At 64.4% G+C, this 230686-nt stretch carries 207 protein-coding genes, 1 tRNA gene and 3 pseudogenes (2 of these 211 running past the window's edge); 122 read left to right on the plus strand and 89 right to left on the minus strand.

Translation table 11 applies throughout. The features are described from left to right. The 4 genes from IVB24_RS18165 to IVB24_RS18180 form a co-directional block, all read right to left on the minus strand. Positions 1-509, minus strand: partial view of an efflux RND transporter permease subunit gene (locus IVB24_RS18165; RefSeq protein ID WP_247773998.1) — the 5' portion only. It extends 2635 nt beyond the left edge of the window; the window shows 509 of its 3144 coding nt (coding positions 1-509); its start codon is at positions 507-509; its stop codon lies beyond the left edge, outside the window. Next, positions 506-1678, minus strand: coding sequence for an efflux RND transporter periplasmic adaptor subunit (locus IVB24_RS18170; protein ID WP_166469754.1), 1173 nt, complete (start codon positions 1676-1678; stop codon positions 506-508). Before IVB24_RS18170 ends, IVB24_RS18165 begins: the two co-directional genes overlap by 4 nt. After that, positions 1675-2226: a hypothetical protein gene (locus IVB24_RS18175; RefSeq protein ID WP_247773999.1), complete on the minus strand. Its 552-nt coding sequence runs from the start codon at positions 2224-2226 to the stop codon at positions 1675-1677. Before IVB24_RS18175 ends, IVB24_RS18170 begins: the two co-directional genes overlap by 4 nt. 117 nt (positions 2227-2343) lie before the next feature. Beyond that, entirely contained in the window at positions 2344-2796 is a 453-nt protein-coding gene (locus IVB24_RS18180; RefSeq protein ID WP_247774000.1) for a hypothetical protein, read from the minus strand. A gap of 178 nt (positions 2797-2974) precedes the next feature. Between IVB24_RS18180 and IVB24_RS18185 the strand changes: the two genes are divergently transcribed. After that, positions 2975-3760, plus strand: coding sequence for an alpha/beta hydrolase (locus tag IVB24_RS18185; RefSeq protein ID WP_247774001.1), 786 nt, complete (start codon positions 2975-2977; stop codon positions 3758-3760). Positions 3761-4469: 709 nt separating this feature from the next. Here IVB24_RS18185 and IVB24_RS18190 read toward each other — a convergent pair. The 3 genes from IVB24_RS18190 to IVB24_RS18200 form a co-directional block, all read right to left on the minus strand. After that, positions 4470-4847 carry a response regulator gene (locus IVB24_RS18190; protein WP_094974828.1) on the minus strand — a complete coding sequence of 126 codons (378 nt, stop codon included), beginning with the start codon at positions 4845-4847 and terminating at the stop codon, positions 4470-4472. Positions 4848-4950: 103 nt separating this feature from the next. After that, on the minus strand, positions 4951-5622 hold the full coding sequence (locus IVB24_RS18195) for a response regulator transcription factor (RefSeq protein WP_094974827.1): 672 nt from the start codon (positions 5620-5622) through the stop codon (positions 4951-4953). After that, complete coding sequence (locus IVB24_RS18200) at positions 5619-7505, minus strand: PAS domain-containing sensor histidine kinase (protein ID WP_247774002.1); 1887 nt, start codon at positions 7503-7505, stop codon at positions 5619-5621. The genes IVB24_RS18195 and IVB24_RS18200 overlap by 4 nt, the downstream gene beginning before the upstream one ends. 484 nt (positions 7506-7989) lie before the next feature. Between IVB24_RS18200 and IVB24_RS18205 the strand changes: the two genes are divergently transcribed. Both IVB24_RS18205 and IVB24_RS18210 read left to right on the plus strand, forming a co-directional pair. Next, the gene (locus IVB24_RS18205) at positions 7990-8841 is read left to right on the plus strand and encodes an AraC family transcriptional regulator (RefSeq protein ID WP_247774003.1); all 852 of its coding nucleotides are present in this window, start codon (positions 7990-7992) and stop codon (positions 8839-8841) included. Then, the gene (locus IVB24_RS18210; protein WP_140478530.1) at positions 8838-9038 is read left to right on the plus strand and encodes a hypothetical protein; all 201 of its coding nucleotides are present in this window, start codon (positions 8838-8840) and stop codon (positions 9036-9038) included. Before IVB24_RS18205 ends, IVB24_RS18210 begins: the two co-directional genes overlap by 4 nt. Before the next feature lie 46 nt (positions 9039-9084). Here the strand turns inward: IVB24_RS18210 and IVB24_RS18215 are convergent, their stop codons facing one another. The 5 genes from IVB24_RS18215 to IVB24_RS18235 form a co-directional block, all read right to left on the minus strand. Continuing rightward, entirely contained in the window at positions 9085-9639 is a 555-nt protein-coding gene (locus IVB24_RS18215; RefSeq protein ID WP_247774004.1) for a TIGR02281 family clan AA aspartic protease, read from the minus strand. Positions 9640-9667: 28 nt separating this feature from the next. Beyond that, positions 9668-9871, minus strand: coding sequence for a DUF1289 domain-containing protein (locus tag IVB24_RS18220; protein ID WP_094974823.1), 204 nt, complete (start codon positions 9869-9871; stop codon positions 9668-9670). A gap of 44 nt (positions 9872-9915) precedes the next feature. Continuing rightward, complete coding sequence (locus IVB24_RS18225; protein ID WP_247774005.1) at positions 9916-11511, minus strand: HAMP domain-containing sensor histidine kinase; 1596 nt, start codon at positions 11509-11511, stop codon at positions 9916-9918. A gap of 162 nt (positions 11512-11673) precedes the next feature. Beyond that, positions 11674-13065 (minus strand): sodium:proton antiporter, encoded by a 1392-nt coding sequence (locus tag IVB24_RS18230; RefSeq protein ID WP_247774122.1) that lies wholly within the window; start codon positions 13063-13065, stop codon positions 11674-11676. 238 nt (positions 13066-13303) lie between these two features. Then, on the minus strand, positions 13304-14176 hold the full coding sequence (locus tag IVB24_RS18235; RefSeq protein ID WP_140478536.1) for an NAD(P)-dependent oxidoreductase: 873 nt from the start codon (positions 14174-14176) through the stop codon (positions 13304-13306). Positions 14177-14373: 197 nt separating this feature from the next. Between IVB24_RS18235 and IVB24_RS18240 the strand changes: the two genes are divergently transcribed. The 4 genes from IVB24_RS18240 to IVB24_RS18255 all read left to right on the plus strand — a co-directional run bounded on the left by IVB24_RS18240 (position 14374) and on the right by IVB24_RS18255 (position 18574). Then, a complete protein-coding gene (locus IVB24_RS18240; protein ID WP_247774006.1) occupies positions 14374-14811 on the plus strand; it encodes a VOC family protein in 438 nt (145 codons plus the stop codon). A gap of 54 nt (positions 14812-14865) precedes the next feature. Then, entirely contained in the window at positions 14866-16008 is a 1143-nt protein-coding gene (locus tag IVB24_RS18245; protein ID WP_247774007.1) for an Mrp/NBP35 family ATP-binding protein, read from the plus strand. 216 nt (positions 16009-16224) lie between these two features. After that, complete coding sequence (locus IVB24_RS18250; RefSeq protein ID WP_094974817.1) at positions 16225-17316, plus strand: TRAP transporter substrate-binding protein; 1092 nt, start codon at positions 16225-16227, stop codon at positions 17314-17316. A 169-nt stretch (positions 17317-17485) separates the two neighbouring features. Continuing rightward, complete coding sequence (locus tag IVB24_RS18255; RefSeq protein WP_166469745.1) at positions 17486-18574, plus strand: TRAP transporter substrate-binding protein; 1089 nt, start codon at positions 17486-17488, stop codon at positions 18572-18574. A gap of 239 nt (positions 18575-18813) precedes the next feature. On the opposite strand, the gene IVB24_RS18260 is transcribed toward IVB24_RS18255, so the two are convergent. After that, entirely contained in the window at positions 18814-19974 is a 1161-nt protein-coding gene (locus IVB24_RS18260; RefSeq protein WP_247774008.1) for an acyl-CoA dehydrogenase family protein, read from the minus strand. A 422-nt stretch (positions 19975-20396) separates the two neighbouring features. On the opposite strand from IVB24_RS18260, the gene IVB24_RS18265 reads away from it, so the two are divergent. Then, complete coding sequence (locus tag IVB24_RS18265; protein ID WP_094974814.1) at positions 20397-21071, plus strand: response regulator transcription factor; 675 nt, start codon at positions 20397-20399, stop codon at positions 21069-21071. A gap of 1 nt (position 21072) precedes the next feature. Next, a complete protein-coding gene (locus IVB24_RS18270; protein ID WP_247774009.1) occupies positions 21073-22479 on the plus strand; it encodes an ATP-binding protein in 1407 nt (468 codons plus the stop codon). A 24-nt stretch (positions 22480-22503) separates the two neighbouring features. Here IVB24_RS18270 and IVB24_RS18275 read toward each other — a convergent pair whose 3' ends face one another. From IVB24_RS18275 to IVB24_RS18295, 5 genes are all read right to left on the minus strand, one after another. Further along, positions 22504-24159, minus strand: a complete 1656-nt coding sequence (locus tag IVB24_RS18275) for a TRAP transporter large permease subunit (protein WP_247774010.1) — start codon at positions 24157-24159, stop codon at positions 22504-22506. 26 nt (positions 24160-24185) lie between these two features. After that, entirely contained in the window at positions 24186-24767 is a 582-nt protein-coding gene (locus tag IVB24_RS18280) for a TRAP transporter small permease subunit (RefSeq protein ID WP_247774011.1), read from the minus strand. A 169-nt stretch (positions 24768-24936) separates the two neighbouring features. Beyond that, positions 24937-25956, minus strand: coding sequence for a GTP 3',8-cyclase MoaA (moaA, locus tag IVB24_RS18285; protein WP_247774012.1), 1020 nt, complete (start codon positions 25954-25956; stop codon positions 24937-24939). A 107-nt stretch (positions 25957-26063) separates the two neighbouring features. Continuing rightward, the gene (locus tag IVB24_RS18290; RefSeq protein ID WP_247774013.1) at positions 26064-26558 is read right to left on the minus strand and encodes a hypothetical protein; all 495 of its coding nucleotides are present in this window, start codon (positions 26556-26558) and stop codon (positions 26064-26066) included. A gap of 155 nt (positions 26559-26713) precedes the next feature. Further along, the gene (locus IVB24_RS18295; RefSeq protein ID WP_094974809.1) at positions 26714-27388 is read right to left on the minus strand and encodes an HAD family hydrolase; all 675 of its coding nucleotides are present in this window, start codon (positions 27386-27388) and stop codon (positions 26714-26716) included. Positions 27389-27556: 168 nt separating this feature from the next. Between IVB24_RS18295 and rpiA the strand changes: the two genes are divergently transcribed. The 3 genes from rpiA to gor are packed head-to-tail and all read left to right on the plus strand — an operon-like array spanning position 27557 to position 30262. Then, positions 27557-28288, plus strand: coding sequence for a ribose-5-phosphate isomerase RpiA (rpiA, locus tag IVB24_RS18300; RefSeq protein WP_181956842.1), 732 nt, complete (start codon positions 27557-27559; stop codon positions 28286-28288). Continuing rightward, positions 28285-28827: a DUF2059 domain-containing protein gene (locus IVB24_RS18305; protein WP_247774014.1), complete on the plus strand. Its 543-nt coding sequence runs from the start codon at positions 28285-28287 to the stop codon at positions 28825-28827. The genes rpiA and IVB24_RS18305 overlap by 4 nt, the downstream gene beginning before the upstream one ends. Before the next feature lie 46 nt (positions 28828-28873). Further along, the gene (gene gor, locus IVB24_RS18310) at positions 28874-30262 is read left to right on the plus strand and encodes a glutathione-disulfide reductase (RefSeq protein WP_247774015.1); all 1389 of its coding nucleotides are present in this window, start codon (positions 28874-28876) and stop codon (positions 30260-30262) included. Between the two features lie 216 nt (positions 30263-30478). Here the strand turns inward: gor and IVB24_RS18315 are convergent, their stop codons facing one another. Together IVB24_RS18315 and IVB24_RS18325 are read right to left on the minus strand one after the other, a co-directional pair. After that, the gene (locus IVB24_RS18315; RefSeq protein WP_247774016.1) at positions 30479-31486 is read right to left on the minus strand and encodes an alpha/beta hydrolase; all 1008 of its coding nucleotides are present in this window, start codon (positions 31484-31486) and stop codon (positions 30479-30481) included. A 388-nt stretch (positions 31487-31874) separates the two neighbouring features. Beyond that, positions 31875-33014 (minus strand): glucuronate isomerase, encoded by a 1140-nt coding sequence (locus IVB24_RS18325; protein ID WP_247774017.1) that lies wholly within the window; start codon positions 33012-33014, stop codon positions 31875-31877. Positions 33015-33390: 376 nt separating this feature from the next. On the opposite strand from IVB24_RS18325, the gene IVB24_RS18330 reads away from it, so the two are divergent. Continuing rightward, on the plus strand, positions 33391-33699 hold the full coding sequence (locus IVB24_RS18330) for a hypothetical protein (protein ID WP_094974805.1): 309 nt from the start codon (positions 33391-33393) through the stop codon (positions 33697-33699). A gap of 13 nt (positions 33700-33712) precedes the next feature. Here the strand turns inward: IVB24_RS18330 and IVB24_RS18335 are convergent, their stop codons facing one another. From IVB24_RS18335 to IVB24_RS18360, 6 genes are all read right to left on the minus strand, one after another. Beyond that, a complete protein-coding gene (locus tag IVB24_RS18335) occupies positions 33713-33898 on the minus strand; it encodes a hypothetical protein (RefSeq protein ID WP_094974804.1) in 186 nt (61 codons plus the stop codon). 64 nt (positions 33899-33962) lie between these two features. Beyond that, positions 33963-35192, minus strand: coding sequence for a carboxylate-amine ligase (locus IVB24_RS18340; RefSeq protein WP_247774018.1), 1230 nt, complete (start codon positions 35190-35192; stop codon positions 33963-33965). Between the two features lie 17 nt (positions 35193-35209). Next, a complete protein-coding gene (locus IVB24_RS18345; protein WP_140483313.1) occupies positions 35210-36037 on the minus strand; it encodes a class II glutamine amidotransferase in 828 nt (275 codons plus the stop codon). A 243-nt stretch (positions 36038-36280) separates the two neighbouring features. Further along, a complete protein-coding gene (locus tag IVB24_RS18350; protein ID WP_247774019.1) occupies positions 36281-37789 on the minus strand; it encodes an adenylate cyclase in 1509 nt (502 codons plus the stop codon). A 235-nt stretch (positions 37790-38024) separates the two neighbouring features. After that, a complete protein-coding gene (locus IVB24_RS18355) occupies positions 38025-38621 on the minus strand; it encodes a redoxin domain-containing protein (protein ID WP_140478556.1) in 597 nt (198 codons plus the stop codon). A gap of 32 nt (positions 38622-38653) precedes the next feature. Further along, positions 38654-40399, minus strand: coding sequence for an MOSC and FAD-binding oxidoreductase domain-containing protein (locus tag IVB24_RS18360; RefSeq protein ID WP_247774020.1), 1746 nt, complete (start codon positions 40397-40399; stop codon positions 38654-38656). Positions 40400-40580: 181 nt separating this feature from the next. Here IVB24_RS18360 and IVB24_RS18365 point away from each other — a divergent pair, with 181 nt between their 5' ends. The 5 genes from IVB24_RS18365 to IVB24_RS18385 all read left to right on the plus strand — a co-directional run bounded on the left by IVB24_RS18365 (position 40581) and on the right by IVB24_RS18385 (position 43440). Beyond that, positions 40581-40961, plus strand: coding sequence for a nuclear transport factor 2 family protein (locus IVB24_RS18365; RefSeq protein WP_140478560.1), 381 nt, complete (start codon positions 40581-40583; stop codon positions 40959-40961). A 400-nt stretch (positions 40962-41361) separates the two neighbouring features. Beyond that, entirely contained in the window at positions 41362-41829 is a 468-nt protein-coding gene (locus IVB24_RS18370; protein ID WP_247774021.1) for a tellurite resistance TerB family protein, read from the plus strand. Positions 41830-41831: 2 nt separating this feature from the next. Then, positions 41832-42185, plus strand: a complete 354-nt coding sequence (locus tag IVB24_RS18375; protein WP_094974797.1) for a hypothetical protein — start codon at positions 41832-41834, stop codon at positions 42183-42185. Between the two features lie 6 nt (positions 42186-42191). Beyond that, complete coding sequence (locus tag IVB24_RS18380) at positions 42192-42830, plus strand: TerC family protein (RefSeq protein WP_247774022.1); 639 nt, start codon at positions 42192-42194, stop codon at positions 42828-42830. A 31-nt stretch (positions 42831-42861) separates the two neighbouring features. After that, positions 42862-43440 carry a TIGR00645 family protein gene (locus IVB24_RS18385; RefSeq protein ID WP_140478564.1) on the plus strand — a complete coding sequence of 193 codons (579 nt, stop codon included), beginning with the start codon at positions 42862-42864 and terminating at the stop codon, positions 43438-43440. A 92-nt stretch (positions 43441-43532) separates the two neighbouring features. Here the strand turns inward: IVB24_RS18385 and IVB24_RS18390 are convergent, their stop codons facing one another. From IVB24_RS18390 to IVB24_RS18410, 5 genes are read right to left on the minus strand one after another with little or no spacing between them, the layout of a single operon-like run. Further along, positions 43533-44810 carry an MFS transporter gene (locus tag IVB24_RS18390; protein WP_247774023.1) on the minus strand — a complete coding sequence of 426 codons (1278 nt, stop codon included), beginning with the start codon at positions 44808-44810 and terminating at the stop codon, positions 43533-43535. Positions 44811-44857: 47 nt separating this feature from the next. After that, positions 44858-45301 (minus strand): cupin domain-containing protein, encoded by a 444-nt coding sequence (locus IVB24_RS18395; protein ID WP_035701455.1) that lies wholly within the window; start codon positions 45299-45301, stop codon positions 44858-44860. A gap of 23 nt (positions 45302-45324) precedes the next feature. Next, a complete protein-coding gene (locus IVB24_RS18400) occupies positions 45325-46125 on the minus strand; it encodes an alpha/beta hydrolase (protein WP_247774024.1) in 801 nt (266 codons plus the stop codon). Positions 46126-46179: 54 nt separating this feature from the next. Next, positions 46180-46728 carry an NAD(P)H-dependent oxidoreductase gene (locus tag IVB24_RS18405; RefSeq protein WP_244637465.1) on the minus strand — a complete coding sequence of 183 codons (549 nt, stop codon included), beginning with the start codon at positions 46726-46728 and terminating at the stop codon, positions 46180-46182. A 17-nt stretch (positions 46729-46745) separates the two neighbouring features. Then, positions 46746-47978, minus strand: a complete 1233-nt coding sequence (locus IVB24_RS18410; RefSeq protein WP_094975098.1) for an acyl-CoA dehydrogenase family protein — start codon at positions 47976-47978, stop codon at positions 46746-46748. Positions 47979-48358: 380 nt separating this feature from the next. Here IVB24_RS18410 and IVB24_RS18415 point away from each other — a divergent pair, with 380 nt between their 5' ends. Both IVB24_RS18415 and IVB24_RS18420 read left to right on the plus strand, forming a co-directional pair. Beyond that, entirely contained in the window at positions 48359-49129 is a 771-nt protein-coding gene (locus IVB24_RS18415; protein ID WP_247774025.1) for a LuxR C-terminal-related transcriptional regulator, read from the plus strand. Between the two features lie 152 nt (positions 49130-49281). Next, entirely contained in the window at positions 49282-49545 is a 264-nt protein-coding gene (locus IVB24_RS18420) for a hypothetical protein (RefSeq protein WP_094974791.1), read from the plus strand. Between the two features lie 33 nt (positions 49546-49578). Here the strand turns inward: IVB24_RS18420 and IVB24_RS18425 are convergent, their stop codons facing one another. Beyond that, on the minus strand, positions 49579-50160 hold the full coding sequence (locus IVB24_RS18425) for a DUF1349 domain-containing protein (protein ID WP_166469726.1): 582 nt from the start codon (positions 50158-50160) through the stop codon (positions 49579-49581). Between the two features lie 229 nt (positions 50161-50389). On the opposite strand from IVB24_RS18425, the gene IVB24_RS18430 reads away from it, so the two are divergent. Then, entirely contained in the window at positions 50390-51994 is a 1605-nt protein-coding gene (locus IVB24_RS18430; protein ID WP_247769155.1) for an IS1182 family transposase, read from the plus strand. 731 nt (positions 51995-52725) lie between these two features. On the opposite strand, the gene IVB24_RS18435 is transcribed toward IVB24_RS18430, so the two are convergent. Then, positions 52726-53622, minus strand: a complete 897-nt coding sequence (locus IVB24_RS18435) for an alpha/beta fold hydrolase (RefSeq protein ID WP_247774026.1) — start codon at positions 53620-53622, stop codon at positions 52726-52728. A gap of 179 nt (positions 53623-53801) precedes the next feature. Here IVB24_RS18435 and IVB24_RS18440 point away from each other — a divergent pair, with 179 nt between their 5' ends. Genes IVB24_RS18440 through IVB24_RS18450 form a run of 3 tightly spaced genes read left to right on the plus strand, consistent with a single transcriptional unit; the run spans position 53802 to position 57322 of the window. Continuing rightward, positions 53802-55190: a 3-deoxy-7-phosphoheptulonate synthase class II gene (locus tag IVB24_RS18440; protein ID WP_247774027.1), complete on the plus strand. Its 1389-nt coding sequence runs from the start codon at positions 53802-53804 to the stop codon at positions 55188-55190. 4 nt (positions 55191-55194) lie between these two features. Further along, positions 55195-55548, plus strand: coding sequence for a diacylglycerol kinase (locus tag IVB24_RS18445; protein ID WP_094974787.1), 354 nt, complete (start codon positions 55195-55197; stop codon positions 55546-55548). A 16-nt stretch (positions 55549-55564) separates the two neighbouring features. Next, the gene (locus IVB24_RS18450; RefSeq protein ID WP_247774028.1) at positions 55565-57322 is read left to right on the plus strand and encodes an NAD+ synthase; all 1758 of its coding nucleotides are present in this window, start codon (positions 55565-55567) and stop codon (positions 57320-57322) included. Between the two features lie 106 nt (positions 57323-57428). On the opposite strand, the gene IVB24_RS18455 is transcribed toward IVB24_RS18450, so the two are convergent. Together IVB24_RS18455 and IVB24_RS18460 are read right to left on the minus strand one after the other, a co-directional pair. Further along, positions 57429-58616 carry a DUF2865 domain-containing protein gene (locus IVB24_RS18455; RefSeq protein WP_247774029.1) on the minus strand — a complete coding sequence of 396 codons (1188 nt, stop codon included), beginning with the start codon at positions 58614-58616 and terminating at the stop codon, positions 57429-57431. A gap of 141 nt (positions 58617-58757) precedes the next feature. Further along, positions 58758-59051, minus strand: a complete 294-nt coding sequence (locus tag IVB24_RS18460) for a hypothetical protein (RefSeq protein WP_094974784.1) — start codon at positions 59049-59051, stop codon at positions 58758-58760. A 279-nt stretch (positions 59052-59330) separates the two neighbouring features. Here IVB24_RS18460 and cysS point away from each other — a divergent pair, with 279 nt between their 5' ends. The 4 genes from cysS (at position 59331) to IVB24_RS18480 (ending at position 63411) form a co-directional block, all read left to right on the plus strand. Beyond that, complete coding sequence (cysS, locus tag IVB24_RS18465) at positions 59331-60713, plus strand: cysteine--tRNA ligase (RefSeq protein WP_247774030.1); 1383 nt, start codon at positions 59331-59333, stop codon at positions 60711-60713. A 115-nt stretch (positions 60714-60828) separates the two neighbouring features. Beyond that, positions 60829-61320, plus strand: a complete 492-nt coding sequence (locus IVB24_RS18470; protein ID WP_247774031.1) for a GNAT family N-acetyltransferase — start codon at positions 60829-60831, stop codon at positions 61318-61320. Further along, positions 61317-62915: a citramalate synthase gene (cimA, locus tag IVB24_RS18475; protein WP_247774032.1), complete on the plus strand. Its 1599-nt coding sequence runs from the start codon at positions 61317-61319 to the stop codon at positions 62913-62915. Before IVB24_RS18470 ends, cimA begins: the two co-directional genes overlap by 4 nt. Positions 62916-63033: 118 nt before the next feature. After that, on the plus strand, positions 63034-63411 hold the full coding sequence (locus IVB24_RS18480) for a VOC family protein (RefSeq protein WP_094974780.1): 378 nt from the start codon (positions 63034-63036) through the stop codon (positions 63409-63411). Positions 63412-63415: 4 nt separating this feature from the next. Here the strand turns inward: IVB24_RS18480 and IVB24_RS18485 are convergent, their stop codons facing one another. Then, entirely contained in the window at positions 63416-64021 is a 606-nt protein-coding gene (locus IVB24_RS18485) for a TIGR00730 family Rossman fold protein (RefSeq protein ID WP_162406405.1), read from the minus strand. A gap of 201 nt (positions 64022-64222) precedes the next feature. On the opposite strand from IVB24_RS18485, the gene IVB24_RS18490 reads away from it, so the two are divergent. From IVB24_RS18490 to IVB24_RS18505, 4 genes are all read left to right on the plus strand, one after another. After that, entirely contained in the window at positions 64223-66178 is a 1956-nt protein-coding gene (locus tag IVB24_RS18490) for an ABC transporter ATP-binding protein/permease (protein WP_247774033.1), read from the plus strand. Between the two features lie 78 nt (positions 66179-66256). Then, entirely contained in the window at positions 66257-66955 is a 699-nt protein-coding gene (locus IVB24_RS18495) for a phosphatidylserine decarboxylase (RefSeq protein ID WP_094974777.1), read from the plus strand. A gap of 80 nt (positions 66956-67035) precedes the next feature. Beyond that, positions 67036-67917 (plus strand): CDP-diacylglycerol--serine O-phosphatidyltransferase, encoded by an 882-nt coding sequence (pssA, locus tag IVB24_RS18500; RefSeq protein ID WP_247774034.1) that lies wholly within the window; start codon positions 67036-67038, stop codon positions 67915-67917. Between the two features lie 120 nt (positions 67918-68037). Continuing rightward, positions 68038-68757 carry an RraA family protein gene (locus IVB24_RS18505; RefSeq protein ID WP_162308497.1) on the plus strand — a complete coding sequence of 240 codons (720 nt, stop codon included), beginning with the start codon at positions 68038-68040 and terminating at the stop codon, positions 68755-68757. A 2-nt stretch (positions 68758-68759) separates the two neighbouring features. On the opposite strand, the gene IVB24_RS18510 is transcribed toward IVB24_RS18505, so the two are convergent. Continuing rightward, positions 68760-69053, minus strand: coding sequence for a hypothetical protein (locus IVB24_RS18510; protein WP_094975097.1), 294 nt, complete (start codon positions 69051-69053; stop codon positions 68760-68762). Positions 69054-69351: 298 nt separating this feature from the next. Between IVB24_RS18510 and IVB24_RS18515 the strand changes: the two genes are divergently transcribed. From IVB24_RS18515 to IVB24_RS18545, 7 genes are all read left to right on the plus strand, one after another. Further along, positions 69352-70125, plus strand: coding sequence for a MotA/TolQ/ExbB proton channel family protein (locus tag IVB24_RS18515; RefSeq protein WP_094974774.1), 774 nt, complete (start codon positions 69352-69354; stop codon positions 70123-70125). Between the two features lie 22 nt (positions 70126-70147). Beyond that, entirely contained in the window at positions 70148-70975 is an 828-nt protein-coding gene (locus IVB24_RS18520) for a flagellar motor protein MotB (RefSeq protein WP_094896445.1), read from the plus strand. A gap of 173 nt (positions 70976-71148) precedes the next feature. Next, the gene (locus IVB24_RS18525; protein WP_162308498.1) at positions 71149-73047 is read left to right on the plus strand and encodes a potassium transporter Kup; all 1899 of its coding nucleotides are present in this window, start codon (positions 71149-71151) and stop codon (positions 73045-73047) included. A gap of 140 nt (positions 73048-73187) precedes the next feature. Further along, on the plus strand, positions 73188-75116 hold the full coding sequence (locus tag IVB24_RS18530; RefSeq protein ID WP_094974773.1) for a potassium transporter Kup: 1929 nt from the start codon (positions 73188-73190) through the stop codon (positions 75114-75116). 157 nt (positions 75117-75273) lie between these two features. Next, on the plus strand, positions 75274-75600 hold the full coding sequence (locus IVB24_RS18535) for a rhodanese-like domain-containing protein (RefSeq protein WP_026202463.1): 327 nt from the start codon (positions 75274-75276) through the stop codon (positions 75598-75600). Between the two features lie 7 nt (positions 75601-75607). Next, on the plus strand, positions 75608-76789 hold the full coding sequence (locus tag IVB24_RS18540; protein WP_247774035.1) for an aminotransferase: 1182 nt from the start codon (positions 75608-75610) through the stop codon (positions 76787-76789). Positions 76790-76795: 6 nt separating this feature from the next. Then, a complete protein-coding gene (locus IVB24_RS18545; RefSeq protein ID WP_247774036.1) occupies positions 76796-77905 on the plus strand; it encodes a polyamine ABC transporter substrate-binding protein in 1110 nt (369 codons plus the stop codon). A 177-nt stretch (positions 77906-78082) separates the two neighbouring features. Here the strand turns inward: IVB24_RS18545 and IVB24_RS18550 are convergent, their stop codons facing one another. After that, the gene (locus IVB24_RS18550) at positions 78083-82612 is read right to left on the minus strand and encodes an autotransporter domain-containing protein (RefSeq protein WP_247774037.1); all 4530 of its coding nucleotides are present in this window, start codon (positions 82610-82612) and stop codon (positions 78083-78085) included. Between the two features lie 172 nt (positions 82613-82784). Between IVB24_RS18550 and IVB24_RS18555 the strand changes: the two genes are divergently transcribed. Continuing rightward, positions 82785-84518, plus strand: coding sequence for a winged helix-turn-helix domain-containing protein (locus IVB24_RS18555; protein ID WP_247774038.1), 1734 nt, complete (start codon positions 82785-82787; stop codon positions 84516-84518). Between the two features lie 16 nt (positions 84519-84534). Here the strand turns inward: IVB24_RS18555 and IVB24_RS18560 are convergent, their stop codons facing one another. The 6 genes from IVB24_RS18560 to IVB24_RS18585 all read right to left on the minus strand — a co-directional run bounded on the left by IVB24_RS18560 (position 84535) and on the right by IVB24_RS18585 (position 89308). Then, positions 84535-85467 (minus strand): lipid A biosynthesis lauroyl acyltransferase, encoded by a 933-nt coding sequence (locus IVB24_RS18560; protein WP_247774039.1) that lies wholly within the window; start codon positions 85465-85467, stop codon positions 84535-84537. Positions 85468-85475: 8 nt separating this feature from the next. After that, positions 85476-86753 carry a beta-ketoacyl-ACP synthase gene (locus IVB24_RS18565; RefSeq protein ID WP_094974766.1) on the minus strand — a complete coding sequence of 426 codons (1278 nt, stop codon included), beginning with the start codon at positions 86751-86753 and terminating at the stop codon, positions 85476-85478. A gap of 19 nt (positions 86754-86772) precedes the next feature. Beyond that, a complete protein-coding gene (locus tag IVB24_RS18570; protein WP_094974765.1) occupies positions 86773-87978 on the minus strand; it encodes a beta-ketoacyl-ACP synthase in 1206 nt (401 codons plus the stop codon). After that, on the minus strand, positions 87975-88445 hold the full coding sequence (locus tag IVB24_RS18575; RefSeq protein WP_247774040.1) for a 3-hydroxyacyl-ACP dehydratase FabZ family protein: 471 nt from the start codon (positions 88443-88445) through the stop codon (positions 87975-87977). Before IVB24_RS18575 ends, IVB24_RS18570 begins: the two co-directional genes overlap by 4 nt. A gap of 10 nt (positions 88446-88455) precedes the next feature. Continuing rightward, positions 88456-88743, minus strand: coding sequence for an acyl carrier protein (locus IVB24_RS18580; RefSeq protein WP_094974763.1), 288 nt, complete (start codon positions 88741-88743; stop codon positions 88456-88458). 223 nt (positions 88744-88966) lie between these two features. Then, complete coding sequence (locus tag IVB24_RS18585) at positions 88967-89308, minus strand: hypothetical protein (RefSeq protein ID WP_094974762.1); 342 nt, start codon at positions 89306-89308, stop codon at positions 88967-88969. Positions 89309-89621: 313 nt separating this feature from the next. Between IVB24_RS18585 and IVB24_RS18590 the strand changes: the two genes are divergently transcribed. Beyond that, the gene (locus tag IVB24_RS18590) at positions 89622-90251 is read left to right on the plus strand and encodes a ParB-like protein (RefSeq protein WP_247774041.1); all 630 of its coding nucleotides are present in this window, start codon (positions 89622-89624) and stop codon (positions 90249-90251) included. A gap of 29 nt (positions 90252-90280) precedes the next feature. On the opposite strand, the gene IVB24_RS18595 is transcribed toward IVB24_RS18590, so the two are convergent. Next, positions 90281-90436, minus strand: a complete 156-nt coding sequence (locus tag IVB24_RS18595; RefSeq protein ID WP_166469712.1) for a hypothetical protein — start codon at positions 90434-90436, stop codon at positions 90281-90283. 646 nt (positions 90437-91082) lie between these two features. Here IVB24_RS18595 and IVB24_RS18600 point away from each other — a divergent pair. Continuing rightward, the gene (locus IVB24_RS18600; RefSeq protein WP_162848641.1) at positions 91083-91250 is read left to right on the plus strand and encodes a hypothetical protein; all 168 of its coding nucleotides are present in this window, start codon (positions 91083-91085) and stop codon (positions 91248-91250) included. Further along, on the plus strand, positions 91247-93823 hold the full coding sequence (locus IVB24_RS18605) for a cation-translocating P-type ATPase (protein ID WP_247774042.1): 2577 nt from the start codon (positions 91247-91249) through the stop codon (positions 93821-93823). The genes IVB24_RS18600 and IVB24_RS18605 overlap by 4 nt, the downstream gene beginning before the upstream one ends. Here IVB24_RS18605 and IVB24_RS18610 read toward each other — a convergent pair. The 3 genes from IVB24_RS18610 to IVB24_RS18620 all read right to left on the minus strand — a co-directional run bounded on the left by IVB24_RS18610 (position 93820) and on the right by IVB24_RS18620 (position 96887). Continuing rightward, complete coding sequence (locus IVB24_RS18610) at positions 93820-94323, minus strand: MgtC/SapB family protein (RefSeq protein ID WP_247768026.1); 504 nt, start codon at positions 94321-94323, stop codon at positions 93820-93822. The genes IVB24_RS18605 and IVB24_RS18610 overlap by 4 nt on opposite strands. A gap of 10 nt (positions 94324-94333) precedes the next feature. Then, entirely contained in the window at positions 94334-94912 is a 579-nt protein-coding gene (locus tag IVB24_RS18615) for a peroxidase-related enzyme (RefSeq protein WP_247768027.1), read from the minus strand. A 217-nt stretch (positions 94913-95129) separates the two neighbouring features. Then, on the minus strand, positions 95130-96887 hold the full coding sequence (locus IVB24_RS18620; protein WP_166469708.1) for an ATP-binding protein: 1758 nt from the start codon (positions 96885-96887) through the stop codon (positions 95130-95132). Between the two features lie 421 nt (positions 96888-97308). Between IVB24_RS18620 and IVB24_RS18625 the strand changes: the two genes are divergently transcribed. Further along, the gene (locus IVB24_RS18625; protein WP_247768028.1) at positions 97309-98277 is read left to right on the plus strand and encodes a catechol 2,3-dioxygenase; all 969 of its coding nucleotides are present in this window, start codon (positions 97309-97311) and stop codon (positions 98275-98277) included. Between the two features lie 212 nt (positions 98278-98489). Here IVB24_RS18625 and IVB24_RS18630 read toward each other — a convergent pair whose 3' ends face one another. Further along, positions 98490-102011, minus strand: coding sequence for a molybdopterin cofactor-binding domain-containing protein (locus tag IVB24_RS18630; protein WP_247768029.1), 3522 nt, complete (start codon positions 102009-102011; stop codon positions 98490-98492). Continuing rightward, positions 102011-102493, minus strand: coding sequence for a (2Fe-2S)-binding protein (locus IVB24_RS18635; protein ID WP_247768030.1), 483 nt, complete (start codon positions 102491-102493; stop codon positions 102011-102013). The genes IVB24_RS18630 and IVB24_RS18635 overlap by 1 nt, the downstream gene beginning before the upstream one ends. 267 nt (positions 102494-102760) lie before the next feature. Here IVB24_RS18635 and IVB24_RS18640 point away from each other — a divergent pair, with 267 nt between their 5' ends. The 9 genes from IVB24_RS18640 to IVB24_RS18680 all read left to right on the plus strand — a co-directional run bounded on the left by IVB24_RS18640 (position 102761) and on the right by IVB24_RS18680 (position 111690). Then, entirely contained in the window at positions 102761-104218 is a 1458-nt protein-coding gene (locus tag IVB24_RS18640) for a 6-hydroxynicotinate reductase (protein ID WP_247768031.1), read from the plus strand. After that, entirely contained in the window at positions 104215-105111 is an 897-nt protein-coding gene (locus tag IVB24_RS18645) for a UPF0280 family protein (protein WP_140478619.1), read from the plus strand. Before IVB24_RS18640 ends, IVB24_RS18645 begins: the two co-directional genes overlap by 4 nt. A 15-nt stretch (positions 105112-105126) precedes the next feature. Continuing rightward, positions 105127-105711, plus strand: a complete 585-nt coding sequence (locus IVB24_RS18650) for an amino acid synthesis family protein (protein ID WP_247768032.1) — start codon at positions 105127-105129, stop codon at positions 105709-105711. An 80-nt stretch (positions 105712-105791) separates the two neighbouring features. Further along, complete coding sequence (locus IVB24_RS18655; protein WP_247768033.1) at positions 105792-106994, plus strand: ABC transporter substrate-binding protein; 1203 nt, start codon at positions 105792-105794, stop codon at positions 106992-106994. A gap of 239 nt (positions 106995-107233) precedes the next feature. Further along, entirely contained in the window at positions 107234-109123 is a 1890-nt protein-coding gene (locus IVB24_RS18660; RefSeq protein WP_166474808.1) for an ABC transporter permease, read from the plus strand. Continuing rightward, positions 109120-109911: an ABC transporter ATP-binding protein gene (locus IVB24_RS18665; RefSeq protein ID WP_247768034.1), complete on the plus strand. Its 792-nt coding sequence runs from the start codon at positions 109120-109122 to the stop codon at positions 109909-109911. The genes IVB24_RS18660 and IVB24_RS18665 overlap by 4 nt, the downstream gene beginning before the upstream one ends. Then, positions 109908-110612 (plus strand): ABC transporter ATP-binding protein, encoded by a 705-nt coding sequence (locus IVB24_RS18670; protein WP_094896470.1) that lies wholly within the window; start codon positions 109908-109910, stop codon positions 110610-110612. Before IVB24_RS18665 ends, IVB24_RS18670 begins: the two co-directional genes overlap by 4 nt. Positions 110613-110637: 25 nt before the next feature. Then, positions 110638-111093, plus strand: coding sequence for a MarR family winged helix-turn-helix transcriptional regulator (locus IVB24_RS18675; RefSeq protein WP_094974712.1), 456 nt, complete (start codon positions 110638-110640; stop codon positions 111091-111093). 207 nt (positions 111094-111300) lie between these two features. After that, entirely contained in the window at positions 111301-111690 is a 390-nt protein-coding gene (locus tag IVB24_RS18680) for a hypothetical protein (RefSeq protein ID WP_346771334.1), read from the plus strand. A gap of 4 nt (positions 111691-111694) precedes the next feature. Here IVB24_RS18680 and IVB24_RS18685 read toward each other — a convergent pair whose 3' ends face one another. After that, entirely contained in the window at positions 111695-112384 is a 690-nt protein-coding gene (locus tag IVB24_RS18685) for a hypothetical protein (RefSeq protein ID WP_247768036.1), read from the minus strand. Positions 112385-112509: 125 nt separating this feature from the next. Further along, entirely contained in the window at positions 112510-113706 is a 1197-nt protein-coding gene (locus IVB24_RS18690; RefSeq protein ID WP_247768037.1) for an amidohydrolase family protein, read from the minus strand. Between the two features lie 157 nt (positions 113707-113863). On the opposite strand from IVB24_RS18690, the gene IVB24_RS18695 reads away from it, so the two are divergent. Next, positions 113864-114637, plus strand: a complete 774-nt coding sequence (locus IVB24_RS18695) for a ferredoxin--NADP reductase (protein WP_094974708.1) — start codon at positions 113864-113866, stop codon at positions 114635-114637. Positions 114638-114649: 12 nt separating this feature from the next. Here the strand turns inward: IVB24_RS18695 and IVB24_RS18700 are convergent. After that, a protein-coding gene (locus IVB24_RS18700; protein ID WP_247768038.1) for an IS630 family transposase occupies positions 114650-115601 on the minus strand; the annotation gives its coding sequence in 2 pieces (ribosomal slippage) (positions 114650-115262 and positions 115261-115601; 954 coding nt in all). A gap of 199 nt (positions 115602-115800) precedes the next feature. On the opposite strand from IVB24_RS18700, the gene IVB24_RS18705 reads away from it, so the two are divergent. Continuing rightward, on the plus strand, positions 115801-116124 hold the full coding sequence (locus tag IVB24_RS18705; RefSeq protein WP_094974707.1) for a hypothetical protein: 324 nt from the start codon (positions 115801-115803) through the stop codon (positions 116122-116124). An 89-nt stretch (positions 116125-116213) separates the two neighbouring features. Next, a complete protein-coding gene (locus IVB24_RS18710) occupies positions 116214-117473 on the plus strand; it encodes a cytochrome P450 (RefSeq protein WP_247768039.1) in 1260 nt (419 codons plus the stop codon). Positions 117474-117574: 101 nt separating this feature from the next. Here IVB24_RS18710 and IVB24_RS18715 read toward each other — a convergent pair whose 3' ends face one another. After that, positions 117575-118828 carry a DUF763 domain-containing protein gene (locus IVB24_RS18715; protein WP_247768040.1) on the minus strand — a complete coding sequence of 418 codons (1254 nt, stop codon included), beginning with the start codon at positions 118826-118828 and terminating at the stop codon, positions 117575-117577. A gap of 126 nt (positions 118829-118954) precedes the next feature. Between IVB24_RS18715 and IVB24_RS18720 the strand changes: the two genes are divergently transcribed. Beyond that, on the plus strand, positions 118955-120094 hold the full coding sequence (locus tag IVB24_RS18720) for a mechanosensitive ion channel family protein (protein ID WP_094974705.1): 1140 nt from the start codon (positions 118955-118957) through the stop codon (positions 120092-120094). Between the two features lie 202 nt (positions 120095-120296). On the opposite strand, the gene IVB24_RS18725 is transcribed toward IVB24_RS18720, so the two are convergent. After that, positions 120297-121277: a tripartite tricarboxylate transporter substrate binding protein gene (locus tag IVB24_RS18725; RefSeq protein ID WP_247768041.1), complete on the minus strand. Its 981-nt coding sequence runs from the start codon at positions 121275-121277 to the stop codon at positions 120297-120299. 115 nt (positions 121278-121392) lie between these two features. On the opposite strand from IVB24_RS18725, the gene IVB24_RS18730 reads away from it, so the two are divergent. Genes IVB24_RS18730 through IVB24_RS18755 form a run of 6 tightly spaced genes read left to right on the plus strand, consistent with a single transcriptional unit; the run spans position 121393 to position 126265 of the window. After that, complete coding sequence (locus IVB24_RS18730; RefSeq protein WP_247774123.1) at positions 121393-122103, plus strand: TetR/AcrR family transcriptional regulator; 711 nt, start codon at positions 121393-121395, stop codon at positions 122101-122103. Between the two features lie 30 nt (positions 122104-122133). Beyond that, positions 122134-123072, plus strand: a complete 939-nt coding sequence (locus tag IVB24_RS18735) for an amidohydrolase family protein (RefSeq protein WP_247774124.1) — start codon at positions 122134-122136, stop codon at positions 123070-123072. Then, entirely contained in the window at positions 123069-123782 is a 714-nt protein-coding gene (locus IVB24_RS18740; RefSeq protein WP_106952091.1) for a PIG-L deacetylase family protein, read from the plus strand. The genes IVB24_RS18735 and IVB24_RS18740 overlap by 4 nt, the downstream gene beginning before the upstream one ends. Next, entirely contained in the window at positions 123779-124462 is a 684-nt protein-coding gene (locus IVB24_RS18745; RefSeq protein ID WP_247768042.1) for a 4-carboxy-4-hydroxy-2-oxoadipate aldolase/oxaloacetate decarboxylase, read from the plus strand. Before IVB24_RS18740 ends, IVB24_RS18745 begins: the two co-directional genes overlap by 4 nt. 19 nt (positions 124463-124481) lie before the next feature. Continuing rightward, positions 124482-125351, plus strand: coding sequence for a hypothetical protein (locus IVB24_RS18750; RefSeq protein WP_247768043.1), 870 nt, complete (start codon positions 124482-124484; stop codon positions 125349-125351). Then, positions 125348-126265 (plus strand): NAD(P)-dependent oxidoreductase, encoded by a 918-nt coding sequence (locus tag IVB24_RS18755; protein WP_247774125.1) that lies wholly within the window; start codon positions 125348-125350, stop codon positions 126263-126265. The genes IVB24_RS18750 and IVB24_RS18755 overlap by 4 nt, the downstream gene beginning before the upstream one ends. 16 nt (positions 126266-126281) lie before the next feature. On the opposite strand, the gene IVB24_RS18760 is transcribed toward IVB24_RS18755, so the two are convergent. Beyond that, positions 126282-126602 carry a hypothetical protein gene (locus IVB24_RS18760; protein ID WP_162406407.1) on the minus strand — a complete coding sequence of 107 codons (321 nt, stop codon included), beginning with the start codon at positions 126600-126602 and terminating at the stop codon, positions 126282-126284. Positions 126603-126796: 194 nt separating this feature from the next. Beyond that, positions 126797-128038: an amidohydrolase family protein gene (locus IVB24_RS18765; RefSeq protein WP_247768044.1), complete on the minus strand. Its 1242-nt coding sequence runs from the start codon at positions 128036-128038 to the stop codon at positions 126797-126799. Between the two features lie 146 nt (positions 128039-128184). Here IVB24_RS18765 and IVB24_RS18770 point away from each other — a divergent pair, with 146 nt between their 5' ends. Next, positions 128185-128604: a nuclear transport factor 2 family protein gene (locus IVB24_RS18770; RefSeq protein WP_162308500.1), complete on the plus strand. Its 420-nt coding sequence runs from the start codon at positions 128185-128187 to the stop codon at positions 128602-128604. A 174-nt stretch (positions 128605-128778) separates the two neighbouring features. Beyond that, positions 128779-129687 (plus strand): amino acid ABC transporter substrate-binding protein, encoded by a 909-nt coding sequence (locus tag IVB24_RS18775; protein ID WP_247768045.1) that lies wholly within the window; start codon positions 128779-128781, stop codon positions 129685-129687. 89 nt (positions 129688-129776) lie between these two features. Here the strand turns inward: IVB24_RS18775 and IVB24_RS18780 are convergent, their stop codons facing one another. Next, positions 129777-130988: an acyl-CoA dehydrogenase family protein gene (locus tag IVB24_RS18780; protein ID WP_247768046.1), complete on the minus strand. Its 1212-nt coding sequence runs from the start codon at positions 130986-130988 to the stop codon at positions 129777-129779. Between the two features lie 55 nt (positions 130989-131043). Beyond that, the gene (locus tag IVB24_RS18785) at positions 131044-132669 is read right to left on the minus strand and encodes a long-chain fatty acid--CoA ligase (protein WP_166469691.1); all 1626 of its coding nucleotides are present in this window, start codon (positions 132667-132669) and stop codon (positions 131044-131046) included. Between the two features lie 173 nt (positions 132670-132842). On the opposite strand from IVB24_RS18785, the gene IVB24_RS18790 reads away from it, so the two are divergent. From IVB24_RS18790 to IVB24_RS18855, 14 genes are all read left to right on the plus strand, one after another. Beyond that, entirely contained in the window at positions 132843-134696 is a 1854-nt protein-coding gene (locus IVB24_RS18790) for an NAD(P)/FAD-dependent oxidoreductase (RefSeq protein WP_247768047.1), read from the plus strand. A 32-nt stretch (positions 134697-134728) separates the two neighbouring features. Then, a complete protein-coding gene (locus IVB24_RS18795) occupies positions 134729-135547 on the plus strand; it encodes a lytic murein transglycosylase (protein WP_140478661.1) in 819 nt (272 codons plus the stop codon). 142 nt (positions 135548-135689) lie between these two features. Next, a complete protein-coding gene (locus tag IVB24_RS18800) occupies positions 135690-135911 on the plus strand; it encodes a hypothetical protein (protein ID WP_094974689.1) in 222 nt (73 codons plus the stop codon). A 12-nt stretch (positions 135912-135923) separates the two neighbouring features. Continuing rightward, complete coding sequence (locus tag IVB24_RS18805) at positions 135924-136346, plus strand: hypothetical protein (RefSeq protein ID WP_247768048.1); 423 nt, start codon at positions 135924-135926, stop codon at positions 136344-136346. A gap of 397 nt (positions 136347-136743) precedes the next feature. Beyond that, complete coding sequence (locus IVB24_RS18810; protein WP_140478665.1) at positions 136744-137190, plus strand: MaoC family dehydratase; 447 nt, start codon at positions 136744-136746, stop codon at positions 137188-137190. A gap of 96 nt (positions 137191-137286) precedes the next feature. Next, the gene (locus IVB24_RS18815) at positions 137287-137784 is read left to right on the plus strand and encodes a hypothetical protein (protein ID WP_094974686.1); all 498 of its coding nucleotides are present in this window, start codon (positions 137287-137289) and stop codon (positions 137782-137784) included. 263 nt (positions 137785-138047) lie between these two features. Continuing rightward, positions 138048-139199, plus strand: a complete 1152-nt coding sequence (locus IVB24_RS18820) for a LuxR C-terminal-related transcriptional regulator (RefSeq protein ID WP_247768049.1) — start codon at positions 138048-138050, stop codon at positions 139197-139199. A gap of 236 nt (positions 139200-139435) precedes the next feature. Beyond that, positions 139436-140401: an AraC family transcriptional regulator gene (locus IVB24_RS18825; protein WP_181956907.1), complete on the plus strand. Its 966-nt coding sequence runs from the start codon at positions 139436-139438 to the stop codon at positions 140399-140401. A 122-nt stretch (positions 140402-140523) separates the two neighbouring features. Continuing rightward, positions 140524-140772, plus strand: a complete 249-nt coding sequence (locus tag IVB24_RS18830; RefSeq protein ID WP_166474823.1) for a hypothetical protein — start codon at positions 140524-140526, stop codon at positions 140770-140772. A gap of 309 nt (positions 140773-141081) precedes the next feature. Continuing rightward, positions 141082-143499, plus strand: a complete 2418-nt coding sequence (locus IVB24_RS18835) for an autotransporter outer membrane beta-barrel domain-containing protein (RefSeq protein ID WP_247768050.1) — start codon at positions 141082-141084, stop codon at positions 143497-143499. Between the two features lie 147 nt (positions 143500-143646). Then, positions 143647-144765: a helix-turn-helix transcriptional regulator gene (locus IVB24_RS18840; protein ID WP_247768051.1), complete on the plus strand. Its 1119-nt coding sequence runs from the start codon at positions 143647-143649 to the stop codon at positions 144763-144765. A 95-nt stretch (positions 144766-144860) separates the two neighbouring features. Further along, positions 144861-145979: a LuxR C-terminal-related transcriptional regulator gene (locus IVB24_RS18845; RefSeq protein WP_247768052.1), complete on the plus strand. Its 1119-nt coding sequence runs from the start codon at positions 144861-144863 to the stop codon at positions 145977-145979. A gap of 251 nt (positions 145980-146230) precedes the next feature. Further along, positions 146231-146467, plus strand: coding sequence for a hypothetical protein (locus IVB24_RS18850; protein WP_247768053.1), 237 nt, complete (start codon positions 146231-146233; stop codon positions 146465-146467). 186 nt (positions 146468-146653) lie between these two features. Further along, the gene (locus IVB24_RS18855) at positions 146654-147382 is read left to right on the plus strand and encodes a sulfite exporter TauE/SafE family protein (RefSeq protein WP_094974677.1); all 729 of its coding nucleotides are present in this window, start codon (positions 146654-146656) and stop codon (positions 147380-147382) included. On the opposite strand, the gene IVB24_RS18860 is transcribed toward IVB24_RS18855, so the two are convergent. Further along, complete coding sequence (locus tag IVB24_RS18860; RefSeq protein WP_247768054.1) at positions 147379-150579, minus strand: multidrug efflux RND transporter permease subunit; 3201 nt, start codon at positions 150577-150579, stop codon at positions 147379-147381. The two genes, IVB24_RS18855 and IVB24_RS18860, sit on opposite strands and share 4 nt — an antisense overlap. 179 nt (positions 150580-150758) lie before the next feature. Then, a complete protein-coding gene (locus tag IVB24_RS18865) occupies positions 150759-152003 on the minus strand; it encodes an efflux RND transporter periplasmic adaptor subunit (protein ID WP_247768055.1) in 1245 nt (414 codons plus the stop codon). Between the two features lie 199 nt (positions 152004-152202). Here IVB24_RS18865 and IVB24_RS18870 point away from each other — a divergent pair, with 199 nt between their 5' ends. Next, the gene (locus tag IVB24_RS18870; RefSeq protein WP_247768056.1) at positions 152203-152802 is read left to right on the plus strand and encodes a TetR/AcrR family transcriptional regulator; all 600 of its coding nucleotides are present in this window, start codon (positions 152203-152205) and stop codon (positions 152800-152802) included. A 7-nt stretch (positions 152803-152809) separates the two neighbouring features. On the opposite strand, the gene IVB24_RS18875 is transcribed toward IVB24_RS18870, so the two are convergent. The 4 genes from IVB24_RS18875 to IVB24_RS18890 all read right to left on the minus strand — a co-directional run bounded on the left by IVB24_RS18875 (position 152810) and on the right by IVB24_RS18890 (position 158205). Further along, the gene (locus IVB24_RS18875) at positions 152810-154306 is read right to left on the minus strand and encodes an amidase (protein ID WP_247768057.1); all 1497 of its coding nucleotides are present in this window, start codon (positions 154304-154306) and stop codon (positions 152810-152812) included. 278 nt (positions 154307-154584) lie between these two features. Next, a complete protein-coding gene (locus IVB24_RS18880; RefSeq protein ID WP_247768058.1) occupies positions 154585-155952 on the minus strand; it encodes an MFS transporter in 1368 nt (455 codons plus the stop codon). A gap of 76 nt (positions 155953-156028) precedes the next feature. After that, entirely contained in the window at positions 156029-157558 is a 1530-nt protein-coding gene (locus IVB24_RS18885) for an aldehyde dehydrogenase (protein WP_247768059.1), read from the minus strand. Then, positions 157555-158205, minus strand: a complete 651-nt coding sequence (locus IVB24_RS18890) for a GntR family transcriptional regulator (protein WP_162308501.1) — start codon at positions 158203-158205, stop codon at positions 157555-157557. Before IVB24_RS18890 ends, IVB24_RS18885 begins: the two co-directional genes overlap by 4 nt. A gap of 153 nt (positions 158206-158358) precedes the next feature. On the opposite strand from IVB24_RS18890, the gene IVB24_RS18895 reads away from it, so the two are divergent. The 4 genes from IVB24_RS18895 to IVB24_RS18910 all read left to right on the plus strand — a co-directional run bounded on the left by IVB24_RS18895 (position 158359) and on the right by IVB24_RS18910 (position 163144). Continuing rightward, positions 158359-159132 carry an alpha/beta fold hydrolase gene (locus tag IVB24_RS18895; RefSeq protein ID WP_247768060.1) on the plus strand — a complete coding sequence of 258 codons (774 nt, stop codon included), beginning with the start codon at positions 158359-158361 and terminating at the stop codon, positions 159130-159132. Positions 159133-159518: 386 nt separating this feature from the next. After that, positions 159519-160736, plus strand: coding sequence for a multidrug effflux MFS transporter (locus tag IVB24_RS18900; RefSeq protein WP_166469672.1), 1218 nt, complete (start codon positions 159519-159521; stop codon positions 160734-160736). A gap of 15 nt (positions 160737-160751) precedes the next feature. After that, positions 160752-162149 (plus strand): guanine deaminase, encoded by a 1398-nt coding sequence (gene guaD / locus IVB24_RS18905; protein WP_247768061.1) that lies wholly within the window; start codon positions 160752-160754, stop codon positions 162147-162149. An 11-nt stretch (positions 162150-162160) separates the two neighbouring features. Beyond that, the gene (locus IVB24_RS18910) at positions 162161-163144 is read left to right on the plus strand and encodes an antibiotic biosynthesis monooxygenase (RefSeq protein ID WP_247768062.1); all 984 of its coding nucleotides are present in this window, start codon (positions 162161-162163) and stop codon (positions 163142-163144) included. Positions 163145-163166: 22 nt separating this feature from the next. On the opposite strand, the gene IVB24_RS18915 is transcribed toward IVB24_RS18910, so the two are convergent. After that, positions 163167-163514, minus strand: coding sequence for a MerR family transcriptional regulator (locus IVB24_RS18915; RefSeq protein WP_094896516.1), 348 nt, complete (start codon positions 163512-163514; stop codon positions 163167-163169). 84 nt (positions 163515-163598) lie between these two features. On the opposite strand from IVB24_RS18915, the gene IVB24_RS18920 reads away from it, so the two are divergent. Both IVB24_RS18920 and rnz read left to right on the plus strand, forming a co-directional pair. Further along, positions 163599-164609, plus strand: a complete 1011-nt coding sequence (locus IVB24_RS18920) for an NAD(P)-dependent alcohol dehydrogenase (RefSeq protein ID WP_247774126.1) — start codon at positions 163599-163601, stop codon at positions 164607-164609. 54 nt (positions 164610-164663) lie between these two features. Then, positions 164664-165566 carry a ribonuclease Z gene (gene rnz / locus IVB24_RS18925; RefSeq protein ID WP_247768063.1) on the plus strand — a complete coding sequence of 301 codons (903 nt, stop codon included), beginning with the start codon at positions 164664-164666 and terminating at the stop codon, positions 165564-165566. 41 nt (positions 165567-165607) lie between these two features. On the opposite strand, the gene IVB24_RS18930 is transcribed toward rnz, so the two are convergent. Then, a complete protein-coding gene (locus IVB24_RS18930; RefSeq protein ID WP_247768064.1) occupies positions 165608-166339 on the minus strand; it encodes a DUF3750 domain-containing protein in 732 nt (243 codons plus the stop codon). Positions 166340-166421: 82 nt separating this feature from the next. On the opposite strand from IVB24_RS18930, the gene IVB24_RS18935 reads away from it, so the two are divergent. The 3 genes from IVB24_RS18935 to IVB24_RS18945 all read left to right on the plus strand — a co-directional run bounded on the left by IVB24_RS18935 (position 166422) and on the right by IVB24_RS18945 (position 167505). Next, positions 166422-166724 carry a hypothetical protein gene (locus tag IVB24_RS18935; RefSeq protein WP_247768065.1) on the plus strand — a complete coding sequence of 101 codons (303 nt, stop codon included), beginning with the start codon at positions 166422-166424 and terminating at the stop codon, positions 166722-166724. 177 nt (positions 166725-166901) lie between these two features. Next, positions 166902-166975: transfer RNA gene (locus IVB24_RS18940), tRNA-Gln, on the plus strand. A 167-nt stretch (positions 166976-167142) separates the two neighbouring features. Further along, on the plus strand, positions 167143-167505 hold the full coding sequence (locus tag IVB24_RS18945; RefSeq protein WP_162308502.1) for a DUF1428 family protein: 363 nt from the start codon (positions 167143-167145) through the stop codon (positions 167503-167505). Positions 167506-167522: 17 nt separating this feature from the next. Here the strand turns inward: IVB24_RS18945 and IVB24_RS18950 are convergent, their stop codons facing one another. Continuing rightward, entirely contained in the window at positions 167523-168197 is a 675-nt protein-coding gene (locus tag IVB24_RS18950) for a TetR/AcrR family transcriptional regulator (RefSeq protein WP_247768066.1), read from the minus strand. 121 nt (positions 168198-168318) lie between these two features. On the opposite strand from IVB24_RS18950, the pseudogene IVB24_RS40220 reads away from it, so the two are divergent. Beyond that, positions 168319-170606 (plus strand): annotated as a pseudogene (locus tag IVB24_RS40220) (arylsulfatase). A 173-nt stretch (positions 170607-170779) separates the two neighbouring features. Here IVB24_RS40220 and IVB24_RS18960 read toward each other — a convergent pair. From IVB24_RS18960 to IVB24_RS18970, 3 genes are all read right to left on the minus strand, one after another. After that, positions 170780-171340: an invasion associated locus B family protein gene (locus IVB24_RS18960; protein WP_162406415.1), complete on the minus strand. Its 561-nt coding sequence runs from the start codon at positions 171338-171340 to the stop codon at positions 170780-170782. A gap of 65 nt (positions 171341-171405) precedes the next feature. After that, a complete protein-coding gene (locus IVB24_RS18965; RefSeq protein ID WP_247768067.1) occupies positions 171406-174552 on the minus strand; it encodes a multidrug efflux RND transporter permease subunit in 3147 nt (1048 codons plus the stop codon). Continuing rightward, positions 174549-175724 carry an efflux RND transporter periplasmic adaptor subunit gene (locus IVB24_RS18970; RefSeq protein ID WP_162406417.1) on the minus strand — a complete coding sequence of 392 codons (1176 nt, stop codon included), beginning with the start codon at positions 175722-175724 and terminating at the stop codon, positions 174549-174551. The genes IVB24_RS18965 and IVB24_RS18970 overlap by 4 nt, the downstream gene beginning before the upstream one ends. A gap of 378 nt (positions 175725-176102) precedes the next feature. Here IVB24_RS18970 and IVB24_RS18975 point away from each other — a divergent pair, with 378 nt between their 5' ends. The 6 genes from IVB24_RS18975 to IVB24_RS19000 all read left to right on the plus strand — a co-directional run bounded on the left by IVB24_RS18975 (position 176103) and on the right by IVB24_RS19000 (position 181933). After that, on the plus strand, positions 176103-176342 hold the full coding sequence (locus tag IVB24_RS18975) for a hypothetical protein (protein ID WP_018319817.1): 240 nt from the start codon (positions 176103-176105) through the stop codon (positions 176340-176342). Between the two features lie 226 nt (positions 176343-176568). After that, entirely contained in the window at positions 176569-178974 is a 2406-nt protein-coding gene (locus IVB24_RS18980; RefSeq protein ID WP_247774127.1) for a TonB-dependent receptor, read from the plus strand. A gap of 2 nt (positions 178975-178976) precedes the next feature. Further along, positions 178977-179666, plus strand: coding sequence for a Fe2+-dependent dioxygenase (locus IVB24_RS18985; RefSeq protein ID WP_140478715.1), 690 nt, complete (start codon positions 178977-178979; stop codon positions 179664-179666). Next, positions 179663-180652: a tonB-system energizer ExbB gene (gene exbB, locus IVB24_RS18990; protein ID WP_247768068.1), complete on the plus strand. Its 990-nt coding sequence runs from the start codon at positions 179663-179665 to the stop codon at positions 180650-180652. The genes IVB24_RS18985 and exbB overlap by 4 nt, the downstream gene beginning before the upstream one ends. A gap of 3 nt (positions 180653-180655) precedes the next feature. Beyond that, positions 180656-181111: a TonB system transport protein ExbD gene (gene exbD / locus IVB24_RS18995; protein WP_038970925.1), complete on the plus strand. Its 456-nt coding sequence runs from the start codon at positions 180656-180658 to the stop codon at positions 181109-181111. 9 nt (positions 181112-181120) lie between these two features. After that, positions 181121-181933, plus strand: a complete 813-nt coding sequence (locus IVB24_RS19000; RefSeq protein ID WP_247768069.1) for an energy transducer TonB — start codon at positions 181121-181123, stop codon at positions 181931-181933. Here the strand turns inward: IVB24_RS19000 and IVB24_RS19005 are convergent. From IVB24_RS19005 to IVB24_RS19040, 8 genes are all read right to left on the minus strand, one after another. After that, positions 181921-182343, minus strand: a complete 423-nt coding sequence (locus tag IVB24_RS19005; RefSeq protein ID WP_247774128.1) for a hypothetical protein — start codon at positions 182341-182343, stop codon at positions 181921-181923. The genes IVB24_RS19000 and IVB24_RS19005 overlap by 13 nt on opposite strands. A 65-nt stretch (positions 182344-182408) precedes the next feature. Beyond that, positions 182409-183089 (minus strand): site-2 protease family protein, encoded by a 681-nt coding sequence (locus IVB24_RS19010; RefSeq protein WP_094974650.1) that lies wholly within the window; start codon positions 183087-183089, stop codon positions 182409-182411. A 137-nt stretch (positions 183090-183226) separates the two neighbouring features. Then, a complete protein-coding gene (locus IVB24_RS19015; RefSeq protein WP_247768070.1) occupies positions 183227-185131 on the minus strand; it encodes a hypothetical protein in 1905 nt (634 codons plus the stop codon). A gap of 327 nt (positions 185132-185458) precedes the next feature. Further along, positions 185459-185851 (minus strand): GFA family protein, encoded by a 393-nt coding sequence (locus IVB24_RS19020; RefSeq protein WP_140478721.1) that lies wholly within the window; start codon positions 185849-185851, stop codon positions 185459-185461. A 7-nt stretch (positions 185852-185858) separates the two neighbouring features. Next, positions 185859-186605, minus strand: a complete 747-nt coding sequence (locus tag IVB24_RS19025) for an SDR family NAD(P)-dependent oxidoreductase (protein WP_247768071.1) — start codon at positions 186603-186605, stop codon at positions 185859-185861. 18 nt (positions 186606-186623) lie between these two features. Then, a complete protein-coding gene (locus IVB24_RS19030) occupies positions 186624-187355 on the minus strand; it encodes an SDR family oxidoreductase (RefSeq protein WP_247768072.1) in 732 nt (243 codons plus the stop codon). Positions 187356-187510: 155 nt separating this feature from the next. Then, positions 187511-189340, minus strand: a complete 1830-nt coding sequence (locus tag IVB24_RS19035; RefSeq protein WP_140478727.1) for an IlvD/Edd family dehydratase — start codon at positions 189338-189340, stop codon at positions 187511-187513. A 136-nt stretch (positions 189341-189476) separates the two neighbouring features. Then, entirely contained in the window at positions 189477-190577 is a 1101-nt protein-coding gene (locus IVB24_RS19040) for a LacI family DNA-binding transcriptional regulator (protein WP_247768073.1), read from the minus strand. Positions 190578-190779: 202 nt separating this feature from the next. Between IVB24_RS19040 and ugpC the strand changes: the two genes are divergently transcribed. The 14 genes from ugpC to IVB24_RS19110 all read left to right on the plus strand — a co-directional run bounded on the left by ugpC (position 190780) and on the right by IVB24_RS19110 (position 203804). Continuing rightward, entirely contained in the window at positions 190780-191847 is a 1068-nt protein-coding gene (ugpC, locus tag IVB24_RS19045) for a sn-glycerol-3-phosphate ABC transporter ATP-binding protein UgpC (RefSeq protein WP_094896537.1), read from the plus strand. 47 nt (positions 191848-191894) lie between these two features. After that, positions 191895-193214, plus strand: a complete 1320-nt coding sequence (locus IVB24_RS19050; RefSeq protein ID WP_094974643.1) for an ABC transporter substrate-binding protein — start codon at positions 191895-191897, stop codon at positions 193212-193214. Between the two features lie 64 nt (positions 193215-193278). Then, on the plus strand, positions 193279-194232 hold the full coding sequence (locus IVB24_RS19055) for a sugar ABC transporter permease (protein WP_094974642.1): 954 nt from the start codon (positions 193279-193281) through the stop codon (positions 194230-194232). Beyond that, positions 194225-195160, plus strand: a complete 936-nt coding sequence (locus tag IVB24_RS19060; protein WP_140478731.1) for a carbohydrate ABC transporter permease — start codon at positions 194225-194227, stop codon at positions 195158-195160. The genes IVB24_RS19055 and IVB24_RS19060 overlap by 8 nt, the downstream gene beginning before the upstream one ends. 80 nt (positions 195161-195240) lie before the next feature. After that, positions 195241-196227, plus strand: coding sequence for a D-erythronate dehydrogenase (denD, locus tag IVB24_RS19065; protein ID WP_140478733.1), 987 nt, complete (start codon positions 195241-195243; stop codon positions 196225-196227). 24 nt (positions 196228-196251) lie between these two features. Next, positions 196252-197223: a sugar kinase gene (locus tag IVB24_RS19070; RefSeq protein WP_247768074.1), complete on the plus strand. Its 972-nt coding sequence runs from the start codon at positions 196252-196254 to the stop codon at positions 197221-197223. Between the two features lie 24 nt (positions 197224-197247). Continuing rightward, the gene (gene eda, locus IVB24_RS19075; protein ID WP_247768075.1) at positions 197248-197898 is read left to right on the plus strand and encodes a bifunctional 4-hydroxy-2-oxoglutarate aldolase/2-dehydro-3-deoxy-phosphogluconate aldolase; all 651 of its coding nucleotides are present in this window, start codon (positions 197248-197250) and stop codon (positions 197896-197898) included. A gap of 60 nt (positions 197899-197958) precedes the next feature. Next, entirely contained in the window at positions 197959-199128 is a 1170-nt protein-coding gene (locus IVB24_RS19080; protein WP_106952155.1) for an acetyl-CoA acetyltransferase, read from the plus strand. 124 nt (positions 199129-199252) lie between these two features. Then, positions 199253-199459: a hypothetical protein gene (locus IVB24_RS19085; protein ID WP_247768076.1), complete on the plus strand. Its 207-nt coding sequence runs from the start codon at positions 199253-199255 to the stop codon at positions 199457-199459. A 129-nt stretch (positions 199460-199588) separates the two neighbouring features. Further along, positions 199589-200788, plus strand: coding sequence for a CoA transferase (locus IVB24_RS19090; protein WP_247768077.1), 1200 nt, complete (start codon positions 199589-199591; stop codon positions 200786-200788). Between the two features lie 154 nt (positions 200789-200942). Beyond that, positions 200943-202079 (plus strand): thiolase family protein, encoded by a 1137-nt coding sequence (locus IVB24_RS19095; protein WP_247768078.1) that lies wholly within the window; start codon positions 200943-200945, stop codon positions 202077-202079. Then, positions 202076-202435, plus strand: coding sequence for an OB-fold domain-containing protein (locus IVB24_RS19100; RefSeq protein ID WP_247768079.1), 360 nt, complete (start codon positions 202076-202078; stop codon positions 202433-202435). The genes IVB24_RS19095 and IVB24_RS19100 overlap by 4 nt, the downstream gene beginning before the upstream one ends. Before the next feature lie 512 nt (positions 202436-202947). Then, complete coding sequence (locus IVB24_RS19105) at positions 202948-203475, plus strand: carboxymuconolactone decarboxylase family protein (RefSeq protein ID WP_166469652.1); 528 nt, start codon at positions 202948-202950, stop codon at positions 203473-203475. Positions 203476-203501: 26 nt separating this feature from the next. After that, on the plus strand, positions 203502-203804 hold the full coding sequence (locus IVB24_RS19110) for a nucleoside triphosphate pyrophosphohydrolase family protein (protein WP_162308507.1): 303 nt from the start codon (positions 203502-203504) through the stop codon (positions 203802-203804). Between the two features lie 176 nt (positions 203805-203980). Here the strand turns inward: IVB24_RS19110 and glsA are convergent, their stop codons facing one another. From glsA to IVB24_RS19130, 4 genes and pseudogenes are all read right to left on the minus strand, one after another. Continuing rightward, positions 203981-205828: a glutaminase A gene (gene glsA, locus IVB24_RS19115; RefSeq protein WP_247768080.1), complete on the minus strand. Its 1848-nt coding sequence runs from the start codon at positions 205826-205828 to the stop codon at positions 203981-203983. 21 nt (positions 205829-205849) lie between these two features. Continuing rightward, a complete protein-coding gene (locus tag IVB24_RS19120; protein ID WP_247768081.1) occupies positions 205850-207922 on the minus strand; it encodes a TRAP transporter permease in 2073 nt (690 codons plus the stop codon). A 140-nt stretch (positions 207923-208062) separates the two neighbouring features. Beyond that, positions 208063-209229: a TAXI family TRAP transporter solute-binding subunit gene (locus IVB24_RS19125; protein WP_247768082.1), complete on the minus strand. Its 1167-nt coding sequence runs from the start codon at positions 209227-209229 to the stop codon at positions 208063-208065. Between the two features lie 168 nt (positions 209230-209397). Further along, a pseudogene (locus tag IVB24_RS19130) lies at positions 209398-209620 on the minus strand (acetyl-CoA carboxylase biotin carboxyl carrier protein subunit). A 96-nt stretch (positions 209621-209716) separates the two neighbouring features. Here IVB24_RS19130 and IVB24_RS19135 point away from each other — a divergent pair. The 4 genes and pseudogenes from IVB24_RS19135 (at position 209717) to IVB24_RS19150 (ending at position 214657) form a co-directional block, all read left to right on the plus strand. Then, positions 209717-210691: a helix-turn-helix domain-containing protein gene (locus tag IVB24_RS19135; RefSeq protein ID WP_094974628.1), complete on the plus strand. Its 975-nt coding sequence runs from the start codon at positions 209717-209719 to the stop codon at positions 210689-210691. Further along, positions 210621-212179, plus strand: a pseudogene (locus IVB24_RS19140) (carboxyl transferase domain-containing protein). The gene IVB24_RS19135 and the pseudogene IVB24_RS19140 overlap by 71 nt, the downstream one beginning before the upstream one ends. An 81-nt stretch (positions 212180-212260) precedes the next feature. After that, positions 212261-213964 carry a GMC oxidoreductase gene (locus IVB24_RS19145; RefSeq protein ID WP_247768083.1) on the plus strand — a complete coding sequence of 568 codons (1704 nt, stop codon included), beginning with the start codon at positions 212261-212263 and terminating at the stop codon, positions 213962-213964. Positions 213965-214306: 342 nt separating this feature from the next. Beyond that, positions 214307-214657 (plus strand): hypothetical protein, encoded by a 351-nt coding sequence (locus tag IVB24_RS19150; RefSeq protein WP_334249223.1) that lies wholly within the window; start codon positions 214307-214309, stop codon positions 214655-214657. 26 nt (positions 214658-214683) lie between these two features. Here IVB24_RS19150 and IVB24_RS19155 read toward each other — a convergent pair whose 3' ends face one another. Further along, on the minus strand, positions 214684-216159 hold the full coding sequence (locus tag IVB24_RS19155) for an FAD-binding oxidoreductase (RefSeq protein WP_247768085.1): 1476 nt from the start codon (positions 216157-216159) through the stop codon (positions 214684-214686). A 376-nt stretch (positions 216160-216535) separates the two neighbouring features. Here IVB24_RS19155 and IVB24_RS19160 point away from each other — a divergent pair, with 376 nt between their 5' ends. Further along, complete coding sequence (locus IVB24_RS19160; protein ID WP_247768086.1) at positions 216536-217030, plus strand: hypothetical protein; 495 nt, start codon at positions 216536-216538, stop codon at positions 217028-217030. Positions 217031-217568: 538 nt separating this feature from the next. On the opposite strand, the gene IVB24_RS19165 is transcribed toward IVB24_RS19160, so the two are convergent. The 4 genes from IVB24_RS19165 to IVB24_RS19180 all read right to left on the minus strand — a co-directional run bounded on the left by IVB24_RS19165 (position 217569) and on the right by IVB24_RS19180 (position 222507). Beyond that, complete coding sequence (locus IVB24_RS19165) at positions 217569-218567, minus strand: IS110 family transposase (RefSeq protein ID WP_247768087.1); 999 nt, start codon at positions 218565-218567, stop codon at positions 217569-217571. A gap of 432 nt (positions 218568-218999) precedes the next feature. Continuing rightward, positions 219000-220295 carry an MFS transporter gene (locus tag IVB24_RS19170; protein WP_247768088.1) on the minus strand — a complete coding sequence of 432 codons (1296 nt, stop codon included), beginning with the start codon at positions 220293-220295 and terminating at the stop codon, positions 219000-219002. A 110-nt stretch (positions 220296-220405) separates the two neighbouring features. After that, the gene (locus IVB24_RS19175) at positions 220406-221602 is read right to left on the minus strand and encodes an acetyl-CoA C-acyltransferase (protein WP_247768089.1); all 1197 of its coding nucleotides are present in this window, start codon (positions 221600-221602) and stop codon (positions 220406-220408) included. Between the two features lie 134 nt (positions 221603-221736). Continuing rightward, a complete protein-coding gene (locus tag IVB24_RS19180; protein WP_247768090.1) occupies positions 221737-222507 on the minus strand; it encodes an enoyl-CoA hydratase in 771 nt (256 codons plus the stop codon). Between the two features lie 155 nt (positions 222508-222662). On the opposite strand from IVB24_RS19180, the gene IVB24_RS19185 reads away from it, so the two are divergent. Then, positions 222663-223196, plus strand: a complete 534-nt coding sequence (locus tag IVB24_RS19185) for a PaaI family thioesterase (RefSeq protein ID WP_094974617.1) — start codon at positions 222663-222665, stop codon at positions 223194-223196. A 64-nt stretch (positions 223197-223260) separates the two neighbouring features. Next, positions 223261-223878, plus strand: a complete 618-nt coding sequence (locus IVB24_RS19190; protein WP_140478760.1) for a TetR/AcrR family transcriptional regulator — start codon at positions 223261-223263, stop codon at positions 223876-223878. A gap of 98 nt (positions 223879-223976) precedes the next feature. Here the strand turns inward: IVB24_RS19190 and IVB24_RS19195 are convergent, their stop codons facing one another. Beyond that, positions 223977-224900, minus strand: coding sequence for a LysR family transcriptional regulator (locus IVB24_RS19195; protein ID WP_094974615.1), 924 nt, complete (start codon positions 224898-224900; stop codon positions 223977-223979). Between the two features lie 98 nt (positions 224901-224998). On the opposite strand from IVB24_RS19195, the gene IVB24_RS19200 reads away from it, so the two are divergent. The 5 genes from IVB24_RS19200 to IVB24_RS19220 form a co-directional block, all read left to right on the plus strand. After that, on the plus strand, positions 224999-226495 hold the full coding sequence (locus tag IVB24_RS19200) for a CoA-acylating methylmalonate-semialdehyde dehydrogenase (RefSeq protein ID WP_094974614.1): 1497 nt from the start codon (positions 224999-225001) through the stop codon (positions 226493-226495). 22 nt (positions 226496-226517) lie between these two features. Beyond that, positions 226518-227663, plus strand: a complete 1146-nt coding sequence (locus IVB24_RS19205; protein WP_247768091.1) for an isobutyryl-CoA dehydrogenase — start codon at positions 226518-226520, stop codon at positions 227661-227663. Next, positions 227660-228727: an enoyl-CoA hydratase/isomerase family protein gene (locus tag IVB24_RS19210; protein WP_247768092.1), complete on the plus strand. Its 1068-nt coding sequence runs from the start codon at positions 227660-227662 to the stop codon at positions 228725-228727. Before IVB24_RS19205 ends, IVB24_RS19210 begins: the two co-directional genes overlap by 4 nt. A gap of 27 nt (positions 228728-228754) precedes the next feature. Continuing rightward, the gene (gene mmsB, locus IVB24_RS19215; protein WP_247768093.1) at positions 228755-229642 is read left to right on the plus strand and encodes a 3-hydroxyisobutyrate dehydrogenase; all 888 of its coding nucleotides are present in this window, start codon (positions 228755-228757) and stop codon (positions 229640-229642) included. Between the two features lie 74 nt (positions 229643-229716). Then, positions 229717-230686 carry the 5' portion of an AMP-binding protein gene (locus IVB24_RS19220; protein ID WP_247768094.1) on the plus strand. 746 nt of this gene lie beyond the right edge of the window, so the window shows 970 of its 1716 coding nt (coding positions 1-970); the start codon lies at positions 229717-229719; its stop codon lies beyond the right edge, outside the window.

The following is a 230686-nucleotide window of genomic DNA, read 5'->3' on the forward strand; positions in this document are numbered from 1 at the left end:
GGCACCTGCGAGATCTTCGGCAGCAGGATGTTCTCCGCGTAGGCGTCGACCGTGGTCAGCGGTAACGAGTCCGACGTCAGCGCGATCAGCATGATCGGCGTCTCGGCCGGATTGACCTTCCTGATCGTCGGCGGGTAGGGGATGTTCGGCGGCAGGAAGGGGCTCGCGGCGTTGATCGCGGCCAGCACGTCGACCGCGGCGCTGTCGACCGTGCGCGACAGCTCGAACTGCACTGTGAGCTGTGCCACGCCGAGTGCGCTGGACGAGGTGAGCTGGGTGATGCCGGGAATCTGGCTGAGCTGCTGTTCGAGCGGCGTGGCCAGGGACGACGCGATCGTGCCGGGGTCCGCGCCCGGCAGTTGCGCCGAGATCTGGATGGTCGGGTAGTTGACGTTCGGCAGCGCGCCGACCGGCAGCAGCGGATAGGCCGCAAGGCCGCACAACAGCAAGCCGGCCATCAGCAGGGCAGTCGCGATCGGCCGCAGGATGAAGGGCGCGGAGAGGTTCATGGGAGCGCGTCCTGCACGGCGCTTTGCAGATCGGCTTCGCGTGCCGCCTTGCCGTGCAGTTCTCTGACGCGGCTTCCTTCGGTCAACCGATACTGGCCATCGACCACGACGACGTCGCCCGATTTCAAGCCCCGATCGATCAGGGCCTGTCCGTCGCTGATCTCGACCACGTGAACGGGGCGCAAGGTGGCTGTCTGATCGGCAGACACGACGTAGACATAGCTGCCGTTCGGACCTTGCTGAACTGCCGATCCCGCCACCGTCAGGGCATCCTTGCGGGTCTCCAGCAGCAGGCGCGCGTTCACCAGCTGGCCCGGCCACAGCCGGTGCTCATGGTTCGGGAATACCGCCTTGAGCTGGACGGTGCCGGTGGTCCCCGCGATCTCGTTGTTGACAAGCAGCAGCGTGCCCTCATCGAGCTTCATTTTATTGTCTTGGCTGTAGGCGATGACCTTCAGCGCTCCCTTCGCGGCCTGCTCCTGGATTGCGGGCAGATCCGCCTGCGGCAGGGTGAACAGCAGCGAGATCGGTTCGATCTGGGTGACGACGACCAGACCGTTCGGATCGGTCGGATGAATCACGTTGCCGACGTCGATCTGGCGGACACCCGTGATGCCGGGGATCGCCGACGTCAGGCGCGTGTAGCTGAGCTGGACATTGGCCTGATCGATTTGCGCCTCGTCGGCCTTCACGGCGGCCTTGAGCTGCGCCACCTGCGCCGTCTGCGTCTCGATCAGTTGCGGGGTCGCATAACCCTTGTCGCCGAGCTGATTGTAGCGAGAAAGATTGGCCTCGGCGTTCACGAGCTGCGCCTGGTCCCGGTCGCGGTTCGCCGTCAGCTGCTCGATCTGTGCCTCGTAAGGACGAGGATCGATTTGGGCGAGCAGGTCGCCGGCTTTGACGGTCTGGCCCTCGGTGAACGCGATCTTGACGATCTGTCCCTGAATCTGGCTGCGCACGACGTCAGTGTTGTAGGCGATCACCGTGCCGATGCCGCGCAGATAGATCGGAACATCCTTGCCGGTGACGGTGGCAGCAACCACTGGCACGGCGGCGGGCAGCGGCGCGGCGGTGACGATCGGCTTCTTGTCGCCGCCGAAAAGCCAGAAGCCTCCGCCGACCACGATTGCGGCGAGAGCAACGAGTGCAATGGTGAGGCTCCGTTTCACGGCGATGATCCTCCTTGATCTCCGGGATTGCCGGAGCCGTTGATTGAACTCGTGCTGCCCACGGAGTCAGGGCCGGGCACCGGCACGAACGAACTGATTCCGGCACCGCCGAGTTCGGTGGATCCGAGCGGAATCCCGACGCGTCCGACTGTCGATGTCGAGGGAGGCAAGGCTGACTGGGTCGTCAAGCCGTTCGGGCAGGCAAGTGACGAGCTTCCGGAGAGGCCGCCGCCGTCGAACAGGGCTCCCGATGATCCGGGATTGCCTGATGCGGCGCAGTTCGTCGTGCCTTGCAATGGCGTGATCGGAGATACGCCCGGCGTTGCAATTTCAGTCGAGCCCAGCGGAATGCCTTCAGGCCGTGTCGAACCCATGTTGAGCGGCGAGGTCGAGAGCATTCCGATCGATGGTGGCATCGTCGGCAGTGCCGTTTGCGCAATAACCGCTGCGGCGGGCAGCCATATCAGGCCAAATGCAAGAGCCGCACCCAGAAGCATCGATGTAAACCGGCGGTATTTGGACCTGTTCGAGGAGGGCTGTTCTCGCATGGGCTGCTCCGGATTCCTTCATTGCGCGGAACGATAGGGAACGGCCGGCGTGCCGGTATTCCCTGAACGCACGTCCCGCTGTCTGGCCGCACGATCGCAAAGGCATCCCCTCCGGAATCATTGTGGCTCCTGCTGGAGCAGTAGCGTCGCCTCGGACAACTCGCGGCGGCACCTGGCGATGTCGCCGGAACCGTCCGCCGCCCGCGCGCGATCGAGGGCATCGAGCGCGAGCCGAAGATGCGCTCCCCTTGCGCCTTCCGCCTGCGCCAGAGATCGCGGCGTGGGCTGATCACCGCGTAGTGCCTCGAGGCTCTCCGGACTCCAGCCATTTGCGTCTGCATTCTTCTCAATGGCGGCGTCCAGCTGTGCCTGGACACGCCCGACCGAATCCTCGCAGGACGCTGCATGGACCGGAGTTGCCGCATTCAGGAGGACTATAAGGGCAGCTGCGATCCGGATGAGTGAATTCGGTGTCATTGTCGATCCCTGCGCCATCGTCGATCGGTTCGACCTGTGGTTTCTGCGGAAGACGATGGCAGTCTTCGCGACGTCGTGACTCTCCGCACGCATGGCATGTGCTCCGCTCGAAGTGCACGGCCTAAGTAGGTCGCGTCCGGAGGATGTGCGAGTGGCCGCAATTGTGACGAGCAGTTTTCGGCGTGCGAAGTGGCAAGGGCCGTTGCTTGCCGAAATACGCAGGCCAGCGGCGGAACTAGTGTCGCGCATTCCAACCCGGAGTGATCCCGACATGAAGCACCCCAACGCTGGTCTGGCCTTTGCCGCCGCTCTCTCTCTGTTCGCGACCGTTGCTCCCGCACGCGCAGAACCCCTGAAGAACATCGTCCTGGTACACGGGGCCTGGGTGGATGCGTCCGGCTGGAAGCCGGTCTATGAGATCCTCACCAAGGAGGGTTTCCGCGTCACCATGGTGCAGGAGCCCGAGACGTCGTTCGCCGACGACGTCACGGCGGCGAAGCGCATTCTCGATCAACAGGACGGTCCGACACTCCTCGTCGGCCACAGCTATGGCGGCTCCATTATCACTGAAGCCGGAGTCCATCCCAACGTCGTCGGTCTCGTCTACGTCGCCGCGCACGCGCCCGACGTCGGCGAAGATGAATCGGCGCTGGGCAAGAAGACGCCGAGCGTGCTCGGCAAGACCGAGGGCGTCATCAAGGTCACCCCCGACAAGTTCACCTATCTCGATCCCGTGCAATTCCCGAAACTGTTCGCGCCCGATCTGCCGCGTGAGCGCGCCGAGTTCGTCGCTCGCTCGCAGGTCCCGGCTGCGGCGCAGGTCTTCAGCACGCCGCTCACTGCGGCCGCATGGAAGACCAAGCCGAGCTGGGGCGTCGTGGCCGGTAGCGACCAGATCATCAATCCGGATCTCGAGCGCTGGTACTATGAGCGCGCTAAGAGCCAGATCACCGTCATCCCCGGCGCCAGCCACTCGGTCTACGAGTCGCATCCGAAGGAAGTCGCAGCTGTGATCACTCGCGCCGCGCGCAGCATCCACCAGCCGGCTACGCGCTGACGACGTTTTCTCGCCGGTCCTGACGCACGGCCGGCAGAAGGAAAGGGCGGCGGGAGAGACAGCACTCCCGCCGACCTGACCGACCAAAACTGCGAAGAAGCAAGGGTTGTAACGGGCTGGCAAAACAACCGCCTTGCGCGCGATGCCCGCGTTGCGGCCGGCGCCGACTGTGCACGCGGCAGGATCGTCGAGGCACGCGACGCCAGGCGTTTGCTTGCGCGCGTCACCTGAGCGGCTAGCGCCACCAGGTTCCGAAGAGACGATGCCGTCGATCGCGCTGCGCGGTCGAAAAAAGGGGCCGTCCTTTGGGGGAGGACGGCCCTGAGATGCTCGTATGCCCAGGGAGGAGGGAGGCTCGAGCGGTGACGTGGGGGTCTCAGTCACCTGACACGCACAGCATCGCCGATCCCGCAGCCAAAGTATTTCACGAACCCCTTCTGTTTCTCATTTCGCATGATTCACGAGAAGTCTGCGGGCCGCACCCAAGACACGGCCTTGCGAGCCGGAGCCGGATTGCTGGCTGAGAGCCTGGATGAAGTCGACGCGTTCCGGCTGGCGCGGCGCCAGCGCGCGGGCACCCCGGCGAGGGCCGTCTCGGAATGTCGTAAATCGAAGCCGAGTGGAGGCTTGCCGGGCTCACCGGTATTTCCGGTCCACCAACCTGTTTGCCGGAATGTACGTCGGGTTGGGAGGAGAGCCCTCTTGCGGACTACGGCGCGTGGCCTGCCAGCGCCTCTTCGAGGCAGCGGATGATCTCGTCACCGCTGGAGGGCTTGCCGAGATAGCAATGCGCGCCTGCGGCCATCACACGCTGGCGCACGTTTTCGCTCGGAAACGCCGTCATGAAGATGATCGGGAAATGGCGGCCGGCGGCAACCAGCCGGGCCTGCAACTCATCGCCGGAGATAACGGGCATCTGGACGTCGGCGATCATGCACGCGGGATCGTCTCCCGGTGCCTGCCGCAGGAAGTCCATGCCGGATGCGTAGGCCTGGGCTTCGTAGCCGATCGAGCGCACGAGGCTCGCAAGCGAGGTGCGAACGCCCTCGTCGTCGTCTACGATCGCAATCACCGGGGTTTTGGCCATGAGCGCACAATCCTGACCGCGGTGTTCCGCAAGGAGAAGTACCTCCCTTTGCGCGGCCGATAACGTCTTATATGCACCCGGATCAGCCCGGCCGGAACTATACTCAGGTTTGGTCCGTAGTCCTGCGGGTCTGGGAAACCCCGAGCGCCTCGGCCTTGCGGACGAGGTCGGCCAGCGACCGGACCTCCATCTTGCGCATGACGTTCCCGCGGTGGATCTTGACTGTGATCTCGCTGAGACCGATCAGGGCGGCGACCTGCTTGTTCATCAGGCCAGCGGTGACATGGCCCATCACCTCACGCTCGCGCGCCGTCAGGGTCTCGTATTGGGCGCGGATGTCCTCCTTGGTCGCGGCCTCGGCGCGGTGCTGTGCATCGCGCTCGAGCGCCGCCGTCACCGCGTCGAGCATGTCCTGGTCGCGAAACGGCTTGGCGAGGAAATCGACTGCGCCGGCCTTCATGGCACGCACCGACATCGGAATGTCGCCATGACCGGTCATGAAGATGATGGGATGTCTGATGCCGTGCCGGACGAGCTGGCCCTGCAGATCGAGCCCGCTCACACCGGGAAGGCGGACGTCCAGCACGATGCAGCCGGGGCGGTCCGGCAGCGCGCCGCCGAGCAGTTCGGCGGGCGAGGCGAACAGGCGCGTCTCGAGGCCGACGGATCGGAACAGGCTGTCGAGCGAAGCGCGGATCCCGGCATCGTCATCGACGATGATGACGACCGAATTGAGGGATTGGGCAGGCGGCTGCGCTTGGTCTGGTCGTGTCATGGTCCGGGATGTTCTTGATGTTCTTGGGCGTATGGCAGTGTCAGGCGGAACGTCGTCCCCGCGCCGGGCGTGCTCTGGACCGACAACTGGCCGCCGTGAGCTTCCACCGTCGTTCGGCAGATCGCAAGTCCCATGCCCATTCCCCCGGGTTTCGTCGTGAAGAACGGATCAAACAGGCGGGGTATGTCTTCAGGCCGGACGCCGGGACCGCTGTCCTGAACTGTGATGGCGAGACGCTCGTGGTCGACGGCGCTGGCGCGCAGCTTGACGGTGCGGGAACCGGGCTGACCTGACATGGCCTGGCCGGCATTGACCAGCAGATTGACGAGCACCTGCTGAAGCTGGATCCGGTCGCCGCGAATCGGCCCCAGCCCATGCTCGGTCTCGGAGGTGAGGACGACGTCGTCGTTGGCAAGCTCCCTAGCGACCAGAAGGGCCGCGTCCTCGATGATCTCGGCGATATCGATACTGTCCTGCTGGGGGGGCGCCTTCTTCAGGAAGGTCCGGATGCGCGCCACGATCTCGCTGGCGCGGCGGCCTGCCGCGACGATCTGGACGATCGTGGCCGCGACCTCGTCCAGATTGGGCACCTCGCGCCGCAGCCAGCGCAGGCCGGCCTCTCCGCTGGTGACGATCGCCGCCAGAGGCTGGTTGACCTCGTGGGCAATGGAGGCGGTGAGCTCGCCGAGGGTGGCGACGCGTGCGGCATGGGCGAGCTCCGCCTGCGCCGCAAGCAGGGCATCCTGCGCCTGCTTGCGCTCGGTGATGTCGACGACAAAAGCGAGCACGTTGCGATCGCCGTCAGGCCCGGAGGGAAAGGTGATCGTGAACAGCACGGGAACCTTGCGTCCGTCGAACCTGACGATCTCGGTCTCGCCTTCGTAGAACGGTTCCCTTTCCGCGAACGCGATCAAGGCGCCGAGGAAACTCCGGTCGTTCTCACCGAGAAGCAGATCCACATTTTCGATGAAGGCCGAGGCGCCGTTTGCCCCTGCCATCTTTTGCAGGGCCGGATTGACGTCGGTGATTTTGGCGAGCCGGCGGGCATTCCGGACGAAATCAGGATGTTGCACCAGATGGTCGTGCAGGCCGGTGCCGGCGGTGTCCAGCGACTGCAGTGCGGCCCGGACTTCGCTCCAGTCCTCTTCGACCACGCCGATCCGGCTGGCGTCGAACATCCGGCGGTACCGCTGCTCGCTCTGCACCAGCGCGCTGTGTGCGGCGACGCGGTCGGTGACGTCGGTGTGCGTCTCGAGGACCCCGACGGGCTTGCCGAGACGGTCGTGCTGCAGGGCCCATCGGGCATCGACGGTGAGCACGGCGCCGTCTTTGGTTCGCTGCTGCACGTGGCCTTCCCATCGACCAGTGTCGAGCAGGCCCGCTTCGATGATCTCGCGCCGGTCGGGATATGTGCTTCGCAGAAGCTTGTCGGCGAGCTGTCCGAGCGCCTCGTCGGCCGACCAGCCATAGGCCTGCTCGGCGGTCTTGTTCCAGAAGGTGATTACGCCGCCGCGATCCCTGGCGAAGATCATGTCATGCGAGAGGTTGAGCAGGCGCGCCTGCGCTGCGAGGCGCTGCGTCGCCGCGTGATTTTGCAGCGCCAGCAGAGTCGTGATCCCGATCGCCGCGAGGCTCACCAACAAGCGAAGCAAGGGCGAGGCGATGCTCTCCAGATCGTGCGACAGCAGATAGGCGGAAATCGTCAGGACGACGCAGCCGGCCGCGGCGACGATGGTGTCGTCGCGCCGGTTGGTCTTCGCCGCGAGCAGGATCGCGACGACATAGAGCACGGCGACCGCTCCCTCGAGCGGCGTCAGCACGTCAACCAGGAAGACTGTCACGGCGAGGATGGCGGAGCAGAACCGCAAGCCGGCGCGGCTCATGGATGAACCGGTAGTTCGATCATGAGTCGTCATCGTCGCTGGCAGTCGCAATTCTCATAGCAGCGGCGTTGATGCCGCGATTTGATCGCGTTCACAACAGTCCGCCGCGTGATTTTCGTGCCCTCGTGGAAGACCTGCGCGCGACGCAATCCGGCGAAAGTGCCGGCAGCTGGCATTCCCTGCGGAAACCGGCCGGCTCGCGTGGTTCCGTCGGCGAATCTGCGCAAAGGCGCGTCAACTTACCGCAGGCGCCGCATGTCGCGCTTCGCGTCCCATCCGCGATGCAGGTGATCACCGCACGGTCGCGCTACCCCGGCGAACCTGCCTCGATCATACCTAGGTATGACACGGCTAACCCGAGAACCTATCGATACACCCGCGCGTAGAATGGATCGGGCGGACCGCCGAACTACTCTGCTCCCACGACATTCGGACAAGCCGGTCAGGCTTGGCCGGATCGAAAACGGGACAAGGAGATTCGACGATGTCGCTGCAGATGTCACGCTCACAGGCAATCAAGGATCATGACGTTCGCGCGATCGATATCTCGGCGATCGATCGCGATCCGCTCGGGCTGTCGAAATTCCCTGACCGGTTCGGCGAAGACGGAGCGACGCTGTCCTTCGTCCATCTGGATGTCGCCCTGGCAGTCGAGACGCAGGCGGCTGATGTCGAGCCATCTGCCGTTCATGGTCCTCGCTTCCGGCTCTCTGCAAAACTCCTGGCGGGGCAGCCTGTCGAGAGCGAGCAGGCGCCCACAGCGGAAGCCGCCGATCCGGTCATGCGGCGCCTGTCGGCCGCGCTCGCGGCGGCCGAAGCCGCGCACGATGCCCATTCGGCGATCATGGCCGATGCCTTGCGGCTCGCGATCCTCACCCGGACGTTCAGCCGGCAGTCGCTTCGCGCACCGGCCGAGCTTGGCCCGGCTGACGCCGTTCGCGAGGAGGACGCGGGCCGGGCCGTGCGGTCGCTGCAAAACTGGCGCCTCAAGCGTGTCCTGCAATATGTCGACAAGAACCTGACCGCCAAGATCACGCTTCAGGACCTGGCGGCCGTGGCCGGGTTGAGCAGGATGCACTTCGCCGCGCAGTTCCGCGCCGCCACCGGCGTTCGGCCTCACGAATACCTGCTGAGGCGGCGGATCGAACGCGCCCAGGAGTTGCTCAAGCAGGCCGAAGTCACCTTGGTCGATATCGCCTTGACCGTGGGCTTCCAGACCCAGGCGCATTTCACCACGGTGTTCAAGCGCTTCGTCGGCGATACGCCGTATCAATGGCGGAGCGCCTATCTCGCGCAATTCATGCCGCTGCCGCGCGCAAAGGCAGGCCCGTCATGAGCAGCATTGCCACCCTTCTGCCGCTCGCGGGCACTCATTTGATGCTGACGCATCTTGAACCGATGGAGATGGTCGGGTTTGTCCGCGCTCTCGGCAATTCGTATCGCCTGGCAGCTTCGGAGCCCGGTTCAAGCGTTATCCATGGCCGATTCATCCTGGATTTCTTCAGGACCATCGTCGCATGCCTCGCGCGCTAGGTACGCATCCACATTGGCGCCGGCGGACGCCGCGATCGTGAGGTTGCTAGTCGATCGCCGTCCGCTGGCGGCGACGGCCGCCGTGAAGCTCGGGATAGCCGGTCAGCATCAGCTTGTCGGCGCGCACGCCCCAGCTCTCCAGGCGGTCGAGGAAGCTCATGCCGAGCAGATTGGTCTTCATCTGCCCGCGCTGGACGACGAGGGCCGGCACCGATTTTTCGACGAGATGGCCGACGGAGAGACGGTCGAGCGTGAGGCGGGCTGCCTTGGTATGGCCGCCCGCGGTTTCCAGATCGACATCGTATTCGAGCATCTCGAGCGGCAGGCCGATCGCTTTCGCGGTTTCCCAGGTCAGCACCACCGACGTCGCGCCGGTATCGATCACCATCGGCGCGGCGACGCCGTTGATCTTCGCACGCAGCGCGAATTCGCCGCCCTGGCCGCGCGGGATCTGTACGGCGGGGGCGGGCGTTGCCGTTTGGCTGCGGAAGATGTGCGAGACCTTGTGACTGGCGCGGGCGATCTTATCGGGGTCGCCATAGGCGACGACTGCGCCTGCCGTGCCGGCGAGCATGGCGAGAACGAGCAGGAAGCGGATCATCGCACGCCTCCGCAGGCGCACAGGCCGGTCAGGTGCGTTTCGGCGATGCCGCGATCGGCGCCAGTCCAGCTTCCGTCATGCGCGCCGGCAACAGCGCCATGACCGAGAGCCGGTCCGCGCTTTCCATGGCGTGCCAGCGCGCGATCTCGGGCAAGGTCCGGCCACAGCCGAAGCACAGCTTGGTCCTGGGATCGATCATGCAGACGGCGACGCACGGCGTTTCTTTGCTCATTCGGACATAGTGGGGGATTGTCGGGCATGTCTGCAAGCATCTGGTTAAGAGCCTGTGCCTGCGCTCATGATCGGCTTGTGGCGCGGCCGGCGCTTCTCCTCGGGCAGGACGGAACTCTCCGGCTGGAGCGGCGGGGAATCATCCGATAGCGGCGCCAGCGCGCTCATCACGCGCTCCGGCGGGAAGGTGACGATCACCTCGGTGCCGATGCGCAGCTTCGATTTCAGCGTGAACGTGCCGCCATGCAGGTCGATCAGATTCTTGGCGATCGGCAGGCCGAGGCCGGCGCCCTGTTCGGCGGACTTGATCGAGTTGGAGCCCTGGCCGAACGAGGCGAGTACGACCGGGATCTCGTCCTCGGGGATTCCTGAGCCGGAATCCCGCACCGAGAGATATTGTCCACCCGAGGCGGTCCAGCCGGCCTTGAGCCAGATCTCGCCGCCTTGCGGGGTGAACTTGATCGAGTTGGAGAGCAGGTTGAGCACGACCTGGCGGATCGCGCGCTCGTCGGCCCACAGCCGGGGCATGGCCTGCTCGAACACTTCGTGGATGGTGATGCCGCGGCTGGAGGCGCGCAGCTTCATCAGATGATGGCAGTCGGCGACGATGCCGACCAGCGACACCGCTTCCTCGTTGAGCTCGTAGCGGCCGGCCTCGATCCGCGACAGGTCGAGGATCTCGTTGATGAGGTTGAGCAGGTGCACGCCGGAATTATGGATGTCCGCCGAGTACTCCTTGTAGACCGGCACCGCATGCGCGCCGAAGATCTCGCTCTTCATGACCTCGGAGAAACCGAGGATGGCGTTCAGCGGCGTGCGCAGCTCGTGGCTCATCTGCGCGAGGAAGCGCGACTTGGCGACGTTGGCGGATTCGGCGCGGTGGCGCGCTTCGTCGGAGATTGCCTTGGCCTGTTCGAGCTCGCCGATCAGCGCGTCCTTCTCGGCGCGCGCTTCCAGCGTGGCGAAGGTGGAGGAGTGCAGGCGATGCGCCAGCAGCATGAAATAGCCTTCGGCGGCGAGCGCGAGCGCGGCCAGGATGTAATTGTCCAGCGAGCCGGTCATCACGAAGCTCAGCGCCATGGCGACCGCGACCGGCGCGGTGGCGGCGAGGGCTGCGATCGGCAGATTGGCGGCGAGCATGCTCGACACTGCGATCACCAGCAGCATCAGGAACATCATCAGCGTTTCCGTGACCATGTCGAGCACGGGATGGATCAGGATCGCCATCCAGCACAGGCCATAGAGCAGGTCGAGCACGACGAAGCGCGTCTGCCATGCCCGGGTCGCCGCGGGCGAGGCGGGCTCGGTCAGGAAGCGCCGGCAGCTGCGGATCATCGCGGAGTGGATGCAGAGCATGCCGGCGGTCCAGGCGGCGGCGGGGATCGGCTGCATCCACAGGCCGAACAGCACGCCGGTCGCGACCACCAGCAGCATTACGACATAGGATGCCGACAGCCGCGTCTGGGCGTATTGGCGCAGCATCTCGACGTCGAAGGCCGGCCGGGTTCCACTGGTCGACGTTAACTTGTCCCGCGCCTCGCGCACCCGCTGCGCCGCAGCCCTTCGGCTGCTCGCCGATGGAGCGCTCACCGGCTCGGCCGGAAGCTGTACTACCTCAGGCTTTTCAGCGGGGTTACTCATCAAGCAACAACGATTCCTGCCCACGCCGGACGCGGGCCTTCTGCATTGTCTATCTCTGGCAAGAAATCCTTAAGAGGTGACTTAAGGAGCTAAAGAATTACGTTAACCCGGCGTTAATTTGGATCTGGCCCCTGGCCTGCCCCAAGAGGGGTGCGCAGCCGTTCACCTGAAGAAAATGAGAGTGACCAAGGCGAATACAGGTAGCAGCAGGATGGAGGTCCAGGCCATGTAGCCGAAGAAGCCCGGCATAGCGACGCCACCCGCTCGCGCAATCGCGTACACCATGAAGTTGGGCGCGTTGCCGATGTACGAGTTTGCACCCATGAACACCGCTCCTGCGGAAATTGCTGCAAGGGTCAGGGCGCCATTCGTCATCAGGTGCTTGGCGTCGCCTCCGGCAAGCTCAAAGAAGACGAGGTAGGTCGGCGCATTGTCGAGGAAGGACGACAGCAGGCCGGCCAGCCAGAAATATGCGGCATTGTTAGACGTGCCATCTGCATTGGTGACCATGGTTACGATGGATGCAAACGCGCCGGATCGGCCGGCGTTGAGCATCGCAAGCACGGGAATGATGGTGATGAAGATGGCGGCGAAGAGCTTTGCCACTTCGATCATGGGGCTCCAAGAGAAGCCGTTCGCGTCGTGGTCTTCCTTCGACGTGACAGCGAGCGATGCGAACACGACGCCGATCATGACGCCATCGCGCAGCAGATTTTGAAGCTGGAGGCGCGTGCCGAGAACCTCAAATTCGCCGAGGTCGAGCTTGGCGCTCAGGAGGATCGCAGCGATGATGACTCCCATCAGCGCGAAATTGAACCCGCCGCTAATTCGCAAGGGATTGTCGGGAGTTGGGTCCGGTTTGACCCGGCCTTCCTTGCGATAAAGATAAGCATCGATGCAAAAGAACAGGGCGAGCAGGATCCAGGCAACGAATGTCGTCTCGGCGAACAGGTGTGTCGTCGTCCAGAAGAAGTCCACGCCGCGCAGGAATCCCAGAAACAATGGCGGATCTCCCAAAGGAGACAGCGATCCGCCGATATTGGACACCAGGAAGATAAAGAAGATGACGACGTGCGCATTGTGCACCCGGTCGTCATTGGCGCGGAGCACCGGGCGGATCATGACCATGGACGCGCCGGTCGTTCCGATGACGCTCGCAATCAAAGTACCGAGCGCGAGCAGCAGGGTATTCAGGACCGGGGAGCCATGAAGATTGCCGCGCACCACGATTCCGCCGGCCACGGTAAACAGAGCAAGGAGCAGCAGTATGAACGGGATGTATTCGAGAAACGCCGTATGCACGAGCGCCTGGGTCGTTGGAAGCAGGCCGTGCCAGATTGAAAGCGGTAGCACGATGAGGGCAGCCCACATCGCGGCAATTTTGCCTTGGTGCCGTTCCCAAAAGTGAGGCGCTGCGAGCGGAAATATCGCGATCGACAGCAGCATGCCGGCGAAGGGAAGCGCCCATTGCGGGCGAATGCTGGCGCCGTCGAGCGATGCGGCGAGCGCCTGCGAGGGTAATGCAACCAGGATCAGGAGCGCAACCGGGAGCAGGCGAGCAATGAGGAGCGATCCCCGCCGACAGGCCCCACCCGAGGCAATCCCGGTGATTGCAGTTCGGAGCTCCGGCGCGACGCTGACGCAGGCAGCAACGAAGATGGCGGCGATCACGCTGAGCAAGGCTCCCCCAGAAGTCTATGATTGTTTCGGTTAGCGCGCTTTGAACTTCGTCGCGGCCGGAGTCGCGACGAAGTACGAGCTGCGCGGTCCTGGAACAGGCCGCAGCAGAGTGTCAGCGTTGCAGACGCGCCAGCAGGCTCGACGTATCCCAGCGCTTGCCGCCCATCTTCTCGACCTCGGAATAGAACTGATCGACCAGCGCGGTGACAGGCAGGTTGGCGCCGTTGCGGCGGGCTTCGGCGATCGCGATCGAGAGGTCCTTGCGCATCCATTCGACAGCGAAGCCGAAATCGTACTTGTCCTCGTTCATGGTCTTGTAGCGATTTTCCATCTGCCAGGACTGCGCCGCACCCTTGGAGATGGTCTCGATCACCGCGGCGACGTCGAGGCCGCTCTTCTTGGCGAAGTGGATACCTTCGGAGAGACCCTGCACCAGGCCGGCGATGCAGATCTGGTTGACCATCTTGGTCAGCTGGCCGCTTCCCGCGGGCCCGAGCAGTTTGCACATCCGTGCATAGGCGCCCGTGATGATCGGCTCGGCGCCGGCATAGGCGCCCTCGGCGCCGCCGCACATCACCGTCAGAACGCCGTTCTCGGCGCCGGCCTGGCCGCCGGAGACCGGCGCGTCGATGAACTTGAAGCCGGCCTTGGTCGCGGCTGCATCCAGCTCACGCGCGACTTCGGCGGAGGCGGTGGTGTGATCGACGAAGGTCGCACCCTTCTTCATGCCGGCGAAGGCGCCGTCGGCGCCGATCGTGACCGCGCGCAGATCGTTGTCGTTGCCGACGCAGCACATCACGAAATCCTGGCCTTCGGCGGCGGCCTTCGGGGTCGGGGCGGTCTTGCCGCCGAACTTGTCCGCCCATTCCTTCGCCTTGGCCGCGGTGCGGTTGTAAACGGTGACCTCATGGCCCCCTTTTTTCACGAGGTGTCCGGCCATGGGGTAGCCCATGACGCCGAGACCGAGGAAAGCGACTTTAGCCATGTGTGGTACCTTGTCCGTAGCTTGAGTTTTACGGTTGCAGCCGGGCGAGGGCGCCAGGGCGGCGTCCTCGAAGTTCCGCCGCGAGGGCGGATCGGAGGCGCACCATAAACCGTTAAGGGCGGAGGGCAACGGCTTCGTTTGGCGGCCCCCTGTGCTAGGATGGCGGACCCAAGGACTTCAAAAAAGGGAGCGAAAGCATGGGCGGCGTGAGCGTTGGCGTCCTCGATCATTTCAACATCCGGACCCGGAATCTGGCCGAGACGGTCCGCTTCTACGAGGATGTGCTGGGCCTGGAAAAAGGCGCCCGGCCGAATTTCGCCTTCCCCGGTGCCTGGATGTACAGCGAGGGCAAGGCGGTGGTGCACCTCGTCGATATTTCCGCGACGGCCGAGCCGCAAAAGCCGGATTCCGGCGTTGTCCATCATGTCGCCTTCGTCAGTCGCGGCTTCGACGGCATGAAGCAGCGGCTGGCATCCAGGGACATGAGTTTCGAGTCCCGCCAGGTGCCCGGCGGCGACCTCTGGCAGATCTTCGTCAACGACCCCAACGGGGTCATGATCGAGCTGAATTACGAGGCCGCCACGGAGCAGGGGGCTGCGCCGGCCGAGAAGGCGGACGATATCGGCAGGCAGTAGCCTTTTGGGCGTTTCCGCTCTAATGGGGCATCCTGAACTTCTAGGAGATGCGCTTTGAGCGTGACGCAGCAACAGGTTCTCGACAGCCTCGCCCGGATCAAATCCCCCCGCGGGGTCGCGCTCACCAATGCCAATGTGCTGAGCGCGGTCAACGCGTCCGACGGCAAGGTGTTCTTCTCGATCAACGTCGATGCCGCCGAGGCGAGGGCCTGGGAGTCCATCCGGGCCGAAGCGGAGGCCGCCGTGCGCGCCATTCCCGGCGTCACCACCGTCATGGTGGCGCTGACCGCCGAGCGCAAGCCGGGCTCTGCGCCGCCGCCACCCCCGCAACCGAGCCGCGGCACGCCCGGCGTACAGCCGGTCCATGCCCACAAGCCGCCGCCACAGGGCGGCGCCCAGTCGCCGATGGCGCGGCAGTCGGAAATCCCGGGCGTTGCCGCCGTGATCGCGGTCGCCTCCGGCAAGGGCGGCGTCGGCAAGTCGACCACTGCACTGAACCTGGCTCTCGGTCTGCGCGACCTCGGCCTCAAGGTCGGGCTGCTCGATGCCGACATCTACGGCCCTTCGGTGCCACGGCTGACCGGCCTGCACGACAAGCCGGAGCTGAACGACGAGCGAAAAATGATTCCGCTTCGGCGCTTCGGCCTCGCCATCATGTCGATCGGCTTCCTGGTCGAGGAAGAGACCGCGATGATCTGGCGCGGTCCCATGGTGATGTCGGCGGTGACGCAGATGCTGCGGGATGTCGAATGGGGCAAGCTCGACGTGCTGGTCGTCGACATGCCGCCGGGCACCGGCGATGCCCAGCTCACGCTGGCGCAGAATGTGCCGCTGAAGGGCGCGGTGATCGTCTCGACCCCGCAGGACCTCTCCCTGATCGATGCGCGGCGGGGGCTTGCCATGTTCAAGAAGGTCAACGTGCCGGTGCTCGGCATCGTCGAGAACATGAGCTACTTCCAGTGCCCGCATTGCGGCACGCGATCGGACATATTCGGCCATGGCGGGGCGCGGCACGAGGCCGAGAAGCTCGAGGTCCCCTTCCTCGGCGAGATCCCGCTGCACATGGCGATTCGTGCCAGCTCGGATGCCGGCACTCCCGTCGTCGACAGCGAGCCGGACGGTCCCCATGCGGCGATCTACCGCGCCATTGCGGGGCAGGTCCGCGACCAGCTCAAGGGCGTCATCGCGGCGGCCTGAGCCGGCGCCCGCGGCCACGCTCTCGTCTTTCTGGGGGACATGCGACTTTCGTAGAGCCCCGTCATGCCATTGTCGCGTTCCGCAGGCGGGGCTTCCGTGGTAAAGGCCCACGGCAGTCAAGCCCCTTCGGTTCGACGCGGCCTAACGCGTCGCCGGAATGAGCGGCGGCAAGAAGAGAAGTCAAGGGGAAACGCCCCAGCAAGGAGAGACCTGAAGATGAAGCGTCGTGATTTTCTGAAAGTGTCGGCAGCAGGCGCGGCGGCGACCGCCGCGGTGGCCTCGCCGGCGATCGCGCAGTCCTCGCCCGAGGTGAAGTGGCGCTTGACTTCGAGCTTCCCGAAGTCGCTCGATACAATCTATGGCGGTGCCGAGCAGGTGGCGAAGTACGTCGCCGAGATGACCGACAACAAATTCCAGATCCAGGTGTTCGCCGCCGGTGAGCTCGTTCCCGGCCTGCAGGCGCTCGATGCGACCTCCAGCGGCACGGTCGAGATGTGCCATACGGTGTCCTACTACTATGTCGGCAAGGATCCGACCTTCGCGATCTTCGCCTCGGTGCCGTTCGGCCTCAATGCGCGCCAGCAGAACTCGTGGCTCTATCAGGGCGGCGGCAATGAACTCGCCAACGAGTTCTTCAAGAAGTCGAACGTGGTCGGCTTCCCCTGCGGCAACACCGGCACCCAGATGGGCGGCTGGTTCCGCAAGGAGATCAAGACCGTTGCCGACCTTTCCGGCTTGAAGATGCGCATCGGCGGCATTGCCGGCCAGGTGCTCCAGAAGGTCGGCGTGGTACCGCAGCAGCTCGCCGGCGGCGACATCTATCCGGCGCTCGAGAAGGGCACCATCGATGCGGCCGAGTGGGTCGGCCCCTACGATGACGAGAAGCTCGGCTTCGCCAAGGTCGCCAAGTACTACTACTACCCGGGCTTCTGGGAAGGCGGTCCGACCGTCCACGCTTTCGCCAACCTGGAAAAGTTCAATGCGCTGCCGAAGAACTACCAGGCGATCCTCACCAACGCGACGGCCCACGCCAACACCTGGATGGCCGCGCGCTACGACATGCAGAACCCGGGGGCGCTGAAGCGACTGGTTGCCGGCGGCACCCAGCTTCGTCCCTTTACCAACGAGGTGCTGGAAGCCTGCCTCAAGGCGACCAACGAATTGTGGGGCGAGATCTCCGCCAAGAACCCCGACTTCAAGAAGTCGATCGATGCCATGCAGGCCTACCGCTCCGACGAATATCTGTGGTGGCAGGTCGCCGAATACACCTACGACAGCTTCATGATCCGCTCGCGCACGCGCGGCTGATCGCCTAGGCCTAAAGTCGCAAGACCGGAAAGCCCGGCCTCCAGGGGAGGCCGGGCTTTTTCTTTGCCGCAGAGTGCGATCGGGATGGCATTCGGTCCCGGCTTGCGTCATGCTGACCGCAAGCCTCGGAAGAAGGCTCACAATCACTGGTACATCAGGGCAGGAAATCATGAAGAGAAGAGACTTCATCAAGGTCACAGGACTTGGTGCGGCCGGCGCAGTTACGCTTGCGGCTCCCGCGATCGCGCAGTCGATGCCGGAAATCAAATGGCGCATGCCGACGAGCTGGCCGAAATCGCTCGACACGCTGTTCGGCGGCGCCGAGATGATGTGCAAGATGGTCGCCGAGGCGACCGACAACAAATTCCAGATCCAGATCTTCGCGGCCGGCGAGATCGTGCCGGGCCTGCAGGTGCTCGACGCCGTGCAGAACGGCACCTGCGAAATCGGCCACACCGCCTCCTATTACTATTTCGGCAAGGATCCGACCTTCACCTTCGGCTCGGCCGTACCGTTCGGTCCCAACATGCGCATCAACCAGGCCTGGTACATGCAGGGCGGCGGGCGCGAGGTGCTCAACGAGTTCTACAAGAGCTACAACGTCGTCTCGCTGCTCGCGGGCAATACCGGTTGCCAAATGGGCGGCTGGTTCAGGAAAGAGGTCAACACGCCGGATGATCTGAAGGGCATGAAATTCCGTGTCGGCGGTTTTGCCGGCCGCGTGCTCCAGAAGCTCGGCGTGGTGCCGCAGCAGCTCGCCGGCGGCGACATCTACCCGGCGCTGGAGAAAGGCACCATCGACGCCGCCGAATGGGTCGGCCCCCATGACGACGAGAAGCTCGGCTTCTACAAGATCGCGCCGCACTATTACTATCCCGGCTGGTGGGAAGGCGGTCCGATGCTGATGGCCTTCGTCAACCTCGACAAGTGGAACGCGTTGCCGAAATATTACCAGAGCGTGCTTGAGCAGGCCGGCCACTACGCCAACAACTACATGATGGCGCGCTACGACGCCGCCAATCCGCTGGCGCTGAAGAAGCTGCTGGCGGGCGGCACCAAGCTGCACGCCTTCTCGCCGTCGATCATGGATGCCTGCTACAAGGCCGCCAAGGAGCTGCATGCCGAAGTCGGCGCGACCAATCCCAACTTCAAGAAGGTGCACGACTCTCTCGCCAAGTTCACCAGCGACGGCTACGCCTGGTTCCAGGTCGCCGAGGTCGGCTACGACATCTTCATGGCGCGGCGCTCGCAGAGCTGAGCTGTTCACCAGTCGCAACGCCCCGGAGCGAAAGCCCGGGGCGTTTTCTTGTGCGGTCAAGGGGGTGTCAGACCCCTAAAGTTGAAAAACAACCCCATGCACAGTAGCCAACGGCTTGATAATCCAAGAGAAAATTTAGCCGCAAATCGCTGCTGGGAGGGCGGAGCTGGTGTTGGGGGCGGAGCAATTGAATAGCAAGTCAGATTAGCCTCCCTGCGCCGCTACGCCACCGCGCCGCTCTAGCCTTGAGCCGCTTTCCAGTCGCGCTTGATCTTCTTGGCCAGCGACCATTTGTGCACTTCAGTCGGCCCGTCATAGATCCGGAAGGCACGGATTTCGCGGAAGGCTTGCTCGACGATCGTCTCCGTCGAGACCCCTGTGCCGCCCATCACCTGAACGCAGCGATCGGCAACGCGCATCAGTGCTTCCGACACGGCCACCTTCGCCATGGAGCTCTCGGTCGTGCCGAGCGAGCCGGTGTCGAGCACTCCGGCGCACCAGTCGATCATCAGCTCCGATTGCTGGAGATCGATCAGGTTCTCCGCCAGCATGAAGCCGACGCCCTCGTGGTCGACCAGCGCTTTGCCGAACGCCTGGCGGCGGCAGGCATAGTCGGTGGCAATCTCGTTAGCGCGGATCGCGAGGCCCAGCCATCGCATGCAATGCGACAGCCGTGCGGGGCTCAAACGAATTTGGGCATATTTAAAACCTTCGCCGGACGCGCCGAGCATCTGGTCGGCCGGCACCCGCAGGTTTTCAATGTCGATCTCCGCGTGTCCGCCGGGCATCGAATTGTCGATCGTATCCAGCACGCGCAGCGTGCGGATCGCGGGATTTGGCAGATCGACGAGGAACATGCACGCGCCATCGTCAGACTTCGCCATGACGATCCCGACGCGCGCTCCCTCGGCTCCCGTGATGAACTTCTTTCGCCCGTTGATGACCCAATGGTTGCCGTCGAGCCGGCACCTCGTCTGCATCATCGACGGATCCGATCCGGCTCCGCCCGCATCGGCAGGCTCCGTCATGAAGAACGCCGAGCGCGCTTTGCCCGACACCAGCGGTTCGAGAAAACGCGATTTCTGCTCGGGGCTGCCGACCTTGCCGAGCAGGTACATGTTGCCTTCATCCGGCGCCATGGTGTTGCACGCCAATGGACCGAGTGGAGACAGGCCAGTCTTGATCAGCGCCTTCGCAGTCTCGCGTTGCGTGAGATGGGACCCGTCCGCGAGAATGTGCGGCGTCAGGGCGCCGGCCTTCCGCGCCTTGTCGCGCAGCTCCTGCACGAGTTCGTCGCTCGGACCGTGCGGACCTGTCCGGGGATCCTTCTCGTAGGGAATGACTTCAGTCCGGATGAACGCCTCGATCTTCGCTGCAATGCTGTCGTCTTGATGGGGCATAGCTACTCCGGTCGACTGCCGCCTCGGCGGAGGCCGGCTTTCGATCAGCTATAGACGGATGGGCCGGAGTTGAGCAACACCCGCGCTGGCACTACCGGATGAGGGAAGGACGCTGGGGTCACAGAGTCTATTCGATCGTCTCATCGGCGCGCGCGAGCAAGCCTGGCGGCACGACGAGGCCGATTGCTCTTGCTGTCTTGGCGTTGATGATCAGTTCGACTTTTGTGGTGCATGTGCGTGCGGCAGGGCGAGCGTCGCGGCGAAACGGAACCCATATCAACGTTGCCTGACGCTCACCTTACGGTTCTGTCGACGTCCGCAAGGACGCATTTTTTTGCTGGTCGTAGCCGCCGAATGATGGGAGACATTCCGCAGCGCGGCGGGTCCCGCGGTTCTGAAATACCGGAATTCTGGTCGAGCACATGCGCCTTCTGATCGTCGAGGACAATGCCGAGCTGTCGCGGCTCGTCGCGGGCGGGCTGGCGGCGGCCGGCTATCAAAGCGACATCGTCGGCAGCGCGGCCGAGGCGCGCGAGGCGGTGAGCAGCGTCAGCTACGCTGCGATGATCCTCGACCTCGGGCTGCCCGACGGCGACGGCCTGTCGGTGCTGCGCGAGCTGCGCCTCAAGATGGAGCCGCTCCCCGTGCTGGTGCTGACCGCACGCGGCGGCCTGCAGGATCGCGTCAGTGGCCTGCGCAGCGGCGCCGACGACTATCTCGCCAAGCCCTTCGCGATGGAGGAGCTGATAGCGCGGCTGGAGGCGATCCTGCGCCGGCCCGGCCAGCTGCTCGGCCGCTCGCTCAGTCTCGCCAACCTCGTCTACGACACCGAGAGCCGCCAGATCTTCGTCGACGACCAGCCGCGGATCATCTCCGCGCGCGAGACGTCGGTGCTGGAGATCCTGCTGCGCCGGCAGGGCCGGGTGGTGCCGAAGAAGAACGTCGAGGATCACATCTTCGGACTGGACGGCGAGGTCGCCTCCAACGCGGTCGAGGTCTACGTCTCGCGGCTGCGCAAGCAGCTCGCTGAACACGGCGCGAAGGTCGTGATCCATACCATCCGCGGCGTCGGCTATCTCATGGACGTGGAGAAATAGCGTGGCCCGGATCGGGTCCCAAGCCAGGCCCCAGGGCGCCGGGTCCTATGGCAGGTCGCCGACGTTCAAATCGCTGATCTGGCGCATCGTGTTCCTGCACATCCTCGCCGTCGCGGTGGTCGCGATCTTCCTGCCGCTGGTGCTGTTCTGGCTGCTTAATTCCGAGATCGACCAGTTGCATCGCCATGCCATGCGCGCCCAGGCCGAAGTGCTGGCGGAGCGCATCGTTGCGCAGCCCGGCGGTGTGCTGACGTTCAATCTGCCCGACAGTCTCAAGGGCCTCTATTCGGAAGCGTATGGCCGCTATCAATACGACATTCGCGATGCCGAGGGCCGGCTGCTGTTCTCTTCCCATCGGCGCTCCGCCGCCGCCGCTGCACCAAGTTCGTCGGAGAGCATTTCGGGGGCCGCCGTCACCCGCGACATCGACGGCAAGACGGTGCGCATCCAGGTCGCCGAGGACCTTGCGCATCGCGACGTCATCATCGACGACATCGTCTCGAACTTCTTCCGGCGCGTGGGATGGATCACCATCCCGATCCTGCTGATCCTGCTCGCCACCGACATCATCATCTTTCGCCGTGCGATCGCGCCGCTGTGGAAGGCTTCCGAAGAGGCCAGCAACATCGGCCCGGCGCGCACCGACATCCGCCTGCCGACGGAGCAGATTCCGCGCGAGATCCTGCCGCTCGTCACCGCCGTCAACCAGGCGCTCGACCGCCTCGAAGGCGGCTTTCGGGTACAGCGGCAGTTCACGGCGGATGCAGCGCATCAATTGCGCACGCCGCTTGCGATCCTGCGCACGCGGATCGAGACGCTCGACGATCGTGCCGCACGGCAGGCGCTGCATGCCGACATCGAAACGATGAGCCGCCTGGTCGCCCAGTTGCTGGAGATCGCCGAGCTCGACACTTTGGTGCTCGATCCCGGCGAGACCACGGATTTGCGCGCGGTCTGCGCCGAGGTGGTCGCCTCGATCGCCCCGTTCGCGATCGCGCAGCACAAGGACATTGCGCTCCGGGGCACCGACGCGCCGGTCAGGATCCACGGCAATGCGGAGATGCTCCAGCGCGCGATCTTCAACCTTGCCGAAAACGCCATCAAGTTCACGGCAAAGGACACCACCGTCGACGTCGAGGTGGGCGAGGACGGCTCGGTGCGCGTGCGCGATTGCGGCCCGGGGATCGCGGACGCCGAGCGCGAACTGATCTTCCAGCGCTTCTGGCGCGCCGACCGCCGGCGCAGCGACGGCGCGGGACTGGGGCTGTCGATCGTGCGCGCCGTGGCCGACGATCACGCCGCGACGGTGGCGGTCGAGAACCTCCCCGGCGGCGGCGCGGAGTTCACGCTGCGGTTTCGTCTGGCGGAGCGGGCCGAACCTTTACCCTCCGCTGGGGGCGGAGGGTAAGAAGGTCGGCCGTGCAGCCTCCGCTTACTTCGACGGCGGCCCGAAATCCAGCGGCGGCAGCTCGATCTGCGGCACTTCGATCTTGATCGTATTGGGGTCGATGTTCGACTGGACACCCTTGTAGTGCATCACCATCGACGGGAACGTGATTACCAGTCCGACCATGATCATCTGGATGACGACGAATGGTACCGCACCCCAATAGATCTGGCCCGTGGTGACGGGCTCCATCCGCTTGCCGGTGAGGCGATCGGTGTAGCGCTCCTTCGGCGCGACCGACCGGAGATAGAACAACGCGAATCCGAACGGCGGGTGCATGAACGAGGTCTGCATGTTGACGCCGAGGATGACGCCGAACCAGATCAGGTCGATGCCGAGATGCTCGGCGGCAGGTCCGAGCAGCGGGATCACGATGAAGGCCAGTTCGAAGAAGTCGAGGAAGAAGGCCAGCACGAACACGAACAGGTTGACGAAGATCAGGAAGCCGACCTGGCCGCCGGGCAGGGAGGTCAGCAGGTGCTCGACCCAGACGTGCCCGTTGACGCCGTAGAAGGTGAGCGAGAACACGCGAGCGCCGACCAGGATGAACACGACGAAAGCCGACAGCTTGGCGGTCGATTCCGTGGCTTGCCGGATCAGGTCCCAGCTCAGCCGCCGCTTCGCGGCACCGAGGATGAGGGCGCCGGCGGCACCCATCGCGCCGCCTTCGGTGGGGGTCGCGATGCCGATGAAGATCGTGCCGAGCACTAGGAAGATCAGGAACAGCGGCGGCACCATCACGAAGGTGGTCTGCTGCGCCATTTTCGAGAGGAAGCGGAAGCCGGTGAGCTTGTCGATCACCCAGTTCAGCACGGCGACGGCGAACGCGAAGATGATGCCGTAGAACATGCTCAGCACGACATAGTCGGCGCCATGCGTCTCGGAGTTGCGCATCATGAACCAGCCGAACACGCAGCTCGCCAGGAACAGCACGCCGAGGGAGCGGAGGCCACGGTCGCCACTGTCCTCGCGAAAGCCGATGGCCTCCTTCGGCAGGCCCGGGGCGGCCTTCGGGAAGATCATACTGACGAGAAAGGCGTAGCCGGCGTAGAGCGCGGCGAGCACGAGGCCCGGGATGAAAGCGCCTTCGTACATGTCGCCGACCGACTTGCCGAGCTGGTCGGCCATCACGATCAGAACGAGCGAGGGCGGAATGATCTGCGCGAGCGTGCCCGACGCGGCGATGACGCCGGCGGCGACGCGGCGGTCATAGCCGTAGCGCAGCATGATCGGCAGCGAGATCAGACCCATCGAGATCACAGACGCCGCGACCACGCCCGTCGTCGCGGCGAGCAGCGCGCCGACGAAGATGACGGCATAGGCAAGGCCGCCGCGGATGGTACCGAACAATTGGCCGATCGTGTCGAGCAGGTCCTCGGCCATGCCCGACCGCTCCAGCACCAGTCCCATGAAGGTGAAGAAGGGGATGGCGAGCAGCGTGTCGTTGTTCATCACGCCGTAGACGCGCTCGGGAAGAGCCTGCAGGAAGTCAGGGTGGAATTGGCCGAGCTCGACGCCGATGATGGCGTAGAACAGGCCGACGGCGCCGAGCGAGAATGCCGCGGGATAGCCGAGCAGCAGCACGACGACCAGCGACGCGAACATGATAGGCGCCATATTGGCGATGATGAATGCGGTCATGATTCCCCCTAAACCGTCGCCAACGGCTACTTCTTCTCGATCGCTTCGACGAGATGCTCGACCTCGGCCTCCAGCGCCGACACCTGCGATTCATGGGGATCCGGAATCAATCCGCGCATGACCGCAATTCGCTTGATCAGCTCGGAGACTGCTTGAACGAGCAGCATAGCGAAGCCGATCATGATCAGAGCTTTGGCGGGCCATTGGGGCAGGCCGCCGGCATTGCCGGATTGCTCGTTGATGTGGAACGAGCGCTCGAAGAACGGCACGCCCGTGACGATCATGACGATGCAGAGCGGAATGAGGAAGAACAGGTGACCGATCACATCGATCACGTTGCGGACCTTCTTCGGCAGCGAATTGTTCACGATGTCGATGCGGATGTGCTCGTTGTCCAGCAGCGTCCAGGGCGAGCAGACGAGGAAAACGATGCTGAACAGCACCCATTGCAGCTCGAGCCATGAATTCGACGAGGTGTCGAATGTCTTGCGGATGATCGCGTTGACCGCCGAGACGACGACGGCGACCACGATCAGCCACGCCACACGCTTGCCTGTCCAGCGCGTGAACGCGTCGATTCCCTGGCTCACCTTTAGGAGCGCTTGCAACGATAGGTCCTCCCCCGATTGTGCCCCGGCCGTCTTGACTGCGCCGAACGGGCGCGTGGCTTGTCTCGCCGCGCAGGCATGAGGCAGGCGCACCAAACCAGCGGGCGTGCCGCCAGTCAATCGGAAGTTTGTTGATAGTTAAGGGGAATAAGACCGTAATCCGCCGGTGTCAGCCGCCGGTGACGCTCATGTGCCTGGAGACGCTGGGACGGTCATGGCGGCGGTCGATGATGAAATCGTGGCCCTTGGGCTTCAGCCCGATGGCGCGGTCGATCGCATCCGCAAGCAGCGTGTCGTCGTCGGATGCACGCAGAGGTTTGCGCAAATCAGAGGCATCCTCGTGGCCGAGGCAGGTGTGCAGCGTTCCCGTGCAGGTGACGCGAACCCGGTTGCAGGATTCACAGAAATTATGGGTCATCGGCGTGATGAAGCCAAGCTTGCCGCCGGTCTCGGCGACGCCGACATAGCGGGCCGGACCTCCGGTGCTCTCGGCCAGATCCGTCAGCGTGAATTGCTGGGCGAGGCGTGCGCGCACCAGCGACAGCGGCAGATACTGGTCGATGCGGCCCGATCCGATCTCACCCATCGGCATGACCTCGATCAGCGTCAGGCCCATGCCCTTGCCGTGGGCCCAGCGCATCAATTCGGGAAGCTCGTCCTCGTTGAGGTTCTTCAGCGCCACCGCGTTGATCTTGATGGCGAGGCCTGCGGCGCGCGCGGCCTCAATGCCTTCCAGCACCTTGTCGATCTCGCCCCAGCGGGTGATCTCGCGAAACTTCTTGGGATCGAGCGTGTCGAGCGAGACGTTGATGCGGCGGACGCCGCAATCGGCGAGCTCGCTTGCGTATTTCGCAAGCTGGGTGCCGTTGGTGGTCAGCGTCAGCTCGTTCAGGGCTCCGCTCGACAGATGCCGCGACAGCGAGCGGACCAAGGTCATCACGTTGCGCCGGACCAGCGGCTCGCCGCCGGTCAGCCGCAGCTTCTTCACGCCCTTGGCGATGAACGCAGAGCAGAGCCGGTCGAGCTCTTCCAGCGTCAGCAGGTCGGCTTTGGGCAGGAACGTCATGTCTTCGGACATGCAGTAGAAGCAGCGCAAATCGCAGCGATCGGTGACGGAGACGCGCAGATAGCTGATGGTCCGCCCGAACGGATCGGTCATCGGGGTCGACAGCGCGGTGGATCCGTTCATGGAGATGCCTTGTCACTTGCGGCGTCGGGCGCACCTTTGTTTCAGCGGTGCTCGCGACACAATCTAAGCATCGGACGCGACGAGGACAATCGGGTGGTATACTTAGATCAGCGCCTGCCGGCGTTCGGATCGGGGAACGGCGAGCCCGCGGGCGGTGCGGCTTCGGCTGGTGCCGCGGCCGGCGCGGCTGCAGCCGGTTTGGGCTTCCTCGGCCGGTGCGGCTTGCGAACCGGTTTCGGCGGGGTGGCCGGCTGGAGTTCCGCAAACACCGGATTTGGGTCTGACGTCACCGAGGCGGGCGTGGTGAAATCCCCGGGACTTCTGATCACGTTCACCGGGACGCTCGCCGGCTGGTACTTTGGCAGCGCGAAAGCGACCGTAAAGGGAGCCTCGGGGGCGGGAACCGAGACGGAGCAAGGAGTCTTGCATCCCGGCCCGAGCGAGGTCGTGGCGTCGGCACCCGGCGGGTTGGATTCGAGCCGGACCTGGACGGTCGGCGGGGCCGATTTGAACATGTCCCAGGACATCGAGGAGCAGCCCCCAAGGCTTGCCGCTCCCAAAAGACTCGCTCCGGCTAACGCAACCGCGATGACACGACGCATGACCCATCCACTTCAACTGCGACGAACCGCCACATAACCCCGCCCGGACCTTAGGAGCGTCGTTTGGGGCAGGCAACCGGCGGGCTGCGCATAGTTAATGAATGGTTAATGCAGGAGATTTCTGAATACAATTATATATCAATAACTTGCTGGCGCTATACGGTCATCAGGCTGCTGGCGGCGGCCGGCAGGTCACGCATGTGATGGATCAGCCGGTCCGGCTTCAGCTCGGCGATCGGTACATCGGTATAACCAAAACTGACCCCGATCACCGGCACTCCGGCCCGGCGAGCGACCCCGACATCGGTTCCGGCATCGCCGACCATGATGCTCGCTTTGACCGCTCCGCCGGCGCGCGCCACCGTTTCACGAAAAATCGTGGGGTCGGGCTTCTGGACGCCAAAGGTGTCCGCGCCGCAGATCGCCGCGAAGCGGCGGCTGAGGTCGAGCTGGTCCAAAAGCCGCTTCGACAGCCATTCCAGCTTGTTGGTGCAGACGGCGAGGCGATGGCCTTGCGCTGAAAAATGGTCCAGCGCGGCCTCGAGCCCCTCGAAGGGGCGGGATTCGACCGCGATATGGTCGGCGTAATAGGCGATGAAATCCGCGGTCATCCGGTCCATGTCGGCGGGGGTGACGCTGCGGCCCTCGGCCTCCAGCCCCCGCTCGATCAGCTTGCGGGCGCCGGCGCCGATCATGTTGCGGGCCGAGGCCATCGGCACCGGCGGCAGCCCTTCGCGGTCGAGCACATGGTTCAGCGCGGTGATCAGGTCGGGCGCCGTATCCACAAGCGTACCGTCGAGATCGAAGACGATGGTGTGAGGGGAGGTCATGGTCCAAGCGCTACCGGCCCGGTCATGCCAGTGCAAGGGGCGGCGCCATAAGATCAACTTATAGTCTGGTTCCCCAGACCCTGTTCTCCGGCGGAAAACGAGGCTACATAGGCCGCCGAAAGCGGCCACGATCGGCGGCACGTTCGGGACTCAAGGGTGGGCGCAGACGTGAATATGGACCAGTTGAAGCGACAGGCCGCTGCGCGCGCGCTCGAGGAGGTGCGGGACGGCATGCAGCTCGGGCTCGGCACCGGCTCGACCGCCAAGCATTTCGTCGAGCTGCTCGGTGAGCGCGTCGCCGCCGGGCTCAAGGTGATCGGCGTGCCGACCTCCGAGGCGACTCGCCTCGATGCTATCAGGTGCGGCGTGCCGCTGACCACGCTGGATGAGATCGACCATCTCGACATCACCATCGACGGCGCCGACGAGATCGATCCCGAGCTCAACCTGATCAAGGGCGGCGGCGGTGCGCTGCTGCGCGAGAAGATCGTGGCTGCGGCCTCGGATCGCATGATCGTGATCGCCGATGACACCAAATGGGTGCCGACGCTGGGCAAATTTCCGCTCCCGATCGAGGTCATCCCGTTCGGGCTTGGTGCGACGCGCCGGGCGATCGAGAAGGCATTTGCCGAATGCGGCGTTTCCGGGCAAATGGCGGTCCGCAACGCCAAAGGCGGGGACAAGGACGGCCACGTTTTCGTCACCGACGGCGGCCACTGGATCGTCGATGCAAAGCTCGGACGGATCGAGGATCCTGCTCGTCTCGCCAAGGCGTTGAGCGTGATCCCCGGCGTGGTCGAGCACGGGTTATTCATCGGCTTGGCCAGCTCGGCTGTATTGGCGGGCGGCGAGGGAATTCGCGTGATTGAACGGCGTAAGCCGAAAGGAGACTGGGAATGAAGAGCGTCTTGAAGTTTTTGCCGGCTGCGACCCTCGCTGTGGGACTGGCCCTCTCGGTCGTCCCGGCCGCCGCGCAGCAGGCCGCGCCCAAGGCAGCTGCCGCACCCGCGCAGCCGAAAGCCTCGCCCGCAGCGGTCGCGGCGGCCAAAGAGATTCTGCAGATCAAGAACGCCACCGCGATGTACGCGGGCGCCGTGCCCGGTCTCGTCCAGAAGACCAAGATCGCGCTGATCCAGCAGAACCTGAACTACCAGAAGGACCTCAACGAGGTCGCCCCGATCGTCGAACAGCAGCTCAATGGCCGCCAGAACGAGATCGGCGAGGGCATGGCACAGATCTATGCCAGCGAGTTCACCGAGCAGGAGCTGAAGGATCTCGTCACCTTCTACAAGTCGCCGCTGGGCAAGAAGCTGATCGACGCCGAGCCGCGCGCCATCGGGCTCAGCATGGCCTTCATGAACTCCTGGGCCCAGAACTTCTCCGAGACCGTGATGGGGGCCTTCCGCGCCGAGATGCGCAAGCGTGGCAAGGAGATCTGACAGACACTATCTGATCGGTGATTCCTGATAGGGGTCGGAGTGGACAATGGCTGAATTCGACGTCGACCTCTTCGTCATCGGTGGTGGTTCGGGCGGCGTGCGTGCCGCCCGTATCGCGGCTGGTTACGGCGCCCGCGTGATGATCGCGGAAGAGTACCGCATGGGCGGCACCTGCGTGATCCGCGGCTGCGTGCCGAAGAAGCTGTTCGTGATCGGCTCGCATTTCCGCCACGAGCTCGAGGATGCCGCGGGTTTCGGCTGGACCGTTCCGCCCGCCAGCTTCGACTGGCCGACGCTGATCGCCAACAAGGACAAGGAGATCGCGCGGCTCGAGGCGGCCTACACCGCCAACGTCGAGAAGTCGGGCGCGCAGATCGTCAAGAGCCGCGCGGTGATCGAGGACAAGCACACCGTCCGCCTGCTCGAAAACGACCGCAAGATCACCGCAAGATACATCCTGATCGCCACCGGCGGCGCGCCCAACCATGGCGCCGCGATCCCCGGCATCGAGCACGTGATCTCCTCCAACGAGGCGTTCCATTTGAAGAAGCTGCCGAAGCGGATCGTGATCCAGGGCGGCGGCTACATCGCGCTGGAATTCGCCGGCATCTTCGCCGGCTTCGGCTCCGACGTCACCGTGATCTATCGCGGCGACAACATCCTTCGCGGCTTCGACGAGGATGTTCGCACCCATGTTCGTGCCGAGATGGAGAAGCAGGGCATCACCATTCTCACCGGCTGCACGGTGAGCAAAGTCGACCGCCACGGCGATGAATTCACCACGCATCTGTCGAACGGATCGAGCCTCGCCTCGGACCAGGTGATGTTCGCGATCGGCCGGCATCCGGCGGTGGCCAATCTCGGGCTGGAGAACGCCGGCGTTGCCATCAACCCTGCGAACGGCGGCATCGCGGTCGACCATTTCTCGAAAAGCTCGGTCGACAGCATCTATGCGATCGGCGACGTCACCCATCGCTTCAATTTGACGCCGGTCGCGATCCGCGAGGGCCATGCCTTCGCGGACACCGTGTTCGGCAAGCGTACGGTGCAGGTCGATCACGCCAACATTCCGACCGCGGTGTTCTCGCAGCCGGAGGTCGGCACGGTTGGTCTGACGGAAACCGAGGCGCGTGCCCAATTCAGTCACGTCGACATTTACAAGACCTCGTTCCGCCCGATCAAGGCGACGATGTCGGGCCGCGACACCCGCGTGCTGATGAAGCTGGTCGTCGACGGTGCGAGCGACCGCGTGCTCGGCTGCCACATCGTCGGCGAGGCCGCCGCCGAGATCACGCAAGCCGTCGCGATCGCGGTGAAGATGAAGGCGACCAAGGCCGATTTCGACGCGACCATCGCGCTGCATCCGACCGCGGCCGAAGAGCTGGTCACCATGCGCACCCCGACCGCGCGCCACGTGCGCCAGGCCGCGGAGTAGGGGCGGCAATCACCGGGCTGTTTTCTTGTCGCCCGGCGGCCTGATCATCGGACGTGCGCTCGTCCATCGTGACATTCTTCTGGGGCGCATTTGAAGAATGCATGGCCGGCCGATACCGCGGCGAGGCCGCGTCAGCTGTCATGCAACGCAACTTCACCGCGTTCAGTGCGAGGCAGACCTCGCATTGAATCGGATTCGCCTGGCGTGATCAGGCTCTCAGTGCAGCGTTCCGGCCGCGGCCTCGTCGACCGCGGCCATCAGGTCGGCCGTGTCCGACTGCTGGATCATGTGACCCGCATTCGGGACGCGGCGCATCTTGCTGTGCTTGATTTCGTCATGCAGCCGGCCGGACTGCTCGTCGATGTCGATGAGACGGTCATCCTCGCCGGCCAGGATGGTGACCGGCATGGCCAGTTCGCCGTAGGTCTTCGCAGACAGCATTGCAGCAGGGACCATCAGCGCCGCCTCGGCCGCGCCGGCCCGAAGCTGCGATGGACGCACAGCCAGTGATTTGGGGAAGCCGTCAAACTTTTGCGGGACGGATTTGGGTCCGAACAGCTGACGCAGCATCGCCGGCCACATCAGACGGCTGAGGATCGGGGAGATGGTGTAACTGAGGATATCGCCAAATCCCGGGATCGCCGGCCCGGCCATCGCCATCATCGCGTCGGTGCGGGCTGTCGGGAAATAATAGCCCGACGCCAGTATCAGGGCCTCGACCATTGAGGGATGCCTGCTTGCCAGGGCGATCGCAACCGACGCTCCCCAGGAATGTCCGAGCACGATCGCCTTCTCGACGCCGAGTTGCGCAAGGGCATCCTTGAAGAGGTCGGCCTGGGCTGCAGGCGTCCACACCACGTTGCGGGGCCTGAGGCTGTGGCCGAAGCCGGGACGGTCGAACACAATGACGCGATAGTCCTTGGACGCGAGGTCGATCAGGCCGCTCGACTCGAAATCCTGGATCATGCTGCCATTGCCATGGAGCAGGACCAGGGGACGTCCGGATCCGCGCTCCACGTAATGCAGGCGAACTCCGTCGACGTCGATGAATCGTCCTTGGGGTGGGTTGTCGCGCTGCGCCTTGTCGGCAAGGCGCCGATTGACGACCGCGGCCGCTGCCATCAGGCCGGCTGCCGCGACAAGGGTGGAGGCCAAGGGATGCTGTGCAAGAGTACGAAGGGTCGTAGCCGCCAGCGATGGCGAACGTTTTTTCAGTAAGCGCATATGACACTTTCGCTGACCACAGCCAGCTATTCGAGAGTGGGGAAGGGACACTTCTGGTTTAACGTCCCGGTCTCATTCGGCTGGTGACCGTCAAAGAGATGCAGGTCCGAGGCGCAGATGGCGCAGGCGGCTATCTTGATGCGGATGCTGGATCTTGGGATCCGGGTCGGACCCGGACGTCGCCTTTGCCGTGCCAGCAGAGCGCACGCATGGTCAAATCTCCATTTTTGGGGACGGCATGCGCGTTCACGGGTCATGTCGTGCAGACACAACAGAAGCGACGGAGGGAAGTTCCTAACCCAATCGCGCCGCGCGCTGAAGTCGACGATGTCGCGGCAGGTCTGAGATCGCTTGCCAAGCCCGCTTCGGCGGGCCGTTCCTTGTGCGGCTACCCGTAAAGATATCCGACCGGCCTGCCCTCGGTCCGCAGCGGACGAATGTCCTTCTGCGTGATGATCTGGCCGGCGAGACCGTCGATCTCGTCGCGCTGCGTCGGCGTCCAACTGCGAAGACCGTTCATGCCCTTGAGGAGACCGAGCCGGAGCACCTGCGTGTTCTCGCCGACCGCAATGAGGCTGATCGAGCTCTTGCTTGCGGTCACGACATCACCGGCCGCGAGCTCGAAGGTCTCGCCCGCCTTGTTCTTGAATTCGGCCGTGCCGCGAATGACGCGATAGATCACCACCTCGCCCTTGGCGAACGAGGCGGCGTCCGCTGATGACGATGTGCTCTTCGGCAGCAGCGACCCGCCGCGCAGGTCGGTTGCGATGATGTGGCCGGTGACGAGCTGTCCGCTCGGAGCTTCGATGCCGATGTCGCGCACGTAAACCGGCAGCGCCGATTTGATCGAGCTGTCCGCGAGTGGCTTGAACAGTGCATCCAGCGCCAGCGGATCCTGAAGCCAGAAGCCGGCATTGGCCGGGCGATCGTGCAGCGGATGGCTCCAGGCCACGCGCGGCGTCTCGGCTTCGTTGATCTGGTCGGGACCGACGATGGTGGGATTCGGAAAGGTGGTGGGATCGGTGATGAAGGCTTCGAGGAATTTGCCCGAATAGCCCATCGAGACCGGATCCGGCACCACCGTCTGCGGCGTCTTCAAATTCTCTTCGGTCGACAGTCCCGACCAAGTGTAGAACAGCTGGCGATGGACGATCGCGCTTTGCAGCATCACCGCGCCGGGGCCGACATTGTAGAAGCGCCCGTCATAGTCGAAGGTGAACGCGCCCGAGGTCACCAGCACCAGCTGGAAGCCGCCGGGTGGAAGATGCAGGTGGAAATCGGTGGGACCTGTGTCGGGGCGGTAGATCGGCAGGTTGGTCGCGACTTCGTGGAGCAGGAAGGTCTCGTTGTTGGCGTGGAAGCCTTCGTTGGCGCGGTTGTAGAGTGCTTGCGGGCGATAGGTCGCCTCGAATTTCGCATTCCGGTCGCGGTCGATGGCGACGAAGTCCTGCGTGTTGAGGCGGAGCGGCGCGCCGTTCGGATGGGTGAGGCCGGTCGTCCTGAGATCGCCCGCAGCATGCACGTTCATGACGTTCTCCGCTCTGCGCCGTTGCTTCGCTGCCATCGTCATTGCGAATTTTGGGCCAGTTGGTTTGCGAAGCAGCAAGCGGGCCCGGCGCCGCGATGCGGATGTGCCGGTTCGGGAAAAATCCGGTGGTTGCACGGGAGGTTAGATCGACGGCTGGTTCCGACCGTCGGACGCGTGACGGGACCGCGGGCTTCCGGCGCGGCGACGCGACCTGTCTAATTTGTCGGCAAGCCTCGCCAACGCGCGTGCAGCGGCACAGGCACGGATCGGCGCGAAGCCGCCTTCGGGATCAGCGATAACGTCGCGACCCGACACCACGGCGATTGACAGATAGTTCATGTTTTGTTCTTATGTTGTGACCGAGAGGAAGGCAGCCATGGACAACCGTATCAACGAAATTCGCAGAACCATCAGGGCTCTCCGCGTCAGCATGCGCGAAGCCGAAGCCATCATGCATGAGCAGATCAATCGCGAGGAGGACTGCAGCTTCGTGGCGCAGGAAGTCATCAAGATGCGCTCGGTCATGAGCCTGCTGGTGAAGGAGCGGACCGCGCTCGGCGATCACGAGCCGATCCTCGTGAATAATTTCTTCATCCCGCGGCGCCGGCCGACGCGAAAGCCGGTCGCGGCTCGTTCGCCGACGGTCGATTCCGTATTCCGTCCGCGCGTGGTGGCGCGGGCTTGACGCGGAGGGCGGCTCAATCGAAAGCGTGAGGCGCGGCCCGATCCGGCTTTCCGGCCGGGCTGTCCGCCCACTTTGCCATCTCCGTGGTCCGCGCATCGACGCCCTCGCACCAGAAGCAGCTCGGCCGCGCGCGGCCGTTCTCGGACAGGATCGGGACCAGGCTGTGGCCGCAACCGGCGCACCAGGCGATGTCAGTCATGCATTCCCCCAACGGCGTATCAAATTCAGTAATGACGTTCTCGTCCGCGAAGCTTGCGCGGGCGCTATGACGCCGCAGGCGCACTGCGCCCGATCGGCGCGCTCGTCCCCGAGATCGTCGATGTCGCGATCCATCGTGACACGGCTGCGATGTCGTCGCCGTTGTCGCGGTAGGCGCGAAGCTGGAATTCGGCCGAGCTGCCGCGCTCCACGATGGTGCGGCAATGCTCGATCTCGGCTGTGCAGCCCAGCGCCTCGGCGTCCCCGGCGGTGTCGTCGACGATTCGGGAGAGCATCTCCGAGATCGTGACCGGCCCGTCCTTGGAGGCAAAGATGCAATCGGTGCCGTAGCGCTGGGCGCGCCACTTGTTCTCCACCGCAATCGCGCGTTCGACCGCGGTGACCTCCTTCGACAGATGCGGCCGCAGATAGAGGTGGCGCGTCAGGCAGCGATAGAGAGAGGCGATGGCGACGGCGTCGTCGACCAGAGTGCAGGTGTCGGGCGCGCGAAGCTCGAGGGTCGGGTGCCGCATCGAGGGGCGCATCGCCCACCAGATGTGGCTCTCGTCGGGAATGACGCCGGAGCGCTGCAAGGCGCCGACATAGTCGTCGTAGTCCTGCCGGCTCTCGAACAGTTCGGGCAGGCCGGTGCGCGGCAGCTCGGAATAGGCGGCGAGACGGTAGCCCTTCAGTCCGGTCTTGTGCGAATTCCAAAACGGGGAGGACGCGGACAGCGCGATGAACAGCGGCAGATGCGGCAGCATCGCCCGCATCACCGCCATTCGCTTCTCGGGATCGGGCAGCTGGACGTGCACATGCATGCCGCACATCATGTTGCGATGGCCGATGCTGCGCAGATCCTCGATCATGTCCTCATAGCGCGGCTTCGGGCTCGGCTGCGACATGCGCCACACCGCGGTCGGGTGCGTGCCGCAGGCCATGATCACGAAACCATATTGCGCGGCGACGTTGGCGACTTCGCGCCGCAGGAAGCGAAGCTCTTCGCGGGCGTCGTTGACGTCGACGTGGACGTTGGTGGCGACCTCGAGCTGGGATTGCAGCATCTCGCGCATGGCCTGGCCGCCGGTCGACCAGTTCGCCGACTCGAACAACTCGTTGGGCGTGTGGATCGCGACCTCGAAACTGCGGCGGTCGGCCAGGAAATACTCCTCCTCGATGCCGAAGGAGTATTCAGCTGCCTTGGCCCCGCCGCCAGCGGAGCGAATCACGAGATGCTGCTTGTCATCTGATGAATCGAGGCGCAGCAATTTCAAAACATCCGAAGCAAAAGTCATGTCCCACCCGGCAAAAATCACCTGCGGGCACTAATCCTTCTGGCAGGGACGGGTTCCCTGTCGGCGCTACCGCAAATTGTCGCGTCGAACGGAACGATCTTCACGCTTTCGGACGCGCGCGCGATCAGCGCGTGATTTGGCGGCACTTCGATCCAATCCGATTCCTTGTCGAACGGTTCGGACACGACGATGACCTGACCGCCGTCTTCCCGGTAATAGAGCGTGTTCGCGGCGTCGTTGACCGCAACGCGGAAGGCATAGAGATCCCGGCCGTTGGCGATCGCACTGGTGAAGCGCAGCCGTTCGCGCAGATTGCCTTCGTTGACAAGGCCGACCAGGGCCTGCAGCACGCGCTGCGTCGCTCCAAGCGGGTCGCCGTCGAGGCCGGCACCCATCATCGCCAGGAACACGGCTTCCGAATCGGTCGTGCCCAGCCGCGACGGATAATAAGCATCGGGGATCAGCGCCTCGACCTTGCGCCGCAGCCGATTCCAGCTCCCGACGAATCCGTTGTGCATGAACATCCAGTGGCCGCAGGCAAAGGGATGGCAATTCTGCCGCGTCACCGCCGTGCCGGTCGCGGCCCGCACGTGCGCGAAGAACAAATGCGAGCGCAGATGCCGGCAGAGGTAGCGCAGGTTTTCGTCGGACCACGCCGGCCGCGTCTCGCGATAGAGTCCGGGCTCCGGATGCTCGCCGTACCAGCCGAGACCGAATCCGTCGCCGTTGGAGCCCGCCGTGGATTGCAGCGAGCGGATGCTTTGCGCGACCAGCGAATGTTCGGGCTCGGTGACGAAAGGCTCGAACGAGGTGGTCTCGCCCCGGTATGCGATCCAGCGGCACATGAGGTTCCTGTCGGGGATATGTCCTGACAGCACCAACAAATATGCCCGGGCTGCGTTCCCGGCGAGATCCGGGCCGCCCGCACCGCTAGGGCGTGTACTCGTAAACCCGAACAGCCCGCGCGGAGGCGGCGCCTCGTCCGTTCAGTTTTTCAACAGCGGACAGGGCCAGGTCGCACCAGCTGGTCGGCTAAGGGCCCGGAAGGAGACCTCTGCTCGCAAGTTAGCAATGAAGTCCTGGTCACATCATCGATCGCGGACGCCAGCCTTTCTGAGCCCATCGGCGATGTCGTCGTACTCACGGCGAAACTGCGGATTGCTCGAACGCGCGTAGCCCACTTGACGGAACCACTGGACCGTGAAGTCCGGCCGCAGTGCATTTAATTCGGCTATCATTTGGTGGGCCATTTCCAGTTGGCCCGTGGCTTCATAAGCTGAAATCAGATCCGCATACGGCAGCCAGTTCAATTTGTTCAGATTGATCGAGCGCCTGCATTCCTCAATGGCTTCGTTGTATTGGCGCACATGCACGTGGGCATGACAAAGGAAGAAGTGCCAAACGTCAGCGGACGGATCTTTGGGGCTTAGGCGCAAGGCGATCTGGACCGGGGAGAATGCTTCGCGCGCGCGTCCCGCCGTGACAAATGCGATTCCCTTTGTTGCATGCGCGACCGGCGAATTGGGGTCGATTTCCAGAGCGGCGTCGAATTCAGGCAACGCTCTCTCGGGATCTCCGTATAGCAAAGTGTTTCCCTTGGTTACGTGCGCGTTTGCACTCGCCGGGCGTTTGGCAAGCACTCGATCAACCAAGCTGGTCGCAATCTTCTTGTCTTCCATCACGGACGTTGACGATCCGGAGAGCACGCCACTGACGATGCACCACGCTTTCCCGAGCATTGCGTCAATGTTGTCTGGATCGAGGCGCAGCGCGCTGTCAAACAAGTCCATTGCCTGCGCGTTCGTAACCTTGGTTTGAGGTTGATAGACCTTCGCCCAGCCGCGCATGCTGAAATCCTTAGCATCTGGATTCGTTGGCGGGTCCATCAGGCTGCGTCGGCTTTCGGCCTGGATGAGTTCAACGTTGAGAGAGCGGGCGAGCCGCGCCGTGACTTGCTCCTGCAAGTCGGCGAGATTCATCCGATCGCCGTCAAAACGATCCGACCAGACGTCGCGACCGGTCGAAAGGTCAGCGAGCGACACGTTCATCCGGACCCGATCTCCGGCCCGTTGCACGGCGCCCTGTACGGCCCATCTAATACCAAGGTCCTTGCCCAGCGTCTTGAGATCCACCTGCTTGTTCTTGTAGGTAAAAGCCGTCCCGCGCCCGATCACGAATGTATCGGGCATTTGCGCGAGGTCGGTCGTCAGATCGGTCGTAATACCGTCGGCGAAATAATCCTGCTCTGCATCGTTGTTGAGGTTTGCGAATGGCAGGACGACGAGGGACAAACGGGGAGCAAGGTCGGGCCGGGCCGTAGCCTGTTTTTGCGTCTTTTGGCTTTCTGGAAACACATCTGTGCGGAGCGTCTTCCAAACAGTCCAGTAGCCGACCAGGCCGCCCGCGATTGCACCGACGGCGGCAATAGAGGCGAGCGCACCGGCGATCACCTGCAATCGTGCTCGCAGGCGAACCTTTAAATTGCGGTCGGATGGCGACTTCCCAGACTGCTCCTTGTCGGATACCGCTTTGTCGGGCGGCTCATCATCGGATGGCGGTTTGCCAGATGGGTCGTTGGAGACTTCCGAGTTTGTCACCGCTGCCTCCGCGCACAGGTCACACGTTCGGACTTCTAACACTAGCAGTTGTGCGGCTTCAGGTCGGTCAAGACTTCTGACTCATTCGCGCTTTTTTTTCTAAAGTGTCGCCTCGACAATCGCTGGTCGACGAAGATCCGAATAGATATCCGGTTGGGGTCCCAAGCCGCCAAACACTTTCAGGGGCGGAGACTTCCGCTTTGCGTTGCTAGGCTGAACTTTATGAGGACACGCGCTAGTCCCGGCCACTGAGCGTTTCGCGATAAGCCTTGCCGTAGGGATGAAAATGCTCCTTGCGGCCCTGGTCCCAGAGCGCCTTGAATCCGGGCGCGGTGATGTCCCAATCCGGGCGGCACTTCATGCTGACGGCCCTGAGGTCCTGGCGCAGTTCCTCCATGGTCGGACGCCCGAAGAACCAGTAGCCGTTGTAAATCTTGTGAACGACGAGGCGGGGCTCCAGCACGACGACATGCGGGATCATGGGATTGTGGACGGGATCGGTGTATTCGGCGATGTCGAGGTCCTTCTGGACGATCCGCCTCGGGTCCGAGAGGAAGGGCCAGTGCGCGCCGGCGCCGCTGCGATATTCATTGGTCTCGGTGATGGTGTCGGTCGTGATCGTGACCAGCCGGCAATAGCCGACCTCCATCTCGCGATGGAGCTGAACCAGCCCTTCGGTCTGGCGACGATCCTTCGGGCAGAATCCGCCGCGGCCGAGCACGACGATCATGGGATCGTCCCCCTGCAACTCGGAGAGCTTGCGGTGCTTTGCGGTGTGGTCGCTGAGTTCGTAATCCGGGAAGGTCACTCCCGGCATGATGTCAGTTCGCATCGAACACTCCCGTGTCTATCGCTGGTTCATCTCTAGAGATCGATTACGACGTCGCCTTGCGGTCGTGCGCAGCAGATCAGCAGATTTCCCTCCGCGGGCGGGTCGAGCGGATCCGCCGTGTAGCTGACCTCTCCGGCCACGAGCCCGCTCTCGCAGTTGTGGCAAACCCCCGTCCGGCACGACCAGCGCACCGGGACATCGCATGCCTCGGCGAGCTCGAGCAGGTTGGCGTAGGAGGGCCCCCAGCAGACATTGAGGCCGCTGCGGGCGAACGACACCATCAGACCCGGGCCGCGTGCTCCTGCCGGCTGATGTGGAGTCGTCTTCGACGCTGCGGCGATACCCGGTGTCAGCGAGGGCTTGCTACCGAACAACTCGGTGTGGATGCGATCGGGTGCGACACCCAGCGCGGCGAGGCCGATGGTGAGATCGCTCATGAAGACCGTCGGTCCGCAGAGATAGAAATCGCCGTCCCTGGGGACGTCGAGCATCTGGAGCCGCTGTCGATCCAGACGACCCGCGCTGTCGAAGTCGGCTCCTGGACGGTCGGCCGGATCGGGTGCGCTGAAGCAGACATGGCTGTGATGATGCGCCAATCCCGCAAGAAGTTCGCGCGCTTCGGCAGCGAATGGATGCTCGCGGCCGTTGCGTGTGCCATGCAGCCACCAGACGTCCCGCGTCGTGCGTTCCGCGGCGAGGGCGTGCAGCATGGCGAGCACCGGCGTCACGCCGATGCCCGCGCTCAGCAGCACCACAGGCCGCGCATCGGAGTGGAGCGTGAAGCTGCCGCGCGGCGCACCGATCGGCACGATATCGCCAGCCTGGATCGTCTCGGCGACATAGAAGCTGGCCGCGCCGTGCGCCTCGCGCTTGATGCTGATGCGATAGGATGCGGCGTCGGCGCGGCTCGACAGCGAATAGCTGCGCGTCATCGCCGATGGCCCCAGCCGCACGACGACGAATTGACCGGGCAGGGCGGCTGCCGACGGCTGTCCATCAGCGGGCTCGAGGATCAGCGAGGTCACGCTGGCACTTTCGGCGATCTTGCGCGACACGCGGAACGGGCGGAAGCCGCGCCAGGCCGGCGCCGGACCAGCGGTTGGGCCGAGCCCGGCGTTTCCCGCGGCGGCGCTGTCCTTCTGCGCGAGCAGCGCTGCAAAGGAGTGATTCCAGCCGCGGCTCAGCGCCGGAATTTTCAGCGCGCGCGCGAGGCGCTCGCGCGGATGCGGGGGCAAGTAAAGCAGCGCATCGATCTCGGCTACGCTCATGCCTTCCGGACCGCTTTCGACCTGCACGATCTCGTCGCCGGCCTCGACGTCGCCTTCCTCGATGACACGGAAGTAGAAGCCTGGCCGGCCGTGCTTGACGAGCAGCGCGGGCATATCGGGCTCGTCCATGCGAATGCCGAGCCGATAGCAGGTGACGCGCGGCTGCGTGACCTCGAACAGGGCCGATCCGATCCTGTAGCGATCACCGATGCAGACCTCGGTGTCGGCCAGGCCCTCGACGGTGAAATTCTCGCCGAATTGGCCATGAACGAGGTCGGAACGGCCGAGATGTTTCTGCCAGTATCGATAGGACTCGTCCTGATAGACGAAGACGGCGCGCTGCTCGCCGCCGTGACCCGCCGTATCGCCCTGACCGTCGCCGTCGATGTTGAGCCGGCGTACCCGGCGCGGGCCTGTGACGGAAGTCTTCCAGATCCCGGTATGGACGGTCCTGCCTTGCCAGGCGACGTCGCGCGGCAGGCCGACATTGAGGGAGAGCAGACGAGTCATGGACTTTCCTCGGCCAAAACCACCGTGCCTGCGCAATTTGGCGAATTCCAGATTTGCGGCAGCCGTCAATCTGCACCCGGATCGTGGTTTTGGCCCGTTAGTGGTTGTTAGACGTTGCGAGAGTGCCTTGTCTGCGGCCGTCCGCGCGCCGATCTGTGAGACGAGAAACGGGAGAGGCGCAATGGATGATCAAGTGACGCTGGCAGCGCTCAGGCGCCATTGGGACGCCTCGGATGCGAACGATTTCGAAGCCGAGCACGATATCTATCGCGAGGACGCCGTGCTCGACTATCCGCAGTCGGGTGAGCGGATCCGCGGCCGCAGCAACATCCGGGAAAGCCGGACGGTGCAGCCGAACAAGAAGCGCTTCACCGTTCGGCGGATCATCGGCGGCGGTGATCTCTGGGTGAGCGAGTTCGTGCTGAGCTATGACGGGGTGCCGTCCTATGTCGTCAGCATCATGGAATTCCGCGACGGCCTCGTGGCACACGAAACGCAATATTTCGGCGACCGGTTCGACCCCGGACCGTCCCGTGCGCATCTCGTCGAGCGGGTGGGATAGGTTGGGCGGCAGGGCAATCGCATATGGCGGGCACGATGCGGCGGCATTGGCCGTCGGCGGCCTCTCCCGCAGGCGGAGCAAGCCCACGGTCCTCGTGAAATCCATATGTGCCTGGTTGGCACACCATGGCGTAACCAAGCCCGGCAACATGGAACCGATGCGGCGGCTGGTCGCAGTCATCTCGCCTTGATTCCGACAGACCCACCTTTATCTCTGACACGAACAAGAATCCGGGCCCCTCTGGCGAGGACGCCGACCTGGTCGGCAAACCTCGCGATGTCGGATGACCTGTCCCGCGCGAATGCGATGGATTGGCCGATTGTCGGGCCTCGTTCGTTCTCTCCGACCATTCGTCCCCATCGCAGCTCCGTGCGGTCATTTCGCAAATTGAGGAGCAACGATGACTGACGCCAAGCACTCAAATCCCATCGAGATCACAGAACCGTCCAGCCTGAACGAGCAGGCTGCCGCCGCGCTGGTGATCGTGGGCGCGCTGGTCGCGGTTGCCGACCGGAGCGTCTCGCCGGTCGAGCGCGACGAGGTGGTCCGTTTCGTCAGGGACCGTAAGCTGGCGCCGAACATTCCTGAGGAACGGCTCTATGCCATGTTCGACGAACTCGCCGAACGGCTCGAAGAGCCGGATTTCGCCAATGTCGTGATCGACACGCTGCGGCCGGTTTCGAACCTGCCGCTCTCGTCCCATCTGATCGAGCTGTCGGAGCGCGTTGCTGCGGCGGACGAGGACGTCCATCCCCATGAAGTGCAGGCGATCAAATTGTTGCGCCTGCTGACGCTGGTGCTGCCGCGCGCGAAGCAGGTCAACCCGCGTAAGGAGCGCATCGAACAGCCGTTGGCTGAAGAGGAGTAGGCATGAGCGCAGCATCGAACGAGCGTCGCAATGAGGCCGCAGGTTCCGCCGGCGAGATGGCCGGCGGTGACCCGCGCCTGGACCAACTCGTCGATCGGCTGCCGCCACGCATGGGTGACACGGTCACCTATCTGCTCAAACCATCGAACCGCTGGGTCAGAATTCCCTCGGGCGCGCTGCTCGTTGCCGGCGGCGTGCTTTCCTTCCTGCCGATTCTCGGCGTCTGGATGCTGCCGCTCGGCCTCGCGCTGCTTGCCGAGGACGTGCCTGCGCTGCGTTCGTCGCGTTCGAAGGTCCTGGATTGGGTCGAGCGGAAGAAGCCGCATTGGCTCGATCCGTCCACGCCAAAAAAATGATCGAACATGTTTGAATTCATCACGCCCGAAGCACTCACTGCGCTTCTTCAAGTCGTCCTGATCGACCTCGTACTCGCCGGCGACAATGCCGTCGTCATCGGCCTCGCCGCGGCGGGACTGCCGGCCGAGCAGCGCCGCCGCGCCATCATCGTCGGCATCGCCGCCGCCACCGTGCTGCGCATCGTCTTTGCCGGCGTGGCGACCCAGCTCCTGCAGGTGATCGGCCTGTTGCTCGCCGGCGGCGTGCTGCTGCTGTGGGTGTGCTGGAAGATGTGGCGCGAGCTGCGCGAGCAGGCCGCCCACTCGAAGGAACTCGCATTCGGCCATGGCGGCGGCGCGGCGGCTGCGCCGGCGCAGCGAAAGTCCTTCGGCCAGGCGGCGGTGCAGATCATCGCGGCCGACGTCTCGATGTCGCTCGACAACGTGCTCGCGGTCGCCGGCGCCGCGCGCGAACATCCCTACATTCTCGCCTTCGGCCTGTTGCTGTCGGTTGCAATGATGGGCGTCGCCGCGGACCTGCTCGGCCGCGTGCTCCAGAAGCAGCGCTGGATCGCCTATGTCGGCCTCGCCATCATCATTTACGTCGCCTTCGAGATGATCTATCGGGGCTCGATCGAGCTCGCACCCGTCATCGCGAGCCTCTGAGGCGATAATTTTCGGCAATCCGGAGTAATTCATGACGTCCGAACCCAAAGCACCTTCGGCGCAGGCCGTGCCGCCGCGCCTCGGCCTGTTCGCCCAGCTCATCTTCGGATCGCGCTGGCTGCAGTTCCCGCTCTACATCGGCCTGATCGTCGCGCAGGCCGTCTACGTGCTGCTGTTCCTGAAGGAGCTCTGGCATCTGGTCCTGCACTCCTTCGACGCCAGCGAGCAGCAGATCATGCTGGTCGTGCTCGGGCTGATCGACGTCGTCATGATCTCCAACCTCCTGATCATGGTGATCGTCGGCGGCTACGAAACCTTCGTGTCCCGGCTGAACCTGACCGGCCATCCCGACGAGCCGGAATGGCTCAGCCACGTCAATGCCAGCGTGCTCAAGATCAAGCTCGCGATGGCGATCATCGGCATCTCCTCGATCTCGCTGCTCAGGACCTTCATCGAGGCCGGCAATCTCGGTACGACGCGCAGCAATTTCACCGAGACCGGCGTGATGTGGCAGGTGCTGATCCATCTGACCTTCATCATCTCGGCGGTCGGCATCGCCTGGGTCGACCGCCTCAGCGAGAGCGGTCATCGCAAGGAAGCCGGCCACTGACTGAGGGGGCGACCCTCTGACGGAAGGTGCCGGCGTCCGTCTGGTTTCTGCCCGGGAGCTCGCGGGGTACGGTCCCGTCCGCTCCAGGCTAATCATTCGGCTGGACTGCCGACGACCGCTCCCTGCCTGACGTCCTCGCGGGCGAGGATCAGCAGGAGGCCGACGATGATCAATTCGACCACCGCGAAGGCGACGAAAGCCCCGGTGAAGGCACCGGAAGAGGCGTTGATGATGACCCCCATCATCCAGGGCGCCACGAAAGCCGAGAAGATTCCGAACACCTCCGCATAGCCGATCGCCGCCGGTGCGAGCGCGTCGGAGTATTTTTCGCTGAGTAGTGCGAAGATCGCGCCACCGCCAAGCAGAGCGACGCCGCTGAGGGCTGCGAACAGCACCAGCATCCCGAACGGCATCGGCGTGACGACGCTCCAGAGGAACATCAGGGCGGTCAGGAAGGCGAGCCCTGCGGTGAGCTTGATCATGAACGGCTTGCCGAGCCGGTCGGACATGTAGCCGCCGATCACCAGGAACAGGACCTGCGACAGCCCCATCACGGTGCCGATCACGGCGCCGGCTTCCGGCGGCATGTGCTGCACGGTGATAAAGGCGGGCACCACCCAGGTCGCCGTGCCGGCGATGGCGAAGGTGCAGGCCACGATGCCGAAGCCACCGACCGCGATCCATTTCGAGCGGAAGATTTCGCCAAGAGGCAGGTGCTTTTGAGGCGTTTCATTGCCCCAGGTGAAGTCGGCGATGCCGATCTCGCGCGGGCTGTTGCGAACGACGAGCGCGTCGATCGCGGCGACGATCAGGGTGCCGACCGCCAGTACTGCGAAGAAGGTCCGCCATCCGGTCGCAATGGTGAGCGGAATGCCGAGTGCGAAATCCAGTGTGATGGCGAGGCTGTAGGCCGCAAGGATGATTCCGACCACCGAGCCGCGCCGGCTCTGCGGAAACCAGCCGAAGATCAGCTTCATGTTGCCGATGAAAATGCCGGCGTCGAAGAAGCCGATCACGAGCCGCAGCAGAACGAGCTGGGTGTAGGTTTGGACGAACACCTGCAGCACCATCCCGAGACCGGTGCCGGCAAGCCCAACCAGCAGCATGTTGCGCGCCGTCATCGAGCGGCTCACCGGTGACCACACCACCATGCCGATGCCATAGGTCAGTGCGAAGATGCCCTGCGCCAGGCCGGCCTCGGCGGGATTGAGTTTCAGGCTCTCGGAGACGAAAGGCAGCACGGCCGCGAAGGCGTACCAGTCGGCCGCGAGGAATATCTCGCAGAAAATGGCGAGAGCCAGCATGCCCTTTTGCCAGGCGGCAATCCGTCGGCGGTCGCTCTCGGAAATGGTCGTCCAGTTGGTCGTCATGATGATCCTCGCGGTTGGAGCTTTCGGCTTTCAGCGGGAGACGAGCATCAAGCCGGGGGCGGCAGGAAATTGACCTCGTGCTCGGCGGCACGCCGAACGACTTCCTGCGGATCGGGCAGGTTGTGGATGCGCTCGAACAGCTCCTTGAGCGATCGCGTCGGCGCAACCCAGAACAGGCTGGTCGCGGTTTCGCCGGACTTGTTGAAGATGCCGTGGGGAATGCCTTTGGGCATGCGCACGAGGTCCCCGGCGGTCGCCACCAGGTCCTTGCCGTCGAGCCAGAGATCGTAGCGGCCGCTCAGCACGTAGACGAACTCGTCCTGGGTCGGATGAACGTGCGGCGGCACGAAGGTGCCGTCGGGGAAAACGGCATGCCAGGCCATCGACGCCTCGGAGTGTTGCTTGAGCGTGTAGGTCTGGCCCAGAATGTTCCAGACGATGTTCCCAAAACCGTCCTTGGCAGGGGTTACGCCCGGCGGCATCTCGATCATGGTGGTGTCCTCTGTTGTCTGAGCTACTCGGCAAGAAAATCGGTGACGTGGTGCGCAGCGGAGGGCGTTTCCTCGAACACAAGATGTCCGGTATCCGGCACCAGCGTCACGCGCGCATCGGGCAGCCCCGCCTTCCAGGCTTCGGCTTGCGCCGTTGGTCGCAGGCGATCCGAGGCGCCCCACAAGACCAGCGTCGGCATCGTGATCCGGTGCAGCCAGTGCACGAGCTTCGGATTTCCTTGTGGATCGTTGCGGATCAGCTTGGCGAAGCCGGTCACTTCGCGTCCGAGGCGGGCATCGAATGCGGGATCCGGCGACCTGGGAAAGTAACGGAGCGCGTTTGAAGGATCGTTCGCGAGATAGGCCGGCAAATCCTGTGGCGCGATTTCGAACAGGCCGGGGGCCGGCGCGCTCGCAACCACAAGGCCGGCGGGCGCGACCAGCACCAGCTTGCGGACGCGATGCGGCTGGCGGATGGCGAACTCGGCGGCGAGCCACCCGCCGAGCGAAAATCCGGCCAGATCGAACTTCGCCAGTCCCAGCTTGTCGAGCAAGTCCGTGGTCTGCAGGACATGATCCTCGATCGTATCGATCCAGACCGCATCGCCGGAATCGCCGAAACCGGCCTGATAAGGAATGATGACGGTGTGCCGCTTCGCCCAGTCGCGCGCCATCTCAAAGCCGGTAAACGTCCCGGTACCGTGCAGGAACACCAGTGGAGGGCCGCTTCCGATGGTGTGAACGACGGTGCGCACGTCGTTGATAACGTATTCTGCGCGAGCAAAGCCGGTGAGGTCGGGCAAGGGTTTGGTGGTCTCAAGCATGATGGATGTCTCCGGTTGAAGGCAGCCTGTCTGGGCACCGCAGCGGAAGAGGGATCATGCGGCGTTGGCCCGGCGGTCGCCGACGAGCGCTGCGAATTGTTCCACGGCGTTGGCGAGGCGAGCGGCGATCATCGGCGCCAGGGGGCCGCCCGACGCCAGTTCGTCGCTGCTTGCATAGATCGCGGTCGACACCGTGCAGGCCTCGAAGAACCCGAACAACGGACGCAGCTGATGCTCGACCACCAGCGAGTGGCGCAGCCCGCCGCCGACCGCTGTCAGCAGCACCGGGCGATTGCGCAGCACGCCGGGCTTGATCAGGTCAAAGACATGCTTGAACAGGCCGGGATACGAGCCCTGGAATACCGGGCAGCCGATCACCAGGCCATCGGCATGCTCGATTGCCTCGACGAGATCGCGCGCGCGGTCGTCGAGCCCGTTGCGGGTAAACGCGGCGATGCCCTGGCCGGCATCGACGAGGTCGAGGATGTCGGTCTTGAGCGCGTGTTGGGTCAGGAGATCGGCCGCAACGGCTTCAACGAGCACGCGCGATCTTGCCGGCCGCCAGCTGTTGCCGCAGAAGCCAACGATGCGGGATCCGTTCACGCCGACCTCCTGCGCGCTCAGCCAGTCACCCCGAACACTGTCCATTGCGCGTCCGGCCCGGGAAGGCCGAGCAGCGCACGACCGCATTCCTCGACGATCTGGTCGGCCATCAGGATGTGCTGGGTACCCGAGTGGATGTCGCGATAGAAGCGCTGCATCGGCGTGTTGTGCAGCGAGGCGCCCCGGGCTGCACGGTGCGCGAAGGTCGAGACGTCGGACAGGACGTCGTGGATGTGGCGCAGCGACAGCTTGATCATTGTCATTTGCGCCAGCGACGGGCTTTCGCCGTCGGCGCAGGTCTCGGAGACCTCCTTCCAGGTTTCGTGCACCAGCGCACGTGCCGCGCGAAAACGAGCCTCGGCCTGCGCGAATTGGAACTTGAAACTGGCGCTCTCGCACGACTTGCCGAAGGGATCCTGGCGCGGGACGATGACCTTCACGAGTTCGTCGAGCATGCGGCGGCCGACTCCGACTGCCCAGCTCGAGTGCGACCAGGCGCTATAGCCCGCGAGCCCCAGCGCGCCCTGCACCCCACCGCGACGCGGCGCACCGATGTCGAAATCGTAGGTCATGTGTGTCGGCACGAACAGCTCGTCGCCCTCGCTGAGCGTGTAGTCGAAGCTTCCGGTGGCGCGCAGGCCGAGCACGTCCCAATTGCCCATCAGCTTGATGGTCGCCCGCGGATGGTGGGTGACAACGATCTTGGGCTGTCCGTTGGGACCGAACACCATGTCCTTGCCGGAGGCGTCGGTGACGAAGCAGCCGGAGTGGACCCATTCGGCATGCTGGATGCCGCTGCCATAGGCCCAGTTGCCGCGGATCATGTAGCCGCCGTCGACCGGACGGGCGAAGCCCCGCGGGACTCCGTTGCCGGCGATGGTGATGTCGGCGCCTTTTGCGAAGACCTTCTTGATGCCCTCGTCCTCGACATAGATGGCGAGAGTCGTGCCTTCCATGTTGTTGCCGATCGCACACCATCCGGCGGATGCATGCGTATAGGCAAGGCGCTCGATCACGGTCATGGCGTCGTATGGCAGAAGCTCTGCGCCACCGACCTCGCGGGGGAACAGCATCGTGTAGATGCCGGCCTTGCGAAGCGCGGCGACGACGTCGTCGGTGAGATAGCCCTGCGCCTCGGCCTCGGCGGCGCGGGACTCGACCAGTGGCAGTACGGCGTCGAGGCGCGCGTGGAACTCGGCCACTGATGGCGTCGTGGAAGGCCTGGCGGCGCGTTGCATGGAAAGGCTCATGATCGGTATCTCCACGTCAGGCTGTTGCTCCGCCGCGATCGGCGGCGAAGATCGGGACCGCGGGAACGGCGGCCTTGGCAAAGCCCTGCCGTCGCGCGCCAAGGCGGTTGGCGCACGGGTGAGCAGGCAGTTCGCGATGGTGACGTGTCCCCGTCGGAACCGCGTGATGTCCTCACGCGATCACGATGGGCGAATGCTAGGGATGAAGCGGTCAGGCCGGCAATCCCCCATCATGGGGGGATCGGCGATGCTGCTGTGCCACAAAGCTGGGCCGGGAGGCACGGCTCTGCCGCTTCTTTTCGCTTGACCCGGGAACAGGCGAGGAAGAAGTTTTAAGCCTATAATAATCGCAATGGCGCGACGATCGAGGGGTGGCGCTGATGGACGAGCAGGTGCAGTTGGACGGTCTACCCGAGAGCCAGCTTGCGGATCGCTTGATGTCCGTCGCCGAGAGCCGTTCGGTGCGTGCACTGGGCGCGGCCTGTTGCTCGGCAATCACCAAGCTTACGGGATCGCCGACCGTCGGCCTCTACCTGCTCGACGGCCCGGAGCCCGTCCTGGTCTACAGCCGCCACGTCGCCGATGGCCTGCTTGACAATTACAAGGCCGGCTTCTGGAAGCACGACCCTGTGCTCGACTGCATCATGACCCGCGGCTGCGCGGTCGACGGCGAAACCGTGATCGGCCCGCAGCAATGGCGGCACAGCCCGAGCTTCGAGATGCTGCATGAATGGGGCTTCGCCTACAATATGGGTGGGCCGCTGTGGTGCGGCCGGAAGATCATCGGCGTGCTCTTCACTGCGACGACGGAGACGGGCGCGCCCTATACGCCGCGGGCACGATTGCGCATGCAGATGCTATGCCGGGCCGGCTCGCTAGCGCTGACCAACATGATGGATACGGGCGAGCTGCAAGCCGGTCGTAGCCCGGGCAGTCAACCCGAGACGGCCGGGATGCTCTCGGCATCGCTGCCGCCGCGCTCGGCGGATGTCGCCATCCGGGTTTGCCGTGGCCAGACCAACAAGGAGATTGCCCGCGAAATGGGGATCTCCGACCAGACCGTGAAGGAGCACGTCGCGAATCTGTGCCGGCGCTTCGGCGTGCACAACCGGACCGAACTTGCGGCCTGCCTTCTCAGCGCGCGGCAGTGAAGCCGCCGGTCACAGCGTGCGTTCGGCGGGGTCGTTAAAATTGTCTGCAATCCGTCCAGCAGCGGCAAACCGTGCGGACGAGAAGCACTGCGCTTTAAACCAGAGCTTTGGAACTGATCTGCATTCTGCCTGCAACAGGGCAGGGCATCAGCATGTCAATTCTCAGGGAGATCGTCGCTGCGGTCGCGGGAGTCTACGCGCTCCTGCTCGCCTGCGACGCATTGTTCGGGGTCGGCGAGCCGCGCTTCGACGACGTATATTACCGCGCCAGCTTCTACGCGCCGCGGCCGAAGGAATTCCGCTTCGCGGGTGACACGCCGCCGGCGGTGCGCGTCAGCGACGCCTTCGCGCAGTTCTCGGCGGGCGAGGTCAAGCCGAACAAGCGTTACTCGGCGCTGACGACCATTATCCGGTAGGGCCGAGGCATAAATCGGCGTCCGCCCGTCCGGTTATTGCAAATCGTGAAGCTCCTTACCGAGCGGCGGCGTCAGCCGGAAATCTGAAAATGCGACCGCGAGTCCGGATCGCTCCGGTGTGCAGGCCATAGGTCCAACAAGATAGGAAGAATTCGCTGCGAACGGCGCAAGCCGCATGAGAGGCCATATCTTGCCGTCGCTCGAAGACTGCAAGCGAAGAACGCCGTGCGCAATCGTAATGCGCAACCGGAAGTCACTGGCGTCGTGCTGATAGGGTGCCGTCGCCCAGTCCGATCGCCCGTCGGTCAGGACGCTCGATAGCATCGCGCGCCCATCCGCAAACTCGATCCCGGCCTTGAGCCAGCAACGTTCGTCCACACGCACCATGAGGCCCGCTTGATCGTAGAGCGCTTTGAAATCACCCCGGACGCGGAGTTCGGCCGTGAATGCGTCCCCGACCGGAAAACCAAGAAAGTGCCCGCTGTCGCGGATGAAACCGTAGTGGGTTTCGCGCCAAAAGTCGGTGGCATGGTCCGTAACCACTTCGAGGAAGTTGTCCTTTTCAGACCATTGTTTCGGTTCGTTCAACCAAGTGCCGTTGGACCTGCCAAACATCCTTGATGCTCCATCTGAAGGCGGGACACGCGGTCCAACAACCAACTACGCGGAAAGTTTTGTGCCGAGCACAAAAAGGCAGGTTTCAGGCGCAATGCGACCTCGCGCACGCCTTTCAGCGTTTCCACGGAAACGTCGGGGCCGGGCACGATAGCTACAAGACCTTGTGTTGCCCGATGAGGCTGGGCAAGAACTCGGCATTTTGGGGAGTTGATGTACGATTCTGTTCATGACGAATCGCACATTCAAGACCGGCGAGAGCCGAGAGCAACCCAGTCTGCTTCCTGCGCGAGTTGAGGACTATGTCGGGGCGGACAACCCGGTCCGGGCGATCGAGAGCTTCGTTGGCGTCCTCGACCTTGCCAAGCTCGGCTTTCGCCATGCTGACCGCAAGGCCGAAGGGGTCGGCCAGCCGCCTTACGATCCGGCCGATCTGCTGAAGCTGTACCTTTACGGCTACATCAACCAAATCAGGTCGTCGCGTCGGTTGGAGCGGGAAGCTGGCCGCAATCTGGAACTGATCTGGCTGCTGAAGGGATTGAAGCCAGGCTATCGGACGATCGCCAACTTCCGCAAGGAGAACTGGGCGGCTCTGAAGGCGGCCAACCGCAGCTTCGTGCTGCTGATGCGCGAGCTTGGTCTTGTCGGCGGCAGCGTTGTTGCGATTGACGGCTCGTTTTTCCATGGCGACGCCAGCAAGGCTAGTATCTTTACGCGCAAGAGGCTTGCCGATCAGATCGCAAAACTTGACCAGGAGATCGAGGCTTACGGCAAGTCCCTCGAGGACAATGATGCCGCGGAAGCCAAGAAGCCCGGCAAGGATGGGCCCGATGGTGGCAGCGCAGGTGGAGGTGACCTTGGCGCGAAGGTCGCGGCGCTGATGGCCAAGCGCTCGCGCGCACAAGCCGATCTTGCTCGGTTGGAAGAGAACGGCGAGACGCAATTGTCCCTGACCGATCCGGATGCCCGGCTTCTGGTCAAGAGCGGCCAAGGGGTCGCAGGCTATAACGTGCAGACCGCCGTCGACGACAAGCACAAGCTCATTGTCGCCAGCGAGGTGGTGAACGACAGCAGCGACGTCGGCCAGCTACATGCGATGGCCATGGCCGCAAAAGAAGCCCTTGAGGTCAAGGCCCTGCAGGTGCTGGCAGATGAGGGCTATTACAGCAGTCGCGAACTGAAGGCCTGTGAGGATGATGGCATCGTGGCCTATGTGCCGGTGCCGGAGGGCAACTCCCGGCTTGAGAAGCAAGGCCGCTTTGTCCTCAAGGACTTCAACTATGATGGCGTATCCGACACCTACCGTTGTCCCGCCGGCCAACTGCTACATCCGATGAAGAGCAGGCAGAAGAACACCAGTGGCCGCATCGAGATCCGCTACGCGGCGCGTGGGGCGATCTGCAGGACCTGTCCCCTCAAGGTCCGTTGCCTCGGCTCGAACGCGGCCTACCGGGCGATCGGTCGCTGGGAGCATGAAGACGTTCTTGAGCGTCATCGCGCACGGATGCAGGGCGCAGGCGAACTGATGCGCCGTCGTTCCGGCATCGTCGAGCATCCCTTCGGCACGCTCAAATGCCGTGCCGGCTATCGTCATTTCCTGGTCCGCGGATTCAACAAGGTTGGCGGCGAGTGGAGCTTGATGGCGCTCTGCTACAATTTCACCCGCGTGCTCAACATCCTCAGCTTCGACGCGTTCTTGGCCGCGCTCGCAAAGACGCTCGCTCCTCGCCGATGCCCCTTCGCAGCCCTCCTGCAGGGCATGAAGGTCGCTCTAGCGACGTTCTGGCGAATATTTCGGCCTCCGCTCGCAACTCCCCGGTGCGCTACCGCCTAGGACGGCCAACGACCAATTCTTGCCCAGCCTCGATAGGCAAAACACGCGAGGGATGGGGCAACCCTCATCACCAAGAATATTCCACTTTACCGAAATTCGGAAATCGCGTATATGCTTCGGCATCCCGGCCCAACGAAGAGGGGCGTATCGCGATCGTCACGAACGCGGGCCGGGCGGCGGTGGACGCAGGTGACATCGGCGCCAAGGATTTCGCAGGGCGGGCAACCGTGAGCGAAACACCTGGCGCGCACGACCGGTGTGATCGGCGTACGGCGAAATCGTGTGGTCCTGGCGCCCGGGGTCTGTGCGCCAAGTCTTGCGGTGATGTGTGTTGCTCAACCGGGCACGCGCATCAGTCATCCACAAGGCGACGGGGGCAATAGTGCAACGCTCCCTGGGGAGAGCACGACATAAGTCGTAAACCCACTGCGCAGGGAAGGCCGGATGTTCGGCTTCACCTGTATGCCGCTGTGCAGCTTCTTGTAGCGCAACCTTCGCACAGTGGACCGTGGGTGCCCGGCCGGCACCCGGTCTTCCCTGCGCCCTCGTTCAATCGAGGGTGAAGCGATGAAGCAAAACTCGGGCGAGATGCGCCGCGAGGATGATTAGCCGTGTCTGCAACGGATCTGCCGCTCGAGAAGTGGCACCGTCACGATGAGCGATTTCCGGATTGCTCGCTACTCCCGCAATCGTGCAGCAATGACGAACGTCGAGGCGCATCGTGATGTGTCTCAGGCCCCCTGGACCCATTCGGCGACGCCGCGCCACAGCGTGTCGCGGTGCTCGGGGCGGAAGAAGCCGAAATGGCCTATTGCCTTGGCGCCGACGTCGGACGGCTTGACGTCGAGCACCTCCGGCTTGATCGCGGTGAACCCGCTGGCGAGCAGCTCGACCGCCGGCCGCGTCGCCCAGGGATCGTCTGAAAAGCAGAGCGCCCGCAGCTCGCCCTTGAACCTTGGAAAATTCTCCAGCGCCGGCAGCTTGGAATCGAACAGGTAGCGCGGGCTCGAGACCCACTCGGCCCATTGCAGGAAGACACCCTTGGGCAAATCCTCGCCGACGCCGGTCCAGCCCGGGGCGTAGCCGAGCGTGTGAACGAGCGGTACGCCGATGAGGTTCATGAAGGCGAAGACGCGGTATTTCTCCGGCGGGGTCATCAGCCGCCAGGTCGCGGCCTGCGAGGCTATGAAGGCGGCGCGCGAGATTTCGCTGTTGTTGGCGATCAGCCCGAGCGCCTGGCCGCCGAAGGAATGGCCGACATAGGCAAGCGGCAGGGTGTTGTACCGCTCGCGCATCCAGCTGACCGCGGCGGTGACGTCGAGCGCGGCCCAATCCGACATCGAGGCCTTGAAGCCGACCAGCGATTTCGGCCGGTTGTAGCCGACCATCGCCGGCTGCCGGGAATCGCCGATGCCGCGGTAGTCGTAAGTGAGCACCGCGCAGCCGCGATGGGCGAGATAGGAGGCAAAGCCGCGATAGATTTTTCGCGGGACGGCGGTCGCCGAATTGATCAAGACGGCATGGCGCTTGGTGCCGCGCGGCAGGAACAGGGTGCCGGTCAGGGCATACCCGTCGGTCGCCGGGAAGTTGATCTCGTCGATGAAAACGTCGTCCGGTGCCGCGTCCATGGGCGCAAGGTATCCCGCCAGTTGCCTCGCCCGCCCAGCAGATGCGAATTTGGCTTTCCTCGCAAGGGTTTGCAGTTCGAGGCGGATTTACGTCTGGCGATGTCGTGCCAGCCTGTGTATAAGGCGGCCCTCGCAACCCCTAGATCAGGTTGTGCTTTTTGCTTCACGGAGAGATTGCGATGTCCGAGCGGTGGACGCCCGAGTCCTGGCGCAGCAAGCCGGTGCTACAGGTGCCCGATTATCCCGACGCCAAGGCCCTGGCTGACGTCGAGGCGCAGCTTGCGACCTTTCCGCCGTTGGTGTTCGCGGGCGAGGCGCGCAACCTGAAGAAGGCGCTTGGGCGCGTTGCGGCGGGCGAAGCGTTCCTGCTGCAGGGCGGCGATTGCGCCGAGAGCTTCGCCGAGCACGGCGCCAACAACATCCGCGATTTCTTCCGCGTGCTGCTGCAGATGGCGGTGGTGCTGACCTATGCCGGCGCGGTGCCGGTGGTGAAGGTCGGGCGCGTTGCCGGCCAGTTCGCCAAGCCGCGATCGTCGCCGACCGAGAAGCTCAACGGCATCGAGCTGCCGAGCTATCGCGGCGACATCGTCAACGACATCGCCTTCACCAGGGAAGCGCGCATTCCCGATCCGCAGCGCCAGCTGATGGCCTATCGCCAGTCGGCCGCGACGCTGAACCTGCTGCGCGCCTTCGCCACCGGCGGCTACGCCAATCTCGGCAGCGTGCATCAATGGATGCTCGGCTTCCTCAAGGATAGTCCGCAGTCGCGCCGCTACAAGGAGCTGGCCGACCGCATCTCGGACGCGCTCAACTTCATGCGCGCCTGCGGCCTGGATCTCGAGGCCCATCCCGAGCTGCGCGCCACCGATTTCTATACCAGCCACGAGGCGCTGCTGCTCGGCTACGAGCAGGCCCTGACCCGTGTCGATTCCACCACCGGCGACTGGTACGCGACCTCGGGTCACATGATCTGGATCGGCGACCGCACCCGCCAGCTCGATCACGGCCATATCGAATATTTCCGCGGCATCAAGAACCCGATCGGGCTGAAATGCGGCCCGTCGCTCAAGCCCGACGAACTGTTGAAGCTGATCGACGTGCTCAACCCCGACAATGAGCCGGGCCGGCTGACGCTGATCGGCCGCTTCGGCTCGGACAAGGTCGGCGAGCATCTGCCGAACATGATCCGCGCCGTGAAGCGCGAGGGCAAGGTGGTGGTCTGGTCGTGCGACCCCATGCACGGCAACACCATCACCTCGACCTCGGGCTACAAGACGCGGCCGTTCGACCGCATCCTGTCCGAAGTGAAGTCGTTCTTCACGATCCATGCCGCCGAAGGCACCCATGCCGGCGGCGTGCATCTGGAGATGACCGGGCAGGACGTCACCGAATGTATCGGCGGCGCCCGCGCGATCACCGACGAGCACCTCAACGACCGCTATCACACCGTCTGCGATCCCCGCCTCAATGCCGAGCAATCCATCGACATGGCTTTCCTGATTGCGGAGTTGCTCAAGCAGGAACGCGCGGGCAAGGCCACGCCGATGCCGGCGGCAGCGGGGCTCTAGGATCTTGCTGCGGATCTGGAAGGCCACGATCAATTCCCGTAACGGTCTGGCCTTTGCGTTCCGATCGGAGCAGGCTGTCCGCGAGGAAATTTTTGCGCTCCTGCTGTCGCTGCCGCTGGCCTGGCTGGTCGGCGCGACCGCGATGCGCGCGGTCGAACTGGTCTGTTCGGTTGCGTTCGTGCTGACCGTCGAGCTGCTCAACACCGCGATCGAGAAGCTCGCCGACCGGCTGACCATGGATCACGACAAGCAGATCGGCCGGGTCAAGGACATGGGCTCGGCGGCGGTCGGCGTCGCGCTGCTGATGGCCGGCGCGTTCTGGATCATCGCCATCATCGAGCGACTGGGATTTATCTGATCGGAGCGCGGCGGCCATGACCGAACGTCTCAAAGCATTCGTGGTCACGCTCGCCCAGCTCAATCCGACCATGGGCGACATCGAGGGCAACGCTGCCAAGGCGCGCGATGCGCGCGCGCGTGCCATCGCCGACGGCGCCGATCTCGTGCTGTTTCCGGAATTGTTCATCGCCGGCTATCCGCCGGAAGACCTGGTGCAGAAGCCGGCTTTCCAGGCGGCCTGCCGCGCCGCGATCGAGGCACTGGCGCGCGAGACCGCCGATGGCGGGCCGGCCATGCTGATCGGCGCGCCCTGGGTCGAGGACGGCAAGCTCTACAATGCCTGCGCGCTGCTCGATGGCGGGCGCATCGCCGCACTTCGCTTCAAATGCAATCTGCCGAACTACGGCGTGTTCGACGAGAAGCGGTTGTTTTCGCGTGGCCCTGCGGCGGGCCCCGTGACCGTGCGCGGCGTACGCATCGGCGTCCCCATCTGCGAGGACATCTGGCTGGAAGAGTCCGGGGACTACGAGAACGTCATCGAGACGCTGGCCGAGACCGGCGCCGAGATCATCCTGGTGCCGAACGGCTCGCCTTACTCCCGCGACAAGAACGATGTGCGCCTGTCGGTCGCGGTCGCCCGCGTCACCGAGAGCGGGCTGCCGCTGGTCTATCTCAACCAGGTCGGCGGCCAGGACGAACTGGTGTTCGACGGCGCGTCGTTCGCGCTCAACGGCGATCTCTCGCTCGCAGCGCAACTGCCGTCCTTCGAAGAGAGCATCGTCACGCTGCGCTTCACGCGAAACGGCGACGACTGGCGTTGCGCGGGACCGATCGCGGAGCAGGTCGAGGGCGACAAGGCCGACTATGCCGCCTGCGTGCTGGGCCTGCGCGACTACGTCGTCAAGAACGGTTTTCCCGGCGTGCTGCTCGGCATTTCCGGCGGCATCGATTCAGCGCTGTGTGCGGCGATCGCGGTCGATGCGCTCGGCGCCGATCAGGTGCATGGCGTGATGCTGCCGTATCGCTACACCGCAGCACACTCGATCGCAGATGCGGGCGAGCTCGCCGGCCATCTCGGCATTCGCTACGAGGTGCTGCCGATCGCGGAGGCCGTGACCGGCTTCGAGACCATCCTCTCGGGCCTGTTCAAGAATCTGCCGCCCGACATTACCGAGGAAAACCTCCAGGCCCGCAGCCGCGGCACGCTCTTGATGGCGATCTCCAACAAGACCGGGTTGATGGTGGTGACGACCGGCAACAAGTCGGAAATGTCGGTCGGCTACGCCACGCTCTACGGCGACATGAACGGCGGCTTCAACCCGATCAAGGACATCTACAAGACACAGGTGTTCCGGCTGGCGGCCTTGCGCAACGGCTGGAAGGCCGATGGCGCGCTCGGGCCTGCGGGCGAAGTGATCCCGCCCGACATCATCACGCGGCCGCCGAGCGCGGAATTGCGCGAGAACCAGCGTGATGAGGACTCGCTGCCGCCTTACGACGTGCTCGACGCGATCCTGAAGCGTCTGATCGAGCGCGAAGAGCCGCTCGATCAGATCATCGCCGCCGGTTTCGATCGCGACACCGTCGCCCGCATCGACCATCTGCTCAACGTCGCCGAATACAAGCGCCGCCAGGCTGCGCCCGGGGTGAAGGTGACACCGCGGAATTTCGGCCGCGACCGCCGCTATCCCATCACCAACCGCTTCCGCGACAAGGGCGAGGGGCTGCCCGCGCCGGACGAGACACTGGTCTCGCGCGGCAGCAAGGCGTCGATCGACGCGTTCGAGGGGTGAGTTCATCGAAGTAGGGTGGGCAAAGCGAAGCGTGCCCACCGCCTCTTGATGGTGGGCACAGCGCTTCGCGCTTTTGCCCATCCTACGATCGCAATTTGTTTTGCGCCTATTTCTGCTGCTGCGGCAGGAAGGTCGGCCCGACCGAGCGGATCGGCTTGTTATCGGAGCTCGCAGCCGCGCCGGTATCCACCGGCGGCGCCGCAGCTGGTGCAGCCGCCGTGGTCGGCGCGGGAGCTGCGCCCTTTTTGGCGTTCGCAGGCGTGCCCTTGTTGAGCCGCTGCTGCTGCATTTTCTTCGCGCTTTCCTCGGTGACGATGATGTCGCCCTGCTGCTCGGCGGTCGCCTTGTCGTCAGCGGATTTCAGCGCGTCCGCCCAGGTCTGGCCGGCGGCCTTGCAGGAGCACGACGGGTTGAACTCGCTGCGGAATTTGAAAGCGGTCGGCAGCGCCGTGTAGGGCTGGCCGCTGATCGAGACCGCCGAATTCATGTCCTCGCCGGGATTGCGATGGGTGTAGAGCACGGCTTCCGCGGCCGGGCACAGCGCCTTGCAGGTCTTCTCGTCGTCGGAGAAGCGCGCCGGCACCGTGGCAAACGAGATCGGGAAATAGGCGCCGTCGCAGGTGCGCACGCACACGGTGCGGAAAGTGCCGGATTGCGGCCCGAGATCGGAGGGCGGCGCAGCTTGCGGATTGCCCGCGTTGTTGCCGCCGAACAGATTGCTGAGGAAGTTGCCGCCGCCTTGGCCTTGCGCGGCGTTGGCGTATTGCGGGCCGCAATTGTTCTGCGCCAGCGCCACCAGCACCGAGCGGCGCTGACTGTCGCGCTCCGGGCTGTAGCCGCCGCCACTGCCGCCGCGCAGGCGTTCGAGATTGCCGGTGATCTGGTCCAGATTGGCGCGCATCTGCTGGATCTGGGTGTTGACCGGGCCGCATTGGGCCGACTGGCCGTTGAACAGCGAGAAAAAGCCGGAGGAATCGCAGCCCATGCGCTTGGCCTGCATGGTGACGCGGTCGAGCTCGGCCTGCTGCCTGGCCTGGGAATCCTGGTAGCGGCGGATCTGCTCCTCACGCGCGGGGTCGCCACCGCCGCCGCGGTCGAGCACCGCGAGCTGGCCTTCCAGCCGCACGCACATCGGATTGGGCCCAAGTCCGTTTTGCCCCGGCTGAGGCGGCGGTCCGGGCGGCCCGGCCTGCGCGAAAGCGCCGGTGACGAGCACGGCCGTGCTCAAGAGCACGGTACAGGCAAGGACGAAGCGGGCACGGGAGAGGGAGAGGAATTCAGGCATATCCGCCATTCTAGCGAGTCACGGCCCAAGGTGACGTTCCACGTGACTTGGAAGGGCCGAAGCGCGCCCTCCCATAGCCGCTTCCTGCGGCATCGTCACGTCGTTTCGGGGGCCAAGGGACCGGCCTAAGCTGCGCCAGCACCGAGTAAATTAGCGCTGGCAGGTGATTGCGACATATTCGTCGCAATGGCCATGAGAGCAATTTGTGCCGGATTTGGGGACGGAGCCGGTAATTTCGTCGGGATCGACCCGGCGATAGCTTGATGCCTGGGCAAAATCTCGTGACTGGCAATAGGTCCGGGCGACGGAGGCGCCGCATTTCTCACCCTTGGCCAGGCACTGGTCGCCGTAACCGTTGGCGATGATGAAGACGCGGGTCTCGGCGCAGGCGCCGGATGCCGCGAGGATCGAGGCGCTGAAAATGAGCGCGAGCAAGGATCGCATGAAAATACCGCGAGGCAAAAAGGTGGAACAATCCGGTTCCAGAATGGGCTCAATAGTTAAGGATATGAACTATCGGACGTCCGTAGTCCGGGTGAATGGCGTTTCGCGCGGCTCCCTTGACGCAGGGGCGCCTGTTAGCCCATATGTTCCGCATGAACGGTCTCCTCGCCATTTGCTTCATTTGCGAGATTACGAGCTAGCGATTCGCTGGCTGGAGCCGTCTTTTCTCAAACACGTTGAGAGACCTGGACGCCCGGCCAACAGCCGACGGGTATCCATATGGAATTGCGCCTTTACGATACGCTGAGCCGGGAAAAGCGCACCTTCGTGCCGCTCGATCCCAAGAACGTCCGCATGTATGTCTGCGGACCGACCGTCTACGACTTCGCCCATATCGGCAATGCGCGGCCGGTGATCGTGTTCGACGTGCTGTTTCGGCTGCTGCGCCACCTCTATGGCGAGGCGCACGTCAAATATGTCCGCAACATCACCGACGTCGACGACAAGATCAACGACCGCGCCGCGCGTGATTTTCCGGGCCTGCCGCTGAACGAGGCGATCCGCAAGGTCACCGAGCAGACCGGCGAGCAGTTTCACGCCGATGTCGATGCGCTGGGCTGCTTGCGGCCGAGCGTCGAACCGCGCGCGACCGAGCACATCGGCGAGATGCGCGTGATCATCGAGCGACTGGTCAAGGGCGGTTTTGCCTATGTCGCCGAGGACCACGTGCTGTTCTCGCCGCAGGCGATGAACGCGGCCAATTCGACGCTGCCGCGCTATGGCGCGCTGTCGAAGCGCTCGCTCGACGAGATGATCGCCGGCGCCCGCGTCGATGTCGCGCCGTACAAGCGCGATGCCACCGATTTCGTGCTGTGGAAGCCGTCCAAGCCCGGCGAGCCGTCATGGCCATCGCCGGCTGGTATCAAAGCTGAGGGGCGTCCGGGCTGGCACGTCGAATGCTCGGCCATGGCCTGGAAGCACCTCGGCGAGCATTTCGACATCCATGGCGGCGGCATCGATCTCGTGTTTCCGCATCACGAGAACGAGGTCGCGCAGACCTGCTGCGCCTTCCATCGGGAGCGCATGGCGAATTACTGGATGCACAACGGCTTCCTGCAGGTCGAGAGTGAGAAGATGTCGAAGAGCCTCGGCAACTTCATCACGATCCATGAGCTGCTCGCGGACTGGCCGGGCGAGGTGCTGCGCCTGAACATGCTCAAGACGCACTACCGCTCGCCGATCGACTGGACCATGAAGTCGCTGGAGGAAAGCGCGAAGACGCTCGACGACTGGTATCGTGTTGCGGCTGACGTTGCGCCCGGCGAGCCGGCCGCGTCGGTGGTCGAGCCGCTGATCGACGATCTCAACACGCCGTTGGCGATTGCAGCGATGCATGGCCTGCGTGGAGGTGACGTGGGCGCTCTGGCGGGCTCGTTGCGCCTGCTCGGATTTCTGTCCGAGAGTGCTGCGCAATGGGAAGGCCGTAAGCAGCAGGCGAGTGGCGTCGATCCCAAGGAGGTCGAGGGCCTGATCGCGGAGCGGACGGCGGCCCGTAGCCGCAAGGACTTCAAGGAATCCGACCGCATACGCGATCTGCTCGCTGCGATGGGCGTTGCGATCAAGGACTCCAAGGACGGCACCACTTGGGAGTTTTCGCGATGAAGCGGCCCGACACGCCTTTTCCGCGGCACTGGATCTACTACATCGCGCTGAAGGTCCTGCTGCTCGCGGGCGCCGTGGCGCTGGTGCTTAAGCTCTATGGGATGTGGTGAGGACAATGGGACAGACTTTGCCAAAGCCCGGCCTGCGGCCGTTCCTGCCTGATGACGTACCCGTGCTCGCAGCGATCTTCACCGCCAGCATCGAGGAACTCACCGGCGAGGACTACAACGAGGCGCAGCAGCAGGCCTGGATGGAGGCGGCGGAAGGCGAAGAGTTCGGCAGGCGGCTCGCGTCCGATCTGACGCTGATCGCGACGATGGAAGGCTCGCCTGTCGGCTTCGCCTCGTTGCGCGGCGCCGATCACATCCAAATGCTCTATGTGCATCCGGCTGTCGTCGCGCAGGGTATCGCGACCATGCTGGTCGACGCGCTGGAGAAGCTCGCCGGCGGTCGCGGTGCGACCAGCCTCTCAGTCGATGCCAGCGACACCGCGCAAGGATTTTTCGCCAAGCGCGGCTACGTCGCCATGCAGCGCAACAGCATCACCGTCAACGACGAGTGGCTTGCCAATACCACGATGAAGAAGACGCTCGGAGCAGCGCAATGAGCAAGCAGCGTCTCTATCTGTTCGACACCACGCTGCGCGACGGCGCGCAGACCAACGGCGTCGATTTCACGCTGACGGACAAGCAGGTCATTGCCGCGATGCTCGATGATCTCGGCATCGACTATGTCGAGGGCGGCTATCCCGGCGCCAATCCGACCGACACCGAGTTTTTCGGCAGCAAACCCAAGCTCGCCCATGCGCGCTTCACGGCATTCGGCATGACGCGCCGGGCCGGGCGCTCGGTCTCGAACGATCCCGGCGTGGCCGGACTGTTGGAAGCGAAGGCGGACGCGATCTGCTTTGTGGCGAAGGCATCCGCCTATCAGGTGCGCGTCGCGCTGGAGACGACCAAGGAGGAAAATCTCGCCTCCATCCGCGACAGCGTCGCGGCCGCGAAGGCCGCCGGCCGCGAGGTCATGCTCGACTGCGAGCATTTCTTCGACGGCTACAAGGAAGATGCGAGCTTTGCGCTCGCTTGCGCCAAGGCCGCCTATGAGGCCGGCGCGCGCTGGGTGGTGCTGTGCGACACCAATGGCGGCACCATGCCTGATGAGGTCGAGGCCATCGTCACCGAAGTCACAAGGCACATCCCCGGCGATCACGTCGGCATCCACGCCCATAACGACACCGAGCAGGCGGTGGCGAATTCGCTCGCCGCGGTGCGTGCCGGCGCACGGCAGATCCAGGGCACGCTGAACGGTCTCGGCGAGCGTTGCGGCAACGCCAATCTGTGCTCGCTGATTCCGACGCTGAAACTGAAGCAGGCGTTTTCCGACGCCTTCGAGATCGGGGTCACGACGGAGAAGCTGGCGACGCTGGTCAAGGTCTCGCGCACGCTCGACGACATGCTCAACCGCGTGCCGAACCGGCACGCTCCTTACGTCGGCGAGAGCGCCTTCGTCACCAAGACCGGCATCCATGCGTCCGCGGTGCTGAAGGACCCGCAGACCTACGAGCACGTGCTGCCGGAGACGGTCGGCAACCACCGCAAGGTCCTGGTCTCGGACCAGGCCGGACGGTCCAACGTCATCGCCGAGCTCGACCGCGCCGGCATCCCTTACGAGAAGAGCGATCCGAAGCTGACGCGCCTCGTCGAGGAGTTGAAGGAGCGCGAGGCGGCCGGCTACGCTTATGAATCCGCCAACGCCTCGTTCGAGCTGCTGGCGCGCCGCACGCTCGGCAAGGTGCCGCATTATTTCGAGGTCGAGCAGTTCGACGTCAATGTCGAGCAGCGCTACAATTCGCATGGCGAGCGCGTCACCGTCGCTTTGGCCGTGGTGAAGGTCGACGTCGCCGGCGAGCATCTGATCTCGGCTGCCGAAGGCAACGGTCCCGTCAACGCGCTCGACGTCGCCATGCGCAAGGATCTCGGCAAGTACCAGAAATACATCGAGGGCTTGACGCTGATCGACTACCGCGTGCGTATCCTCAACGGCGGCACCGGCGCGGTCACGCGCGTCCTGATCGAGAGCGAGGACGAGAACGGCGACAGCTGGACCACGGTCGGCGTCTCCCCGAACATCATCGACGCCTCGTTCCAGGCGCTGATGGATTCGGTGATCTACAAGCTCGTGAAGTCGGGCGCGCCGGCGTGAGAAAGATGTAGCCCGGATGAGCGAAGCGATATCCGGGACGGTATATGCCGCGCCGATAGACTTTCCCGGATGTCGCTTCGCTCATCCGGGCTACGAGCGGTAGGGGACGAGCGGGACCATGATCGACCACATCTCCGTCGGCGTGAGCGATCTCGATCGCTCCGCTCGCTTCTACGAGGCCGCGCTGGGAGCGCTCGGACTCGCGCGTCTCGTCACCCGACCGCGGACCGTCGGCTTCGGCAAGGCCTATCCGGAGTTCTGGATCAATCTGCGCGAAGCCATGCCGCCAGTCGCCCCCGAGAGCGGCGTGCATATCTGCCTGCGGGCGAAGACGACAAGCGAGGTCGATGCGTTTCACGCCGCAGCGCTGTCCGCCGGCGGCGCCTCGGACGGTGCGCCCGGCATCCGTCCGCATGATCGCGTGCGTTATTACGCGGCTTTCGTCACCGACCCCGACGGCAATCGCATCGAGGCGGTGACGTTTCCGGCAGAGTAGGGCGCTACAGCTTGCGTGCCACGTCCGGCGCGAGATCGCGCTGGCTGTCGGGGATCTGCGCGGCCGCGGCGCGGAGCCGCGGGACGATCTCCTCGATCTTGTCCGCCTTCAGGATATCGACGGAAAGACCGGCGCGGATGAACTGGGTCTGGCGCATGTGGGACACCAGCGAGAACAGTGGCTCCCAGAAATTGTCGACATTGGCGAGCAGCACCGGCTTGGCATGGCGACCGAGTTGCTGCCAGGTCAGCTGCTCGACCAGCTCCTCGAGCGTGCCGAGGCCTCCGGGCAAGGCGACGAAGGCATCGGAGCGTTCGAACATCAGCCGCTTGCGTTCGTGCATGTCGGGGGTGACGACCATCTCCTGCACGCGCGTCAGCGCGTTCTCGCGCATCCGCAGGAAGTCGGGGATGATGCCGGTGACGGTGCCGCCGTGATCCAGCACCGAGGTTGCGACCGCCCCCATCAGGCCGAGCGAGCCGCCGCCATAAACGAGGCGGATTTTGTTGTCCGCCAGCGATTTGCCAAGCGCCTTCGCCGCTTCGATGAAGTTGGGATTGGTTCCAGGGCCGGAGCCGCAATAGACGCAGACGGTTTTGATCGTGCTCATTGGTGCCATGATGCATTGCAGCGAAGAGGCGTCAAGCCCAATCGGTGATTCGATACTCCCGGGAATTTACCGGTAAATGGCGACAAACAATCGAAGATTCGCCATCTGGCGGGGTGCGTTCGCCTTCGGAAGCTTCTATATGACGAGCGAAATCGTTAATCGCAACGCAGCCCGCATTCGGTGGGCTTTCAGGCTGTTTTGATGAATCCTCCCCATTCGCCCCATGGCTCGGAGGCGCCCGAGCCGGCCGGCGGACCGCTGGAACGCGCCACGCTGATGGGCACTCTGGCGCATCTGTGGCCCTATATCTGGCCGGGCGACCGCTTCGACCTGAAGATGCGCGTGGTCTGGTCGATGGTGCTGCTGCTCGCCGCCAAGCTGATCACGCTCACGGTTCCCTTCAGCTTCAAATGGGCGACCGATGCGCTGACCGGCGCCAACACGGCGCCGGTGCAGGCGGACAATTGGCACCTCTGGGTGATCGCCTCGCCGCTGTTGCTCACCGCGAGCTACGGCGTGATGCGGATCGTGATGGCGGTGTTGACGCAATGGCGCGACGGCATCTTTGCCCGCGTGGCCATGCATGCGGTTCGCAAGCTTGCGACCATCACCTTCATTCACATGCACGAGCTCTCGCTGCGCTTTCACCTCGAGCGCAAGACCGGCGGCCTGACGCGCGTGCTCGAGCGCGGCCGCGAGGGCATCGAGGTCATCGTGCGCATGGTGATCCTCCAGCTGATCCCGACCATCGTCGAGGTCTCGCTGCTGCTCGCGGTGCTACTGTGGCAGTTCGACTGGCGCTACGTGGTCGCAACCCTGATCACGGTGACGGTGTACATGTACTACACCTATGTCGCGACGGAGTGGCGGATCGGCATCCGCCGCAATATGAACGATTCCGACACCGAGGCGAACACCAAGGCGATCGACTCGTTGCTCAACTACGAAACCGTCAAATATTTCAGCGCCGAGGCGCGCGAGGCGCAGCGCTATGACAAGTCGGTCGCCCGCTACGAGGAGTCGAGCATCCAAGCCTATACGTCGCTCGCCGTCCTCAACACCGGACAGGCGGTGATCTTCACGCTGGGGCTGACTGCAACCATGCTGATGTGCGCGATCGGCGTCCGCAACGGCACCAACACGGTCGGCGATTTCGTGCTGGTCAACGCCATGATGATCCAGCTCTACCAGCCGCTGAACTTCATGGGCATGGTCTATCGCGAGATCAAACAGGCGATCATCGACATCGAGAAGATGTTCAATGTGCTGGGCCGCGAGGCCGAGATCAAGGATGCGCCCGATGCCAGGCCGCTGGTCATCTCTGCCGGCATCGTTCGTTTCGAGGACGTGCGCTTCGCCTACGAGCCGACGCGCCCGATCCTCAAGGGCATCAGCTTCGAGGTGCCCGCCGGCAAGACCGTCGCCATCGTCGGCCCTTCGGGCGCAGGCAAGTCGACCATCTCGCGCCTTCTGTTCCGCCTCTATGACATCTCCGGCGGCAAGATCCTGATCGACGGCCAGGACATCCGCGCGGTGACTCAGGATTCACTCCGTGCCTCGATCGGCATGGTGCCCCAGGACACCGTGCTGTTCAACGACACCATCCGCTACAACATCCGCTACGGTCGCTGGGACGCCAGCGATGCCGAAGTCGAGGAGGCGGCGAGCCTTGCGCAGATCGACCGTTTCATCCGCATGGCCCCGAAGGGCTACGAGACCCAGGTCGGCGAGCGCGGGCTGAAACTCTCGGGCGGCGAGAAGCAGCGCGTCGCGATCGCACGCACCGTCTTGAAGGCGCCGCCGATTCTGGTGCTGGACGAGGCGACCTCGGCGCTCGATACCCATACCGAGCACGAGATCCAGGGCGCGCTCGACCGCGTGGCGAAGAACCGCACTTCGCTGGTGATCGCGCACCGGCTCTCGACCATCGTCGGGGCCGATGAGATCATCGTGCTGGACCAGGGCCGCATTGCCGAGCGGGGGACCCACGCCCAGCTGCTCGCGCATGGCGGTCTCTATGCCAGCATGTGGAACAGGCAGCGTGAGGCGGAGGCTGCCCGCGAGAAACTGGCCAAGATGGCCGATACCAGCGAGGCGCCCAACCGGGAGCCGCCGCCGGTCGACGACGCCCTGACGGCGCCTGCGGCAGCGGTGTGACCTTGTCTCCGGTCCCAACTCTGGCCTAAAGAGGCCCGCGCGACGACCCGCGCCATTAACCCCGAGCGGCAGATAGCGATGTCCATTCTCGATTCGATCCAGCGACAGATCCCGCCGATCCACAAGGAGGGCTATCCCTTCATCGGCGGCTTTGCGCTGGTAAGCCTCGTCCTGTTCTGGCTGTGGTCGCCTCTGGGGTGGATCGGCACGATCCTGACCGTGTGGTGCGCGCTGTTCTTCCGCGACCCCGTCCGTGTGACGCCAGTGCGCGAGGGGCTCGTGGTGTCGCCGGCAGACGGCCGCGTCTCGATGATCACCATGGCGCTGCCGCCGGCCGAGCTCGGGCTCGGCGACCGGCCGCTGCCGCGCATCTCGGTGTTCATGAGCGTGTTCAACTGCCACGTGAACCGCGCTCCGGTAGCGGGCAGGGTGGACCGCATCGCCTACCGGCCCGGCCTTTTCATCAATGCCGAGCTCGACAAGGCCAGCGAGGACAATGAGCGCAACTCGCTGGTGATCTCGACGCCGGCGGCGCGGATCGGCGTGGTGCAGATCGCAGGGCTCGTCGCCAAGCGCATCGTCTGCTTCGTCAGGGAGGGCCAGGCGATCGGCGCCGGCGAGCGCTTCGGCCTGATCCGCTTCGGCTCCCGGCTCGATGTCTATCTGCCTGTGGGGACCAAAGCGCTGGTCTCGGAAGGGCAGACCGCGATCGCCGGCGAGACGATCTTGGCCGATCTTGCTGGCGACGACCCCAGCCGCGCCTTCCGCGCCAATTAACCAGGCCTGTGGGGGCCTCCCGCCCCAATGGCGGAGGGGAACGCGGCTTGCTATATCTCGCATCGAGGTGAGGACCCGCGATGACGCCCTATGACTTCAAAGACCCCGATGTGCGCCGCCGGCGGTTCCGCCCGATTCCGGTGCGGATGCTGGTGCCCAACGTCATCACGCTGCTGGCGATCTGCGCCGGCCTGACCTCGATCCGCCTCTCGATCGAGGGGCGGATGTCGCTCGCCGTCTACGCCATCGTGTTCGCGGCCGCCCTCGACGGTATCGACGGCCGCATCGCGCGCATGATCAAGGGGCAGTCCAAGTTCGGCGCCGAGCTCGACAGCCTCGCTGATTTCGTCAATTTCGGCGTCGCGCCCGCGCTGATGCTGTATTTCTGGCAGCTGCACGAGCTCGGCAATGCCGGCTGGATCGCCGCCATGGTGTTCGCGATTTCCGGCGGCCTGCGCCTGGCGCGCTTCAATGCCACCATGGACGATCCGAACAAGCCGGCCTTCGCGGCCAATTTCTTCACCGGCGTGCCGGCGCCGGCCGGCGCGATCACCGTGCTGCTGCCGATCTATGTCGCGTTCCTCGACCTCGGCCGCTGGCCCGCCGCGCTGACGGCAGCCTATACCCTACTGATCGCCTTCCTGATGGTGTCGCGCCTGCCGGTGTTCTCCGGCAAGACCAAGCGCATGCGCGTGCCGCCGGAACTGGTGCTGCCGGCATTCGTCGCGGTGATCGTCTTCATCGCGCTGCTGATCGCCTATCCCTGGCATGTGCTGTCGATCGGCACGGTGCTGTATCTTCTCGCTTTGCCGCCCGGCTACAAATCCTATCGCGACCAGGCGCGCGCGATGCAGGCGACCGGGCCCTCGGGAGGCGAGGTCACCTCGCCACCATCGGCACCGACGCTGGCGAATTTATCGGAGCCGCCCGACGACGACGACCGGCCCGGACGGCTGCACTGAGCGGCGGCACGCGGATATCTGCCATGAGGCCCCCCGAGTTGGGTTGAGACCCGATCTCGGCTATATCGCCCTGTGACGGCGGCATCGCGTCAATCAGCCGCCAATCTGGGAGAGAACGCCGTGACCGAAAAAGCGACCGGGCCGCTGCCCGCTTCCGTCCTCGAAGCGCTGGGCCGCTACGACACGCCGACGATCTGCAATGCCATGGAGATCGTGGCGCCCGAGCGCCGGCTGATCGGCTACACCACCAAGCAACTGGTCTGCCCGTTTCCCGACCTGCCACCGATCGTCGGGTATGCCCGCACGGTCGCGATCCGCTCGGTGCTGAAATCCTCGCTGCCCGCCGAAGAGCAGTCGAAGCGCCGCATCGAATATTACGAATATGTCGGCACCGGCCATGGTCCGCGCATCTCGGTGATCCAGGACATCGACGGCCCCGATGTCGGCTACGGCGCGTTCTGGGGCGAGGTGCAGAGCAACGTCCACAAGGCGCTCGGTTGTCTCGGCGTCATCACCGACGGCTCGATCCGCGACATCCCGCAATGGGCCCCTGGCTTCCAGGCGCTGGCGGGCTCGATCGGCCCGTCGCATGCCTGGGTGCATGCGGAGAGCTTTGGCGGCGAGGTGCGCGTTGCCGGCATGACCGTGAAGTCCGACGATCTGATCCATGCCGACCAGCACGGCGCGATCGTGATTCCGCTCGACATTGCGGCGAAGCTGCCCGAGGCCGCCGAGCTCTGCGGCCGCCGCGAGACGCCGATCCTCGAGATCGCCCGCAGCCCCGACTTCTCGCTGGAGAAGCTGAAGGCCGCACTGAAGCGCTCGGCGGAGATTCACTGAGCTTACGGCGATGATGCCTGCCGAGGGCCGCCCTGTTCGGTCAGAAACAGTGCGGCCTGATCGGGCTCACCGAGCACCGCGGCGGCGCATCCGATCAAGGTGAAGCCGCCTGCGAGATCCCACAGCGTGATGTCGTCTGCGCTGTGGGTGCTGTGAATCAATCGCGCTGCAATCACGGCGAACGCTGCTTCGACGAAGAGCAAAGCGCTGAATGCCGGCAGGACGAGTTCCGGCTCGAGCAGGTGAAGCGCCAGCACCGCCGGCACCGCGGTGAGAAGACTGAACAGCGTCAACATTGCGATGGCTCCCGCCACGGGCATACCGCGCTGCTACATGACAGCAAACGATCCACGGCTTCGATGTGGCGCAGGGCCGCAGCCGCAGCGCGGCCTGTTGCGGCCGACATGGTTAGCGAACGGTTGAAATTCCTATCGCCGGGCGGCAATTCGGCGCTCGCAAGCGCGGCTACCACGCTGTCCGAACTTAACCTTTACGCGGCTTTAAGGGCGGCGCTCTAGGGTTCCTGATGCGGTTCGGGGTTGGGCCGCGCCAGCGGCCAGGATGGCCGTTGTTGCGTACGCGTTGGAGTATGCCATGGACATTATGACAGGCGCCGGACTCGCGGGCGGATTAGCCGTTATTGTGGCCATGGTGCTGATGGGCGGCGATCTGCACATGTTCATCAGTGAACATGCGATGATCATCATCTTTGGCGGCTCCGCCGCCGCGACCATGATCCGTTTTCCGCTGTCGGTGCTGATGCACGGCCTGCCGCTCGGAATGAAGTTTGCCTTTACGATGAGCCGGCTGTCGGCGCATGACCTGGTGGACGAGCTTGCCCGCATCGCCGAGATTGCCCGCAAGCAGGGACCGGTGGGACTGGAAAAGGTCGAGACCGACGAGCCGTTCCTCGCCAAGGGCATCCGCTACGTCGCCGACGGTTACGACCTCGATTTCATCAGAGACAATCTGGAACGCGATCGCGACAATTTCCTGTTGCATCTCAACGAAGGCAGCAAGATCTACCGCGCGGTCGGCGACTGCGCGCCCGCGTTCGGCATGATCGGAACGCTGATCGGCATGGTGCAGATGTTCTCGAACATGTCGGATCCCTCAAAGCTCGGCCCCTTCATGGCGACCGCGCTGCTGGCCACGCTCTATGGTGCGCTGGTCGCGAACCTGATTTGTCTGCCGATCGCCGACAAGCTGCACACCAAGCTGATCGACGAGGAAACCAATCGTACGCTGATCATCGACGGCATTCTGATGATCCGCGATTCCAAGAGCCCGACTTTGGTGCGCGAGATGCTGCTGGCCTATCTGCCCGAGAAGCATCGCCATGCCGAAGGCGAGCCGGTTCCGGCGTAGCGACTGCGCCGGGGTCTGACCGATGGCAAAGAAGAAGCGCGAAGAAGCACACGGCGGCCATGGCTGGTTCGTGACGTTCGCCGATCTGATGGCGTTGCTGCTGGCGTTTTTCGTGATGCTGGTCGCGTTTTCGACCCAGGACGCCAATAAGCTGAAGATCGTTGCGGGCTCCATGCGCGAGGCCTTCGGCGTCCAGAGCGAAGCCCGTTACGCCGGCATCATCGAATCCGACGGCCTGCCGACCCGCGCGCGGCTGAAGAACGTCGACCACATCCAGCCAGAAGAGTCGTCGAACACGCCGACGCCGGATCAGGAGGATCACGACAAGACATCGGGCGCGAGGATGAAGGTCGACCGGAACTTCGCGCTGGCCGCCGCCTCGCTGAGGCAGGCGCTACAGGACATGCCGGAACTGACCGAGATATCCAAGCACATCATGTTCGAGGAGACCAAGCAGGGCCTCAACCTGGAGATCGTCGACCAGGACGGCCGTTCGATGTTCGCCGACGGCTCCAAGGTGCCCTATGATCGCACCCGCCGGCTCGTCGAGAAGCTCGCGATCCCGCTCAAGGCCACGCCGCTGCGCGTCTCCATCGCCGGCCATACCGCGGCCGGCTTCGTGCCGAACCGCAGCGACTACGGCGCCTTCGATCTATCGGCCGACCGCGCCAATGCGGTGCGTCAGATCCTCGAACGCGAGGGCCTGCCGCCGTCTCACATCTTCGCCGTCTCCGGCAAGGCGGACACCCAGCCGCTGTTTCCCGACGATCCCTCGCTCGCGGCGAACCGGCGGGTGACCATCACCCTGATGCGCGAGGATCCGCCGCTGCCGCCGAATCTGAAGCCCTAAGCCCCTTGCGCTACCATCTTACCTGAGGCATGTCGTCACGCTGGCGACGAACGTGGCCGCGCCGTCACAGCATCCGTCTCGGCACCTGCTATGGTGATGGGCCGATTGACAGGCGCGGCGGAAGCGTCAAAAGGCGCCGGATCAATTCCAGGGAAGAAGCGTTTTCCACCTCCATGACGGCGAGCATCACACAGGCCGAGACCCAGGACGGGCCGGTCACCTCGGGCTTTTGGTCCCTTACGCTCGGGAGCATCGGCGTCGTCTTCGGCGATATCGGCACCTCGCCGCTCTACGCATTCCATGAGGCCGTCAGGGGCGCCGCCCATGGTGCGCCGGTCTCACGCGTCATGGTGCTCGGCGTGCTCTCGCTGATCCTGTGGGCGCTGCTGATCGTCGTCACCGCCAAATACGTCCTGCTGCTGCTGCGCGCCGACAACAACGGGGAGGGCGGCACGCTCTCGCTGATGGCACTCGGGCAGCGCGCACTCGGGCGGCGGAGCTGGTTTCTGCTCGCCCTCGGCGTGGTCGGCGCCTCCATGTTCATCGGCGATTCCATGATCACGCCGGCGATCTCCGTGCTATCGGCGGTCGAGGGCCTGAAGCTCGCGGCGCCCGCGCTCGAGCACTATGTCGTGCCGCTCACCGTCTTCATCCTGGTGCTGTTGTTCGCGGTGCAGAGCAAGGGGACCGCGCTGGTGGCCTCGGCCTTCGGGCCGGTGATGGTGGTTTGGTTCACCGTCATCGCCGTGATGGGGGCCGTCCACATTGCCGATGACCCGTCCGTGCTGGCGGCGATCAATCCCTATTACGCCGTGCAGTTCGTGCTGTCGCACGGCACGATCGGCCTCGTGACGCTCGGCGCCGTGTTTCTGGCGGTCACCGGTGGCGAGGCGCTCTACGCCGATCTCGGACATTTCGGCCGCAAGCCGATCCAGTCGGCCTGGATGTTCTTCGTGCTGCCCGCGCTCTTGATCAACTATTTCGGGCAGGGCGCCCTGGTGCTGTCCGATCCCAGCGCGATCGAACACTCGTTCTATCGCATGGTGCCCGAGAGCCTGGTGCTGCCGCTGGTCGGGCTTGCGACCGCCGCGACCGTGATCGCGAGCCAGGCGGTGATCACCGGCGCCTATTCGCTGGTCTATCAGGCGGTGCAGCTCGGCCTCCTGCCGCGCTTCGAGGTTCGCTACACCTCCGAGACTCACGCCGGCCAGATCTACCTGCCGCGGGTGAACCGGCTGCTGCTGATCGGCGTCATGCTGCTGGTGCTGCTGTTCCACACCCCCAGCAATCTGGCCTCGGCCTACGGCATCGCAGTCTCCACCACCATGGTCGCCGACGGCATCATGGGCTTCGTCGTGATCTGGAAGTTGTGGAACTGGCGCGCCGCGACGGCTGCGGCCGTGATCGTGCCCTTCGTCATCGTCGATCTGAGCTTCTTCAGCGCCAATCTCCTGAAGCTGCTCGAGGGCGCCTGGGTGCCACTGTTGTTCGGCGTGGCCATGGCGGGAACGATCTGGACCTGGCGGAAGGGCTCCGGGATCCTGATCCAGAAGACGCGCCGGATCGAGGTGCCGCTGGACGATCTGATCCGCAGCCTGGAGAAGCGGCCGCCGCACGTCGTCAAGGGCACCGCGGTGTTCCTGACCAGCGATCCCGCCTTCGTGCCGACAGCGCTCTTGCACAATCTCAAGCACAACAAGGTGCTGCACGAGCATAACGTGGTCCTGACCATCGAGACCGCGCATACGCCGCGGGTCGACCTCGCGGAGCGGTTCCGCATGGAGAAGATCAGCGACAAGTTCTCGAAAGTCCGCCTGCGCTTCGGCTACATGGAGCAGCCGAACGTGCCCAAGGCGCTCGCGATCGCGCGCAAGCAGGGTTGGCAGTTCGACATCATGTCCACGTCGTTCTTCGTGTCACGAAGATCGTTGAAGGCGTCGGCGCAGTCGGGCATGCCGCTGTGGCAGGACCATCTGTTCATTGCGCTCAGCCGGTCGGCCAACGATGCCACCGACTATTTCCAGATTCCCACCGGGCGCGTGGTTGAAGTCGGAACCCAGGTCACTATTTGAACGGAACTGACCCATCCATGCGGAAATTGCATGGCAAGGACCCGGAATCGGGCTAGGCTATGCCAGCAGCGCAGGACTATAAGCCGCGCGCTCTTCCGCCGTTGTGCAGTGAAGCATTTTAGAGGCCATCGGGCTCTCCCATGACAAATGACATAGCGATTTCCGCCCCGGAAACGGCGGCGGCCAATGGGCATGGCGACGCCCACACGACCGCCGGCTTCGGGGCGCTGACGCTCGGCAGCATCGGGGTGGTCTATGGCGATATCGGCACCAGCCCGCTCTACGCGTTCCGCGAAGCGGTGATGGCTGCCTCGGGCGCGGAGGGGGTGCCGACGCCGGCTGCGGTGCTCGGCGTGCTCTCCCTGATCCTGTGGGCGCTGATCGTCGTGGTCACGCTCAAATACGTCGTGATCCTGCTCCGTGCCGACAACAACGGCGAGGGCGGCACGCTGGCGCTGATGGCGCTGGCCCAGCGCGCGGTCGGTACCCGCGGGGCGACCATCGTCCTGCTCGGCATCATCTCGGGCGCCCTGTTCTACGGCGACGCTGTCATCACCCCGGCGCTTTCGGTGCTGTCGGCGATCGAAGGCATGAAGGACATCACCCTGCACTTCGAGCCCTATGTCGTTCCGCTGACCGTGATCATCCTGGTTGGCCTGTTCGCCGTGCAGTCGCGCGGAACCGCCCGCGTCGCCGCCTTCTTCGGGCCGATCATGTGCGTCTGGTTTGCGGTCCTTGCCGTGGCGGCGATCCATCCGATCATCCAGCAGCCGCAAGTCCTGTACGCGCTGAACCCGCTCTATGCGGTCTCTTTCATGCTCCACCACGGCATCATCGGCTTCGTCACGCTGGGGGCGGTGTTCCTGGCGGTCACCGGCGCCGAGGCGCTCTATGCCGACCTCGGCCATTTCGGCAAGCGGCCGATCCAGACCGCCTGGCTGTTCATCGTCCTGCCGTCGCTGGCGCTGAACTATCTGGGGCAGGGCGCGCTCGTGCTCGGCGATCCCGGCGCCATCGTCAGCCCGTTCTTCCAGCTTTTCCCGCAAGGCTTTTTCCGCGGCTGCATGGTCGTGCTGGCTACCGCCGCAACGGTCATCGCGAGCCAGGCGGTGATCACCGGCGCCTATTCGCTGACGCGCCAGGCGATCCAGCTCGGCCTGCTGCCCCGCTTCGAAATTCGCCATACGTCGGAAGCCCATTCCGGCCAGATATTCATCCCGCGCATCAACCAGCTGCTGCTGGTCGCGGTGGTGCTGCTGGTGCTGCTGTTCCGCTCGTCCAGTGCGCTGGCGTCCGCCTACGGCATCTCCGTCACCGGGACCATGGTGGTCACGGCGATGATGGGCTTCGTGGTGATCTGGAAGGTCTGGCGCTGGTCGCCGCTCGCGGCCGGAGCGCTGATCGCGCCGTTCCTGTTCCTCGACCTCACGTTCCTGGCCGCCAACCTGCTCAAGGTGTTCGAGGGCGGCTGGGTACCGCTGGCGCTCGGCGCGCTCATGATCATTCTGATGTACACGTGGCGGCGCGGCAGCCGGCTGCTGTTCGAGAAATCGCGCAAGCTCGAGTTCCCGCTCGCCGATCTCGTGGCGATGCTGGAGAAGCGGCCGCCGCAACGGGTGCCCGGCACCGCCGTGTTCCTGACTTCGGACCCACTCAGCGCGCCAACCGCGCTGATGCATAGTCTGAAGCACTACAAGGTGCTGCATGAGAAGAACGTCATTCTCACCATCGAGACGGCGCAGACCCCGCGGATCGATCCGGCCGAGCGGGTCAAGCTGGAGCAGATCAGCCCGACCTTCTCCAAGGTGACGCTGAAGTTCGGCTTCATGGAATCGCCGAACGTGCCGAAGGCGCTGGCGATCGCCCGCAAGCTCGGCTGGCAGTTCGACATCATGTCGACCTCGTTCTTCCTGTCGCGCAGGACGCTCAAGCCCGCCGCCCATTCCGGCATGCCGCGCTGGCAGGACCGGCTGTTCATCTCGCTCAGCCGCTCCGCCAACGACGCCACCGACTATTTCCAGATCCCGAGCGGCCGGGTGGTCGAGGTCGGCACCCAGGTGACGATCTAGCCGGCCAGCCAACGCCGCACTTCAAGTCGCTGCGATTTAGCTTTAACTTGCGCTCCGGGGCTCAAGCCTTTGTAGCGCTTGATTTTCGTGAGCCGAGAGGCGAGGTTGCCGCCGGCCGGGACACGTCCGGCGGGCACGCGCGATGTTGGAGGATGATGTGGCAAACCAGGTGCAGGATCTGACCCCGGACGAGGTCTCCAAGGGTGTCGCGGAGGGCCGCTATCTCCTCGTCGACGTGCGCGAGCCGAACGAGGTCGAAGCCGAGGCCTATCCCTACGGCGTCGTGGTGCCGCTCTCGACCTTCGATCCCAAGGCGATCCCGGATCCCCAAGGCAAGGACGTCGTGTTCGCGTGCCGTTCCGGAAAACGCTCGGTGACGGCCTCGCTCGCGGCGCAGGCGGCGGGCCTGCCTTACGACAAGCACCTGGCCGGCGGCATGCTGGGCTGGAAGGCGGCGGGCCTTCCCAGCAAGGTCGGTGGCTGACCCCGCGATGACGACCAAGAGCTCCTCGCTGAACAAGGTCTTCGCCGACCTTCCCGTCACCATCTTCGAGGCGATGTCGCAGGCCGCGCGCGACAACGCCGCCATCAATCTCGGCCAGGGCTTTCCCGACGATCCCGGCCCGGAGGACATCCGTCGCGCCGCGGCCGACGCCTCGCTGAACGGCTACAACCAGTACCCCTCGATGATGGGCCTGCCGGAGCTGCGCCAGGCGATCGCGACCCATTACGGCCATTGGCACGGGCTCAAGCTCGATCCGATGAGCGAGGTGATGGTGACCTCCGGCGGTACCGAGGCGCTGACCTCGGCGATCCTCGCGGTGGTCCAGCCCGGCGACGAGGTGGTCTGCTTCCAGCCGGTCTATGATTCCTATCTCCCGATCATCCGCCAGGCCGGCGGCATTCCGCGCCTGGTCCGGCTCGAGCCGCCACATTGGCGGCTGAATGAGGACATGCTGAAAAGCGTCTTCAATTCAAAGACCAAGGCGCTGCTGTTCAACAATCCCTTGAATCCGAGCGCGGTGGTCTATCCGCGCGAGGATCTCGAGCTGCTGGCGCGTTACTGCCAGGAGTTCGACGTCATCGCGATCACTGACGAAGTCTGGGAGCACGTCACCTTCGACGAGCACAAGCACATCCCGCTGATCACCATTCCCGGCATGCGCGAGCGCACCATCAAGGTCGGCTCGGCCGGCAAGATCTTCTCGCTGACGGGCTGGAAGATCGGCTTCGTCTGCGCCGCGCCGCCGCTGCTGCGCGTCGCCGCCAAGGTGCATCAGTTCCTGACCTTCACCACCGCGCCGAACCTGCAGGCCGCCGTCGCCTACGGCCTCGGCAAGCCGGACGAGTATTTCCTGTCGATGCGCAAGGATTTGACGCGGAGCAGGGACCGCCTGACCAAGGGCCTGGAGAGCCTCGGCTTCCCCGTGCTGAAGTCGCAGGGCACCTATTTCCTCACCGTCGACCTGTCGCCGCTCGGGCTGAACGAGAGCGATACCGAGTTCTGCTGGCGGATCGTGAAGGACTACAAGGTGGCGGCGATCCCGGTGTCGGCCTTCTACGAGCAGGACCCGGTGACCTCGGTGGTCCGCTTCTGCTTCGCCAAGAAGGACGCGACCCTCGACACCGCGCTGGAGCGGCTGTCGGACGCGGTGCGCGGTCGCAAGAGGTAGATAGAGATGACGACGATCGGCCGCTCGGGATTCCGCCTTGGTCTCGCCGCCGCAGTGCTGATGTTCTGGACCGCGCCAGCGACCGCCGAGGAGCGGGTCGTCAACTTGTACAACTGGTCCAACTACATGGCGCCTGACGTCCTCGAGGACTTCACCAGGGAGACCGGCATCAAGGTGGTCTACGACACCTTCGACGCCAACGAGACGCTGGAGACGCGCCTGATGGCCGGCAAGTCCGGCTATGACGTCGTGGTGCCCACGGCCTACTTCCTGCAGCGCCAGATCAAGGCCAACATCTTCCAGAAGCTCGACAAGTCGAAGCTGCGGAACCTCGCCAACGCCTGGCCGATGGTGACCAAGCATCTTGCGACCTACGATCCCGGCAATGTCTACGCCGCCAACTACATGTGGGGCACGACGGGCATCGGCTACAACGTCGCCAAGGTGAAGCAGATCCTGGGGCTTGACGCCAGGATCGACAGCTGGGACATCGTCTTCAAGCCGGAGAACCTCGCCAAGTTCAAGGATTGCGGCGTGCACATGCTCGACTCCGCCGACGACATCTTTCCGGCGGCGCTGAACTATCTCGGGCTCGATCCGAACTCGACCAAGCAGGCCGACCTGGATCAGGCCGCCGATGTCGTCGCGAAAGTCCGCCCGTCGGTGCGCAAGTTTCACTCGTCCGAATATCTGAGCGCGCTTGCCACCGGCGAGATCTGCTTCGTGGTCGGCTGGTCCGGCGACATCATGCAGGCCCGCGCGCGCGCTGCTGAAGCCAAGAATGGCATCGAGATCGGCTTCGCCATTCCGAAGGAGGGCGCGCAGATGTTCTTCGACAATCTGGCGATCCCCGCGGACGCCAGGAACGTCAGGGAAGCCTACGAGCTGATCAACTATCTCTACCGTCCGGACGTCGCCGCCAAGAACTCGGACTTCCTGTCCTACGCCAACGGCAATCTCGCCAGCCAGAAGCTGGTCGATCCGAAGATCCTGAACGACAGGAACATCTATCCGGACGAGGCAACGCTGGCGAAACTGTTCGTGATCACTGCGCGCGATCCGGCGACGCAGCGGGTGATCAACCGGCTCTGGACCAAGGTGAAGACGGGGCGGTAGGCGTTCGAGATCCCACCCGACAAACCAAATTCCGCAAAACAACCCCATGCACAGTAGAAACGCCACCTGCGGGCTGCCGGCGGTGGCGGTGCTTAAGTCGCACTCCGGCTTGGCTTAATTGACGCTCGGGCGCAACACCGCGCTAGTTGCCGACGCATCGCGAGAGCACAGCGCCATCTACCACTCGTACCGCACCGTGCCTTTACCCGTGTACGTCTGGGTGCTCTGCGAGAACTCGCCTTCGACCGTGCCTGCGAGCGACAGGCCGTTCTTCCATTTCATCTCGGCCCGGCCACCGACCAGCGCGGAGTCGGCCGCCGGTTGCGCGCCGTTGACCGTGAAGGCAGCGCCTGGGAGCGTTTGGAAGGCGGCGCTGACGAGCCGGCTGGTGTTGGTGTCGTGCGCCCAGGCGAGTCGGCCGCGCAAGGTCAGCGCGCCGTCATTGACGAGGAAGCGCTGGTCGGTGCGGGCGCCGAGCTCGGTGCGGACATTCGTCGTGTCCTGCGACGTGTAGGACAGCGCGAACTGGTTGCTGCCGACGATCGCGGTCTCGCCGTAGCCGGGGAGGTGGAAGGTCGTGACTTGTGCGGCCGCGTAGGGCGTCACGCCGAAACTGGAGGCGGGAACGGGTGCGAAGCGCCAGCCGGCTTCCAGGCGGCCCGAGAAGGTGCTGGCCTTGAAGTTGGCGGTAAGCTTGTCGGTGCCTGACACCGTTACGGTGCGATCGGTTGTGACGTCCTGCCAGCCATAGGCGAGGGCGGCCGAGAGATACGCCGGTCCGAACGAGTGGCGGGCATAGAGGCCGGCCTGGAACAGATCGGCACGGCCGCCGCCGAGGCTATTTGAGAGCGCAAAATTGTAGCCGGCTCCGCCGAGCGCAAAGCCGACCAGCGTATCCGGCGAGACGCGATAGTCGGCGCCGACCACGGTGCCGTAGATGCGGCTGGTGGTGGTGCTCGAACCTGTCGCTGCATTGCCATTCAAGGTACTGGCGCCGCCGTAGCCGGAGGCCCAGACGCCCCAGCGCCGGTCGATGACTTCGCCGCTCGCTTCGCGTGGCGTGACTGCGGCGTAAGCTTCGCGCATCTTGGCGTCGCGCGGGCCGGTGGACGCGTAGCCCAGCGTCCCGCCGTCGCCAGCGGCCCCGCCGCGCTCGCCGTCGCCGAGCGGGTCGAGCATGCCGACGAATTGCTGCATGGCGTTGAACGAGGCCTGCGTGCCGGCGGCGCCGGGCTGGCCGGAGACTTGGCCGAGCGCGCCGCTGAGTTGCGGCTGGCCCATGTTGAGCAGCGCATCGAAGCCGGCCCGCGGCGTCGCACCGCCTTCGACCGCCTTGTTGATGGCGCCGGCGACGCTGCTCTGGTTGGCGCCGGTGCCTGGCGGCACCACGATCGTGCCGGGATCGAGCACGAGATAGACGTTGTTCAGATCGTAGGTGAGGTGCGGATTGCGGGTGGGGCTGAAGCTGCCGCTCACGCTCAGTCCGGCGAACTGCGTTCCGCCAAGGCCGCCAGTCGCATTGAGAACGGTGTAGGTCTGGCTGCGGAAGCTGCCGGGGATCGCCACCGCCTGCACGGTGGCGCCGGTCAGCGTCGCGGTGCCCGAGACGTTGGTCCGGTCGGCGGCTGTCGTCGAGACCTCGACTTTGTAGAGACTACCGGAACTGAAGGCGAGGTTGCCGCTGACGGTGAGGGTGCCCACGGAATTGCCCGGGGCGAGCGTGCCGCCGCTCGCAATCGTCGTGTTGCCGACGATGCCGGTGCCGCCGAGCGTGCCGCCGCTGTTCACGGTGAGGCTGCTGGAGGACGCAATCGAGCCGTTCACCGCCAGCGTGCCGCCGTTCACGATCGTGGCGCCGGTGTAGGTGTTGATGCCCGCCAGCGTCAGCGTGCCGGTGCCGACCTTGATCAGCGATGTTCCGGTGATGCTTCCGTCGCCGGTGAGCACGCCGGTAACGGTGGTCGACAGATTGTTGCCGCCAACCGTCAGCTCTGCGCCGTTGATGTCGAAGCGGCCGTCGCCGGCGATCGAGCCGGCGCTGATCCTGCCGTCGCTGCCCGGGCCGGGGGTGAAGAAGTTGATGACGGCGGTGGACGCGATGTTGACGAGCTGCGCGCTGCCGGGCGTCGAGTCGCCGTCGAACAGCACGTTGCCGCTGTTGATGATGACGGCGTTGCCGGCTGTGGTGTTGCCGTAGAACGTCAACTGATTGGTGTTGGTGATGGTGGCGTTGCCGGCCGTGGCGCTGGTGGCGAAGACCAGCTGCGCGTTGTTGGTGATGGCCGCATTGCCGGCCGTCGCATTGCCGTCGAACACCAGCATGCCGGCGGACACCGTCGCGCCGGAAAAGCTTGCGGCGCCGGTCAAGGTCAGCGTGCCGGCGCCGGACTTGGTCAGCGTGCTGCCGCTGACACCCTGGCTCAGGACGAAATTGTTGGTTGCGTCCGCAATGTCGAATGTACCGCCGCCGGCCCCCAGATTGACCGTGCGCGCGGAGGCGTTGAATGTCGTGCCTGATATCTGCAGGGTGCCGCCGTTGAAGGTCAGGCCGCCCGCGAGGTCGCCGAGATTGGCGTCCGAGGAGACGCTGACCGTTCCGCCGGCGAAGGTGGTGCCGCCGGTGTAGGTGTTGGTGCCTGTCAGCGTCAGCGTGCCGGTGCCCGTCTTCACCAGCGAACCGCCGGCTCCGCCGCTCCAGCCGCCATCGGCGATCACGCCGCTGACGGTGGTCGACAGATTGTTGCCGCCGACTGTCAGCGCGTTGGCGCCGAGATAAAAAGTGCCGTCGCCGGCGATCGAGCCGGCGCCGAGCTTATTGTCGCCGTTCGGACCGGTGCTGCCGGAGAAATCGAAGACGGCGCTCGGGTCGTTGTTGATCAGCTGCGCATTGCCCGCGGTCGCGTTGTCCCGAAAATAGGTCGTTCCGACGGAATTGTGGAAGGGGCCGCCGCCATTGTTGGTGATGACGGCGTTGCCGGCCGTGCTGGTGCCGCTGAAGATTAGATTATAGGTGTTGGCGATGGTCGCGCTGCCAGCTGCGCTGGCGCCCGCGAACGACATCGCAAGGTTGTTGGTGATGGTTGCGCTTGCCGCTGTGCTCGAACCGCTGAAGCCCAAGACGCCGTTGTTGGTGATGTTGGCGCTTGCCGCCGAGCTGGTTTGGTTGAAATCGATTGAGCTGGTGTTGGTGATGACGGCATTGCCTGCCGTGCTCGAACCGTAGAAGTAGATCATTCCGCTGTTGTTGATCGTCGCGCTGCCGGCGGTGCTGGTGTCGTAAAATAACGTGGATCCGGCGTTGGTGATGGTGGCGCTGCCGGCCGTGCTGGTGCCGCGGAAATTCAGCGTGCCGGCACTGCTGTTGATGTTGATGGTGGCGCTGCCAGCCGTGCTCGAGTTGTAGAAGCCGACGAAGCCGTAGGACCCGCTAATGATGTTGGCGTTTGCGGCCGAACTCGAGTCGTTGAAGCTAAGCTGGCCGTAGGTGTTGTTGGTGATGTTGGCACTGCCGGCCGTGCTCGTGCCGTAGAAGTATGTCAAGCCGGCGTTGTTGGTGATGGTCGCGCTTCCGGCCGTGCTGGTGTTGTAGAAATTCAGGTGATAGTCATTGGTGACGCTGGTGCTGCCGGCACTGGTAGCGTTGCGGAAGTTTGTGGTCCCGCTGTTCGCGATGCTGGTGATGCCGCTCGTGTCGGCGTTGACGACGTCGAATGTGGCTCCACTGCCGACGGCGACTGTCCCCAGAATGGTGCCGATGCCGCCGGCACTGCCAAGCTGCAATGTGCCGCCGTTGATCGTGGTGCCGCCGGTATAGGTATTGGCGCCCGACAGGGTCAGCGTGCCGGTGCCGGTCTTGACCAGCGATCCGCCGGCGCCTGAGATGAGGCCGCTGACCTCGGTCGAGGAATTGTCGGAGCCGACCGTCAGCTCATTGGCGCCGAGGTTGTAAGTGCCGGCGCCCGCGATCGAGCCGGCGCTCAGCCTGCCGTCGCCGTTCGGACCGGTGCTGTTCGAGAAATCGATAGTGCCTCCGGCGTTGTTGATAAGGGTGGCGCTTCCGGCCGTGCTGGCGGCGCGGAAATACAGATTGCCGCTGTTGGTGATGGTGGCAGTGCCGGCCGTGCTTGTGTCGATGAAATACAGATTTCCGTTGTTGGTGATGGTGGCGTTGCCTGCCGTGCTGGCGTCGTTGAAGTCCAGCTCGTTGGTGTTGGTGATGGTGGCGTGGCCCGCCGTGCTGTTGCTGAAGAATCCCAGGGTGTCGTTGTTGATGATGGTGGCGCTGCCGGCCGTGCTGCTGTTGAAGAAATACAGACTATTGTGGCTGGTGATGGTGGCGCTGCCTCCGTTGACGGTGATGCCGGCACCCGTGAAGGTCAACGGACCGTTGACGTAAAACGTGTAGTTCGAGGCGCCGGCATTGAAGGTCCAGCCGCCGACGCTGACGCTTGAAATCGCCAGGCTGGTGGTGTCCGAGCTGCCGAAGGACGCCGTGCCCAACGGCACGAAGCCGCTGTCCCAGTTGGAGGCGGTGCCATAATCGTTGCTGCCGGGAGAGGTGAGCCAGATGCCATCCGACGCGGCGCGCGATGGGGTGGCCGGCAGCGCCCAGGCCAAGGCCAGCGCCGACGACGTCAGCAGGGCGGCCCGCAGGCGGCGGGTCGCTTTGAAATAATCTTTCCCCGTCTTCACAACGTCCCCCAACACGCAAGTCCCGAGTCCTCGACTGGATTCTTCGCATCGGGGCGGAGGGGTGTCCTGATAAGGGCGTAGCTACTTTCTGAAAGTTTCTGATATTTCCGTTTCAGGCCCGATTTTTGGGCATTTCCGGTAGACTTCGACTATATGAGCCGCCTTGAGAGACGCTTTGGGGGATAAGTTGCTTCGTTTCGCCGGCTTCGAGCTGGACCTGCAGCGCGCTGAGCTGCGCGGGGCCGATGGCATGCCGATCAAGCTTCGGCCCAAGACGTTCGATATGCTTCGGCTGTTCGCCGCCAGCGGCGGCCGGGTGCTGAGCAAGCAGGAGCTGATGGAGGCGGTCTGGCCGAACGTCCATGTCGGCGAGGACAGCCTGTTTCAATGCATCCGCGAGCTTCGTACCGCGCTCGGCGACGAGCGGCGGCAGCTGATCAAGCTCGCCTCCGGCGGCGGCTATCTGCTGGCGACGGAGGTTGTGGCTGCGCCAGATGTCACGGCACAGGCCGAGGGGCTCCGCTCGGATCCAACGGGGGAGGTTGAGCGCCGGCCGCCGGCCGAGGTCGTCGCCGCGCCCGTGAGACCACAGCGCGCCGTCTTTGGTTTGAGCCGGCAGGCCATGGTCGCCGCGGTTGCGGCTCTCTGTGTTATCGTCGTGGGGCTTGCGGTTGCCGCGCCGGTGCTGAAGCCGGACCTTCTGTTCAAGCGAACGCCGCCGCGGCTCGTCGTGATGCCCATCGTTGACGACAGCAACGACCCGCGCGGCGCGGTGATGGCCGCCGAGGTCACCGCTCGACTGACGGATGGTTTTGCCAAGATCCAGAACATCAGCGTGGTTGCGCCACGATTGGCGGCCACTGGCGGCGACAGCACCGCTGCGTCCGTCGCATCATCCGATTACGAACTGCGTGGCGAGTTGCAGCATAGCGATCAATCCTGGACGTTGCGGGCGCGCGTCATCAAGGCTGGTACCGGTGAGGTTCAGTCGGTCGTCGCGGCGTCGGTCAGCGCGGACGAGGCGGACGCGCAGCTTGCGCAGTCCCGGCTCGTCGCCGGCGCGGGTCATGTGCTCGCGCGCCGCCTCAACGAGATTCTGGAGCCGAGTGCGGCGCCGTCCCGGGCTCGCAAATCGTCGGCGGGCGGTGACAAGGTGGCCGTCGAGCAGGCGCTCGCCTCGATCAACCAGACCACGCGCGAGCGTTTTAGCGCAGCACAAACCATGCTGCAGAAGGCGCTCGCTGACGACCCCGACAATCTCGACATCGCGGTTGCGCTCGCCTCGCTCCAGATGCGCGGCATCCAGATGCGCTGGTTCAGCTCGGATGAAGCGTTTGCGGTCGAGGCCAAGGCAAGCGCGACGCTCGAGCAGGCATTGCGGTCGAAGCCCAATTCGATTCCGGTGCTCGAGGCCTATTGCCGCTTCCAGAGCGCCACCAATCATTTCGTGGAAAGTCTCGTCACGTGCGCCAAGATATTGAGCTTCGACCCCTGGGACGGGTCTGCGCTTTATCTGGTCGGACTCGGGCAAATCTTTCTTGGTCGCTTCGACGACGCGCTTGCTACATTTCGGCAAGCCGACCGTTACGACACGCCGCCGACCTCGCGCTGGACCTGGCTGCTTGGCGCGGGCTGGGCGACCCTCCTAAAGGGGCAGGGCGAAGAGGCGGTGCCGTGGCTGCAACGCTCGATCGCCATCACGGCGGCGACGGGGCGCTCGCACATGCTGCTCGCGGTCGCCTACCAGCGATCGAGACGGTTCGACGAGGCGAGGGCGGCGATCAGGGAAGGCCTGAAGCTGCAGCCCGGCACGACCAGGTTCAATGTCGCGCCCCCGACGAAGAACGCAAGCCCGGTATATCTTGCGGCCGCGGATCGCGTCGTTCAGGGCATGGTGGACGCAGGATTGCCGGAGCGGTGAGGGGCGGATAGGCGCCCTACCGCCACCTTCGATGCAGCCACAGCCACTGCTCGGGATGCTCGCGCACCCAGCCTTCCACCACGCTGGTGATCGCCTGGGTCGTGCCCTGGATGTCGATCCTGCCCTCCGCATCGCGCACCGGCTGGACCTCTTCGGTCAGCTCGCCGCGGAAGCGGCCACCCGGCAGGCGGATGATGCGCACGCCGTGGATCGGGCATTCGACCTGGCGCAGGAGACGCGCCAGCATCGGATTGGCGCGGGTCTTGCGGCCGAAGAAGGTGACCTCGACGCCGCCGGTGAGATACTGGTCGATCAGCATGGCGACGTGCTTGCCGTCCTTCAGCGCTTGGGCGAGCCGGAGCGGGGCGTCACGCCCCGCCGGGATCAGCGTGCCCATGTTGACCTGTCGCATCTCCTGGATGATGCGGTCGGCCGAGGCGATGTTCGGGCGGCGATAGAGGATCGCGGTCTCCAGTCCATGCGCGACGGCGGCGAGCGCCGGCAATTCCCAATTGGCGAGATGCGTGGCGAAGATCAGCGCCGGCTTGCCGTCGTCGCGGATCCGGTCGAACAGCTCGATGCTGCGCGCCGGGAGTTCGATCCGGCTGTTTTCGGGATGGTCGCGATCGTAGTCCCAGACGTGATCCATATGGGCGAATTCGGCGCCGACGCGGCCGAGATTGTCCCAGACGCCCATCAGGATCTGTTCGATCTCTTCGGCCGACTTCTCCGGAAATGCCGCGGTGAGGTTGGCGCGGCCGATGCGGTGCTCGCGCAGGCGCGGCCCGATCAGCTTCACGGCGCGCGCGAAAAAGTCCGAGGTCTTGGCCGGATCGAAATAGCGCGTGGTGCGCAGCATGCCGACGGTGGCGGCGCCAATCAGGCTTCCGCCGATCGATTTGGCTGCATTCCGCGCGCGAATCTTCGTGCTGACAGGAATCAGCGCCATGCGTCCGGTCAGGCCGGTTCGCGGGTCAGGATCAGCGAGGCGTTCTGGCCGCCGAAGCCGAACGAGTTCGACATCACCGCGGTGACGCGGGCGTCGCGCGCCTTGTTGCCGACGACGTTGAATAGGATCGTCGGATCCGGCGTCTCGTAATTGATCGTCGGCGGGATGCGCTGATGCTCGAGCGTGAGCAGCGAGAAGATCGCTTCCACGGCGCCGGCGGCCGAGATGGTGTGGCCGACCATCGACTTGTTGGACGTCACCGGAATCTTCTGCGCAAGCTCGCCGAACACGGCCGATGTCGTGTTGAACTCCATCTTGTCGTTCTCGGGCGTCGCGGTGCCGTGCGCGTTGATGTGGTCGATCTGGTCCGGCGTCATGCCGGCATCGGCCAGCGTCTTGTTCATGCAGCCGATGATCGGCTTGCCGTCGGGAGACGAGCGGGTGCGATGGAAGGAATCGGTGAGCTCGCCGCAGCCGGCGATCACGCCGAGGATTTTTGCGCCGCGCGCGGTGGCGGCTTCGTAGCTTTCCAGCACGAGCGCGCCGGCGCCTTCGGCCATGACGAAGCCGTCGCGGTTCTTGGAGAAGGGGCGGGAGGCCGCCTGCGGCGGATCGTTCTGGGTCGACAGCGCCGAGAGCAGCGAGAAGCGCACGAGGGCTTCCGGATTCACGGTGCCGTCGGTCGCCACGCACAGCGCAGCGTCGGTCTCGCCGCGGCGGATCGCCTCGACACCGAGCTGGATGGAGGTGGCTCCGGACGCGCAGGCCGTCGACAGCGAGATCGGCGAGCCCTTGGTGCCGAAGGTCTCGGCGAGATACGCGGCCACCGAGCCGAACATGAAGCGGTGGTGATAGGCGCTGTACTTGCCGCCGCCGGAGATGCGCAGCAAATCGTCATAGGTGAAGTCGGGCGCGCCGACGGCGCGGCCGAGCTCGCGGCGCTGCGGCCATTCGACTTCGACCGGCGCAACCGCGAGGAAGAGGGGGCCCGGGAAATCGGCCTTGGCGCCGATGCCGGCCTGCTCGAGCGCTTCCTCCGTCACGATCTCAGCCATCCGTTCGGACAGGCCGGTGGAGGAGAACGGATCGACGCTGACGAAATCCACCGTGCCGGCCATCGTGGTCTTGAGGCCGTCGACCGGAAAACGCGTGATGGTACGGATGCCGGATTCGCCGGCGACGAGCTTGGCCCAATTGTCGGCCTTGCCGGCACCGAGCGAGGTCATGATGCCCATGCCGGTGACGACGACGACGGGACGCCCGAGTTTGTCGCGTGGTGCAGTCATGTCGATCCCCCGGGGTGAGCTAGCCAACTGCCTCGACCAGCGCCATGCCTTCGCCGCGCCAGTGTCCGGCTCCGACCACCACAATCTGGGTGGGCGCTCCCTGCATTTCAATCTCGGTGCCGGTGGAATCGTTCGGCGGGAATAGCGCACCGCGCGAGATCGACAGCGCGGCGAGCGCGATGCCGAGCGGGAATTGCGTCTCCATGGTGTGGCCGAACATCGTGCCGGTCGAGCGCACCGGGAAGTCGGCATGGCCCTTCAGGAAGCCATGCTCTTCGCTCGTCGCGGGCTCTGCGCCGGTCGCGCCCGAGATGATCGCGCCCTTGCCTTCGCGCCGGGGCAGTTTGGCCCACAGCTGCTCCAGCGTCGCGGCCATGTCGCCGGGCTGCTTGCGCCGGGCGAGGTCGGCGACGACGCTCGTCAGTCTGGCGAACGGCTTGGCGCCGCGCGCTTGCGCATGCGCCTTCGACTCCAGCACCAGGAAGGCGCCGGCAGATCCCAGCGCGAAGCCGGCGTGGTCCTTGCGCGCCCAGACAGGAGCGAATTTGTCCTTGAGGTTGAAATCGCCGAATTCGTAGAGGACGAGCAGATCCTTGCGCTCGCCATTGTGCGAACCGCCGACCAGCGCGATGTCGCTCTCGCCCGAGGCGATGCGCGCAAGCGCAATGCGGGCGGCATCGGCGCCGGCGACCTCTTCGCCCATGAAGGTGCGCGAGGTGCCGCCGAGCCCGTGCACGATGGCGATGTTGCCGGCGAGCAGGTTGGAGAGCTGCGCCAGGAACAGCGTCGGCCTGAGATCGCTCATCAGGCGCTCGTTGAGGAAGCCGGGCGCGTTCGCGCCCTTGGCCTCGGCCGTCAAGACGCCGGTGTCGACGTTGAGATCGCGCTCGCCGCCGCCGGCGGCCACCACCATGTCGATCTTGGACAGGATGTCCTTGTTGCCCTTGATCCCGGCGGAATCGAGCGCAAGCCCGGCGGCGTAGGTGCCGATGCGCTGCCAGGCTTCCATCTGGCGCTGGTCGCCCTTCTTCGGGATCTGGCTGTCGAAGCTGACCGGCATCAAGGGATGCACGATGTAGGGCGCAAAGCGCTTCTCGTCGACGTTGATGCGCTTCTCGGAAAGCGCGGCCCAGTTGGCGTCCAGGCCCTCGCCGAGCGAGGTCGCGAGTCCAATGCCGGTGATCCAGACTTCGGTCTGGCCGGGCTTCGAAGCAGTGTCAGTCATGGCAATACGGCCTGTTGCGGAAAGCCGACGCGCTCGGCGACTTTCGCCATGTAGCCGCGGATATCCGCATTGGGGAAGGGGATCAGCGTGAAGGTCAGCGCCGAATTGGCGCGCAGCTTGCCGCCGACCCTGATCTTGGCTTCGGTCATGGCATAGCCCGATCCTTCATGGACGAGGCTCGCCTCGATGCTCATGAGATCGCCGGGGAAGACCGAGCCGCGGACCTTGGCTTCCTTCACGGCGGCCAGGATCGGCATGCGTTCGAACTTCAATACGCCGAGCTGGAGCCAGCCCGAGGCTTGCGCCATCGATTCGATCAGCAGCACGCCGGGCATCAAGGGGTAACCCGGGAAGTGCCCCTCGAAGACGGTGCTCTCCTTGGGGACCTGGGCTTCGACGACGATCGTCTTCTCGTCGACCTTGAGGTCGACGATGCGATCGATCATGTGGAAGTATTCGAGTTGCATGACCGCGCCCTTAGGCGCCCGCGCCCTTGGCCGCAACCAGTTCGTCGATGCGGGCGCACAGATTCTTCAGCACGAAATACTGCTCGGTGGTCGCCTTGCCGTCGTTGACCTCCTGGGTCCACTTTTCCAGCGGCAGCTTGATGCCGAATTGCTTGTCGATCGCAAATGCGATGTCCAGGAAATCGAGGCTGTCGATGCCGAGATCGTCGATGGCATGACTATCCGGCGTGATCGTGTCGCGCGGGATGTCGCAGGTTTCAGCGATGATCGTGGCGACCTGATCGAATGTGGAAGACATCACTAAGCCTTTGATATATTGCGGGTATTTATCAGATTGTCCAGAGTGGCACGGTGGGTGGGCATCGCGCCCCTGATGACGCCCTCAACCCCCCTCTGGCCGGGTCGAAAGCCCGTATATCGGAGCGAAGCCCTGAGTTCAATGGAGCCGGGCAGGCGGCGAGACAGGGCTGGGGATGCCCCGCTGGGTGTCCCTTACCGCCGGGGCCGGCGGTCAGGCGGGCCTAGATATGCGGCGTCGTGATCTTGGCGCAGTCGCGACGGCCCATCAGCACGCAATCCTGGGTCCGGCGCAGGTCGGCGATGCTGACCGCGAGCCAAATTCCGATTGCAGTCAGCGCGATGGTAAAGGCCAGCGCCGCGATGTTGGCGAGCATGCGATGGCGGAAATCGTCCGGCTCGGCGCGGGGTTGCTCATAGCGCGACAGGTCGAGCGGTTCGGGCGCGACACGCAACGGCTGCACGGTACCGCTACCGCGGTGGGCCGCGGGGGAAGGCGAGGTGCGCGGCCTGAACTGGAGCACCCGGTGCTCGTCGTCAGAGCTTATGGGCCGCTGGGTCGTCATGGGGCGGGGATCACTCCAAAGCAACGATTTCAGATAGCATACGTGATGAACACGTCGCAGGAAATCTTCTCAATACCCGCGTGCATTCGTGCGCTTGCACTATTTGCGCATGGACCGGTGTGGAGCGATTGCGGAACCGCCCCTTATGCCGATACCGGGGCACGAGGGTTGCGTTGCAACAACAACCAAGGTTGCACCGCCTACATCGGCTTGTGATCTCGGTGTCCTCGCGAACACGTTTTGCCGCCGCATGGCCCATGTCATAGTCGGGAACCTGAACCGTCAGGTGCATCCGTCCGAAAGGCCTTCGACCATGACCACGACCAACGCGCGCGAGCCGAGAGTGCATCCGGTCCCGATCCTGTCGCTCCGGCCGACGCAGATGACGGTCGGCATGCGCGAGGTCAAGGAGAAGCGCAAGCGCTGGCGCGAGCACGACAGGAAGAAGCAGGCCGATCTGCTCGGCAAGCACATGATCCCCGTCGTCTACGGCCCCGATGCGCGGTACTATGTGATCGACCATCATCATCTCGGCCGCGCGCTGCACGACGAAGGCGTCAAGGAGGTGCTGGTGACCATCGTTGGCGACCTCCGCATGGTCGAGCGCGAGGCGTTCTGGGGCGTGATGGACAACAAGCGTTGGGTCTATCCTTACGACGCCAAGGGCGAACGGCGACGGTTCCGCGAGCTGCCGAAATCGGTCGCCGATCTCAAGGACGATCCGTTCCGCAGCCTTGCCGGCGAATTGCGCCGCCTGGGCGGCTTCGCCAAGGACACCACGCCGTTCTCCGAATTCCTGTGGGCCGACTTCCTGCGCCGAAAGGTCTCGCGCAAGGTCGTGGAGGCCGATTTCGACAGGGCACTCGAGAAGGCGATATCCGCAGCCAAGAGCAAGGACGCGATCTACCTGCCCGGCTGGTGCGGTCCGGAGGACGACGATTAGGACGGCGGGAATCGCGAGCCGTGATGCCATCAGTCGCGCTGGAAGATCCTGGCGCCGGGATAGGCGCGGCGAGCGTAGGTGACCACCAGCGCGCGGTCCTGGGTGTCCAGGAAGGGCGTTCGGATCCGGTGCGACCCGACGATGAGGTGCCACAGGCCATTGAGCTTCTGGATCACGATCTTCATTTGGATAGTCCTCGATGACTCCACATTCCAGCGGATGCCCCGCGTCGTCGCATTGCCTGGGATTGCAGACGCGGCTGTAACATTCCGATCGCCGCTTGCATTCCGCCGCAAAACACGCCGATGATCGTTAGTTGGTGATGGCTTGTGCCCTGATAAGCCGAATCCCATCACAGTCGCTTGAGTGAAATCAATTTCCGCGCCCATGACACCGTCCTGAAACAGAGCCGTCCCATTTCTATGGGGTAGTCGAGCTCACACAGGAGGCGAACAATGCGCCGTCTGGTTTTCGTAATTTTCTTGCTCGCGATCGCTTCGGCAGGAATTTCGGCATCGTTTGCCGCGGTTCATCACGCCAAGTCGTTGACGTTCGCGGAGCGCTTTGCTCCGGCGCTCGAGTTGATGGCGAAGCGCTAGCGGCGTAGCGCTCTGCCGCCACGAGCGATGCAGGGGCCGATCGATCCGGTGTGGACATCACGTCGCACCCGTCGACCGGCCAGATGCGGCGGTGGCCGGATCAGGCTTGACCTGCCGCAAATCTGCGTCGCTGCGGTCGGGTAAAGTTTGCCTGCATGATTGCCGAAGCAGCGTTGCGCCCCGATGGCGAGGGCGAGGTCGGTTCCAGGTCATGCTGGCCGGAGACACGACCATGAGCCTCATCTTTCGCATCGTCTTCATCGTCGCCGGCGCGCTCACCGCGTTGTTCGTCGCGCGTGACGCCCTGAACTTCACCATCATCCAGACCTTCGTCGCCGTCTTGCTCGTGACAGCCGTCGTGGGCGCTGGAAGTCTCTGGAGCATGCGGCCGAAGACGTGAGCAACGCAGAACGCGGCAGTCCGGCCGGGCTTAGCGAAACCGAGGCCCGGCTGCGGCTGCAACAGGACGGTTACAACGAACTGCCGCGGCCCGAACGGCGCACGCCGCTGCGCATCGTTCTCGATGTGCTGCGCGAGCCGATGCTCGCGCTCCTTTTGTGCGGCGGGCTGGTCTACCTGCTGCTCGGCGACCTCCGCGAGGCCTTGCTGCTCGTGGCATTCGGCGCCATCTCCGTCGTGATCACGATCGTGCAGGAAACCCGCACCGAGCGCGTGCTGGAGGCGTTGCGGGAGCTGACCAGTCCGCGAGCGCTCGTGGTCAGGGACGGCGAGCGCCGGCGCATCGCGGGCCGGGACGTCGTCCGCGGCGATCTCCTCATGCTGGCCGAAGGCGATCGGATCCCGGCAGATGCAGTCCTCGTCAGCGCGCGTGATCTGGCGGTCGACGAGTCCCTGCTGACCGGAGAATCGGTCCCGGTTCGCAAGCAGGCCATCAAGACGCCCGTCGCCAAAGCGTCCTCGACTGAAAAAGCCGCCTTGGCTGAACATCGCCCGGGGGGCGATGACCTGCCGTTCGTGTATTCGGGCTCGCTGGTCGTGCGAGGCGAGGGCCTTGCCGAGGTCGAGGCCACCGGCCCTCGCAGCGAGATCGGAAAGATAGGGCTGTCGCTGCATGGCCTGCAACAGGAGCCGCCGCGGCTGCAGCAGCAGACCGCACGGCTCGTGCGGCTTTGCTTTCTCGGGGGCGCGGCGATCAGCCTCGCCGCCGTCCTGCTCTACGGAACGTTGCGCGGGGATTGGCTGCAGGCGCTGCTCGGAGGCATCGCGATCGGCATGTCCATGCTACCTGAGGAGTTTGCCGTCGTCCTCACGGTGTTCATGGCCATGGGCGCCTGGCGAATTTCGAAGGCGCGGGTGCTGACGCGGCGCGCGGCCGCGATCGAGGTGCTGGGCTCCGCAACCGTGCTGTGCACCGACAAGACCGGCACGCTGACGCAGAACCGGATGTCGGTCGCGGAACTGAGGCTGCCCGACGGGGCGAGCGTGCGCCTGGCGTCGTCGCAGGCGGCGCCTGTGGGAGCAGAATTTTTCGAGCTGGCGCGTTGCAGTGCTCTGGCCAGTTCGGCCGAACCGTTCGATCCGATGGAGAAGGCCCTGCACGCGTTCACGCAGGCGAGCCTGCCGGAGGATGATGAAATCCCGGGAGCTCGGACCTTGATCCGCAGCTACGGCCTGCGCCCCGAACTGCTGGCGATGACCCAGGTTTGGCAATCGTCCCAGGCAGTGTTCGCCTCGGCCAAAGGCGCTCCCGAAGCGATCGCGCGCCTCTGCAAGCTGGATGGCGCGGATCAGGACGCGATGCGGGATGCGGTCGCGGTGATGGCGAAGGATGGTCTTCGCGTGCTGGGCGTCGCCGCCGCGACCTGCGACGGCGAGGCCCTGCCGAACTCGCAGGAAGGCTTTTCGTTTCGCTTTCTCGGTCTCGTCGGGTTGGCCGATCCGCTTCGTCCGCACGTCCCCGAGGCGGTCGCGGAATGCCGTTCGGCCGGCATCCGCGTCGTCATGATCACGGGTGATTATCCGGCGACCGCCCTAGCGATCGCCGGGCAGGCCGGGCTCGACGTCAACGAGGTCGCGACCGGTGAGCAGATCAAGCTCGCGGACGAGGGCGGGCTGGAGGCGCTCGTCAGGAACGTGAACGTGTTCGCGCGGGTGCTGCCGGAGCAGAAGCTGCGGATCGTGCAGGCCATGAAGCGCAACGGCGAGATCGTCGCGATGACCGGCGACGGCGTCAACGATGCGCCGTCCCTGAAGGCGGCCCATATCGGGATCGCGATGGGCGGCCGCGGCACCGATGTTGCCCGCGAAGCCTCCTCGATCGTCCTGCTCGACGACGATTTCGGCTCCATCGTTGCATCCGTCCGCCTGGGACGCCGGATCTACGACAATCTGCGCAAGGCCATGGCCTTCATCTTCGCCGTCCACGTTCCGATCGCGGGGCTTGCCCTGCTGCCCCTGGTTTTCGGACTGCCTCTGGTTCTCGGCCCCGTTCACATCGCGTTTCTGGAGCTGATCATCGACCCCGTGTGCTCGCTCGTGTTTGAAGCCGAGCGGGAGGAGCGCGATGTCATGAGCCGCCCGCCGCGGCGTGCCGATGCTGAGCTGTTCTCGTGGGCCTTGGTCGGCTGGAGCGTCTTGCAGGGCGTTGTTGCATTTGTGTCGATCGCCGCGATCTTCGTCGTCGCGCTTCGTTGGGGTGTTCCGCCCGAAGAGGCGCGCACGCTGGCCTTCATCGCGCTCGTCGTCTGCATCGTCGCGCTGGTGCTGGTCAACCGGTCCTTCAGCGCGTCCTTCCTGTCTGCCTTCTTCCGTCCGAATCCGGCATTGCTCTGGATATTCCTGTCGATCGCGTCCATTCTCGCCGCGGCCCTGTTCTGGCCGCCTGCGTCCAGTCTGTTCCGGTTCGGTCCCCTGCACATGGACGATCTGATGGTCACGCTCGGCGCGGGATTGCTGGTGCTCACGGTGCTCGAACTGCTGAAGCCGATATGGGGACGGCGATTGCGATTCTAGACGCCGTCCCGGGAGCCGGTCTTCGGCGCAGCCTCCGCATGGTGCGGATCTTCCTTGCCGCCGAAGGCGCGATGCAGCCAGCGTTCGACGCGGCGGCCGATCGTAAGCAGCACGAACGTGAAGGCCAGCGCGACCAGCACGATCTTCCATTCTCCGGCGCCGCAGGCAATGCCGAGACAGGCGGCGAGGAAGGTGCAGGCCGCGCTGGTGAGGCCGCGCACGCGAAAACGATCGCTCTCGTGGACGATGACGCCGGCTCCGAGGAAGCCGATGCCGGTCAGGATGCCCTGGATCACGCGGCTCGCCGCATCGGTGATCTTGCCGGGCTCGGCGAATTGCACCGCGAGCAGCACGACGGTTGCGGTGGAGAGCCCGACGATGCCGAGCGTCTTCAGTCCGATCGGCTTGCCGTGCAGGTCGCGGTTGAGGCCGATCGCGCTGCCGGCGAATGTCGCGGTGCCGAGGCGCAGCAGGATTTCGGGCCAGTCCATCCCGGTCATGTCTTGTCCGTCACGTCTTCGGCACGCGTCCCATCAGGTAGAATTCGTCGTTCGGGCGCATGCCCGTGAAATTCGCCAGCCGATTCGACAGCGCGAAGAAGGCAGAGATCGCGGCGATGTCCCAGATGTCGTCGTCGCTGAAGCCGTGCGGCGCGAGTGCGGCGAAATCGTCCTCGGAAATCCGCTGCGCGTCGGCAGAGACCTTCATCGCGAAATCGAGCATCGCCTTCTGCCGCGGCGTGATGTCGGCCTTGCGGTAGTTCACCGCGACCTGGTCGGCAATGAGCGGGTTCTTGGCGCGGATACGCAGGATCGCGCCGTGGGCGATCACGCAATACTGGCACTGGTTGGCGGCCGAGGTCGCGACCACGATCATCTCGCGCTCGGCCTTGCTGAGGCCGCTGTCCTTCTCCATCAGCGCGTCGTGATAGGCGAAGAAGGCGCGGAACTCGTCGGGACGGTAGGCCAGCGTCAGGAATACGTTCGGCACAAACCCGCTCTTCTCCTGCACAGCGAGAAGGCGCGTGCGGATGTCATCGGGTAGCGTATCGAGGGCGGGGGCGGGGAAGCGTTGCGCGGGCTTTGTCATGGCATGGATTCCGGCTTGGGGCCGGAGACCATAGTCGATGCGGACGAGAGGCTCCAGAGGTGTCGCGAGGCTGGTGCGCCGGACGCAGCGCAGCACTGCTTCAGCGGTGCGTTGCAGAGCCGGGGCCCATATTTCCGGGAGTGCAGTCTATGTGGCGTGGGTCCCGGCTCTGCGCGGCAGCGTTGCACGCTGCAGCGCGTCCGGGAAACGCGAGTGGCTACCGCAGCGGTTTCTTCAAAAGCGAGAAGCGGTCCGGATCGAGCCCCATCGAGGGCTGCAGCATCGGGGCCTCGACGTTGGAGAGCGTCTTGGCGGGCGGAGCCGAAAACACCGGATCGTTCGGCACGTCGCGCTGCGAGGTGGCCCCGCGCCAGCGTTCGAGCACGGCGCTGACGAAATGCATGTCGTGGCCGGAGGTGACCGATGGCACGCTGCTGATGGTGGCCTCGCCGCGCGGCAATTGGTGCGGGGGCACCTCCTTGAAGCGCAGCCGGGTCGGCAGCGCGACGCCTTCGCCGAAGGCCAGCACTTCACGCGTGCCCAGCGAGGGCACGAAGGAGAGCAGGTTCGCGGCGGCGTCCGACACTGCGGCGCGCAGCAGCGCCTGGTCGCGCTCGTTGGCAAGCCGCATCGTGAACAGCGTGTTGCACTGGGAGATGATGGTGGCATCGAGCTCGGCCGGACGCTGAGTGATGAGACCGAGATAGACGCCGTATTTGCGGCCTTCCTTGGCGATGCGTGACACCGCCTTGCGGGTCGGCCCGAATCCGACGTTGCGGTCCGCGGAGGCGTAGCGATGCGCTTCCTCGCAGACGAACAGCAGTGGCGAGACACCGTCGCTCCACAGGCCGAAATCGAAGGCCATGCGGCAGAGCACCGAGACGACGGAATCGATCACCTCGGCCGGGAAGCCGGCGAGTTGCATCACCGTCATCGGCTTGCCGTTGGCGGGGAGACGGAACAGCAGGCTGATGACTTCGGCCATGGTGTCGCCGCCGACATTGGCGTTGTCGAACATGAAGGTGTAGCGCGGATCGTTGCGCACGGCCTCGATGCGCGAGATCAGCTTGTGATAGATGATGCGCGAGGAGCGATTCTCGAGCTTGCCCATCCGCTCGTCGATCAGCGACAACAGGTCCACGAGGCGGTACGGCACGGGGGTGTCGACGGTGTAGCCGATCTGCTTGGGATCGATGCGCTTGAGGCCGATGCGGTCGGCGTTCTGGTATTGGGTGTAGACGCCCTTGGCGAGCGGGATCACCTCGGCCAGGATGTCGAGCTCCTCGGGCACGCCGGCGCGGCCGCCGAACAGCACGTCGACGATTTCCTCGAAATTGAACAGCCAGAACGGCAGCTTCAGGTTTCGCGGGTTGAGCACCAGCGCGCGGTCGCCGAAGCAGCGGCCATATTCGTTGTGCACGTCGAGCAGGAAGATGCGCAGGTTGGGACGCGCCTTCAGGATCTCGTTGAGCAGCAGTGACACGCCGGTGGATTTACCGACGCCGGTCGACCCCAGCACCGCAAAATGCTTGGACAGCATTTCCTCGACATCGACATAGGCGACGACGGAGCGGTCCTGCTGGAGGAAGCCGACATTGATCTGGTCCGAGCCGGTCGGCGCGTAGATCGTGCGCAACTCCTGGCTGGTAATCAGATCGACGGCATCGCCGATGGTCGGATAGTTGGTGACGCCGCGCTGGAATTTCGGCTTGTCGCTGGCGTTGAGGATCTCGCCGAGCAGGTCGACCGAGGCAACAGCGATATAATTGTCGCTGCTCGACAGGTTCTCGCAGGACACCTCGGTGATCATCGCGACGATGACCGAACTGGAGCTGCGAATACTGACGAAGCGGCCGACGGTTGCCCGAACTTCCGAGATCGGCATCTGGCTTTCCGCCAGCAGCCCGACCCGGGCGAGCGATCCGCGGACCGAAATCACGCGTCCAAAGGATGTCACGATGAATGAACCTGGCATGAGCGAGGAATTTAACCCTGACTATGCGAGCCGGGGCTGGACAAACGGTTAAGCAGCAGGTGCAGGCGTTTTCTTAAATCTGCGACAATTCGGTCGATAGGTTTGTTCCGAATGCATACTCGGCGCCGGAATCGGCTGAAAAATGCTGCTTTTCCAGGCCTTTGAGCATAAATTCAATTAAGGAAAATTTTACCATCCGGGCACTCCCTCGGCTGTTTGGAGGACGGCTGGTCACGGCGGTGCGCACCGGGTTGCACCGAACTGCACACGTTGATTTGTTGACGGGACCTAATCATTTGTACATTAGTACAAATGAACCCGCGGCCTTCAGTGCCGCCCGGACGCATGAGCCAACTATCAGCTCTGCATCCGGATGCGAGATCCGGTCAGGCGGATCGCAGCCAATGCCGTGGAGGAGACCATGCAGCCCGAACCGATCCTCGATCTCGCTCATCTCGGTCATATGGAACTGCTAACGCCCAAGCCCGACGAGAGCCTGAAATTCTTCGTCGACGTCATGGGCATGACCGTCAGCGGGCAGAAGGGTGACTCCGTTTACCTGCGCGGCTGGGACGATTACGAGCGCTATTCGCTCAAGCTGACGGCGTCCAAGACCTCGGGCATGGAGCACATGGCACTGCGCGCGCGCAGCCAGCAGGCGCTGGAGCGCCGGGTCGCCGCGCTGAAGGGCTCCGGCTTCGACATCGGCTGGATCGACGGCGACATGGGACAGGGGCCGACCTTCCGCTGCCGCGATCCCGACGGCCACATCGTCGAGCTCTATTACGAGACCGAATGGTATCAGGCGCCGCCGGAGCTGAAACCCGGGCTGAAGAACCAGGCGCAGCGCTTTCCTGCGCGCGGGGTCAATGTCCGCCGTCTCGATCACCTCAACTGCCTCGCCGTCGACATCAAAGCGAACCGCGAGTTCTTCGAGAATTACCTCGGCTGCCGCCTCACCGAGCAGATCGTCCTCAACGACGGCCGTGAAGCCGCGATGTGGCTGACGATGTCGAACAAGAGCTACGACTTCGCCTATTCGCTCGACCATTCCGGCACGCCCGGCCGCTTTCACCACGTCACCTACGCGCTCGACAGCCGCGAGGAGATTCTCCGCGCTGCCGACATCTTCCTGGAGAATGGCATCCACATCGAGACCGGCCCGCACAAGCACGCGATTCAGCAGACCTTCTTTCTCTATGTCTACGAGCCCGGCGGCAACCGCGTCGAGGTCGCCAATGCCGGCGCCCGCCTGATCCTCGCGCCGGACTGGAAGCCGATCGTGTGGACCGAGGAGGAGCGCAAGAAGGGGCAGGCGTGGGGGCTGAAGACGATCGAGTCCTTCCACACCCACGGCACGCCGCCGGTGGAGATGAAGAAGCACGGGTGACTTAAAGCAGGTGAGCTGGCGGGGTCCGAGCAAGCGCCTCGTCCTTCGAGACGACCGCTTCGCGGTCTTCTCAGGATGAGGCTAGTCTGAGGCAGCTTTGCCTATCGAACTGGCGCCACGCACCCTGTCCTCATCCTGAGGGCTCGCCGCAGGCGGGCGTCTCGAAGGATGGCCACAGGTGAGCTTCCAGCCAAGCCTTTCTTTGTACTGCCTCAGTGCGCTGACGCCCGTGCGCGCGCGATCGTCTCGCGGACGCCGGGCCATGCTGGCTTGTCGGGCGCAAATTGGCCGCGCAGGAAGGTGACAAGTTCCTCGATCTGCGCGTCGCTCATGCTGTTTCTGAACGCGGGCATGTAGCCGAGGTCGCTCGACACGGGTTCGGCGATGCCGTGCAGGATGACCTGCACGAGATTGTCCGACGTTGCGCTATGCAGATTGCTGTTGAGCGCGAGGGAAGGCCGGGAGCCGAACAGCGGCAGGCCGCCGACCTCGTGGCAGACGGCGCAGGCGCCTTGGTAGAGTCGCGCGCCAGTGGAAGAGCCGGACGTGACCTGCGTTGCGCTCTCGAGCTTTGCGGCAAGCGCAGGCGCATCGGCGGCGGCGTCGTTGAACGAATTGAGATAGACCGCCATCGCGCGGATGTCCTGGTCCGGCAGGGCCTTGAGGTCCCGGACAACAGGTGCCATCGGGCCGGCGGCGACGCCGTGATAGCGCGAATGGCCGGTGCGCAAATAGGCGAACAGTTCGTCCTCGCTCCATGGGATCGGCGCATGCGAGAGCGAGGTCAGCGGCGGCGCCTCCCAGCCCTCGGCAAAGCCGCCGGCGAGGTAGGCGTTGCGCTGCTCGGCGCCCAACGCATTGCGCGGCGAATGGCAGCCGCTGCAATGGCCGAGGCCCTCGACGAGATAAGCGCCGCGATTCCAGGCCTCGGACTTGGTGGGATCGGGCTTGAATTCCTTTGTCTGGTGGAAGAGCGCATTCCAACCCGCGAGCAGCGGGCGCAGGTTGAACGGGAAGGCGAGCGTGTTCGCCGGCGCCGTCGCGCGCACTGCAGGCTGCGCCATCAGGTGGGCGTAGAGCGCCTGCATGTCGGCATCACTGGTCTTCGAAAAATGCGTGTACGGGAAGGCGGGATAGAGTTGCCGTCCGTCGCGGTGCAGCCCGTCGCGCATCGCGCGCTCGAAGGCTGGGTAGGACCAGGCGCCGATTCCAGTCTCGACATCAGGCGTGATGTTGGTCGCGTAGATCGTGCCGAACGGTGTCTCCAATGCGCGGCCGCCGGCGTAGAGCGCGCCATTGATCGTGGTGTGGCACTCAGCGCAATTGCCGAGCGCTGCGAGTTGCTCTCCGCGCGCAATTGTCGCGGCGGAATAGACCGATATATCCGGTCGCGCGATCGGCGCGATCGCGCGTCCCGGCAGCAGCGCTGCGCCGATGCCGATCGCGGCGGTGCAAACCGCCGCAATCGTCGCGACAATGCCGGCGCGTTTGGCGAAGGGATTCTCCCAGATGCGCGACGGCTGCGGCGGAACGGGCGCGGGCAGGGCCTGCGGCGTCGCCGGTGCAGCGCCGTGCAGTCCCCTCAGGATGCGTTCGGGCGTAAATGGCGGCTCGCGAAAGCGCACACCGGTGGCATCGAAAATCGCGTTCGCGATCGCCGCGGCGCTCGGCACCGAGGCGGATTCGCCGACACCGAGCGGCGGCTGATCCGCCCGCGGTAGCATCAGCACGTCGATCTTGGGCACGTCGGGGAAGGGGATGATCGGATAGGCGCCCCATTCCCGCGCGGCCACCGCGCCGCGCTCGAACGAGATCTCCTCCATCAGCGCGCGGCTGGTGGACTGGATGACGTTGCCGTGGATCTGGTGGCGGACGCCGTCCGGATTGATCATCAACCCGGAATCCTGTCCGGCGACGACCCGCGTCACGCTGACATCGCCGGTCGTCTTGTTCACCGCGACGTCGGCGACCCAGGCCGACCACGCCGCGCCATAGCCGGGAAACTTGCTGTGGACGTAGAGCGCATAGGCGAAACCGCGCCCGTGCACGACTTCGCCGTCTTTCTCTTCGCGCACCGGCCGGGGCGTCCAGCCCGCGCGCTCGGCCACCGCGTTGACGAGATCGACGGCGCGCTGGTCCTTCAGATAGCGCAGGCGGTATTCGATCGGATCGACTTCGGCCTCGGTCGCGGCTTCGTCGATATAGGATTCGTGCGCAAACGTGTTCGGCAGCGCGGAGACGCCCCGGAACCAGGAGGCGCGCACGATCGGCGGCATGTCGTGGGCGACGACACGCATGTGGTCGTAATCGTAGGGCGGAATCGCGGTGCGGTCGCCCATCTGGAGCACGGTGGGCTCGGATGGAATGCGCCCGGTGAGCAGCAGCGCCAGCGTCGGCGCGGCGTTCGAAGGATAGCGCGTGGCGAGATCGTAACCGGCGATGCCGCCGTCGGCATCGAGCCCGCCATTGACATCGATGAGCTGCGCGGTTCCCTTGGGCTCCCAGGCGTGCTCCTGCTCGCGTGTGAGCTGCACGCGCACGGGCCGCCCGACCGCGCGCGACAGCAGCAAGGCGTCGGCGGTGACATCGTCAGCGCAATTGCGGCCGTAGCAGCCGGCGGCCTCCAGCCGGATCACCTCGATCTCGCTCTCGGGTCGCTCGATCAGCAGCGCGAGGTCGCTGCGCAGCACATGCGGATTTTGCGTGCCCGACCAGACCCGGATATTGCCGTCGCTAAAATCGGCAACCGCACAGGATGGGCCGATCGAGGCATGCATCTGATACGGCCACACGTAAGTGCGCTGCATCGGCTTGGCCGCGTTCGATATCGCCGCGTCGACGTCGCCCTTGTCGATCAGCGTGCGCGGCGTCGAGGGATTGGCGCGCAGCGCCGTCTCGACGTCGGAAAGATCGGTCAACGCCGGCGTCGGCTTCCAGCTCACCTCGAGCTGCTCGGCCGCGCGGATCGCATTTTCCTCACGCTCGGCGACGACACCGACGAAGTCGCCGATGCGAACCACGGCGACAAGCCCGGGAATTTCACGCACCGAGGATTCATCGACCGCGATAAGGCTGGTGCCGACGAACGCACCGGCATCGACGCCGGCATAGGGCGGCCGCACCACGCGGCCGTGCAGCATGTCGGGGACGCGGATATCGTGGACGAAGGTCAATTCGCCCGTGGCCTTGGCGGGCAGGTCGACGCGCGGCATCGACTGGCCGACGATGGCATAGTCGCCGACCGCCTTGACGGTGACGTCATCGGCCAACTCGAGGCGGATCGTCTCACTGCCGATCAATTCGCCATAGCTGACGCTGCGATTGTCGCGGCCGCGCACGAGGCCATCCTCGATTCCGAGCTCCGCCGCAGGCAGCTCCAGTCGCTCGGCCGCGCGCGCGATCAAAAAATGCCGCGCTTGCGCCGCGGCCTTGCGCAGCGGCACGGCTGTGATCTGGATGGTCTCGCTCGCGATCGTCGCGCCCTGGTTCGGCACCACCGCAGTGTCGCCGAGCACCACGACGACGCGCGCAAAGGAGACGTCTAGCTCCTCGGCGACGATCTGGCCGAGCGCGGTGCGGATGCCGGTGCCGAGATCGACATGGCCGTTATAGGCGCTGACCGATCCATCCGCGGTGATGCGGATGAAGGTCTCGGAGGTGAGCTCGTCCACGGTGCGGACGACCACGAGCGAGCCGGATTGGCGCTCAGCTCCATCAGGGGCAGGGGAGGCCATCAGTCAACGGCCTCGGTGAGCTGGCCTGAAGCGCGCATCACGGCGCGCAGGATTTCGACATGGGCGCCGCAGCGGCAGAGATTGTAGCGCAGCGCCGCGAGCGCTTCCTGCTCGGTCGGCCGCGGGTTGATCGCGAGCAGCGCCTTCGTGGTCATGATCATGCCGTTGAGGCAATAGCCGCATTGCGCGGCCTGCTCGTCGATGAAGGCCTGCTGAACCACGTCAGGCTTGTCGCGCGTGCCGAGCCCTTCGAGCGTCACGATGTCGCGGCCGACGCAGCCACTGATGGGGATCACGCAGGAGCGGGCCGGGGCCCCGTCGATCAGGACAGTGCAGGTGCCGCATTCGCCGACGCCGCAACCATATTTCGGGCCATTGAGCGCGAGGTCGTTGCGCAGCACGTAGAGCAGCGGCGTCTCCGGCGCTGCGGCGACCTCGTGGATCGCCCCGTTCACGGTGAGGCGGATCGGTGTCTGCGTCATCCTCGTTTCCAAGCGCTCGGCCAAGTCGTGTCGAAATCCAAGTCGTGGCGAAAATCTACGTCGCGACGATACCGTTTGTACACAAACGTGCAAGCCGTGCATGCCGCACTGCAGCGCGACTGCCTTCTTTGTGGACAGGGCGGATAGGCAAATGAGGTTTTATGCAGCAGCCGCATCTTTTGCGCTGCACCGCCGCTTGACAGCCATCCGGGGCGCGCGCACCATCGTTCGTACACGAATGATAACCGCGGTCTCGCTGGCTCTGACATGGTGATGGAAACGACGAGCGCTGCTATCGACAAGATCCGCTGCGATGCTTGTCCGGTGATGTGCTACATCAAGCCGGGCGCCGCGGGCGCCTGCGATCGCTACGCCAACCACGACGGCAAGCTCGTTCGCGTCGATCCGCATGTGATCCTGGAGCGCACGGTCTCGCATGGCGGCAAGCTGGTCCCGTTCAGCCGCACCGAAGATTGGGACGGCAAGATCGTCCACGAACCCTCGACCTTCGTCACCGCGATCGGCGCAGGCACGACCTATCCCGACTACAAGCCGGCGCCGTTCATCGTCTCTGCGGAGGTCGACGGCGTCGACATGGTGACGGTCGTCACCGAGGGCATCTTCTCCTATTGCGGAATCAAGGTGAAGATCGACACCGACCGCTATCTCGGGCCAGAGACTGCGACCGTCCGCGCGCAGGGCGAGGCGGTCGGTCACGTCACCACCAGCGAATACGGTTCGCAGATGCTGTCGCTCGGCGGCGTGCATCATCTCACCGGCGGCTCCAAGAAGGAGGGCCGCGTCACCTGCGACACGCTGATGGATCTCGCCAATTGCAAGGCGGTCGAGCTCACCGTCGACGGCGGCGCGAGCGTGGTGGTGCAGGCCGGCCAGCCGCCGATCGTCAACGGCATGAAAGAGGAGCGCATGCGGGTCGGCTGCGGCTCGGCGACGATCGGCATGTTCGCCAAGCAATGGCACGGCAAGGTCGACGAGGTCGTCGTGGTCGACGACCACATCACCGGCGTGCTCAGCGAGCACCAGGCCGGCAAGCTGCTCGACATCGCCGACACCGGCATCAAGATGAAGGGCCGGCGCTCGACGCCCGGCCGCTATTTCCAGGTCGCCGATCCCGGCACGGGGTGGGGTGGGACCAACATCTCCGATCCACTCGCGATCCTCGGGCCGTTCGATGCCAAGGAAGCAAAGCCGGGTCTCTCGATGCTGATGGTCTCCACCACCGGCGAGCATTCGTCCTATTACGTGCTCGACGAGGCCCTGAACCCGGTCGAGACCGAAATGCCTGCCGACCTGAAGTTCTCGGTCGAGCGCATCCAGGAGAATTGCGAGCCGGCGCTGTGCACGGTGCTGTTCATGGCAGGAGCTGGCGGTTCGCTGCGCGCGGGCGTCACTGACAATCCGGTGCGGCTGACACGGTCGGTGAAGGATGCGCTGACGCGCGTCACCAGCGGCGGCGCGCCGGTCTATGTCTGGCCGGGCGGCGGCATCACCTACATGGTCGACGTGACGCAGATGCCGTCAGGTGCGTTCGGCTATGTGCCGACCCCGGCGCTGGTCGCCCCGATCGAGTTCACGATGAAGCTGTCCGACTACGCTGCGCTCGGCGGTCACATGGATTACGTGAAGCCGCTCGCCGAGGTGCAGGCCGGTGACGATGTGCGTCAGCTGCCGTGGCAGAACCCGATCCCGGGACCGCGGTCATGACGAGGCTCCCGCAAATCGCATTGCTGTCTGATGGCCGGCGGCTGCATTTGCAGGATGGTCCGATTGATCTGGTCGTTGAGGCGAGGGGACGCGCGGACGATGTGCGTGCGGCTTACGAGGCCGCGGCACGGCGGTTGACCGGGCTGCTCGACGAACTCTGCGCCGAACTGCCGGAGCTGCGGAGCGCCGCCGGCAGGCGCACTTCGCTGAAGGGCGTGGTTGCGCGTCGGATGCACGCCGCTGTCGCGCCTTACGCCTCCGATTCCTTTATCACGCCGATGGCGGCGGTTGCCGGGAGCGTGGCGGAGGAGATTCTGGGTGCCATGATCGGCGCTGCGACGCTGGACCGTGTCTATGTGAACAACGGTGGCGATATCGCGCTTCATCTCGGCAAGGCCGAATATTTCTCCGTCGGCCTGATGGACCGACCTGATCGCGACGGCGTGATGCGGACGATGCGGGTGGATGCCGATGATCCCGTGCGCGGCATCGCGACCAGCGGACGGCACGGCCGCAGCTTTTCGCTCGGGATCGCCGATGCAGTGACAGTGCTGGCAGCGACGGCGTCGCAGGCGGATGCGGCTGCGACGGTGATCGCCAATGCCGTCGATCTGTCCGGGCATCCCGCCATCATCCGGATGCCGGCAAACGAGCTGCAGCCCGACAGCGACCTCGGCGAGCGACTTGTAACCCGCAATGTCGGTGTATTGTCGCAGAATGAGATCGCGATGGCGCTCGAATCTGGCGCGGAATGTGCACGTCAATTGTTCGATCGCGGATTGATCGAGGGTGCCGTCTTGCAGCTTTGTGGTGATATGCTTGTCATCGGACCGAAAGAAATTGAACGGCAACGAACGCGTCCGCTTCTGCTGGAGAACGCGGTCTGTGCCTGAACGGGGAAGCGAAGCATGAGCGCGATCATCCGCAAGATCGTCACCGTCGTCGAAGAGACGCAGATGGAGATGGGCCGCCAGGTCTCGCCGCCGACCCGGCGCGCGGCGGCGATTGCCGTCATCGAAAATCCCTTTGCCGGAAAATATGTCGAAGACCTCTCGCCGCTGATCGCGATCGGCGAGGAACTGGGCGAGCTTCTGTCGAAGCGCGCGGTGGCGGCGCTCGGCATCGATGGCGCCAAGGCGCAAAGCTACGGCAAGGCCGCGGCCGTCGGCGAGAACGGCGAGCTGGAGCATGCCGCCGCGATCCTCCATCCCAAGATGGGCACGCCGGTGCGCAAGGTGCTGAGCAAGGGCGCGGCGCTGATCCCGTCGTCGAAGAAGCGGAGCGGGCCGGGCACGACGCTCGACATCCCGCTCGGGCACAAGGATGCCGCCTTCGTGCGGAGCCATTTCGACGGCATGGAGGTGCAGATCAACGACGCACCGCGCGCCAACGAGATCATGGTCGCGGTCGCCGTGACCGACAGCGGCCGTCCGCTGCCGCGCGTCGGCGGGCTGACGGTTGCGGAAGTAAAGGGCGAGGACGGTTTGAGATAGAACTCGGAGCGGGAGGCGGGCACAGCCTCTCCGATGAGATCACGCAGAAGACGTAAGAGAGTTCAAAACTGGAGGTTGGGATGCGAGCTAGAAATTACTTCGTCGGCGCGGCCTTTGCGCTTCTGGCGGGCGGCATGGCTCATTCGGCCGTGGCGCAGGACATCAAGATCGGCGAGATCAACAGCTATTCGCTGCTGCCGGCGTTCACCGAACCCTATCGCAAGGGCTGGCAGCTCGCGGTCGAAGAGATCAACGCGGCCGGCGGTATCAACGGCAAGAAGCTGGTTGTGATCTCCAAGGACGACGGCGGCAAGCCGGCGGATGCGCAGACCGCGGCGAATGAGCTGGTGTCGAGCGAGGGCGTTGCGATGCTGACGGGCACCTTCCTGTCGAACATCGGCCTTGCCGTCAGCGACTTCGCCAACCAGAAGAAGGTGTTCTTCCTCGCGGCCGAGCCGCTGACGGACGCCGTCACCTGGTCCAAGGGCAACAAGTACACCTTCCGCCTGCGGCCCTCCAACTACATGCAGGCGGCGATGCTTGTCGAGGCGGCCGCGAAGCTGCCCGCAAAACGCTGGGCGACCATCGCGCCGAACTATGAATACGGCCAGTCCGCAGTCGCCGTCTTCAAGAAGCTGATGTCGGAGAAGCGCCCTGACATCCAGTGGGTCGACGAGCAGTGGCCGCCGCAGGGCAAGATCGACGCGGGTCCGGTGGTGCAGGCCGTTGCCGCCGCCAATCCCGAGGCGATCCTAAACGTCACCTTCGGCGCCGACCTCGTCAAGCTCGTGCGTGAAGGCAATACCCGCGGCCTGTTCAAGGGCCGCGAGGTCGTGTCGTTCTTGACCGGCGAGCCGGAGTATCTCGATCCGCTCAAGGACGAGACGCCGGAGGGCTGGATCGTCACCGGCTATCCCTGGTACTCGATCAAGACGCCCGAGCACGATGCGTTCCTGAAGGCCTACCAGGCCAAGTACAACGACTATCCGCGCCTCGGTTCGATCGTCGGCTACCAGACCATCAAGGCGGCCGCCGCGATTCTGGCGAAGGCGGGCTCGACCGATCCGGAGAAGCTGATCGCCGCGGCGGAGGGAATCTCCATGCCGTCGCCGTTCGGTGAGATCACCTTCCGCAAGATCGACCATCAGTCGACGCTCGGCGCTTACGTCGGCAAGACCGCGCTGAAGGACGGCAAGGGCGTGATGGTGGATTCGGTCTACAAGAAGGGCGCGGACTACCTGCCCAGCGATGCCGAGGTCGAGAAGCTGCGTCCGAAGAATTGATCACCACTGCCGTAGGGTGGGTTAGCCCTGCGGACTGCGCGTAGCGCAGACCGCTTGGCTTAACCCACCACGGTCTACACTCTCAGAACCAGAAGAGGTGGGTTACGCCAAGCGAACCGCGCTTCGCGCAGTCGCAAGGCTAACTCACCCCACGAAGCTCCCTCTCCCCGCAGGCGGGGAGAGGTGAACCAAGACCCGCGTGCCCTGCCGTGGCATGCAAAACCCAACCCGGACCACCGATGGCCTTTTACGTCGTACAGTTTCTGACCGGTCTCGCCAGCGCGGCGTCGCTGTTCCTGGTGGCCTCGGGCCTGTCGATCATCTTCGGCGTGACGCGGATCGTGAATTTCGCGCATGGCGCCTTCTACATGATCGGCGCCTATATTGCCTTCACCCTGACGGAGCGTCTGTCGGGTGCGTTCGGCTTCTGGGGCAGCATGGTGCTGGCCGCGATTGCCGTGGCGCTGATCGGCGTGCTCGTCGAGATGGTGCTGCTTCGCCGCATCTATCACGCGCCGGAACTGTTCCAACTGCTCGCGACCTTCGGCCTGACTTTGATGGTCGAGGATCTCGTGGTGTTGATCTGGGGGCCCGACGATCTGGTCGGCCGCCGCGCGCCGGGTTTTCGGGGCGCCATCGATTTCTTCGGCCAGAACATCCCGAGCTATGATCTGTTCCTGATCGTGCTCGGCCCCGTCGTGCTCGGCATTCTCTGGCTGCTGTTCCAGCGCACGCGCTGGGGCGTCCTGGTACGCGCGGCGACGCAAGACCGCGACATGGTCGCAGCACTCGGTGTCAATCAGAAATGGCTGTTCACGTCCGTGTTCGCGGTCGGCGTCTTCCTGGCCGCGCTTGGCGGCGCGCTACAGATTCCGCGCGATGCCGTGCACCACGCCATGGATTTGCGCATCATCGTCGAGGTCTTCGTGGTCGTCGTGATCGGCGGCCTCGGCAGCATCGTCGGCGCCTTCGTCGCGGCGGTGCTGGTCTCCGAGCTCAATGCCTTCGGCATCCTGATCTTTCCGAAGATTTCCATCATCCTGGTCTTCCTGGTGATGGCGGTTGTGTTGATCGTGCGGCCCTGGGGGCTGTTCGGCAAGCCGGAGGCGCCCGCGCGCAAGACGCCCGGGCTCACCGTCAATCCATGGCGCCCGCTGACGTCGAACGAGCGGCTGCTGGCGCTTGCGGCGCTCGTGATCGCAGCGACGCTGCCGCTGTTCGCCGGCAACTACGTGCTGACCGTCGGCTCCGAGATCGCGATCTTCGTGATCTTCGCCGTCAGCCTGCACTTCCTGATGTCAGTCGGCGGGCTCGCGTCCTTCGGCCATGCCGCCTATTTCGGCCTCGGTGCCTACGGCGTTGCCTTCCTCGCCAAGATGGCGGGGCTGCCGATGATCGTGTGCCTGCTGCTCGGACCGCTGCTGGGCTGCATGGGGGCCGCCGTGTTCGGCTTCTTCGCCGTGCAGCTATCCGGTGTCTACTTCGCGATGCTGACGCTCGCCTTCGCGCAGATCGTCTGGTCGATCGCGTTCCAATGGGTGAGCGTCACCGGCGGCGACAACGGCATATTGGGCGTCTGGCCGGAAAAATGGGCGGGGAGCCCGTCGCACTTCTATTGGCTGGCGCTCGGCGTTGCGGCGCTGGTGACCATCGCGCTGCGGGCCATGGTGTTCTCGCCGTTCGGCTACGCGCTTCGGGCCACGCGCGACTCGCTGCTGCGCACCGAAGCGATCGGCATCAATGCCAAGCGCATCCAGTGGACGGCGTTCGTGATCGCGGGCACGACCGCCGGCATCGGCGGTGCGCTGTTCGCCTATCTGAAGGGGAGCGTCTTTCCTGACAATCTCGGTATCTCGCTCTCGGTCGATGCGCTCGTCATGGTGCTGCTGGGCGGCGTCGAAACAGTGTCGGGCGCGGTGATCGGCGCCATCGTCTACAAGGCGCTGAGCATCTGGCTGATAAGCCAGACCGACCTGTCGAAGCTCGTGCTCGGCGGCTTCATCATGCTGATCGTCGTGGTCTTTCCCAAGGGCATCGTCGGCATGCTGGAAATGCTGGCGCAGCGGCGCAGGAAGTCCTCGCCGCCGGGATCATCTCTGCTTGCCAAGCCGATCGAGTCCGCCGAATGAGCGTTGCACCCCCACTTCTCGCGGTCGAAGGCCTGACCAAATCCTATGGCGGCATCCATGCCGTGCGCGGCGTTTCGTTCTCGCTGCGCGCCGGCGAGATTCTGGCGCTGATCGGGCCGAACGGCGCCGGCAAGAGCACCTGCTTCGACATGCTCAACGGCCAGAACCAGCCTGATACCGGGCAGGTCCGCCTGCTCGGCGAAGAGACCACCGGCAAGAAGCCGCGCGAGATCTGGCGCATGGGCGTCGGGCGCACCTTCCAGATCACCGCGACCTTCGCCACCATGACGGTGCGCGAGAACGTGCAGGTCGCGCTGATCTCACATGGCAAACAGCTGTTCAATCTGTTCGGCTCGGCGCCGAAGTTCGAACGCGGCGAAGCTGGGCGGCTGCTCGAGCTGGTCGGCATGGGTGGTTACGCGGATCGTCCTTGCGGCGAGCTGGCTTACGGCGACCTCAAGCGGCTCGAGCTTGCGGTGGCGCTCGCCAACCAGCCAAAGCTGCTCCTGATGGACGAGCCGACCGCCGGCATGGCGCCGCGCGAGCGTGTCGATTTGATGCGGCTCACGGCTCAAATTGCGCGCGAAAAGTCGATCGGCGTGCTCTTCACCGAGCACGACATGGACGTGGTGTTCGAGCGTGCCGACCGCATCATCGTGCTGAATCGAGGGACGCTGATCGCCGAGGGGACGCCGGCCGAGGTGCGCGGCAATCCGCAGGTGCAGGCGGTCTATCTCGGCGAGGGCCTCGTCTACGATGCCCGCCATCGCGAGGGAGCATCAATATGAAGCTCACCGTCGAGGGCCTCAACAGTCATTATGGCCCGGCGCATATCCTGTTCGACATCGGCTTCGAGGTTGGTGAGGGCGAGGTCGTTGCGCTGCTTGGACGCAACGGCGCCGGCAAGTCGACCACGTTCCGCTCGATCGTCGGGCTCGTGGCGCAACGCTCCGGCCGCATCATGTTCGAGGGCAAGGACGTCTCGCTGCGTCCGACGCACGAAATCGTGCGCGAGGGGCTCGGCTATGTGCCGGAGGAACGGCGCATCTTCACCGACCTGACGGTGGAGGAGAATCTCGAAGTCGGCAAGCAGCCCAGGCGTCCGAACGCGCCATACTGGACCCGCGAAAAACTGTTCGCACTGTTTCCAAATCTCGGCGAGATGAAGAACCGCCCGGGCGGCCGCATGAGCGGCGGCGAGCAACAGATGCTCACCATCGCGCGCACGCTGATGGGCAATCCGTCGCTGGTGCTGCTGGACGAGCCTTCGGAAGGCCTGTCTCCTAAGATCGTGGAGCAGATGGTCGATGCCATCCTGACCATGAAGAAGGAGGGCGTCAGCATCGTCGTCTCCGAGCAGAATCTGCACTTCGCGCGGTTGATCTCGGATCGCGCCTACATCATCGAGCGCGGCCGCATCTGCTTCGGCGGCACCATGGCCGAGCTCGACGCGCGTCCTGATATCCGCGACGCGCATCTGTCGTTGTGACGGCAAAGAAAAGGGCTGCGAACGGATGGCGAGAAGCGTCACGGCGAAGAAGAGCGTCAAGCCGGGAAAACCGCCTTACGTGCTCGATGAGCAGGTCGGCTTCATCCTGCGTCAGGTCTGGCAGCGCCACAGCTCGATCTTCTCCCGCGATATCGGCACCAATCTGACGCCGACGCAGTGGGCGGCATTGTCGAAACTCGCCGAGACCGGGCCGTGCTCGCAGAACCAGCTTGGCCGGCTGACGGCGATGGACGTCGCGACCATCAAGGGCGTGATCGACCGACTGACCGCGCGCGGATTGACCGAGACCAGCCAGGATCCCGAGGACGGTCGGCGGCTCCTTGTCAGCCTGACGCGTGCCGGTCAGCAGCTTTCGGAGAAGGTCGCGCCGAACGCGCTCGCCATCACGCGCGAGACGCTGGCGCCGCTCGAGCCCAAGGAGCGCGAGATGCTGATGGCGCTGTTGAACAAGCTGCGGTGAAGGTGCCGTTGACGGTCTCGTAGGGTGGGCAAAGCGGCTCGTCCGCCGTAGCTCGCAGAGCGAAGGCGGAAGCGTGCCCACCATCTTTCTCAGTCGGGAAGAGATCGTGGGCACGGCGCTTCGCGCCCTTGCCCACCCTACGACAGTTGAACAAGCTGCGAGAATTGGCGACTAACCTCGATGAGGGGTTTGTCGAGGTCTTTAGTCATGAGAGCCGCCACGAAATTTGCATTGGTCTTGAGTCTAGGTGCGGCGGTGTCGGGCGCATGCGCGCCCGCCTTTGCCGCCCAACCCTACGAGGGCTTCTGGGCGTCCACCAAAAAAGACTGCCGCGACGACGACAGCCCCAACCGCATGAGTATCGAAGGCGGCAATCGGTTGTATTGGTACGAGACACGGTGCCGCGCCAGCGAGATCACCGCTGACGGAAAGCTCGGCTGGAAGATGAAGCTCGCCTGCGAAGGCGAGGGCGAAAAGTTTCGCTCCAATCCCCGGGTCTCCATCGCGACGGACGGCAAGCTGGTGATGGACAACGGACCGGTCGGGCAGGCCAAGCGCCAGACCTATGTGCGTTGTGAGATTGCGAAGAAGCGCTGATCCCTTACGTCTGTCCCGGCCATTTGGCGCGGTAGCGGATTTCGCTGCCGTCGCCGAGCCGCCGCCACGTTCCGAACTCCGACGTATGCGGCGCCCGGGCGCTCAAATCGATCGGATAGATACGGCTCGGTTGGCCCTGGATGTCCACGGCGAGCTGCCGGTGCGAGGTTCGAAACGCGAGCTCGACCTCGCCTGCGATGACGGGCTGGTCGCCGTCACGATGAAAGGCGGCCGGGGTCACTTCGCCAGGCATGGTATTGAGGTCGGTCTGCAGTTCGATGGTGATGCCCTGGGCTGATGTCGGCACCGCGATCCCCGCCGGAAAACGGACCTCGAATACGAGCAGGGGATTGGCGCCGTTGCGGTTGAGCCAGGGCGTCGCAGTCGCATAGGCGTAGGCAATGTAGATGCCGATCCCGGCGACGCAGAGCAGGACGACGACGCCGAGCGACTTCAGGCTGTTGCGCGCGAGGCTGCCATTGCTGGTGTCCGTGCCCGAACGCGTCACCAGCCAGTTGGCAAACACCGCTCCGGCGATCGCGCCGATGGGAGAGTAAACGAAAAGTCCCACAAGCCCCGCTGTTATGGGATCCGCCCGGTTGCCGAAATCGACCAGAGAAAGCAGCACGAAAGTCGCGACATAACCCGCCACAGCGCCGGCAACGCCGACGGCTATCCGTGATGAGTTCTTCATGTCTCCCCCGATGGTCCAGCAATGAACTGCCGCCACCGAGGGCTGCCTGCGTTAGACGCAGCAGGCCGCAGACTTGTTCAACGCCATCGAGAAGCGATGCGGAGCGGAGGGTCGCTCCGGCTGCGTCACTTCGCCACGATTTCCGGCACCCTGCCGGCGGGCGGCGTATTGCGGCTGCGCTGGGTGCGCACGATGCCGTCGATGATGGTCATGCCGATGCCGGGGAGGTCGCCGAGCTGCACGCTCTCCAGGATGGTCTTGCCGGGGGAGTGCTGCGCCTTGTCCATGATGACGAAATCGGCGGCGCGGCCGACCTCGATCAGGCCGCAGTCGAGCTGCCGCATCCGCGCCGTGTTGCCGGTGGCGAGGCAGAACGCGATCTCGGCCGGCAGCTCGCCAATCGAAGACAACATCGAGACCATGCGCAAAATGCCGAGCGGCTGCACGCCGGAGCCGGCCGGCCCGTCAGTGCCCAGGATGACGCGATGCAGGTCGCCCATCTCGCGCGCGATGCGCAGCGTGTAGAGCGCCGAGCGCTCGTTACCGTTGTGAACGATCTCCAGCCCGCGCTTGCAGCCCTCGCAAATGCAGCGGATCTGGTCGTCGGGCAGGGCGGTGTGTCCGCCATTGATATGGCCGACCACGTCGGTGTCGGCCTCCAGCACCACGTCCTTGTCGATCAGGCCGGAGCCAGGGATCGAGGGGCCGCCGGTGTGGATCGTGCTTTGGATGCCATACTTGCGTGCCCAGCCGACCATTTTTCGTGCAGTGGGTCCGTCCTTCACGCCACCAAGGCCGACTTCGCCGAGCAGCTTGACGCCGGCGGCGGCCAATTCCTTGAAGTCCTCCTCGACCATCTCGCATTCGATGACGGGCGCACCGGCGTGAACTTTCACGCCGCCCGGACGCAAGGTCCAGAACGCGCGCTGGGCGAAGATCGCCATGGCCTTCAGACCCACGACGTCGCGGGGGCGGCCGGGCATGTGCACTTCGCCCGCCGAGATCATGGTGGTGATACCGCCATGGAGCGAGCTGTCGATCCAGCCGGTCTGGTTCTGCCGCGGTGTCCAGTCGCCCGCGACGGGGTGGACGTGGCTGTCGATCAGGCCGGGCGCTACCGTCGTGCCGTTGGCGTCGACGATGGTGGTTGCGCCTTCGGTGTTGAGGTCCTTGTAGCGGCCGATCGCGGTGATCTTGCCGTTCTCGGCGACGATGGTGTCGCCGTCCAGGATCGGCTTTTCCAGCGCGCCGGAGAGGATCAGGCCGATGTTCCGGATCACGAGTTTCGACGGTCCGGTGGCCTGGGGTGCGTCATGCGCCATGGAAGAGGTCCTTGTCCTTAACTGCAACGCTTCCGATCTTGGGCAGCCTTGACCGCAGGAGCAAGCGGGATTATTCATTAGTATACGAATGATCGTGTGCAAACGACGCATAGCTGCCCGCCTCGACAACCGCATTGACGCGACACGGATAGGTGAGATGAGCAATTTCAATCAGGAAAGCGTTTTGAGCGTCCACCACTGGACCGACACGCTGTTCTCCTTCAAGACCACCCGCAGCCCGACCTTCCGCTTCCGTAACGGCGAATTCACCATGATCGGGCTCAAGGTCGGCGAGAAGCCGTTGCTGCGGGCCTATAGCGTCGCCAGCGCCAATTACGAGGACACGCTGGAATTCTTCTCGATCAAGGTGCAGGACGGTCCGCTGACCTCGCGGCTCCAGCACCTGAAGGAAGGCGACGAGATCATCGTCAGCCGCAAGGCCACCGGCACGCTGGTGATCGACAATCTGGAGGAGGGGCGCAACCTCTATTTGATCGGCACCGGCACCGGCCTTGCGCCGTTCCTGAGCGTGATCAAGGACCCCGAGACCTACGAGCGGTTCGAGAAGGTCGTGCTGCTGCACGGCTGCCGGCACGTCAAGGAACTCGCTTATGGCGAGATGATCACGGAGACGCTGCCGAAGGACGAACTGATCGGCGAGTACATCCAGAACCAGCTGATCTACTACCCGACCGTGACCCGCGATCCCTTCCGCAACCGCGGCCGCATCACCGATCTCATCACTTCCGGCAAGCTGTTCGCCGATATCGGCCTGCCGGCACTGGAGGCCGCCCATGACCGCGTCATGATCTGCGGCAGCCCGGCCCTTGTCGCAGACACCCGCGTGCTCCTCGGCGAACGCGGCTTCATCGAGGGCAATCACGGTGAGCCGGCCCAATTCGTGGTCGAAAAGGCCTTTGCCGAGCGCTAGAGCAGATTCTGATCAGGCGCGATCATAACCTGCCGCGGCGAAGAAGTTCAGGCACTCTTGGGCGGTGAAGGCGGCTGTGGTGAGGGCGATAGCATTGTCCAAAGCCTGGATTGATCTGGCGGCGGCCTTTCGCAGGGCGGCTTTGAGCTTTGCGAAGGCCATTTCGATCGGATTGAGGTCGGGCGAATAAGGCGGGAGATAGAGGAGCTGAGCGCCCGCCGCGTCGATTGCGATGGCGATCTCGGTCCGCTTGTGTGCTGCGAGATTGTCCATCACCACGATGTCGCCGGGCTTGAGTGTCGGTACCAGGACTTGCGTCACGTAAGCCTCGAACGCCGGACCATCCATGGGGCCGTCGAGGACCATCGGCGCGGTCATACCGGTCGCTCTAAGCGCGCCGACGAAGGTCGTCGTCTTCCAATGACCATGCGGGATCGCGGCGACACAGCGCTGGCCGTACGGCGAACGGCCGTAGCGCCGCGCCATTTTGGTCGAAGCCCCCGTCTCGTCGATGAACACCAACCGATGGATGCCGATCTCAGGCTGAGACGCCTTCCACGCTGCGCGTTCAGCGGCCACGTCCGGCCGATCCTGCTCGCTGGCGTGCGATGTTTTTTTTGAACGTGATGTTGCGACGATCGAAGAATCGCCAGATCACGCTCGGCACGAAACGCTCGCCGTGGACTTTGAAGAGATGGTCAGCGATCTCGGCCAGCGTCATGTCAGGCGTAACCTTGACCAGGGAGAGGATCTCCGCAGCGTGACCCTCGATCCGAGCTGAACGCCGGTCTCCGCCCTGCGTTCCCGCCTCACAGGCGCCGGTCCTTCGCCACTCGCCAACCAGTTCGATCGCTGTCGAGGGCGCCACGCCGAACCGAACAGCGGCGCCCCGACGGCTCATGCCTTCATCTTCCACAGCCCGAATAATACGAATGCGAAGGTCCGGCGACAGCGGTTTAGCCATGGGGGCTGGCCTCCATCACCAGCCCTCAGGGTGAATCACGATTTGCCTCGCAAGGGAATCCCCTACCGATTCCGACAGGTTGGAAAATGCTCTAATCCCCAATCTTGCCCGATAAGACCGTAGTTTCGCCGTCTGGCGGGCGTTGCGGCGCCGATTCGGCGCTTGATACACTGTGGGAGCGAATCAGCGGAGTTCCCACATGGTTGCGGACAGCGACAGCAACATCGCCTGGCACCGGGTCCAGTTGAAGAAGAACCGCGCCGAGTTGAAGGCGCTCGAGACCGCGCGCTTCACGATGGGCGAGATCGCCTCCTCGAAGCGGAACGGCCAGACCCAGAAGACGGTCGCGGAACTCAAGCGCAAGATCGCGCAGTCCGAGCGCGTCATCGCCGATCACGACAAGCGCACGCGCCGTCCGCTCGGCACCGACCTGCAGAGCCTCAGCAATGGCAGTTGGAGTCATTGGGACGCATACACGCAGCAGCAGCGCAAGACGGGGCAGCGTTCGCCGGGAGGCGGATAGGTCGTCTCCTCGCGCGAGTTCCGCCCCCCTTGCGCGTCGGTCCGCCCATACCATCTGGGTGAGACGCCAATAATCACTCCGGTGATCCCATGACAGTGCGCCTCGATTTCACCAGCGAGGCCTTCTTCCGCGATCCGCCCAAGGCGATCGCGGTGTTGCGCATGTCAGGTCCTCTCGTCGCGACGCGATTTCCCCTGGTCGGCGATGTCTGGATCACCACGACCCATGACGCGACGGCACAGGTTCTGAAGGACGGCGCGACCTTCACGCTGCGCAAGGAGGATGGCAACGTCGCGGGTCTGCGCTGGTGGATGCCGAGCTACGTCAGGACCGTCGCCAACAACATGCTGACGATGGACGAACCTGACCATACCAGGCTCCGCAGCATTGTGGACGAGGCCTTTCGCCGCCGTGCCATCGTCGCGATGGAGACGCGCATCCGCAATATTGCCGACGGCCTGGCCGACGAGCTGTTCGCGGAGGGACGTACAGCCGATCTGGTCCAGCGCTACGCGCGAATCCTGCCGCTCGCAGTGATCTCCGAGCTACTGGGACTGCCTCTGGCCGACCGGCCCAAATTCATCGCCTGGGGCAACGCGATGTCCTCGCTGACCAACGTCGTCGGCTTCTTCCGCTTGCTGTGGACCTTTCGCAAGATGAGGGCCTATCTCGAACAGCAATTGCGGGCCGCGCGCGTGCAGGGCGGGGAGGGCCTGATTGCCGAATTGGTCCAGGTCGAGCGCGAAGGGGCCCAGATCACGCCGGATGAGATGGTCTCGATGGTCTTTCTGCTACTCGCGGCCGGCTCCGAGACGACCACGCATCTCATCAGCGGATCCGCCTACGAGCTGCTCCGACGTCCGGACTTGCGCGACTGGCTGGAGCAGGACTGGAGTCGCGCGGGGCTCGCCGTCGAGGAGTTCCTGCGTTTTGTCTCGCCGGTGCAATTTTCAAAGCCGCGCTATGTGCGGCGGGACGTCGAGGTCGAAGGCGTGCGTCTGAAGAAGGGCGACCGTGTCATGGTGATGCTCGCCGCCGCCAACATGGATCCGGCGGTGCATGATCATCCCGACAACCTCGATCTGCAACGCAAGCCGAACCGTCACATGTCGTTCGGAACGGGGATCCATTTCTGCCTCGGCCATCAGCTCGCGCGCATCGAGGCGACCTGCGCGCTGGAAGCACTGTTCGTGCGGTGGCCGAAACTTAGTCTCGCCGTCGATCCCGCCGAGGTCCGCTGGCGGCGGCGGCCGGGGATTCGCATGATTGCGCAATTGCCCGTGAGCGCTGACGCACGTGAGGGGCGTCAGCCAGCCGGGAGCAACGCCGAGCGGCAGCTCGCAAGTTAAGGGGAACCGCGATCGCTATATCCTCATGCGACTGCGAGACAAAACCTGGCGGTGGCCACATGCGGCTCACGGGTGACGAGGAGCCCGAAGATTAAGCGCCGTCAAGGGCCCGTCAACTTCTTCGCAGCGACAAGATCTCTCTCCCAGCCGAATACGGAGCGGCCGTCGAGATGGGGTGAGGCCGCGCGCTCGCCGGCAATGTAGGCCTCGACCGACGGTCCGCTGGCGGTGCGTTCCAGCCGCCGGGCCTGATCGTCCAGGCGCTTGATTGCCTGCATCTCCTCGTCACGTCCGAGCTTTGCGTTCTGGATTGCGTCCTTCAGGACGCGAATGGTCTCGTCATAGACCTTGATCGGGACGGGATAGGGGTGCCGGTCCTTGCCGCCATGGGCGAGCGAGAAGCGCGCGGGGTCGTTGAAGCGATAAGGTGCGCCGTGCACGACCTCCGCGACCATCGCGAGCGAGCGCATGGTGCGTGCTCCGACCCCAGGCGTCAGCAACAGTTCCGGGAAATCGACCGGGCCGCGTTCGGCGGCTGCGGCGAGGGTGCCGTGGAGGCGGCGCGCGAACACATCCTTCGGCCGGACATCGTGATGCGCGGGCATGATCAGATGCGGCAGCATGGCTTGCGCAGGCTCGGGCGCGGTGCCGGTCAGCCGCTCGAATTCAGCGAGGATGCGATCGGGACCGAAATCGCTGAGCAGTTCGAGTTGCGAGGTGCGCGAGATTTCGGCGCGGTGGTCGGTGAGATTGACGATCTCGCCTTGCTGCGGGCCGTCGATCGCGCTGTGCGGCGCATCGACGAAGCTCTTCAGCGCCTCGGAATGCCAGTGATAGCGGCGGGCCTGCCGCTTGTCGCCGTTCATGCCCTGCTGCACCACCGTCCATTTCGCGTCGGCGGAGACGAAGAAGCCATGCAGATAGAGGTCGAAGCCGTCCTGCACGGCCGCGCTGTCGACCTTCGCCACCAAACGGCTGGCGCGGGTCAGCTTTGCGCTGTCGAAGCCGACGCGGTCGCCGAGCTGCATCAACTCGTCCGGCGTCTTGCGCGAATGCTGGCCGCGGCCGCCGCACACATAAATGCCGAGCTCGTCCTGAAGCGGTCCGAGTCCGCGCTTCAGCGCGCCGATCACGGACGTGGTGATACCGGAGGAGTGCCAGTCCATTCCCATCACCGCGCCGAACGACTGGAACCAGAACGGATGCGACAGCCGCTGGAGAAACGCGTCGCGGCCGTAATGATGCACGATCGCCTGCGTGACGATCGATCCGAGCGAGGCCATGCGGCTCGCGAGCCATGGCGGAACCCGCCCGCTGTGCAAGGGAAGATCGGCGCTGCCGGTACGTCTGGTCATGATGCCTCGATTAGCGCAATTCTGCGACGGTTGCATCTGCTGAATGCTGCGTTGCACGAGGCGGGGGAGCGAAGCTGGCCGGGAGGCGTTGACCGGGCTACGCGAATGCAATGACGGGACCAATTGATGAATCTGCAGGCCCTGATGGCGCGCATCGACGAGATGTTGGGCTGGATACCGACATGGTTCATCGGTCTCAGCCTGATTGCCGGTGCGATCCTGCTGGCCCTGTTCGTCTACCGGCTCGCCAAATGGCTGCTCAACCGCGCCTTCGGAACGCGCATTCCGCTGTTGAGCGTATTCATCGAGCGGACGGCGGGGCCCGCTCGGCTGGCGCTCTGTCTGGCGGCGGTCGCACTGGTGCTGCCGCTCGCGCCGCTCGACGACACGATCCGCGTGCCGCTGATGCGCCTCTTCGTAGTGGCCTTCATCGCCCTGATCGGCTGGATATCGATCCGGATCGTCGACATGAGCGCGGCGCGCTATCTGCAGAATTTTCGTGACGTCACCGAGAATTTCATCGCACGCAAGCACGTCACGCAAGTGCGCGTGTTCAAGCGCGTCACCGACACAATCATTGTCGTCATCACGGTGTCCACAGCGCTGATGACGTTCGATTCGGTGAGGCAATATGGCGTCAGCCTGTTCGCCTCCGCCGGTGCGGCCGGTATCATCGTCGGTCTTGCCGCACGGCCGCTGCTGAGCAATTTGATTGCGGGCTTGCAGATCGCGATCACCCAGCCGATCCGCATCGAAGACGCCGTGATCATCGAGAACGAATGGGGCTGGGTCGAGGACATTGCCGCGACCTATGTCGTGATCCGGCTGTGGGATTGGCGCCGCATGGTGGTGCCGCTGTCCTATTTTATCGAAAAGCCATTCCAGAACTGGACCCGCGACACCGCTTCCCTGATCGGCGTCATCGCACTCCATGTCGATTACCGCGCGGACGTGCCGCGCATTCGGCGCTGGCTGGAGGAGGCCGTGAAGCAGTCCAAGCTCTGGGATGGAGCGGTGGTCAATCTCCAGGTGATCGACGCGGACCAGCGCACCATCGAGCTGCGTGCGCTGGTCAGCGCCCGGAATGCGCCGCAATCCTGGGATCTGCGCTGCGAGATGCGAGAGAAGCTGGTCGCCTTCATCCGCGACGAGATGCCGGAGGCGCTGCCGCGCGAGCGGGCGATCCTGATCCCGTCCGCCGACGATGCCGACTTCCTGCGGCCCGTCGCGCGATCGGAAAAGACGCGGGCGAGCGCGCGCAGTTGACTCTCCCAGCGATCAGGCGGCGCCGACCACGGCCGCGCTGGATTGCCGGTCGAAACGCGGAAGCCGCTTGCGCAGTTTACGTCTGGTCCAGATCAGGAGGCCGGACTGCTCTTCCGTCACGAAACGGTTGAGCAGGGCAGCGCGTCCTTGCGGGCTGCGTGCGCTCGGAGATCGAGCCCCTGGTGACGCCGATGGAAGTGCCTCACTGCGCGCGGATGTTGGCGGCCTTCAGCACCGGCTCCCATTTGGTCGCCTCGGCGTGCATGTAGGCGTCGAACTGCTTGGGCGAAGAGCCGACCGGAGTGGCGCCGATCTTGCCGAGCGTCGACAGCACGTTCGGATCCTGCAGCGCCGCCTTGAGATCGATCTCGAGCTTTGCCACGATCTCGGGCGGCATTTTGGCCGGACCGAGCACGCCCCACCAGACCGAGACGTCGTAACCGGAGACGCCGGATTCTGCGACGGTCGGAACGTTGGGCAGCGCCTTGGAGCGCTCGGCCGAGGTCACGGCCAGCGCGCGCACCGGGCCACCTTCGAGCTGGCCGATCGCTTCCGCGAGCGGATTGATGCTGAGCGGGATCTCGCCAGCTATCACGGCGGTTAGCGCCGGCGCGCCGCCCTTGTAGGGGATCGCGACGATCTTGGTGCCGGACATGTATTTGAGCAGCTCACCGGCGAGATGCGCCGAGGTGCCATTGCCGGACATGCCGTATGACAGCTTGTCGGGCTCCTTCTTCGCCGCGGCCAGAAGATCGGCGAGCGTCTTGTAGGGGCTGTCCTTGGCCACGACGATTGCGAGTGGCGAGGAGGCGATCTCGGTGATCGCGGTGAAGTCCTTGAACGTGTCGTAGGGCACGCTCGGATAGATGAACTGATTGAGCGGATGGCCGCTGGCGACGAGGATCAGCGTGTAGCCGTCGGGTGCGGCCTGCGTCAGCGCCTGCGAGGCAACGATGCCGCCGGCGCCGGGACGATTGTCGACCACCGGCTGCTGCCCCCAGGTCTTGACCAGCGCCTGGCTCAGCGTGCGCGCGAGCACGTCGACCGCGCCGCCGGCCGCGTAGGGCACGAGGATGTGAACAGGCTTGCTCGGATAATTGTCGGCGGCCTGCGCCGCGCTGCCCGCGAGCAGCAAACCGGCGCCCAGCATCAATCCGCCGATCGTCTTGTTCAAACCCAGCATTTTCCCAGCACTCCTTGCGGGCGCACGCATCCTTGCATCGGTCTTCGAGTCGTCCGGATGCCGCCCATGGTTTTTGTTGACGAGACCTGATTTCTTGTACGATAGTACAAATCTCATGGTACGCAAGCCCACCAGCAAGGAAACGGCCCGCAAGCCGAACATGCGCGAGGCGATCCTCGTCGCGGCCGAGGAACTGTTCGCCACCAACGGCTTCAATGCCGTCTCGGTGCGCGACATCGCGCAGGCCGCCGGAGCCAATCCCGGCAGCGTCACCTATCATTTCAAGACCAAGGACGGCCTGCTGCTGGAGATCTACCGGCGCCATTGCGGACCGATGAATTTGCGCCGTTTCGAGCTTCTTGCCGCCGCAAAACGCGTGCGCGATCTGCAGGATCGGCTCGAGGCGATCGTGCGCGCCTATGTGGTGCCGGCCTTCACCTCGGGCAGCGATCTCGCCGGCGGTGGGGCGCGCTTCACGCGGCTGCGGGCCGTGATGTCGGCGGAGGGCAACGAGGTCGCGCGAAAAATCATCGCGCAGACGTTCGACGACACCAGCCACGCCTTCATCGATGCGATCCACGAGAGCTTGCCCCACATTCCGCGCACCGACATCGTCTGGCGCAGTCACTTCCTGCTCGGCGCACTCTATTACTCGCTGGTGACGCCGGACCGCGTCTCGCGCCTGTCCGGCGGCGAGGCCGACGGCGGCGATGCCGCCAGCGCAATCGAGCAACTGGTGCAGGCCATGGTCGCCGCGTTCCAGGCCCCGCCGCTCGATCATGCCGCGCCAGCGCGGCGGCGGCCGGTTGTCGGCAGCAAGACTTGAAACACGCGGTTTCGCGCGGCGGTTGAAGTGATGACGATGATGTACACGCCCACCATTCCGCCGCCCGATCCGAACACACGCACGCCGAAGTTCAAACTGCCTAAACTATCCTGCGACGCGCATTGCCACATCTTCGGGCCCGGAGCGAAATACCCTTATGCGCCGGACCGATCCTACACGCCGCCGGATGCGCCGCTCGAAGAATTCAGGGCGCTGCATGCCAGGCTTGGCGTCGAGCGCGCCGTCATCGTCAATGCCAGCGTGCACGGCACCGACAACAGTGTGGCGCTCGATGCGATCGCGCAGAGTAACGGCACCTACCGCGCGGTCGCCAATATCGACGACACCATCACCGAGCGCGGGTTGCGCGCGCTGCACGAAGGCGGTTTTCGCGGCTGCCGCTTCAATTTCGTCCGCCATCTCGGCGGCGTCCCCGACAAGGGCGTATTCGATCGCGTCATCGCGATGGTCGCGCCGCTCGGCTGGCACATCGACCTGCATTTCGACGCGATCGACCTGCCTGACCATGCCGACATGCTGGCAAGGCTGCCGCTGAGCTACACCATCGACCATATGGGACGGGTGAAGGCCACCGAAGGGCTCGAACAGCTACCGTTCAGGATCCTGATCGAACTGATGCAGCGTGACGAGAAATGCTGGGTGAAGATCTGCGGTTCGGAGCGGGTGTCCTCCGCCGGTCCGCCCTTTACCGACGCGGTGCGGTTCGCGCGAAAGATCGTCGAGACCGCGCCGGATCGCGTCATCTGGGGCACCGACTGGCCGCATCCCAACGTCAGGGTGATGCCGAATGACGGCGACCTCGTCGATCTGATTCCGCTGTTCACGCCGGAGCCGGAGTTGCAGCAGAAGATCCTGGTCGACAATCCCGCGCGCCTGTTCGGGTTCGAAGATGACGGCGCGCGCGATCGATCCAAGCCTACGAATGAAAGAGGGGAGTTCGTCCCATGAAGACAGGTCTCGTCGTTACCGCCCATCCCGGCGATTTCGTCTGGCGCGCCGGGGGCGCCATCGCGTTGCATGCGAAGAAGGGCTATCGCATGAAGATCGTCTGCATGTCCTTTGGCGAGCGCGGCGAGAGCCAGTTCGCATGGAAGGAGAAGGGCGCGACGCTGGAATCGGTCAAGGCCGGCCGCAAGGACGAGGCGGAGCGGGCGGCAAAGCTGCTTGGCGCCGAGATCGAGTTCTTCGATTGCGGGGACTATCCGCTCAAGCTCACCGAGGCGCATTTCGATCGCATGGTCGACATCTACCGCGAGCTCAATCCGAGCTTCGTGCTGACCCACGCGCTGGAAGACCCTTATAATTTCGACCATCCGAACGCGGCGCATTTTGCGCAGGAGACCCGAATCGTCGCGCAGGCGATGGGACACAAGCCCGGCGCGCAGTACAAATACTCCGCGCCGCCGGTGTTCCTGTTCGAGCCGCACCAGCCCGAGCAGTGCAATTACAAGCCCGATCTGCTCCTCAAGATCGACGAGGTCTGGAAGGAGAAGTATGAGGCGTTCCAGATCCTCGCCGCACAAAAGCATCTCTGGGGCTATTACGAGCGCGTTGCGCTCAACCGCGGCATTCAGGGCAGCCGCAACACCGGCGTGCCCATGACCTATGGCGAGGCCTATCAGCGCCTGTTCCCGACGGTCGCCGAGGAGTTGGCATGAAGCCGGTCGTCGTTCGCAACGTTCAACGAGCCGATCCCGCCGGCATGGCGGACTACGGCGTTTCGACCGTGCACGAGGCTTACGGCCGCATCGGCCTGATGAAGCCTTATCTGCGGCCGGTCTGGGCTAGTGCGTCGATTGCCGGACCTGCCGTCACCGTGCTGGCGCAGCCCGGCGACAACTGGATGATCCATGTCGCGGTCGAGCAGTGCAGGAAAGGCGACATCCTCGTCGTCGGCTGCACCGCCGACAATACCGACGGCATGTTCGGGGAATTGCTGGCGACCTCGCTGCAGGCGCGCGGCGTGCAGGGCCTGATCATCGACGCCGGCTGCCGCGACGTCAAAGCGCTGCACGTGATGAAGTTTCCGGTATGGTCGCGCGCGGTATCGGCCAAGGGCACGGTCAAGGCAACGCTCGGCTCGGTCAATATTCCCGTCGTTTGCGCCGGCGTCAGCGTCGATCCCGGCGACATCGTCGTGGCCGATGACGATGGCATCGTCGTGGTGCCAAAGCGCTACGCCGCCGAAGTCGCCGAGAAGGCGAAGAAGCGCAACGCGGACGAAGGCGGCAAGCGCAAGCGGCTTGCCTCTGGCGAGCTGGGTCTCGACATGTACAGCATGCGCGAGGCGCTGGCGAAAGCCGGGCTCGTCTATGTCGACAATCCCGAGGATGTCTGAAGAGAAGCGGAGCTGGCGGATGGATCGTCTCAAGCTGAAGGCCGTGCTCGGTAGTCACCCCCACGTGCAGGCTGTGAAGAGCGGCGACCTCCGCTCCGATCTTTTCGATCTGGACTTCATCGCGTACGCGCCGACCAACACCGCGTTCAAGCCGATGGTGCGCGAGCAGGCCTTCGACGTCTGTGAGATGGCGATCGTCACCTATCTGATGGCAAAGGCACACGGCAAGCCGCTGGTGCTGCTGCCGGCCACCATGCTTGGGCGCTTCCAGCATTCCTATGCGCTCTATAGCCCCGCACGGGGAACGCTCGGGCCGTCGGATCTCGAAGGCAAACGCGTCGGCATTCGGTCGTTTACGACCACGACCGGTGCCTGGATCAGGGGCATCCTCGCCAACGATTACGACGTCAATCTCGACAAGATCCGCTGGGTTACCTTCGAGGATCCGCATGTCGCCGAATATGTCGACACCACCGAGCGCGCGCCGAAGGACAAGAAGATCCTGCAGATGCTGCTCGACGGCGAACTCGATGCTGTCCTCGGCGAGACCTCTGATAATCCCGAGTTGAAGCCGCTCTTCCCCGATCCCGTGGCGGAAGCTGCCAAATGGTACGCCCGGCGTGGCGTCGCTCCAGTCAATCATCTCGTGGTCGTGACCGAGCAACTCGCGAGAACACGTCCCGAGATCGTTGCGGGCATCTATGATCTGCTCAAGCGGAACAAGGAACAGGCAGGGCCTGCGGCAGAGCCCGACCTCATCCCGTTCGGGGTCGAGGCCAACCGGAAGCCGCTGGAGCTGATCGTCGACTACGCATTCCAGCAGGCGCTGATCCCGCGCCGCTATGCGGTCGAGGAGCTGTTCGACGCTGCGACACGAGGATTGAACTGATGGCGGATCCGAGGCGATGGCAGATCGGGCTGGTCGGCTACGGCGAGGTCGGCCGTATCCTGGCCGAGGATTTGCGCCAACAAGACATCAAGGTCTCAGCCTACGACATCAAGCTCGGGAGCGAGCAGGGCGCGCCGCTGAGCGAGCATGCGGCAAAATTCGGTGTGACGTTGGCGGCATCTCATGCCGAGCTGACCGCGAAATCGGACTTCATCATTTCCGCCGTCACCGCAAGCCAGACGGTGCCTGTCGCAAAGGCTTGCGCCGCTGCGATCAACCAGGGCACATGGTTCCTCGATTTCAACTCGGCCTCGCCCGGAGCCAAGCAGCGTGCCGCTGCGCTGATCGACGGCGCTGCGGGTCGCTATGTCGAGGGCGCCGTGATGACCTCAGTGCCGCCATATCGCATCAAGGTGCCGCTGCTGCTCGGTGGCCCCGGCGCGAGAGAGCTGGAGCCGCTTCTGAACGCAATCGGCTTTGCCGCCAAGGTTGCGAGCGACAAGCTCGGCGTGTCCTCGGCGGTGAAGATGTGCCGCAGCATCATGATCAAGGGCCTGGAGGCCATGATCATCGAGAGTTTTACGACCGCGCGCGCCTATGGCGTCGAGGACGCCGTGCTGGCCTCGCTTTCGGAAACCTTTCCCGCGATCGACTGGGAGGAGCAGGGCGCCTATTGCTTCCAGCGCGTGATCGAGCACGGTCGCCGACGTGCCGAGGAAGTGCGTGAGGTCGCCGAGACCGTCCGCGAGGCGGGGCTGACGCCGTGGTCAGCGCAGGGAACAGCCGAGCGTCAGGCCTGGGTGGCCGATCTCGCCGATGAAGGGCTGTTCGGAAGGAAGGGCACGAAAGAGTTCGCCCGCAGTGCCGATTGGCGTACCGAGGCAGACCGAATCCTGGCCAGGATCAAACGCTGAGGCCGAACGCGTAGGTTCAGCTCAGAACCCTGCCGCGGTCGCGATAGTTCGAGATTTCGTCACGGGCAAGCTCGATCAGGTCGACCAGGCGCGCGGCCTCGCGGACGACCTGCTCCTTGGCGGGGGCGGTGCGGAACTCGCTGAGGATCATGCGGATGCACTTGTCGGCGGTATCGAGTGTCCAGAGCGCACGGGTCATGTCGTCCTGCGTGTGGATCGCCGCGATATCGAGGCTCGATAGGACTTCGCCGATTCCATTCAGTCGCTTGACGGCCGTTTCCGCCGGCGTCCTGGCCCGAATAGAACGGTAATCCATGCTACTGAATGCGCTGAACATATACTTCCCCACCGAACACAGATCATTCAGTGCGTCTTCTTAGTATGAGCCGAATGGCGGGTTGTGCAATGCGCGCAGCTACGGTCCGGGATTTTACCGGACTCGGATTGGGGCCGTGAAACCGGTCCGGAACGGTCCAATGAACGACTGCGTGTTCCCATGATTTTACCGTTGGACCCTGATTGGAAACGCGTTCAGCTCCTCGGCCGGAACAGGACCGGCCGCTGCCGTGCAAAGGTCTGCCGGCCGTCCTTGAAGCCCATCAAGACGTCGGGCAGCTCGGCGATCGCGAAGCGGCTGTCTTGCGTGTCGAGCACGATGAGATCGGCGGGATTGCCGACCTTGATGCCGTAATCGTCGAGATTCATCAGCCGTGCCGGCAGTTCGGTCACGAGATCGAGGCAGGTGTCGAAATCCCCCACCGAGGCCTGCGCGACGTTGGCGTAGAAGTTCGCCATCCGCAGCAGCGAGGCGTCGCCGAACGGCGTGAAGGGATTGAGGACGTTGTTGGTCGCGACCGAGCACACGACGCCGTCGCCCGCGAGCTTGTGAGCGAGGGTCAGCCCGCGTGGCGCGTTGTGATTGGCCTCGCGCCCCATCAAATAGAGATCGGTCGCGGGCAGAACGGTGACGGCGACGCCGGCTCTCGCCAGTTGCGCGGTGGCAGCCTTCATCCGCTCAGGCGGCAGGGCAGAGAGCTTTGTCGCGTGACCGATCGTGACCCGTCCGTGATAGTTGCGCCGCTCGGTTTGGCGGCAGACTTCGTCGAGATGCCACCAGGAGGGATCGAGATCGAAGTCGAGATGGAGATCGACATCGACATCGAATTCCTGCGCGAGATCGAAGATGCGCGCGAGATGCGCGGTCGGATCGGCGTCGGTATAGGGGCAACCGCCGATCGTCTCGCCGCCGTCACGCAGTGCCTGGATCAGCAGCTCCTCAGCTCCGGGATCGTTGGTCAGTCCCTCCTGCGGGAACACGCAGAGCGACAGGTCGAGCGCCCACGCGTAGTCGCGCTTCAACGCTTTCACCGCCTCGAAGCTGCGCAAGCCGATTCGCGGATCGATCTCCACATGCGTGCGCATCCGCGTCGTGCCGTGCACGATCGCGCGTTCGAGCACCCTGGCGCCGCGGGCGTAGACATCCTCGGCGGTGAAGTCGCGCTTCATGGCCGACACGGCCCGGATGGCGTCGCCGAGACTGCCGTGATCGTGGCCGCAGCGGTCGAGCAGGCAGGCCTTGTCGAGATGGATATGGGTGTCGATGAAGCCGGGCAGGGCGAGATGCCCTCTGATATCGACCTCGACCGCTTCGCAGGTGAGCTTCGGCTCGATCGCGGCGATCCGGCCGCCTTTCACGCCGATGTCGACGGGCGTGACGGATGATCGCAACAGCGCGTTACGGAAGATCAGGTCGAAGGCGGGCTGGGTGATCATGGCTCTTCTGGACTGAATTTAGAGCAACCAGCGGGGGATCGGTGGCTCCAGATTGTCGGCAGTGTAGCGAGGCAAATGTTCAAAATATATGCATGGATTCCGAGACAGTGGCGCTAATATTCCGCGAACCCCGGGGAGAACCTGCCATGTCCGTTGCCGCAAGAGCCGAAACTGCGCACTCATCCGATGCGGCGATCGTCGAGGCCTATCTCACGGCATCGATGATTCCCGATCCGGATGCTGCTGCGGCCTATATGGCGCCGGGTACGGTGATCACGTTTACCGGCGGGCGCGAGTTCGATCACCCGCGCGGCCCGACCGGTTTCAACGCCAAGCGCTATCGCTGGGTCAAGAAGAAGATGGACCGGTTCGATGTCTGCCCCGGCGACGGCGAGACCGTGGTTTACAGCGTCGGCACGCTCTACGGCGAATGGAAGGACGGGACCCCGTTCGAGGGCAACCGTTACGTCGACCGCTTCGTGGTGCGCAATGGCAAGATCACCAAGATGGACGTGTGGAACGACAGCGCCGAGCGCATCCTGGTCCAGCACGGCATCGACGCCTAAGAAGCCAACACGCGGTTCGGACAAGATTGCTTCGGCGCAGACGGATGTCGGCCCGCCGTATCGAAAGCTGGGATATCTGATAGGCGTAGGCACGTCTGGCGGCTGCAACGCGCCTGCGCTATCAACGCCCGCGATTGCGCCCGGCTGGTGGCGCGAGCCCCTTAGGAGCCCTCGATGCGTCTGTTCACCATCGTTTTGACCGCCACATGTCTTGCCGGCGCAGCTTCCGCTGAAGACCTCACGGGCACGCTCCAGAAGATCAAGGAGACCAAGAAGATCACCCTGGGCTATCAGGAGGCTTCGGTCCCGTTCAGCTATCTGGACGGCAACCAGAAGCCGGTCGGTTTTGCCATGGACATCTGTCTTGGGATCGTCGATGCCGTGAAGAAGCAACTCAACATGCCCGACATCGCCGTCGATACGCTCGCCGTGACCTCGTCGAACCGGATTCCCTTGATGGTCAACGGTACGCTCGACCTGCACTGCTCGGCGACCACCAACAACGCCGACCGCCAGAAGCAGGTCGCCTTCACCAATACGCACTTCCTCAGCGCGACACGCTTTGCCGCCAAGAAGGCCGCGAAGATCAACACCATCGACGACCTCAAGGGCAAGGCGGTCACGGCGGTGGCCGGCTCGGTCAACCTGACCCAGCTCGCCAGGGTCAATACGGAACGCAATCTCGGCATCAGCGTGATGCCGGCGAAGGACCAGGCCGAGGCCTTCCTGTTGCTGGAAACCGACCGAGCCCAGGCCTACGCACTCGACGATGTGCAACTCGCGGTCGCGATCGCGCGCTCGAAGGAGCCGCAAGCCTTCATGATCAGCGAGGAGGCGTTCTCAAAGCCGGAGCCTTACGGCATCATGCTGCGGCGTGAGGATGCGCCATTCAAGGCGCTCGCCGACCGCGCGACTGCGGAGCTCTATGCGAGCCCGGAGATCGAGTTGCTCTACAAGAAATGGCTGCAATCGCCGACGCCGCCGAACGGCCTCAACTACAACGTCCCGATGTCGCCCGCCTTGCGCAACGCCTTCAAGAAGCCGAGCTCGAGCGCAGATCCTGACGTGTATGTGGTGAACTGAGGCTGAGACGTGGGCGCCTTATTGCCCTCTCCCCTTGTGGGAGAGGGCAGCTCCAAGAGAGCGTCGCCTGGTGAGCTAGCCGTCTTCCTTCAAGCGTTCGAATATTTCTTCAGCTCGAACCGCGCGATCTGGTTCCGATGAACCTCATCCGGTCCATCGGCAAGCCGCAGCAGACGCGCGGTGGCATAGGCCTGGGTCAAGCCGAAATCGTTCGAGGTGCCGCCGCCGCCGTGCGCCTGGATCGCCCAGTCGATGACCTGGCAGGCCATGTTGGGGACCGCGACCTTGATCATCGCAATCTCGGCTTTCGCCACCTTGTTGCCGACCGTGTCCATGGCATAGGCCGCGTTCAGCGTCAGCAGCCGGGCCTGCTCGATCATGATGCGGGATTCCGCGATGCGCTCCTGCGTCACGGTCTGCTCCGAGACCGGCTTGCCGAAGGCGACGCGGCTGCGCACCCGGCGGCACATTTTCTCCAGGGTGCGTTCAGCAAGGCCGATCAGCCGCATGCAATGGTGGATGCGTCCGGGCCCGAGGCGGCCCTGCGCGATCTCGAAGCCGCGGCCTTCGCCGAGCAGCATGTTCTCCCTGGGCACGCGCACATTGGTGAAGATGACCTCCGAGGCGCGGTCGGGCACGCCGTAGAAGCCGAACACGGGCAGAGGGCGTTTGACTTCGATGCCTGGCGTGTCCATCGGCACCAGGATCATCGATTGCTGCCTGTGACGGTCCGGATTATCAGGATCGGTCTTGCCCATGAAGATGCAGATCCTGCAGCGCGGATCGGTCGCGTTCGTCGTGTACCATTTGCGGCCGTTGATGACGTAATGGTCGCCATCGCGCACGATCGAGCTTTCGATGTTGGTTGCGTCGGAGGAGGCGACTGCCGGCTCCGTCATCGCAAAGCAGGAGCGGATCTCGCCGGCGAGCAACGGCTTCAGCCAGCGCTCCTTGTCCTTCTCCGAACCATATCGCTCCAGCACCTCCATGTTGCCGGTGTCGGGCGCCGAGCAGTTGAAGATTTCAGGCGCAAGATGCGAGCGGCCCATCACTTCGCAGAGCGGGGCGTATTCTAGATTGGTCAAGCCGGCGCCATGGCCGGACTCCGGCAGGAACAGATTCCAGAGGCCTTCCGCACGTGCCAGCGGCTTCAGTTCTTCAACGACGGGATAGACCTTCCAGGGTCCCAGCTCTTCCGCCTCGCGATAGAAGCGCTCCTCGTTCGGGTAGATGTGCCGGTCCATGAAGCTCTCGAGCTTGCGCTTGAGCTCGACGACTTTTGGCGACATTGGGTAGAGCATCTCTGGTTTCCTTGATCGGTGAACGGTGCAGGCTCCAGCGCGAGCCCGCGACGCCTCATGCGACGCGGTAGTCCCTGAATTTCTCGCGCAGCGTGGATTTGAGCACCTTGCCCGTGCCGGTCATCGGGAATTCGTCGAGGAATTCGACGGCGTCCGGCATCCACCAGCTCGCGATTTTCGGACGCATATGGTCGAGCAGCGTCTTGCCGTCGACGGTCGCGCCCTTCTTGCGGACGACCAGGAGCAGGGGGCGCTCCTGCCATTTCTCGTGGTTGATCGCGACCACCGCGGCCTGAAGCACGTCGGGGTGAGACAATGCGACGTCCTCGAGCTGGATCGAGGAGATCCATTCGCCGCCGGACTTGATCACGTCCTTGGAGCGGTCGGTGAGCGTAACGTGGCCTTGGCTGTCGATTATGGCCATGTCGCCGGTGATCAGCCAGCCGTCGCGGTCGAGACCTTCCTCGAGCTTCATATAGCCGGAGGCGACCCAGGGGCCGCGGGCGCGGAGATGACCGACGGACTTGCCATCGCGCGGCAGCTCGTTTCCGGCGTCATCGACGATACGCAAGGCCGTACCGAAACAGGCGCGGCCGGACACCTGACGTCGGTCGAATTTCTCCTTCTCGCTGAGGTGCTCCGAGCCGGGCCGTAGGCCCGGCATCGAGCAGCCCAGCGCCTCGGTCATGCCCCAGGCCTGGATGTAGTCGATGTCGTAGTCGCGCTTGAGCTTCTCGACCATGGCGCGCGGCGGCGCCGAGCCCGACGACAGCGTCGCGCGCAGAGTGGAGAATTTGTTGCCGGTCCGGCCCAGCCAGTCGAGCAGGATCAGCCAGAAGCTCGGCACGCCCGCCGACAGCGTCACCTTCTCGCCTTCGAGCAATTCATAGAGCTTGTCGGGCTCGTAATTGCGGCCGGGTAGCACCAGCTTCGAGCCGGTATAGGGCGCGGTGAACGGCATGTTCCAGCCATTGCCGTGGAACAGCGGCGCCATCGGCATCATCACCTCGCGCACGCCTTCGACATGGCCCGGCAGGAAGTCGAAGCTGCTGCAGGTCATGGTCTGCAGGATCGCGGCCCGGTGCGAATAGATCACGCCCTTCGGATTGCCCGTGGTCCCCGAGGTGTAGCAGATGGTGGAGGCGGACTTCTCGTCGAACTCCGGCCAGACGAAGCCGGCGTCGCTCTCCTTCTCCAGCAGTTCCTCGTAGCAATGCACGTTGGCAAGCTTCGTCTCCGGCATGCGCTCGCGCGAGGACATCACGACGTAAGCCTCGATCGTCTTCAACTGCGGCGCGATCGCCTCGACGATCGGCAGCGTGGCGCGGTCGATGAACAGCAGGCGGTCTTCGGCATGGTTGATGATGTAGACGAGCTGTTCGGGAAACAGCCGCGGGTTGACGGTGTGCAGCACATACCCCATGCCCGGCGCGGCGTAGAACATCTCGAAATGACGGTGGGTGTTCCAGGCCAGCGTGCCGACGCGGTCGCCTGGGTTCATGCCGAGCCGTTTCAGCGCCAGCGCCATGCGCTTGATGCGCGGATGGGCGGCCGCATAGGTGGTGCGATGAATGTCGCCCTCGATCTCGCGCGCGACGATCTCGGCTTCGCCGTGATAGTCCGCGGCATACTGGATCAAGCCGCTGATCAGGAGCGGCATGTCCATCATCAATCCCTGCATGGTCCCTCCACAGCCACGTCGTTGCGTGGCGTACACTTGTGATTTGCGCGGAAGGTTAGCGGAACAGCACGCGGCGTTCACGCAAAAACATTGGACGCGATTGCACGCGTCACTTTTTCGAGGCTAACTGATCCGAGCAGCCGGCGAAGCAGCGTTCTCCGTGGAGGAAATGAATGTCAGCGGAAAGACACAAGACCGGTGCAGCCGGCGAATCTACGGTCGACATTGACGCACTCCGCGCGCGCTATCGCGACGAGCGCGACCGCCGCCTGCGTGCCGAAGGCAAGGCGCAGTATGTCGAAGTAGCAGGCGATTTCGGCCGCTACCTCGACGATCCCTGGGCCGATCCCGGATTTACGCGCGCACCTGTCAGTGAAGAAACTGAAGTGCTCGTCGTCGGTGGCGGCTTTGGCGGGCTGCTCTGTGGCGCGCGCTTGCGCGAGGCCGGCATTGATGATTTCCGCATCGTGGAAAAGGCTGCGGATTTCGGCGGCACCTGGTACTGGAATCGTTATCCCGGCGCGGCCTGCGATACCGAGAGCTACATCTATCTGCCGCTGCTGGAAGAGACCGGCTACATGCCGGTGCGCAAATACGCCCGGGCGCCGGAGATCTACGAGCACTCCCGACGTATCGGCCGACACTTCGGCCTCTACGATCGCGCGCTGTTTCAGACCGTCATCTCGCGGATGGCGTGGCAGGAGCAGGAGGCGCGCTGGCTGGTCGAGACCAGCAGGGGCGATCACATCCGCGCACGCTTCGTCATTCTCGCCGGAGGTCCGCTCAGCCGGCCGAAGCTGCCGGGCATTCCCGGCATGGAGACCTTCAGGGGGCACAGCTTTCATACCAGCCGTTGGGATTACGGCTACACCGGCGGCAATGCGGATGGTGGTCTGAGCGGACTTGCCGACAAGCGCGTCGGCATCATCGGCACGGGCGCCACCGCCGTGCAATGCGTGCCGCATCTCGGCCGATCGGCAAAGGAGCTCTACGTCTTCCAGCGCACGCCGTCCGCGATCGGCGTGCGCGACGACCGGTCGACGGATCAGGACTGGGCGCAGAGCCTCAAGCCCGGCTGGCAGCGCGAGCGCATGGACAATTTCACCGCGGTGATATCAGGCGAGCCGTTCGAACGGGACCTGGTGCAGGACGGCTGGACCGGCCTGCTCGGCGAGATCCTGCTGGCGCCGCGTCGTCAGCCGCAGCCGGTGACCTCCATGGAAGAGGCGTTGAAGGTCATCGAGCAGGCCGACTATCGCAAGATGGAGGAGATCCGCGCCCGCGTCGATGCGGTGGTCAAGGACAAGGCGACCGCGGACGCGCTCAAGCCCTGGTACAAGGCGTTCTGCAAGCGGCCGTGCTTCCATGACGAATATCTCGACACCTTCAATCGCCCGAACGTTCATCTGGTCGACACCCAAGGACAGGGTGTCGAGCGCATCACGGAGAACGCGGTCGTGGCCGGCGGCAAGGCCTACGAGCTCGACTGCCTGATCTATGCCAGCGGTTTCGAGGTCGGCACCGACTATGCCCGCCGAATGGGCTTCGAGGTCTACGGCCGCGACGGCATGAGCCTGTCCGAGCGCTGGCAGGGCGGCGTCAAGACGATGCACGGCTTCTACAGCCGCGGCTTCCCGAACTGCTTCCTGATCGTCACGGTGCAGGCCGGCCAGAGCGCCAACTTCCCGCACATCATCGACGAGCAGTCGCAGCACATCGCCTATGTGATCGCCGAAGTGCGCAACCGCAAAGCCCGAACGCTGGAGCCGACGCTCGCTGCCGAGAGCGCCTGGGTCGACGAGGTCGTCAAGGCTGCGATCGGCCGGCAGACCTATCTCGCCGAATGCACGCCCGGCTACTACAACAACGAGGGCGTGTTCGATCCAATCGCGGCAAGAAACAGCCAATATTGGCGCGGCCCGATGGCGTTCCTGCGGCTGCTCGGCAAATGGCGCAAGGAAGGCAATCTGGAAGGGCTCGAATTGTCCTATGATCAAGCCATGGAGTCGGCGCCTTCCTCCGGTTAGGATCGCCGATCGGTACAGGACGGGAGAGTGGGATGATCAGGGGCAGGGCTGTTGCGGGAGCGGTTGTTGGCGCGATGGCGCTGCTCGGGTGCCTGGCGTCGGCCGTCGAGGCCGCGCAGTGCGGTAGCTCGCCGGCAGGGTTCGAGGCCTGGAAGCGCGAGTTCAGCGCGGAGGCGCAGGGCAAGGGCATCGGCCAGACCGCGCTTTCGGCGCTGATGCAGACCAACTACGCAAGCGCCACCATCGCGGCCGACCGCGGCCAGCGCAGCTTCCAACTGACGCTCGACCAGTTCCTCGCCAAGCGCGGCGCCACCACCATCGTCGCCAAGGGGCGCCAGCTCAAGCAGTCGCAGGCTGCCCTGTTCGCCTCCATCCAGCAGCGCTACGGCGTCCCGCCCGGGCCGCTGCTTGCGATCTGGGGCATGGAGACCGGTTTCGGCAGCCAGCGCGGCAACCAGAACATGCTCTCGTCGATCGCAACTCTTGCCTATGACTGCCGCCGCCCCGAATTCTTCACCGACCAGCTCTACGCCGCCCTGAAGCTGGTCGATCGCGGCACGCTGTCGGGGGCGACCCGCGGCTCGATGCACGGCGAGGTCGGCCAGACCCAGTTCATGCCCAAGAGCATCCTGGCCTATGGCACCGGCAATCTCGAAGTTGCCGCCAATGCCCTGAACTCGACGGCGAATTTCCTCAAAGCCCATGGCTGGCGCGCGGGAGCCGGATACCAGCCGGGCGAGCCGAATTTCGCCGCCATCGAGGCCTGGAATGCCGCGGGCGTCTATCAGAAGGCGATCGCGCTGATGGGCCGGCAGATCGATGAGGGCGGCGGGGCGGCGGCGTCGCGCTGACGAATACCCCGTCCACTCCGTTCGAAAACGCTCCTGCTCAGCAAGGCGTGATGCGCCGGCACGAGAAAGTTGTTGCCATCAGGAACCGACGGCACGAGGTTTGCTTTGATCAGATTCAGGGCTGGGCATGAGGAGACTCAACATGGCAACCCAGATCGTGATGGACCAGACTGGCGATACGCGCCACGAGTTTGATCCTGGCAATGCCGAAGCGCTGGCGCGAGCCGAGCGGCGCTTTCGGGAACTGACCGGAGCCGGCTTCACCGCCGCCCTCCGCAACGGACCCGGCGAAGTCACTCGCGTCAAATCGTTCGACCCGACCGCGCAGGAAACGCTGTTCTATCCCCGCCTGGTCGGCGGTTGATCTGAGCTGCTCATGATGACGGCGGTTTGGCTCCGCGCGCCTGCGCGTGCGCGTTTGCATGCGCTGCGTGAACTCTATCGGCGCTTCTTCGGCGAGAACACGCCGGATGCGCGTGGCCGCCGGCTGCTCTTCGAATGGCTTTCGCCCTCACAACGCGCACAATTTGAAGAGCATAGGCATTTCGACGTCATCGGCAGCGACACCGGCAAGACCTACCGTATTCACTACGGCACGGCCGCCAACGTCCACGAAATCGACGGCGAAGGCCGGGCGACGATGGGATGGTGCTTCGTCCCGTCAGGCTTCCTGGTGCCGGGCGACGTCATGCTGGCCCAGAAGATCGCGCTCGAAACGGACGAGAAAGGCGCGCTCGCGCTCGCCAACCGTTTTCCGCCGGCGGCGCATTCGGAGCAATTTTACCGACGGCCTTTCTAACGGCTGAACGGTGAAGCGCGCGGTGGTCAGTAATGAGTGGTGCGGTAGGCATCCAGCGCATGGGCTGCGAAGACACCGATGCTGCAAAGGGCGAGCACGCCCGAGATGAGCTCGATCATAGCCCGTCCTCCCGCAGCGAATGGGCAACGAGGTTGCGGCAGCAGGAATAGTCGTAGATCAGGTCGAGGAGGAATTGCATGGTGGCCGTCCCTGTATTTATTTTGACAACTACCTAGACTGCCGTCTGTTTCAGGCGTGTTTCGTCGCACCGGGAAAGCGGTTTCGCGTGGAACCCTGGGCTGGTTTGTGCGCTGCAGAGAAGCTACATCCCATTCTTGGTTAATGACTTCAGCCACGTCTTTCGGCGGGGCGATCATTCGCGTTGCGAGGCAAAATCATGGCGCAGGTGGAATGGTTCGACGATCTCAGCATTGGGATGCGGTTCAAATCGCCCGAGGTGACGGTGACCGAAGCCGACATCAAGCGCTTCGCAGTCGAGTTCGATCCGCAGCCGATGCATCTCGACCACGAGGCGGCCAAGGCGACCCTGTTCAGGGGCCTTGCGGCATCGGGATGGCACACCGCCGCGATTGCCATGAACCTCGCGATCCAGACCCGCCCGTTCGGCCCGCATCCGCTGATCGGCGCCGGCGTCGACGGCCTGCGCTGGACGATGCCGGTGCGGCCCAATGACCGCCTGCATCTGGTCGGCGAGGTCATGAGCCTGACGCCCTCGAGGTCGAAGCCGCAGGGTATCGCGCTGGTGAAATGGACCATGTTCAACCAGAGCGGCGAGGAGGTTTACACCTTCACGCCCATCGCGATCGTGCCGCGGCGGGAATAGGCACAGGCAGCGGTCTGCTCGGGCAAGGCTGCCCAAGGCCTTGCGGCCCTCCCGCGGAGGTGGTCATCTCAGCCCGGGAACGCGCTGGAGGCTGACATGAAACGATACCTTCTCGCCGCTTTGCTGACCGCGTGCGCCCTGGGCGCCGGGCCGGCACTTGCGCAGCAATCCAAGGTCGGCGACTGGACCATCGAAAAGCGCACGCAGGACACGCATTGCAATGCGAGTCGTGGCTACAAGGACAAGGATGACGAGAACCGCGACTACGTGATCGTGATCACCTATTCCGACAAGGCGATCGTGATCGTGATGATCTACGACGGCTGGGAGTGGGACAAGGTCGGCGAGATCCTCCGGGCCGATGTCGGCACCGACGACGCCGACATCATGAAGAAGGCGAAGTGGGAGGTCATGGACAAGACCACCGTGCGCGGCATTTTCGAGTACGACCAGTCGATGATGGACCGCCTCTCGAAGGCCAGGCGCCTGACGCTCGATTTCGAGGACGATGACGACGACAGCATCGAGATGCAGACCCCGCGTGCCGGCGAAGCGCTGGCGGCGTTGAAGTTCTGCGAGGAGAACCGGAAATAAATCGCCGCCGCCGGCGGACCCGCGCGTGACTCATCGCACGGAGTCCGCGCGCTGTTCGCATTTATCCTAGTCTTTGGCGAAACCGTCCAAGCCGCACCCTGCGGTTGACGTTACGCAAGGACGATGTTCGAGATTCCAGCATCCGGCGGCAACGTTTTTTCATCGTCGAAGGCCGCAATAGACCGGCGCGTCTTCTCCGTCAGCTCCCGGATCGCGAGCACCCCGTCTCGGACGGGTCGCCGGCAAACGGCGTCGTCCGTCCGATGACGATCCATCAGGCAAATCGGTTCTCGTCTCTCATCGGCGAGATCTACGACGCGGCGATTGACCCCGCGTTGCGCAGCGGCGCGCTGGAACAGATTTCGCAGTTCGTCGGTGGTTGTGCCGCGATGATCCTGTCCAGGGATTCAGCGCGGCTTTCGATCGAGATTCACCAGCATTTTGGAACCGACGCCCGCTTCCGTCAGCTCTATCGCGACCGGTATGTGGAGCTCGATCCTTTGCTCGACCGACATCTCACCCTCGCGCCCGAACGGACGATCGGCGTGACCGACATCATGTCCCATGCCGATTTCATCGAGACGAGCTTCCATCGCGAGTGGGTGGAGCCGCAGGGGGCGATAGACATTGCGACGGTCGGGCTCGAGAAGACGGCCGTCCGCACCACGATCCTGCAGGTGCTGCGTCATCGCTCCCGCGGAACCGTCGATAAGGCGATGCGCGAACGCATGCGACTGCTCGCTCCGCACATCCAGCGGTCGCAGCTCATGGGCCGGCAGATCAGGGCGCGCTCCCATACAGTCGACGACCTTGCCGACGTCCTCGACGGATTGAACATGGCGATTTGCCTGCTCGACGCCGACGGCCGGGTCGTCCATGCCAACGCGGCATGCCGCCAGTTGTTCGCCGACGCGAACTTGTTTGCGATGGTCGGCGACCGGATCGTGGCCCGCAACACCCAGGCCGACAAAATATTCCGCGGCCTGTGCGAATTCGATCACGGCACACATTCCACTGCTCGTCGTCAGATCGAACTTGCGACGTCGGTCGATGGGCAACATCATCTGCTCCATGCCTTTCCGCTGAAGCGGGATCGCAGCCTGCCGCGGGACATCGCAGCCACGGTGCTCTTCGTTCAAAGAGCTTCGATGCTGCCGTTGCTCGCGGCCGATGCGATTGCAGCAGCCTTCAGACTGACGCCGTCCGAATTGCGCGTGCTCATGGCAATCGTCGAGATCGGCGGTGTTCCCGACATCGCCGCAAAACTCGGCATCGCCGAGACGACGGTGAAGACGCATCTCGGCCGCCTGTTCGAGAAGACGGGCGCCGGCAGGCAGGCCGATCTCGTGAAGGTCGCCGCCGGCTTTACCGTGCCGTTCGCCCGGCGAACGAACGGCGATGACGGCGCCGCGTGATTCATATCCCATGCCTCGATGTCAGGTGCCGCGCTTTCAATCCATCGTGATAGGCCGGGCCCGCTGGTCCTCCGAACGCAGGACGCGAGCCATTCGAGACTTTCGTATATCGCGCTTCTGAAAAGAAGAGCAGCGCCCGCCGCACGAACATGCCGCGATGGCATCGAACGCGCGTGCGGGGAAACGACAGCGTATGGCCGGCCTGCTCGTCGGTTGGAGAGATTGCAGTGAGCAGCATGGTTGATTTTTCCGTTCTGAACGTTTCGACCAACGAAATTCCCGAAGGCGACCGCATCTCGATGCTTCGCGATTTCTATTGTCGCGGGGTGCTGAAGGCAGAGGTCGAGGCAAGGGAAGGAAAGCCGGCAGCGGCGAGCTTCACGTCCCACGTCCTGCCGGAAGCCCAGTTGCTGATCGGGGGATTGTGCGGAGCGCGGGTCATTCGCACCAGGCAGCTGGTGGCCGATGGCGACGACAGTCTCGCCCTGATCGTGAACAGGTCCGGCGTTCTCGGAATATCCGAGCGAGGATACGATCTGAAGCTCAATGCTGGAGAGGCAGTCCTGACGAGTGCGGAGGACGTCACGACGTTCGAGCGGTTGTCGCTGGGCAGCTGCTTCTCTCTGCGGGTGCCGAGACGCGTACTGGCACCGATGATCGTTGACGTCGATGATGCCGTGATGCGCGTCATGCCGGAAAAGTCCACCGGACTCAGGCTGCTGGTCGACTACGCGGTGACGCTGGTGCGGGAGGAGGCGTTCGCGGCACCTGACCTCCGGCAGCTCGGGGTCGGGCATCTGCATGACCTTCTGGCTCTCGTCCTCGGTGCGACCGGTGAGACGCGGGAGCTGGCCGGCCGGCGCGGCGTCAAGGCGGCCCGGCTCCAGAAGGCGAAAGTCTCCATTGCCAACAATTGCTGGCGGCAGGATCTGTCGGTGGCCTCGGTCGCGCAGGAGCTCGGCGTGACGCCGCGCTATCTCCAGCGCCTGTTCGAGGCCGACGGCAAGACGTTCTCCTCTTTCCTGACCGAGCAGCGCGTCAAGCGCGCGCATCGCATGCTGCGGGAACCCGGACACGCTGGACGGACGGTGAGCTCGATCGCTTACGACGTCGGATTCGGTGATCTCTCTTATTTCAACCGCTGCTTCCGGCGGACTTATAATGCGACCCCAAGCGACGTCAGGAGCGGCGAGATGCCGTGACCGCGCGCAACTGAATTTCTGCCAACTGCCGATTTCAACCAGCAGACGGGGATCCGACATGATCCCTGATTGCGAAGCCTTGACCCTAGCGTTGCGTGCGGCATCAGCAGCCGGAGTATTGAATGCACCGTTTCTTTTTTGACCTTCTGGTCGGCAACATAGTGAAGATCGATCCCGGCGGCATGGTGTTCGAATGTACGGAAGCCACAGTCGTGGTGGCCAACGAGATGGCAAACCATCTTTTCGTCTGGCGTGACGATCTGCGCGACCGCGACGCCTGGATTCGCGTCAGAGACAAGAGCGGCCGGGAAATCTATCGCGCACCGGTCTGGGCGGAGAGCGAGGAAAGGGTCGGCTGGGACCAGCCGTAGTTCTTTCGGAGGTGTCGCGCCTTTGCATCAGTGCTTCGCCAAACCGCGTCGGTTCGTTCCAGGCCGAGCTCCGGTCGTATCCGTCCAAGTCGAAGGCGTTGCTCCTTTCTACCTTGGCGTCCGTGAATTCAGATTCGCTGGAATCATCCTCCTTCGATCGCAGGAGGCGAGCGACGAAATAGCTTTGAGGGACTGGGAATGATTGTGTCGGATGCGGGCAGCGTCGCACGATGGCGTTTGGCTTTGCTATCGCTGTGGCTATTGATGCCAGCCGCGCTGGTCGTCCCGGTGTTTACCAGCGAACCCGCCATGGCCGCCTGTACCCCGACCGCGCCTGTCAGCAACGCGACGGTGGTCTGTGCAAGTGACACGGACACCCAGCAGGGCAGCGGTACCGGCTACGGGACGAGCGGCGATGACAATAACTCCTATGACATCCGCGCGGGTGTGACCGTCAGCGGCAACGACTTTGGCTTCAAGGTTGGGGTCAATAGCGTTTTCACCAACGCAGGCACGATCAGTGGAACGAATGCGGCGGGTATTACCGGCGGCGACATGACGATCACCAACCTGGAAGGAGCAATGATTGCCGGCTTCAACGCCATTACGCCGGCGACAATCGTTCTCAGCAATGCCGGCACGATCAGGGGCGAGGACAGGGCCGTCGACACCAACGGCAATGCAACCATCACCAATCTCAGCACAGGCCTGATCACGCAGACCCGAACTTCCGGCGCCGCGATCTTCTCCGACCGCCTGGCGACAGTAAGTAACGCCGGCACGATCTCCGGCCACGAAGCCGGGATAATGGCGAAAAACATCGATCTGACGAACCTCGCGGGCGGCACCGTGATTGGCGACAACAATGCGGTTTTCGCCGCTACTTCCGCCGTCATCGACAATGCCGGGACGATCAGTGCCGCGGGTAGCATGGGCGTTGCCGTCGTTGTGGACACCGGAGATGTCTTCGTCCGCAACAGCGGCACGATCAGCGGGACCCAGTCCGGCATCAACGCCGGGAACGGTGCGGCTAGCGTCCTGAACAGCGGCACGATCACCAGCGGCTCGACCGTCATCTTCGCCACGACGGTCAACGTAACCAATGCCGGACGGATTGCGACGACGACCGGCTTCGGCATGAGCGGCATCACGGTGAACCTCTATAATTCCGGAACCGTCACGGCAGACCGCGGCGTCAATGCGATCTTCGGCAACGTCAATAATTCCGGATCGATCATCGGGCAGAGCGCCGCCGTCAACGCCAACATTGCCAATGTGACGAATGCAGGCCTGCTTCAGGGCTCGACCGTCAATGGTCATGGCATTCTGATGACCCAGGCGAACGTCGCCAATTCCGGCATGATCATCGGCCGGATCGGCATCGAATCGACCGATGGATCGAACATCGCGAACTCCGGTACCATCGCTGGCGCCGGCGGGGTCGCGATCAAGCTTTCCGCCAAAGCGGACACGCTGACGCTGCTGCCGGGTTCGAAGATCAATGGCGTGGTCGATTTCGGCTTCGGCCATGATGTCGTCAACGTCAATTTCGTTCCACTGAGCAGCCGGGTGTCGTCGCTGACGACCATTCAGCTCCCGACCTTTGTCAACTTCGAGGGCGTCATCAACACCAACACCGGAGGCGGGGGCTTCGTTGGCCCGAAGGTGTTTGCCGGCGACACGCTCGCGACGCTCGATCCGACTGCGCTGGCGCAGACCGACCGCACGCTGATGGACTTCACCGGCGGCGCCTCCTCGCTGGTGCAGGGACGTCTATACGGCGGCGTCGGTCCGGCCGGCGGCAACATGATGGCGATGGCCTACGCGCCGGAGACGGCGCAGGCCGGTCCCTTCGCCAAGGCGCCGCGCAGCCTCTGGACTGATCCGGCGCCGATCACGGTCTGGGCCAACAGCTTTGGCGGCCAGCGCATCCAGGACGAGACCGCCGCGACCCTCCGCGCAACCTCGACGGCTTGGGGCGGCGCGATTGGCATCGATCGCAAGGTTCGGCCGGATTGGCTGGTCGGCGCCTTCCTCGGCGGCGGACAGGGCGGCCTCTCGGTCGATCTCAATTCGCAGTCGGTCGACACCAATTACGTCTTTGCCGGCGCCTACGGCCGCTTCGAATGGGCCGCGCAATTCTTCGACTTCACCTTCCAGGGCGGTAATGCCGACAACAGATCGCGTCGCCTGGTGCTGAACAACGCGGCCGTCGGCGGCATGGAGACGGCGACGGCGAGTTACAGCGGCTGGTACTTCAGCCCGGAGGTCGCCTACGGCTACAGGCTCAACATCGGCAACGGTTATGTGCTGACGCCGACGGCGCGGTTGCGCTATGTCGCCGGCCGGTTCGACGGCTATAGCGAGACGGGTTCGGCGCAGTCGCTCTCGGTCGGCGGCCGCACGCTGCAGGATTTCGAGGAGCGGGGCGAGGTCGATCTCTCGCGGGTGACGAGCCTCGCCGGCGGCGAGCTCAAGGCCAACGTCCATGGCGGCGTCATCGCGCTCCAGCGCGTTGGCGACACCACCATCAACACGGTGCTGATCGGCCAAAACCTGTCCTTCGTGACGCCCGGCAGCCGCAGCACCGTCGGCGCGGTGGCCGGGCTCGGCTTCGACTATCGCACCAGCCGCAACGTGTCGGTGTTCGGCGCCGTGGAGGGCATGATGATGTCCGACGAGAGCCGGACCGGCACGGCCAAAGGCGGCGTTCGCGTCGCGTTCTGAACCGGCATCAGCCCTGGCGGCTCGAACGCGATGCCGCCGGCCGGGCTCCATCCGCCCGGCCGGCGCCTCCTCCTCCGATCGGAGGATGCCGCATGCCGCGGTTGTGTTATGCTCCCCGGCATTGATCATTCAGTGCCATATTGAGCCATGCACGGATCGCAAAAGCTGCCAGCTCTCGTCGAGTCCATCTACGATGCCGGGCTCGATCCTTCGCTGTGGAACGATGTGGTAGCCGGCATCCGGGATTTCGTCGGCGGCCAGGCCTGCGGTCTGTTCTCGAAGGATGCGATCAGCAAATCCGGTGTCACGCACTACTATTGCGGAGCCGACCCGCACTACATCCAGCTCTATTCCGAGACCCATGCGAAATTCGATCCGCTTACGGTCCTGCCGCCACACGGCCGGATTGTCAGCATTCCGGATCTCGTGAATTTCGATGAGTACCGGCGCGGACGCTTCTACCAGGAATGGATGCAGCCGCAGGGATGCCGCGATGCGGCCAATGTCGTGCTCGAGATGTCGAACGCGAGCTGCCCGGTGATGATGACCGTGCTGTCGGGCCGCCGCATGGTCGATCGCGCCATGAAGCAGCGCCTCTCGTTGCTGGTGCCGCACGCCAGCCGCGCGCTGCTGGTCAACCGCGCCATGACTGCGCAACTGACGCTGGCGACGGCCCTGGCGGATGTGCTCGACAATCTGGCGGTCGGGATCTTCTTGCTCGACGGCTTCTGCCGCCTGGTGCACGCGAATTCGGCCGGTCAGATCCTGCTCGCGGCCGACGACGTGGTGCGGTCCGTCGCCGGGCAACTCGTGACCAGCAGCACTGAAGCCAATCAGACGTTGCGCAAGGCATTCGCGGGCCGCCGTGACGGCGCATTGCTTGCCGCAGGCGGCCATGCGATTCCGCTGTTGTCCGCCACCGGCGAGCGCTACGTCGCTCATATGCTGCCGTTGTCGTCCCTGCTGCGCGATGGCAGCGAGCGCGTGGTCGATGCCGCCGGTGCGCTGCTTGTGCGCAAAGTGTCGCTCGGTGGACAATCCTGTGGCGAATTGATCGCGCGAACGTTCGAGCTGACGCCGGCGGAGCTTCGCGTGTTCCTGTCGATCGTGGAGGTCGGCGGCGTCCCGGAGACGGCGGCAGCGCTGGGTATTGCGGAGACGACCGTGAAAACGCATCTGCATCGCGTCTTCGCCAAGACCGGCGTGTCCCGGCAGGCCGATCTCGTCAAACTCGCAGCGGGATTTGCCAATCCGCTCGTCCACTGACAGATCGCGTCGGCGTTGAACCTTTTGCTCTCGCGACAGACTCACAGGAGCCGCCAGGCACGCAAGTCTTTCGAATGTGACCATTGGCTCTTCCGATGCCGCGACCTCTAGGACATTCCGAGCTGATCGAGAGCATCTATGATGCAGGACTCCACCCGGAGTTGTGGAGCGACGTCGTCGTCATGCTCAATGCGTTTATCGGCAGCCAGGCCTGCGGCCTGATTTCGAAGGATACGGTCAGCAAATCCGGTGCGACGCATTATTATTGCGGCGTCGATCCTCACTATATCCAGCTCTATTCCGAAACCTATTCCCGGTACGATCCGCTCGCCCGGCTTCCCCGTTACGGCGAGGTGCGCAACATTCCGGACCTCGTGAATTTCGACGAATACCGCCGCGGGCGCTTCTATCAGGAATGGCTGCGCCCGCAGGGCTGCATCGATGTCGCCAACGTGGTGCTGGAGCAGTCGAACTCGCCATGTCCGATGCTGCTCACCGTCATCCCGGGCAAGGAGATGCTCGACGCCGAGCAGCGCGCGCGCATGCAGCTCCTGGTCCCGCATGCGAGCCGGGCGCTGATGATCAACCGCGCAATTGAACGGAAGCAGCAACGCGCGAGCGCGCTGGCCGACGTCGTGGATCGTCTGAATGCCGGCGTCATCCTGCTCGATGCAGCTTGCCAGATCGTCCACAGCAATCCGGCGGCCGAGGCGATCCTGGCCGAGGACGACGTCCTGCGCTCGATCTCGGGCCGGCTGGTGACGAGATCCTCCGAGGCCAATCTGGCCCTGCGCAATATCTTTCGTGATCCGGGCGAGGTCGCGATGGCCGCCGCCGATGGTCGAAAGATCTCTCTGACGTCGCATGACGGATCGCACTACGTCGCGCACGTGATTGCGCTGCCCTCGCTACTGCGCGATGGGGCGACCGAGCGCAGCTCGGCCGTCGGAGCCTTGCTGGTCTGGAAGGCGGAACTCGACAGTCGCTCCAGCGCCGGCCTGATCGACCGCACTTTCGAACTGACGCCGGCGGAACTGAGGGTTCTCCAGTCGATCGTCGAAGTCGGCGGTGTGCCGGAGACTGCGGTCGCGCTGGGGATCGCCGAGACAACGGTAAAGACGCATCTGCATCGCGTCTTCGCCAAAACAGGCGTGTCCCGTCAGGCCGATCTCGTCAAGCTGGCGGCGGGATTCTCCAATCCGCTGCTGCACTGACGCGCACGCGCGCAGCGTGACTCTTCGCTGCAGCTCGCGAACAGGTTCAAGCAGAGACATCATTTGAAAGTTATCGCGCGTCATTCGATCGAATGACGCGATTTTTTTCGCTCTCTTCTACAGACTGCGTCACACGATTTCTTTCGACGTATCAGACTTCTTTGTGAAGCAACTCACAGCAGGCTGAGTGAATCCCATCATTCTCTCGCAACGTTTGAGAGGAGATCGTCATGCGAAGGACGTCACTTGCCATGGCCGACAAGTTCCGCGACATCGTCGCTCGCGTCGGCGCTGTGTTCCGCGAGCAGCGCAAGATCGAGGCGCGGCGCGCATTGCAGCGCTATCACCATTTGCTGGCCCAGCCCGGCGAAACAATGCCTTGGACCGAAATCACGCCGCTCAGCAAGCAAGAGGATATTTCAGGACATGCCCACGGATCTGATGCGTGCGAGCGCGCCGCCGACGAGCCGGCCTGCGAGCGCGCGTAATTTCAACATCGTCGCGATCGCGCTGACGACGGCGCTCGTCGCGCTTCAGCTGGTCGGGCTGGCGCTTCTGGAACGATCCCACGCTCATGCCATGCAAATGTCGTTTCCACGCGAGGCGGCCGCCTGCACCGATAGCCCGGATGCTTCCGTTCCGCAGATTCCCTACGATTGACCGGAGGACGGTCCGTGCCTGATGTCACGACTCTGATTTTGCTCAGCGTTGCCGTGTTCGCCGGCGCCTTCGTTTCGGGGCTGTCGGGTTTCGCGTTTTCGGCCGTCGCGGGCGCGATCCTGCTGCGGGTGTTTCAGCCGCTGGAAGCCGTGCCGTTGATGATGGCGTGCAGCATCGGCGTGCAGGCGACCAATCTCTGGGCGCTCCGGCGCAGCATCCGCTGGGAGGGCAGTCTGCTGCTGATCGTCGGCGGATTGATCGGCGTTCCCATCGCGGTGTCGCTGCTGCAGAGCGCGGATACGCATCTGCTCAGGCGCGGCTTCGGCATCATCGTTGCGCTCTATGCGGCCTACATGCTGCTGCGCCCGACGCTGATCACCGCCGGTGACGCGGTCGGCCGGCACTGGGTCGCGCTGATCGGCTTCGGCGGAGGGCTCGTCGGCGGGCTGACGGCGATGCCGGGCGCAATCCCGACGATCTGGTGCGACATGCGCGGCATGCCCAAGAGCGAGCAGCGCGGTCTGGTGCAGCCTTTCATCGCCGCAATGCAGGTCTTCGCGATCGTCCTGCTGGTCGGACATCAGGACCTGTCGTCGAAAGTCTTGGTCGATCTCGCGGTCAGCCTGCCAGCGCTATTCGCTGGTTCCGCGCTCGGCGTGATCGCCTTTCACCGCGTCAACGAGACGGTCTTTCGCAAGACCGTGCTCGTCCTGTTGCTGCTCTCGGGGATCTCCCTGGTCTAGTGGGAAGGCGTGGTGATCGAACCCTGGACCGGCGCCGCGCTGATGTCGCTGCCGTGATGCACCAGCGGCTTGTTGCCGGCCACGGTCCGCAGCAGCACGTAGAACACCGGCGTCAGGAACAGGCCGAACACGGTGACGCCGATCATGCCGGAGAACACGGCAACGCCCATGGCGCGCCGCATCTCCGAACCTGCGCCGGTCGAGAGCACCAGCGGCAGCACGCCCATGATGAACGCCATCGACGTCATCAGGATCGGGCGAAGCCTCAAGCGGCTCGCCTCGATCGCGGCCCGGATCGGCGTGCGGCCGGCGAATTCGAGCTCGCGCGCGAATTCGACGATCAGGATCGCGTTCTTGGCCGAAAGTCCCACGAGAACGATCAGGCCGATCTGGGTGAAGACGTTGTTGTCGCCCTTGGATATCCAGACGCCGAACATGGCGGCGAGCAGGCCCATCGGCACGATCATGATGATCGAGAGCGGCAGGGTCAGGCTCTCGTAGAGCGCGGCCAGCACCAGGAAGACCAGCAGGATCGCCAGCGGGAACACCCAGAGGCCGGAATTGCCGGCGATGAACTCCTGATAGGTCAGATCGGTCCATTCGAAGGCAAAGCCGGGCGGCAATGTCTCCGCTGCGATCCGGGTTGCGGCCGCCTGCGCCTGGCCCGACGAGAAGCCGGGCGCGGCGGCGGCGTTGATGTCGGACGACAGAAAACCGTTATAGCGGATCGCGCGCTCCGGTCCCGCGCTCTGACGGACGTTGAGCAGGGCCGACAACGGCACCATGTCGCCCGAGGACGAGCGCACCTTCAACTGCCTGATGTCGTCGGCGCGCGCGCGGAACGGCGCATCGGCCTGGACGCGGACCGAATAGGTTCGGCCAAACTTGTTGAAGTCGTTGACGTAGTAGGAGCCGAGATAGATCTGGAGCGTGTTGAACACCTCCGTCACGGGGACGCCGAGCTGCAGCGCCTTGGTGCGGTCGATGTCGGCGAAGAGCTGGGGCACGTTGACCTGGAAGCTCGAGAACGCGCCGGCGATCTCCGGCGCCTTCTGCATCGCCGCCATGAACGCATTGGTCGCTTCGTTCAGCGCCTCATAGCCGAGGCCGGCGCGGTCCTCGATCTGCAGCTTGAAGCCGCCGATGGTGCCGAGGCCATTGACCGGCGGCGGCGGGAACATGGCGATGAAGGCTTCCTGGATGCCGGCGTATTTCTTGTTGAGATCGGCTGCGATTGCATTCCCGCTCAGCGCCGGCCCCTTGCGCTCGTCGAATGGTTTCAGCGTCGAGAACACGATGCCGGCATTGGACGAGTTGGTGAAGCCGGAGATCGACAGGCCGGGAAAGGCCACCGAACTCTCGACGCCGGGCTGGGTCAGCGCGATGTCGCTCATCTTGCGGATCACCTCTTCGGAGCGGTCGAGCGCCGCGCCGTCCGGCAGGCGGGCGAAGCCGACCAGATATTGCTTGTCCTGGCCCGGCACGAATCCACCGGGCACCTGCTGGAACAGCAACGCAGTGACCCCGACGAGCACCACGTAGAGGCCCATCACGGCGGCCTTGCCCGAGATCACCTTGGTGACGCTGCCGCTGTAGTTCTCCGAGGAGCGCGTGAAAGCCTTGTTGAAGCCGCGGAAGAACCAGCCAAGGCCCCTTTCCATGATCAGCGTCAGCCGGTCCTTCGGCTCGTTGTGGCCCTTGAGCAGAAGCGCCGACAGCGCCGGCGACAGCGTCAGCGAGTTGACGGCGGAGATCACCGTCGAGATCGCGATCGTCAGCGCGAACTGCTTGTAGAACTGCCCGGTGAGGCCGGAGATGAAGGCCAGCGGCACGAACACCGCGATCAGCACCATGGCGATCGCGATGATCGGGCCCGAGACCTCCCGCATCGCCTGATAAGTGGCGTCGCGCGGCGACAGCCCGGATTCGATGTTGCGCTCGACATTCTCGACCACGACGATGGCGTCGTCGACGACGATGCCGATCGCGAGCACGAGGCCGAACAGGCTCAGCGCATTGATGGAGAAGCCGAACACGTGCATCACGGCGAACGTGCCGACGATCGAGACCGGCACCGCCAGCAGCGGGATGATCGAGGCCCGCCAGGTCTGCAGGAACAGGATCACGACCAGCACCACCAGCGCGATCGCTTCCAGAAGCGTGTGGATGACCGCCTCGATCGAGGAGCGGACGAACTGGGTGGGGTCGTAGACGATCTGGTAGGACACGCCTTCGGGCATGTTCTTCTTGATCTCGGCCATGGTGGCGCGAACGTTGTCGGAAATCTGCAGCGCGTTGGAGCCGGGCGCCTGGAAGATCGGTATCGCCACCGCCTGCTTGTTGTCGAGCAGCGAGCGCAGCCCGTATTCGGAGGCGCCGAGCTCGATGCGCGCGACGTCGCGCAGACGAACGACTTCGCCGCGTGTTCCGGTCTTGACCACGATGTCGCCGAACTGTTCCTCGGTGGCGAGCCGGCCTTCCGCGTTGACGGACAGTTGCAGGTCGATGCCGCTGACGTTGGGGGAGGAGCCGACGACGCCGGCGGCGGCCTCGACGTTCTGTGCCTGGATCGCCTTGACGATATCGCTCGCGGTCAGGCCATGCTCGGCGGCCTTCTGCGGATCGACCCAGACCCGCATCGAGTAGTCGCCGGCGCCGTAGAGCTGGACGTCGCCGACGCCGTCGATCCGCGCGAGGCGATCCTTGACGTTGAGCACCGCATAGTTGCGCAAATACGTCATGTCGTAGCGGCCGTTCGGCGACAACAGATGCACCACCATGGTGAGGTCGGGTGACGACTTCTTGGTGATGATGCCGAGCTGGCGCACCACGGCCGGCAGGCGCGGCTCGGCCTGCTGCACGCGGTTCTGCACCAGCTGCGTCGCCTTGTCGGGGTCGGTGCCGAGCCGGAACGTCACCGTCAGCGTCATCGCGCCGTCGGTGGTGGCCTGGCTCGACATGTACAGCATGTTCTCGACGCCGTTGATCTGCTCCTCGATCGGGGTCGCGACCGTTTCCGCGATCACCTTGGGATTGGCGCCGGGATAAGTCGCGCGCACCACGACGGAGGGCGGCACCACGTCCGGATATTCCGAGATCGGCATCGCGAACAGCGAGATCAGGCCGGCAAGGAAAATCAGGACCGACAGCACGCCGGCAAAAATCGGACGATCGATGAAGAATTTCGAGAGATTCATGGCTTTGCCCCTGGGCAATATCTTGCGGCTCTCCGGACAGCTCCGCCGTCATTCCGGGGCGCGCGCAGCGCGAACCCGGAATCCAGAGGTGATGTGCTCGGTTTCACTAACTTCGAGATTCTCAGGTGCGCAATTGCGCACCGTAGTTCGCGACTTCGTCGCGCCCCAGAACGAGGTAACTAGCGTTGCACCACGTCCTGGTTGCTGTGGTTGGAGGCTGCTTGCTGCCCACGCGCGCCCATCGCCGCGACCTCCGTCTTGAGGAGGGCGCCCGGGCGCACGCGCTGCAGGCCGTTGACGACGATGCGATCGCCGGACTTCAGGCCCGAGGTGACGACACGAAGCCCGTCGACGGCGCCGCCGAGCGTGATCGGCCGGTACACCGCGCGGCTGTCGTCGCCGACCGCCATCACGAACTTCTTGTCCTGGTCGGTGCCGATCGCGCGCTCGTCGATCATCACCAGCGTCTGCTGCTTCGGCTGGCCCATGCGCACGCGGGCGAACTGGCCGGGGATCAGACGCCCGTCCTCGTTCTGGAACACCGCGCGCACCCGGATGGTGCCGCTTTGGCCGTTGACCTGGTTGTCGATGAGCTGGATGTGGCCTTTGGCCGAGAAGCCGCCGGAGGTCGCCATCTCCACGGGGATCTGGTCGAGCTTGCCGCGCGCGCCCTTGGCGTCCGCGATCGAGTTCAACGCACGCAGCACGACCTCTTCATCGGCATCGAAGGACGCATAGATCGGATTGACCGAGACCAGCGAGGTCAGCACCGGGGAGGCAGTGCCGGCGGCGACGAGATTGCCGACGGTGATTTCGATCTTGCCGACGCGGCCGTCCACCGGCGCGCGCACCTCGGTGTAGTCGAGATTGAGCTTTGCAGTCTGGAGCGTTGCCTCGGCCGCCTTCACGTTGGCGATCGCTTCGCGGTTGGCGTTCTCGCGCTGGTCGAAATCGCGGCGTGTCACGACGGCGTTGCCGACCAGCTGCGCGCCGCGTTCGACCTCGCTGGTGGTGAACACCACGCGCGCCTTTGCTGCCTCGAGCTGGGCGTTGGCCTTGTCGACCTCGGCCGCGTAGGGCGCCGGATCGATCTTGAAGAGGACGTCGCCGGCCTTCACCAGCGCACCTTCGGTGAACTCCGTCGCAAGGATCGCACCGGCAACGCGCGGGCGGAGCTCGACGCGGTGGATGGCTTCCAATCGGCCGGAAAAGTCGTCCCACAGCGCGGTCTGCCGCGGCTCGATCATGGCGACAGTGACAGGCACCGCCTGTTCAGCCGCGGCGGCCGTTGCGGTTGCCTGGGCGGCATGAAGATAGTGACCGGTCGCAATCGCGCCGGCCACGGCGAGGGTGCCGACGATGGCGACGCCGCCAAGAAGGCGGCGGAAACGGCCGGTGCGGGAGGTATTTCGGGCGGGGTGCATTTGCGCGCTCCAGATATGTAGTGTTCACTACAGATGTGGAGCTGGATGTCGCAGTGCAAGATACTTATGTACCATTCACTAAGAAAATTGTAGCCGCTTACCGCGACGATGGGAAGACGCAAGAAAAATAAAGCTAGAACAATTAGATAGGGACCGGCGTTAAGCTGATACGGGCCGCCGATTCCGAGGAGACAGGCACATGCGCATGGGACGCCCCCGCGAATTCAACGCCGAAACGGCGTTGGATCAGGCGATGGAAGTGTTTTGGCGACACGGCTACGAGGGCGCCACCATCGCGCAGCTGACCGAGGCCATGGGCATCAATCCCCCGAGCCTCTACGCCTGTTTCGGCAACAAGGAAGGCCTGCTGAAGGCCGCACTCGACCGCTACACCAAGCTGCGCGATGTCTGGATGAACGAGGTGGTGGCCGCATCCACCGCCCGTGACGTCGCCGAACGGATGCTGATGGGCATCGCCGAGAAGCAGACCGATCCCGCCAATCCGCCCGGATGCCTCCTGGTGCAGGGCGGCATCGCCTGCGGCACCGGCTCCGAGAACGTCCCCTTCGAACTCGCCGCCCACCGCGCCCGGAATGAAGACCAGCTCCGCGGCCGTTTCATCCGCGCCAAGGCCGAAGGCGATCTCAAGGAAAGTGCCGACCCCGCCGCGCTCGCGCGCTACGTCTCGGCCGTCTCGGTCGGCATGGGCGTGATGGCGTCGTCGGGCGCAGATCGCGAAGCGCTGCGGCAGGTGGCGAGCGTCGCGGTGCAGGCGGTGGAGGCGCAGTCGGCCGATTGAACCTGATTCATCTCGCGAGTTGCGCGGCAGACAGCGTCGGCGGCGGGACGAAGCCGCCAAACTCGCGTTCGATCAGCCCGGCCAGCGCAATCGTCGTGCGGTCCTCGAGATAAGGCCCGATGATTTGGACGCCGATCGGCAGGCCCGACGGCGTGCGCTCGATCGGAACGGCGGTTGCCGGCAGACCGCAAGTCGAAGCAGGGTCCGCCCAGATGAAGCACGCGTCGGAGTAGTTGGTGAGCTTGCCATCGATGTCGAGCTGCCGCGCGTCAAACGGCTCGGAATGGTCGTGCGGGAACGCCGGGACGGAGGCAGCCGGATAGACCACCGCGTCGAACTCGCGGAAGAATTGGTGCCACTTCTGCTGCAACTGCAGGCGGGCCGCGTCGATCGCAAGCCACTCGCGATGGATCATGCCCCAGCCGCGGGCGCGCTCGGCCTGCAGGCTGCGGTCGTCGGGCAAGAGTGCCGCGGCAAGTCCTTGTGCCTCTGCGAGGGCGGCCGGTGTCAGGCGCGGACTTCGCGCGGCGTTCAACAGCTTCATGTAGAGCCGCGCGGATTCGGCGAGATCGGGCAGCGACGCGCTCGCGCGTGCGAGGCGCGCGCCTGATCGTTCGAGCCGTTCTGCCAGTCGACCAATGGCAGCACGCACCGCGTCACCCGTCGGCATCAGCGGATGGGTGTCGATCACGAGGATCCTGAAATCCCTGAGATTGTCATGGCGCGGGGTTGGCAGTGCAAGGCGATAGCCGATCCCGTCGCGCGTCTCGTCCGGGCCGGCAATCACGTCGAGCGACAGCGCAAGGTCCGAGGCGGTGCGTGCCATCGGTCCGACGACGGCGAGATCGCCCTGGCCAGGAACGGGCGGCGCCGGCGGCAGACTGTATCCACGCAGCGGGACCAGGCCGAGGCTCGGCTTGTGTCCGAACACCCCACAGAAATGCGCGGGCACCCGGATCGAGCCGCCGATATCCGAGCCGATTGAGAGCGGGCCGAAACCAGCGGCCAATGCCGCCCCCGATCCGCCCGAGGAGCCGCCGGCTGACCGGCCGAGATCCCACGGATTGTTCGTTGCCCCGTAGACGTCGTTGTAGCTCTGGAAATCCCGCAAGCCGATCGGGATATTGGTCTTGCCGATAATGATGGCGCCCGCCGCCTTCAATCGCGAAACGACGAGAGCATCTTCCGCCGGCTGAAAATCCTTGAAGTGCGGAAAGCCCCATGTGGTCGCCAGGCCGGCGACGTTGAACGGTTCTTTCAAGGTGAGGGGGATACCGAGCAACGGCAGCCGCTCGCCACGGCCAAGCGCGGCATCGGCGGCGCGTGCGGCATCCCGAGCGCGATCGAAATCGCGAACGACAATGGCGTTGATAGGGCCATCGAGTGCCTCGATGCGCGCGATCGTGTGTTCGAGCAATTCCGATGCGGAGACCTTGCGCCCGTGCAGGGCGCCCGACAATGCGCCGATCGAGCCGTAGTCGAGGTCAGGGGCATCTGCGGTCATCACGAACTCCATTGTATGTCGTCGTCTGGACAACCGATCCTGACGCCGAACATGCAATGTTGGAAGCGGGATGAGGAGGCGGCGCAACGGGAACCAGATCTGCCCGCCGGTCGGAGCGGCGTTCGGGGCGTTGACCGCTTCCACAGCGTCTTGGCTGGGCTTGTCCCGGCCATCCACGCCCTACGACACGGCACCGAGAACGTGGATGCCCGGGACAAGCCCGGGCATGACGACCTTATATCGGGAGGCGGAACATATCAGATCGCCGAGAGCTAAACTCAGGAGGCTTCCTTGAGCACCGGCGCCGCTGTTTCCTCCGCCTTCATTTCCTCGAGACTGCGATGCCGCGGCTCGATGCCCAACGCCCAGACCGTGATGATCTGCACCACCAGCAGCCCGATCATCAGCGCCATCACGCCGGCTACGCCGCGCGACTCGAATAGCGACACGACGAGGAATGGCGTAACGATCGTCGCGCCGCGTCCCAGCGTGTTGACGATGCCGGACGCACGCAGGCGGACTTCGGTCGGAAACAGCTCCGGGATATAGATGCCGAACAGCAAGGCGACCAGAACGTAGATCGGCACCGTCAGTGCAAAGCCGACGGCCGGCAGCAGGATCGGATCCGAGATCATCGGATAGAGAATGCCGAACGCTACCGTGATCACGGACGCGCCGATGATGGTCGGCTTTCGGCCCCAGCGGTCCGCGGTCAATGCACCGATGGCCGCGCCGATCGGTGCACCGAGCGCCATCAGCAGTGAATAGCCGAACGAGGTCGCGACCGAGAGACCCTGCTTGACGAAGAACACGGGGAGCCAGGTGACGAAACCATAGAGCAGGGTGTTGATCGTGATCAGGCAGACGGCACCGACGATCATTCGCGACAGCAGGGGAGCAGTGAACAGCGTGCCGAGATCGGGGGACGCCGGTACCGGTGATGCGGCCGCAGGCGCAGGCAGGGGCTGGCCCTGTGCCGCCTCCTTCTCGATCACCTGCATCAGCGCTTCCGCCTCGGCGTTGCGCCCCACGGCTTCCAGCCAGCGCGGCGATTCCGGCAGCGATTTTCGCATGTACCAGACCACGAGCGCGCCGACGCCGCCGAGCACGAACATGGAGCGCCAGCCGAATTGCGGCACCAGCACGGATGCGACCAGCAGCGCGACGGGCAGGCCCGTGACGACGCACACGGCCGTGAGGCCGAGCCATTTGCCGCGGGTGCGCGCGGGCACGAATTCCGTCATCGTCGAATAGCCGACGACGTTCTCCGCGCCCAACCCGACGCCCATCACGAAGCGGCAGGCAATGAGGAACGCCATGTTTGGAGAGAACGCTGCGGCGAGGGAAGCGATGCCGAAGAGCAGCAAATTGAATTGATAGGTGAAGCGGCGTCCGTAGCGGTCGCCGAGAAAGCCGGTGCCGAACGACCCCAGCATCATGCCGACGAAGGTGGCGGAGATGAAGGCTGCGTTCTGGGCGAGTGTCGAAAAGCCCGTCTTCAGCGTCACGCTGAGCACGGTCCCGGCGATATAGATGTCGAAGCCGTCGAAAAACATGCCGATGCCGATCAGCAGCATGATGCGGCGGTGGAATGGCCCGATCGGCAGGCGATCAAGACGGCCGCCTGCGTTCACCGATGTCGACATTTTACGCTCTCCCCTGACTGTCGTTCTGGTTGATGCGGCCCGCCTCTCTGAGCGATCTGCCGCCTGTCGCTGTTTGTTAGTTCAGTCGCTTCTGGTTGGCTGTGTCGCGGTACCAGTCGAACGGCTGCTCGTGGGTCGCGACCATCACGCTCTTGGTGTTGAAGTGGTCGTTGAAGCTCTCGGTGCCGCATTCGCGGCCGATGCCGGAATCATCTACGCCGCCCCAGGGCGAGGCCGGGTCGAGCCGGTGATGGTCGTTGATCCAGACGATGCCGGCCTTGACCGACGCAGCGACCCGGTGCGCGCGGGCGACGTCGCGGGTGCGGATCGCAGCGGCAAGGCCGAACGGCGAGTCGTTGGCAAGCCGTAGCGCGTCGGCCTCGTCCTTGAACGGCGTCACCGAGGTGAAGGGACCGAACACCTCCTCCTGGAAGATGCGCATGTCGGATCTGACGTCGGCGAACACCGTCGGCTCGACGAAATAGCCGTTGTCGTGGCCCGGCACTTTGGCGGCGACGCCGCCGGTGACGAGACGCGCGCCGTCTTCGCGGCCGTAACCTGCATAAGACAGCACGCGATCGCGCTGCTTGGCCGAGATCACGGGACCCATCTGGGTGGCGGGATCGAAGGGGTCGCCGACGCGGATCGTGCGGGTCTTGGCCTGCAGCTTCTCGACGAATTCGTCGTAGATCGAGGCTTGAACGATGTGGCGCGAGGCGCAGACGCAGGTCTGTCCGGCGCCGATGAACGCGCCGAACGCGGCATAGTTGACGGCGCGGTCGACGTCGAAATCGTCGAATACCATGACCGGCGTCTTGCCGCCGAGCTCCATGGTCTGATGCGCGAACACTTTTGCGGCCGCGCTGCCGGCGATGCGGCCAGCCTCGGTGCCGCCGGTCAGGACCAGCTTGTTGATGTCACCGTGCTCGGCCAGCATCTTGCCGGCGCTCTGGCCGAGGCCGAGAACGATGTTGAAGACGCCGGGCGGCAGACCTGCCTCGGTGAAGATCTGCGCCAGCTTCAACGTCGTCAGCGGCGTGTATTCGGACGGCTTGACCACGGTAACGCATCCGGTCGCGAGCACGACGGCGAGCGACTTGCACAGGATCATCAGCGGGTGATTGAACGGCGTGCAGTTGGCGACGATGCCGATGGGGGTGCGGAGCGTGTAGTTGAGATATGCGCCTTCGACGGGGATCACGGAGTCGCGGCGCGCCAGCGCAACGCCCGCGAAATAGCGGAAGAAGTCGGGCAGGCGGGAGAGCTGCGCGCGGGTCTCGTTGATCGGACGGCCGTTGTTGAGAGTCTCCAGCCGGTACAGGCTGTCGAGATTGGCCTCGAAGGCATCGGCGAGCTTGTTGACCAGCCTGGACCGTGCACGCGTGTCCATGCCGCCCCACGCCTTGCCTTCGAACGCGGCACGCGCGCTCGTCATTGCGCGGTCAATATCTTCGGCGGTGGAATTGGGAATGCGGGCGATCACATCGCCGGTTGCGGGATTGCGGACGTCCAGCATCGCGCCGCCTCCGGCCTCGACTTCACGCCCGTCGATGAAATTGCCGTGGATTTCGACGTCGATCGACGCGGGTTTTGACGGGATGTTCATGACGACCTCTCTTCGACGATGACGGCGTTGCGCTTGAGCGCCGGCAGGACGCGTTTTTCGGTGGCTCCGATATGGGCCTTGATGATGCGCGCGGCGGTTCTCGCTTCGCGATTCTGCATGGCGTCGATCAGGGCGACGTGCTCGGCGACGAGCTTCGCGGGATCGTGGCCTTTCAGATTGGACACGCTGACGCGGACCAGCCTGTCGGCCTGGCCGATCAGGTCGCACAGCGCCGTTGCCATGCGGCGATTGCCGGACGCATGCGCCAGTGCGGTGTGGAAGCCGCGATTGTAGGCGATGAAGTCTTCGTGGTTGCCCGAGAAGCGGCGGAATTCGTCGAGCGATTTCAAGACGCTGTCGGGCGCGCTCTCGATCGCCTCGGCAACGCAGGCCGGCTCCAGCGCGAGGCGGAAGCGCAGCAGGTCGCGGGCGTCCGACAGCGAGATCGGTGTGACCCGATAGCCCTGGCGCGGCTGCACCGTCACGAGGTGCTCGCGCTGCAGCCTCAGAAGCGCATCCCGGACCGGTTGACGGCTCACCGAATAACGCTCGGCCAAATCCTGCTCTCGCATTTCATCGCCGGGAGCTAGGCGACATGCTAAAATATCAGACCTGAGGAGATCGTAGATGTTTTCGCGTAAAAGCATGATTTTGTGGAACCTTGTTGGCGTCAATCTGGCAATCCTGATATTTCACGTCAAGACCCAAAAGCTTGAAATCCCGCCGATTTGATTTATCAATCGGACCGATGAGGCCTGCGATCACGCGGGCCGGCCGACGTAGTCGGGGAAAGACCGGACATGGACAGGCTTCTTGCCAACGGGACCGTCAACGCCGCGCAATCGGGCGAGGGGCCGCCGCTGTTCCTCTTCCACTCGCTGCTGTCGGACCGTGCGAGTTTCGATGCGATCGTGCCCGCGCTTGCCGGATCGTTTCGCATCATCGTGCCGGAGCTGCCGGGCTTCGGCGGCTCGCGTGCGGTGGAAGGCGGCCTTGCCAGGATTGCGGACCGAATGGCCGAGGCTGTGCACGATGCTGCGGGTGGCGCGCCGGCGATCGTGCTCGGCAATGGCTATGGCGGTTTCGTCGCCCTGCAGATGGCGATCCGGCATCCCGACATCGCCAGCAAGCTCGTTCTCGCCGACAGCGGCGCGGCGTTCTCGGAGCCCGGCCGCGAAGCGTTTCGCAACATGGCGAAGGTGTCGCGAGAGAAGGGACTGGAGGCGATCACTGACGTCGCGATGCGGCGCCTGTTCGCGCCGGAGTTTCAAGCGCAGCATCCTGAACTGATGCAGGATCGCCGTGCCGCCTTTCTGCGGACGGATCCGGACGTGTTTCGTGCGGCGTGCGACGCATTGGCAAGCCTCGATCTCCGCTCGGAACTCGTCGCGGTGAAAATTCCGGTCCTCGTGATGGTCGGCGAGCACGACGAAGCGACGCCGCCGCCGATGTCACATGAGCTGGCCGCCGGATTGCCGCGCGCCGAACTCAGGATCCTCGGTGGTTGTGCGCATGTGCCACAGCTCCAATCGCCGCGACAGTTTCTCGAAGCCATCGAGGAGTTCTTGCGGTGATCTGCGCGTTCGGTTCGAAACGTCGATGCCTTCCGAGCAGTTAATGGCTCGGCGCCGGCCGGCGAATTCACGATTGGCGATGATGCAATTCTGCACCTGATTTGCCCGACGGCGCAAATGAATATTTCGCCTTTACAGAATTTTGGAAAGGGTCAATGATTTCAGGAAGATCCTTACTGTGCATGGGGTTGTTTTCGCATTTTTTACGGGAGCGTCACCACGCTCGGGGTTCGGGGCATGAGCCGCCAGCATTGAACCGGAACCCCTAAGGGTTTTTACACACAGTTCTGGCACGTTCCCCCGCGTCAAGATTCCGCAACCTGCATCGTCGCGTCTCAACGCGCGCACGAAAAGACGGGGACGCGGAGATCAAGGGGGCGTTGCTCATGACCGCACTTGCTTCGGACGCCGGTTGCGCGAAGCGGGGGATCGTGCCGATCCTGCTGTGCGTCGTCCCGTTCAGCCAGATTCCGCTCGATGCCTACACGCCCGGCCTGCCGCAGATGGTGGCGGATCTCGCCGCCGATCCCGCCGCGATGCAGAACACCGTCACCGCCTACATGCTCGGCATGAGCCTGGCGCTGGTGCCTGTCGGCATCGCCTCCGACACGCTCGGCCGTCGCAACGTCCTGCTTGCGGGCTTCGCCGTGCTCGTCGCGATGAGCATCGCCTGCGCGCTCGCGACCAGCGCCTCGCTGCTGCTGGGCTTGCGCTTCCTGCAAGGCATCGGCGGTTGCACCTGCCTCGTGGTGGCCTATGCGGTCGCGGCCGATTGCTTTCGCGGCCGCGAGCTCATGGCGATCTCCGGCCTGTTGGGCGCGGCTTGGGGGCTCGCGCCTGTGCTTGCGCCCGCGGCCGGCGGCTTCATCGTCGAGCTGACGTCCTGGCGCGGTGTCTTCGTCATCATTGCCGTCGCCGCGGCCATCGTCGCTGCGATCGTGATGCTGCTTCTGCCCGAAACGTTACCGGCAGAGCGGCGCGCGCCGTTCGATCCGCGCCGCACCGCCGGTATCCTGCGCGACGCGCTTGTTCGTCCGGGCTTCCTGGCCTTCGTGCTGGTGTTCGCCGCGTCAGCCAGCGCGCAACTGGCGTTCGGCGTCGTCGCGCCGTTCTTCTACCAGACCGGCCTCGGCTATTCCGCGGCGATCTACGGCCTCGTCGCGCTCGGCCTCGGCGCGGTCAATCTCGCCGGGGAGCTCGGCTGCGCCCATTTTGCGCGCGTCGTGTCCGCGCGCGTGATGGGGTTTGGTGCCTTCGCGCTATTTGTTGCCGGCGCGGCGGTGCTGGCCGGAACAGGCATGGCCGTCGGTCTCGATTTCGCGTCGATAACGATCGGCGGCGCGCTGGTGCTCGGCGGCTGCGGTGTGCTGTGCCCGATGATGTACGGCATGGCGCTCGGCCTGTTCGAGCGCGACCACGGCCTGATCGGTGGCCTCATCAGCGCGCTCTGCTATCTCGCCGTCAGCGGCGCCATGGCGATCACGGCGGTGTTGCCTGAAGCAACCCAGGCGCCGATCGGATGGCTCTATCTCGGCCTCTGCGCCATCGCGGGCACGCTGCTCGCGGTCTCGCTGCCGTCGGCGCACCACGCCACACAGTCTTAACGAAGGAACCAGTTCATGACCACCGTCGGTATTCGCGGCACGTTCTTCGACTTCATCGACGATCCCTGGAAGCACGTCGGCAACGAGCAGGTCGCCGCACGTTTCCACCAGGACGGCCTCATGGTCGTCACCGACGGCGTCATCAAGGCGTTCGGTCCTTATGACAAGGTTTCTGCTGCGCATCCGGACGTCGAGATCACCCATATCAAGGACCGCATCATCGTCCCCGGGTTCATCGACGGCCACATCCATTTGCCGCAGACCCGCGTGCTCGGGGCCTATGGCGAGCAGCTGCTGCCGTGGCTGCAGAAGTGGATCTATCCGGAAGAGCTCAAGTACCGGGATCGCAACTACGCGCGCGAGGGCGTCAAGCGTTTCCTCGACGCGCTGCTGGCGTCCGGCACCACCACCTGCCAGGCCTTCACCAGCTCCTCGCCGGTCTCCACAGAAGAGCTGTTCGAGGAGGCGGCCCGCCGCAACATGCGCGTGATCGCGGGCCTCACCGGCATCGATCGCAACGCGCCGTCGGATTTCATCGACACGCCCGAGAATTTCTATCGCGACAGCAAGCGGCTGATCGCAGAGTATCACAACAAGGGTCGCAACCTCTACGCCATCACGCCGCGCTTCGCGTTCGGTGCTTCGCCGGAATTGCTCAAGGCGTGCCAGCGCCTCAAGCACGAGCATCCGGATTGCTGGGTCAACACCCACATCTCCGAGAACCCGGCCGAGTGCAGCGGCGTCCTCGTCGAGCATCCGGATTGCCAGGACTATCTCGGCGTCTACGAGAAGTTCGACCTGGTCGGTCCAAAATTCTCCGGCGGCCACGGCGTCTATCTCTCGAACAACGAGTTCCGCCGGATGTCGAAGAAGGGCGCCGCGGTGGTGTTCTGCCCGTGCTCGAACCTGTTTCTTGGCAGCGGCCTGTTCCGCCTCGGCCGCGCCACCGATCCGGAGCACCGCGTAAAGATGTCGTTCGGCACCGACATGGGCGGCGGCAATCGCTTCTCGATGATCTCCGTGTTAGATGACGCCTACAAGGTCGGCATGTGCAACAACACGCTGCTCGACGGCAGCATCGATCCCGTGCGCAAGGACTTGGCCGAGGCCGAGCGCAACAAGCTCTCGCCCTATCGCGGCTTTTGGTCGATCACGCTCGGCGGTGCCGAGGGCCTCTATATCGACGACAAGCTCGGCAATTTCGAGCCGGGCAAGGAAGCCGATTTCGTCGCACTCGATCCGAACGGCGGCCAGATCGCGCAAGCGTGGCACCAGTCGCTGATCGCTGACGGCGCCGGCCCGCGCACGATGGACGAGGCCGCGAGCATGCTGTTCGCCGTCATGATGGTCGGCGACGATCGCTGCGTCGACGAGACCTGGGTGATGGGCAAGCGTCTCTATAAGAAAAGCTGAGACGGCAGCTCATGAGCGCATCCCTTGATACAGGCGGCCAGCCGGTCGCCCTCGTCATCCAGCGCCGCATCACTGATGATGGCTTTGCGGCGTTCGCGCGGTGGAATGGTGAGGTGGGCGAGGTGCTCAAGGCCTGGCCCGGGTTCCTGGGGCAGGAGGTGGTGCCGCCTCAGCCGCCCGCGCATGTGGATTGGGTGACAATCCTGCGCTTCGCGAGCCCAGCCGCTGCGCGCGCCTGGCTTCAGAGCGAGGTGCGGACGCGGCTGATCGCCGAGGTGCAGCGCTTCTTCGTCGGTTCGGAGGATGTCCATATCCTGCCCGACACCGGCGTTCAGCGCGACAGCGCGGTGTCGGCCGTCATCTCTTTCAAGGTGCCTGACGGCCTCGAGGACGCGTTCCTCAAATGGCAGCAGCGCATCCAGGCCACCGAGGCCGAGTTCAAGGGCTTTTTGCGCCACAAGATCGAGCGGCCGATTCCGGGCCTGCATGACGAATGGATCGTCATCCTGTCGTTCGACAGCGATGCCAATCTCAATGCCTGGCTCGACTCGCCGATGCGGCAGACGCTGCTGGAGGAGGGTGTGCGCTTCAATGCCGGCATGAATGTGAAGCGCGCGAGCTATGGCTTCAATTTCTGGTTTCCCGCCGGCAAGACGCGAGCGCCGGAGCAAGGCGCGGGCCTGATCTGGAAGAGCAACCTCATCGTCCTCCTGGTGCTCTATCCCGTGGTCTATCTCTGGGGCACTTTCGTTAGCGCGCCGCTGATCGACAGTCACGGCGTGCCGGTCTGGCTGTCGCTGTTCGCAGGCAATCTCGTCAGCACCCAGCTGCTCGGCTGGTGGCTGGTGCCGGCCGCCTTCAGGGCGCTCGACTGGTGGGTCACGCCGAAGGCCGCGCTCGGTCGCCAGATCGCGGGCTACGCGCTTCTTGCCGCGCTCTACGCCGCCTCGATGGCTCTGTACGCGCTGCTGCTCGCGTGGCATTGGGGGCGGTGAGGCCGAGCAGGCGGTTTGGCGCTCAGTTCACACTCGACAGGAAGCCCGCCAGAATCGTCCGGCTTTGGCTGAGCGTCTCGATGCGTTCATCGATGAGGCTGACCTGCTGCGCGAGTATTCTGCGCAGATTGTTGCACGGCGTGAATTCCGGATCGTTGTTCCGCACGCACGGCAGCAATTGCTGGATCGTTTCCAGCGTCATCCCGGCCGCGCCAAGCATTTTGATCCGCCGAACGGTCTCCTCTTCCGCCGGACCATAATCGCGATAGCCGGAGTCTGTCCGCTGCGGCGCAAGCAGTCCTTCGGCTTCGTAGTAACGCAGCATCCGGACACTGACTCCCGTCCTGCGGGAGAGCTCACCAATCTTCACTGAAAAATCCTCTTGACCCTGACAGTGCTGTCAGACCTTACAGGTCGTGCTCGTCCATGTGAACACCATCGCGGAGGAGCAACGATGAAAGCTTACCATTTGAACGGCGATGCCGGTGCCGGTGGCCTTGTGCTGGCCGATGTCAGTCGACCTGAACCCGCCGGCGGCGAGGTCCGTATCCGGGTCGAAGCGGCAAGCCTGAATTATCGCGACCTGATGATCCTCGACCGCGTTGGCCAAGGCGGGCTGAATGGTCGCGTGCCGTTGTCGGACGGCGCGGGCGTCGTCGACGCCATCGGTTCGGGCGTCACGCAGTGGCAGCCCGGAGACCGCGTCGTCGCGTCGTTCTTTCGCGATTGGGTCGCGGGGCCATTCAAGTCCAGCTATGTTCCGTCTGCCCTGGGTGGCAACACCATGGACGGAATGCTGGCGGAGTATGTCGTGCTGCCGGCAACCGCGCTTGTGTCCGCGCCGGCGCACTTGTCCGCGGTCGAAGCAGCGACCTTGCCCTGTGCCGGCGTTACGGCCTGGCACGGCCTCATCGCTCGCGGCGGGATGGGCAAAGGCGACACGCTGCTGGTCCAGGGAACAGGCGGCGTCGCGCTCTTCGGCCTTCAGTTCGCCGCGGCGCTGGGCGCGCGCGCGATCGTGATATCCTCCTCGGATGAGAAGCTCGCCCGCGCCAAAACGCTGGGCGGTTCTATCCTCATCAACTACCGCGACACGCCCGACTGGGATGCCGCGCTGATGAAGGCGACGGACGGCGAAGGCGCTAGTCATATCCTAGAACTCGGCGGACCCGGCACCTATGACCGATCGCTGAGATCGGTCGCCTCGGGCGGCAAGATCGTCCAGATCGGTGTCTTGACAGGGTTTGGCCCGAAGCCGGACCTCGCGCGCCTTCAGTGGGAGAACGCCGACATCATCGGTGTCACCGTCGGATCGCGCGAGCATTTCACCGCCATGAATCGCTTCTTGACCGATAAGGCAATCCACCCGATCGTCGATCGGGTGTATGGTTTCGACGAGGTCCTCCACGCGTTCGCCCATCTCCGGACCGGCTCCCACTTCGGCAAGGTCGTCGTGAAGCTGTAAGGTCTCGGAGACGTCAGGGCGGAAGGCCGCTTCATCTCTGGACAAACGACGACTATGTTCGCCCTGACATTTCTCGGGACCTCCGCAAGTGTTCCGTCCGCCGAACGCAACCATCCGGCCCTCCTCGTGGAGGCCGCGGGCCAGCGCATGCTGGTCGATTGCGGCGAGGGCACGCAGCGCCAGTTGCTACGCAGTGGCGCCGGCTTTCGGCGGCTCGACCGCGTGCTGCTGACGCACGCGCATCTCGATCATGTGCTGGGCATCCCCGGTCTGTTTTCAACATTGGGATTGCGGCGGAGTGCCGACGCGATGACCATTCATGGCGGGCCTGGCACACTCGACATCGTCATCCGGATGCTCGCGGGCCTGTGGGGTGCGGGCAGGGCGCCGATCCCTGTCGAGTTCGCAGCCTTGAGCGAAGGACAGGTCATCGATGCCGGTGACTTCACCATCGCCTGCTTTCCGGTTCGCCACCGCGACACCGACAGTTTTGGTTTCGTCTTCCAAAGTGCCGCGCGCCGTCATCTCTTGTCGGAACGCCTTTCGGCCTTGGGCGTGCCGGATGGCCCTATCCGTGGAGAGTTGGCTGCGGGACGAGCCATCGTGATCGCCGATCGCACGATCGATCCGGAAGACGTCCTGGGTCCGCCGAGCGGCGGCAAGAGGCTCGTCGTGATTGGCGACACCGAAACCACCGAGGGGCTGGCGCAACACGTCGCTGATGCCGATCTGCTCGTGATCGAGGCAACGTTCCTCGATCGTGACGCGTCGACCGCGCGGGACTACGGGCATCTCACCGCGGTAGAAGCGGCGTCGTTTGCGGCAGCTAGCAATGTGAAGCAGCTCGTGCTGACCCATATGTCGGGACGCTATGAGGACGAAGAGGTCCTCGCCGAGGCGGCAAGGATCTTTCCGAACAGCCGGATCGCCACCGACTTCGATCACATCGCGATCTAGCCGTCGCGCCGAAACATCGCCAATCGCCGTCTCGTCCGCCGCTATAGACCGGCGCCAACACCGAGGCGGCCGATGCCCGGCAGCTTGACGGCAGGCCGCCGGATGTCGAGGCCGAGCACGGCGCCGAAGAAGTTGAGCTCGAGGCCTTCGACCCAGCCCATGGTCAGGCCGAGATAGCCGGAGAGCGAGGCATAGAAGCCGGTGCGCGAGGCGGTCAGCCCAATCCATTCCCCGGAATAGGGATAATCCTTGCCGATCGCGGTCGGCGGCAGAACCGCGCGAAGTTCCGGCACGGCATCAAGAGCGGCTTGAACGAAGGTGTTCGAATTCGGTCCCGGCCAGGCGCTGTAGTCGCCGTAGGCTCGAAACTTGTAGGTCTCGATCACAGTCCGGATCCTGGGAATGAGGAACTCGGCCTGTGGCCCATCTACGGCGACGACGGTTTCCGGCAGGGCGCCGAACCACCTTCCATCGGGGGCGAAGCCGTTGCTCCGGATCGGTTCGCCCCACGCCGTGTAGTCGTATCGGCTGTAGCTGGTCGCATCCTTTTCCTTGACGACGATCCACGTGTGGACGGCGAAGATGCTTCGCCACCGGACCGTTCGGGCCGCATAAACCCGGATCAGGGCATCGGGATGGGAAGAAGCGGGCGGCAGCAGGCCCGCGCTGGAACGGTCGGCCGTCTGCCAATTGCCGCGGCCATCTCCAAGCCAATAGTACCGCGCGGCCGATAGGCCGATCGGCACGATCAGGAGCAGGAAGAAAATGAGCACGGTTCTTCGCAAGGAGAGATCGGGTTTCGGAAGGAAGCCTTGACGATATAAGTCGTGAAAGCACTTTCACAATGATGTTCGAATGCTGATCGTCGGCCGTAAGGTCGCGCGGGACACGTTCGCGAAGAGATCGCACATCGTCTATCTCTCGCATTTTCTCTTCATCCAGATCGCGATCAATCTGCAGCTGTTTGATCCGGTCACGCTCACCAATCCGCACATCGTGGGCCATTGGCGAATTCTGTTTCAGACCTTGGGCATCCTGCTCGCATCCACGATGGTCGCGCTCGCCTTCGAGTTCTCGGTGCAGCGATGGATCGACCGGGCACGCCGATCGCTGTTCTACAGCCGCAAAGGACCGCAGGATTCCTTCGGGCAGGGTTGAGACCTCTCCGTCTTGCCCACGCGAACGCAGCAAGAACAAGCCGGCGATGTTCACAGAAGGGCTGGACCGCGAAGGTCAGCGCGGCTATATGAGCGGCCTGCGAGCCGCTGATTTGCAAAACGATCAGCCCGCCTTGCAGAACTTCCGAAGAAAGCTTAGCGATTTCAAGCGCTTCGGTGGGGAATGGTGTAACGGTAGCACAACAGACTCTGACTCTGTTTGTCTTGGTTCGAATCCAGGTTCCCCAGCCAGCTCCGGGCCTTCCAAGGTCCGGCTCTCCAGGTCCCTCAGTGACAGTGATTGGTCCACCGGCCGCGCCGCCGATCGCGACCGTTTGCCTCATCTGAAATCGCGTTTCCCCGGTCGGATCGCCGCGCGCTCCATCGTCCTTGGGGCACACAAATCGAGGAGATCCGTGATGCCCTATGTCGATGGTTTCGTTCTGGCCGTGCCGAAGGACAAGGTCGAGGCCTACAAGACGCTGGCGACGAGCGCCTGCGCGATCTGGATGGAGCACGGCGCGCTCGATTACGTCGAGTGCATCGCCGACGACGTTCCCTACGGCGAACTGACCTCGTTTCCGCGCGCAGTGATGGCGAAGGAGGACGAGGTCGTGGTGTTCTCCTGGATCGTCTACCGCGACCGGGAGACCCGCGACGCCGTGAACAAGAAGGTGATGGCGGATCCGCGGCTGAAGATGGAGGGCATGCCGTTCGACGGCAAGCGCATGATCTATGGTGGCTTCACGACGCTGTTGCGGGCGAGCGACGTTGTCAGCTGACAGCGGGAGCAAGAGGCCTATCTCGGAGGCGCGCGGTCGACCTCGGCCTGCAGCAGCAACGCCAGGCAACCGGCGAGCCGCGTCTCCATTTCTTTGGACGACAGCGACAATGGGCCGGGATCGTTGAGGATCGCGTTCACCAGCGTGCCCAGCACGATCTGGAAGCCGAAGGCGATGGCGCGGGTCTTTGCCGCCTTGCGGCCCTTGCCCATGGCCGGCAGCAGGAGCGGGGTGGCACGCGCGGTGGTGGCCTGCGCGAGCGCCTTGAACGGCGTCCATTTGTCCGGACGGGTGTCGTCGTGCTGAAGCGCGGCGCGCAGCACGCCCTCGTGGTTGCGCATCCAGCCGATGATGCCGCTGACGATGCTATGGCAGAGCCTCTCGAGGTCCGGATCGGGTGACGGCGGCCTGATCCCCGCAAGGCGCTGTTCGCCGTCACGCGTGGCCAGCGCCGTCAGCGCGTTGAAATAGGTCTCCTTGCTCTCGAAGCGACTGTAGAAGGCGCCGACGGTGGCGCCGACTTCGGTGCAGAGCGACTCGATCGAGAGCTCCGCAAGGCTGCGTGTCCTCAGCATCTCGGCGCCGGCGCGCAGCAGCGCCAGCGTGGTTTCCCGGCTGCGCTTCTGCCGCGACGGGGCGACGCCCGGCAGGTCGAAATCGCGAAACACCGGCTGGTCTGACTGTGGGCGCATCCGTGCTTGCATCCGCCAAAAATCATAATCATAATTCTGATTATAATTTAGGGCGAGGCGGGCCGCGGGTCAATCGCGGGCGCGACGACAATGAAACACCGGGTCCGGCAGGGAGGATCAGATGAGTGCAGGCAGCGGCACGCCGTTCGGCGGCACCGTCGGCAAGACGGTTGCGGAGTCAAAACCCTGGTGGCCGGATGCGCCCAGGCCGCCCGCGGGGGCGCCGAACATCCTCGTGGTGCTGTTCGACGACGTCGGCTTCTCCGATTTCGGCTGCTACGGCTCGGCGATCAGGACGCCGACCATCGACAGGCTCGCCGCGGAGGGCCTGCGCTACAGCGGTTTCCACACCACGGCGATGTGCTCGACGACGCGCGCCGCGCTGCTCACCGGGCGCAACCATCATTCCGTCGGGGTCGGGTGCCTCGCCAATTTCGATTCCGGCTATCCCGGTTATCGCGGCAAGATCGCGCGCGAGGCGGGCACGCTGGCCGAGATGCTTCGCGTGCATGGCTATCGTAACTACATGGTCGGCAAATGGCACGTCACGCCGCTGACCGAGAGCGGCGCCACCGGCCCGTTCGACGGCTGGCCGCTCGGCCGCGGCTTCGATCGCTTCTACGGCTTCCTCGACGCCGAGACCGACCAGTACGCACCGGAGCTCGTCTCCGACAACACGCATATCGATCCGCCGGGCGGCTATGCCGACGGCTATCATCTGACAGAGGATCTGATCGATCAATCGATCCGCTTCATCGGCGATCACGTCGCCGATCGTCCTGACGTGCCCTGGCTGACCTGGGTCGCGCTCGGGGCCTGCCACGCGCCGCATCAGGCGCCGGCCGAGATCATCGGGAGCTATGACGCTGCCTTCGCACATGGCTGGGACGTCGAGCGGGAGCAGCGTCTCGCGCGCCAAAAGGCGATGGGCCTGGTGTCCGGGATACGCGGATGCCCGCACGCAATGACGGCGTGAAGGCCTGGGAGGAGCATTCGGCCGACGAGCGCCGCGTCTTCACGCGCCTGCAGGCGGCCTTTGCCGGCATGCTCGACCATTCCGACCGCCATCTTGCGCGTCTCGTCGCATTTCTCGACACGGCCGGCATCCGCGACAACACCCTGATCATCGTAATGTCCGACAATGGCGCGAGCCAGGAAGGCGGGCCGCTCGGCTTCGTCAACGCGATGGGACCGTTCAACTTCAAGCCGGAGCCGATCGCCGAGAAGCTCGCACGTATCGACGACATCGGCGGGCCCGACACCCACAGCAATTTTCCGCATGGCTGGGCGATGGCGTCCAACACACCGCTGCGGCGCTACAAGCAGAACACCCATGGCGGCGGCATCCGCGATCCCTTCGTCATCAACTGGCCGAATAGGATCGCGGCCAAGGGCGAGCTGCGGCACCAGTTCGTGCACGCCTGCGACCTCACGCCGACGCTGTTGGAGCTGATCGGCATCGAGGCGCCCATCGATATCGCAGGCTGCCGGCAGATGCCGCTGGAAGGCGAGAGCTTTGCGCGCTCGATTGCGGACGCCTCGGCACCGTCGAAGAGCTCGCCGCAATATTTCGAGATGTTCGGTCATCGCGGTCTCTGGCACGCGGGGTGGAAGGCGGTCGCCTTTCATCCGTCGGGGACGCCGTTCGAGAACGATAAATGGGAGCTGTTCCATCTGGACGCGGACTTCTCCGAGACCGACGATCTCGCGACGAAGGAGCCGGAGCGTCTCGCAACGATGATCGCGACATGGTGGGAAGAGGCCGAGAAGCACAAGGTGCTGCCCCTCGACGACCGCTTCGGGCCGCGCTTTGCCGAGAATGCCGCACGTTTCCACGGCGCGCGCCACCATTTCGTCTTCCACGCAGGCATGGGGCACGTGCCGACCGACGTCGCGCCGGACGTGCGCAGCCGCAGCTACACGATCGAGGCGCATGTCGAGATCGGCGAGGCCGGCGCCGACGGCGTGCTGATCTCGCACGGCGATGCGACGTCGGGCTACAGCCTCTATCTCAGCGACGGCCATCTCGTGCACGATCTCAACATCGGCGGCAGCCACCAGATCGTGCGTTCCGATCGCTCGGTGCCGTCAGGCGCGCGCCGGCTTGGCGTGCACGTCGAACGCCTCGTGCGCAAGGAGGCGCCCGCCAAGGGCTCGCGCACCGGCGTCACCGAATACACGCTGCTGATCGACGGCGAACCCGCGGGTTCGCTCCACACCCAGCTCGGCTTTCACACGCTGATCTCGTGGTCCGGACTCGACATCGGCCGCGACCGCGGCAGCCCCGTGTCACATTACGAGGCGCCGTTCGAATTCGCCGGACGGCTGCTGCGCGTCACCGTCACCATGCACAATGACCAGAAGCTCGACGGCGAAGCCGTCGGCAACGCGCAGATGGCGCGGCAGTAGGAGGGGGCCCGGCCTTCATGGTTCGAGACGCCCGCAAAGCGGGCTCCTCACCATGAGGGTCTGAGATTTCGCCGCGCACCAAACCTCATCCTGAGGAGCCCGCAAAGCGGGCGTCTCGAAGGATAGGCCGCAAGGAAAGTTTCCGCGGCACAGTCGGCAAGAGAGATCCGGGACTACTTGATCTTGTCGTAGGCCGCCGCGAAATCGCCCAGCGGCATCGGGATCGCGATCGTCTCCTTGGCCATGTTCTGGAAGGAGACCTTGAGCTGCTTGCCCGACCGCAACGCGGCAAGCAGGTCCGGCGCGATCGGAGAAGAGGCGTAGCAGCCGCGGTTCTCGCAGGTCTGGATCTGCAGGTCGACGGTCTTGCCCTCGTCGACCTGGAGCTTGGCGCCGATGGGAAGGTTGAGGCCGAGCGGCAATTGCAGCAGCGCCACCGGCGTGCGGGTATCGGGCGCGATGCGGATGTTGATCAGGACGATGGTCTGGCCAGTCTTGGTCAGCACCGCGTTCTGCTCCATCGCGCATTCGAGCGGCGCATCACGGCTGGCACTGGTGCAGCGCACGATCCAGCCGGGCTGTTGCGCAGGCGAGCCGTCGGCCTGCGGCTGCGTCGGAGCTGGCTGTGCCGCCGGAGCGGGGGCGTTCTTCTTGGTGCCCTGCTGGGCATAAGCGGCGCCAGTCGACAGCAGGACAGCAGCGACGAGGGCGACAAGTCTGGATTGCATGAGCATGGCGAAACCGCATTGGCGTGAACCGGGGCCTCGCTGTAGCGTCGCCGGAACAGCCGTGCAAGCCGCTACTCGGCAGCTTCCTTAACGGTGCCGTGCTCGACCGCCTCGCCGCCTTTGCCGTCACCCGAACGGCCCCAGCCCGAGAACCAGTTGTTGAGCTCGTCGAGATAGAGATAGACCACCGGCGTGGTGAACAGCGTCAGCGCTTGGCTGACGATCAGGCCGCCGACCATGGCGTAGCCGAGCGGCTGGCGGATCTCGGCGCCGGTGCCGTGACCGAGCATCAGCGGCACGCCGCCGAGCAGTGCGGCCATCGTCGTCATCATGATCGGGCGGAAGCGGAGCAGGGCGGCCTGGCGGATCGATTCCGCTGGCGTCTTGTGCTCGTCGCGCTCGGCGGCGATGGCGAAGTCGACCATCATGATGCCGTTCTTCTTCACGATGCCGATCAGGAGAATGATTCCGATCAAGGCAATGAGGCTGAAGTCGAAGCCCGCCGCCATCAGGATCAGAAGCGCGCCGACGCCGGCCGAGGGCAGCGTCGACAGGATCGTGATCGGATGGATGTAGCTCTCGTAGAGGATGCCGAGGATCAAATAGACCACGACGAGCGCGGCGAGGATCAGCAGCGGCACGGTGCCGAGCGATTGCTGGAACGCCTGTGCGGTGCCCTGGAAGCTCGAGTTCAGCGTCGGCGGCGCGCCGAGATCGGCCATCGCCTTCTGCACGGCTTCCGTCGCCTGACCGAGCGCGACGCCCTGGCCGAGGTTGAAGCTGATCGTGATCGCCGGGAACTGGCCCTGGTGGCTGATCGAGAGCGGACGGACCGGATCGGTGGTCCAAGTCGCGAACGTCGACAGCGGCACCTGGTCGCCGGTCAGCGGCGACTTCAGATAAAGCTTGTTGAGGCTGTCGAGATTGCCCTGCATCTCCGGCAGGATCTCGAGGATTACCTTGTAGGTGTTGAGCTGGGTGAAATACTGCGTGACCTGCCGCTGGCCGAAGGCGTCATACAGCGTGTCGTCGATCAGCTGCGGCTGGATGCCGTAGCGCGCGGCGGTGTCGCGGTTGATCTTGAGTTGGACCGTGGTGCCCTGGGTCTGCTGGTCGGTCGCGACGTCGCGCAACTGGGGCAGCGTCTGCATCTTGGCGAGGATCTTGGGCGCCCATTCGTTGAGTTCGTCCAGATTGGCGTCCTGCAGCGTGAATTCAAACTGCGTGCGCGTCGGCCGGCCGCCGAGCCGCACGTCCTGGGCTGCCTGCATGTAGAGGCGGGCGCCCTGGACCTTGTCGAACTGGGGGCGCAGTCGCGCGATGATCTGCTGAGCCGAGGCCTCGCGCTTGTCGCGCGGCTTCAGCGTGATGAATATGTTGCCGTTGTTGCCGGCGCGGCCGCTGCCGCCGATCGACATCGCGACGCTGGCAACGTCGGGATCGGCAAGGATGATCTTGCCGAGCTGTTCCTGACGCCGGGTCATCTCCTTGAACGAAATGTCCTGCGAGGCTTCCGAAGTCGCCGTGATCAGGCCGACGTCCTGCTGGGGGAAGAAACCCTTCGGAATCAGGACGAACAAATAGATCGACAGTCCGAGCGTGGCGAAGAATATCGCCAGCGTGGTGCGCCGCCAGGCGAGGGCATGGTCGAGTCCATATTCGTAGCCGCGCAGCATCCCGTCGAAGGCGCGCTCGCTCCATTGATAGAACTTGCCGTGGGTCACTTCGCCATGCGCGCGAAGGAAGCGCGAGGCCATCATCGGCGTCAGGGTCAGCGACACGAACATCGAGACGAAGATGGTCATGGCCAGCACGACGGCGAATTCGCGGAACAGGCGCCCGATGATGCCGCCCATCAGGAGTAGCGGGATCAGCACCGCGACCAGCGATATGCTGATGGATACGATGGTGAAGCCGATCTCCTTGGAGCCCTTGAAGGCGGCCGCCATCGGCGATTCGCCCTCCTCGATGTAACGCGTGATGTTCTCCAGCATCACGATGGCGTCGTCGACGACGAATCCGACTGCGATGGTGAGCGCCATCAGCGACAGATTGTCGAGCGAATAACCGGCGACCCACATCAGGGCGCAGGCGCCCAGCAGCGCCAGCGGAACCGTGATGGCGGGAATGACGGTGGCCCAGAAGCTGCGCAGGAAAATGAAAATGACCATGACCACGAGGGCAATGGTCAGCAGCAGCGTGAACTGGACGTCCTCGACCGCCGCGCGGATGGTCGTGGTGCGGTCGCTGATGAGCTCGATCTTGATCGCAGGCGGGATCGCCGCCACCAGGCGGGGCAGGGTCGCCTTGATCCTGTCGACGGTATCGATGACGTTGGCGCCCGGCTGCTTGAAGATCACCAGGAATACGCCGCGCTTGCCGTTGGCCCAGGCCGCCTGCTTGGCGTCTTCAGCGGCGCTGACCGCCTGGCCGATGTCGCGGATTCGCAACGGAGCGCCGTTGCGATAGGCGATGATGACGTCGTTCCAGTCTTTCGCGTGCGTGAGCTGGTCGTTGGCGTAGATCGTGTAGGCGCGCCTCTCGCCGTCGATGTTGCCCTTCGGGCTGTCGACCGTGGTGATCGCGATCTGACCACGCACGTCCTCCATCGACAGGCCTTTGGCGACCAGTTTCGCCGGGTCGATCTGGATGCGGATGGAGGGCTTCTGCTGGCCGCCGATGAAGACCTGGGCGACGCCGGAGAGCTGGCTGATCTGCTGGGCGAGCTGGGCATCGACCGCGTCGCTGACGCTGGTCAGCGGCAGCGTCTCCGATGTTGCCGACAGCAGCAGGATCGGCGCGTCGGCCGGGTTGACCTTGCGGTAGGTCGGCGGCGAGGGCAGGTTCTTCGGCAACTGGCCGGAGGCGGCGTTGATGCCGCCCTGCACGTCGTTGGCGGCAGCGTCGATGCTGCGGTTGAGGTCGAACTGGATGGTGATCGACGCCGTGCCGAGATAACTGGTCGACGTCATCTGGGCGATGCCGGGAATCTGGGCGAACTGACGCTCCAGAGGCTGCGCCACGGACGAGGCCATCGTCTCCGGGCTGCCGCCCGGCAAATTGGCGGTGATCTGGATGGTCGGGAAGTCGACCTGCGGCAACGGTGCGACCGGAAGCAGGGGATAGGCGACGAGACCGACAAAGAGAATGCCGGCCATCAGCAGCGAGGTGCCGATCGGGTATCGGATGAAAGGTGCCGAAATCCCGCCCCCGGTCATTCCTGTCGTACCTTGTTCTGGGTCGGGGCCGGGTTCGAGCTTGCCACCGCTGTCGAGACCAGGCTTCCGGGCTGCACCTTGAACTGGCCGCCGGTGATCACCTGCTGACCGGGGCTCAGCCCTTCCTCGATGACCGAATGTCCATCGATGGCGTAGCTGACCTTGATCTTGTGCAGCTCGGCCTTGTTGTCCTGGTTGACGGTATAGGCGTAGAGGCCGTTGGTCGAATGCTGGACCGCGTCATCCGGAACCACGGTCGCATCCTTCAGCGTCCGGACCAGAAGCCGCGTCGAGACCGACTGGCCCGGCCACAGCGCGTGGTCCTTGTTGTCGAACACCGCCTTGAGGCGGATCGTCCCGCTGGTGGTGTCGACCTGGTTGTTGATGACCGCAAGCTTGCCCTCGGCCAGCGTCTTCTTGCCGTCGGTGGTGAAAGCGATCACCTTGAGTGCGCCGGTCTTCTGACCTTCGCTGATATAGGGCAGCTGGTCTTCCGGCGCGGTGAAGATCACGGCGATCGGCTCGACCTGCGAAATCGTGACGATGCCCGTCTGCGTCGAGGCGTTGACGATGTTGCCGACGTCGACCTGGCGCAGGCCGGCGACGCCGGTGATCGGCGCCTTGACCTGGGTGTAGTCGAGCTGGGTCTGGGCGTTGGCGATCGCGGCTTCGTCGGCGGCGATCTGGGCGGTGAGCTGGGCGACGGTCGAGCGCTGGGTGTCGACGCGTTGCGCGGTCGCGAATTCGCCGAGCTTCATGGCGCGCTGAAGTTCGAGATTGGCGTTGGCGAGACTAGCTTCGTCCTGCGCCTTCTTGGCCTTGGCCTGGTCGAGCGTGGCTTGATAGGGACGGGGATCGATCGAGACCAGAAGCTCGCCCTGCTGGACGATCTGTCCTTCCTTGAAGGCGAGCTTGTCGATCTGGCCATCCACGCGGGTTCGGACTTGTACGGTGTTGAACCCCTGAACCGTGCCGAGACCGGTCAGATAGACCGGGAAGTCGACCTTCTGGACCGGGGCGACGCTCACCGGGACGGCAGACGGCCGGGGCGGCCCCTTGTCGGCGGTCTGGGCCTTGCCGGCGCTATGCCCGAATTTCTGCCAGCCATAGTAACCCGCGGAGGCCACGGCCGCGATGATCAGAATCCAGAGGATCGGCCGGGACTTTTTCATGTCGTCTCGTGTCGGCTCGTATGCCCCCAAGCTACGAATTATCAGGGCAACCGCAGGGTTCCAGCGAGCTTGTATATTACACGCCAAGTTCGAGTGTAAACAGCACTATCCGTCGAAAATCCTAAACAATTGGAAAGCTTTGCACCGTCTAGGCAATGGTCTGACGCGGCGGTGTGCAATGCTGCATTTTCCCGGCAGGCGCGATCGGCGCGCAAACCCTGTGCAGCACTCCCGGACGGTGTGCTCCGACCGAATGCGCGGTGCCGAGTCGCAGGTCGGCGCCGGTGACAAGAATGGTTCTAAGTCGCGCGGAGGCCGTTTCGATTGTCAGGGATATCGCCATCATCCATATCGGCACCGCCACACATGGAGCGCAGTATGGACGAACTGAACGGCAAGTTGATCGCATGTCAGATTCTGATCACGGGATTGATCGCGCGTGTCGCTAATGAGCAGCGCGATCCCTTGCGCTTCCTCACCGACTTCCGAGACGAGATCAAAGCCGTCGTGAACGGTGTCAACATCGCCGGCATGGACTCAACCGATCGCGTGCGCGCTGTCGCGCTGAAAACCGTCGACGAATTGTTTTCGCTGATGAAGCCGCCGAGCAGCGATTGATGCTGCGAGCGAGAGCGCCGATTTGCGCGGCATTCGCCGGCATCTTTTAGAACGAGTCCAATCTCGATTTAGAACGATTTCAAACTGTAGTTTAGAATCGTTTTGATCTGGATCGATTCAAGGGTTCTTGCGAGCTGCTTGCATTGACCCGAAATTTTACGGCCGATACCAACAACTCATCGTTCGTCGAAGTGAATGAGCGAACAGGAAGATGGGGCGTTTGGTAATGGGGCAGGTGGTCGCACCGAAGTCGTTGCGTTCGGTCGCAGCATTCGATTTTGTAGATGAAAAGTTCGCAGGCGTTTCAGGCAAGAAAGCCTCGGCGGTTGCGAGCTTGATCGCAGTGGCGTCGGTGTCGACCGGCGCGCAGGCGCAGCAGTCGAACCTGCCGCCGGTGACGGTCGATGCTCCCGTCGAGCGTCCGCGTCCAACGGCGTCGAAGCCCTCGCCGGAACAGGTCCGCGCCCGCAACGCGATTCGTCGCGCGGCGCAGCGCGAGCAGGCCGCTCAACAGCTGGCGCCGACAACGCCGTCAGGCGCTCCCGACGGCAATCCCTATGCCGATCCGGCCGCGCCCTACAAGGTCGATCACGTCCAGGCGTCCGGCAAGTTCCCGGAGAAGATGCTGAACACGCCCAAGTCCATCACGGTGCTCAGCAAGGAAGTGCTCGAGGACAAGAACGCGACGACGCTGAAGGAGATCGGGCGCTCGACCGCGGGCGTGACGCTGGGCTCGGGCGAGGGCGGCAACGCGTTCGGCGACCGCTTCTTCATCCGCGGCTTCGACGCGCGCAACGACGTGTTCATCGACGGCATTCGCGATCCCGCGGTCTCCATCCGCGAGAACTTCTTCACCGAGCAGATCGAGATTCTGCGCGGGCCGGCATCTTCCTACGCCGGCCGCGGCACTGCCGGCGGCGCCATCAACATCGTCACCAAGCAGGCGGGCGACGTCAACTTCAAGCGCATGGGCACCGAGTTCGGTACCGACATGACCAAGCGCGTCACGCTCGACGTCAACCAGGTCATCGATCCGACCTTCTCGGTGCGCACCGGCGGCCTGTTCCAGGACGCCAACGTCGCCGGCCGCAATTATGTGACCGACAACCGCTGGGGCAGCTTCATCTCGACCAAGTACACCCCGACCAACGACATCAAGATCACGACGAACTACGTTCACACCGATCTCAGCGGCTATCCCGATTTCGGCGTGCCCTATTACAAGCAGGGCAATGTGCCGGTGACCTCGGCCGGCATTCCGCGCGGAAACTGGTACGGCTTCCTCAACCGCGACTTCCAGACGGCGCGGCAGGATTTCGGCACCGGCACGATCGAGTACAAGGTCAACGAGGCCATCACGTTGACCAGCAAGGTGCGCGGCGAGCACTCGCTGCTGAACTACATCGGCACGCTGCCGCAGAACCCGAACACGACCAGCCCCAATCCGCTGCTCTGGACCACGACGGCGAGCGCGCAGAGCCGCTACCAGAACGTGGACGTGTGGGCGAACCAGAACGAGGCCACGTTCAAGCTCGATACCGGCGGCGTCAAGCACACCGCCGTACTCGGCGTCGAATATTCGAACGAGAACATCTCGATCGACCGCTACACCGGCCTCTCGTCGGAACTGTTCGGCGGCGGTTCAACGAGCAACGGGGCCGTCACGGGAGTCAATCTGTACTCTCCGCAGTACACCAACATTCCCTTCAGCAACACGCCGTCGCTGATTGGAAACCCGACGCGCTACGGTGTCAACACCAGCAGCGTGTATGTCATGGACACCGCGAACTGGCAGGACACGATCATCGTCAACGGCGGCGTGCGCTACGACGGCTATAGTCAGAGCTCGTCCACAAACTCGGCCTATCTCAAGCAAAGCGCCGATCTCGTGAATTACAACGTCGGTTTGGTCTACAAGCCGATGTCGATCGGCAGCATCTATGCAGCCTATGCGACCTCGGCCAATCCGTTCGGTTCGGAGCTGGACGCGACCGGCACCGACTACGGCGGCGTTCCGGCCAACTCGACCATCCTGCTCGGGCCCGAGCGTAACAAGGCGGCTGAGGTCGGTACCAAATGGGAGCTCGCCGATCGCCACCTGCTGGTGACCGGTGCGCTGTTCCAAACCACCAAGGACAACGCGCGCGAGACCGTCAGCGGCCTGCTCACGTCGGGCGCTGCCTACAGGATCCAGGGCATCGACATCGAGGCGGAGGGCAAGATTACCGACCGCTGGAGTATCTTCGGCGGCCTGGTGCTGATGCAGTCGAAGGTCACGCAGAGCGGCGTCGCTTCCAACATCGGCCTGCAGCTTGCCAATATCGCCCACCAGTCGTTCAGCATGCTGACCAAGTACAAGTTCGACGACGGCTGGGAGCTGGGCGGGCAGGCGGTCTACCGCTCCAAGGTCTATGGCGGCACGTTCGCGGCCAATACCGGCAACGAACTGCCTAGCTACTGGCGTTTCGACGCGTTCGTCGAGAAGAAGATCGACAAGAACTGGACCATGAAGTTCTACGCCCAGAACCTCACCAACAAGCTGTACTACGACACGCTCTATCGCAGCGCAGTGCCGTTCGTGGCGGTGGCGCCGGGCCGGGCGTTCTACATCGTGACCACGGCGAAGTTCTGATCATGTTGACGTGCCTGCCAGGTGTTCTCAGCAAGGATGATGTGGCGGAGTTCCGCCGCATCATGGACGCCAGCGGATGGGAGGACGGCCGCTCGACCGCTGGCGCGCAGTCGGCCATGGTCAAGCGCAACGAGCAATTGCCGCCGGATAGCGAGGTCGCGCGCAAGCTCGGCAACCGCATCATCTCGGCGCTGACGTCGAACCCGCGCTTCATCGCGGCGGCGATTCCGCTCCAGATCTTCCCGCCGCTGTTCAACCGCTATGCGGCGAGCAGCGGACACCATTTCGGCCTGCATGTCGACAATGCGATCCGCGGCGACCGTCTGACCGGCCTTCGCATCCGCACAGACCTCTCAGTCACGCTGTTCCTCGCCGAGCCGGAAGAGTATGACGGTGGCGAACTTGTGATCGAGGACACCTACGGCTCGCACGAAGTCAAGTTGCCAGCCGGCGACTGCGTGCTCTATCCCTCCACCAGCCTGCACCTCGTCACGCCGGTGACCAGGGGAACGCGGGTTGCGTCTTTCTTCTGGCTCCAGAGCATGATACGGGACGATCAAGCCCGGAGCATGATCTTCGACCTCGACACCGCGATTCAGGCGCTGGTGGACCGGCTCGGGCGTGACGATCCCGAAACGGTCAAATTGACGGGTATCTATCACAACCTCATTCGCTACTGGGCCGAAGTATGAAGACCATGACCTCGAGAGCCAGCCTTGCCGCCGCCGCGATGCTGGCGGTCGCCTGGCTCGCATCCCCCGTTTCGGCCCAGACCCAAACCCCCTCGGCGCCGGCACAGTCGGCGGCCCAGCCGGCCCCGGTCAGTCCGGCTCCGACGGCCCCGGCAATCACCGCGCCTGCTGTCCCGGCGCCTTCGGCTCCGACGGCGGCCGCCCCGGTTGCTCCGGCGGCGTCCCAGGCGGCCACCGTTTCGACCACCGTCAAGCCTGATGCCAAGCCCGATGCGGCGGCCGGCGTCGCGCCGGCGATGAAGGAGTTGTCACCTTGGGTGATGTTCATGTCGGCGGACGTCATCGTGAAGGCGGTGATGATCGGGCTCGCCTTCGCATCGCTGATGACCTGGACCGTCCTGATCGCCAAGTCGATCGAGCTGTCGGTCGCATCCACCAAGCTTCGTTCGGCCCTGAAGAAGATTGCGGAGTCGCGCTCGCTTGCAGAAGCGCAGATGGCGCTCGGAACCAAGGAGGGCATCCTGCCGTCGTTCCTGGCGGCGGCGCTGCGCGAGGCGCGGATGTCGGCCGGCCTGTCCAGTGATACCGGCATCAAGGAGCGCGCGGCCTCCAGCTTTTCCGAGATCGTGCGCGCCGAGGCGCGGCGGATCCGCATCGGCATGGGCGTGCTCGCGACCATCGGCTCGACCTCGCCCTTCGTCGGCCTGTTCGGCACGGTCTGGGGCATCATGAACAGCTTCATCGGCATCTCGAAATCGCAGACCACGAACCTCGCCGTCGTCGCGCCCGGCATCGCCGAAGCGCTGCTCGCCACCGCGATCGGCCTCGTCGCCGCGATCCCGGCCGTCATCATCTACAACCACTTCTCGCGCGTGACGAAGAGCTATCTCGAACTCGTCAGCCGCGCCTCGGGCGCCGCGGGGCGGCTGCTCTCGCGTGATCTCGATCGCAGCCACGGCAGCGTGCATTCGCGCGCAGCGGAGTGAGCCATGGGCGTTTCGCTCGCAGACAACGATGACGACGACGATTTCTCGGAAACGCATGACATCAACGTCACGCCGTTCATCGACGTCATCCTGGTGCTGCTGATCATCTTCATGGTCGCAGCGCCGCTCTCCACGGTCGACCTGCCGATCGATCTGCCGACGTCCAGCGCGACGCCGCAGAAGAAGCCGGACAAGCCGACCTATCTCAGCATCAAGCCCGATCTGACGCTTGCCCTCGGGGAAAACCCGGTCCACCGCGCCGAGCTGATCGGGACCCTCGACGGACTGTCCGACATGAGCAAGGACAAGTACGTGTTCCTGCGTGCCGACAAGTCGGTGCCGTATGGGGAGTTGATGGGCGTCATGGAGCTCCTGCGCTCGGGCGGCTATACGCGGGTGAAGCTGGTGGCGCTGGAAGGCGCGCCGGGAGCGCCTGCGGCAGGCGCCGCTCAGCCTTAGAGGCCCGCTATGTCGGACGAACTCAGACCATCCCGGAAGCTCTGGATCCTGGCGGCGGTGGCCGCGCTCGTGCTCCATCTGGGTGGTGCTGCGCTCGCGCTGGCGCATTTGCACGCCGACGACGACGGCGACGGCCTCGGTGCGAACGGCGCGGAATTCGCGGTGGAGATGGCCTCGCCCAAGGCGCCCGAAACCGATCTGCCGCCCGGGCCTGACAGCGAAGCGATGCAGGAGCAGCAGGCGCTTCCCGAGCAGAAGGCCGAGACCAAGGAGACGGAGCTTCCCAAGGACCAGTCGCAGGAGGTCGAGGATCCCGACCGCGTCGTGACCGAGAACAACGCGAAGAAGCCGACGGAAGACGATCCGAAGATTCAGGCGGTCGAAACGCCGGCCGCCGAAGCCTCGCCGAAATCGGTCGCGACGGCACGGCAGACGCTCGAGGAGGAGGCGCGCGAGGCCGAGAAGGCGCTGGCGCCCGTCATCGGCATCGGTAAGGACGTCCTGAAGCTGACGGCCGACTGGAACCGCAAGATCAGCGCGCATTTGTCGCTGCACAAGATCAATCCGGAAGGCAAACATCCCAACAACCAGAAGGTCAAGGTCAGCTTCGCGATCAACCGGAAGGGCAACGTGCTATCGGTGGAGGTCGTGGAGTCGTCAGGGGATGCAGCCTACGACGCGGCCGCGGTCTCGATCGTCCGCAAGTCGGATCCGATCCCGCAGCCGCCTGCCGCGCTGACCGAGGACCGGTTCGAGCGGACCGTCGACATCATTTTCACGCCCGCTGACGCGAAAAAGAAGAAAACGGCTCAGCGCCAGTAGAGCCGAATCCCGACATAGACGACGACGAGGCAGCCAAAGATCAGCGCCACCGGAAGCGGCCGTTTCTGGGTTCCAGCTGCCGCGCCAGCCCCGAAAAAGCTGGTCGTCTTTGGCTTCGGCACCGGGCGCCGGAAAGCGGTAACATTGTCCGCGGCCGGCTCCGCCGGTCGAGGGCGGACGTCGGGCGGAAGTCCTCCGCCGCCCATCTCGGCATAATAGGCCCTGTAGATCGCGCCGATGGTTGCCTCGGTGGCCTCGCCCTCGCTCATCTGAGCCACCAGGTTCTGGTAGCTCGCGAGGAATTCCTGGGCGCCCGAAGGCAGCGCGGACGCCCCATTGAGCTTGGCCATCATCTTCCAGGTGGCGAAATCGGCGCGGGCGCGGGTATCCGCGCGTCGCGCGATCAGCATATCGGCAGCTTTGACCAAGTCGGCCTCTGGCCCTTCGGCTTAAAGTTCGGGTGTGGCTGTTTCAACTACGCATTGCCGGTCAGGAAGAGAACAGCCTGAATCACATGACCGGTCAACGTTCGCAGTATTGCTGAAATAACATCAAGATTTAGACCGAACTGGGAACCTGCAAGTGGCAGCAGGATCAACAGGCCGATCAGGATCAGCATCCCGAACGGCTCGAGCCGGGCCAGCGGCATGGCGAGGGCGCGCGGCAACAGCCCGACCGCGACGCGCCCGCCATCGAGCGGCGGGATCGGCATCATGTTGAAGACCGCGAGGATGGCGTTGATGACGAGCGCATTCTTGAGGTTGTCGGCGACCCATTTCGCCGAACTGGCAGGGACAAGGGGCAGGGCATGGAAGGCGAGGGCCGCGGCAAGCGCCAGCAGGATGTTGGTGGCGGGCCCGGCCAGCGCCACCCAGACCATGTCAAGCCTGGGGTTGTTCAGCTTGCGGAAGTTGACCGGCACCGGCTTGGCGTAGCCGAACAGGAAGGGCGAATGCGTAAACAGCAGCATCGCCGGCAGGATCACGGTGCCGAACGGGTCGATGTGCCGGAGCGGATTGAAGCTGACCCGTCCGAGCTGCGAGGCCGTGTCGTCTCCGAGCCGATCCGCGACGAAAGCGTGCGCAGCCTCGTGGAAGGTGATGGCGAGCACGAGGGGGAGCACCCACACCGATAGGTCATAAAAGGAGATGTTCACGGCTCGTCCGTTCCGGTTTGCCTGCGCGCTCTGCAAAGCAGGCCGTATAGGGCCACAAATCTTTACGATCTACCGTCATATGGTGCCCAATTCCGAAATTGCCCGCTACAAATGGTTCGCCGCCGGCGCCTGCGTGGTCATGATTTCCTGCGATAGAGGATGAACCGGGTTGATTCTTCGGTGCGCTCGAACTGCGCCGACAGGATCTGCTCCACCATGTCCTTCAGCCAGTCATATTCGTAGGTCGCGCCACGATCCAAAATGAAATGGTCGGCCCCGGCAAAGCTCCGCTTGACATGGTCCGGGCTGAACGTATCCCGGAAGGGGAGGAAGTAGCTCTTGGGTCCTCTGCCAAGGGCCACAAGAACGAGCCAGTCCTGGTCCGACAACAGCAACATGCGACCATCGGGGGGCACGACCCTGTTGACCAGGTCGATGTCGCCGCCATCGAGCCGGACCTTGACCTGTCCCGCTCCGCGTCCCAGCTTCAGGCTAGCTATGCTCGGATATTGCAAGTACGAGCGCAGTCCGATCGTCACGCTCTGCTGACGATCCTGCGCGCGCAGAAGCACGGTGACCGAGAGCGCCGCTGTTGCCGCCAACGACAGGGCAGGGATGACTTGCGAAGTCATTCGACCGAAGACGGCGCGGAATGCCGATCGGCACCACCACGCACAAACGGCAACGTAGGCAAAGGCGTTTTGCTGCCATACCGCGTCGAGTGACCGGTTCATCCACTTTGCCATGAAAACCAGCGCGACGAGAGACAGGACCAGCAGATAGGCGCGCTCGATATTGCGGCAGCCGGCCCACGTTGCGGCGACGCTGACGACTGTGCCTATGGCCATTGCCGGCAAGATCAACTGGTACACTGTCCCGAATCCGGGATGCCAGTTCATCGTCACCCCAACCCAATTCGAGACGCTGTGCAGGCCGATCGGCGCGAGCAAGACGTGAAGGAAGTCCATCGAAAGAACGGCCGGACCGAAGGCGGCGACGAACAATACGAGCAGGATGACGGCAGACAGTCCGGTGAATGCCGCGACCTCCCAAGGCCAGCGCTTTTCCAGCACCCGCGCCGACAACGCCGCGCAGCCGACGAGCCACGTATAAATCCCCGTCTCCGTATTCCAGAAGATCGAGACTGCGCAGACGGTAGATAGCGCTGCCAATGACCAACCTGAGGGATGGACCATGAAACGCGCAAGAATGCCCGTGGCGATGAACACGAACATGTACCTGACGGCGAGGGAAGACGGTCCGGCGAATGCGTCCCCCGCCCCATATTGACAGAGTGCGAGAAATACGAAGGCGAGGAGAAACGGCAGCGCCCTGTTCTGGAAGAAGTCGCGCAGCACCCAATAGGCTGAGAGGTGATAGATCGCGAGACAGGCCGCAACGAAGCCGATGTAACGCAAATACAGGGCGTTCGGGTCGGCGCGGAGAAACTGCCCAAACAAATACGATGGGCCGTATCCATAGAAGGACAGGAAGTCGCGGCCAGGCACCATGCCATCTGCAAATTGATAGAGCGCTGGTCCGACCAGGAATGAAACGGCGTGAGGATTGCCCGCCGCCTCGCTGGCCAGACGTTGCACGCTCAAGGGCAGAGTCAGGGCGAGCAGGGCTGTGACGAGCGCTGCGTCGATCCATCCAAACTCGAAAAAGGCGATCGGCCTGACGTCCTCGTCGCCCTCGATGCGGGTGTCGGTCCGGATGCGCTTCACGAAAGGGACGAGGATCGCGCCGACGGCGACCGCCAGTGCGACCATTCGAAGTCTCTGCTGGAATGCATCTTCCATAAATGCCTCCAGCGCCACGACGATTGCCAGCGCCGAGACGTGAAACAGGATCAGCGACTGACCTTCAAAGAATCTCCGGAGCCTGAGGGACGCAAAGGCCGAGAGGCCGCCGATCACATAGAACAAGACATAGAAGATCTTCTCGGCACGCTTGATTGCCGCACTGTCCGCGAAACCCAATTGGACGACCGGGAAGTCCTGCGCGAGATTGGCGCCCATATCCAGCTTGGCAGCCTTCAAGATCAGATAGGCAGAGATGCCGGCCGCAATAGCGCCGACACACGCTCCCCACACCGCAAAACTCTGAAATCGCCAAAGTCCAAGTTCTGATTTTGTTATTGGCCTAACAAGACGCAACACCGTCCCCCGCAAAACTAGCCCTGCGGAAGCTTAAAATAAAAAGAAACCTCAGGCCACCATGATGGGTTTCATGGCCCTCGCCGGAAGACAAGAGGCAGACGTCGGCCACCCCGGACCCGAAATCGCAACAGCGCCGGAATCCGGATCGCGACGACGATGGCGGTGAGGTGCTCGGGCCGCGGGTGCCGCGTCAGGTGAAACCTGACGTTACGCCGGAATCGTCCCCGGATATTGCACCAGGCCGTCGTCGAGCTTCAGCCAGACGGGTTTTTCAGAGACCCAGATGTGCTCGGTCGGCGCGAAGGCGTTGCGGTCGTCGAAAACGGAGAGGGACACGCCTGCCAGCGTCCCATTGCGCCGCCACGCGAACAGGCGCGTTCCGCAGCGCTTGCAGAACACGCGGTCGATGGCCTCGGATGAGGCATGGCGCTCGGTCTCGCCTTCGACGCTCAGCGCGCGCTGATCGAATTGCGCGCGGGCGAAGAAGGGCGAGCCCATCGCCTTCTGGCAGATGCGGCAATGACAGATGCGCACGTTGAGCGGTTCGCCCTCCGCCTTGAACCGCACCGCGCCGCACAGGCAGCCGCCTTCCCGGATCATGCTGTCCTCAATAGGTTGCGCGTCCGCCCGAGATATCGAACACCGCGCCGGTGGAGAAGGCACAATCCTCGGACGCGAGCCAGGCCACCATCGCGGCGAGTTCTTTGACCAGTACGAAGCGCGCCTTTGGAATCTTCGACAGCATGAAATCGATGTGCTGCTGCGTCATCTGGTCGAAGATCGCGGTCTTGGCCGCGGCCGGCGTCACCGCATTGACGAGGATGTCGTGCGCGGCAAGCTCCTTGCCGAGCGATTTCGTCAGCGCGATCAGGCCGGCCTTCGAAGCAGAATAATGCGAGGCGTTCGGATTGCCTTCCTTGCCGGCGATGGAGGCGATGTTCACGATCCGCCCGTATTTCTGCTTGAGCATCGCGGGCACGATCGCCTTGCAGACGATGAAGGGACCATCGAGGTTGATGCGCAGCACCTTGCGCCATTCCTCGAGGTCGGTCTCCCAGACCGGCTTGTTGACGCCGGCGACGCCGGCATTGTTCACCAGGATGTCGATCTTGCCGAACGCGGCCAGCGTCGCATCGCGCGCCTGCTCGACGGCGGCGGTATCGGTGACGTCGACCTTGAAGACTTTGGTCTCGCTGCCGATCTCCTTCGCCGTCTTCTCGGCCAGCGCAGCGTCGAAATCCCAGATCGCGACCTTGGCGCCGGAGGCGACGAAGCGTTCCGTGATGGCGCGGCCAAACCCCTGCGCGCCGCCGGTGACGATGGCGACGCGGCCGTCGAGGTCGATCTTGTTCATGAGACTGATCCCCAGGCGTCAGAGCATGTAGCCGCCGTCGACGACGAGGTCGACGCCGGTGGTGAAGGCGCTCTCGTCGCTGCCGAGATAGACCGCCATCGACGCGATCTCGTCGCCGGTGCCGAGCCGACCCATCTTCTGGCGGGAGATGAACATCTCCTTGCCCTGCGGACCCTGTGCGGCGGCGCGATCGAGCATCGAGGGCGTCTCGACGGTGCCGGGGCAGATCGAGTTGCAGCGGATGCCCTTGGTGATGAAATCGAGCGCGACCGCGCGGGTCAGCAGCGACACTGCCGCTTTCGAAGCGCTGTAGACGTAGCGGTTCGCCGGCGGCCTCAAGGCCGCGCAGGAGGAGATGTTGACGATGCTGCCGCCGCCGGCCGCGAGCATCTCGGGCAGGAACGCCTTGATGGTCCGGTGCATCGACTTCACGTTGAGGTCGAACGAGAAATCGAAGTCCTCTTCCGAGCATTCCAGGATGGTGCCGTGATGGACGAAGCCGGCCGCGTTGAGCAGGATGTCAACCTTGCCGATACGTTTGGCGAAGGCGTTGACGTCGGCGGTGTTGCGGACGTCAAGCTTTGCGACCTCGGCGATGCCTTCCTTGGTCAGATCAGCGATGCCGGCTTCGTTGATGTCGGTCGCAATGACCGTTGCGCCTTCACGCGCGAATGCGAGAGCGCAGGCGCGCCCGATGCCGGCGGCCGCAGCCGTGATGACGGCGCGCTTGCCCTTGAGGCGGTTGGCCATTTTGGTTCTCCTTTGAATTTTCTTCCGTTATTCCGGGGCGCCTCTTGGCGCGAACTACGGTGCGCAATTGCGCACCTGAGAATCCATCGGGCCACAGCGTCGGTTGATGAATTGATTCCGGGCTCGCGACTTCGTCGCGCCCCGGAATGACAGTATCAGTGATTATCCCGCGCCACGCCGAACGTGCCGGCGACGTTCTGGTAGCGGGTGGCGAGCTCCATGCAGGCGCCGGTCGATTGCTGGCCGACGGTGTTGCGATAGATCTCCTGCCACGGCGTCTGGTTCGGCGGGTGCTTGAAGCCACCATTGGCCTTCAGCTCGGCGTGACGCTTCTTCAGCTCCTCGTCCGAGATCAGGATGTTGGCGCTGCCCTTGTTGAGGTCGACGCGGACCTTGTCGCCGGTCTTGAGGACCGCAAGCCCGCCATTGGCGGCAGCTTCCGGCGAGGCGTTCAGGATCGAGGGCGAGCCCGAGGTGCCGGACTGGCGGCCGTCGCCGATGCAGGGCAGGGACAGGATCCCGCGTTTGATCAACGCTGCCGGCGGCTGCATGTTCACGACCTCGGCGCCACCGGGATAGCCGATCGGCCCGGTGCCGCGGATGAACAGCACGCAGCGCTCGTCGATGTCGAGCGAGGCATCGTCGATCCGCGCGTGATAGTCCTCCGGTCCCTCGAATACGATGGCGCGGCCCTCGAAGGCATTCAGGTCCTTCGGATTGCTGAGATAGCGGTCGCGGAATTCCTTGGAGATCACCGAGGTCTTCATGATCGCGGAATCGAACAGATTGCCCTTCAGCACCAGGAAGCCGGCATCCTTCACCAGCGGCTTGTCGTAAGCCCAGATCACGTCGTTGTCCGGCTTCGGCGCATCCTTGCAGTTCTCGCCGATGCCGCGGCCGTTGACGGTGACTGCGTCCTCATGGATGCGCTTGTGCTTCATCAATTCGCGCACCACGGCGGGCACACCGCCGGCGCGGTGGAATTCCTCGCCGAGATAGAAGCCGGCCGGCTGCATGTTGACCAGCAGCGGCACGTCGTGGCCGACCTTCTGCCAGTCTTCGATGGTGAGCTCGACGCCGATATGGCGGGCCAGCGCGTTGATATGGATCGGCGCGTTGGTCGAGCCGCCGATCGCCGAATTGATCACGATGCAGTTCTCGAACGCCTTGCGGGTCAGGATGTCCGAGGGCTTGAGGTCTTCCCACACCATCTCCACGGCGCGCTTGCCGGTCTCGTAGGCGATCTGGCCGCGCTCGCGATAGGGCGCGGGGATCGCCGCACAGCCGGGCAGCGAGAAGCCGAGCGCCTCGGCAAGACCGTTCATGGTCGACGCCGTGCCCATGGTGTTGCAATGGCCGACCGACGGCGCCGACGAGGCCACGATCTCCATGAACTCTTCATAGTCGATCTCGCCCGCGGCGAGCCGCTCGCGCGACTTCCAGACGATGGTGCCGGAGCCGGTGCGCTCGCCGGCATGCCAGCCGTTGAGCATCGGGCCGCCCGACAGCACGATCGCGGGCAGGTTCACGGTCGCAGCCGCCATCATGCAGGCCGGCGTGGTCTTGTCGCAGCCGGTGGTGAGCACGACGCCGTCGAGCGGATAGCCGTAGAGGATCTCGACCAGGCCGAGATAGGCGAGGTTGCGGTCGAGCGCGGCGGTCGGGCGCTTGCCGGTCTCCTGGATCGGATGGGTCGGGAATTCCATCGCAATGCCGCCGGCCTCGCGGATGCCCTCGCGGACGCGATGGGCAAGCTCGATATGGTGGCGGTTGCAGGGAGAGAGGTCGTTGCCGGTCTGGGCGATGCCGATGATCGGCTTGCCGGACTGCAACTCGGCACGGGTGAGGCCGTAATTGAGGTAGCGCTCCATGTAGAGCGCCGTCATGCCGGGATTATGCGGGTTGTTGAACCATTCCTGCGAGCGAAGGTGGCGGCGGGAGCCGTTGCCGGCGGGGGCATGCCCATTGGTTGGTTTTTTTGTCATTGGTTTCTCCTGCAATGCAAACGCACTGGCGTCCGTCCACTTACATCAATCCTGGGGCGCCGGCTTGTGCGATGCCCAATGGCGCCAATGACGGATCGCTGGCCCGCTGGCGGGTCGTTTCCTCACAAGAGCGATACTAGTCTTGGCTACTTGGTAACGCTACCATTTTGTTCGCCGCGCCCGCGCCTGAAACGGCTGGCCTGCTGTCCGAATGGCGCGGCAATGAACTTTGCCGTTCGATCACCCTGAAGCCGAGATCGAGCACCGGCTGCTCCGGGCGCTGTCCACCGATCGCCTCGATCAGCATGGTGGCGGCTGTTTTGCCCATCTCGTGACGGTTGGTGCGCACGCTGGTGAGGGTGGGGACGGCGGAGGCCATGAATTCCAGGTCGTTGAAGCCGACGATCGCGATCTGCTCGGGCACGGCGATCTCGCGGCGGCGGCATTCGAACAGCACGCCGAGCGCGAGGTCGTCATTGGCGCAGAACACTGCATCGAGATCGGGCTCGCTCGCCAGGAGATCGGTGAACAGGGCGCCGCCCAGCGTCACCGAGGTCGGCGTCGCCGTGGTGACGACGAGGCGCTGTTCGAACGACCCGGCGTCCTTCATGGCCGAGACATATCCGTCCAGCCGCCGCTGCACCCTGGGATCCATCCGCGCGCCGACGAAGCCGATCTTGCGGCGGCCCTGTTCGAACAGGTGCGAAACCGCTGCGCGGGCTGCATCATGGTGCGAAAAGCCGATCATCATGTCGACCGGATCGGGGCCGATCTCCATGATCTGCACGATCGGGCAATCGGCGGCCTCCAGCATCGCGCGGGATTCCGGGGTCTGGTCGATACCGGTGACGATCAGCCCGGCCGGCTTCTGCGCGAGAAACAGCCGCAGCAGCTTTTCTTCCTGCAGAATACTGTAGCGCGTGTTCGACAACTGGATCGAGTAGCGGCTGCCTTCGGACGCGTCGTAGATGCCGCGCAGCACGTCCGAGAAGACGTTGTTGGTGAGAGAGGGAATCAGGACACCGATGACCTCGGTACGTTGCGAGGCCAGCGCGCGGGCCGCAAGGTTCGGCACATAGCCGAGCTCCTTGGCGGCGCTCTCGACCCGCGTCCGCTTGCCGATCGACAGGGCGTCCGGATTACGGAAGAAGCGGGACGCCGTAATCGGGCTGACGCCAGCAAGCTCGGCGACTTCCGCCAGCCGGATCTTGCCTGACTTGGTGCGTTTTCGACCCATTTGCTGCTCTTAACACAGTCATTCCCGCAAACAAAGGAACGTTGACAGCGCTACCAGCAACGACTAACCAAAGACAAATTGCCAAAACCGCACAAACTGCCGACAATGTTGCTCGCTAAGATCGGGCCGAGTTCGGTAAAGTCTGAAAAAACAAGACGGTCGCGGCGCTAGAGGCGTCGTGGACTTTCGAGGAGGGAGCTAGATGTCGTCTGTGCAAATCCGCGACGTGCGGAAATCGTTCGGCAATTTTGAAGTCCTGCACGGCGTGACTGTACCGATCGAGGACGGCCAATTCGTCGTTCTGGTCGGCCCCTCCGGCTGCGGCAAGTCGACGCTTCTGCGCATGCTCGCCGGTCTCGAGAACATCACCTCCGGCACGATCTCGATCGGTGACCGCGTCGTCAACAATGTCCAGCCCAAGGAGCGGGACATTGCGATGGTCTTCCAGAACTACGCGCTCTATCCGCACATGACGGTCGCCGACAACATGGGCTTCTCGCTGAAGCTGCGGAACGCGGGCGCCGACGAGATCAACAAGCGTGTCAAGCGCGCCGCCGAGATCCTCGCGCTGGGGCCGCTGCTCGATCGCTATCCGCGCCAGCTCTCCGGCGGTCAGCGCCAGCGCGTCGCGATGGGCCGCGCCATCGTGCGTGATCCGCAAGTCTTCCTGTTCGACGAGCCGTTGTCGAACCTCGACGCCAAGCTGCGCGTCGCCATGCGCACCGAGATCAAGGAGCTGCACCAGCGGCTGAAGACGACGACCGTCTACGTCACCCACGACCAGATCGAGGCCATGACCATGGCCGACAAGATCGTCGTCATGCATGACGGCATCGTCGAGCAGATGGGCACGCCGCTCGAGCTCTATGACAAGCCCGACAACCAGTTCGTCGCCGGCTTCATCGGCTCGCCTGCGATGAACTTCCTGAAGGGGCATGTGCGGGTCAACGGCGTTGCGACCTTCGAGGGGCCGAACGGCGTCAAGCTGCCGCTCAAGACCGCGCCCGCGGCGTCCGACGGCCGTCCCGCGGTCTACGGCGTGCGGCCCGAGCATTTCACCATCGCCGACGACGGCGCCGAAGCCGAGATCGTCGTGGTGGAGCCGACCGGCTCGGAGACGCAGGTGTTCGCCAAGATCGGCGGCGAGCAGGTCGTCGCGGTGTTCCGCGAACGCCACCAGTTCAACCCGGGCGATAAGATCCGGCTGAAGCCCGAGCCGTCACTGGTACATCTGTTCGACGAGACGACGGGAAAACGCCTGAACGCGTAGCGTAAGACCAAGTCAAGACAATAAAAAAGCATCACAGGGAGGACACCATGCAAGACTTTACCCGCCGGACTCTGCTTCAAGGCGGAACGGCATTGGCTGCGACCGGCATGCTCACCGGGCCGGCACTGTTCGATTTCGCCAAGGCCTGGGCACAGAGCGCGCCCTGGAAGGCGGAGCCGGGCGCAAAGCTGACCGTGATGCGGTGGAAGCGCTTCGTACCGCAGGAAGACGACGCGTTCAACGCCATGGTCGCGGCGTTCAAGGCCGCCACCGGCACCGAGATGAACGTGTTCAGCGAATCCTTCGAGGACGTGCAGCCGAAGGCGTCGGTTGCGGCCAACACCGGCTCCGGACTCGATCTCGCGTGGGGCCTGCACACGCTGCCGCAGCTGTTCCCGACCAAAGTGCTGAAGATGAACGACGTGGCCGATTATCTCGGCAAGAAGTATGGCGGCTGGACCGATGCGGCTGCCAAGACCTGCAAACAAGGCAACGACTGGCTCGGCATTCCCGTCGCGACCAACGGCGGTTACATGACGTACCGCAAGTCGGCGCTCGAAAAGGCGGGGTTCAAGGAATTTCCGAAGGACTTCCCCGGCTTCCTCGAGATGTGCAAGGCCCTGAAGAAGAACAACACGCCGGCCGGCTTCGCGCTCGGGCACGCCTCGGGCGACGGCAATTCGTGGCTGCATTGGGTCCTCTGGGGTCACGGCGCCTACACCGTCGACCAGAACGACAAGATCATCATCAATTCGCCGGAGACCGCGAAGGCGCTGGAATATTGCAAGGCGCTGTACGACGCCTTCATCCCGGGCACCGCGTCCTGGAACGATTCCTCCAACAACAAGGCGTTCCTCGCCGGCGAGCTCTATTGCACGGCGAACGGCATCTCGATCTACGTTGCCGCCAAGACCGACGCGAGCAAGAAGGAACTCGCCGAGGACACCTATCACGCGCTCTGGCCGGTCGGACCGGTCGGCAAGCCGACCGAGCTGCAGCTTGCGCTGCCGATCCTCGCCTTCAACTTCACCAAATATCCGAATGCGTCAAAGGCCTTCATCGCCTTCATGCTGGAGAAGGAGAACTACGAGAAGTGGCTGGACGGCGCGCAGGGCTATCTGACGCAGACCCTGAACGCCTATGAATCGGCGCCGATCTGGAAGGCTGATCCCAAGAACGAGGTCTTCTCTCAGGCCTCCAAGCGCACTCTGCCGGCGGCCGGAATCGGCACCGTCGGCGAAAAGGCGGCAACCGCCATCGCCGACTTCATCGTCGTCGACATGTTCGCCAACTACTGCACCGGCACCAAGGATGCGAAGGGCTCGATGGCGGAAGCCGAGCGCCAGCTGAAGCGCATCTATCGCTGAGCGTCACGGAGCGGGCGGCCATCCGGCCGCCCGCTCGTCAACATTTCGATCAGGGATATCGGGCATGGCTGATGTCGCAATTCCCCGGGCCAAGCCTCAGATGATCGAGGCCAACGCCTGGACCCAGCTCAAACACAATCGTAACTGGCTCGGCTTCTGGTTCATGGTGCCGGCCATGGCGTTCCTGATCTTCTTCCTGGCCTATCCGCTGGGGCTCGGCATCTGGCTGTCCTTCACCGACACCCGCATCGGCAGGGTCGGGCAATTCGTCGGCACCGAGAACTACGAGTGGCTGTGGGACGATTCCATCTTCTGGCTGTCGGTGTTCAACACACTGCTCTACACCTCCGTCGCGAGCGCCATCAAATTCGCGGTCGGGCTCTATCTCGCGCTGCTGCTGAACGAGAACATGCCGTTCAAGGCGATGCTGCGCGCGATGGTGCTGATCCCCTTCATCGTGCCGACGGTGCTTTCGGCGCTGGCGTTCTGGTGGATCTTCGATTCGCAATTCTCCATCATCTCCTGGTCGCTGAAGCATCTCGGCCTGATCAACCAGAATATCAACTTCCTCGGCGACACGACCTGGGCACGCATTTGCGTGATCTTCGCCAATATCTGGCGCGGCGTGCCGTTCGTGGCGATCACGCTGCTTGCGGGCCTGCAGACGGTGTCGCCGTCGCTCTATGAAGCGGCAACGCTCGATGGCGCCACGCGCTGGCAGAATTTCCGCTTCATCACCTATCCGCTGCTGACGCCGATCATCGCCGTCGTGATGACCTTCTCGGTGCTGTTCACCTTCACCGACTTCCAGCTGATCTGGGCGATGACGCGCGGCGGCCCGGTCAACGCCACCCATCTGATGGCGACGCTGTCCTACCAGCGCGCGATCATCGCCGGACAGCTCGGGGAGGGCGCGGCGATATCCAGTGCCATGATTCCGTTCCTGCTGGCCGCGATCATGGTGTCCTGGTTCGGCCTGCAGCGCAGGAAATGGCAGCAGGGAGAGAACAATGACTGATCTGCCCACCAGGTCGATTGATCTCAAGGGCGTGCTATCGGGGTCCTCTCCGACGGTGGCGAAGGACGATCACAGCGAGGGCATGAGCTATCTGCAGTCGGTGCCGCGCCGGCTCGTGACCCTGTACTTGCCGCTCACGATCATCGTCGTCGTCCTCCTGTTTCCGTTCTACTGGATGGCGCTGACCTCGGTGAAGCCGGACGACCAGCTGCTCGATCTCGACAAGTTCAACCCGTTCTGGACCTGGAATCCGACCTTCAAGCATTTCCACAAGCTGCTGTTCGAGAGCTACTATCCGCACTGGCTCTGGAACACGATGTACGTGGCGATCTGCGCCACCATGCTCTCGATCTTCGCATCGGTGTTGGCTGCCTACGCCATCGTGCGCTTGCGCTACAAGGGCGCCAATCTCGTCGGCGGGCTGATCTTCCTCGCTTACCTGGTGCCGCCGTCGATCCTGTTCATCCCGCTCGCCACCGTCGTGTTCCAGTACGGGCTGTTCGACTCGCCGCTGGCGCTGATCCTGACCTATCCGACCATCCTGATCCCGTTCTCGACCTGGCTCTTGATGGGCTATTTCAAGACCATCCCGTTCGAGCTCGAGGAATGCGCGCTGATCGACGGGGCGAGCCGTTGGCAGATCCTGACCAAGATCGTCCTGCCGCTCGCGATCCCCGGGCTGATCTCGGCCTTCATCTTCTGCTTCACGCTGTGCTGGAACGAATTCATCTACGCGTTGACCTTCCTGCAGTCGACCAGCAACAAGACGGTGCCGGTCGCGATCGTCAACGAGTTCGTGGACGGTGACATCTACCGCTGGGGCTCGCTGATGGCCGGAGCCCTGGCCGGCTCGCTGCCGCTCGTCATCCTTTACGCCTTCTTCGTGGAGCATTATGTGTCCGCGATGACCGGCGCCGTGAAGGAATAATCGCGGGGTCTGCCACGGGAGCGCGCCCAGGAGAACTGCCAACGGCTGCGCGTTCCGGCCAATAAGAAGGAGTTGAGCTCTTGCACATTCTGGTTCTGGGCGCCGCCGGCATGGTCGGCCGCAAACTCTGCGAACGGCTGTTGCGTGACGGCCGGCTCGGCAAGAGCGACATCACCAAGCTGACCCTGCATGACGTGGTCGAGCCCAAGCAGCCGGAAAAGGCCGGTTTCCCCGTCGAGACGGTGTCGGGCGATTTTGCCGTGCCGGGCGCAGCCGAAAAGCTGATTTCCGGCCGCCCGGACGTGATCTTCCATCTCGCCGCGATCGTCTCGGGCGAAGCCGAACTCGATTTCGACAAGGGCTACCGCATCAATCTCGACGGCACGCGGATGCTGCTTGACGCCGTCAGGCTCGTGGGCGGCGGTTACAAGCCCCGCGTGGTGTTCACCTCCTCGATCGCGGTGTTCGGCGCGCCGTTCCCGGATGCGATCGGCGACGAGTTCTTCCACACCCCGCTGCTCAGCTACGGCACCCAGAAGGCGATCGGCGAACTCCTGCTGGCGGACTATTCGCGCCGCGGCTTCCTCGACGGCATCGGCATCCGCCTGCCGACCATCTGCATCCGGCCCGGCCTGCCCAACAAGGCGGCATCAGGCTTCTTCTCCAACATCCTGCGCGAGCCGCTGGCCGGCAAGGAAGCGATCCTTCCGGTGTCCGAGGACGTCCGTCACTGGCACGCCACGCCGCGCTCCGCGGTCGGCTTCCTGCTGCACGCCGGCACCATGGACCTCGAAAAGGTCGGCCCCCGCCGCAACCTGACCATGCCGGGCCTGTCGGCGACGGTCGGCGAGCAGATCGCCGCCTTGAAGCGGGTTGCGGGCGACAAGGTCGCCGCGCGCATCAAGCGCGAGCCTGATCCGTTTATCGTCGGCATCGTCGGCGGCTGGCCGCGCAATTTCAATGCGAAGCGCTCGCTCGAGCTCGGCTTCACCACTGCCGAGAAGACCTTCGACGACATCATCCGCATTCACATCGAGGACGAACTCGGCGGCAATTTCGCCGCCTGATCTCCGGCAGAGCGGGTACCCGAGATGGCGAGCGTTGCTTGCATCGGCGAATGCATGGTCGAGCTCAGGCAGGCGCAAAGCGGCGCGTCTGCCGGGCAGAGTGGCGGACTGTACTCGCGCGGCTTCGGCGGTGACACCCTCAACACCGCCGTCTATCTGGCGCGGCTCGAGGTCAAGGTCGATTATCTCACCGCGCTCGGCGACGACGCCCTGAGCGACGAGATGATCGCGGCCTGGACCGCGGAGAACGTCGGCACACGCCGCGTCGTGCGGCTCGCGGGCAAGCTGCCCGGCCTCTACATGATCCAGACGGATGCGAACGGCGAGCGCCAGTTCTTCCACTGGCGCGACAGCGCGGCGGCGCGGCAGCTGATGAGCCTGCCGGAGACCGGCGAGCTGCTCAACTCGCTGATGAGCTACGACATCATCTATCTCTCCGCAATCACGCTCTCGATCTACGACGCGGCCGGGCGCGAGCGCCTGTTGGCGGCGATCAAGCGCGCGCGCCTGCTCGGCACCCGCTTCGTGTTCGACACCAATTTTCGCGCACGCGGCTGGCCGGACCGCGACGTCGCCCGCGAGGTGTTCGATGCGGCCTTCGCGGCCGCCGACATCGTGCTGACCTCCACCGAGGACCTGCTCGCGCTCCATCCCGGCGAGAGCCACGAGCAGCTCATGGCGCGCATCCCGACGCCCGAGCTGGTGTTCCGCCTCGCCGAGCCGGTGAGCCTGCTGCGCTTCCCTGGGACGGCGACCCACGAGGTCCGCGCCGAGCCGATGATCAACCCTGTCGTCGACACCACGGCGGCCGGCGACAGCTTCGCCGCGGCCTACATCGCGGCCCGGCTCGCCGGTTCCGATCCGGTCGAGGCCGCCCAGGCCGGGCATCGCCTCGCCAGCGTCGTGATCTGCTATGCCGGCGCCATCATTCCGGGCTATGCCATGCCGCCGAAGAAACGACACCGGCCGGCGACCACGCGTCAAGCCACCAAGTGAACGGCCAAATAAAGATCGAGACCCATGACCACGACCGCCCAACAGAACCACCTTGCCGCGCTGTTCAAGGCGGCGACCGTGATCCCCGTGCTCACCATCGAGCGCATCCAGGATGCCGTGCCGCTGGCGCGTGCGCTGGTGGCCGGCGGCGTCCGCACGCTGGAGGTGACCATGCGAACCCCCGTTGCGATCGAGGCGGCGCGGGCGATGATGGCCGAAGTCCCCGAGGCGGTCGTCGGCATCGGCACGATCCTCAATCCGGCCGACTTCACCCGTGTCGAGAAGCTCGGCGTCGCCTTCGGTATCAGCCCGGGCCTGACCCCCGATCTCCTCAAGGCCGCAGCCCATAGCTCCCTGCCGTTCGCGCCGGGCATCGCGACCGCCTCCGAGCTGATGATGGCGCTGTCGCACGGCTTCGACGTCGCAAAGTTCTTCCCGGCCGAGCAGGCCGGCGGCATCAAGGGCCTCCGTTCGCTCGGCGGACCGTTCCCGAACGTGCGGTTCTGCCCGACCGGCGGCATCGGCGAGGCCAATGCGGCGAGCTGGCTCGCTGAGCCCAACGTGCTCTGCGTCGGCGGGTCCTGGCTGTGCCCGGCCGCCGAGGTCAAGGCCGGGAACTGGGCCGGCATAACTGCCATCTGCCAGCGCACCCTCAAGGCCCTGAAACCCGCGTGAAGTCTTGCCATCCCTGGGCTAAGACTTAGCTCAGGAAGAGACCCCCAGGGAGAGATGACCATGACTGCCAGCATCGTCGGATGGGCGCATACGCCGTTCGGCAAGTTCGACACCGAAACAGTCGAAAGCCTCGTCACCCGCGTGGCCAATGAGGCGATGGCCGACGCCGGCATTTCGGCCGGCGATGTCGACGAGATCGTGCTCGGCCATTTCAACGCCGGCTTCTCGGCGCAGGATTTTACCGCCTCGCTGGTGCTCCAGGCCGACCCCAAGCTGCGGTTCAAGCCGGCGACCCGGGTCGAGAATGCCTGCGCCACCGGCTCGGCCGCCGTGCATCAGGGCCTGCGCGCGATCGCCGCGGGCGCCGCCAAGATCGTCCTCGTCGTGGGCGTCGAGCAGATGACCCGCACCCCGGGCCCCGAGATCGGCAAGAACCTGCTCAAGGCGTCCTATCTGCCCGAGGATGGCGACACCGTCGGCGGCTTCGCCGGCGTGTTCGGCAAGATCGCCAGCTCCTATTTCCAGAAATACGGCGACCAGTCCGACGCGTTGGCGCTGATCGCGGCCAAGAACCACAAGAACGGCGTTGCCAATCCCTTCGCCCAGATGCGCAAGGATTTCGGCTTCGACTTCTGCCGTGCCGAGAGCGAGAAGAACCCTTTCGTTGCCGGTCCCCTGAAGCGCACCGATTGCTCGCTGGTCTCCGACGGCGCCGCCGCGCTGGTGCTGGCCGATGCCGAGACCGCCAAGACGATGACCAAGTCGATCGGCTTCCGCGCCACCGCGCATGCCCAGGACTTCCTGCCGATGTCCAAGCGCGACATCCTCCAGTTCGAGGGCTGCACGGTCGCTTGGCAGCGCGCGCTGGAGCAGGCCGGCGTCACGCTCAACGATCTCTCCTTCGTCGAGACCCATGACTGCTTCACGGTCGCCGAGCTGATCGAATACGAAGCGATGGGCCTGACGCCGAGGGGGCAGGGCGCCCGCGCCATCAAGGAAGGCTGGACGCTCAAGGACGGCAAGTTGCCGGTCAATCCGTCCGGCGGCCTGAAGTCCAAGGGCCATCCGATCGGCGCTACCGGCGTTTCCATGCATGTGATGACCGCGATGCAGCTCGCCGGCCAGGCCCCCGAGGGCATGCAGCTCAAGAACGCCAAGCTCGGCGGCATCTTCAACATGGGCGGCGCCGCGGTCGCCAACTACGTCTCCGTGCTGGAGCCGCTGAAGTAGGCCCTCGTAGGGTGGGCCAAAGGCGCGAAGGCGCCGTGCCCACCATTTTCCTTGCGTTAGATCATGGTGGGCCCGCTTCGCTTGGCCCACCTTAACGCTCCTGATTGATTGGCGGAAAAGCATCATGAGCACTGACTACGAAGACTCGCTGTCGATGGACGCACTCAACGATCGCATCGCGATCATCGAGGACAACATAAGGCAGCTCATCGAGCAGGCCGCTGCCGCCTCGGGCGAGCAGAGCGAGTCGCGCATCGCCGACCGGATCAGCCAGCAGAACGAAGAGCTCGACCGGCTGCTCAAGATCCGCGAATCCCGCCAGAAGAAATAGCGGCCGATATCACCGCGCGACGCATGCGGCCATACGCGGGTCGCCCTTGCGCGCGCGGCACCGCTGCCCTTAGCTGGACCGAAATCGCGGGACGCGCCTTGAGCCCTCCGCGCAATCGGGAGTGAACGAATGGGGCCGCTGAAGGGCATCAAGGTCATCGACATGACCACCGTGCTGATGGGGCCTTATGCGACCCAGATGCTCGGGGACTACGGCGCCGACGTCATCAAGGTGGAATCGCTCGACGGCGACGTCACCCGCCTGATCGGCCCGATGCGTCACGCCGGCATGGGCCCGGTGTTCCTCAACACCAACCGCAGCAAGCGCTCGATCTGCCTCGATCTCAAGAAGTCCGCCGGCCGCGAGGCCGTGCTGCGGCTGCTGAAGGACGCCGACGTATTGGTCTACAACGTCCGCCCGCAGGCGATGGCGCGGCTTCAGCTCGGCTACGACGTCGTCTCCGCGATCAATCCGCGCCTGGTCTATGCCGGCGTGTTCGGCTTCGGCCAGGACGGGCCTTATGCGGCAAAGCCCGCCTATGACGATCTGATCCAGGGCGCCACCGCGCTGCCCGCCTTGATGGCGCAGACCGGCGACGGCGTGCCGCGCTACGTGCCGAATGCGCTGGTCGACCGCATCGTCGGCCTCACTGCGGTCGGCGCGATCTGCGCCAGCCTCGTCCATCGCGACCGCACCGGCCGCGGCCAGCGGGTCGACATCCCGATGTTCGAGACCATGGCCGGCTTCGTCATGGGCGACCACATGGGCGGGCTCACCTACGAGCCGCCGCTCGACAAGGGCGGCTATGCCCGCCACCTCTCGCGCGACCGCAGGCCTTACAAGACCTCGGACGGCTATCTCAGCGTCATCGTCTACAACGACAAGCAGTGGGAGAATTTCTTCAAGGCGACGGCGCGCGATGATCTGCGCGCCGATCCCAAATTCGCGACCTTCGCCGGCCGCGCCGCCAACATCGATGTCGTCTATGCCGAGCTCGCGCGCATCTTCGAGACGCGCCCCACCGCCGAATGGATCGACCTGCTGACCAAGGCCGACGTGCCTGTGATGCCGATGCATGATTTGCAGGGTGTGCTCCACGACGAGCATCTGGAGGCGACGAAGTTCTTCCCGGTCGTGAACCATCCGACCGAGGGGCCGATCCGCAGCATGAAGGTGACGGCGACCTGGTCGGAAACCGAGGCAGAGCCGGTGCGGCTGGCGCCGCGGCTGAACGAGCATGGCGCAGAGATTCTTCGCGAGGTTGGATACTCCCCAGACGAGATCGCCGCCATGGTCCGCGATGGCGTCACGCGATCAGTGTCAGAGTAGGGGGAGCAGCTATGACCACAGTTCTCTCATCCGTCATTCCGGGGCGCGACGAAGTCGCGAGCCCGGAATCCATCTATCCTCCGCGCTGGCCGCGCTATGGATTCCGGGCTCGGCCCTCCGGGCCGCCCCGGAATGACAGCGGAGAGGTTTCGAGATGAGTTTCATCACCGGCGTCGGCCTCACGCCGTTCGGCAAGCATGAAGGCTCGTCCTCGCTCGACCTGATGAGCAAGGCGGCACAAGCCGCGCTCGACGACGCAGGCTTGAAGCGCTCCGACATCGACGGCATCCTTTGCGGCTATTCCACCGTCTCGCCCCACATCATGCTGGCGACCGTGTTCGCCGAGCACTTTGGCATTCGCCCGTCTTACGCCCACGCGGTGCAGGTCGGCGGCGCCACAGGCCTTGCGATGACGATGCTCGCGCATCACCTCGTCACATCAGGCCTCGCGCGCAACGTGCTCGTCGTCGCCGGCGAGAACCGCCTCACCGGGCAGAGCCGCGACGCCTCGATCCAGGCGCTCGCGCAGGTCGGCCATCCCGACTACGAGGTGCCGCTGGGGCCGACCATTCCCGCCTATTACGGCCTCGTCGCCACGCGCTATATGCACGAATACGGCGTGACCGAGGAGGACCTCGCCGAATTCGCCGTGCTGATGCGCGCCCACGCCTGCACCCATCCCGGCGCGCAATTCCACGATCCCATCACGGTCGCCGAAATCATGGCCTCGAAACCGGTAGCGATGCCGCTCAAGCTGCTCGACTGCTGTCCGGTATCCGACGGCGGCGCGGCCTTCGTCGTCAGCCGCGAGCGGACCGGCGAGACGGGCGTGCGCATCCGCGGCTGCGCCCAGGCCCACACGCATCAGCATGTTACGGCGGCGCCGGTACTCAGTGAGCTCGGTGCGGAAATCTCGATCGCGCGTGCCAAGGAAGCCACGGGCCTTACGATCTCCGACGTGCGCTACGCCGCGATCTACGACAGTTTTACGATCACACTCGCGATGCTGCTGGAGGACCTCGGCCTTGCCGGCCGCGGCGAGGCCGCAGCCCGCGTGCGATCAGGCCATTTCAGCCGCGACGGCGCGATGCCGCTGAACACGCATGGTGGCCTGCTCAGCTACGGCCATTGCGGCGTCGGCGGCGCTATGGCGCATCTGGTCGAGGCGCATTTGCAGATGACGGGGCGGGCGGCTACCCGCCAGGTGCGCGACGCCTCGATCGCGCTGTTGCATGGCGACGGCGGAGTGCTGTCGTCGCACGTGAGCATGTTCCTGGAGCGGGTGCGATGAGCGGGCGAATCGTGGACTGGACCAGGGGCGAGGAGGCCATCACCTACCAGACCTGCGGCGCCTGCGGCCATGTGCAGTATTTCCACCGCGCCTTCTGCGCGGCATGTGGCGAATCGAATCCGCGCGAGCAGCGCGCCAGCGGCAAGGGCACAGTGTACGCGACCTCGCTCGTCTGCCGCGCCGCGACCCCGGAGACGCGCGCTCACGTGCCCTACAACATCTTGCTGGTCGATTGCGCCGAGGGCTTTCGCATGATGGCGCACGGTGAGAACGATCTTGCCATCGGCGATATGGTCACCGCGAGCTTCAAGCCGTTTGCCGGCAAGCTCGTGCCGTTCTTCAGGAAGGAAACGTAAGTGGATTCGTCATTCGGGGGCGGTCGGACGACCGAGCCTGGAACGGGTATTCTGGGCCTGGCCTGCTAGGACCGCGCTTTGCGCGATCCCGGGAGAGCCACCCCGGAATGACGAAAACTCTTGCTAACGCAACTCCAACTCAACGCCCGTAGAACAAGATGCTGGCGATGACGAGCATCGCTGTCACCGCCAGCATATGCGCGAGCGCTCCCGAGGCCGCCCCCTTGGTGGCTTCCTTCATCCATTTTCTCCCTAGACTTGGGCGTGACTCATCGTTGTGCGGCTAGCGCACCCGACGGCCAATTGTTTTACTCGGAACACCCCATTTGCGAGTACTCACCGCGATTTGTCCCCACGCGGCGAATATCGACTGTCTCAGGGTCGATCAGCAATGCGGCGGCATTTTGACTCGATGTTGTTGCTCCCAAGGACGCGCAAGAATAGAGTTTCGTGGAACTTTCGCCGCTGGCGACAAAAAGCATCAAAAGCTCAGGGAAAACTTCAGGAAAATCATGGCCCGCATCAACTACAGCGACCCGTCCAAGGCATCCGACCGTACCCGCGAGATTCTCGACAAGAATCGCAATGCCAACATCTTCCGGATGATGGCGCACTCGCCGAGCTACTTCGAGCAGTACTGTCGCTTGGGCGGCGCCATCCGCCACAAGGGCGAGCTCGATCCGGTCGTGCGCGAGCTCGCGATCACCCGCACCGGCATCTTGTGCGAGGCACCGTACGAGATCGTCGCGCACAAGCGGATCGGCAAGAATGTCGGCGTCACCGACGCGCAGAACGAGGCGCTCGAGAACTGGCAGGCCGCGACCTGCTTCGACGAGGTCCAGCGCGCCGCGCTCGCCTTCGCCGACGAGATCGTGAAGCTGAAGAAGCCGACCGACGCCACCTTCAAGGCGATCGCAGCGAAACTGACGCCGGCCGCGCTGGTCGAGCTGCAGCTCTCGGTCGGCTTCTACATCATGACCTCGAAATTCCTGGAGACGTTCGAGATCGATCTCCAGCCCGTCACTGAAGTGGTGGGCTAATCCAAAGCTTGCTGCGAGGGATGCTCATGACGATCGATGATTATGCGGCATGGGCCGCGACCATTGCCAAAGTCGATGAGCGTCCGTCCAACGAGCGCTTGTCGTATCTGGGTCTCGGCCTCGCCGGCGAGGCCGGCGAGGTCGCCGATCACATCAAGAAGCTGCTGCGCGATGACTGGCTCGACAAGGCGGGGCTCGTCGATGAGCTGGGCGACGTCATTTATTACTGGGCCTGCCTGTGCGCTGCGACCGGCCAGCAGCCATCCGAACTGCTCAAGGCAAGCGCCGCCAAGATCAAGCGACGGCTGAGCGAGGCGGCGAGCCGCTAGGGCAAGGTAAGGGGCGGTCGATCGCCTCCCTGTTGCCATCCTTCGAGACGCCCGCCGGTGGCGGGCCCTCAGGATGAGGACCGAATGCGCGGCTGCAGTTTCAACGAGCACTGCTGCTGCTCAGCCTCATCCTGAGGAGACCGCGAAGCGGTCGTCTCGAAGGACGAGGCGTGCGCTCACGTCGACGTCAGGATATCCACCTTGGCGTTGGCGACGATCAGGCGATCGGCCAGTAGTTGCGCCAGATTTCGCATGACGCGCTCGCTGGCGCGCGGGTGCTGCTTGCGGAAGCGTTCAAACGCCTTCAGCGGCACTTCGAACGCGGTCGCCGCCATGTCGGCGAACACGTCGGCCGAGCGCGTCGTCTCCAGCAGCGCCATCTCGCCGAACGCCATGCCCGCGGTCAGCGTCGCGAGCCGCACGCCGTCGGGCAGCGTGACATGCACGGCGCCGCTGCGCAGGAAGAACAGGGAATCGGCGGGATCACCCGTGGTGAGAATCTTGGCGCCGGACTGATAGGTGCGGATGGTGCAGATCGAGCCGAGGTCCGTCAGCTCGTCCTCGCCGAGGCCCTCGAGCAGCGGCTGCTCGGCAAGCTCGGTGGTCTCGTGGAAGTCGATCGAGCCGCCATAGCGGTAGACGATCTGGTCTTCGGCCCATTCGATCGCGGTGTCGAGCAGATAGAAGTCGCGGACGTTCTTCAGCTCGGCCGTCCATTCCCGCAACGTATCCCATTCCTTGGAGGCGCGCCTGACGCCCGACAGCACCACCGTGACGTTGAGTGCTGCGAGCTCCTCGAACGCCTCGGCGACCAGCCGCGCGCCGGCGCGGGTGGTGGAGGTGACGCGGTGCAGATCGAAGATCACGAATTGGGGGCGGGGCCGGGCGGCGAGGCGGCGGGAGACGTAGTCGACCGCCGACAGCGACAGCGTGCCGACCAGCTCGATGATCCGCACCTCCTGCTCATGGGCGGCGAGGATCTCGCGCTCCTGCGGCCGGCGTACGCGGCGTGACGGGCTCTTGCCGATGTCGTAGTCGGCGATGACGGCGTTGCGGGCGTCGTCGCTGCGGTTGAGCATATGCAGGTCGTAATGCGCCGACAACGCCTCGCAGACTTTGATGCCGCGCACGCTGTTGCCATGCTTGTCGAGCTTCGGCGAATAGCTGCCGAGCCCGAGGCGGGCGGGGAGGGCGGCGAGGATGCCGCCGCCGACGCCACTCTTGGCGGGAATGCCGATCCGGTAGATCCATTCGCCGGCATAGTCGTACATGCCCGACGAGGTCATCACCGACAGCGTGCGGGAGATCGCGTAGGCGCTCAGCACCTGCTCGCCCGTGACCGGATTGACGCCGCGATTGGCGAGCGTTGCCGCCATCACCGCGATGTCGCGCGCGGTGACCAGCACCGCGCATTGCCGGAAGTAGACGTCGAGGACGCCTGCGACATTGTCCGAGATCACCGCATTGGTCTTCAGGAGGTAGCCGATGGCGCGGTTGCGGTCGCCGGTCTGGCTCTCCGAGGCGTAGACGGCTTCGTCCACGGCGAGATCGCGGCCTGCGAAGCGGCTCAGCGCGAGGCGGATCTGTTCGAAGGCCTCGGGTCCCTTGCTGTCGTAGATCAACCCGGTGCAGGCGATCGCGCCGGCATTGACCATCGGGTTGAACGGATGGTTGTCGGCATTGAGCCGGATCGAGTTGAAGGGATCTCCCGACGGCTCGACGCCGATCGCGCTCTCGACCCGGCCTGCGCCGAGCAGGTCCAGCGCCAGCGCGAACACGAACGGCTTTGACATGGACTGGATGGTGAAGGGCACCCTGGAGTCGCCGACTTCGTAGACATGGCCGTCCAGTGTCGCGAGGCTGATGCCAAAACAGGCAGGATCAGCCTTGCTCAGTTCTGGAATGTAATTGGCGACGCTGCCTGAAGTTTCGGCAGAGAATTCGTTGAGGCAATTGTCCAGAAACCGCAGCAAGGGCGGCTTCGAGCGGGTCCAGGCGGCGGCGAGAGGCGAGAGCGGGGTCATCGCCTCTCTTGTGCAACGCAATCAGGGTACGCGCAACCCGTTCGGCACCACGGCCTGCCGCCGGACCAGCAGCAGGGCGATCAGAACCGTGGGCAGGAGGATGCCAAGGCCGAGCAGCGTCACCTGCATCTGCGACAGCGGCATGATCCCGCCGCCCGGCGTTGCCACCACGAAGCCGCCGATCACCAGCAGCACGCGGATTGGCCATTCGAGGCTGCCTGCGCCGCGCAGGTCCCCGACGAAGGGCTGATAGCCTTGGATGCCGCCGCAGATGAACAACGTGCCGAACGCGGCAAGTCCCATCAGGCCGAGAGCGGCTAGATAAGGACTCGGCCCTTGCAGCACCAGCGCCGGATTGAGCACGAAGAAGAACGGGATGAAATAGATGATGCTGCCGACCCACATCGATTCCCAGCCCGTCTTCATCGCCGGCGAGCCGGCAATGCCAGCCGCGGCGAAGGAAGCGATCGCGACCGGCGGCGTGATCGACGACAGCATGCCCCAATAGAAGATGAACATGTGCACGGCCATCTTGTTCAACCCGAGCTTTTCCAGCGCCGGCGCGACCAGGATGGCGAGGAAGATATAGCAGGCCGTCGTCGTCAGCCCGAGGCCGAGGATGAGGCTGGTGAGCGCGCACATGCCGAGCAGCAGGAACGGATTGTCGCCGGCAATGTGCAGGAGGTCGTTGGCAAGGCTCGACACCACGCCGGTCATCGAGAATGCGCCGATCAGGAGGCCGCATCCGGCGAGGATGCCGACCAGCTCGACGAAGGTGCGGCCGTTGACCTCCAGGAATTTGCCGATGGTCGCAAAGGTCCAGCGCGTGTCCTTGGAGAAGAACTGGTTGAGCACCAGCAGCAGCGCGGTCGCGTAGAACGGTGCGTGGCTCTCGCGCTTGAAGTAGAGCAGCATCACGATCAGCAAGGCGATGACGAAGACGTAGTACCAGCCGTCCTTGATCGTATCCATGATCCGCGGCAGCTCGGCGCGCGGAATGCCCTTCAGCCCGTGGCGCGCGGCGTAGGAATCGACCTGCATGAACAGCCCGATATAGTAGAGCACGGCCGGAATGATCGCGGCGAGCGCGACGTCGGCGTAGCTGACATTGAGGAATTGCGCGATCACGAAGGCAGTCGCGCCCATCACCGGCGGCGCCAGCACCGCGCCGGTCGAGGCGCAGGCCTCGATCGCGCCGGCATAGGAGGCGCGGAAGCCGCTCTTCTTCATCACGGGGATGGTCATGGTGCCAGCGGTCAGCACGTTGGAGATGATCGAGCCCGACATCATGCCGAGCAGGCCGCTGGCGAAGATGCAGACCTTCGCCGCGCCGCCGCGGAACGTGCCGCACAGCGCGAAGGCGAGGTTGATGAAGAACTTTCCGGCGCCGGTCATCATCAGCGCGGTGCCGAACACCAGGAATCCGATCACGGTGTCGGCGAAGGCCTGAATGGGGATGCCGAGCAGGCTTTCACCCGACAGCACGTGATAGGCGGTTGCCTGCTCCAGTGTCGACTGGGTGCCGCGGAACGGCCCGAGCCAGCCGGATTCGGCGAACAGCGGATAGACGGTGAAGGGGAGCACGCTCAACAGCAGGCTCCAGCCGCCGGTACGGCGCAGCGCCTCCATCAGCATCGCCCACATCACGAGGCCCGCCGCGATCACGTTGTTCGGCGCGCCGCCGAATTCCCAGCCGGCTTCCGCCGCCTTGCGCACGCTCGACATCAAGAGCAGCGCCGCGGCGAAAGTCGCGACGAACAGGACGAGGTCGTACCAGGGAATCCGGTCGAGCGGCGCACGCTCCGTGCCCGGAAAGATCAGGAAGGTGAAGGGCAGCATCAAGGCGATCAGGAGATAGAAATACTCCGTGTTGAGCTGGGTGTAGCCGATGAAGAAGCGCAGCGAGAATTGCTGGTTGATGCAGAGCAGGATCGTCGCCGCGGTCGCCGCCACCAGCGTCCAGCGCCAGGCGCCGCGCAAGGTGCGCACGCGCGTGACCTCGGCTTCCTGCATGTTGCCGGCCGCGCCGTGGGGGTCGTCGAACACGACCCGCTTGGGCTCGCCTTGCGGGGCGATGGAGGTGGAAACAGACATGACCGATCCCGCGCGAGGGCAGTGGAACGCAGATTATGCGAATGGCAGTTGCTTGAATTGCTCGCGCTGCGGGCTCAACCTCTCCCGCATGCGGGAGAGGTTGAGCACTTCGCGCGTGGCAACGAGTGAGCCCATCCGCCCTAATCCTCGAACCCGTTCGGCATGCTGGCTTTCGCAAGCGCCGCCGCGCGGGACTTCATCCAGCCGTCGAGGAATGCCTTGTCGTCCGAGGGCGGATTGGATTTGCCGTAATCGGTCCACGCGGCTGCCAGCACCTCTTGCCGCTTGATCAGTCCGTTGTTGTGCGCCTCCTGCGCATCGCTCCATTGCCCGGCTTCCTTCAGCGCCTTCACCGAGCCGGGATGCACCGGCACCACCCAGTTCTTGGTCTGACGGTTGGCCGCGAGCCCGCCGGCACCGGGCGCCGAATCCTTGTAGGCATCGTAATTCGTGATCATCGCCTTGGTGATCGCATAGACCTGATCGGCCGGCTGCGAGGCGTAGGCGACGAAGATCGGGTAGGGGTAGTTGCCGAGCTCGACCGGCTTCTCCGGTGTGATGCCGGCGCCGCAGGTCGCGGTTTGCGGGAAGAAGAACGAGCCGACCTTCTGCATCCGCGCCCAGCCTTCCTTGTCCTTGGCGGGCAGCGGCGGCCAGATCAGGCCGCGCGGCGAGGTCTCGGCTTCCTTGGCGGGGCCGGTGATGGTGGTGCCGAAGGCGGCATCGACGTCGTTGTTGATCAGCCCTTTCCACATCGCGCCGTAGCTTGCGAATTCGACAGCCTTGACGTCCTTCTGAGTCAGCCCGGCGAAGGCGAGCACGGCAAGCGAGTTCTGGTTCAGCGCGGGCGAGCCGACCACGAAGCCGACACGCTTGCCCTTGAGGTCCTTCAGCTCCTTCACGCCGGTGTCGGCGGCGACGCCGAGCGAACCGCAATTGCAGTCGACGCTCGAGAGCAGGATCTGGAGCGGCTGCGGGCCCCATTCCTTCGCGCCGAACTCGAACATGCCTTCCTGCGCGAAGTAGGTGCCGGATCCCATCGCCGAGGATGCGGCCCGCTTGGCGCGCAGTGGCGCGAGGCGGGCGACGTCGTTGCCGGCGGGCAGCACGCGCACGTCGGTGCCGTATTTGTCTTTCATCATCTTGCCGACGCCGACGGCGATGTTGAAGCCGGCAGTTCCGGTGTCATAGGCGGTGAACGTCAACGTCGCCGGCAGCTTGATGTCTTCGGCGAACGAATAGCGTGTAGACGCAAAAGAAATGCCGGCCACCAAGGCAGGCGCGAGCATGAGCAGCCCACGAAGCATGTTTCCCTCCCAATGATCTCCGCGTTCGCCGCGAAGATTTTCGTTCTTTGTTTGAAACAGAGTTTTGTTTGAGACGGATCATGTCATCCGTATCAGGCGATGGCAACGCCGTACCGCGCGTTTGGGAATGAGACTGACAGATTGCCGCGGAAGCAACGGAGAACGCAGTCAGCTCGCGACGATCGCGACCGCCTGTCCCTCCGCAACGACGTCGTCGAGCTCCACTGGAAGCAACGTGATCGTGCAGCCTGCGGGCGAAGACACCGGTACCTCTATCTTCATGGCTTCGACGATTACAATTTCATCGCCATCCGCAAGGGTTCCTCCAACTTGCACGGGAGTTGCGCAGACGCGCCCGGCGAACCTCCGTGACGATCTTAATTTCTGGCATGCCATCGCCTTTTTGTTGTCGTCGCAAAATGAGTGAGGTAGCGTCGTCTCCAAGTGGAATTTAATTCCGCACAGCGGAACAGACGGTAGGGAACATATGGGAAGACGATCCGAGCGGTTGAGTAGGCAAGGCGTGCTCGCTGGCGATGCCGGCGAGGGTGATGTCATCCAGGTGGTCTCGCGCGCGTTCGACGTGTTGCGATGCTTCGAGGGCCACGAGGCGAGGCTCGGCAATCTCGAGATTTCAAATCGCTGCGGCCTGCCGCGCTCGACGGTGTCGCGGCTCACGCACACGCTGACGCGCATGGGCCAGCTGGTCTATCTGCCGCGCGATCAGAAATATCGCATCGGCCCGAGCGCTGTGGCGATGAGCGCCTCGATGATGAAGGGCGCGCAGCTGCGCAGCATGATCCGGCAGCGGCTGCAGGAAGTCGCCGAGCAGTTGCCGGGCACCGTCGGCTTCGTCGTGCCCGATCGCTTCCATCTGGTCTATCTGCAGTTCGCGCGCTCGGCGACCGCGCTGGGCCTGCACGAGGGCACCGGCAGCCGCATCTCGATGGCCTCGACCGCCGCGGGCGCGGCCTACACCGCGGCGCTGGCGCCGGAGATCGGCGACGCCTTCATCGCGGACGTCGAACGCGAAGCGCCCGAGGCCGCCAAGATCCTGAAGCCCCGCATCGAGGCCAACCGGCAGATGTTGCGCGAGCGCGGCTATGTCGTGGCCTGCGGCCTATGGAGCCCGCACATCAACGGGCTCGCGGTGCCGATCTGGTCGCCGCAGTACCAGACCTACGTCGTCATCACGATCGGCCTTCTGTCCACGATGTATGACGAGCAGCGGCTGCATGCCGAAGTCGCACCCCTGATGCTCGAGCTCGGCCGTTCGCTCGGCAGCCTGATGGAGGGGGCGGAAGGCGATGCCTTCAACAACCGCATTTCGCGCAAACCGGTCGCAATGGCCGTGCACAACAATAACAAGCCGATCAATTCGGAGGGCCTGAATGAACTGGAAGCCGGAACTCGACGAGCTCGCCCGGCGCGAAGCCTTCGCGCGGGAGATGGGCGGCGTTGACAAGGTCAAGCGACAGCATGACCAGGGCCGGCTGACTGTTCGGGAGCGTATCGACAAGCTGATTGATCGCGGCAGCTTCCACGAGATTGGTGCCGTCTCCGGCATCGGTGAGTACGATTCCAGCGGCGAGCTTCAGAAATTGACGCCGGCGAACTGCGTGTTCGGCCGCGCGCGCGTCGATGGCCGCACCGTGGTCGTGGTCGGCGACGATTTCACGGTCCGTGGTGGTTCGGCGGATGCGTCGATCTCCGCAAAGCCGTTGATGGCGGAGGAGATGGCGCATGATCTCCGTCTGCCCATCGTCCGCATCGTCGAAGGCTCCGGCGGCGGCGGTTCGGTCAAGACCATCGAGACCAAGGGCGCGGCGAACCTGCCGGGCGGCATCGGCGGCACGCGCTGGTATCGCTTCACGACGGAGAACCTGTCGCGCGTGCCGGTGGTCGCACTCGGCCTCGGCTCTGTCGCAGGGCTCGGTGCCGCGCGGCTTGCCGCCAGCCACTATTCGATCATGACCCGGAAGTCCGCGATGTTCGTCGCGGGGCCGCCGGTGGTGAAGGCGCTGGGGCAGGACCTCTCGAAGGAGGAGCTCGGCGGCGCCGACATCCAGACCCGCGCCGGCGCGATCGATCATGCCGTCGACACCGAGGAAGAGGCCTTCGCCTGCGCGCGGCGCTTCCTGTCTTACCTGCCGTCCTCGGTGTACGAGCTGCCGCCGACCTTGCGCTGCACCGACAATCCGGAGCGCAGCGACGAAGCATTGATGAATGCGGTGCCGCGCAACCGCAAGCAGGTCTACAAGGTGCGCCCGATCATCGAGTCGGTCGTCGACAGGGGCTCGTTCTTCGAGGTCGGCAAGAATTTCGGCAAGCCCATCATTGTCGGTCTCGCCCGGCTCGAAGGCAGGGCCGTGCTGCTGCTCGCCAGCGACAGCTTTCACTATGGCGGCTCCTGGACGGCGGATGCCTGCCAGAAGGTGGTGCGCTGGGTCGACTTCGCCGAGACCTTCCACCTGCCGGTCGTCTATCTCATGGATTGCCCGGGCTTCATGATCGGTCTCGATGCCGAGAAGGCGGCGACCATCCGTCACGGCGTCCGCGTCATGGCCGCGGTGAACCAGACCACCGTGCCCTGGTGCACCGTGATCCTTCGCAACGCGTTCGGTGTTGCCGGTGTCGTGCACCAGCCGGCCGACCACTTCTCGATCCGCTACGCCTGGCCCTCGGCCTATGGGGCTCGCTGCCGCTCGAAGGCGGCATCGAGGCCGCCTACCGCGCCGACATCGACGCGGCCGAGGACAAGGCGGCCAAGCTGGAGGAAATCCAGGAGCGTCTCAACAAGCTGCGCTCGCCGTTCCGCTCGGCCGAGAAATTCTGGGTCGAGGAGATCATCGATCCCCGCAAGACGAGGTCGCTGCTGTGCGAATTCGCGCGCCTGGCAGAGCCCTTGCGCAAGCCGGGACCGCCGGAGAACTTTTCGATCAGGCCGTAGGAGAATGGCTGTCGTTGCGAAGCAATCCAGAAACTCAATAGACGCGCGACAATCCCAGAAGAACGACAGGAAGCGCCAATCGTGTATGACTTCATCATCGTGGGCGGCGGCTCGGCGGGGTCCGTGCTGGCCCACCGGCTTTCGGCGAAGAGTGCCAACAAGGTCCTGCTGTGCGAAGCCGGTCAGGACACGCCGCCCGGCAACGAGCCGGCCGAGATCAGGGACAGCTATCCGGGCACGGCCTATTTCGATCCGCGCTTCCACTGGACCGAGCTCAAGGTCACGACCCAGGTCGTCAGCCACAACAATCCGAACGAAGCCCGTCCCCCTTTGCGCAAATACGAGCAGGCGCGCGTGCTCGGCGGGGGATCGTCGATCAACGGCCAGATGGCCAACCGCGGCGCGCCTACCGATTACGACGAATGGGACGCGCGGGGCGCCGAGGGCTGGCGCTGGAACGATGTGCTGCCGTTCTTCAAGAAGGTCGAACGCGATCTCGATTTCGACGGTCCCTACCACGGCAAGGACGGCAAGATCCCGGTGCGCCGCATCCCGCGCGAGCACTGGACGAAGCATTCGCAGGCCTTCGCCAATGCTTTCCAGCAGGCCGGCCATCAATTCCTGCCGGACCAGAACGGCGAGTTCGTCGACGGCTTCTTCCCGGTGACGCATTCGAACCAGGCCGAGCAGCGAGTTTCGGCCGCGATGGGCTATCTCGATCGCGACACCCGCCAGCGCGCCAATCTCACCATCTCCACCAACACGCAAGTCCGCGAGCTGCTGTTCGAAGGCACGCAATGCGTCGGCGTGAAGGCCGTGGTGAACGGTCGCGAGCAGGAATTCCGGGGCCGCGAGATCATCCTCTCCAGCGGCGCGATCCATTCACCGGCGCATCTGCTGCGTGCCGGCATCGGCCCGGTCGGCCACCTCAAGGATATGGGCATTCCCGTGCTGATGGGACTGCCCGGCGTCGGGCAGCGCCTGATGGATCATCCCTCGATCTCGCTGTCGTCCTTCGTACGCCGCGGCGCGCGCATGAACGAGCACACCAGGCGCCACATGCAGCTCGGCCTGCGCTATTCCTCCGGTCTCGCAGGCGTGCCGAAGGGCGACATGTTCGTCGTGCTGCTCTCCAAATCGGCCTGGCATGCGGTCGGCGAGCAGATCGGCTCGCTCTTGACCTTCGTCAACAAGACCTATTCCGAGACCGGTCAGGTCAAGCTCGCCTCGCGTGATCCTTCGGCCGAGCCGATCGTCGAGTTCAATCTGTTGTCCGACCGGCGCGATCTCGATCGCCTGATGAGCGGCTTCCGCAAGATGGCGGCCATTCAAATGAGCGATATCGTGAAGGCGGTGACGGACAAGCCGTTCCCGGCCGCCTATACCGACAAGGTCCGCAAGATCGGCGTGGTCAATAACAAGAACAGGATCCTGACCAGGATCGCCGCGACGCTGATGGACGGACCGGCGGCGCTGCGCCATTACATGATCGACAATTTCGTGGTTGAAGGTTTCACCTTCGATCAGGTGATCAATGACGACGAGGCGCTGGAAGCCTTCGTGCGCAAGGCGACCATCGGCGTCTGGCACGCATCCTGCTCATGCCGCATGGGCCGCGCCGATGATCCGATGGCGGTGGTCGACAATCAGGGGCGCGTCAAGGGCATCCAGGGCCTGCGCGTCGTCGACGCCTCGATCTTTCCGGTGGTGCCATGCGCCAACACCAACTTCCCCGTGCTGATGTCGGCAGAGAAGATTGCTGATGCGATGATGCAGTCCGGTTGAGTCCTCGCGCACGCGCGGCTCTGGCGCGACTTGAACATAACCTAAGTGAAGGGCGGAAGCAGAAGCCAATTTCTGCCATACTTTGGGCCAATTTCGGTCAAACCGATATTGGTTTCTCCGAAACGGGGCAGGACCCCTCCAGCTCAGAGTCCTGCAATGATCAAGCAAGTTGTTTCCGCGTGTTTCCTCGTTGTCGCCGCCTCCGCCGCTTCGGAAGCGCGGCCTTATCGCATTGTTCAAGCGTCCGAATGCAACGTCACCATGCCCTGCGATTTCTCGTATTCGCAAACGCACCGCGCGAGGGCTCCCCGGCAACAGCTACAGGCCTATCGCTCAACGCGAATGACAGTGGGCGATGCAGGCAGCGCCACCACGATCATCGGCACGTCAGGCGATCGCGTCGTCGGCGGCCGGCCGGCCGGTTGTCCCTCATCCTTCTGCGGTTGCGGTGCGTCCCTGCGCGTGTTCGGCCGCGTCGTGCCGGAATTGAATCTGGCGTCGAACTGGCTGCGCTTTCCGCGCACGGCGCCGGCGCCGGGCATGGTCGCGGCGCGCCGCGGCCATGTCTTCGTTCTGGAGCAGCATCTCGCAGGCGACACCTGGATGGCGTATGACGCCAATTCCGGCGGTCACGCCACGCGCATCCACGCGCGTTCGCTGCGGGGTTATACGGTCGTCAATCCGCGCGGCTGAGACCATGGCGCAGGTGCCCGGCGTCATCACAGCCGGAGCACCTTGCCGGGATTCATGATGTTCTCGGGATCGAGCGCGCGCTTGATGGTCCGCATGATGTCGAGTTCGGTCTTCGAGCGGTAATGGCTGAGCTCGTCGAGCTTGTCGATGCCGATGCCGTGTTCCGCCGAGATCGAGCCGCCCATCGAGGTGACGAGATCGTTCACGGCCCGCGTGATGGCGCCCTTGTATTGGGTCAGCGTCTGCTGATCCATGCCTGATGGCCCCATGAACGAAAAATGCAGATTGCCGTCGCCGATGTGCCCGAGAGGATAGGGCCTGATGGTCGGGAGAATATCGCGCACGTCCCTGATGCCCTTGTCGATGAACTCCGGAATCCGGGAGATGGCCACCGACACATCGAAGCTGAGCCCCGGACCTTCGGCCCGGGAGGCCTCGGCGACAGTTTCGCGGATGCGCCACATGTTGCGCGATTGACCGACCGTCTGAGCGATCACCGCATCGAGCACGCGGCCGGCCTCGAGCTGATCGGCGAGAAACTGCTCCATCTTCTCGGACATGCCCTCCGCGCCGTCCTGGCGCGCCCGCGACGACGACCATTCCAGCAGCAGGTACCATGGCGTGTTCGCCTTGAGAGGATCCTGGGTGCCGGGAATATGGCGCAGCACCATGTCGATGGCGGCGCGGCTCATCAGCTCGCAGGAGCCGACATTGTCTCCGGATGCCGCATGCGCCTCCGACAGGATCTCCAGGGCCGCGCGTGGATCGCGGATCGCCAGCCACGATGTCGAGACGTCCTTCGGCGCCGGCCAAAGCTTGAGCACGGCCTTGGTGATGATGCCGAGCGTGCCTTCGGCGCCCATGAAGAGATGCTTGAGGTCATAGCCGGTGTTGTCCTTCTTCAGCGCGCGCAATCCGTCCCAGACCTCGCCGCTCGGCAGCACCACTTCCAGCCCCAGCACGAGATTGCGGGCATTGCCGTAGCGCAGCACCTGCACGCCACCGGCATTGGTCGACAAATTGCCGCCGATCATGCACGAGCCCTGGGCGCCGAGGCTGAGCGGCAGGAACCTGTCGTGCCGGCTGGCCGTCTCCTGAAGCGTCTGCAGCACGCAGCCGGCCTCGACCGTCATGGCATAGCCGACGGGATCGACGTCCAGCACGCGGTTCATGCGGCCGAGCGACAATACGATGCCGGTGTGTGCAGGCCAGGGCGTGGCCCCACCCATCAGGCCGGTGTTGCCACCCTGCGGTACGATGGCGACACCGTGCTGATGGCAAAGCCGGACCACTTTCGCGACTTCCTCGGTGCTGCCGGGCCGGACGACGGCGCCGGCATTGCCAGCCAGCAATCCCCGCCAATCCGTCACGAACGGCTGCTTGCCGTGCTCGTCCTCGATGAGGCCCTTCTCACCCACGACCGCGCGCAGCGCATCGCGCATCTCGGCGGTCAAGGGCGCGGTCGGAATGGTGGGTTCGGACGACGGGAAGGCAGTCGGCATTTTCGTTTCCCCTTGGCGCATCTTGCTGTGCACTGCGCACGTAACGTGCCCTGCTATTGTTCACGTTTGGCGCAGGGAGTCTAACGGCAAGATGTCTCGAATCTCGGGCCGGTGGCGGATGCGGCCTGCAGGGGACGTCAGGCCTGGAGGCGAGGGTTCGCGGGCAAGATGCGATTGATCTGCGTCCCCGCGGGGGATTTGCGGCCGAACGGGATCGACGGAAGCCGGCCGTGGCAATGTCGGATTCATCTCCGACTGATGCGTCCGCCCGGCAACGTTCAGGCAATCTCAGCAACGTTTCTAAACATCTCCGTCAACATCCTGCGGCTGTCCGGGCGTAGGACGCGCTCAGACTTCACGAATCAGGATTGGCAGAATGCGATTGAAGATTTCGGCTGCGCGCATGGGCATCGGCGCGGCCTGTCTCGTGCTCGTCGGCACCAGCCCCTCGTGCGCAGAGCCGGTGTTCGACGGTCTGGCCGGCGCATGGTCGGGTACCGGCACGATGAAGCCGTCGGACGGTCCGCGTGAGAAGGTCCGCTGCAAGGTAGCCTACAACGTCACCAGGCCGGGGCGGTCGTTGACCCTCGACCTGCGCTGCGCGAGCGATGCGTACAAGATGGTCCTGTCCGCGAACATCGAGCAGAGCGGGACGGAGCTTTCCGGCAACTGGTTCGAGAGCGAGTACCGGCAGGGCGGCAAGGTCTACGGCACCAACAAGGACGGATTGATCGAGGCGCGAATAGAGGGGAACACGGTGGCCGCGCTGGTGACGATCCAGACCAGGAGCAACCGGCAATCCTTTCTGATGGAGGCGCCGGGCTCCTGGATGGCGGAGGTCGCGATCGAATTGAACAAGGACGCGAAGTGACGTCTGTCTCCGGAGAGTCCGGGAGAGGGTTGGGCAGGCGACAATCCAAAAATTCGCTTTACAAGAATTCGGATATGCCGTATGTCTTGCCCATCCCGCCCGCCGAAAGGGGCGTTTCGCGATCGTCACGAGACGCGGGCCGGGAGGCGGTGGCCGCGACGGCGTCGGCGCGCTGGGCAGACTGCAGGGCGGGAATCCCCCGTGAGCAGCGGCACGCGCGATACGACACGGCGCTGACAGCGTCCTCGTTCGGTCCCGGTGGCGAGCGCACGCCAGCCATCGGAGACAGGGGCGGGGATGTGCGCGGCGGCAAAATCGTGTGGTCCTGACGCCCGGGGTCTGTGCGTCAAGTCTGTGGTGATGCTGCGGCCCAACCGGGTCGGGACATCAGTCATCCGCAAGGCGACGGGGGCAATAGTGCATCGCTCCCCGGGGAGCAACTGTGAAGTAGCTCGGCGACCGGCCGGCCTCAAGGCTGGCGCTCGCGCGCCACCGCCTTCGGCGGCTGACGGCCTTGACCCCGTCCGCTCACCGATCTTCAGGCTGTGCATGGGCTCGGCGGAAGCCGAGCGGTGCCGCCGACTTCGTACCGCTTGGCATCCCATTTCTCGCCGCGTGCGATCATGACGTTGAGGATCACGATCAGCTTACGCATGCAGGCAGTGAGCGCAACCTTCGGCTTCTTGCCTTTGGCGATCAGGCGATCATAGAAGGCCTTGAGCACGGGATTGTGCCGTGTCGCGGCTCCCATGCACGCCATGTAGAACAGGTTGCGGACTTTGCGGCGCCCGCCCTGGATATGACGGACGCCCCGACGTTTGCCGCTGTCGTCGTCATAAGGCGCAGCACCCAGCAGTGCCGCAGCAACTTTGTCCCCGATCTGGCCGAGTTCCGGCATCGCCCCGATCAATCCGGCCGACGTGCCCCCGCCAAGACCCGGCACGCTCTCGATGATCTCGGCGAGTTCGGCAAAACGCGGCGTGGCCTTGATTAGAACTGCGATCGCTGCTTCCAACTTGGCAACTTCCAAGGTGATCTGCTTCAGCAGGCGGCCCTGCATTTTCTGCACGACGTCAGGTGTGGAATGCTCATTCCTGCTTTGCAAGCTGGTCCGCATGTCGATCAGAGCCTGGCGCGCATTCACGATCTGCACCAGTTTCTCACGTGCCGCATCGTACGTTTGGCCCTTTGCCTCGATGAAGGTCTCGGCGAACCAGGCAATCATTTCCGCATCGATTGGATCGTTCTTGGCGAGCCGTCCGGCCGATCTAGCGAAGTTGCGCACCCGCTTCGGATCCACGATCAGGGCTTCGATACCAGCCTCGCGCAGCGCTTTGGCCCATTCCCGCTCATAGCCGCCGGAAGCCTCCATGGCGGCCTTGCCGACCTTGTGCTTTCGAAGCCAGCGGATCAACGCTCGCCGCCCCTCCGGCGTGCTTGGGAACGCCTGCCGTTGTGACAATGAGCGAATGCACACATCCACCTTGTCCTTGGCCACGTCGATGCCAGCGACAACCAGACCGTCTTGTGCCATCATCCAATCCCTTCCTTGCTCGGTCCGGGCTCGAAGCCCATGCAACTGTTCGGGTTGAGGAAGACCACCGGATCTGTCCCTAGCTCCCCGACAGGCTCAAGGCCTTCGAGCACGATCGGGCTCAGATCCAGCGACGGGCGGTTTTACGAGAACCGCCCGTTCGCACATTCTGGCAGATTTTCCAGACACAAGAGCGCGACATAAGCCGTAAAACCAACCGCGCAGGGAAGGCCGGGCGACCGGCAACACCTGTGGTCCACCCCGTGCGCGTCTTGTTCGCACATGGGACTGCGGGTGCCAGCCGGCGCCCGGCCTTCCCTGCGCCCTTTCTGAACGAGAGGGCGCAACGAAGAAAGCAAAGCTCGGGCGAAATGAGCCGCGAGAATGCGGACGTGTGTCCGCATCCCGGCGGAAGCGGCTCTCTCGCAAAGCTTACTAGGTCGAGGCCGCCGCTGGCTGTAGCTTCGGTTGCCGCGAGAGCGCCAGCACGATCAGCGAGGCGAACACGCAGAGCGCACCGGCGATGAAGAATGCGGGCAGGTAGCTTTGATAGACCGTACGCGACAATCCGGCACCGAACGCGGCGGTTCCGGCGCCGAGCTGATGGCCGGCAAAGATCCAGCCGAACACCAGATTGGCGCGTTCGGGCCCGAATTTCTGCGCGGTGAGGCGCACCGTCGGCGGCACCGTCGCGATCCAGTCGAGACCGTAGAACATCGCGAAGATCGACAGGCCGTAGAACGAGAAATCGCTGAAGGGCAGGAAGATCAGCGAGAGCCCGCGCAGGCCGTAATACCAGAACAGCAGATAGCGGTTGTCGTAGCGGTCCGACAGCCAGCCCGACATGATGGTGCCGAAGAAGTCGAAGATGCCCATGGCTGCGAGCAGGCTGGCGGCCTGCACCTGCGGGATACCGAAATCGAGGCACATCGGAATCAGATGTACCTGGACGAGACCGTTGGTGGAAGCGCCGCAGACGAAGAAGGTCGCGAACAGGATCCAGAACGCGCGCGACTTCGACGCATCGCGCAGCGTGCCGAGCGCCACGCCCGTGATCGAGCCGTGGCTCACGGGCGGAGCGGGCAGGGGCTCGGTGCCCTCGTCGCCGAACGGGCGCAGGCCGACATCGCTCGGACGATCGCGCATGACGAGGAGTACGCCCAGTGCCGAAACGCCAAGCGCGATGCAGACGAAGCCGAGCGCCAGCCGCCAGCCGTAGCGCTCGGTCAGGCTTGCAAGCAGCGGCAGGAATACGAGCTGGCCGGTGGCGACGCTCGCGGTCAAAATGCCGACGACGAGGCCGCGCCGTGCGGCGAACCAGCGCGTGGCAATCGTGGCGCCCAGCACCAGCGCGGTCATGCCGGTGCCGATGCCGATCACGACGCCCCAGAGTGCGACGAGCTGCCAGACCTGCGTCATCCCGAGCGAGGCGAGCAGCGCCGAGACGACGATAAGCTGGGCCAACAGCGTGACGTTGCGCAGGCCGTAGCGGTTGAGCAGGGCGGCGGCGAACGGCGCCATCAGCCCGAACAGGATGAAGCGGATCGAGAGCGCGGAGGAGATCTCCGCCGTGCTCCAGCCGAACTCCTTCTGCAAGGGAATGATGAACACGCCGGGCGCGCCAACCGTGCCCGCGCTGATGAGCGCGGTGAGGAAGGTGACGCCGACCATCACCCAGCCATAGTGGATGTTGCGGCGGGACAATGCTGTCGCGAGCCAGTTCGAGATCATTGGGCCTCAATGTGGGTTAGCGGGCCCGAGGGACCCGATTCATCGTTGCAATCTGGCATGAACAAGGGAAGTCTGAAATGACAGACTTCCCTCTATTTCGGACAAGCGGATCAGCGCACCAGCCGCTCCACCGCGATCGCCGTGGCTTCGCCGCCGCCGATGCAGAGCGCGGCGATACCGCGTTTGAGGTTCTGCGCCTCGAGCGCATGCAGCAGCGTCACGATCAGCCGCGCGCCGGTGGCGCCGATGGGATGGCCGAGCGCGCAGGCGCCGCCATTGATGTTGAGCTTGTCGCGGGGAATGCCGAGGTCGCGCTGCGCCGCCATCGCCACCACGGCGAACGCCTCGTTGATCTCGAACAGGTCGACGTCGGAGGCGGTCCAGCCGATCTTGTCGAGCAGCTTGCGGATCGCCGGGATCGGCGCCGTGGTGAACCATTGCGGCTCCTGGCTGTGAGTGGCGTGGCCCTTGATCTCCGCGAGAACGGGCAGGCCACCCCGATCGGCAAGCGAGCGCTTCGTCAGAACGAGCGCTGCCGCGCCGTCGGCATTGGCGGAGGACGCGGCCGGCGTGATGGTGCCGTTGGCGCGGAATGCCGGCTTGAGGCCGGGGATCTTCGCCGGATCGACCTTCAGCGGATGCTCGTCATTGGCGACGATGCGGGGACCAGCCTTCTCCGCGAGCGTGATCGGCGCGATCTCGGCCTTGAACGCACCGCCCTCGACGGCCTTGCGGGCGCGGCTGAGCGTCTCCATCGCGTAGGCGTCCTGGTCCTTGCGGGTGAACTGATAGGCCTCCGCGGTGGCCTCGCCGAAATCGCCCATCGAACGGCCGGTCTCGTAGGCGTCCTCGAGGCCGTCCATCATCATGTGGTCGATGATGCGGTCGTGACCGACGCGATAGCCGCCGCGTGCCTTGGTCAGCAGATACGGCGCGTTGCTCATGCTCTCCATGCCGCCGGAGATGACGATGTCGGCCGAGCCGGCACGGATGATGTCGTGCGCCAGCATGGTCGCTTTCATGCCGGAACCGCAGACCTTGTTGACGGTGGTCGCGCCGGTGGCGTCGGGCAGCCCGGCCGCGCGTGCCGCCTGCCGCGCCGGCGCCTGGCCTTGTCCTGCCGGCAGCACGCAGCCCATGAAGACCTCGTCGACCTTCTCCGGCGCCAGCCTCGCGCGCTCCAGCGCGGCGCCGATCACATGCGATCCAAGCTTGTGCGCGGGGAGCGGCGACAGCTCGCCCATGAAGCGGCCGAGCGGGGTACGGGCGGCGGAAACGATGACGACGGGATCGGCGGCTTCGGCCATGATGGAGCTCCCTTGGCGATGATCTATGAGATTATGACCATCATATGATGCGACGCAAAAAATGCAACCCGCGCCAGGGATGAGAAATTGTCGTGGGTGGGATGAGATTTGGTCGTGCGCTTGAAGGAGCGGCCCTATTTCTTCCTGTTCACGAAGGCGCCCATCAGCCGCGTCGGCTCGTCCGTCAGGAACGACTCGCCGAACACTTTCACGCTCAGATTCACCGACTCCGTCAGCGGCAGCTCCTCCCATTGCCGCAGCAGCGCCTTCTGCGAGCGCAGCGCTTCGGGGCCGCAGTCGAGCAGCGTGTTCACCAGATGCTCGACGGCGGCGTCCAGTTCGCCTGCTGGGGCGACCTTGTCGATCAGTCCCCAGGCGAGTGCGGTGGCTGCGGCGATATTTTCCGCCGTCATCACCAGCCAGCGCGCGCGGGCCCAGCCGATCAGGCGAGGCAGGAGCGCCGCGTGGATCACCGAGGGGATGCCGACGCGTACCTCCGGCATGCCGAAATGCGCATCATGCGCGGCAATCCGGAAATCGCAGGCGGCGGCGACCTCGAGCCCACCGCCGAGGCACCAGCCGGGCAGGCGCGCGATCACGGGTGCCGGGAATTGACGTACGGCCTCGCAGAGATCGCGCAGGCGGCTGATGAAGGCTTCGGCGGATCGTTGGTCGAGCTTGGCCATCTCCTTGATGTCGGCGCCGCCGATCAGGCTCTTCTCGCTCTGGCCGCGCAGCACCACGACGCGGATGCTGCGGTCGGATGCAAGCTGCTGCAGGCCTTCGCGCACGGCGTCGGTCACCGGCGAGCCGAGAATGTTGAGCGGGCCGGCGTTGCAGATTACGACTTGAACGACGCCGCGCGCATCGCGCGTCACGCCGCAGTGGGGGTTGAGCATTTCCATCGTGGCATCTCGAAGGTTTCGTGGACCGGCGCGAGGCGCGCGGGTCGGTGCCACTTCCGGGCCGAAACGTCCTTGTTGTCAAGCGGGTGGGGAGGCGAGTTGCAAGCGCCAAGTCCGTAGCATAGTATGATATAGATCATATCAAAAGGGGTCCCATGACTGAACGCGACCAATTCGATCTGTTTTCGCCCGCGCAGCGGCGTGAGCGCGTGGTAGACTGGCAGGTGCCGGCGCCGGTCGCGAAAGTGGCGATGGGCCTGTCGGGCATGGACGCGATGCTGGGCATTCGCGACGGCCGGCTGCCGCCGCCGCCTTTTGCGAAACTGATCGGCTTCACCATGGCCGTTGTCGAGCCGGGCCGGATCGTCATGGAACTGGAACCGCGCGAGGATCTCGAAAATACCATCGGCCTCCTGCATGGGGCGACGGCGGCGGCACTGATCGACACCGCGATGGGATGCGCGATCTCGACCCGGCTGGAAGCGGGGCAGAGCTCTGTGACGCTCGACCTGAAAATGACCTTCCTGCGTCCGCTCTCGGTTCGCTCGGGCCTGATCTCGGCCGAAGGCAAGGTGATCAAGCTCGGACGGCAGACCAGCTATACCGAAGGCTTCGTCCGGGACGGCAAGGGAGGCCTTGCGGTGCATGCAACTGCAACGTTTTCCATGATCGGAAGCAACTTAACATGAATTAATGCACCCGTTTCGTCATTTGCGTGTTATGAGATGACCCTCGACATTCAATGAGAACTGCATGCGCTACTCCCCCGAACACAAGCAGGAAACCCACGACCGCATCGTGAAGAAGGCCTCGGTGCGGCTGCGCGAAAAGGGCGCCCATGGCATCGGCGTCGCCGACCTCATGAAGGAGGCGGGCCTGACCCATGGCGGCTTCTACGCGCATTTCGATTCCCGGGAGGCGCTGGTAATCGAGGCGTTCGGTTACGCGATGGACCGCTCGATGGAGCACTGGCGCAAGCTCACGGACGAGGTGTCGCCGGACAAGCGACTGGCGATGATCGCGGACGCCTACCTGTCGACACTGCATCGCGACAATCCCGGCCATGGCTGCTCGATTCCCGCGCTCGGTGCCGAGATCGCCCGCGAGAGCCCCAAGGCGCGAAAGGCATTTGCCGGCAAGCTCGACGAAATGATCGAGATGCTGGCGGACAACATCCCGAACGTGCCGCGCAAGGCCGCGCGCAAGCAGGCGGTTGCGACGTTGGCGACGATGGCCGGCACCATGTTGCTGGCGCGCATCGCCGGGTCGAGCGAGCTCTCCGACGAGGTGTTGAAGGTGGGCCGGGACAGCGCGCTGGATTGCGTGAAGCGCGAGCCGAAGGCGCCCGCGGTGAAGAAGGCGAAGACCTAGGCGAGGTGCTGCCGTAGGGTGGGCAAAGGCGCGATTGCGCCGTGCCCACCATCTGTCTCGATGGATAGAGGAGGTGGGCACGCTACGCTTGGCCCACCCTACGAGACCGGTGTTGACCGCCCCGCAAACAACGCCCGTTCACGCTCGACGATCTCGCCGATGTAGTCGGCCACCGCGCGTATCCGCGCCAGATCCTTGCTGTCGGCGTGCATCAGCATCCAGAATGTCCGTGTGATCGAGATCTCCTCGGGCAGCACCGGGACGAGCTGCGGATAATCATCCGCCATGAAATGCGGCAGCACCGCGATGCCGAAGCCTGAGAGCGTGGCATTGAGCTGCGCGATCAGATTGGCGCTGCGGAAGCGAGCCGAGATCCGCGGCGAGACCTGCGGCAGATAATCGAGCTCCGGCGTGAACAGGAGCTCCTCGATGTAGCCGACGAAGCGGTGCTGCGGCAGCACCTCGCGCGAGGTGATCGCCGGGAAGCGGTCCAGGTAGGTGGGGGCGGCGTACAGGCCGAGACGGTAGTCGAGCAGCTTGCGGCCGACGATGCGGCCTTCCTTCGGCATGGTCAGGCTGATGGCGATATCGGCCTCGCGCTTGGAGAGACTGAACAGCCGCGCCGTGGCCACAAGTTGCAGATCGAGATCGGGATACCGGTCGGCGAAGGGTGCCAACCGCGGCGCCAGGAAAGCGGTGCCGAACCCGTCGGGGGCGCCGATCCGGACCGTGCCGGTCAGCCGTGCCACCGAGCCGCCGACCTGCTCCTGGTTGGCGACGATGGTCGATTCCATCGCTTCCGCGCTGTCGGCGACGCGCTGGCCGGCCTCGGTGAGGAGGTAGCCGGTCTTGCGCCGGTCAAATAGCTTGGCCGAGAGGTGCTTTTCCAGCCGGTCAACGCGGCGGATCACTGTGGCGTGGTCGACCCCAAGCTGTTTTGCCGCAGCCGAAACCGAGCCGCCCCGCACGATGGCCAGCACAAAGCGAAAGTCGTCCCAATCGATAGCGCCTTGATCCAGCATTTTCGCACATCTATGGTGCATTATCTCGGACTTGAATCCTATAAAATGCAGGTCGATAGGATTTGTCAAAGCGGATCAGGCCTTAAGGAGAGCATTCCATGCGTTCAGTCGGACATTTCATCGGTGGCAAGGAAGTCAAGGGCACCTCGGGCCGCACCGCCGACGTTTTCGAGCCGATGACCGGTGACGTCCAGGCCAAGGTGGCGCTGGCGTCCAAGGCCGAAGTCCGCGCCGCCGTCGAGAACGCGCGCGCCGCACAGCCGGAATGGGCCGCGACCAACCCGCAACGCCGCGCCCGCGTCATGATGAAATTCGTCGAGCTGGTTCAGCGTGATTATGACAAGCTCGCCGAGCTGCTCGCCCGCGAGCACGGCAAGACCGTTCCGGACGCCAAGGGCGACATCCAGCGCGGCCTCGAGGTCGCCGAGTTCGCCTGCGGTATCCCGCATCTGATGAAGGGCGAATACACCGAGGGCGCCGGTCCCGGCATCGACATTTATTCGATGCGCCAAGCGCTCGGCGTCGTCGCCGGCATCACGCCGTTCAATTTCCCGGCGATGATCCCGATGTGGAAGTTCGCGCCCGCGATCGCCTGCGGCAACGCCTTCATCCTGAAGCCCTCGGAGCGCGATCCCGGCGTGCCGATGATGCTTGCCGAACTGATGATCGAGGCGGGCCTGCCTGCCGGCATCCTCAACGTCGTCAACGGTGACAAGGAAGCCGTCGATGCCATCCTCGACGATCCCGACATCAAGGCGATCGGCTTCGTCGGCTCCACGCCGATCGCGCAGTACATCTATGAGCGCGCCGCCCAGACCGGCAAGCGCTGCCAGTGTTTTGGCGGCGCCAAGAACCACGCCATCATCATGCCTGACGCCGACATGGACCAGGCCGTGGATGCTCTGATCGGCGCAGGTTACGGTTCGGCCGGCGAGCGCTGCATGGCCGTCTCCGTCGCGGTACCCGTCGGCAAGTCCACCGCCGACCGTCTCATGGAAAAGCTGATCCCGCGCGTCGAGTCGCTCAAGATCGGCACCTCGATCGATCCGTCCGCCGATTACGGTCCGCTGGTGACGCGCGAAGCGGTCGAGAAGGTCAAGGGCTACATCGACATCGGCATCAAGGAAGGCGCCACGCTCGCCGTCGACGGCCGCGGCTTCAAGATGCAGGGCTACGAGAACGGCTTCTATCTCGGCGGCTCGCTGTTCGATAACGTCACCAAGGACATGCGGATCTACAAGGAAGAGATCTTCGGCCCGGTGCTCTCGGTCGTGCGCGCGCACGACTACAAGGAAGCGCTGGCGCTGCCGTCCGAGCATGACTACGGCAACGGCGTTGCCATCTTCACCCGCGACGGCGACGCCGCCCGCGATTTCGCGGCCAAGGTCAATGTCGGCATGGTCGGCATCAACGTGCCGATCCCGGTTCCGATCGCCTATTACACGTTCGGCGGCTGGAAGAAGTCGGGCTTCGGCGACCTCAACCAGCACGGCCCGGATTCGGTCCGCTTCTACACCAAGACCAAGACGGTGACCTCGCGCTGGCCGTCCGGCGTCAAGGAAGGTGCGGAGTTCTCGATCCCGCTGATGAAGTGATCCTCTCAAGAGCGAGGCCGGGATGCAATTCGCTCTGAACGAGGATCAGATCGCAATTCGCGACATGGCGCTGGCGTTTGCGGCGGAAAAGATTGCGCCGCATGCGCTGCGCTGGGACGAGGAGAAGCATTTCCCCGTCGACGTGATGCGCGAAGCTGCGACGCTCGGCATGGGCGGCATCTACATTCGCGAGGATGTCGGGGGATCCGCGATGACGCGGTTCGACGCGGCGCTGATCTTCGAGGCGCTGGCGACGGGCTGTCCGACCACTTCGGCCTTCATTTCCATTCACAACATGGCGAGCTGGATGATCGATGCCTATGGCAGCGACACCCAGCGCCACGCATGGCTGCCAAAGCTCTGCACCATGGAGCTGATCGCCAGCTACTGCCTGACCGAGCCGGGCGCGGGCTCCGATGCGGCCGCGCTGCGCACCCGCGCGGTGCGCGATGGCGAGCATTATGTGCTCAATGGCCAGAAGCAGTTCATCTCCGGCGCCGGCGGCACCGATCTCCTGGTCGCGATGGTGCGCACCGGCGGCGATGGCCCGGGCGGTATCTCGACGCTCGTCATCGACGGCAAGACTCCGGGTGTCTCCTACGGCGCCAATGAGCGCAAGATGGGCTGGAACGCGCAGCCGACCCGCGCTGTGATGTTCGAGAATGCCCGTGTGCCGGTCGCCAATCGCCTCAGCGAAGAGGGCGTTGGCTTCAAGATCGCGATGGCCGGTCTCGACGGCGGGCGGCTCAACATCACGGCCTGTTCGATCGGCGGCGCCCAGACCGCGCTCGACAAGGCGCGCGCCTACATGAAGGAGCGCGAGGCGTTCGGAAAGCGCCTCGACGAATTCCAGGCGCTGCAATTCCGCCTTGCCGACATGGCGATTGAGCTCGAGGCCGCACGCACTTTCCTCTGGCGTGCCGCGGCGGCGCTGGACCGCAAGGACCCCGACGCCACCATGCTGTGCGCGATGGCAAAACGTTTCGGCACCGACGTCGGTTTCGAGGTCGCCAACCATGCGCTGCAGCTCCACGGCGGCTACGGCTATCTCAGCGAATACGGCATCGAGAAGATCGTGCGCGATCTGCGCGTGCACCAGATTCTCGAAGGCACCAATGAAATCATGCGGCTGATCGTGGCGCGCAAGCTGATCGAGGGCGCGCGATGAATTCGGTGGAAGAGGGCGATCTGGTCGCCCGGGTCGAGGGCGCGGCTGGCGTCATCAGGCTCAACCGTCCGAAGGCCATCAACGCCGTGACGCTGGAGATGTTTCGCGACATCGACAAGGCGCTCGACCGCTTCGAGGCCGATCCCGCCGTCGCATTGATCGTGCTGGAAGGTGCCGGCGAGCGTGGCCTGTGTGCCGGCGGTGACATTCGGACGCTCTGGGAGAGCTCGAAAGCCAATGGCGATCTCGGCAAGATCCTGTGGCGGGAAGAATACATCCTCAACGCCCGGATCAAGAAATTCCCAAAGCCCTATATCGCGTTCATGGACGGTATCGTGATGGGCGGCGGCGTCGGGCTCTCAGCTCATGCCAGCCACCGCATCGTCACCGATCGGACAAAGCTGGCGATGCCCGAGGTCGGCCTCGGCTTCTTCCCTGATGTCGGCGGCACCTGGCTGCTGTCGCGCTCGCCCGGCGAGATCGGCACCTATTTCGGCCTCACCGGCCAGACCATGAATGGGCCCGATGCAATCCATGCGAAGTTCGCCGATGCCGTGGTTCCCGTAGCCAAATGGCCGGAGTTGCGCGAGGCGCTGACGAAGGTTGGTCCGGCAGCGACCGCGGCCGATGTCAGCAAGCTCATCAACAGTTTCGCGACGGGCGATGCCGCCGGTCCGGTTGCGGCACGGCAGGCGATGATCGACGCATTGTTCGGCTTCGACCGCATGGAAGACATTTTTGCCGCGCTGAAACGTGACGGCTCGGAGTTCGCCTTGGCGACTCTGAAGACGCTCAATGAAAAATCGCCGCGCGGCATGGTGGTGACGCTGAAGCTGCTGCGGCTGGCGCGCACCGCGTCGAGCCTGGAGGAGTGCCTGGCGCGCGAATATCGCGCCGCGCTCGAAGTATTCCGCAGCGACGATTTCCGCGAGGGCGTGCGTGCGGCCGTGATCGACAAGGATCGCAATCCGGTCTGGTCGCCGCCGCGGATCGAGGACGTGACGCCAGAGATGCTTGCGCCGTATCTCGCCGGGATCGGTGCCGACGAGCTGAAGTTCAACTAAGCAACGATTGAAGCGGAGGAAACGACAATGGCCACGATCGCATTCATCGGTCTCGGCAACATGGGCGGCCCGATGGCCGCCAATCTGGTCAAGGCGGGCCACAAGGTGGTGGCGTTCGATCTCGTCGAAGCCTCACGCAATCAGGCCAAGGCCGATGGTGCCGGCATCGCCGACAGCGCCGCGGGCGCGGTGAAGGGCGCCGATGTCGTCGTCACCATGCTTCCCGCAGGCAAGCATGTGCTCGGCGTCTGGAGCGACATCCTTCCCGCGATGACCAAGGGCGCGCTGATCATCGACAGTTCCACCATCGACGTGGAGAGCGCGAGGGCCGCGCATGCGCTCGCCGCCAAGCACGGCGTGCTCTCGGTCGACGCGCCGGTCTCCGGCGGCACCGGCGGCGCCAAGGGCGCGACGCTCACCTTCATGTGCGGCGGCGAGGAGAAGGCATTCGCGGCGGCCAAGCCGGTGCTGGAGAACATGGGCAAGAAGATCGTGCATTGCGGCGGCGCCGGCGCGGGGCAGGCGGCCAAGATCTGCAACAACATGATCCTCGGCATCTCCATGATCGCGGTGAGCGAGGCGTTTGCACTGGCTGAGAAGCTCGGGCTCTCGCATCAGGCACTGTTCGACGTCGCCTCGACCTCGTCGGGCCAGTGCTGGTCGCTGACGACCTATTGCCCGGTGCCGGGCCCGGTGCCGACTTCGCCTGCCAACAACGACTACAAGCCGGGTTTTGCTTCCGCGCTGATGGTGAAGGATCTGACGCTGGCGCAGGACGCCGCGAAGGCCGCGGGCGCGGCCACCCCGCTCGGCAAGCATGCGCAGGAGATCTATCAGTCTTTCGACGCAGCCGGCCAAGGCGGGGTGGATTTTTCCGGAATTATCAAGCACGTTCGCAGCCTCGCTGGGCAATAGCGAGGCTTCGTAGCCCGGATTGCGCTTCGCTCCATCCGGGCTACGCTCGAACATCAATTCGACGGGCCCGGAACATGACGACATTTCAGGACGCGCGCGCGTTTCTGCTCAAGCACCGCACGGATTACGAGGCCGCGGTCAAAGGATTCCGCTGGCCGGATCCGGTTCCCTTCAACTGGGCGCTCGACTGGTTCGACGAGCTGGCGAAGGACGCCGAAGCCAAGGACCGGCCGGCCCTCTGGATCGTCGACGCCGCGCAGGATCGCCAGACCAAACTGTCCTTTGCGGCGCTCTCGAAGCGCTCGAACCAAGTGGCGAATTTCCTTCGCGCGCAGGGCCTGAAGCGCGGCGATCATCTCCTGCTGCTGCTCGGCAATGTGGTTCCGCTGTGGGAGACGATGCTGGCGGCGATGAAGCTCGGCGTCGTCGTGATTCCCGCGACCACGCTGCTCACCGCCGATGAGCTGCGCGACCGGCTTGATCGCGGCAAGGCGAAGGCGGTGGTGGCGGCCGAGGACCAGGTCGCGAAATTTGCAAGCCTCGGTGCGGAGAATATCGTCCGCATCGTGGTCGGCGCGGCCCGCGACGGATGGCTCTCCTACGATGAGGCCGCAAAGGCCTCCGAGAGTTTTACCGCCGATGGCCCGACCAATGCCGACGATCCGATGCTGCTCTATTTCACCTCGGGGACGACGGCAAAACCAAAACTCGTCCGGCACAGCCAGCGCAGCTATCCCGTCGGGCATCTCTCGACCATGTACTGGATCGGGTTGAAACCCGGCGACGTCCATCTCAACATCTCCTCGCCCGGCTGGGCCAAGCATGCCTGGAGCTGTTTTTTCGCACCGTGGAATGCGGGCGCCACCGTGTTCGTGGTCAACCAGCCGCGCTTCGATGCGAAGGGCCTGCTCGCCACCATTGGCCGTTGTAGCGTCACCACGCTGTGCGCGCCGCCGACCGTGTGGCGGCTGTTCATCCAGGAGAACCTGGCCTCGTTCAAGGTCGCGCTTCGCGAGGTCTGCGGTGCCGGCGAGCCGCTGAACC

It is taken from the genome of Bradyrhizobium sp. 192 (genome assembly GCF_023100965.1).
Lineage (GTDB): Bacteria > Pseudomonadota > Alphaproteobacteria > Rhizobiales > Xanthobacteraceae > Bradyrhizobium > Bradyrhizobium symbiodeficiens.

Excerpts from the sequence above, each read along its gene's own strand:
- IVB24_RS18470 (WP_247774031.1), top strand. The coding sequence starts at position 60,829 with ATGGGACAGACTTTGCCAAAGCCCGGCCTGCGGCCGTTCCTGCCTGAT.
- IVB24_RS18570 (WP_094974765.1), bottom strand. The coding sequence starts at position 87,978 with ATGACTGACACTGCTTCGAAGCCCGGCCAGACCGAAGTCTGGATCACC.
- IVB24_RS19005 (WP_247774128.1), bottom strand. The coding sequence starts at position 182,343 with ATGCTGATCGCGCGACGCGCGGATACCCGCGCCCGCGCCGATTTCGCC.
- IVB24_RS18690 (WP_247768037.1), bottom strand. The coding sequence starts at position 113,706 with ATGGCGCATGACGCACCCCAGGCCACCGGACCGTCGAAACTCGTGATC.
- IVB24_RS18315 (WP_247774016.1), bottom strand. The coding sequence starts at position 31,486 with ATGCGCTTACTGAAAAAACGTTCGCCATCGCTGGCGGCTACGACCCTT.
- exbB (WP_247768068.1), top strand. The coding sequence starts at position 179,663 with ATGAAGACCATGACCTCGAGAGCCAGCCTTGCCGCCGCCGCGATGCTG.
- glsA (WP_247768080.1), bottom strand. The coding sequence starts at position 205,828 with ATGACCCCGCTCTCGCCTCTCGCCGCCGCCTGGACCCGCTCGAAGCCG.
- IVB24_RS18435 (WP_247774026.1), bottom strand. The coding sequence starts at position 53,622 with ATGGACGCGGCACCGGACGACGTTTTCATCGACGAGATCAACTTCCCG.
- IVB24_RS18515 (WP_094974774.1), top strand. The coding sequence starts at position 69,352 with ATGGACATTATGACAGGCGCCGGACTCGCGGGCGGATTAGCCGTTATT.
- IVB24_RS19205 (WP_247768091.1), top strand. The coding sequence starts at position 226,518 with ATGCAATTCGCTCTGAACGAGGATCAGATCGCAATTCGCGACATGGCG.
- IVB24_RS18355 (WP_140478556.1), bottom strand. The coding sequence starts at position 38,621 with ATGCGAACTGACATCATGCCGGGAGTGACCTTCCCGGATTACGAACTC.
- exbD (WP_038970925.1), top strand. The coding sequence starts at position 180,656 with ATGGGCGTTTCGCTCGCAGACAACGATGACGACGACGATTTCTCGGAA.
- IVB24_RS18670 (WP_094896470.1), top strand. The coding sequence starts at position 109,908 with ATGAAGCTCACCGTCGAGGGCCTCAACAGTCATTATGGCCCGGCGCAT.
- IVB24_RS18390 (WP_247774023.1), bottom strand. The coding sequence starts at position 44,810 with ATGACGACCAACTGGACGACCATTTCCGAGAGCGACCGCCGACGGATT.
- IVB24_RS18970 (WP_162406417.1), bottom strand. The coding sequence starts at position 175,724 with ATGAAAAAGTCCCGGCCGATCCTCTGGATTCTGATCATCGCGGCCGTG.
- IVB24_RS18965 (WP_247768067.1), bottom strand. The coding sequence starts at position 174,552 with ATGACCGGGGGCGGGATTTCGGCACCTTTCATCCGATACCCGATCGGC.
- IVB24_RS18825 (WP_181956907.1), top strand. The coding sequence starts at position 139,436 with ATGGTTGATTTTTCCGTTCTGAACGTTTCGACCAACGAAATTCCCGAA.
- IVB24_RS18540 (WP_247774035.1), top strand. The coding sequence starts at position 75,608 with ATGACGACCAAGAGCTCCTCGCTGAACAAGGTCTTCGCCGACCTTCCC.
- IVB24_RS18575 (WP_247774040.1), bottom strand. The coding sequence starts at position 88,445 with ATGCAACTCGAATACTTCCACATGATCGATCGCATCGTCGACCTCAAG.
- rnz (WP_247768063.1), top strand. The coding sequence starts at position 164,664 with ATGTTCGCCCTGACATTTCTCGGGACCTCCGCAAGTGTTCCGTCCGCC.
- IVB24_RS18525 (WP_162308498.1), top strand. The coding sequence starts at position 71,149 with ATGACGGCGAGCATCACACAGGCCGAGACCCAGGACGGGCCGGTCACC.
- IVB24_RS19175 (WP_247768089.1), bottom strand. The coding sequence starts at position 221,602 with ATGGCCGAAGCCGCCGATCCCGTCGTCATCGTTTCCGCCGCCCGTACC.
- IVB24_RS18730 (WP_247774123.1), top strand. The coding sequence starts at position 121,393 with ATGGTACGCAAGCCCACCAGCAAGGAAACGGCCCGCAAGCCGAACATG.
- IVB24_RS18715 (WP_247768040.1), bottom strand. The coding sequence starts at position 118,828 with ATGACCAGACGTACCGGCAGCGCCGATCTTCCCTTGCACAGCGGGCGG.
- IVB24_RS19020 (WP_140478721.1), bottom strand. The coding sequence starts at position 185,851 with ATGATCCGGGAAGGCGGCTGCCTGTGCGGCGCGGTGCGGTTCAAGGCG.
- IVB24_RS19000 (WP_247768069.1), top strand. The coding sequence starts at position 181,121 with ATGTCGGACGAACTCAGACCATCCCGGAAGCTCTGGATCCTGGCGGCG.
- IVB24_RS18685 (WP_247768036.1), bottom strand. The coding sequence starts at position 112,384 with ATGAAGAACTCATCACGGATAGCCGTCGGCGTTGCCGGCGCTGTGGCG.
- IVB24_RS19150 (WP_334249223.1), top strand. The coding sequence starts at position 214,307 with ATGACAGTGGGCGATGCAGGCAGCGCCACCACGATCATCGGCACGTCA.
- IVB24_RS18710 (WP_247768039.1), top strand. The coding sequence starts at position 116,214 with ATGACAGTGCGCCTCGATTTCACCAGCGAGGCCTTCTTCCGCGATCCG.
- IVB24_RS18495 (WP_094974777.1), top strand. The coding sequence starts at position 66,257 with ATGTCCATTCTCGATTCGATCCAGCGACAGATCCCGCCGATCCACAAG.
- IVB24_RS18785 (WP_166469691.1), bottom strand. The coding sequence starts at position 132,669 with ATGCAGGGATTGATGATGGACATGCCGCTCCTGATCAGCGGCTTGATC.
- IVB24_RS18810 (WP_140478665.1), top strand. The coding sequence starts at position 136,744 with ATGGCGCAGGTGGAATGGTTCGACGATCTCAGCATTGGGATGCGGTTC.
- IVB24_RS18850 (WP_247768053.1), top strand. The coding sequence starts at position 146,231 with ATGGCCGACAAGTTCCGCGACATCGTCGCTCGCGTCGGCGCTGTGTTC.
- IVB24_RS18185 (WP_247774001.1), top strand. The coding sequence starts at position 2,975 with ATGAAGCACCCCAACGCTGGTCTGGCCTTTGCCGCCGCTCTCTCTCTG.
- IVB24_RS18370 (WP_247774021.1), top strand. The coding sequence starts at position 41,362 with ATGACTGACGCCAAGCACTCAAATCCCATCGAGATCACAGAACCGTCC.
- IVB24_RS18880 (WP_247768058.1), bottom strand. The coding sequence starts at position 155,952 with ATGTCGACATCGGTGAACGCAGGCGGCCGTCTTGATCGCCTGCCGATC.
- IVB24_RS18720 (WP_094974705.1), top strand. The coding sequence starts at position 118,955 with ATGAATCTGCAGGCCCTGATGGCGCGCATCGACGAGATGTTGGGCTGG.
- IVB24_RS18625 (WP_247768028.1), top strand. The coding sequence starts at position 97,309 with ATGCAGCCCGAACCGATCCTCGATCTCGCTCATCTCGGTCATATGGAA.
- IVB24_RS18225 (WP_247774005.1), bottom strand. The coding sequence starts at position 11,511 with ATGAGTAACCCCGCTGAAAAGCCTGAGGTAGTACAGCTTCCGGCCGAG.
- IVB24_RS18365 (WP_140478560.1), top strand. The coding sequence starts at position 40,581 with ATGGATGATCAAGTGACGCTGGCAGCGCTCAGGCGCCATTGGGACGCC.
- IVB24_RS18520 (WP_094896445.1), top strand. The coding sequence starts at position 70,148 with ATGGCAAAGAAGAAGCGCGAAGAAGCACACGGCGGCCATGGCTGGTTC.
- IVB24_RS18845 (WP_247768052.1), top strand. The coding sequence starts at position 144,861 with ATGCCGCGACCTCTAGGACATTCCGAGCTGATCGAGAGCATCTATGAT.
- IVB24_RS18705 (WP_094974707.1), top strand. The coding sequence starts at position 115,801 with ATGGTTGCGGACAGCGACAGCAACATCGCCTGGCACCGGGTCCAGTTG.
- IVB24_RS18695 (WP_094974708.1), top strand. The coding sequence starts at position 113,864 with ATGAGCAATTTCAATCAGGAAAGCGTTTTGAGCGTCCACCACTGGACC.
- IVB24_RS18210 (WP_140478530.1), top strand. The coding sequence starts at position 8,838 with ATGAGCAGCATTGCCACCCTTCTGCCGCTCGCGGGCACTCATTTGATG.
- IVB24_RS18240 (WP_247774006.1), top strand. The coding sequence starts at position 14,374 with ATGGGCGGCGTGAGCGTTGGCGTCCTCGATCATTTCAACATCCGGACC.
- IVB24_RS19135 (WP_094974628.1), top strand. The coding sequence starts at position 209,717 with ATGGGAAGACGATCCGAGCGGTTGAGTAGGCAAGGCGTGCTCGCTGGC.
- IVB24_RS18205 (WP_247774003.1), top strand. The coding sequence starts at position 7,990 with ATGTCGCTGCAGATGTCACGCTCACAGGCAATCAAGGATCATGACGTT.
- IVB24_RS18805 (WP_247768048.1), top strand. The coding sequence starts at position 135,924 with ATGATGACGGCGGTTTGGCTCCGCGCGCCTGCGCGTGCGCGTTTGCAT.
- IVB24_RS18895 (WP_247768060.1), top strand. The coding sequence starts at position 158,359 with ATGGACAGGCTTCTTGCCAACGGGACCGTCAACGCCGCGCAATCGGGC.
- IVB24_RS19050 (WP_094974643.1), top strand. The coding sequence starts at position 191,895 with ATGCAAGACTTTACCCGCCGGACTCTGCTTCAAGGCGGAACGGCATTG.
- guaD (WP_247768061.1), top strand. The coding sequence starts at position 160,752 with ATGACCACCGTCGGTATTCGCGGCACGTTCTTCGACTTCATCGACGAT.
- IVB24_RS18255 (WP_166469745.1), top strand. The coding sequence starts at position 17,486 with ATGAAGAGAAGAGACTTCATCAAGGTCACAGGACTTGGTGCGGCCGGC.
- IVB24_RS18250 (WP_094974817.1), top strand. The coding sequence starts at position 16,225 with ATGAAGCGTCGTGATTTTCTGAAAGTGTCGGCAGCAGGCGCGGCGGCG.
- IVB24_RS18835 (WP_247768050.1), top strand. The coding sequence starts at position 141,082 with ATGGCCGCCTGTACCCCGACCGCGCCTGTCAGCAACGCGACGGTGGTC.
- IVB24_RS18840 (WP_247768051.1), top strand. The coding sequence starts at position 143,647 with ATGCACGGATCGCAAAAGCTGCCAGCTCTCGTCGAGTCCATCTACGAT.
- IVB24_RS19085 (WP_247768076.1), top strand. The coding sequence starts at position 199,253 with ATGAGCACTGACTACGAAGACTCGCTGTCGATGGACGCACTCAACGAT.
- IVB24_RS19105 (WP_166469652.1), top strand. The coding sequence starts at position 202,948 with ATGGCCCGCATCAACTACAGCGACCCGTCCAAGGCATCCGACCGTACC.
- IVB24_RS18725 (WP_247768041.1), bottom strand. The coding sequence starts at position 121,277 with ATGCTGGGTTTGAACAAGACGATCGGCGGATTGATGCTGGGCGCCGGT.
- IVB24_RS18400 (WP_247774024.1), bottom strand. The coding sequence starts at position 46,125 with ATGCTTGAGACCACCAAACCCTTGCCCGACCTCACCGGCTTTGCTCGC.
- IVB24_RS18345 (WP_140483313.1), bottom strand. The coding sequence starts at position 36,037 with ATGTGCCGCTGGATCGCATACCGGGGCGAGACCACCTCGTTCGAGCCT.
- ugpC (WP_094896537.1), top strand. The coding sequence starts at position 190,780 with ATGTCGTCTGTGCAAATCCGCGACGTGCGGAAATCGTTCGGCAATTTT.
- IVB24_RS18870 (WP_247768056.1), top strand. The coding sequence starts at position 152,203 with ATGCGCATGGGACGCCCCCGCGAATTCAACGCCGAAACGGCGTTGGAT.
- IVB24_RS18935 (WP_247768065.1), top strand. The coding sequence starts at position 166,422 with ATGCTGATCGTCGGCCGTAAGGTCGCGCGGGACACGTTCGCGAAGAGA.
- IVB24_RS18910 (WP_247768062.1), top strand. The coding sequence starts at position 162,161 with ATGAGCGCATCCCTTGATACAGGCGGCCAGCCGGTCGCCCTCGTCATC.
- IVB24_RS19190 (WP_140478760.1), top strand. The coding sequence starts at position 223,261 with ATGCGCTACTCCCCCGAACACAAGCAGGAAACCCACGACCGCATCGTG.
- IVB24_RS18675 (WP_094974712.1), top strand. The coding sequence starts at position 110,638 with ATGGCGAGAAGCGTCACGGCGAAGAAGAGCGTCAAGCCGGGAAAACCG.
- IVB24_RS18630 (WP_247768029.1), bottom strand. The coding sequence starts at position 102,011 with ATGGCCTCCCCTGCCCCTGATGGAGCTGAGCGCCAATCCGGCTCGCTC.
- IVB24_RS18410 (WP_094975098.1), bottom strand. The coding sequence starts at position 47,978 with ATGAGCCTTTCCATGCAACGCGCCGCCAGGCCTTCCACGACGCCATCA.
- IVB24_RS19155 (WP_247768085.1), bottom strand. The coding sequence starts at position 216,159 with ATGCCGACTGCCTTCCCGTCGTCCGAACCCACCATTCCGACCGCGCCC.
- gor (WP_247774015.1), top strand. The coding sequence starts at position 28,874 with ATGGCTGAATTCGACGTCGACCTCTTCGTCATCGGTGGTGGTTCGGGC.
- IVB24_RS18440 (WP_247774027.1), top strand. The coding sequence starts at position 53,802 with ATGTCCGAGCGGTGGACGCCCGAGTCCTGGCGCAGCAAGCCGGTGCTA.
- IVB24_RS18485 (WP_162406405.1), bottom strand. The coding sequence starts at position 64,021 with ATGAGCACGATCAAAACCGTCTGCGTCTATTGCGGCTCCGGCCCTGGA.
- IVB24_RS18875 (WP_247768057.1), bottom strand. The coding sequence starts at position 154,306 with ATGACCGCAGATGCCCCTGACCTCGACTACGGCTCGATCGGCGCATTG.
- IVB24_RS18980 (WP_247774127.1), top strand. The coding sequence starts at position 176,569 with ATGGGGCAGGTGGTCGCACCGAAGTCGTTGCGTTCGGTCGCAGCATTC.
- IVB24_RS18195 (WP_094974827.1), bottom strand. The coding sequence starts at position 5,622 with ATGACACGACCAGACCAAGCGCAGCCGCCTGCCCAATCCCTCAATTCG.
- moaA (WP_247774012.1), bottom strand. The coding sequence starts at position 25,956 with ATGAACGGATCCACCGCGCTGTCGACCCCGATGACCGATCCGTTCGGG.
- IVB24_RS19100 (WP_247768079.1), top strand. The coding sequence starts at position 202,076 with ATGAGCGGGCGAATCGTGGACTGGACCAGGGGCGAGGAGGCCATCACC.
- IVB24_RS18775 (WP_247768045.1), top strand. The coding sequence starts at position 128,779 with ATGCGTCTGTTCACCATCGTTTTGACCGCCACATGTCTTGCCGGCGCA.
- IVB24_RS18590 (WP_247774041.1), top strand. The coding sequence starts at position 89,622 with ATGACCACGACCAACGCGCGCGAGCCGAGAGTGCATCCGGTCCCGATC.
- IVB24_RS18375 (WP_094974797.1), top strand. The coding sequence starts at position 41,832 with ATGAGCGCAGCATCGAACGAGCGTCGCAATGAGGCCGCAGGTTCCGCC.
- IVB24_RS19060 (WP_140478731.1), top strand. The coding sequence starts at position 194,225 with ATGACTGATCTGCCCACCAGGTCGATTGATCTCAAGGGCGTGCTATCG.
- IVB24_RS18295 (WP_094974809.1), bottom strand. The coding sequence starts at position 27,388 with ATGACCTCCCCTCACACCATCGTCTTCGATCTCGACGGTACGCTTGTG.
- IVB24_RS18780 (WP_247768046.1), bottom strand. The coding sequence starts at position 130,988 with ATGCTCTACCCAATGTCGCCAAAAGTCGTCGAGCTCAAGCGCAAGCTC.
- IVB24_RS19025 (WP_247768071.1), bottom strand. The coding sequence starts at position 186,605 with ATGAACAAGATCGACCTCGACGGCCGCGTCGCCATCGTCACCGGCGGC.
- IVB24_RS18665 (WP_247768034.1), top strand. The coding sequence starts at position 109,120 with ATGAGCGTTGCACCCCCACTTCTCGCGGTCGAAGGCCTGACCAAATCC.
- IVB24_RS18950 (WP_247768066.1), bottom strand. The coding sequence starts at position 168,197 with ATGCGCCCACAGTCAGACCAGCCGGTGTTTCGCGATTTCGACCTGCCG.
- IVB24_RS18645 (WP_140478619.1), top strand. The coding sequence starts at position 104,215 with ATGACGAGGCTCCCGCAAATCGCATTGCTGTCTGATGGCCGGCGGCTG.
- IVB24_RS18815 (WP_094974686.1), top strand. The coding sequence starts at position 137,287 with ATGAAACGATACCTTCTCGCCGCTTTGCTGACCGCGTGCGCCCTGGGC.
- IVB24_RS19195 (WP_094974615.1), bottom strand. The coding sequence starts at position 224,900 with ATGCTGGATCAAGGCGCTATCGATTGGGACGACTTTCGCTTTGTGCTG.
- IVB24_RS18180 (WP_247774000.1), bottom strand. The coding sequence starts at position 2,796 with ATGCGTGCGGAGAGTCACGACGTCGCGAAGACTGCCATCGTCTTCCGC.
- IVB24_RS18660 (WP_166474808.1), top strand. The coding sequence starts at position 107,234 with ATGGCCTTTTACGTCGTACAGTTTCTGACCGGTCTCGCCAGCGCGGCG.
- IVB24_RS18765 (WP_247768044.1), bottom strand. The coding sequence starts at position 128,038 with ATGATCACCCAGCCCGCCTTCGACCTGATCTTCCGTAACGCGCTGTTG.
- IVB24_RS18455 (WP_247774029.1), bottom strand. The coding sequence starts at position 58,616 with ATGGCGGATATGCCTGAATTCCTCTCCCTCTCCCGTGCCCGCTTCGTC.
- IVB24_RS18215 (WP_247774004.1), bottom strand. The coding sequence starts at position 9,639 with ATGATCCGCTTCCTGCTCGTTCTCGCCATGCTCGCCGGCACGGCAGGC.
- IVB24_RS18290 (WP_247774013.1), bottom strand. The coding sequence starts at position 26,558 with ATGCGTCGTGTCATCGCGGTTGCGTTAGCCGGAGCGAGTCTTTTGGGA.
- IVB24_RS18430 (WP_247769155.1), top strand. The coding sequence starts at position 50,390 with ATGACGAATCGCACATTCAAGACCGGCGAGAGCCGAGAGCAACCCAGT.
- IVB24_RS19120 (WP_247768081.1), bottom strand. The coding sequence starts at position 207,922 with ATGTCTGTTTCCACCTCCATCGCCCCGCAAGGCGAGCCCAAGCGGGTC.
- IVB24_RS19040 (WP_247768073.1), bottom strand. The coding sequence starts at position 190,577 with ATGGGTCGAAAACGCACCAAGTCAGGCAAGATCCGGCTGGCGGAAGTC.
- IVB24_RS19030 (WP_247768072.1), bottom strand. The coding sequence starts at position 187,355 with ATGGCCAACCGCCTCAAGGGCAAGCGCGCCGTCATCACGGCTGCGGCC.
- IVB24_RS18615 (WP_247768027.1), bottom strand. The coding sequence starts at position 94,912 with ATGACAAAGCCCGCGCAACGCTTCCCCGCCCCCGCCCTCGATACGCTA.
- cimA (WP_247774032.1), top strand. The coding sequence starts at position 61,317 with ATGAGCAAGCAGCGTCTCTATCTGTTCGACACCACGCTGCGCGACGGC.
- IVB24_RS18860 (WP_247768054.1), bottom strand. The coding sequence starts at position 150,579 with ATGAATCTCTCGAAATTCTTCATCGATCGTCCGATTTTTGCCGGCGTG.
- IVB24_RS18680 (WP_346771334.1), top strand. The coding sequence starts at position 111,301 with ATGAGAGCCGCCACGAAATTTGCATTGGTCTTGAGTCTAGGTGCGGCG.
- IVB24_RS18655 (WP_247768033.1), top strand. The coding sequence starts at position 105,792 with ATGCGAGCTAGAAATTACTTCGTCGGCGCGGCCTTTGCGCTTCTGGCG.
- IVB24_RS18585 (WP_094974762.1), bottom strand. The coding sequence starts at position 89,308 with ATGACGACCCAGCGGCCCATAAGCTCTGACGACGAGCACCGGGTGCTC.
- IVB24_RS18330 (WP_094974805.1), top strand. The coding sequence starts at position 33,391 with ATGGACAACCGTATCAACGAAATTCGCAGAACCATCAGGGCTCTCCGC.
- IVB24_RS18200 (WP_247774002.1), bottom strand. The coding sequence starts at position 7,505 with ATGAGCCGCGCCGGCTTGCGGTTCTGCTCCGCCATCCTCGCCGTGACA.
- IVB24_RS19170 (WP_247768088.1), bottom strand. The coding sequence starts at position 220,295 with ATGATCTCGAACTGGCTCGCGACAGCATTGTCCCGCCGCAACATCCAC.
- IVB24_RS19185 (WP_094974617.1), top strand. The coding sequence starts at position 222,663 with ATGACTGAACGCGACCAATTCGATCTGTTTTCGCCCGCGCAGCGGCGT.
- IVB24_RS18610 (WP_247768026.1), bottom strand. The coding sequence starts at position 94,323 with ATGACCGGGATGGACTGGCCCGAAATCCTGCTGCGCCTCGGCACCGCG.
- IVB24_RS18450 (WP_247774028.1), top strand. The coding sequence starts at position 55,565 with ATGACCGAACGTCTCAAAGCATTCGTGGTCACGCTCGCCCAGCTCAAT.
- IVB24_RS18900 (WP_166469672.1), top strand. The coding sequence starts at position 159,519 with ATGACCGCACTTGCTTCGGACGCCGGTTGCGCGAAGCGGGGGATCGTG.
- IVB24_RS19095 (WP_247768078.1), top strand. The coding sequence starts at position 200,943 with ATGAGTTTCATCACCGGCGTCGGCCTCACGCCGTTCGGCAAGCATGAA.
- IVB24_RS18460 (WP_094974784.1), bottom strand. The coding sequence starts at position 59,051 with ATGCGATCCTTGCTCGCGCTCATTTTCAGCGCCTCGATCCTCGCGGCA.
- IVB24_RS18235 (WP_140478536.1), bottom strand. The coding sequence starts at position 14,176 with ATGGCTAAAGTCGCTTTCCTCGGTCTCGGCGTCATGGGCTACCCCATG.
- IVB24_RS18770 (WP_162308500.1), top strand. The coding sequence starts at position 128,185 with ATGTCCGTTGCCGCAAGAGCCGAAACTGCGCACTCATCCGATGCGGCG.
- IVB24_RS19080 (WP_106952155.1), top strand. The coding sequence starts at position 197,959 with ATGACTGCCAGCATCGTCGGATGGGCGCATACGCCGTTCGGCAAGTTC.
- IVB24_RS18480 (WP_094974780.1), top strand. The coding sequence starts at position 63,034 with ATGATCGACCACATCTCCGTCGGCGTGAGCGATCTCGATCGCTCCGCT.
- IVB24_RS18325 (WP_247774017.1), bottom strand. The coding sequence starts at position 33,014 with ATGAACGTGCATGCTGCGGGCGATCTCAGGACGACCGGCCTCACCCAT.
- IVB24_RS19125 (WP_247768082.1), bottom strand. The coding sequence starts at position 209,229 with ATGCTTCGTGGGCTGCTCATGCTCGCGCCTGCCTTGGTGGCCGGCATT.
- IVB24_RS18580 (WP_094974763.1), bottom strand. The coding sequence starts at position 88,743 with ATGTCTTCCACATTCGATCAGGTCGCCACGATCATCGCTGAAACCTGC.
- IVB24_RS18175 (WP_247773999.1), bottom strand. The coding sequence starts at position 2,226 with ATGCGAGAACAGCCCTCCTCGAACAGGTCCAAATACCGCCGGTTTACA.
- IVB24_RS18425 (WP_166469726.1), bottom strand. The coding sequence starts at position 50,160 with ATGTTTGGCAGGTCCAACGGCACTTGGTTGAACGAACCGAAACAATGG.
- IVB24_RS18335 (WP_094974804.1), bottom strand. The coding sequence starts at position 33,898 with ATGACTGACATCGCCTGGTGCGCCGGTTGCGGCCACAGCCTGGTCCCG.
- IVB24_RS18380 (WP_247774022.1), top strand. The coding sequence starts at position 42,192 with ATGTTTGAATTCATCACGCCCGAAGCACTCACTGCGCTTCTTCAAGTC.
- IVB24_RS18595 (WP_166469712.1), bottom strand. The coding sequence starts at position 90,436 with ATGAAGATCGTGATCCAGAAGCTCAATGGCCTGTGGCACCTCATCGTC.
- IVB24_RS19070 (WP_247768074.1), top strand. The coding sequence starts at position 196,252 with ATGGCGAGCGTTGCTTGCATCGGCGAATGCATGGTCGAGCTCAGGCAG.
- IVB24_RS19035 (WP_140478727.1), bottom strand. The coding sequence starts at position 189,340 with ATGACAAAAAAACCAACCAATGGGCATGCCCCCGCCGGCAACGGCTCC.
- IVB24_RS18750 (WP_247768043.1), top strand. The coding sequence starts at position 124,482 with ATGGATCGTCTCAAGCTGAAGGCCGTGCTCGGTAGTCACCCCCACGTG.
- IVB24_RS19180 (WP_247768090.1), bottom strand. The coding sequence starts at position 222,507 with ATGGAAATGCTCAACCCCCACTGCGGCGTGACGCGCGATGCGCGCGGC.
- IVB24_RS18650 (WP_247768032.1), top strand. The coding sequence starts at position 105,127 with ATGAGCGCGATCATCCGCAAGATCGTCACCGTCGTCGAAGAGACGCAG.
- IVB24_RS18360 (WP_247774020.1), bottom strand. The coding sequence starts at position 40,399 with ATGACTCGTCTGCTCTCCCTCAATGTCGGCCTGCCGCGCGACGTCGCC.
- IVB24_RS18395 (WP_035701455.1), bottom strand. The coding sequence starts at position 45,301 with ATGATCGAGATGCCGCCGGGCGTAACCCCTGCCAAGGACGGTTTTGGG.
- IVB24_RS18975 (WP_018319817.1), top strand. The coding sequence starts at position 176,103 with ATGGACGAACTGAACGGCAAGTTGATCGCATGTCAGATTCTGATCACG.
- IVB24_RS18600 (WP_162848641.1), top strand. The coding sequence starts at position 91,083 with ATGAGCCTCATCTTTCGCATCGTCTTCATCGTCGCCGGCGCGCTCACC.
- IVB24_RS18800 (WP_094974689.1), top strand. The coding sequence starts at position 135,690 with ATGGCAACCCAGATCGTGATGGACCAGACTGGCGATACGCGCCACGAG.
- IVB24_RS18620 (WP_166469708.1), bottom strand. The coding sequence starts at position 96,887 with ATGCCAGGTTCATTCATCGTGACATCCTTTGGACGCGTGATTTCGGTC.
- IVB24_RS19110 (WP_162308507.1), top strand. The coding sequence starts at position 203,502 with ATGACGATCGATGATTATGCGGCATGGGCCGCGACCATTGCCAAAGTC.
- IVB24_RS19055 (WP_094974642.1), top strand. The coding sequence starts at position 193,279 with ATGGCTGATGTCGCAATTCCCCGGGCCAAGCCTCAGATGATCGAGGCC.
- IVB24_RS18865 (WP_247768055.1), bottom strand. The coding sequence starts at position 152,003 with ATGCACCCCGCCCGAAATACCTCCCGCACCGGCCGTTTCCGCCGCCTT.
- IVB24_RS18415 (WP_247774025.1), top strand. The coding sequence starts at position 48,359 with ATGGACGAGCAGGTGCAGTTGGACGGTCTACCCGAGAGCCAGCTTGCG.
- IVB24_RS18635 (WP_247768030.1), bottom strand. The coding sequence starts at position 102,493 with ATGACGCAGACACCGATCCGCCTCACCGTGAACGGGGCGATCCACGAG.
- IVB24_RS19200 (WP_094974614.1), top strand. The coding sequence starts at position 224,999 with ATGCGTTCAGTCGGACATTTCATCGGTGGCAAGGAAGTCAAGGGCACC.
- IVB24_RS18740 (WP_106952091.1), top strand. The coding sequence starts at position 123,069 with ATGAAGACAGGTCTCGTCGTTACCGCCCATCCCGGCGATTTCGTCTGG.
- IVB24_RS18735 (WP_247774124.1), top strand. The coding sequence starts at position 122,134 with ATGACGATGATGTACACGCCCACCATTCCGCCGCCCGATCCGAACACA.
- IVB24_RS18920 (WP_247774126.1), top strand. The coding sequence starts at position 163,599 with ATGAAAGCTTACCATTTGAACGGCGATGCCGGTGCCGGTGGCCTTGTG.
- IVB24_RS18545 (WP_247774036.1), top strand. The coding sequence starts at position 76,796 with ATGACGACGATCGGCCGCTCGGGATTCCGCCTTGGTCTCGCCGCCGCA.
- IVB24_RS18560 (WP_247774039.1), bottom strand. The coding sequence starts at position 85,467 with ATGGCGCTGATTCCTGTCAGCACGAAGATTCGCGCGCGGAATGCAGCC.
- eda (WP_247768075.1), top strand. The coding sequence starts at position 197,248 with ATGACCACGACCGCCCAACAGAACCACCTTGCCGCGCTGTTCAAGGCG.
- IVB24_RS18830 (WP_166474823.1), top strand. The coding sequence starts at position 140,524 with ATGCACCGTTTCTTTTTTGACCTTCTGGTCGGCAACATAGTGAAGATC.
- IVB24_RS19090 (WP_247768077.1), top strand. The coding sequence starts at position 199,589 with ATGGGGCCGCTGAAGGGCATCAAGGTCATCGACATGACCACCGTGCTG.
- IVB24_RS18305 (WP_247774014.1), top strand. The coding sequence starts at position 28,285 with ATGAAGAGCGTCTTGAAGTTTTTGCCGGCTGCGACCCTCGCTGTGGGA.
- IVB24_RS18565 (WP_094974766.1), bottom strand. The coding sequence starts at position 86,753 with ATGACTGCACCACGCGACAAACTCGGGCGTCCCGTCGTCGTCGTCACC.
- IVB24_RS18640 (WP_247768031.1), top strand. The coding sequence starts at position 102,761 with ATGGTGATGGAAACGACGAGCGCTGCTATCGACAAGATCCGCTGCGAT.
- IVB24_RS18890 (WP_162308501.1), bottom strand. The coding sequence starts at position 158,205 with ATGCTTTTACGCGAAAACATCTACGATCTCCTCAGGTCTGATATTTTA.
- IVB24_RS18490 (WP_247774033.1), top strand. The coding sequence starts at position 64,223 with ATGAATCCTCCCCATTCGCCCCATGGCTCGGAGGCGCCCGAGCCGGCC.
- IVB24_RS18190 (WP_094974828.1), bottom strand. The coding sequence starts at position 4,847 with ATGGCCAAAACCCCGGTGATTGCGATCGTAGACGACGACGAGGGCGTT.
- IVB24_RS19160 (WP_247768086.1), top strand. The coding sequence starts at position 216,536 with ATGCGATTGAAGATTTCGGCTGCGCGCATGGGCATCGGCGCGGCCTGT.
- IVB24_RS18820 (WP_247768049.1), top strand. The coding sequence starts at position 138,048 with ATGACGATCCATCAGGCAAATCGGTTCTCGTCTCTCATCGGCGAGATC.
- IVB24_RS18530 (WP_094974773.1), top strand. The coding sequence starts at position 73,188 with ATGACAAATGACATAGCGATTTCCGCCCCGGAAACGGCGGCGGCCAAT.
- IVB24_RS18760 (WP_162406407.1), bottom strand. The coding sequence starts at position 126,602 with ATGTTCAGCGCATTCAGTAGCATGGATTACCGTTCTATTCGGGCCAGG.
- IVB24_RS18385 (WP_140478564.1), top strand. The coding sequence starts at position 42,862 with ATGACGTCCGAACCCAAAGCACCTTCGGCGCAGGCCGTGCCGCCGCGC.
- IVB24_RS18745 (WP_247768042.1), top strand. The coding sequence starts at position 123,779 with ATGAAGCCGGTCGTCGTTCGCAACGTTCAACGAGCCGATCCCGCCGGC.
- cysS (WP_247774030.1), top strand. The coding sequence starts at position 59,331 with ATGGAATTGCGCCTTTACGATACGCTGAGCCGGGAAAAGCGCACCTTC.
- IVB24_RS18220 (WP_094974823.1), bottom strand. The coding sequence starts at position 9,871 with ATGAGCAAAGAAACGCCGTGCGTCGCCGTCTGCATGATCGATCCCAGG.
- IVB24_RS18420 (WP_094974791.1), top strand. The coding sequence starts at position 49,282 with ATGTCAATTCTCAGGGAGATCGTCGCTGCGGTCGCGGGAGTCTACGCG.
- IVB24_RS18985 (WP_140478715.1), top strand. The coding sequence starts at position 178,977 with ATGTTGACGTGCCTGCCAGGTGTTCTCAGCAAGGATGATGTGGCGGAG.
- IVB24_RS18885 (WP_247768059.1), bottom strand. The coding sequence starts at position 157,558 with ATGAACATCCCGTCAAAACCCGCGTCGATCGACGTCGAAATCCACGGC.
- IVB24_RS18260 (WP_247774008.1), bottom strand. The coding sequence starts at position 19,974 with ATGCCCCATCAAGACGACAGCATTGCAGCGAAGATCGAGGCGTTCATC.
- IVB24_RS18265 (WP_094974814.1), top strand. The coding sequence starts at position 20,397 with ATGCGCCTTCTGATCGTCGAGGACAATGCCGAGCTGTCGCGGCTCGTC.
- IVB24_RS18275 (WP_247774010.1), bottom strand. The coding sequence starts at position 24,159 with ATGACCGCATTCATCATCGCCAATATGGCGCCTATCATGTTCGCGTCG.
- IVB24_RS18960 (WP_162406415.1), bottom strand. The coding sequence starts at position 171,340 with ATGCTCATGCAATCCAGACTTGTCGCCCTCGTCGCTGCTGTCCTGCTG.
- IVB24_RS19165 (WP_247768087.1), bottom strand. The coding sequence starts at position 218,567 with ATGATGGCACAAGACGGTCTGGTTGTCGCTGGCATCGACGTGGCCAAG.
- IVB24_RS18945 (WP_162308502.1), top strand. The coding sequence starts at position 167,143 with ATGCCCTATGTCGATGGTTTCGTTCTGGCCGTGCCGAAGGACAAGGTC.
- pssA (WP_247774034.1), top strand. The coding sequence starts at position 67,036 with ATGACGCCCTATGACTTCAAAGACCCCGATGTGCGCCGCCGGCGGTTC.
- IVB24_RS18795 (WP_140478661.1), top strand. The coding sequence starts at position 134,729 with ATGATCAGGGGCAGGGCTGTTGCGGGAGCGGTTGTTGGCGCGATGGCG.
- IVB24_RS19210 (WP_247768092.1), top strand. The coding sequence starts at position 227,660 with ATGAATTCGGTGGAAGAGGGCGATCTGGTCGCCCGGGTCGAGGGCGCG.
- IVB24_RS18790 (WP_247768047.1), top strand. The coding sequence starts at position 132,843 with ATGTCAGCGGAAAGACACAAGACCGGTGCAGCCGGCGAATCTACGGTC.
- mmsB (WP_247768093.1), top strand. The coding sequence starts at position 228,755 with ATGGCCACGATCGCATTCATCGGTCTCGGCAACATGGGCGGCCCGATG.
- IVB24_RS18510 (WP_094975097.1), bottom strand. The coding sequence starts at position 69,053 with ATGTTGACGCTGTTCAGTCTTCTCACCGCGGTGCCGGCGGTGCTGGCG.
- IVB24_RS18340 (WP_247774018.1), bottom strand. The coding sequence starts at position 35,192 with ATGACTTTTGCTTCGGATGTTTTGAAATTGCTGCGCCTCGATTCATCA.